Origin of the sequence: Bacillus swezeyi (assembly GCF_030908325.1) — a bacterium.
Taxonomy (GTDB): domain Bacteria; phylum Bacillota; class Bacilli; order Bacillales; family Bacillaceae; genus Bacillus; species Bacillus swezeyi.
Window position 1 is genome coordinate 4,084,388 of record NZ_CP133085.1, and the last position, 230,686, is coordinate 4,315,073.

At 44.7% G+C, this 230,686-nt stretch carries 227 protein-coding genes, 1 pseudogene and 1 riboswitch (2 of these 229 cut by a window edge); of the genes and pseudogenes, 72 read left to right on the forward strand and 156 right to left on the reverse strand.

Going from position 1 to position 230,686, the window contains the following annotated elements; genetic code table 11:
- The 24 genes from spoIID to prfA all read right to left on the reverse strand — a co-directional run.
- Positions 1-684 carry the 5' portion of a stage II sporulation protein D gene (spoIID, locus tag RBH91_RS20435; RefSeq protein ID WP_307892749.1) on the reverse strand. It extends 333 nt beyond the left edge of the window, so the window shows 684 of its 1,017 coding nt (coding positions 1-684); its start codon is at positions 682-684; the stop codon falls past the left edge of the window.
- A 196-nt stretch (positions 685-880) separates the two neighbouring features.
- Positions 881-2,191: a UDP-N-acetylglucosamine 1-carboxyvinyltransferase gene (gene murA, locus RBH91_RS20440; protein ID WP_307892750.1), complete on the reverse strand. Its 1,311-nt coding sequence runs from the start codon at positions 2,189-2,191 to the stop codon at positions 881-883.
- Positions 2,192-2,223: 32 nt separating this feature from the next.
- The gene (locus tag RBH91_RS20445) at positions 2,224-2,964 is read right to left on the reverse strand and encodes a YwmB family TATA-box binding protein (protein WP_307892751.1); all 741 of its coding nucleotides are present in this window, start codon (positions 2,962-2,964) and stop codon (positions 2,224-2,226) included.
- Between the two features lie 130 nt (positions 2,965-3,094).
- Positions 3,095-3,328 carry a DUF1146 family protein gene (locus RBH91_RS20450; RefSeq protein WP_307892752.1) on the reverse strand — a complete coding sequence of 78 codons (234 nt, stop codon included), beginning with the start codon at positions 3,326-3,328 and terminating at the stop codon, positions 3,095-3,097.
- Positions 3,329-3,707: 379 nt separating this feature from the next.
- Positions 3,708-4,103 (reverse strand): F0F1 ATP synthase subunit epsilon, encoded by a 396-nt coding sequence (locus RBH91_RS20455; RefSeq protein ID WP_076759287.1) that lies wholly within the window; start codon positions 4,101-4,103, stop codon positions 3,708-3,710.
- Between the two features lie 23 nt (positions 4,104-4,126).
- Complete coding sequence (gene atpD, locus RBH91_RS20460; RefSeq protein WP_076759290.1) at positions 4,127-5,548, reverse strand: F0F1 ATP synthase subunit beta; 1,422 nt, start codon at positions 5,546-5,548, stop codon at positions 4,127-4,129.
- 25 nt (positions 5,549-5,573) lie between these two features.
- Positions 5,574-6,428 carry an ATP synthase F1 subunit gamma gene (gene atpG, locus RBH91_RS20465; protein WP_076759293.1) on the reverse strand — a complete coding sequence of 285 codons (855 nt, stop codon included), beginning with the start codon at positions 6,426-6,428 and terminating at the stop codon, positions 5,574-5,576.
- An 89-nt stretch (positions 6,429-6,517) separates the two neighbouring features.
- The gene (atpA, locus tag RBH91_RS20470) at positions 6,518-8,026 is read right to left on the reverse strand and encodes a F0F1 ATP synthase subunit alpha (RefSeq protein WP_076759297.1); all 1,509 of its coding nucleotides are present in this window, start codon (positions 8,024-8,026) and stop codon (positions 6,518-6,520) included.
- Positions 8,027-8,033: 7 nt separating this feature from the next.
- On the reverse strand, positions 8,034-8,588 hold the full coding sequence (locus RBH91_RS20475) for a F0F1 ATP synthase subunit delta (protein ID WP_076759299.1): 555 nt from the start codon (positions 8,586-8,588) through the stop codon (positions 8,034-8,036).
- A complete protein-coding gene (gene atpF, locus RBH91_RS20480; protein ID WP_307892753.1) occupies positions 8,585-9,103 on the reverse strand; it encodes a F0F1 ATP synthase subunit B in 519 nt (172 codons plus the stop codon). Before atpF ends, RBH91_RS20475 begins: the two co-directional genes overlap by 4 nt.
- 152 nt (positions 9,104-9,255) lie before the next feature.
- Positions 9,256-9,468, reverse strand: a complete 213-nt coding sequence (atpE, locus tag RBH91_RS20485) for a F0F1 ATP synthase subunit C (RefSeq protein WP_020453260.1) — start codon at positions 9,466-9,468, stop codon at positions 9,256-9,258.
- A 48-nt stretch (positions 9,469-9,516) separates the two neighbouring features.
- Positions 9,517-10,248 carry a F0F1 ATP synthase subunit A gene (atpB, locus tag RBH91_RS20490; protein ID WP_076759305.1) on the reverse strand — a complete coding sequence of 244 codons (732 nt, stop codon included), beginning with the start codon at positions 10,246-10,248 and terminating at the stop codon, positions 9,517-9,519.
- Positions 10,249-10,255: 7 nt separating this feature from the next.
- On the reverse strand, positions 10,256-10,639 hold the full coding sequence (locus tag RBH91_RS20495) for an ATP synthase subunit I (protein ID WP_076759308.1): 384 nt from the start codon (positions 10,637-10,639) through the stop codon (positions 10,256-10,258).
- Between the two features lie 401 nt (positions 10,640-11,040).
- On the reverse strand, positions 11,041-11,670 hold the full coding sequence (gene upp, locus RBH91_RS20500) for a uracil phosphoribosyltransferase (protein ID WP_076759310.1): 630 nt from the start codon (positions 11,668-11,670) through the stop codon (positions 11,041-11,043).
- A gap of 130 nt (positions 11,671-11,800) precedes the next feature.
- Entirely contained in the window at positions 11,801-13,048 is a 1,248-nt protein-coding gene (glyA, locus tag RBH91_RS20505) for a serine hydroxymethyltransferase (protein ID WP_307892756.1), read from the reverse strand.
- A gap of 234 nt (positions 13,049-13,282) precedes the next feature.
- Positions 13,283-13,825, reverse strand: a complete 543-nt coding sequence (locus RBH91_RS20510) for a TIGR01440 family protein (protein WP_307892757.1) — start codon at positions 13,823-13,825, stop codon at positions 13,283-13,285.
- Positions 13,826-13,840: 15 nt separating this feature from the next.
- Positions 13,841-14,290, reverse strand: coding sequence for a ribose 5-phosphate isomerase B (rpiB, locus tag RBH91_RS20515; RefSeq protein ID WP_148956899.1), 450 nt, complete (start codon positions 14,288-14,290; stop codon positions 13,841-13,843).
- Between the two features lie 156 nt (positions 14,291-14,446).
- The gene (locus tag RBH91_RS20520; protein ID WP_076759317.1) at positions 14,447-14,899 is read right to left on the reverse strand and encodes a low molecular weight protein arginine phosphatase; all 453 of its coding nucleotides are present in this window, start codon (positions 14,897-14,899) and stop codon (positions 14,447-14,449) included.
- Positions 14,900-15,047: 148 nt separating this feature from the next.
- Positions 15,048-15,608, reverse strand: coding sequence for a manganese efflux pump MntP (locus tag RBH91_RS20525; RefSeq protein ID WP_148956901.1), 561 nt, complete (start codon positions 15,606-15,608; stop codon positions 15,048-15,050).
- Between the two features lie 75 nt (positions 15,609-15,683).
- Positions 15,684-16,727 (reverse strand): L-threonylcarbamoyladenylate synthase, encoded by a 1,044-nt coding sequence (locus RBH91_RS20530; RefSeq protein WP_307892758.1) that lies wholly within the window; start codon positions 16,725-16,727, stop codon positions 15,684-15,686.
- A 158-nt stretch (positions 16,728-16,885) separates the two neighbouring features.
- Positions 16,886-17,329 (reverse strand): GNAT family N-acetyltransferase, encoded by a 444-nt coding sequence (locus tag RBH91_RS20535; RefSeq protein ID WP_076759327.1) that lies wholly within the window; start codon positions 17,327-17,329, stop codon positions 16,886-16,888.
- Between the two features lie 386 nt (positions 17,330-17,715).
- On the reverse strand, positions 17,716-18,363 hold the full coding sequence (spoIIR, locus tag RBH91_RS20540; protein WP_076760237.1) for a stage II sporulation protein R: 648 nt from the start codon (positions 18,361-18,363) through the stop codon (positions 17,716-17,718).
- Between the two features lie 155 nt (positions 18,364-18,518).
- Entirely contained in the window at positions 18,519-19,385 is an 867-nt protein-coding gene (prmC, locus tag RBH91_RS20545; RefSeq protein ID WP_307892759.1) for a peptide chain release factor N(5)-glutamine methyltransferase, read from the reverse strand.
- Positions 19,386-19,387: 2 nt separating this feature from the next.
- Positions 19,388-20,458 (reverse strand): peptide chain release factor 1, encoded by a 1,071-nt coding sequence (gene prfA / locus RBH91_RS20550; protein WP_307892760.1) that lies wholly within the window; start codon positions 20,456-20,458, stop codon positions 19,388-19,390.
- A gap of 124 nt (positions 20,459-20,582) precedes the next feature.
- Here prfA and gloA2 point away from each other — a divergent pair, with 124 nt between their 5' ends.
- On the forward strand, positions 20,583-20,966 hold the full coding sequence (gene gloA2 / locus RBH91_RS20555; RefSeq protein ID WP_307892761.1) for an SMU1112c/YaeR family gloxylase I-like metalloprotein: 384 nt from the start codon (positions 20,583-20,585) through the stop codon (positions 20,964-20,966).
- Positions 20,967-21,119: 153 nt separating this feature from the next.
- Entirely contained in the window at positions 21,120-21,671 is a 552-nt protein-coding gene (racA, locus tag RBH91_RS20560; protein WP_307892762.1) for a chromosome-anchoring protein RacA, read from the forward strand.
- A 50-nt stretch (positions 21,672-21,721) separates the two neighbouring features.
- Here the strand turns inward: racA and RBH91_RS20565 are convergent, their stop codons facing one another.
- The 10 genes from RBH91_RS20565 to RBH91_RS20610 all read right to left on the reverse strand — a co-directional run bounded on the left by RBH91_RS20565 (position 21,722) and on the right by RBH91_RS20610 (position 32,504).
- Positions 21,722-22,681, reverse strand: a complete 960-nt coding sequence (locus RBH91_RS20565; RefSeq protein ID WP_076760240.1) for an AEC family transporter — start codon at positions 22,679-22,681, stop codon at positions 21,722-21,724.
- A 168-nt stretch (positions 22,682-22,849) separates the two neighbouring features.
- Positions 22,850-24,553, reverse strand: coding sequence for an oxaloacetate-decarboxylating malate dehydrogenase (gene malS / locus RBH91_RS20570; RefSeq protein ID WP_307892763.1), 1,704 nt, complete (start codon positions 24,551-24,553; stop codon positions 22,850-22,852).
- Positions 24,554-24,876: 323 nt separating this feature from the next.
- Positions 24,877-25,461, reverse strand: coding sequence for a thymidine kinase (locus tag RBH91_RS20575; protein WP_076759347.1), 585 nt, complete (start codon positions 25,459-25,461; stop codon positions 24,877-24,879).
- 79 nt (positions 25,462-25,540) lie between these two features.
- Positions 25,541-25,741 (reverse strand): 50S ribosomal protein L31, encoded by a 201-nt coding sequence (rpmE, locus tag RBH91_RS20580; RefSeq protein WP_003151132.1) that lies wholly within the window; start codon positions 25,739-25,741, stop codon positions 25,541-25,543.
- A gap of 126 nt (positions 25,742-25,867) precedes the next feature.
- Positions 25,868-27,151, reverse strand: a complete 1,284-nt coding sequence (gene rho / locus RBH91_RS20585) for a transcription termination factor Rho (protein ID WP_076759350.1) — start codon at positions 27,149-27,151, stop codon at positions 25,868-25,870.
- A 474-nt stretch (positions 27,152-27,625) separates the two neighbouring features.
- Entirely contained in the window at positions 27,626-28,591 is a 966-nt protein-coding gene (gene glpX / locus RBH91_RS20590; protein WP_076759353.1) for a class II fructose-bisphosphatase, read from the reverse strand.
- 66 nt (positions 28,592-28,657) lie between these two features.
- Positions 28,658-29,947: a UDP-N-acetylglucosamine 1-carboxyvinyltransferase gene (locus RBH91_RS20595; protein WP_307892764.1), complete on the reverse strand. Its 1,290-nt coding sequence runs from the start codon at positions 29,945-29,947 to the stop codon at positions 28,658-28,660.
- A gap of 252 nt (positions 29,948-30,199) precedes the next feature.
- Complete coding sequence (gene fsa / locus RBH91_RS20600; RefSeq protein ID WP_076759360.1) at positions 30,200-30,835, reverse strand: fructose-6-phosphate aldolase; 636 nt, start codon at positions 30,833-30,835, stop codon at positions 30,200-30,202.
- Positions 30,836-31,060: 225 nt separating this feature from the next.
- The gene (locus RBH91_RS20605) at positions 31,061-31,918 is read right to left on the reverse strand and encodes a class II fructose-bisphosphate aldolase (protein WP_076759362.1); all 858 of its coding nucleotides are present in this window, start codon (positions 31,916-31,918) and stop codon (positions 31,061-31,063) included.
- 208 nt (positions 31,919-32,126) lie between these two features.
- On the reverse strand, positions 32,127-32,504 hold the full coding sequence (locus RBH91_RS20610; RefSeq protein WP_094777285.1) for a response regulator: 378 nt from the start codon (positions 32,502-32,504) through the stop codon (positions 32,127-32,129).
- 175 nt (positions 32,505-32,679) lie between these two features.
- On the opposite strand from RBH91_RS20610, the gene RBH91_RS20615 reads away from it, so the two are divergent.
- Positions 32,680-33,210 carry a DUF2529 domain-containing protein gene (locus RBH91_RS20615; RefSeq protein ID WP_307892765.1) on the forward strand — a complete coding sequence of 177 codons (531 nt, stop codon included), beginning with the start codon at positions 32,680-32,682 and terminating at the stop codon, positions 33,208-33,210.
- Positions 33,211-33,347: 137 nt separating this feature from the next.
- Here RBH91_RS20615 and RBH91_RS20620 read toward each other — a convergent pair whose 3' ends face one another.
- From RBH91_RS20620 to RBH91_RS20650, 7 genes are all read right to left on the reverse strand, one after another.
- Complete coding sequence (locus RBH91_RS20620; RefSeq protein WP_307892766.1) at positions 33,348-34,955, reverse strand: CTP synthase; 1,608 nt, start codon at positions 34,953-34,955, stop codon at positions 33,348-33,350.
- Positions 34,956-35,210: 255 nt separating this feature from the next.
- Complete coding sequence (rpoE, locus tag RBH91_RS20625) at positions 35,211-35,738, reverse strand: DNA-directed RNA polymerase subunit delta (RefSeq protein WP_307892767.1); 528 nt, start codon at positions 35,736-35,738, stop codon at positions 35,211-35,213.
- Between the two features lie 298 nt (positions 35,739-36,036).
- On the reverse strand, positions 36,037-37,179 hold the full coding sequence (locus RBH91_RS20630) for an acyl-CoA dehydrogenase (RefSeq protein WP_307892768.1): 1,143 nt from the start codon (positions 37,177-37,179) through the stop codon (positions 36,037-36,039).
- A gap of 24 nt (positions 37,180-37,203) precedes the next feature.
- Positions 37,204-38,334 (reverse strand): acyl-CoA dehydrogenase family protein, encoded by a 1,131-nt coding sequence (locus tag RBH91_RS20635; protein WP_307892769.1) that lies wholly within the window; start codon positions 38,332-38,334, stop codon positions 37,204-37,206.
- Positions 38,335-38,351: 17 nt separating this feature from the next.
- Positions 38,352-39,209 (reverse strand): 3-hydroxybutyryl-CoA dehydrogenase, encoded by an 858-nt coding sequence (locus tag RBH91_RS20640; RefSeq protein WP_083696837.1) that lies wholly within the window; start codon positions 39,207-39,209, stop codon positions 38,352-38,354.
- Positions 39,210-39,223: 14 nt separating this feature from the next.
- Positions 39,224-40,402, reverse strand: coding sequence for an acetyl-CoA C-acetyltransferase (locus RBH91_RS20645; protein ID WP_307892770.1), 1,179 nt, complete (start codon positions 40,400-40,402; stop codon positions 39,224-39,226).
- 94 nt (positions 40,403-40,496) lie between these two features.
- Positions 40,497-42,611 (reverse strand): (Fe-S)-binding protein, encoded by a 2,115-nt coding sequence (locus RBH91_RS20650; RefSeq protein WP_307892771.1) that lies wholly within the window; start codon positions 42,609-42,611, stop codon positions 40,497-40,499.
- 151 nt (positions 42,612-42,762) lie between these two features.
- Here RBH91_RS20650 and RBH91_RS20655 point away from each other — a divergent pair, with 151 nt between their 5' ends.
- The 4 genes from RBH91_RS20655 to RBH91_RS20670 all read left to right on the forward strand — a co-directional run bounded on the left by RBH91_RS20655 (position 42,763) and on the right by RBH91_RS20670 (position 44,117).
- A complete protein-coding gene (locus tag RBH91_RS20655) occupies positions 42,763-43,062 on the forward strand; it encodes a hypothetical protein (protein ID WP_307892772.1) in 300 nt (99 codons plus the stop codon).
- A 238-nt stretch (positions 43,063-43,300) separates the two neighbouring features.
- Positions 43,301-43,435, forward strand: coding sequence for a hypothetical protein (locus RBH91_RS20660; protein ID WP_307892773.1), 135 nt, complete (start codon positions 43,301-43,303; stop codon positions 43,433-43,435).
- Between the two features lie 84 nt (positions 43,436-43,519).
- On the forward strand, positions 43,520-43,633 hold the full coding sequence (locus RBH91_RS20665) for a hypothetical protein (RefSeq protein WP_307892774.1): 114 nt from the start codon (positions 43,520-43,522) through the stop codon (positions 43,631-43,633).
- A gap of 217 nt (positions 43,634-43,850) precedes the next feature.
- Positions 43,851-44,117, forward strand: coding sequence for a general stress protein (locus RBH91_RS20670; protein WP_076759389.1), 267 nt, complete (start codon positions 43,851-43,853; stop codon positions 44,115-44,117).
- A 157-nt stretch (positions 44,118-44,274) separates the two neighbouring features.
- Here RBH91_RS20670 and argS read toward each other — a convergent pair whose 3' ends face one another.
- The 4 genes from argS to speE form a co-directional block, all read right to left on the reverse strand.
- Positions 44,275-45,945: an arginine--tRNA ligase gene (gene argS / locus RBH91_RS20675; RefSeq protein WP_307892775.1), complete on the reverse strand. Its 1,671-nt coding sequence runs from the start codon at positions 45,943-45,945 to the stop codon at positions 44,275-44,277.
- Complete coding sequence (locus RBH91_RS20680) at positions 45,942-46,370, reverse strand: YwiB family protein (RefSeq protein ID WP_307892776.1); 429 nt, start codon at positions 46,368-46,370, stop codon at positions 45,942-45,944. Before RBH91_RS20680 ends, argS begins: the two co-directional genes overlap by 4 nt.
- A 158-nt stretch (positions 46,371-46,528) precedes the next feature.
- Positions 46,529-47,401, reverse strand: coding sequence for an agmatinase (gene speB, locus RBH91_RS20685; protein WP_307892777.1), 873 nt, complete (start codon positions 47,399-47,401; stop codon positions 46,529-46,531).
- Positions 47,402-47,452: 51 nt separating this feature from the next.
- Entirely contained in the window at positions 47,453-48,283 is an 831-nt protein-coding gene (gene speE / locus RBH91_RS20690) for a spermidine synthase (protein WP_076759406.1), read from the reverse strand.
- A 276-nt stretch (positions 48,284-48,559) separates the two neighbouring features.
- Between speE and RBH91_RS20695 the strand changes: the two genes are divergently transcribed.
- Positions 48,560-49,285: a hypothetical protein gene (locus RBH91_RS20695; RefSeq protein ID WP_307892778.1), complete on the forward strand. Its 726-nt coding sequence runs from the start codon at positions 48,560-48,562 to the stop codon at positions 49,283-49,285.
- 103 nt (positions 49,286-49,388) lie between these two features.
- Positions 49,389-51,461: a transglycosylase domain-containing protein gene (locus RBH91_RS20700; protein ID WP_307892779.1), complete on the forward strand. Its 2,073-nt coding sequence runs from the start codon at positions 49,389-49,391 to the stop codon at positions 51,459-51,461.
- A gap of 44 nt (positions 51,462-51,505) precedes the next feature.
- Here the strand turns inward: RBH91_RS20700 and RBH91_RS20705 are convergent, their stop codons facing one another.
- Positions 51,506-52,021, reverse strand: coding sequence for a YwhD family protein (locus RBH91_RS20705; RefSeq protein WP_307892780.1), 516 nt, complete (start codon positions 52,019-52,021; stop codon positions 51,506-51,508).
- Between the two features lie 13 nt (positions 52,022-52,034).
- Positions 52,035-52,718: a site-2 protease family protein gene (locus tag RBH91_RS20710; protein ID WP_307894804.1), complete on the reverse strand. Its 684-nt coding sequence runs from the start codon at positions 52,716-52,718 to the stop codon at positions 52,035-52,037.
- A gap of 83 nt (positions 52,719-52,801) precedes the next feature.
- Between RBH91_RS20710 and RBH91_RS20715 the strand changes: the two genes are divergently transcribed.
- Entirely contained in the window at positions 52,802-52,987 is a 186-nt protein-coding gene (locus RBH91_RS20715; RefSeq protein WP_076759414.1) for a 2-hydroxymuconate tautomerase, read from the forward strand.
- A gap of 196 nt (positions 52,988-53,183) precedes the next feature.
- Here RBH91_RS20715 and RBH91_RS20720 read toward each other — a convergent pair whose 3' ends face one another.
- From RBH91_RS20720 to RBH91_RS20730, 3 genes are all read right to left on the reverse strand, one after another.
- Positions 53,184-53,684, reverse strand: coding sequence for a YwgA family protein (locus RBH91_RS20720; RefSeq protein ID WP_148956930.1), 501 nt, complete (start codon positions 53,682-53,684; stop codon positions 53,184-53,186).
- A 30-nt stretch (positions 53,685-53,714) separates the two neighbouring features.
- Positions 53,715-55,013 carry an HD domain-containing protein gene (locus tag RBH91_RS20725; protein WP_148956931.1) on the reverse strand — a complete coding sequence of 433 codons (1,299 nt, stop codon included), beginning with the start codon at positions 55,011-55,013 and terminating at the stop codon, positions 53,715-53,717.
- 262 nt (positions 55,014-55,275) lie between these two features.
- Positions 55,276-55,500 carry a YuzB family protein gene (locus tag RBH91_RS20730; RefSeq protein ID WP_076759420.1) on the reverse strand — a complete coding sequence of 75 codons (225 nt, stop codon included), beginning with the start codon at positions 55,498-55,500 and terminating at the stop codon, positions 55,276-55,278.
- 215 nt (positions 55,501-55,715) lie between these two features.
- On the opposite strand from RBH91_RS20730, the gene RBH91_RS20735 reads away from it, so the two are divergent.
- The gene (locus RBH91_RS20735) at positions 55,716-56,516 is read left to right on the forward strand and encodes an RsfA family transcriptional regulator (RefSeq protein ID WP_307892781.1); all 801 of its coding nucleotides are present in this window, start codon (positions 55,716-55,718) and stop codon (positions 56,514-56,516) included.
- Positions 56,517-56,623: 107 nt separating this feature from the next.
- Positions 56,624-56,956 carry a YjdJ family protein gene (locus tag RBH91_RS20740; protein ID WP_307892782.1) on the forward strand — a complete coding sequence of 111 codons (333 nt, stop codon included), beginning with the start codon at positions 56,624-56,626 and terminating at the stop codon, positions 56,954-56,956.
- 277 nt (positions 56,957-57,233) lie between these two features.
- Here the strand turns inward: RBH91_RS20740 and RBH91_RS20745 are convergent, their stop codons facing one another.
- The 7 genes from RBH91_RS20745 to RBH91_RS20775 form a co-directional block, all read right to left on the reverse strand.
- Positions 57,234-58,079 carry an octanoyl-[GcvH]:protein N-octanoyltransferase gene (locus RBH91_RS20745; RefSeq protein ID WP_307892783.1) on the reverse strand — a complete coding sequence of 282 codons (846 nt, stop codon included), beginning with the start codon at positions 58,077-58,079 and terminating at the stop codon, positions 57,234-57,236.
- A 139-nt stretch (positions 58,080-58,218) separates the two neighbouring features.
- On the reverse strand, positions 58,219-59,424 hold the full coding sequence (gene pobA / locus RBH91_RS20750; RefSeq protein WP_307892784.1) for a 4-hydroxybenzoate 3-monooxygenase: 1,206 nt from the start codon (positions 59,422-59,424) through the stop codon (positions 58,219-58,221).
- A 20-nt stretch (positions 59,425-59,444) separates the two neighbouring features.
- Positions 59,445-60,815 (reverse strand): MFS transporter, encoded by a 1,371-nt coding sequence (locus RBH91_RS20755; protein WP_307892785.1) that lies wholly within the window; start codon positions 60,813-60,815, stop codon positions 59,445-59,447.
- Between the two features lie 41 nt (positions 60,816-60,856).
- A complete protein-coding gene (locus tag RBH91_RS20760) occupies positions 60,857-61,708 on the reverse strand; it encodes a DODA-type extradiol aromatic ring-opening family dioxygenase (RefSeq protein ID WP_076759434.1) in 852 nt (283 codons plus the stop codon).
- Positions 61,709-61,733: 25 nt separating this feature from the next.
- The gene (locus tag RBH91_RS20765; protein WP_148956938.1) at positions 61,734-61,925 is read right to left on the reverse strand and encodes a 4-oxalocrotonate tautomerase; all 192 of its coding nucleotides are present in this window, start codon (positions 61,923-61,925) and stop codon (positions 61,734-61,736) included.
- Between the two features lie 13 nt (positions 61,926-61,938).
- Complete coding sequence (locus RBH91_RS20770) at positions 61,939-62,724, reverse strand: 2-keto-4-pentenoate hydratase (protein WP_307892786.1); 786 nt, start codon at positions 62,722-62,724, stop codon at positions 61,939-61,941.
- 14 nt (positions 62,725-62,738) lie between these two features.
- Positions 62,739-64,208: an aldehyde dehydrogenase gene (locus RBH91_RS20775; RefSeq protein ID WP_307894805.1), complete on the reverse strand. Its 1,470-nt coding sequence runs from the start codon at positions 64,206-64,208 to the stop codon at positions 62,739-62,741.
- 209 nt (positions 64,209-64,417) lie between these two features.
- Here RBH91_RS20775 and RBH91_RS20780 point away from each other — a divergent pair, with 209 nt between their 5' ends.
- Together RBH91_RS20780 and RBH91_RS20785 are read left to right on the forward strand one after the other, a co-directional pair.
- Positions 64,418-65,197 carry an IclR family transcriptional regulator gene (locus RBH91_RS20780; RefSeq protein WP_307894807.1) on the forward strand — a complete coding sequence of 260 codons (780 nt, stop codon included), beginning with the start codon at positions 64,418-64,420 and terminating at the stop codon, positions 65,195-65,197.
- 21 nt (positions 65,198-65,218) lie between these two features.
- Positions 65,219-66,169 (forward strand): amidohydrolase family protein, encoded by a 951-nt coding sequence (locus RBH91_RS20785; protein ID WP_307892787.1) that lies wholly within the window; start codon positions 65,219-65,221, stop codon positions 66,167-66,169.
- A gap of 39 nt (positions 66,170-66,208) precedes the next feature.
- Here the strand turns inward: RBH91_RS20785 and pta are convergent, their stop codons facing one another.
- Both pta and RBH91_RS20795 read right to left on the reverse strand, forming a co-directional pair.
- On the reverse strand, positions 66,209-67,180 hold the full coding sequence (pta, locus tag RBH91_RS20790; protein WP_307892788.1) for a phosphate acetyltransferase: 972 nt from the start codon (positions 67,178-67,180) through the stop codon (positions 66,209-66,211).
- 138 nt (positions 67,181-67,318) lie between these two features.
- Positions 67,319-67,465: a hypothetical protein gene (locus RBH91_RS20795; RefSeq protein ID WP_307894809.1), complete on the reverse strand. Its 147-nt coding sequence runs from the start codon at positions 67,463-67,465 to the stop codon at positions 67,319-67,321.
- A 220-nt stretch (positions 67,466-67,685) separates the two neighbouring features.
- Between RBH91_RS20795 and RBH91_RS20800 the strand changes: the two genes are divergently transcribed.
- A complete protein-coding gene (locus RBH91_RS20800; protein WP_307892789.1) occupies positions 67,686-68,033 on the forward strand; it encodes an isochorismatase family protein in 348 nt (115 codons plus the stop codon).
- 68 nt (positions 68,034-68,101) lie between these two features.
- The gene (gene hemQ / locus RBH91_RS20805) at positions 68,102-68,866 is read left to right on the forward strand and encodes a hydrogen peroxide-dependent heme synthase (RefSeq protein ID WP_307892790.1); all 765 of its coding nucleotides are present in this window, start codon (positions 68,102-68,104) and stop codon (positions 68,864-68,866) included.
- 249 nt (positions 68,867-69,115) lie between these two features.
- On the opposite strand, the gene bslA is transcribed toward hemQ, so the two are convergent.
- A complete protein-coding gene (bslA, locus tag RBH91_RS20810; RefSeq protein WP_307894811.1) occupies positions 69,116-69,655 on the reverse strand; it encodes a biofilm surface layer hydrophobin BslA in 540 nt (179 codons plus the stop codon).
- A 461-nt stretch (positions 69,656-70,116) separates the two neighbouring features.
- On the opposite strand from bslA, the gene RBH91_RS20815 reads away from it, so the two are divergent.
- Positions 70,117-71,463, forward strand: coding sequence for a TrkH family potassium uptake protein (locus RBH91_RS20815; RefSeq protein ID WP_307892791.1), 1,347 nt, complete (start codon positions 70,117-70,119; stop codon positions 71,461-71,463).
- A gap of 223 nt (positions 71,464-71,686) precedes the next feature.
- Positions 71,687-72,214 (forward strand): spore coat protein GerQ, encoded by a 528-nt coding sequence (gene gerQ, locus RBH91_RS20820; protein WP_076759452.1) that lies wholly within the window; start codon positions 71,687-71,689, stop codon positions 72,212-72,214.
- 52 nt (positions 72,215-72,266) lie between these two features.
- On the opposite strand, the gene RBH91_RS20825 is transcribed toward gerQ, so the two are convergent.
- The 8 genes from RBH91_RS20825 to RBH91_RS20860 all read right to left on the reverse strand — a co-directional run bounded on the left by RBH91_RS20825 (position 72,267) and on the right by RBH91_RS20860 (position 79,612).
- The gene (locus tag RBH91_RS20825) at positions 72,267-73,412 is read right to left on the reverse strand and encodes an ABC transporter permease (RefSeq protein WP_307892792.1); all 1,146 of its coding nucleotides are present in this window, start codon (positions 73,410-73,412) and stop codon (positions 72,267-72,269) included.
- Complete coding sequence (locus RBH91_RS20830) at positions 73,412-74,536, reverse strand: ABC transporter permease (RefSeq protein ID WP_307892793.1); 1,125 nt, start codon at positions 74,534-74,536, stop codon at positions 73,412-73,414. Before RBH91_RS20830 ends, RBH91_RS20825 begins: the two co-directional genes overlap by 1 nt.
- A gap of 16 nt (positions 74,537-74,552) precedes the next feature.
- Positions 74,553-75,488, reverse strand: coding sequence for an ABC transporter ATP-binding protein (locus tag RBH91_RS20835; RefSeq protein WP_307892794.1), 936 nt, complete (start codon positions 75,486-75,488; stop codon positions 74,553-74,555).
- Between the two features lie 110 nt (positions 75,489-75,598).
- Positions 75,599-76,705, reverse strand: a complete 1,107-nt coding sequence (locus tag RBH91_RS20840) for a sensor histidine kinase (RefSeq protein ID WP_307892795.1) — start codon at positions 76,703-76,705, stop codon at positions 75,599-75,601.
- A 13-nt stretch (positions 76,706-76,718) separates the two neighbouring features.
- Positions 76,719-77,360, reverse strand: a complete 642-nt coding sequence (locus RBH91_RS20845; RefSeq protein WP_307892796.1) for a response regulator transcription factor — start codon at positions 77,358-77,360, stop codon at positions 76,719-76,721.
- 169 nt (positions 77,361-77,529) lie between these two features.
- Positions 77,530-77,901, reverse strand: coding sequence for a DUF423 domain-containing protein (locus RBH91_RS20850; protein ID WP_076759470.1), 372 nt, complete (start codon positions 77,899-77,901; stop codon positions 77,530-77,532).
- Positions 77,902-77,966: 65 nt separating this feature from the next.
- A complete protein-coding gene (locus tag RBH91_RS20855) occupies positions 77,967-79,268 on the reverse strand; it encodes a purine/pyrimidine permease (RefSeq protein WP_307892797.1) in 1,302 nt (433 codons plus the stop codon).
- A gap of 38 nt (positions 79,269-79,306) precedes the next feature.
- Positions 79,307-79,612 carry a YwdI family protein gene (locus RBH91_RS20860; protein WP_148956955.1) on the reverse strand — a complete coding sequence of 102 codons (306 nt, stop codon included), beginning with the start codon at positions 79,610-79,612 and terminating at the stop codon, positions 79,307-79,309.
- A 282-nt stretch (positions 79,613-79,894) separates the two neighbouring features.
- Here RBH91_RS20860 and RBH91_RS20865 point away from each other — a divergent pair, with 282 nt between their 5' ends.
- Complete coding sequence (locus RBH91_RS20865) at positions 79,895-81,277, forward strand: aldehyde dehydrogenase (protein WP_307892798.1); 1,383 nt, start codon at positions 79,895-79,897, stop codon at positions 81,275-81,277.
- A gap of 67 nt (positions 81,278-81,344) precedes the next feature.
- On the opposite strand, the gene RBH91_RS20870 is transcribed toward RBH91_RS20865, so the two are convergent.
- Positions 81,345-82,022, reverse strand: a complete 678-nt coding sequence (locus RBH91_RS20870) for a uracil-DNA glycosylase (protein WP_307892799.1) — start codon at positions 82,020-82,022, stop codon at positions 81,345-81,347.
- Positions 82,023-82,036: 14 nt separating this feature from the next.
- Entirely contained in the window at positions 82,037-82,855 is an 819-nt protein-coding gene (locus RBH91_RS20875; RefSeq protein ID WP_076759478.1) for a glycosyltransferase family 2 protein, read from the reverse strand.
- A gap of 239 nt (positions 82,856-83,094) precedes the next feature.
- On the opposite strand from RBH91_RS20875, the gene RBH91_RS20880 reads away from it, so the two are divergent.
- A complete protein-coding gene (locus RBH91_RS20880) occupies positions 83,095-83,775 on the forward strand; it encodes a DUF421 domain-containing protein (protein ID WP_076759480.1) in 681 nt (226 codons plus the stop codon).
- Between the two features lie 171 nt (positions 83,776-83,946).
- On the forward strand, positions 83,947-84,759 hold the full coding sequence (locus RBH91_RS20885) for a bifunctional hydroxymethylpyrimidine kinase/phosphomethylpyrimidine kinase (protein WP_307892800.1): 813 nt from the start codon (positions 83,947-83,949) through the stop codon (positions 84,757-84,759).
- A 41-nt stretch (positions 84,760-84,800) separates the two neighbouring features.
- On the opposite strand, the gene RBH91_RS20890 is transcribed toward RBH91_RS20885, so the two are convergent.
- The 5 genes from RBH91_RS20890 to RBH91_RS20910 form a co-directional block, all read right to left on the reverse strand.
- On the reverse strand, positions 84,801-85,073 hold the full coding sequence (locus RBH91_RS20890) for a hypothetical protein (RefSeq protein ID WP_307892801.1): 273 nt from the start codon (positions 85,071-85,073) through the stop codon (positions 84,801-84,803).
- 89 nt (positions 85,074-85,162) lie between these two features.
- Entirely contained in the window at positions 85,163-86,599 is a 1,437-nt protein-coding gene (locus tag RBH91_RS20895) for a sucrose-6-phosphate hydrolase (RefSeq protein WP_307892802.1), read from the reverse strand.
- 15 nt (positions 86,600-86,614) lie between these two features.
- Entirely contained in the window at positions 86,615-87,997 is a 1,383-nt protein-coding gene (locus tag RBH91_RS20900; RefSeq protein WP_307892803.1) for a sucrose-specific PTS transporter subunit IIBC, read from the reverse strand.
- A gap of 246 nt (positions 87,998-88,243) precedes the next feature.
- Positions 88,244-89,074, reverse strand: coding sequence for a PRD domain-containing protein (locus RBH91_RS20905; RefSeq protein WP_307892804.1), 831 nt, complete (start codon positions 89,072-89,074; stop codon positions 88,244-88,246).
- Positions 89,075-89,116: 42 nt separating this feature from the next.
- Complete coding sequence (locus tag RBH91_RS20910) at positions 89,117-89,404, reverse strand: hypothetical protein (RefSeq protein WP_307892805.1); 288 nt, start codon at positions 89,402-89,404, stop codon at positions 89,117-89,119.
- 498 nt (positions 89,405-89,902) lie between these two features.
- Between RBH91_RS20910 and RBH91_RS20915 the strand changes: the two genes are divergently transcribed.
- Entirely contained in the window at positions 89,903-92,308 is a 2,406-nt protein-coding gene (locus RBH91_RS20915) for a S8 family peptidase (RefSeq protein ID WP_404802522.1), read from the forward strand.
- A gap of 132 nt (positions 92,309-92,440) precedes the next feature.
- Complete coding sequence (locus tag RBH91_RS20920; protein ID WP_307892807.1) at positions 92,441-92,689, forward strand: hypothetical protein; 249 nt, start codon at positions 92,441-92,443, stop codon at positions 92,687-92,689.
- Here RBH91_RS20920 and RBH91_RS20925 read toward each other — a convergent pair.
- Together RBH91_RS20925 and nfsA are read right to left on the reverse strand one after the other, a co-directional pair.
- A complete protein-coding gene (locus RBH91_RS20925; RefSeq protein WP_307892808.1) occupies positions 92,686-93,693 on the reverse strand; it encodes an LLM class flavin-dependent oxidoreductase in 1,008 nt (335 codons plus the stop codon). The genes RBH91_RS20920 and RBH91_RS20925 overlap by 4 nt on opposite strands.
- 269 nt (positions 93,694-93,962) lie before the next feature.
- Positions 93,963-94,712, reverse strand: coding sequence for an oxygen-insensitive NADPH nitroreductase (nfsA, locus tag RBH91_RS20930; protein ID WP_307892809.1), 750 nt, complete (start codon positions 94,710-94,712; stop codon positions 93,963-93,965).
- 145 nt (positions 94,713-94,857) lie between these two features.
- On the opposite strand from nfsA, the gene RBH91_RS20935 reads away from it, so the two are divergent.
- Entirely contained in the window at positions 94,858-96,033 is a 1,176-nt protein-coding gene (locus RBH91_RS20935; RefSeq protein ID WP_307892810.1) for a M20 family metallopeptidase, read from the forward strand.
- Positions 96,034-96,064: 31 nt separating this feature from the next.
- Here RBH91_RS20935 and RBH91_RS20940 read toward each other — a convergent pair whose 3' ends face one another.
- Positions 96,065-97,234 (reverse strand): FtsW/RodA/SpoVE family cell cycle protein, encoded by a 1,170-nt coding sequence (locus RBH91_RS20940; RefSeq protein ID WP_307892811.1) that lies wholly within the window; start codon positions 97,232-97,234, stop codon positions 96,065-96,067.
- Between the two features lie 130 nt (positions 97,235-97,364).
- Positions 97,365-98,549, reverse strand: coding sequence for an FtsW/RodA/SpoVE family cell cycle protein (locus RBH91_RS20945; protein WP_307892812.1), 1,185 nt, complete (start codon positions 98,547-98,549; stop codon positions 97,365-97,367).
- Between the two features lie 296 nt (positions 98,550-98,845).
- On the opposite strand from RBH91_RS20945, the gene RBH91_RS20950 reads away from it, so the two are divergent.
- On the forward strand, positions 98,846-100,201 hold the full coding sequence (locus RBH91_RS20950) for a YjiH family protein (RefSeq protein WP_307892813.1): 1,356 nt from the start codon (positions 98,846-98,848) through the stop codon (positions 100,199-100,201).
- A gap of 42 nt (positions 100,202-100,243) precedes the next feature.
- Here RBH91_RS20950 and RBH91_RS20955 read toward each other — a convergent pair whose 3' ends face one another.
- Complete coding sequence (locus tag RBH91_RS20955) at positions 100,244-101,407, reverse strand: GNAT family N-acetyltransferase (protein ID WP_307892814.1); 1,164 nt, start codon at positions 101,405-101,407, stop codon at positions 100,244-100,246.
- Between the two features lie 251 nt (positions 101,408-101,658).
- Here RBH91_RS20955 and ywcE point away from each other — a divergent pair, with 251 nt between their 5' ends.
- Positions 101,659-101,919: a spore morphogenesis/germination protein YwcE gene (gene ywcE, locus RBH91_RS20960; RefSeq protein ID WP_076759513.1), complete on the forward strand. Its 261-nt coding sequence runs from the start codon at positions 101,659-101,661 to the stop codon at positions 101,917-101,919.
- 78 nt (positions 101,920-101,997) lie between these two features.
- On the opposite strand, the gene RBH91_RS20965 is transcribed toward ywcE, so the two are convergent.
- The 8 genes from RBH91_RS20965 to RBH91_RS21000 form a co-directional block, all read right to left on the reverse strand.
- Positions 101,998-103,188, reverse strand: coding sequence for a clostripain-related cysteine peptidase (locus RBH91_RS20965; RefSeq protein WP_076759515.1), 1,191 nt, complete (start codon positions 103,186-103,188; stop codon positions 101,998-102,000).
- 17 nt (positions 103,189-103,205) lie between these two features.
- Positions 103,206-103,661, reverse strand: a complete 456-nt coding sequence (locus tag RBH91_RS20970; protein WP_076759517.1) for a GNAT family N-acetyltransferase — start codon at positions 103,659-103,661, stop codon at positions 103,206-103,208.
- A 15-nt stretch (positions 103,662-103,676) separates the two neighbouring features.
- On the reverse strand, positions 103,677-105,473 hold the full coding sequence (locus RBH91_RS20975) for an ABC transporter ATP-binding protein (protein WP_307894813.1): 1,797 nt from the start codon (positions 105,471-105,473) through the stop codon (positions 103,677-103,679).
- 2 nt (positions 105,474-105,475) lie between these two features.
- On the reverse strand, positions 105,476-107,398 hold the full coding sequence (locus RBH91_RS20980; protein WP_307892815.1) for an ABC transporter ATP-binding protein: 1,923 nt from the start codon (positions 107,396-107,398) through the stop codon (positions 105,476-105,478).
- Between the two features lie 34 nt (positions 107,399-107,432).
- Positions 107,433-109,439, reverse strand: coding sequence for an asparagine synthetase B family protein (locus RBH91_RS20985; RefSeq protein ID WP_307892816.1), 2,007 nt, complete (start codon positions 109,437-109,439; stop codon positions 107,433-107,435).
- Positions 109,436-109,900 carry a lasso peptide biosynthesis B2 protein gene (locus tag RBH91_RS20990; RefSeq protein ID WP_076759525.1) on the reverse strand — a complete coding sequence of 155 codons (465 nt, stop codon included), beginning with the start codon at positions 109,898-109,900 and terminating at the stop codon, positions 109,436-109,438. The genes RBH91_RS20985 and RBH91_RS20990 overlap by 4 nt, the downstream gene beginning before the upstream one ends.
- The gene (locus RBH91_RS20995; RefSeq protein ID WP_076759527.1) at positions 109,900-110,172 is read right to left on the reverse strand and encodes a PqqD family peptide modification chaperone; all 273 of its coding nucleotides are present in this window, start codon (positions 110,170-110,172) and stop codon (positions 109,900-109,902) included. Before RBH91_RS20995 ends, RBH91_RS20990 begins: the two co-directional genes overlap by 1 nt.
- Before the next feature lie 388 nt (positions 110,173-110,560).
- A complete protein-coding gene (locus tag RBH91_RS21000; protein WP_307892817.1) occupies positions 110,561-111,193 on the reverse strand; it encodes a response regulator in 633 nt (210 codons plus the stop codon).
- A gap of 169 nt (positions 111,194-111,362) precedes the next feature.
- On the opposite strand from RBH91_RS21000, the gene RBH91_RS22800 reads away from it, so the two are divergent.
- The gene (locus RBH91_RS22800) at positions 111,363-111,479 is read left to right on the forward strand and encodes a lariocidin family lasso peptide (RefSeq protein ID WP_449727720.1); all 117 of its coding nucleotides are present in this window, start codon (positions 111,363-111,365) and stop codon (positions 111,477-111,479) included.
- Between the two features lie 154 nt (positions 111,480-111,633).
- Here RBH91_RS22800 and qoxD read toward each other — a convergent pair whose 3' ends face one another.
- From qoxD to galE, 5 genes are all read right to left on the reverse strand, one after another.
- Positions 111,634-111,999 carry a cytochrome aa3 quinol oxidase subunit IV gene (gene qoxD / locus RBH91_RS21005; protein ID WP_307892818.1) on the reverse strand — a complete coding sequence of 122 codons (366 nt, stop codon included), beginning with the start codon at positions 111,997-111,999 and terminating at the stop codon, positions 111,634-111,636.
- Positions 111,999-112,613: a cytochrome aa3 quinol oxidase subunit III gene (qoxC, locus tag RBH91_RS21010; RefSeq protein ID WP_076759533.1), complete on the reverse strand. Its 615-nt coding sequence runs from the start codon at positions 112,611-112,613 to the stop codon at positions 111,999-112,001. Before qoxC ends, qoxD begins: the two co-directional genes overlap by 1 nt.
- A 14-nt stretch (positions 112,614-112,627) precedes the next feature.
- Positions 112,628-114,577: a cytochrome aa3 quinol oxidase subunit I gene (gene qoxB / locus RBH91_RS21015; protein ID WP_076759535.1), complete on the reverse strand. Its 1,950-nt coding sequence runs from the start codon at positions 114,575-114,577 to the stop codon at positions 112,628-112,630.
- Between the two features lie 17 nt (positions 114,578-114,594).
- The gene (qoxA, locus tag RBH91_RS21020; RefSeq protein ID WP_307892819.1) at positions 114,595-115,572 is read right to left on the reverse strand and encodes a cytochrome aa3 quinol oxidase subunit II; all 978 of its coding nucleotides are present in this window, start codon (positions 115,570-115,572) and stop codon (positions 114,595-114,597) included.
- A gap of 683 nt (positions 115,573-116,255) precedes the next feature.
- Positions 116,256-117,245 (reverse strand): UDP-glucose 4-epimerase GalE, encoded by a 990-nt coding sequence (gene galE, locus RBH91_RS21025; RefSeq protein WP_307892820.1) that lies wholly within the window; start codon positions 117,243-117,245, stop codon positions 116,256-116,258.
- A gap of 853 nt (positions 117,246-118,098) precedes the next feature.
- On the opposite strand from galE, the gene RBH91_RS21030 reads away from it, so the two are divergent.
- The 4 genes from RBH91_RS21030 (at position 118,099) to RBH91_RS21045 (ending at position 121,444) form a co-directional block, all read left to right on the forward strand.
- On the forward strand, positions 118,099-118,248 hold the full coding sequence (locus tag RBH91_RS21030; RefSeq protein WP_076759541.1) for an anti-repressor SinI family protein: 150 nt from the start codon (positions 118,099-118,101) through the stop codon (positions 118,246-118,248).
- Positions 118,249-118,855: 607 nt separating this feature from the next.
- Complete coding sequence (locus RBH91_RS21035) at positions 118,856-119,419, forward strand: flavodoxin family protein (RefSeq protein ID WP_307892821.1); 564 nt, start codon at positions 118,856-118,858, stop codon at positions 119,417-119,419.
- A 174-nt stretch (positions 119,420-119,593) separates the two neighbouring features.
- Positions 119,594-119,902 carry a DUF485 domain-containing protein gene (locus RBH91_RS21040; protein ID WP_307892822.1) on the forward strand — a complete coding sequence of 103 codons (309 nt, stop codon included), beginning with the start codon at positions 119,594-119,596 and terminating at the stop codon, positions 119,900-119,902.
- A gap of 3 nt (positions 119,903-119,905) precedes the next feature.
- Entirely contained in the window at positions 119,906-121,444 is a 1,539-nt protein-coding gene (locus tag RBH91_RS21045; RefSeq protein WP_307892823.1) for a solute symporter family protein, read from the forward strand.
- Positions 121,445-121,500: 56 nt separating this feature from the next.
- Here the strand turns inward: RBH91_RS21045 and xylB are convergent, their stop codons facing one another.
- On the reverse strand, positions 121,501-123,000 hold the full coding sequence (gene xylB, locus RBH91_RS21050) for a xylulokinase (RefSeq protein WP_307892824.1): 1,500 nt from the start codon (positions 122,998-123,000) through the stop codon (positions 121,501-121,503).
- The gene (gene xylA / locus RBH91_RS21055; protein WP_307892825.1) at positions 122,988-124,346 is read right to left on the reverse strand and encodes a xylose isomerase; all 1,359 of its coding nucleotides are present in this window, start codon (positions 124,344-124,346) and stop codon (positions 122,988-122,990) included. The genes xylB and xylA overlap by 13 nt, the downstream gene beginning before the upstream one ends.
- A gap of 212 nt (positions 124,347-124,558) precedes the next feature.
- Here xylA and RBH91_RS21060 point away from each other — a divergent pair, with 212 nt between their 5' ends.
- Positions 124,559-125,722, forward strand: a complete 1,164-nt coding sequence (locus tag RBH91_RS21060; protein ID WP_307892826.1) for an ROK family protein — start codon at positions 124,559-124,561, stop codon at positions 125,720-125,722.
- Positions 125,723-125,758: 36 nt separating this feature from the next.
- On the opposite strand, the gene thiE is transcribed toward RBH91_RS21060, so the two are convergent.
- The 5 genes from thiE to RBH91_RS21085 all read right to left on the reverse strand — a co-directional run bounded on the left by thiE (position 125,759) and on the right by RBH91_RS21085 (position 128,992).
- A complete protein-coding gene (gene thiE / locus RBH91_RS21065; RefSeq protein WP_307892827.1) occupies positions 125,759-126,433 on the reverse strand; it encodes a thiamine phosphate synthase in 675 nt (224 codons plus the stop codon).
- A gap of 1 nt (position 126,434) precedes the next feature.
- Entirely contained in the window at positions 126,435-127,244 is an 810-nt protein-coding gene (gene thiM / locus RBH91_RS21070; RefSeq protein ID WP_307892828.1) for a hydroxyethylthiazole kinase, read from the reverse strand.
- The gene (gene cidR / locus RBH91_RS21075; protein WP_307892829.1) at positions 127,241-128,158 is read right to left on the reverse strand and encodes a cidABC operon transcriptional activator CidR; all 918 of its coding nucleotides are present in this window, start codon (positions 128,156-128,158) and stop codon (positions 127,241-127,243) included. The genes thiM and cidR overlap by 4 nt, the downstream gene beginning before the upstream one ends.
- 139 nt (positions 128,159-128,297) lie before the next feature.
- Positions 128,298-128,567 (reverse strand): YwqI/YxiC family protein, encoded by a 270-nt coding sequence (locus RBH91_RS21080; RefSeq protein ID WP_076759559.1) that lies wholly within the window; start codon positions 128,565-128,567, stop codon positions 128,298-128,300.
- Positions 128,564-128,992 (reverse strand): DUF5082 family protein, encoded by a 429-nt coding sequence (locus RBH91_RS21085; RefSeq protein WP_076759562.1) that lies wholly within the window; start codon positions 128,990-128,992, stop codon positions 128,564-128,566. The genes RBH91_RS21080 and RBH91_RS21085 overlap by 4 nt, the downstream gene beginning before the upstream one ends.
- Positions 128,993-129,475: 483 nt before the next feature.
- Here RBH91_RS21085 and RBH91_RS21090 point away from each other — a divergent pair, with 483 nt between their 5' ends.
- Together RBH91_RS21090 and RBH91_RS21095 are read left to right on the forward strand one after the other, a co-directional pair.
- Positions 129,476-129,862 carry a CidA/LrgA family holin-like protein gene (locus RBH91_RS21090; protein ID WP_076759564.1) on the forward strand — a complete coding sequence of 129 codons (387 nt, stop codon included), beginning with the start codon at positions 129,476-129,478 and terminating at the stop codon, positions 129,860-129,862.
- Complete coding sequence (locus RBH91_RS21095; protein WP_307892830.1) at positions 129,844-130,527, forward strand: CidB/LrgB family autolysis modulator; 684 nt, start codon at positions 129,844-129,846, stop codon at positions 130,525-130,527. Before RBH91_RS21090 ends, RBH91_RS21095 begins: the two co-directional genes overlap by 19 nt.
- A 210-nt stretch (positions 130,528-130,737) precedes the next feature.
- Here the strand turns inward: RBH91_RS21095 and RBH91_RS21100 are convergent, their stop codons facing one another.
- Positions 130,738-131,928 carry a class I SAM-dependent rRNA methyltransferase gene (locus RBH91_RS21100; RefSeq protein ID WP_307892831.1) on the reverse strand — a complete coding sequence of 397 codons (1,191 nt, stop codon included), beginning with the start codon at positions 131,926-131,928 and terminating at the stop codon, positions 130,738-130,740.
- Between the two features lie 153 nt (positions 131,929-132,081).
- Between RBH91_RS21100 and RBH91_RS21105 the strand changes: the two genes are divergently transcribed.
- Positions 132,082-132,462 carry a VOC family protein gene (locus tag RBH91_RS21105; protein WP_307892832.1) on the forward strand — a complete coding sequence of 127 codons (381 nt, stop codon included), beginning with the start codon at positions 132,082-132,084 and terminating at the stop codon, positions 132,460-132,462.
- Between the two features lie 34 nt (positions 132,463-132,496).
- Here RBH91_RS21105 and RBH91_RS21110 read toward each other — a convergent pair whose 3' ends face one another.
- The 3 genes from RBH91_RS21110 to RBH91_RS21120 form a co-directional block, all read right to left on the reverse strand.
- Entirely contained in the window at positions 132,497-133,465 is a 969-nt protein-coding gene (locus RBH91_RS21110; RefSeq protein ID WP_307892833.1) for a phosphoglycerate dehydrogenase, read from the reverse strand.
- Positions 133,466-133,609: 144 nt separating this feature from the next.
- Positions 133,610-134,473 carry a glycosyltransferase family 8 protein gene (locus RBH91_RS21115; RefSeq protein ID WP_307892834.1) on the reverse strand — a complete coding sequence of 288 codons (864 nt, stop codon included), beginning with the start codon at positions 134,471-134,473 and terminating at the stop codon, positions 133,610-133,612.
- Between the two features lie 88 nt (positions 134,474-134,561).
- Positions 134,562-135,299: a YwaF family protein gene (locus tag RBH91_RS21120; RefSeq protein WP_307892835.1), complete on the reverse strand. Its 738-nt coding sequence runs from the start codon at positions 135,297-135,299 to the stop codon at positions 134,562-134,564.
- A gap of 316 nt (positions 135,300-135,615) precedes the next feature.
- On the opposite strand from RBH91_RS21120, the gene RBH91_RS21125 reads away from it, so the two are divergent.
- The gene (locus tag RBH91_RS21125) at positions 135,616-136,956 is read left to right on the forward strand and encodes a M28 family metallopeptidase (protein ID WP_307892836.1); all 1,341 of its coding nucleotides are present in this window, start codon (positions 135,616-135,618) and stop codon (positions 136,954-136,956) included.
- Between the two features lie 489 nt (positions 136,957-137,445).
- On the forward strand, positions 137,446-137,820 hold the full coding sequence (locus RBH91_RS21130; protein ID WP_307892837.1) for a permease: 375 nt from the start codon (positions 137,446-137,448) through the stop codon (positions 137,818-137,820).
- Positions 137,821-138,143: 323 nt separating this feature from the next.
- Here the strand turns inward: RBH91_RS21130 and RBH91_RS21135 are convergent, their stop codons facing one another.
- From RBH91_RS21135 to RBH91_RS21145, 3 genes are all read right to left on the reverse strand, one after another.
- On the reverse strand, positions 138,144-139,502 hold the full coding sequence (locus RBH91_RS21135; RefSeq protein ID WP_307892838.1) for an MFS transporter: 1,359 nt from the start codon (positions 139,500-139,502) through the stop codon (positions 138,144-138,146).
- Positions 139,499-139,744 (reverse strand): hypothetical protein, encoded by a 246-nt coding sequence (locus RBH91_RS21140; protein ID WP_307892839.1) that lies wholly within the window; start codon positions 139,742-139,744, stop codon positions 139,499-139,501. Before RBH91_RS21140 ends, RBH91_RS21135 begins: the two co-directional genes overlap by 4 nt.
- A 386-nt stretch (positions 139,745-140,130) precedes the next feature.
- Positions 140,131-140,766 carry a GTP pyrophosphokinase YwaC gene (locus tag RBH91_RS21145; protein ID WP_307894815.1) on the reverse strand — a complete coding sequence of 212 codons (636 nt, stop codon included), beginning with the start codon at positions 140,764-140,766 and terminating at the stop codon, positions 140,131-140,133.
- A gap of 228 nt (positions 140,767-140,994) precedes the next feature.
- Here RBH91_RS21145 and RBH91_RS21150 point away from each other — a divergent pair, with 228 nt between their 5' ends.
- From RBH91_RS21150 to RBH91_RS21185, 8 genes are all read left to right on the forward strand, one after another.
- On the forward strand, positions 140,995-141,078 hold the full coding sequence (locus tag RBH91_RS21150) for a YjcZ family sporulation protein (protein WP_307894817.1): 84 nt from the start codon (positions 140,995-140,997) through the stop codon (positions 141,076-141,078).
- A gap of 278 nt (positions 141,079-141,356) precedes the next feature.
- Positions 141,357-141,506, forward strand: coding sequence for a teichoic acid D-Ala incorporation-associated protein DltX (locus tag RBH91_RS21155; protein WP_026589214.1), 150 nt, complete (start codon positions 141,357-141,359; stop codon positions 141,504-141,506).
- Between the two features lie 14 nt (positions 141,507-141,520).
- Positions 141,521-143,029, forward strand: coding sequence for a D-alanine--poly(phosphoribitol) ligase subunit DltA (gene dltA, locus RBH91_RS21160; protein WP_307892840.1), 1,509 nt, complete (start codon positions 141,521-141,523; stop codon positions 143,027-143,029).
- Positions 143,026-144,183 carry a D-alanyl-lipoteichoic acid biosynthesis protein DltB gene (dltB, locus tag RBH91_RS21165; RefSeq protein WP_307892841.1) on the forward strand — a complete coding sequence of 386 codons (1,158 nt, stop codon included), beginning with the start codon at positions 143,026-143,028 and terminating at the stop codon, positions 144,181-144,183. Before dltA ends, dltB begins: the two co-directional genes overlap by 4 nt.
- 15 nt (positions 144,184-144,198) lie before the next feature.
- Positions 144,199-144,435, forward strand: a complete 237-nt coding sequence (gene dltC / locus RBH91_RS21170) for a D-alanine--poly(phosphoribitol) ligase subunit 2 (protein ID WP_076759594.1) — start codon at positions 144,199-144,201, stop codon at positions 144,433-144,435.
- A complete protein-coding gene (gene dltD / locus RBH91_RS21175) occupies positions 144,435-145,604 on the forward strand; it encodes a D-alanyl-lipoteichoic acid biosynthesis protein DltD (protein ID WP_307892842.1) in 1,170 nt (389 codons plus the stop codon). Before dltC ends, dltD begins: the two co-directional genes overlap by 1 nt.
- Before the next feature lie 181 nt (positions 145,605-145,785).
- Positions 145,786-146,877 (forward strand): branched-chain amino acid aminotransferase, encoded by a 1,092-nt coding sequence (locus tag RBH91_RS21180; protein ID WP_307892843.1) that lies wholly within the window; start codon positions 145,786-145,788, stop codon positions 146,875-146,877.
- A gap of 204 nt (positions 146,878-147,081) precedes the next feature.
- Positions 147,082-148,350: an MFS transporter gene (locus tag RBH91_RS21185; RefSeq protein ID WP_307892844.1), complete on the forward strand. Its 1,269-nt coding sequence runs from the start codon at positions 147,082-147,084 to the stop codon at positions 148,348-148,350.
- A gap of 143 nt (positions 148,351-148,493) precedes the next feature.
- Here RBH91_RS21185 and licH read toward each other — a convergent pair whose 3' ends face one another.
- The 7 genes from licH to wecB form a co-directional block, all read right to left on the reverse strand.
- Positions 148,494-149,822, reverse strand: a complete 1,329-nt coding sequence (gene licH, locus RBH91_RS21190) for a 6-phospho-beta-glucosidase LicH (protein WP_307892845.1) — start codon at positions 149,820-149,822, stop codon at positions 148,494-148,496.
- Positions 149,822-150,151, reverse strand: a complete 330-nt coding sequence (locus RBH91_RS21195) for a PTS lactose/cellobiose transporter subunit IIA (protein ID WP_076759602.1) — start codon at positions 150,149-150,151, stop codon at positions 149,822-149,824. Before RBH91_RS21195 ends, licH begins: the two co-directional genes overlap by 1 nt.
- Positions 150,152-150,166: 15 nt before the next feature.
- Entirely contained in the window at positions 150,167-151,519 is a 1,353-nt protein-coding gene (celB, locus tag RBH91_RS21200) for a PTS cellobiose transporter subunit IIC (RefSeq protein ID WP_307892846.1), read from the reverse strand.
- Positions 151,520-151,533: 14 nt separating this feature from the next.
- Entirely contained in the window at positions 151,534-151,839 is a 306-nt protein-coding gene (gene licB / locus RBH91_RS21205) for a PTS lichenan transporter subunit IIB (protein WP_076759607.1), read from the reverse strand.
- Between the two features lie 127 nt (positions 151,840-151,966).
- Complete coding sequence (locus RBH91_RS21210; protein WP_307892847.1) at positions 151,967-153,913, reverse strand: BglG family transcription antiterminator; 1,947 nt, start codon at positions 153,911-153,913, stop codon at positions 151,967-151,969.
- Positions 153,914-154,257: 344 nt separating this feature from the next.
- Entirely contained in the window at positions 154,258-154,848 is a 591-nt protein-coding gene (locus tag RBH91_RS21220; RefSeq protein WP_307892849.1) for a DNA-3-methyladenine glycosylase, read from the reverse strand.
- Between the two features lie 129 nt (positions 154,849-154,977).
- Positions 154,978-156,069, reverse strand: coding sequence for a non-hydrolyzing UDP-N-acetylglucosamine 2-epimerase (wecB, locus tag RBH91_RS21225; protein WP_076759614.1), 1,092 nt, complete (start codon positions 156,067-156,069; stop codon positions 154,978-154,980).
- 291 nt (positions 156,070-156,360) lie between these two features.
- Between wecB and RBH91_RS21230 the strand changes: the two genes are divergently transcribed.
- From RBH91_RS21230 to prpB, 6 genes are all read left to right on the forward strand, one after another.
- Positions 156,361-157,350, forward strand: coding sequence for a polysaccharide biosynthesis protein (locus RBH91_RS21230; protein WP_307892850.1), 990 nt, complete (start codon positions 156,361-156,363; stop codon positions 157,348-157,350).
- Entirely contained in the window at positions 157,347-158,195 is an 849-nt protein-coding gene (locus RBH91_RS21235) for a dTDP-4-dehydrorhamnose reductase family protein (RefSeq protein WP_076759619.1), read from the forward strand. Before RBH91_RS21230 ends, RBH91_RS21235 begins: the two co-directional genes overlap by 4 nt.
- 157 nt (positions 158,196-158,352) lie before the next feature.
- The gene (locus RBH91_RS21240; RefSeq protein ID WP_076759622.1) at positions 158,353-159,024 is read left to right on the forward strand and encodes a GntR family transcriptional regulator; all 672 of its coding nucleotides are present in this window, start codon (positions 158,353-158,355) and stop codon (positions 159,022-159,024) included.
- A gap of 76 nt (positions 159,025-159,100) precedes the next feature.
- Positions 159,101-160,216, forward strand: coding sequence for a citrate synthase (mmgD, locus tag RBH91_RS21245; protein WP_307892851.1), 1,116 nt, complete (start codon positions 159,101-159,103; stop codon positions 160,214-160,216).
- A gap of 28 nt (positions 160,217-160,244) precedes the next feature.
- A complete protein-coding gene (locus RBH91_RS21250) occupies positions 160,245-161,684 on the forward strand; it encodes a bifunctional 2-methylcitrate dehydratase/aconitate hydratase (RefSeq protein WP_307892852.1) in 1,440 nt (479 codons plus the stop codon).
- 12 nt (positions 161,685-161,696) lie between these two features.
- Positions 161,697-162,614, forward strand: coding sequence for a methylisocitrate lyase (gene prpB / locus RBH91_RS21255; protein WP_307892853.1), 918 nt, complete (start codon positions 161,697-161,699; stop codon positions 162,612-162,614).
- 415 nt (positions 162,615-163,029) lie between these two features.
- Here prpB and RBH91_RS21260 read toward each other — a convergent pair whose 3' ends face one another.
- The 4 genes from RBH91_RS21260 to RBH91_RS21275 all read right to left on the reverse strand — a co-directional run bounded on the left by RBH91_RS21260 (position 163,030) and on the right by RBH91_RS21275 (position 167,177).
- Positions 163,030-164,223, reverse strand: a complete 1,194-nt coding sequence (locus RBH91_RS21260) for a chromate transporter (protein WP_307892854.1) — start codon at positions 164,221-164,223, stop codon at positions 163,030-163,032.
- An 18-nt stretch (positions 164,224-164,241) separates the two neighbouring features.
- Positions 164,242-164,550: a PadR family transcriptional regulator gene (locus RBH91_RS21265; protein WP_076759632.1), complete on the reverse strand. Its 309-nt coding sequence runs from the start codon at positions 164,548-164,550 to the stop codon at positions 164,242-164,244.
- Positions 164,551-164,688: 138 nt separating this feature from the next.
- Complete coding sequence (locus RBH91_RS21270) at positions 164,689-166,404, reverse strand: ABC transporter ATP-binding protein (protein ID WP_307892855.1); 1,716 nt, start codon at positions 166,402-166,404, stop codon at positions 164,689-164,691.
- 113 nt (positions 166,405-166,517) lie between these two features.
- Positions 166,518-167,177: a rhamnogalacturonan acetylesterase gene (locus tag RBH91_RS21275; protein WP_307892856.1), complete on the reverse strand. Its 660-nt coding sequence runs from the start codon at positions 167,175-167,177 to the stop codon at positions 166,518-166,520.
- Positions 167,178-167,500: 323 nt separating this feature from the next.
- Between RBH91_RS21275 and bslB (RBH91_RS21280) the strand changes: the two genes are divergently transcribed.
- Positions 167,501-168,073 (forward strand): biofilm surface layer hydrophobin BslB, encoded by a 573-nt coding sequence (gene bslB, locus RBH91_RS21280; RefSeq protein WP_307892857.1) that lies wholly within the window; start codon positions 167,501-167,503, stop codon positions 168,071-168,073.
- Positions 168,074-168,327: 254 nt separating this feature from the next.
- Positions 168,328-168,801 carry a biofilm surface layer hydrophobin BslB gene (gene bslB, locus RBH91_RS21285; protein WP_307892858.1) on the forward strand — a complete coding sequence of 158 codons (474 nt, stop codon included), beginning with the start codon at positions 168,328-168,330 and terminating at the stop codon, positions 168,799-168,801.
- 52 nt (positions 168,802-168,853) lie between these two features.
- Here the strand turns inward: bslB (RBH91_RS21285) and RBH91_RS21290 are convergent, their stop codons facing one another.
- The 7 genes from RBH91_RS21290 to sigY form a co-directional block, all read right to left on the reverse strand.
- Entirely contained in the window at positions 168,854-170,071 is a 1,218-nt protein-coding gene (locus RBH91_RS21290) for a multidrug effflux MFS transporter (protein ID WP_307892859.1), read from the reverse strand.
- Between the two features lie 122 nt (positions 170,072-170,193).
- Positions 170,194-170,970 (reverse strand): ABC transporter permease, encoded by a 777-nt coding sequence (locus tag RBH91_RS21295; protein ID WP_307892860.1) that lies wholly within the window; start codon positions 170,968-170,970, stop codon positions 170,194-170,196.
- On the reverse strand, positions 170,967-171,854 hold the full coding sequence (locus RBH91_RS21300; RefSeq protein WP_307894818.1) for an ABC transporter ATP-binding protein: 888 nt from the start codon (positions 171,852-171,854) through the stop codon (positions 170,967-170,969). The genes RBH91_RS21295 and RBH91_RS21300 overlap by 4 nt, the downstream gene beginning before the upstream one ends.
- The gene (locus tag RBH91_RS21305) at positions 171,854-172,066 is read right to left on the reverse strand and encodes a PLD nuclease N-terminal domain-containing protein (protein WP_307892861.1); all 213 of its coding nucleotides are present in this window, start codon (positions 172,064-172,066) and stop codon (positions 171,854-171,856) included. The genes RBH91_RS21300 and RBH91_RS21305 overlap by 1 nt, the downstream gene beginning before the upstream one ends.
- Positions 172,066-172,281, reverse strand: a complete 216-nt coding sequence (locus tag RBH91_RS21310) for a transcriptional regulator (protein ID WP_307892862.1) — start codon at positions 172,279-172,281, stop codon at positions 172,066-172,068. The genes RBH91_RS21305 and RBH91_RS21310 overlap by 1 nt, the downstream gene beginning before the upstream one ends.
- Positions 172,282-172,608 (reverse strand): YxlC family protein, encoded by a 327-nt coding sequence (locus RBH91_RS21315; protein WP_307892863.1) that lies wholly within the window; start codon positions 172,606-172,608, stop codon positions 172,282-172,284.
- A complete protein-coding gene (sigY, locus tag RBH91_RS21320; RefSeq protein WP_307892864.1) occupies positions 172,605-173,138 on the reverse strand; it encodes an RNA polymerase sigma factor SigY in 534 nt (177 codons plus the stop codon). The genes RBH91_RS21315 and sigY overlap by 4 nt, the downstream gene beginning before the upstream one ends.
- Positions 173,139-173,291: 153 nt before the next feature.
- Between sigY and RBH91_RS21325 the strand changes: the two are divergent.
- Positions 173,292-174,481, forward strand: a pseudogene (locus RBH91_RS21325) (MFS transporter).
- On the opposite strand, the gene RBH91_RS21330 reads toward RBH91_RS21325, so the two are convergent.
- Positions 174,478-174,909 (reverse strand): hypothetical protein, encoded by a 432-nt coding sequence (locus RBH91_RS21330; RefSeq protein WP_076759662.1) that lies wholly within the window; start codon positions 174,907-174,909, stop codon positions 174,478-174,480. The pseudogene RBH91_RS21325 and the gene RBH91_RS21330 sit on opposite strands and share 4 nt — an antisense overlap.
- Before the next feature lie 517 nt (positions 174,910-175,426).
- The gene (locus RBH91_RS21335) at positions 175,427-176,992 is read right to left on the reverse strand and encodes a catalase (protein WP_307894820.1); all 1,566 of its coding nucleotides are present in this window, start codon (positions 176,990-176,992) and stop codon (positions 175,427-175,429) included.
- A gap of 233 nt (positions 176,993-177,225) precedes the next feature.
- On the opposite strand from RBH91_RS21335, the gene katA reads away from it, so the two are divergent.
- The 4 genes from katA (at position 177,226) to RBH91_RS21355 (ending at position 181,736) form a co-directional block, all read left to right on the forward strand.
- Complete coding sequence (gene katA / locus RBH91_RS21340; RefSeq protein ID WP_307892865.1) at positions 177,226-178,683, forward strand: catalase KatA; 1,458 nt, start codon at positions 177,226-177,228, stop codon at positions 178,681-178,683.
- Positions 178,684-178,801: 118 nt separating this feature from the next.
- The gene (locus tag RBH91_RS21345; RefSeq protein WP_076759671.1) at positions 178,802-179,218 is read left to right on the forward strand and encodes a Fur family transcriptional regulator; all 417 of its coding nucleotides are present in this window, start codon (positions 178,802-178,804) and stop codon (positions 179,216-179,218) included.
- A gap of 7 nt (positions 179,219-179,225) precedes the next feature.
- Positions 179,226-180,170 (forward strand): ferrochelatase, encoded by a 945-nt coding sequence (hemH, locus tag RBH91_RS21350; RefSeq protein ID WP_307892866.1) that lies wholly within the window; start codon positions 179,226-179,228, stop codon positions 180,168-180,170.
- Positions 180,171-180,719: 549 nt separating this feature from the next.
- Positions 180,720-181,736: a pectate lyase family protein gene (locus RBH91_RS21355; protein WP_307892867.1), complete on the forward strand. Its 1,017-nt coding sequence runs from the start codon at positions 180,720-180,722 to the stop codon at positions 181,734-181,736.
- A 45-nt stretch (positions 181,737-181,781) separates the two neighbouring features.
- Here RBH91_RS21355 and RBH91_RS21360 read toward each other — a convergent pair whose 3' ends face one another.
- From RBH91_RS21360 to RBH91_RS21385, 6 genes are all read right to left on the reverse strand, one after another.
- Positions 181,782-182,624 carry an NAD(P)H-hydrate dehydratase gene (locus RBH91_RS21360; protein ID WP_307892868.1) on the reverse strand — a complete coding sequence of 281 codons (843 nt, stop codon included), beginning with the start codon at positions 182,622-182,624 and terminating at the stop codon, positions 181,782-181,784.
- Positions 182,625-182,774: 150 nt separating this feature from the next.
- On the reverse strand, positions 182,775-184,523 hold the full coding sequence (cydC, locus tag RBH91_RS21365) for a thiol reductant ABC exporter subunit CydC (RefSeq protein ID WP_307892869.1): 1,749 nt from the start codon (positions 184,521-184,523) through the stop codon (positions 182,775-182,777).
- Entirely contained in the window at positions 184,520-186,244 is a 1,725-nt protein-coding gene (gene cydD, locus RBH91_RS21370; protein ID WP_307892870.1) for a thiol reductant ABC exporter subunit CydD, read from the reverse strand. The genes cydC and cydD overlap by 4 nt, the downstream gene beginning before the upstream one ends.
- On the reverse strand, positions 186,244-187,260 hold the full coding sequence (cydB, locus tag RBH91_RS21375) for a cytochrome d ubiquinol oxidase subunit II (protein ID WP_307892871.1): 1,017 nt from the start codon (positions 187,258-187,260) through the stop codon (positions 186,244-186,246). Before cydB ends, cydD begins: the two co-directional genes overlap by 1 nt.
- The gene (locus tag RBH91_RS21380) at positions 187,247-188,653 is read right to left on the reverse strand and encodes a cytochrome ubiquinol oxidase subunit I (protein ID WP_307892872.1); all 1,407 of its coding nucleotides are present in this window, start codon (positions 188,651-188,653) and stop codon (positions 187,247-187,249) included. The genes cydB and RBH91_RS21380 overlap by 14 nt, the downstream gene beginning before the upstream one ends.
- 394 nt (positions 188,654-189,047) lie before the next feature.
- Positions 189,048-189,917, reverse strand: a complete 870-nt coding sequence (locus RBH91_RS21385) for a fructosamine kinase family protein (RefSeq protein WP_307892873.1) — start codon at positions 189,915-189,917, stop codon at positions 189,048-189,050.
- A 195-nt stretch (positions 189,918-190,112) separates the two neighbouring features.
- Here RBH91_RS21385 and RBH91_RS21390 point away from each other — a divergent pair, with 195 nt between their 5' ends.
- Together RBH91_RS21390 and RBH91_RS21395 are read left to right on the forward strand one after the other, a co-directional pair.
- On the forward strand, positions 190,113-190,901 hold the full coding sequence (locus RBH91_RS21390) for a formate/nitrite transporter family protein (RefSeq protein WP_307892874.1): 789 nt from the start codon (positions 190,113-190,115) through the stop codon (positions 190,899-190,901).
- Positions 190,902-190,992: 91 nt separating this feature from the next.
- Positions 190,993-191,382 carry a DUF1259 domain-containing protein gene (locus RBH91_RS21395; protein WP_076759702.1) on the forward strand — a complete coding sequence of 130 codons (390 nt, stop codon included), beginning with the start codon at positions 190,993-190,995 and terminating at the stop codon, positions 191,380-191,382.
- Between the two features lie 17 nt (positions 191,383-191,399).
- Here RBH91_RS21395 and RBH91_RS21400 read toward each other — a convergent pair whose 3' ends face one another.
- The 4 genes from RBH91_RS21400 to RBH91_RS21415 all read right to left on the reverse strand — a co-directional run bounded on the left by RBH91_RS21400 (position 191,400) and on the right by RBH91_RS21415 (position 196,933).
- Entirely contained in the window at positions 191,400-192,731 is a 1,332-nt protein-coding gene (locus tag RBH91_RS21400) for an NAD-dependent malic enzyme (RefSeq protein ID WP_076759706.1), read from the reverse strand.
- Between the two features lie 34 nt (positions 192,732-192,765).
- Positions 192,766-194,163: a Na+/H+ antiporter NhaC gene (gene nhaC / locus RBH91_RS21405; RefSeq protein WP_307892875.1), complete on the reverse strand. Its 1,398-nt coding sequence runs from the start codon at positions 194,161-194,163 to the stop codon at positions 192,766-192,768.
- A 331-nt stretch (positions 194,164-194,494) separates the two neighbouring features.
- Positions 194,495-195,922, reverse strand: coding sequence for an aspartate ammonia-lyase (gene aspA / locus RBH91_RS21410; protein ID WP_076759712.1), 1,428 nt, complete (start codon positions 195,920-195,922; stop codon positions 194,495-194,497).
- 21 nt (positions 195,923-195,943) lie between these two features.
- The gene (locus RBH91_RS21415; protein WP_307892876.1) at positions 195,944-196,933 is read right to left on the reverse strand and encodes an asparaginase; all 990 of its coding nucleotides are present in this window, start codon (positions 196,931-196,933) and stop codon (positions 195,944-195,946) included.
- A gap of 213 nt (positions 196,934-197,146) precedes the next feature.
- On the opposite strand from RBH91_RS21415, the gene RBH91_RS21420 reads away from it, so the two are divergent.
- Complete coding sequence (locus RBH91_RS21420) at positions 197,147-197,494, forward strand: helix-turn-helix domain-containing protein (RefSeq protein WP_076759718.1); 348 nt, start codon at positions 197,147-197,149, stop codon at positions 197,492-197,494.
- A 77-nt stretch (positions 197,495-197,571) separates the two neighbouring features.
- Here RBH91_RS21420 and RBH91_RS21425 read toward each other — a convergent pair whose 3' ends face one another.
- Entirely contained in the window at positions 197,572-198,618 is a 1,047-nt protein-coding gene (locus RBH91_RS21425) for a lactonase family protein (protein WP_307892877.1), read from the reverse strand.
- Positions 198,619-198,789: 171 nt separating this feature from the next.
- Between RBH91_RS21425 and RBH91_RS21430 the strand changes: the two genes are divergently transcribed.
- The 3 genes from RBH91_RS21430 to RBH91_RS21440 all read left to right on the forward strand — a co-directional run bounded on the left by RBH91_RS21430 (position 198,790) and on the right by RBH91_RS21440 (position 199,776).
- Positions 198,790-198,972 carry a hypothetical protein gene (locus RBH91_RS21430; protein ID WP_307892878.1) on the forward strand — a complete coding sequence of 61 codons (183 nt, stop codon included), beginning with the start codon at positions 198,790-198,792 and terminating at the stop codon, positions 198,970-198,972.
- A 32-nt stretch (positions 198,973-199,004) separates the two neighbouring features.
- Complete coding sequence (locus tag RBH91_RS21435; RefSeq protein ID WP_307892879.1) at positions 199,005-199,199, forward strand: hypothetical protein; 195 nt, start codon at positions 199,005-199,007, stop codon at positions 199,197-199,199.
- Between the two features lie 328 nt (positions 199,200-199,527).
- Positions 199,528-199,776 (forward strand): hypothetical protein, encoded by a 249-nt coding sequence (locus RBH91_RS21440; protein ID WP_076759731.1) that lies wholly within the window; start codon positions 199,528-199,530, stop codon positions 199,774-199,776.
- 33 nt (positions 199,777-199,809) lie between these two features.
- On the opposite strand, the gene RBH91_RS21445 is transcribed toward RBH91_RS21440, so the two are convergent.
- Positions 199,810-200,661, reverse strand: a complete 852-nt coding sequence (locus RBH91_RS21445; RefSeq protein WP_307892880.1) for a polysaccharide deacetylase family protein — start codon at positions 200,659-200,661, stop codon at positions 199,810-199,812.
- A gap of 61 nt (positions 200,662-200,722) precedes the next feature.
- Entirely contained in the window at positions 200,723-202,147 is a 1,425-nt protein-coding gene (gene pdxR, locus RBH91_RS21450; RefSeq protein ID WP_307892881.1) for a MocR-like pyridoxine biosynthesis transcription factor PdxR, read from the reverse strand.
- Between the two features lie 94 nt (positions 202,148-202,241).
- Between pdxR and RBH91_RS21455 the strand changes: the two genes are divergently transcribed.
- Positions 202,242-202,790 (forward strand): pyridoxamine 5'-phosphate oxidase family protein, encoded by a 549-nt coding sequence (locus tag RBH91_RS21455; RefSeq protein ID WP_307892882.1) that lies wholly within the window; start codon positions 202,242-202,244, stop codon positions 202,788-202,790.
- Positions 202,791-202,833: 43 nt separating this feature from the next.
- Here the strand turns inward: RBH91_RS21455 and RBH91_RS21460 are convergent, their stop codons facing one another.
- Positions 202,834-205,083, reverse strand: a complete 2,250-nt coding sequence (locus tag RBH91_RS21460) for a glycosyltransferase (RefSeq protein WP_307892883.1) — start codon at positions 205,081-205,083, stop codon at positions 202,834-202,836.
- 657 nt (positions 205,084-205,740) lie between these two features.
- Between RBH91_RS21460 and RBH91_RS21465 the strand changes: the two genes are divergently transcribed.
- Positions 205,741-207,093, forward strand: coding sequence for a citrate/malate transporter CimH (locus tag RBH91_RS21465; protein ID WP_307892884.1), 1,353 nt, complete (start codon positions 205,741-205,743; stop codon positions 207,091-207,093).
- A 73-nt stretch (positions 207,094-207,166) separates the two neighbouring features.
- Here RBH91_RS21465 and RBH91_RS21470 read toward each other — a convergent pair whose 3' ends face one another.
- The 13 genes from RBH91_RS21470 to RBH91_RS21530 all read right to left on the reverse strand — a co-directional run bounded on the left by RBH91_RS21470 (position 207,167) and on the right by RBH91_RS21530 (position 219,542).
- Complete coding sequence (locus RBH91_RS21470; RefSeq protein WP_307894821.1) at positions 207,167-207,988, reverse strand: glycerophosphodiester phosphodiesterase; 822 nt, start codon at positions 207,986-207,988, stop codon at positions 207,167-207,169.
- 178 nt (positions 207,989-208,166) lie between these two features.
- Complete coding sequence (locus tag RBH91_RS21475) at positions 208,167-208,436, reverse strand: excalibur calcium-binding domain-containing protein (RefSeq protein ID WP_076759743.1); 270 nt, start codon at positions 208,434-208,436, stop codon at positions 208,167-208,169.
- 171 nt (positions 208,437-208,607) lie between these two features.
- Positions 208,608-209,243 carry a hypothetical protein gene (locus tag RBH91_RS21480; protein WP_307894822.1) on the reverse strand — a complete coding sequence of 212 codons (636 nt, stop codon included), beginning with the start codon at positions 209,241-209,243 and terminating at the stop codon, positions 208,608-208,610.
- Positions 209,244-209,370: 127 nt separating this feature from the next.
- Positions 209,371-210,156: a hypothetical protein gene (locus tag RBH91_RS21485; RefSeq protein WP_307892885.1), complete on the reverse strand. Its 786-nt coding sequence runs from the start codon at positions 210,154-210,156 to the stop codon at positions 209,371-209,373.
- A gap of 21 nt (positions 210,157-210,177) precedes the next feature.
- A complete protein-coding gene (locus tag RBH91_RS21490) occupies positions 210,178-212,034 on the reverse strand; it encodes a ribonuclease YeeF family protein (RefSeq protein ID WP_307892886.1) in 1,857 nt (618 codons plus the stop codon).
- A 52-nt stretch (positions 212,035-212,086) separates the two neighbouring features.
- Positions 212,087-212,515 carry a YwqH-like family protein gene (locus RBH91_RS21495; RefSeq protein WP_076759753.1) on the reverse strand — a complete coding sequence of 143 codons (429 nt, stop codon included), beginning with the start codon at positions 212,513-212,515 and terminating at the stop codon, positions 212,087-212,089.
- A 187-nt stretch (positions 212,516-212,702) separates the two neighbouring features.
- A complete protein-coding gene (locus RBH91_RS21500; RefSeq protein WP_307892887.1) occupies positions 212,703-214,619 on the reverse strand; it encodes a lipoteichoic acid synthase in 1,917 nt (638 codons plus the stop codon).
- Between the two features lie 317 nt (positions 214,620-214,936).
- A complete protein-coding gene (locus RBH91_RS21505; protein ID WP_404802523.1) occupies positions 214,937-215,497 on the reverse strand; it encodes a YfjD family protein in 561 nt (186 codons plus the stop codon).
- A 10-nt stretch (positions 215,498-215,507) separates the two neighbouring features.
- Entirely contained in the window at positions 215,508-216,044 is a 537-nt protein-coding gene (locus tag RBH91_RS21510; RefSeq protein ID WP_076760258.1) for a YfjD family protein, read from the reverse strand.
- Between the two features lie 34 nt (positions 216,045-216,078).
- Positions 216,079-216,861, reverse strand: a complete 783-nt coding sequence (locus tag RBH91_RS21515; protein ID WP_307892888.1) for a hypothetical protein — start codon at positions 216,859-216,861, stop codon at positions 216,079-216,081.
- A gap of 11 nt (positions 216,862-216,872) precedes the next feature.
- Entirely contained in the window at positions 216,873-218,096 is a 1,224-nt protein-coding gene (locus RBH91_RS21520) for a hypothetical protein (RefSeq protein ID WP_307892889.1), read from the reverse strand.
- Positions 218,097-218,117: 21 nt separating this feature from the next.
- Complete coding sequence (locus RBH91_RS21525; protein WP_307892890.1) at positions 218,118-218,420, reverse strand: WXG100 family type VII secretion target; 303 nt, start codon at positions 218,418-218,420, stop codon at positions 218,118-218,120.
- A gap of 285 nt (positions 218,421-218,705) precedes the next feature.
- Positions 218,706-219,542: a YitT family protein gene (locus tag RBH91_RS21530; protein ID WP_076759768.1), complete on the reverse strand. Its 837-nt coding sequence runs from the start codon at positions 219,540-219,542 to the stop codon at positions 218,706-218,708.
- A gap of 87 nt (positions 219,543-219,629) precedes the next feature.
- Positions 219,630-219,736, reverse strand: a riboswitch (guanidine-I (ykkC/yxkD leader).
- A 174-nt stretch (positions 219,737-219,910) separates the two neighbouring features.
- Between RBH91_RS21530 and argR the strand changes: the two genes are divergently transcribed.
- The 6 genes from argR (at position 219,911) to RBH91_RS21560 (ending at position 226,131) form a co-directional block, all read left to right on the forward strand.
- Positions 219,911-220,351: an arginine repressor gene (argR, locus tag RBH91_RS21535; RefSeq protein ID WP_307892891.1), complete on the forward strand. Its 441-nt coding sequence runs from the start codon at positions 219,911-219,913 to the stop codon at positions 220,349-220,351.
- Positions 220,352-220,635: 284 nt separating this feature from the next.
- The gene (gene arcA, locus RBH91_RS21540) at positions 220,636-221,871 is read left to right on the forward strand and encodes an arginine deiminase (RefSeq protein ID WP_307892892.1); all 1,236 of its coding nucleotides are present in this window, start codon (positions 220,636-220,638) and stop codon (positions 221,869-221,871) included.
- 29 nt (positions 221,872-221,900) lie between these two features.
- Complete coding sequence (argF, locus tag RBH91_RS21545; protein WP_307892893.1) at positions 221,901-222,908, forward strand: ornithine carbamoyltransferase; 1,008 nt, start codon at positions 221,901-221,903, stop codon at positions 222,906-222,908.
- Between the two features lie 53 nt (positions 222,909-222,961).
- The gene (gene arcD / locus RBH91_RS21550) at positions 222,962-224,368 is read left to right on the forward strand and encodes an arginine-ornithine antiporter (protein ID WP_307892894.1); all 1,407 of its coding nucleotides are present in this window, start codon (positions 222,962-222,964) and stop codon (positions 224,366-224,368) included.
- 18 nt (positions 224,369-224,386) lie between these two features.
- A complete protein-coding gene (gene arcC, locus RBH91_RS21555; RefSeq protein WP_076759780.1) occupies positions 224,387-225,340 on the forward strand; it encodes a carbamate kinase in 954 nt (317 codons plus the stop codon).
- A 113-nt stretch (positions 225,341-225,453) separates the two neighbouring features.
- Positions 225,454-226,131, forward strand: coding sequence for a Crp/Fnr family transcriptional regulator (locus RBH91_RS21560; protein ID WP_076759782.1), 678 nt, complete (start codon positions 225,454-225,456; stop codon positions 226,129-226,131).
- 69 nt (positions 226,132-226,200) lie between these two features.
- On the opposite strand, the gene RBH91_RS21565 is transcribed toward RBH91_RS21560, so the two are convergent.
- Entirely contained in the window at positions 226,201-228,354 is a 2,154-nt protein-coding gene (locus RBH91_RS21565) for a peptidase domain-containing ABC transporter (RefSeq protein ID WP_307892895.1), read from the reverse strand.
- Positions 228,355-228,404: 50 nt separating this feature from the next.
- A protein-coding gene (locus RBH91_RS21570) for a type 2 lanthipeptide synthetase LanM family protein (protein WP_404802457.1) crosses the window boundary here: on the reverse strand, positions 228,405-230,686 show its 3' portion. 919 nt of this gene lie beyond the right edge of the window; only the last 2,282 of its 3,201 coding nucleotides appear in the window; its start codon lies off the right edge, out of view; it ends in the stop codon at positions 228,405-228,407.

Below are 230,686 nucleotides of genomic sequence, written 5' to 3' on the forward strand. Positions count from 1 at the left end.
GACGCCGAGTTTTTGTTCAAATTCTGACGCCGTAAACGTTTTATGGTTTAAAAATTTTGGTGATTTTCTATCCCAGGAGCTCTTCACGCTTTTAAGATACGGAATATCACTTGTCCAATAGGCTTCGGCATTTTCTGTATAGCCATTGCTGGTGGAAAAAAAGGAAGCGTCAATCGGTTTCTGATCGTAGGTTAAAATCTTGCCTTGTGTACTCGCAACAGCTTCTGTCACCTTTTTTATTTTCCAATCATAATCCTTTTTCCAGATTTGTTGAAGCTCTGATTTGCTTTTGTACACCTGGAACATTTGAGTATCATCGACAAGCGAACCTTTTGGCGGCTGCACAGCCTGATCTGATACCATCTGCCTCACGATATATGTGCGCGCTGCAAGCGATTGTGCTTTTAGGGCTTCCATATCAAAATCAGCAGGCATTTCTGAAGCGACAACCCCGATGACATACTCCTCAAGGGGAATGTCTTCTACTTGGCGGTCAGCCGTTCTGTAGACCGGAATCGAAACGGGAGACTCTTTTAAAGTTGCTGTCTTTTTTTCCTCCTTTTGTACAGTGTTCTGGTTTGTTTTTGGCATCCCGGATTCTCCTTGAAAAGGTAGAACAAGCAGTGTTGGTACGAGTAAAATCAGCATGCATATTCCTGCTAGTACAATAAATAGCTGTTTCAAATTAGCTGCCCCCATTTCTGTTTTGTCTCTTTCATTTTATGGGAGGGGACAAGCTATTATGACTGTACTTTTTAGCGGAACATATGTATTTGCAATACGATTTTTGTGCATAATGATAGATAGAGGAGACATACTGATATAGAATACTTGAAATTAAAAATCAGTATGCCATATGACATACTGATTTCGTGTTCGTTTATGCATTTAAATCTGTTACCACTTCTTTATTTTCAAGGTGGACCGCTTCTTCATCATTTACACGCTCAATATCAGCACCAATGCCTGCAAGTTTTTGATGGAAGTTGACATATCCACGATCTAAGTGTTTCAATTCTGTCACGCGTGTATGGCCGTCTGCGACAAGTCCTGCCAGAATAAGAGCTGCACCAGCCCGCAGGTCGGTTGCGGCAACCTCGGCGCCTTGAAGCTGTACAGGACCGTTAATGATGACAGAGCGTCCTTCAATTTTAATATCTCCGTTCATACGGCGGAATTCTTCCGCATGCATGAAGCGGTTTTCGAATACGGTTTCTGTGATCATGCTGGTTCCATTTGCGCGCATTAAAAGTGCCATCATCTGTGACTGCATATCAGTCGGAAAACCTGGATGAGGCATCGTTTTTAAATCGATCGATTTCAGTTCAGCAGGTCCGATAATCCGAAGACCGTCGGCTTCTTCCAAAATCTGAACGCCCATTTCTTCCATTTTCGCAATTAAAGATGTTAAATGCTCAGGAACAGCTCCTTGCACCAAAACGTTCCCTTGAGTAATCGCTGCGGCAACCATGAAAGTTCCTGCCTCAATCCGGTCAGGAATAATGGTATGCTTGGCGCCATGAAGCGTTTTAACACCTTCAATTTTAATGGTGCCTGTACCGGCACCCCGAATTTTACCGCCCATTGCATTGATATAGTTAGCCAAATCGACGATTTCAGGCTCTTTTGCAACGTTTTCCAGCGTTGTCGTGCCATTTGCCAAAGCGGCAGCCATAATCAAGTTTTCGGTCGCTCCGACACTAGGGAAATCAAGGTAAATTTTTGCTCCTTGAAGGCGGCCTTCCACTTTCGCTTCAATAAAGCCGTTTCCGACCTTAATTGTCGCCCCCATAGCTTCAAAGCCTTTCAAATGTTGATCAATCGGTCTTGATCCAATCGCACATCCACCAGGCAACGCCACTCTCGAATGACCTGTGCGAGCAAGAAGCGGGCCCATCACCAATACAGATGCGCGCATTTTTCTGACATATTCAAACGGAGCCTCAGTTGACAAAGTGCGAGATGCATCAACCGTTACTGTATTATTCTCAAAATGTACATTTGCGCCTAAATGACGTAACACTTCGTTAATCGTATATACATCGGAGAGCGTAGGCACATCACATATTTCACTTTTTTCTTCACTGGCTAATAAAGATGCAGCGATAACTGGTAAAACGGCATTTTTTGCTCCTTCAACTTTGACTGTGCCGTTTAACTTTTGACCGCCGCGGACGATGATTTTTTCCAAGGTATTCCCCTCCGCGTCCCAATTTCTCTATATTAATATTCAGTCGTGACGATTGGTGTGCCAACCGTGACGGTAAGTTTTTCGCCCATTCCCGCATTTCTAAGCGAGACTTGCAAATTCATTTGATGTTTATCTGTCTTGATGGATTCTTTCCACTCGTTAGTATAGGCAGAAACAGATACGAAATTTGGTTCGATTAAATCTTCAACTGTCTTTGCGTTAAATTCACTGACCAGCTCTTTAGCTTTTTTTTGCAAAACAACATCCATCATACCATTTAATTGGCCCTTTAGACAAGTAAAAATTGCGGTCTTTTCTCGCATGATGTCGAATGCATTCCGTTCAAACTGCTTATATGTATCATTCCAGTTTTCCCGTGGTCCCGCACCTTTTTGCTCATATAATAAATACGAAACAAGTCTCTGGTTTTTGTGGGTAGTGACCAAATGTATTTTTGATCTGACTTGATTTTTTTTGTCAGTATATATGCCTGTCGCTTCTAATGTGCTGTCTTCTTGTGTTAGAGTCCATTCATATTGTCGATGCTGCTTCTTGAAATGTTTCACTTTTGCAAAAAAATCTTCCTTAGTCAGAGATAGCTGTTTCTTTGTGTGAAGCGTCCATTGCTCAAGCTTCACGTCATGGCGGTTTAACCCTTCCGCCAGCTGTCCAAGCGGCGTATTTCCCGCGGCATCAAGCGATTGAAAGACATGTACGATCATAAATAAAACCACAATAAAAATAAGGGCGTGAACCGTATGTTTTTTCTTCATTTCGCATCATCCTCTCCTACTCACCATTTTTGACGGATCGCAGGAAAAGCATACGTGGAAAAACAAGGTCAGCCCGCATTTTTGCAGTTTTATCCCACATTAGTCCATTCCCAAATATTGTATTGTTCAATCATGAAAATAAATTTTGGAGCTGTCTTGAATAATAAAGATAATCCAAGAAAAAATTACTGACGATGGAGCCGATGGCTATCGTAATCAAGATCATCAATAGCCTCGCCTGAATGATTTTTCCTTTCCTGATAAGCGGATCGATGTTGACCGCCAGAAGAGCCCACCAAGTCAGTGCAATAAAAAAAAGATGAACGAAGATACTGACAGCAGCCTGTTGTCCAATCTCTCCCATTATTGATGACACCTCCTTATGTTGAAGCCGGCTTTATATATCGTCCGGCATCCTAGTCTCTTCTGCTGTAGGATAAGGAATCATGCTGATCATTTCAAGTCATTTTATCAGTTTTGATGTTTGATGTTAATACAATGATGCATAGAACATTTTTCCATAGGTGGAGTGATCCCCTGTTACCTGAGGAGTGTGTTTAGGAGTGTTTTCTTTTTGTGAGCACCAAGTAAATGCATCTCACTTCCTCATACAGTTGGAAGAGAAAATAGCTTACAGTTTTGATTATAGATAGATTCAGATAAAAAAGGTGAACAATTTGTGAACTTTTTTCAACAATTATCTTGATAATAAAAGATCCTTCCCATGGGAAGGATCCACATCGTTATTTCGCAATATCTAATCGATTAATCGCACGTTTTAAAGCAAGCTCTGCCCGAACGATGTCAATATCTGGCGATTGTTTTTGCAAACGTTCCTCAGCACGCCGCTTTGCAGCCTGGGCACGTTCTTTATCAATATCTTCAGATGTTTCTGCCGTCTGGGCCAGAATGGTGACATGATCAGGGCGTACTTCCACTATTCCCCCGCTGACGGCAACCAGCTCAGTTTGACCGTCTTTTTTTAGACGGACTGCAGCAATTTTTAGCGGAGCAACCGTCGGGATATGGCCGGGTAAAATACCAAGCTCACCGCTCTCTGCTCGTACGCTTACCATTTCTATATCCGCATCGTATACTGGGCCGTCGGGAGTAACGATATTGACTTTTAAGGTCTTCATGCTTTTACCCTCCTAGGACCAGATTAGACTTCTACACCCAGTTCTTTCGCTTTCTCGACAACTTCTTCAATTCGGCCGACAAGACGGAAAGCATCCTCTGGAAGGTTGTCATACTTACCTTCAAGGATTTCTTTAAAGCCTTTTACAGTTTCTTTGACAGGGACATAAGAACCTTTTTGTCCTGTAAACTGTTCAGCTACGTGGAAGTTTTGCGAAAGGAAGAATTGTACGCGTCGCGCACGGCTTACGACAAGCTTATCCTCGTCAGAAAGCTCATCCATTCCGAGAATCGCAATGATGTCCTGAAGTTCTTTATAGCGCTGCAGGATTTGCTGAACTTGACGTGCCACTTGATAATGCTCTTCTCCGACGATTTCAGGTGCAAGCGCCCTGGAAGTTGAAGCCAGCGGGTCAACCGCAGGATAGATTCCCATTTCAGACAGCTTACGTTCAAGGTTTGTCGTCGCATCCAAGTGAGCGAACGTTGTAGCCGGTGCCGGGTCAGTATAGTCATCCGCAGGGACGTAAATCGCCTGAATGGATGTAACAGAACCGACGTTGGTAGATGTGATCCGTTCCTGAAGCTGACCCATTTCAGTCGCAAGCGTCGGCTGATATCCAACCGCTGAAGGCATGCGGCCAAGAAGAGCGGATACTTCAGATCCGGCTTGAGTAAACCGGTAGATATTATCGATAAAGAACAATACGTCCTGGCCTTCTTTATCACGGAAATGTTCGGCCATTGTCAATCCGGTCAGGGCAACGCGCATCCGCGCACCAGGCGGTTCGTTCATCTGACCGAAAACCATCGCTGTTTTTTCGATAACGCCGGAGTCTTTCATTTCATAGTAAAGGTCATTTCCTTCACGTGTACGCTCTCCGACACCTGCGAATACGGAGATACCCCCGTGCTCTTGAGCGATGTTGTTGATAAGCTCCTGAATCAATACGGTTTTACCAACTCCCGCACCTCCAAAAAGACCGATCTTTCCGCCTTTAATGTATGGTGCAAGCAAGTCGACAACTTTAATCCCCGTCTCTAAAATCTCAACCTCTGTTGAGAGCTGATCGAACGTAGGAGCTTCTCTGTGAATCGGATCTTTGGAAGTATCAGCTGAGAGCGGTTCATCCAAATCAATGTTTTCTCCGAGTACATTGAATACGCGTCCGAGTGTCACATTTCCAACCGGAACGGAGATTGGTTCTCCCATGTCGACTGCTTCCATCCCGCGTGTAACACCGTCAGTAGAAGCCATCGCAATCGTACGTACTGAATCATCACCCAGATGAAGCGCAACTTCAAGGGTGAGTTCGATATCTACTTCATTCTCGTTCTGCGCTTTATGTGAAATTTTAATCGCATTATAAATCTCAGGTAAGTGACCGTCTTCAAAACGAACGTCAACGACTGGTCCCATTACTTGGCTAACGCGTCCTTTTTTCATCTCTATCCCTCCTGACAAACTTTTTCTATTCTAAGGCAGCTGCACCGCCGACAATTTCCGTGATTTCCTGTGTAATCGACGCCTGACGGGCGCGGTTGTATGACAGTTCAAGATCAGCGATAAGCTCTTTCGCATTGTCCGTGGCATTCTTCATCGCTGTCATTCTCGCAGCGTGTTCGCTCGCTTTACTGTCTAGAATCGCGCCAAAAATCAAGCTCTCAGCGTACTGAGGCAGGAGCGCTTCCAAAATTTCTTCTTCGTCCGGTTCAAATTCGTATGAAGTCCTTTTTTTGTTTGGTGCAATATCTGTTAGAGGCAATAGTTTTTTCTCCGTTACCTCTTGGGAAATGGCGCTGACATAGTGGTTATAGAACAAATACAGTTCATCAAAGGTTTCATCGATAAACATTTGTACCGTACTGTTTGCCAAATCCTTGATCTCAGGGAATGAAACTTCGTCCCTGATCCCTGTTATTTCAGAGATGACGGGAATCCCGCGTTTTTTAAAGAAATCCCGGCCCATTTTTCCGACGGCGATAACCGCATACTCATCTTTTGATTGATGACGCTCCTGGATCTTTTGATAAGCTTTGCGGAGAACGTTTGCGTTAAAAGCTCCGGCTAAGCCACGGTCAGATGTGATCACAAGATAGCCGGTCCGTTTGACAGGTCGGCTGGACATCATCGGATGTGTTCCAGAGTATCCAAGCGCAATATCCGCAACGACTTCCTGCATTTTTTCCATATAAGGAACGAATGATTTAGCGTTGTTCTCAGCCCGGTTCAGCTTTGAAGCAGAAACCATTTGCTGGGCTTTGGTGATTTGACTCGTTTTTTTATTTGAAGTAATCCTGGATTTAATATCCCGTAATGATGCCAAAAGGTTTCACCACCTTTTTGTTTTCAAATTCACTTCGAATTTACGTGAAAAAGAGAGAAAAAGAAAATCTTTTTCTCACTTCTTATTTTTTAGTTGCTTGGTGCAAATGTGCGTTTAAAGCCCTCGAGCGCACCTGTCATTTCCTCGTCCGCAGGAAGGTTTCCTGTTTTCGCAATTGAATCGAGCATTTCTTTATGGTTTTGATCGAGATACATAAAGAATTCTTCTTCAAAGCGTCTGATGTCCTCAACAGGCACATCATCAAGGAATCCTTTTGTCAGGGCATAAAGAATCGCGACCTGCTTTTCAACGCGAAGCGGCTGATTCAGATCCTGCTTAAGTACTTCAACTGTGCGGGCACCGCGGTTCAGCTTGGCCTGTGTCGCTTTATCCAAGTCAGATCCAAACTGTGCGAATGATTCAAGCTCACGATAAGAAGCCAAATCAAGACGAAGGGTACCGGAAACTTTCTTCATCGCTTTGATTTGCGCAGATCCCCCGACACGCGATACCGATAAACCAGGGTTGACGGCCGGACGTACACCTGAGAAGAATAAATCAGATTGCAGGAAGATTTGTCCGTCTGTGATTGAAATGACGTTTGTCGGAATATAAGCGGAAATATCGCCGGCTTGTGTTTCAACAAACGGCAATGCCGTTAAAGATCCTCCGCCTTTTGCGTCGCTCAGTTTTGCAGCGCGCTCAAGCAAGCGGGAGTGCAGGTAGAATACATCCCCAGGGAATGCTTCACGGCCTGGAGGACGGCGAAGAAGCAAGGACAGTTCACGGTATGCAGTTGCCTGTTTTGAAAGGTCATCATACACAACCAAAACGTGCTTGCCGTTGTACATAAATTCTTCTCCCATCGTTACCCCTGCATATGGCGCAAGATACAATAAAGGAGCAGGCTGTGAAGCGGAAGCTGTCACAACGATGGTATAGTCAAGAGCGCCTTTTTTGCGAAGTGTTTCAACAACACCGCGGACTGTTGATTCTTTTTGTCCGATCGCAACATAGATACAAATCATATCCTGATCTCTTTGGTTGAGGATCGTATCAATCGCAATCGATGTTTTTCCCGTTTGACGGTCCCCGATAATCAGCTCACGCTGACCGCGGCCGATCGGAATTAACGCATCGATTGGCTTGATTCCGGTTTGAAGCGGTTCATGGACGGATTTACGGTCCATAACACCCGGCGCCGGACTTTCAATCGGACGCGTTTTGCTTGTTAAGACTGGACCGAGTCCATCTACTGGCTGACCGAGCGGATTGACAACGCGGCCAAGCAGCTCTTCACCGACAGGAACTTCCATAATCCGCCCGGTCCGTTTGACTTCATCGCCTTCACGGATCTCTTTGTAAGGTCCTAAAATAACGATACCTACGTTTGATTCTTCAAGGTTCTGAGCCAAGCCCATCACACCGTTTGAAAATTCGACAAGCTCACCTGCCATACAGTTATCAAGGCCGTGTACGCGTGCGATGCCGTCACCAACCTGAATAACCGTACCTACGTCGTGAACTTCTATTTCAGACTCATAATTTACAATTTGCTGTTTAATAAGAGTGCTAATTTCTTCAGCTTTGATGCTCACTTAGGTTTCACCCCTTCTTTCGATTTTCACCTGCTAGTTGACGTTCGATGCGGGCAAGCTTTCCGCTGATACTGCCGTCATAAATGCGGTTTCCAATGCGGATTTTCACTCCGCCTATGAGATCCGGATTCACTTCATTCCTGACGCGCAAGGAAGCGGCTCCGGCTTTTTTTGCAAACACTTTAGAAAAAGAGGAAATCTCCTCTTCACTGAGCGGTTTTACAGAATACACAATCGCATCTTCCGTCTGGCGGAACCGGTTTGCCATTTTGACATATTCGTCCGCCAGATCCGGGACGATCGGCGTGCGGCTGCGGTCGACAAGGAGATAAAGTGTATGTAAGACTGCGGTCGAAACAGATCCGAACGAGTCTTTCAAAATCTGCTTTTTCTTTTCTGTCGGTACTTTAGGATGGCTCAGCACGGCATTGAGCTCTTTATGATCAATAAACATCTTCTTAACGACGGTCAGCTCTTCCTCTATTTCATTGACAAGCTTGGATTCAAGCGCAATGTCAAACAGAGCGGCTGCATAGCGTTTGGAGACAGCTGATTGACTCATCGGCTTTCTCCTACTTCTTTAAGATAATCCTGGATCAATTTTTCCTGGGCTTGTTCGTCCAGTTCTTTTTCAATGACTTTTGAAGCAATCATCACAGACAATGAAGCAACCTGCTCACGCAGGGCACTGACTGCCTGGTCTCTTTCTTTGACGATTTCGCTTCTCGCTGATTCTTTCATGCGGTCAGCTTCCTGACGCGCAGCCTTCATGATCTCATCTTTTTGCTGTTCTCCCAGTTTTTTCGCATTTTCAATCAGCGAATGGGATTCTTCACGAGCTTCTTTCAAAAGCGCCTGCTGCTCTTCAATGAGCTTTTTGGCTTCTTCATTCTTTTTCTCAGCAGAGGTGATTTCTTCTGTGATGTAGTCTTCACGCTCTTTCATTATATTTAATAGCGGCCCTAAAGCGTATTTCTTCAAGAGCGCTAATAAAATCAACATGGCAATAAGCTGGAACAACATCGTTCCGGCGTTAAACCCTACTCCTGCTCCCATAACCTGTGGTAAAAAAGACATCGAATACGGCAACTCCCTTCTTGCAGATTATCTCTTCCAGACCGTCAGAAAAAGAGGGTTCTTCTTCAGGCGATCGTGACAGTTCAAGCAACCATAAAGCAATGGCGAAGGCCTCCTGCAGTGATCTTCGCCATTTACTAGTTATATAAGTTTTAGCCGAAGAATGCTAAGAACGCGATAACAACAGCGATAATCGGAAGGGCCTCAACCAATGCTACCCCGATGAACATAAGCGTTCTTAATTCTTTACCAGCTTCAGGCTGGCGTGCGATTCCTTCCACCGTACGGGATACGATCAATCCGTTACCAATACCTGCACCAAGTGCACCTAATCCAATTGCGATTGCAGCTGCTATTAAATTCATGAAAAAGTTCCTCCTTTAATTGTTATCCTTATCGGATATGTCTTTTTTTTAATGTTCATGACTAACCTTGTGGGACATGTAAACCATCGTTAACATCGTAAAAATGAATGCCTGGATTGTACCTATGAACAAGCTGAACGCCTGCCATGCAAGCATCGGCACAACCGCACCAATGGTTCCAACCAGCCCCAGGAAAATGCTTTGAGAATAGAAGTTGGTTGCCAGTCCGGCAAGAAGGCCGAGCAGTATTTCGCCGGCGAAAATATTACCGTAAAGACGCAATCCCAATGTTAATGTATTCGCAAATTCTTCAATGATTTTCAGCGGCACTAAATATGGAATCGGTCTGAAAAATTCTTTGGTATACTCCCCAACCCCTTTTCTTTTTACTCCGTAATAATGAGTAAGCCCCATAACCATTACGGCGAGGGTTAAAGTAACCGCCGGATCGGCTGTCGGGGATTTCCACCATAATTCATGGCCTACTGTAATGGAAAACGGAAGGCCGAGCATGTTGGCAACAAATATGTACATCAGCAGTGTTACGCCAAGGGCGAGAAAGTCTCTGCCGACTTTAAGATCCATTGTGCTGCCGATAATATTGCGAACAAAGTCGACAATCCACTCCATAAAGTTCTGAGCTTTCGTCGGCCGGATCGCGAGTGTTCTTGTGGTCAGCACCGCTATCAGAAAGACGATGATGCTTGTCACAGTAATCATTAAGATACTTGATACATCAAAGTTAAGGCCTAAAAAGTTAACAACTCTTGATTCGTGCAAAGGGTCTTCACCTCTCTTCCATTGATGAACGTTTTAGCTGGATAAAGGAATCTATCATAATGACAGGATAAATTGTCATCAACCCCACAATGACGCCTGCCAAATGAATATATTCAGGATATTTAAAGGCAATGGCCGCCGCGATGATGGCATTGCACAGCCTGGAGGCAGTCCCGAGAGAACGGATCATTTTGCCTTTTGCCACTGCTTTATCAAAAGCCTGCATTCTTTTCGTCAGCAGCCAAAGATTGAAATAACTGAAAACAGTGCCGGTAATCAAGCCTAAAAAAATCGCCTGGTATGGCAAAACTCCATAGCCTAACACGCAGACTGCTAAAATATATATCATATATTTTTGTTGCCTACGGAATGAAAGACTCGCATCGGTCATCAAATACGCTCCTGATGTAAAATTTTTAAAAATCTATCTTACGATTACGGTAAACTAGGCGGTTGACCATTTTACAGAACAATGCGTTCTGTTCAAGACTTCACACAACCCGATAATGCACGAGCCGATATTTTGTCTGTCGCCTGCCAATATGGGGTTTTCAAAGGATTTTTCACAGAGGACTGGTCATTATGATAACCGCTATGAAAACCTTATCATAATAGCCTATTTTAGCATACAATAGCCCCCCTAAGGTGTCAATCTGTTTAAAGTTAAAAAAATATTCATAATCAGACAGCTTCTCACAAAATGTTCACAAATATGCCTTATTCAAGACACGCATGTATAATTATGGTATAAATCACAAAAAAAGAAAACCCTTTTTCAGGATTTTCTTTTGATTATTTCGTTCCGAACATCCGGTCTCCGGCGTCGCCCAAACCGGGAACGATATATCCTTTTTCATTTAGTTTTTCATCCAAAGCTGCAATGTAAATGTCAACGTCAGGATGATGCTTCTGAAATTCGTCCACACCTTCCGGGGCAGCAATCAGGCACATAAAACGGATATTTTTCGCGCCGCGTTTCTTCAAGCTGTTCAGCGCTTCTACTGCTGAACCGCCGGTTGCAAGCATCGGATCGACAACGATGAATTCACGTTCTTCGACATCGGATGGAAGCTTGACATAGTATTCAACAGGCTTCAATGTTTCAGGATCACGATAAAGTCCGACATGGCCGACTTTTGCTGCAGGAATCAGCTTCAAAATTCCGTCCACCATTCCCAGCCCAGCTCTGAGAATCGGAACAACCCCAAGTTTTTTCCCGGCGATCACGCTTGATTTAGCCATTTGAACAGGCGTTTCCACATCGACTTCCTGGAGCGGAAGATCGCGCGTAATTTCAAAAGCCATCAGTGTTGCAACCTCATCAACAAGCTCTCTGAATTCTTTTGTTCCGGTCTTTACGTCCCGGATATATGTAAGCTTATGCTGTATAAGAGGGTGATCAAACACGTATACCTTTCCCATATCCGTTTTCAGCTCCTTTTTTTCACACTTCTATTGATTCTACATAAAAAAACGGCAGGTTTCAACAAAAATCAAGATGCAAATTTATGACAAAAGCCGCCCCTATCACAAGGAGCGGCCGGAATTCTTCTTAATAATCTAATCCAGTATATAAAGGAAATCTGTCTGTCAATGCTTCTACACGCTGTTTTGCTTCTTCAAGCTTTGCTTTGTCTTCGTGGTTTTTAAGAGCGAGCGCGATAATGGCTCCCACTTCTTCAATTGCTTCCAGGTCAAAGCCGCGGCTTGTGACCGCCGCTGTACCGACACGGATTCCGCTTGTTACAAACGGTTTTTCAGGATCATACGGAATCGCATTTTTGTTGACGGTAATCCCGACTTCATCAAGCACATTTTCGGCCACTTTTCCTGTAAGGCCGAGAGAACGCAAGTCGATCAGCACAAGATGGTTGTCTGTGCCGCCTGATACGAGCTGAACGCCCTCTTTTTTCAATGTTTCAGCCAAGCGCTTCGCATTGTCGATGACATTTTGCGCGTATGTTTTGAATTCGTCTTTTAAGGCTTCGCCAAAAGAAACAGCCTTCGCCGCGATGACGTGCATCAACGGTCCGCCTTGAATTCCAGGGAAGATCGATTTATCGATTTTCTTTGCGAACTCTTCACGGCAAAGAATCATACCGCCGCGCGGTCCGCGCAGTGTTTTATGGGTAGTTGTCGTCACAAAGTCAGAATAAGGAACAGGATTCGGGTGAAGACCTGCAGCCACGAGTCCGGCGATATGCGCCATGTCAACCATCACATAGGCTCCGACTTCGTCTGCGATTTCACGGAACTTTTTAAAATCGATGGTGCGAGGATATGCGCTCGCTCCGGCAACGATAAGCTTCGGCTTATGTTTAAGCGCTTTTTCGCGGACATCATCGTAGTCAATATATTGCGTTTCTTTGTCAACGCCGTATTCTACGAAGTTGTATTGGACACCGCTGAAGTTAACAGGGCTTCCGTGCGTTAAATGTCCGCCGTGGGCAAGATTCATTCCCAGCACAGTATCTCCGTGTTCCAAAATGGTAAAGTATACGGCCATGTTCGCTTGTGCACCGGAATGAGGCTGGACGTTCACATGTTCAGCGCCGAAAATTTGCTTCGCGCGGTCCCGTGCGATGTCCTCTGCGACGTCTACATACTCACATCCGCCATAGTAACGCTTCCCGGGATATCCTTCTGCATATTTATTTGTTAAGACGGAGCCTTGAGCTTCCATGACCGCTTCACTTACAAAGTTTTCCGAAGCAATCAGCTCAATCTTCGACTGTTGACGTTTCCGCTCATCTTGAATGGCGCTAAATACTTGTTCATCTTGCGCAGGTAAATGTTTCATCAGCGAGATCCTCTCCTATCTGTTTCCATTTCGTTTATTATACCATCTCATTGTACACGGTTTTTCATGCAAATGTAAGGGATTATTTTTGAAAATCGTTTTTTATTTTGATAAAAACCGAATATTAAAAGATTATACGATTCATATAGTTCGATATATCATTTTTTAAGAATATTATTTTAAAAAAGAAAAAAGCCGGATAACCGACTCTCTTTCCACATTCGGCGTTTTCAGCTACTCCGCTTCATATACGGCGCGCACCCCGCCAATCAGTTTAGGCCTTGTCCGCGCAAGTGTCACATGAGCTTCACCAAGCTGCTTCTCTGATACGCGGACGGGAACGGCCACAGGTTTTAAATGCATGCCTATGAACGTATCCCCTATGTCGATGCCTGCATCAGCCTCTATCCGCTCGACAAGCACCGGAGCTTTCATATGTTTATACGCGTATGAAGCCATCGATCCTCCAGCCTTCGGCATCGGAACGGCAAAAACGATCGGAAGGCGCCAAGCCGCGGCCGTTTCTTCTTCAACAACCAGTGATCTGTTTAAATGTTCGCAGCATTGAAAAGCAAGCGCAGCACCCGTTTTTTGCTGAAGCTCCTCAAGGCCTTTGTAGATCGTTTCTGCGATTTCTTCGCTTCCGGATGTACCGATATGCCTTCCGGCCACCTCGCTTGTGCTGCATCCGATGACAGCAATCTGACCGGCACGCAAATTCGCTTCTTTATCAAATTCCTCTAAAATAGAACGCCATGTCTGTTCAAGATTTTCCATGTTTCATGACACCCTTTATACATTCTTGTCTTCATAATCAGCGATCTTTCCGATGCGGACGGCATGCCGCCCTGCAGAAAATTCCGTGGTAAGCCAAACCTTTGCAATCTCCCGGGCCAGCCCCGGACCGATTACCCTTTCACCCATCGCCAAAACATTTGTGTCATTATGCTCTCTCGTCATTTTGGCGCTGAATACATCGTGGACAAGAGCGCAGCGGATGCCTTTTACTTTATTGGCGGAAATGCTCATGCCGATTCCTGTGCCGCAAATTAAAATGCCTCTGTCCGCTTCCCCGTTTGCTACTTTTTGAGCGACCGGAAATGCATAATCCGGGTAGTCCACAGACCCTGAACCGCATTCACACCCTAAATCTTCATATTCAATGTTCAATTCGTCCATTAAAGATGTAATTTCTTTTCTGATATTGATTCCGCCGTGATCTGAAGCTATGAGTACTTTCATGGGATGACTCCTCCTTGTTTTATGTGCCGCCAAGAGTCTGCGGAGACTGTTGAACAGTACGCAGCTTGTGTCTGAGAACGTCTCTGACTTCATTTTTGATTAAGTCTATTTTACCCGCTGCAGTTTGATTTGCAAACGCTGCCTGACCTGCTTCTTTTATTTTGATTTCCGAGACAGCCTTTTTGCCAGCTCCTCTAATAAATGCCCAAGCTCATCCCTTGTTTTTTGATAGTCGCTGAGCGAGCCGCCAAACGGATCAGAGATATCCCCGTTTTCGCCTTTGACATACTCTTTCAGCGTATAGATTTTGTCTTTGCTCTCCGAATATTCCTGTTCAGCCAAATGTTTGTGCTGCTCTGTCATCGTCAGAACAAGGTCAGCCCATTCGACCTTTTCTTTAGAAAGCTTCGCCGATGAATGATTGAGGGCAATATTTTTCTCAAAAAGGGCCTCGACTGCATATAAAGAAGCTTTTCCGTTTTCAGGAGCAAACAATCCGGCGGATTTGACGGAGACGTCCAGTTTTTTGCGGGATGCCGCCGATTTAAAAAGCACTTCAGCCATGGGACTGCGGCATGTATTTCCTGTACAGACAAATAAGATGTTCAATCTCGTTCACTCCTTTCTTTTATTATAATGGATTTGGACAAAAAATAATAAAATCCGTTTCAGAAATATAAAAAGAGGGGTTCCCCCCTCTTCTCCCGAGTCTGCATTATACTATGGCAAAACGAAAGATGACTTTCGCATATTCGGCTTAAATGGGCAGCAAAAGCTTCAGCCCGAAGCTGAGCAAAATCGCACCGCCCAGCGCTTCACTATATGCGCCGATCCATGACTGGACTTTTTTTCCGAGCAAAAGTCCCGCCCATGTTAAGACCATGCTGAAAAGTCCGAATAAACAGATCGTTAAAATCGGCTTCGTTCCGTAGAGACCGAGGCTGAGGCCGACCGAAAAACTGTCTAGACTGACGCCGACAGCAAAAATGAATAAGCCGAAACCGTTTGGAGAAATCATCTGCTCTCCGCTTTTATTCAAAGATGCGGCAATCATCTGAATGCCGAGCACCAGCAATAGTGCTCCGCCAATATAACCCGCAAGCGCTCCAAGCGCATCAGATAGAAACTGTCCTGCAATCATACCGCCAAGCGGCATGATGACATGGAATAGCCCAATGATGACGCCGATTTGAAAAATTTGACTTCTTCTCAGCTTGGCCATTCCCATTCCAAGTCCCACTGAAAAAGCATCCATGCCAAGTGCAAAGGCCATGATACTCAGTGTCAGAATTTCACCTATTAACACGTCTACATTCATGAGATTCCCCCTTGGACACGCCAGCTTTTCTAGCCTATGCACGTCCAAAGAGGGATAGAACAAACGAAGGGCGCCCTACGCCTCGATCACACGGTGCCCGGCCGCTTTTAACAATCGGTTCATCACCGCACGGCCTACGCCTTCCTCAGGGAAAGACTCAGCGAAAATAAAATCGGGTTTCTCTTCATCAAAACTGCGGAGACTGTCATATAGTCCGGCAGCAACGGTTTCCAAGCGGTCTCTCCTGCCGCAAATTCGCACGACATCCGCACGGTAGGCGCCGGCCCGCTCCTCAGTGGTGAGAATCCCTACTCTCATTCCATCTTTCTGATATTGCTCAATCAGCTGCTGTATGTTTTTATGGCTCCCCTTTATGATGGCGAGCGGCGCTTCCGGGGCATAATGAGTATATTTCATCCCCGGTGACAAAGGGGCCTTTTTTTCGTCCGTGATTCCCTGATCAATTAAAACTGGACCAGCCGCTTCTTCGAGCTGCTCTTTCGTCACACCGCCGGGTCTTAAAATGACCGGGACATCTCCTGTGCAGGAGACAACTGTGGATTCCACCCCAACGCCGGTGGGGCCGCCGTCGACTACTCCTGCAATCCGGCCGTTCAAATCGTGGATGACATGCTCCGCCTTGGTCGGACTTGGTTTGCCTGATAAATTCGCACTCGGAGCAGCCACAGGAACACCGGCTCTTTTGATGAGTTCAAGCGCTACCGGATGATCAGGCATTCTGACTGCCACGGTGTCAAGACCTGCTGTCACTCTTGTGGATAACACGCCCTTCTTGCAAGGTAAAACAATTGTCAGCGGCCCCGGCCAAAAATGTTTCATAAGCGTTTCAGCCTGAGCTGAATCCGCCTCTGCAATTTCTTTGAGCTGCTCAATTTCAGCAATGTGGACAATAAGGGGATTGTCGCTCGGACGCCCTTTGGCTTCATATATTTTGGCAACGGCGTCATTATTTTTCGCGTTTGCCCCAAGCCCATAAACGGTCTCTGTCGGAAATGCGACCGTTTCATTCTGCTGCAGCAGCCGGGCCGCTTGTGTAATTTGTGGATAGTTTGTGGACAAATCTTCTTTTACATCCACAGTCCATAACTTTGTATTCATCAACATCAATTCTCCCTTAACAAAACACTAAAAACGTTAATTTTTCATGTAAATCCTGTTGAAAGTATAAAAGATGAAGGAAAAGAAAACAAGCGTTGTCCACATTTTGTGGATAACGCTTTTGAAACCGTGGATATCTCTGTGTATAAGTCAAATGGTCAACCCGGCGTTTTCACCATTAAAACGGCTCCGCTTACATTAAGTGAATCTGAGACGTGTTCAGATCCACAAAGTTCTTCAGGGAGGCTTCCTGCTCGCTTGAACCCCATTACTTCAAGGAAATCCATTGATGTGCCGTTGTTGGCAACCAGATATAATGTATGAATCCCCCGCTTCTCGCACAATACCTGCATACCTTGAAACAGGGAGACGATATGGCCTTGACTCAGCTTGTCAGACACGACAAGAGAACGCAAGAGCCCTTTTTCATTTTCTAATTCCTCCATTCCGAGGCAGGCGACGATTTTGTTTGGGGGATCTTCCATCATAATAAACTGACTCCTATTTTCCTCAATTCCTTTATGGCTCGTCCCAGCTTCTTTTAAGAAAGCTTCAATCACATTTATGTCTTTCTCTTCTGCTAACCTCAATTGATAGAACATCTTTTCACCCCGTTTTTAGCTTCTCTATTCAACCTATGAGGGCGACAGTAAAATATACCTTTTGATTTGCAAGAAACCCGGCTACCCTTATGTCAATTTTGATTAGCAGGAACCATTGGAAAATACAAATAAAGATTTCCGCTGCTGATTAGACATTTTCTTAAAATTCCTTCATTCGCTTCTGCCGTGTCATTGAATGGCGCACAGCAAATGCAAAGAATAGACTCTGCCAAATTCAATCCCGACGCCGTTTTGGAAAATTATATCATATTGCATACGCATGAATAACCACCCGTCATACAAATCAATATCCTTGAAAAACTGAGATGGTTCAAATAAAACGAAGACCGTCCCCCTGCCGATTAAGCTGCAAGGAGCGGCCTTTTTCACGAGAAAAGCCCTGTAAACCATTCGACAAGAAAGAATTTCACTTCTTTATCTTCTTCCTTTTCTTCACCGGATAATGCCAAAGCATCCGTTTCAGTCGTTTTTTCTTCTTCTGCTTGATCTTCATCAGGTGATTTAACGGCTTCTCCATTCGAAAAATCAAGAAAGCACAGCGGCGGAAACAGGACGCACCACCAATTGGCTCCCTCACCTTCTCCTAACGTAATTAACACAGCCTCATACTCTCCGGCCGGATAGACCATATTACCGTACAATTTTGTCGGGAATGAAACTTTGTCAAAGTTGACATCTACTGACTGACTTGCATTCTCGCGTTTCATAGCATCCTTTGCGATTTTTTTAATTTCAGGCAGTTTTGAACGGATGACCTGTCTCGCTTCCTTCATCGAAGTCAAATCTTCTACCCATTTCGTGATCTCTTGGTTGACCTCATCTCTGATTTTGCGTTTAAGGTTTTGGTCGCTCTCGCTGTCGCTGTTTGCCAAAATCCGCAAGCGAATCGCTTCATCCGGAATGACGGCCGGCTCCCCGCCGGATGATTGTGCCGTCTCCTCTGTCGCAAGGTTGGCAATCGCTCCTATTAATAAAAGAAATATATAAACACAAGCCATAAATGATTTCTTCATTTTTCCCACCGTTCCTCTCCGTTCTTCAACCTTTTCTAGCCACATTATGGTCAAAAACGAAACGGTTTAAACGGCGGCCGGCAAAAAATCTATTAAGCTTTTAAACTAAGTTGACTGGATAACAAAAAGAACAGCCTGGCTCCGGCTGTTCTTTTTCAGCTGCAATGTTCGATTACAGCCCATACAATGCGGTCTTTTCCATTGAGATCCTTCTTCACCTGAACTTCCGCTTTCGGAAAGAACTGTTGAAACATGTCCCGAACGGCGTTTCCCTGTGTCCAGCCAATTTCAAAAACAATCAATGCTTTATCCGCAATGACCTCGGGCAATTCCTTCATCAAGCGATAATAAAACCGCAAGCCGTCGGCTCCGTCCGTCAAGGCTCCGACAGGTTCGTGCAGGCGGACGACATCTGACAGCGTCCGCATCTCTTCCTCTGATATATAAGGAGGATTCGACACGATGACATCCGCTTTTTTGCTTTGCATCATCAGCGGCTGCAGCAAATCGCCGCAGATGAAATCCACTTTTGCTCCGAGCCTTTTTGCATTATTCTCCGCTGTTCTCAGCGCTTCTTCAGAAATGTCTGTGGCCGTTACGGAGAAGCGCTTGCTCTCCAGTGCAAGGGTAACGGAGATAGCTCCGCTCCCCGTACCGACGTCGACGGTTTCAAGGCATTCCTTTTCAGGAAAAACCTGATGGGCCTCAGAAAGGACGGCTTCAACGACTTCTTCCGTTTCAGGACGGGGAATCAGAACATGTTCATTGACTAAAAATTCCCGGCCGTAAAACCATTCCTTTCCGGTGATATATTGAACGGGTACACCTGATTGGTGCATCTCAACAGACTTTTTAAATTGCAGAAAATCGTTTTCCGGCATCGCATCATGAAAGCTGGCCAACAGTTTGCTGCGTTCCATTTTAAGCTGGTCAGCCAGCAAAATTTCTGCGGCATTTCGGTCTCTTCCCGCGTCAGTTAAATAAGAAGAAGCCCAATGAAGGGCTTCGAAAATCGTTTTCATCTTTAGCTCTCCGCATGCTGAAGCTTGCTTGACTGATCTTCTACGATCAGTGCGTCAATGATTTCATCAAGCTTGCCCTCAAGTATTTGGTCGAGCTTTTGGATCGTTAAACCGATCCGGTGATCTGTCACGCGGTTTTGCGGAAAGTTATACGTGCGGATGCGCTCAGAGCGGTCTCCTGTACCGACGGCTGATTTTCGGTTTTGATCATATTCAGCTTGTGCTTCCTGCTGAAATTTATCATAAATTCTTGCGCGCAGCACCTTCATTGCCTTTTCTTTGTTTTTAATCTGTGATTTCTCATCCTGGCATGAAACGACAACACCGGTCGGAAGGTGTGTCAGCCGCACGGCGGACATCGTCGTATTTACGCTTTGCCCTCCTGGACCGCTTGAAGCGAACGTATCGACGCGAATATCTTTCTCATGTATTTCAACTTCGACTTCTTCTGCTTCAGGCAGACAGGCAACCGTAGCCGTCGACGTATGGATGCGCCCGCCGGATTCCGTCTCAGGTACGCGCTGCACGCGGTGCGCACCGTTCTCGTATTTCATCCTTGAGTATGCACCGTTTCCATTAATCATAAAAATAATCTCTTTATAGCCGCCGGTGCCTGTCGTATTGGCTTCCATCACTTCTGTTTTCCAGCCCTGCAGTTCGGCATACCGGCTGTACATCCGGTAAAGGTTTCCGGCAAATAATGCCGCTTCCTCGCCGCCTGCCGCCCCGCGGATCTCCATAATAACGTTTTTATCATCGTTCGGATCTTTCGGGATAAGCAATACCTTCAGTTGGTCTGTCAGCGTTTCGGTTTCTTCCTGCAGCTCTGAAATCTCCTCTTTGACCATTTCGCGCATTTCACTATCGAGCTTTTCTTCAAGCATCGCCTTTGCATCATTCAGCTGCTCTGCTGCGCTCCGATAACGTCTATATACTTCAACTGTTTCCTGTATATCAGATTGCTCTTTTGAATATTCCCTAAGCTTCTTCGGGTCATTGACAACTTCCGGGTCGCTTAAGAGCTCATTTAATTTTTCATAACGATCTTCTATCGATTTTAAACGGTCTAACACGGTCTTCACCTCTGTTTGCTGTGCGTAACATTATAATTATAGTATAGGGACTGCTCCCAGTCAAAACAACTTGGCAGATTGCGCTTTTTAGTATACTTTTAAGAAAAAAGGAGTCTGCCGCTATATGCTTGAATCGATCCATCACACTGCGATCATCTGCTCAGATTATGAAGCATCCAAATCATTTTATGTCGACAAGCTCGGCCTTGAGATCCTCAGCGAAACCTACAGAAAGGACCGGGATTCATACAAACTGGACCTCTCTTTAAACGGCCGGTACGTCATTGAGCTGTTTTCGTTCCCGAATCCGCCCGAACGCCTTACCAGGCCGGAGGCAGCTGGTCTCCGCCATTTGGCGTTCACCGTAAACGACCTTGATCATGCCGTCAGCAAGCTTCGCGAAAAAGGCGTATCGACAGAGCCGGTCCGCATCGACCCGGGAACTGGTAAGCGGTTTACTTTTTTCTCCGATCCCGACGGGCTGCCTTTAGAGCTTTATGAAGCATAACGCTAAATTATACGTGTTGAGCGGGCAGTCTGGGGAAATATCGCTTTCTTTGCCGAATCCCTTCTTCTTTTGTCTAACAGGAAGGAAGCTTTCGATCCAGGTCGAATACCCCTTTTAGATGTTTTAGTTACAGGTTAAAAGGAGGTATCCAAAATGAATACAACTGATGCGGCAAACAAACTCGGCGTTTCCACAAAAACGGTGCAGCGCTGGGTCAAACAGCTGCAACTGCCCGCTTCCCGGAATGAGCTTGGACACTACTTCTTCACAGACGAAGACATCGCCGTTTTAAAGGAAGTCAAGGAGCAGCTGAAAAACGGAACCCCAATGCAGAATGTCACAGTTGCACGGCCGAAAAAATCCTTCTTCATCAAGAAAAATGAAACTGTCCAAGCGAAAGCCCCGGAGCATTTGAACGCGTTAATCGAAGAAAAACTGGAGCAGTTCTTGCAGCATGAACAGCTTGAACGCGAGCTGCTTCAAAAAAAAATCGCCGAGCTGGAAAGGAAGCTGGAGCAAAAAGCGGATGAAGTCGTCTCCTATCAGCTGCTTCAGCAAAGACGCGAGCTTGAAGAAGAGCGGCAGCAAATTAAAAATCTTGAGCGAAAAATCAGCGAATTGGAAAACAGCAAAGACAAGAAAGAACCAGCTGTCAAAAGAGAAGAAAAACCGAAAAGCAAATTTAAATCCATTTTCTCTTTTTAAACACAAAAAGCTTGCAAGTGCTGTCGAAACGGCAACTTGCAAGCTTTTTCTTATGCGGTGATGGCTATTAAAATCGGCAGTGAAATAATGGATAGAACCGCACTGATAACAAATGCCGATGCCGTTTCCGCTTCCTGTCTTTCAAAGTTTGTAGCGATCATCGCCGCTACGGCGGAACCAGGGAATGCTACGAGCAGAACCGCTTTTGTCAAGTCGGCGGAAGACAGACCGACAGCCATCGCAATCACAAACATTAATGCTGGCTGGGCAGCAACCTTCAACAAGGCGATACTCAAAGCCGGCACGCTGAATTTGATTTTGCGGATACCGACTGTCACCCCGACTGCGAAAAGGGCGATCCCGGAAGTCGTATCTCCGATCATGTTAAGCATTTTCTGCGGCAGTTCAGGAATTTGCAGACCGAATAAAACGAGAATAATACTTGCGAGCGGCGCAAATGCAAGCGGCTCTGACAAACCGTGCAAAATGGATTTCCCTGTCACTTTCCAAATGCTTTCGCTTTGTTCGCTTTGGTCTTTAGATGATGACCGGCCTACAGTACCTACAATGATCGCCAATGGGTCGAGCATTGCATTGACGACGATTCCTGTGATCGCGATCGGAATCGCTACCTCCTGCATGCCGAAAAGGCTTCCCAATACCGGAATTCCCATAAAGGCAAATGTCGGCTGTGCAGAGTTCAATGAAAACATTGAAGCATCCGTTAGATCATACTTAAATAAAAATCTTAAAAAAATCAAAATAATAACGTAAAATCCTACAATCCCAATAACCAATGATACCATTAATGGAATCTGACTATAAAATTTATCCTTTGGCGTTGACAAGATGCTTGACACAAAGTGAGCCGGCAGCGCATATTTCGTAACGAGTGTGCTTACCCCTTTTGCTGATTTAGCATCATAACTTCCAAAATGACCTGCAAACCATCCCAGCGCAATAACGAAAAATATTGGCGCAAGGAGGATTAAAATATTTAAAAAGCTCAAAGCTGTTTCCTCCTCTGTGTTGTCCCATTTTTTCAGGACATGATGTCGGCGGCTTTGTATGGAACGTTCGGTTGAGCCGCCGGTCCCCAGTTTATCGCTGCGGCCTGCGGGCTCTTTCATCTCCGCCATCGGCCGCCATTTTTTTTATCGTTTCCTCAGCCTGAAATATTAGTCGCGCTTTGCAACAATCGTTTTATATTCAGGACGCCACATTGCATCCCGTACTGCTTTTTCGACATCATCCGGCTGAACGCGCGCCACTCTGTCTTTAATGGCTGCTTTTACAACATCAATCGCCACTTGAACAGATACGTCTTGAAGATCATCAATTTTCGGAAGCAGTCCTGCACCAGGCTGTTCATGGTCAACCATATTGGCAACCGCATTTGCGGATGCAGCAAACATTCCGTTTGTGATCTCTTTTGCTTGTGAAACGATTGTGCCAAGTCCTAATCCAGGGAAAACAAAAGCGTTGTTTGATTGTCCGATTTCATGCGATACGCCATTGTAAACAACAGGTTCAAACGGGCTTCCAGTCGCGACCAATGCTTTTCCATCCGTCCATTTGAACAGGTCTTCAGGAACAGCTTCAGCAAGCGGAGTAGGATTGGACATCGGTAAAATAACCGGGCGATCGGTATGAGCCGCCATTTCCTTAATAATTTCTTCTGTGAAGGCGCCGGCAACACCTGACGTTCCGATCAAAATGGATGGCTTCACTTGACGAACGACTTCTTCGAAAGAAATTTCTCCTTTTTCATTGCGTTTCCAATCTTTCACTTCTTCTGTACTGCGCAAGTATGGTTTTTGGAAATCGAGAATATTGTCCATGCCTTCCATCAATAAACCTCTGTAATCGACTGTCCAGAACGCTTTGTTTGCTTCTTCTTCCGACAGCCCTTCAAGAACCATGGTGTCGCGAATTTGATCAGCGATGCCGATTCCCGCTGAACCAGGTCCGAAAATGACGACGCGGTGATCTTTTAATGATGTTCCAGTCTTTTTAACAGCCGCTAAAATCGCAGCCAGCGTAATCGCTCCAGTTCCTTGGATATCATCATTAAACGTCGGGATTTTATGGTTATATTTACCCATAATGTTACGGGCGTTTTTGTTTCCGAAATCTTCCCAATGAAGAAGTGCTGTAGGGAAATATTTTAATGCTGTTTCGACATAAGCGTCGATGAATTGATCATAACGCTCACCTTCAACTCGCGGATGACGGTTTCCGATGTACAGCGGATCGTTAAGAAGCTTTTCATTATTTGTTCCGACATCCAAGACAACCGGAATGACGCGCTTAGGATCGATTCCTGCCGCTGCCGTATAAACAGCCAGCTTACCAATCGCAATGTTGATGCCTCCGACACCCCAATCGCCGATGCCAAGAATGCTTTCAGAATCGGTTGCAACAATCAGATCAATGTCATCTTCTGATGCCTGGAGATTTTGAAACGCCGTTTCGATTCCTTCTATATCATCAATAGACAAGTAGAGTCCGTGCGGTCTGCGGTATTCATGACTGTACTCCTGAATCGCTTCACCGACAGTCGGTGTGTAAACGACAGGAAGCATTTCACGAAGGTGATTTTGCAATAATTTATAGAAAAGCACTTCATTTCTGTTTTGAAGGTCGTTTAAATATACGTTTTGGCGAAGGCGGTCAGGCTGAGCTGAAAATTGATCGTAAGCCCGTTCCGCCTGCTGGTCAAGACTGAGAACAGTCGGCGGCAGCAGCCCTTCAAGGCCGAGGTTCTTTCTTTCTTCAAGAGAAAATGCCACCCCTTTATTTAAAGCAGGAATTGATAAAACATCTTTTCCTCTTAAAGAAGTTTCCAAATTTCCTTCCTTCGTTTTTTTCATGTTATTCACACTAATTACCTTCTTTCTTAAAATGTTAATAAGGTGAAATAATTACGATAAATGATTAAGACATTGCCTTCTTGCATTGATTTGTCAAATATGTACGCGCGTTTTTGACAAAAATCTGAACAATACCGAAAACCTCTTTACATTTTTTCTGACTACAGTAAGTCATTTTATGCCTGCTATTGTCAAAATTCAAGCGATGAAAATTAGATAATTTTTTCGTATTCTTAATTAAGTTTTTTAATTACATTAATTTCTAAAAAAAGAACCCAATAAAAAAAACACTTGTTTTTACCAAGTGTTTTAAGACGCTTTTAACTTGCGATCTATTCAGGTTTTCCGGGTACCTCATGGTGATGACGGCAGCGTGCTTCATATGCTTCAGAAGCCCCCACCAAAATGACCGGATCATCATATGAAGCCGGTTTTCCGTTGATCAGTCTTTGTGTCCGGCTTGCCGGGGAACCGCAGACAGAACATACCGCTTGCAGTTTAGTCACCGTTTCCGCCAAAGCCATCAAGTCCGGAACGACGCCGAATGGTTCTCCGCGAAAATCTTGATCAAGCCCTGCGGCAATCACTCGATAGCCTTGATCAGCCAGAGCGGTTAAAGTACCGATGATCGTTTTGTCAAAAAACTGCACTTCATCGACAGCGATCACATCTGTTTTGACACTTATGTATTTGTATATTTCTTGCGGAGATGTAATGGCATGGCACACAATGGAGGCCCCATTATGCGACACAACCGAATCATTGCTGTAACGATTGTCAATGGCAGGCTTAAACACTTTGACTTCCTGCTTGGCAAATGTTGCTCTTTTGACTCGGCGGATCAGCTCTTCTGATTTGCCCGAAAACATGCTTCCGCATATGAGTTCAAGCCAGCCGCTTTGCTTCATGATGTACATCCTCTTTAACCCCTCTCGAGCAGTTTATGGCATGTAAAAAACAGGCAAGAAGATTCCTGCCTGTTTATCATATCTATTATTACTTAAGACCGTATTTTTTGTTAAAGCGATCAACACGACCATCAGCAGAAGCGAATTTTTGGCGGCCAGTGTAGAACGGATGGCATTCAGAACAAATCTCAACGCGTACCTCTTCTTTTACTGAACCTGTTTCAAATTCGTTTCCACAAGCGCATTTGACTGTTGCTTTTTTGAAATTAGGATGAATTCCTGCTTTCATGTCTGTCATCTCCTTCCGCCCTGAATCCAATTCGGAAACAGAGTTAATATTCCGGGACAAAACCTCCGGAACGCACATGATAGAATTATAACAGCGATTCGGACGATTTGCAAACTAAAGTTGTAATCACCGTCTGGCAGCCGACATATTGGCCTGCTTCCATTCCTGAATCAAAATATCGAAGAATTCCTGGTTTGTTTTGGTCTTCTTCATTTTTCTCATAAATTTCTCCACAAAATCCGGTGTATCAGACATGGTTTTGCGGATGGACCACAGACGGTCAAGGTGTTCTTTCGGAACAAGGAGCTCTTCTTTACGCGTACCCGAACGGCGAATATCAATGGCAGGAAAAATTCTTCTTTCCGCAAGAGAGCGGTCAAGATGCAGCTCCATGTTACCGGTTCCTTTAAATTCTTCATAGATCACATCGTCCATACGCGAGCCTGTATCAACCAATGCGGTTGCCAATATCGTCAAACTGCCGCCCTCTTCAATGTTCCGCGCCGCTCCAAAGAACCGCTTCGGACGGTGGAATGCTCCGGGATCAATTCCCCCGGACAATGTTCTGCCGCTTGGCGGAATGACTAAGTTGTAAGCACGCGCCAGCCTTGTAATGCTGTCCATTAAAATGATGACGTCTTTTTTATGCTCCACGAGTCTCATCGCCCGTTCCAGCACAAGCTCGGCCACTTTTATATGGTTTTCAGGCACCTCATCAAAAGTCGAGCTGACAACGTCTCCCGCAACAGAGCGTTCGATATCTGTCACTTCCTCAGGTCTTTCATCTATCAGAAGCACGATCAGCTCCGCTTCCGGGTGATTAGCTGTAATGCTGTTGGCGATTTCTTTGAGAAGCATTGTTTTACCTGCTTTTGGAGGAGCGACAATCAAACCGCGCTGTCCAAAGCCAACCGGCGCCATCATGTCCATGATACGCGTTGACAAGTAATTCGGCTTCGTCTCAAGCACCATCTGGCGATCTGGATAAAGAGGCGTTAAAGCCGGGAAGTGCACCCGTTCTTTTGCAGATTCAGGATCATCTCCGTTAACCGCTTCAACATGAAGCAGACCGTAGTATCGCTCATTTTCTTTTGGAGGCCGGACTTTCCCGGATACTTTATCACCGTTTCTCAAATCAAAGCGGCGGATTTGGGAAGCAGAAATATAGATATCCTCTGAACTCGGGGAATAGTTAATCGGTCTGAGGAAACCAAACCCTTCTGACTGGATAATTTCCAAAACGCCTTCCATAAACAGAAGGTCTTCCTGTTCGGCATTTGCTTTCAAAATGGCGAAAATCAGTTCCTTTTTTGTCAGTTTGCTGTAATACGAGACTTTATAGTGCCTTGCAAGCTCATACAGCTCTTTTAATTTCATATTTTCCAAAGATGAAATGGATACATCTTTCACAAAGAACACCACTCTTTTCTAATCAAATATAATATTTTACTTTGTCTCATAAGCTAAACGGAGACGCTTGATTTATACTGCCGATTCAGCTTCTATCGGCAACGCTTCCACCCATATATATCGACGTATTGAAAAGGATTATAAGTATGAGTCGAGAAAGAAGCGAGGACATAACAAGAGAAGAATATCGCATATCTAATCGATGCGGCAGGAATTTAGGCTCTCCTTAAGAACCAGATGCGCAGAAAATTTCGCAGCACTCTTTATTTTTACCTCATTTGACGTTCATATTCAACTTCATTTGTAATTTGACATGAAATTGATAGAGATGACTCTGTTTTGAAAAGTGCCAGAAGCTTGTCAAGGAGATGCAAGCTGTATGCAATTGTATCAGAACAATGAAATCTGTTCAATCCATAAGACGGTCAAATACAAGGGAAAAGCGGGTCACACAGTCCCCGCTTTTTCTTTCCTTTAAGGCCGAATCACTAAGTTTGGTTTTTTCTTGAGGCTGTGTCTTCCGTCAACGAAGCGGACAGTGCCGGATTTTGCCCTCATCACAATACTGTGCGTTGTTCCGACAGAACCTTTAAATTGTACGCCGCGCAGCAGCTCTCCGTCCGTCACACCGGTTGCAGCAAAAATCGCGTCGTCTCCTTTGACGAGATCCTCCATTCGCAGCACTTTCGCCGTATCAAGACCCATTTTTTCACAACGTTTCAGTTCTTCCTCGGTTTGCGGAAGCAGCTTGCCATGGATTTCTCCTCCAAGCGCCTTCAGCGCCACAGCGGATAAAACACCTTCCGGAGCGCCTCCTGATCCGAATAAAATATCAACTCCAGTATGATCAAAAGCTGTATTGATCGCTCCGGCCACATCACCATCATTGATCAGCTTGATTCTTGCGCCTGCTTCCCGAAGTTCATGGATGATGCGCTCATGTCTGGAACGGTTCAAAACGGTTGCCACAACATCTTCTACATCTTTATTTTTGGCTTTGGCCACGGCTTTCAAATTATCAATCACCGGCGCCTCAATATCGATGCATCCGACGGCTTCTGGACCGACGGCGATTTTATCCATATACATGTCAGGTGCATTCAGCAGATTTCCATGGTCCGCAACAGCGATAACGGCAAGGGCATTCCAGCCGCCGCTTGCGACAATGTTCGTGCCTTCGAGAGGATCGACTGCTACGTCTACCCGCGGTCCGTAGCCGTTCCCCAATTTTTCTCCGATATAGAGCATAGGGGCCTCATCCATTTCGCCTTCACCGATGACAACTGTCCCTTTCATCGGAATGGTATCAAATACATCCCTCATTGCGCTTGTCGCAGCGTCGTCGGCTTCGTCTTTTTTTCCCCTTCCCATCCAGCGTGCCGACTTAAGCGCAGCCGCCTCTGTCACACGTACAAGTTCCATCGATAAGCTTCTTTCCATTGCTATCTAATCTCCTCTCGCCAATTTAAAATCGGTTTATGTTTGATCATTGCAAGCAATTGTCCACTAGGAATTTTGCAGCTGTTCAATTTCTTGGTCTGTCAATTTTTCACGCCAGACGGTGGCGCCAAGGTTCGTCAGCTTCTCTTCAAGCAGGCTGTATCCCCTGTCAAGATGTTCAAGACCGGTAATTTCGGTAATCCCATCTGCCATGAGCCCAGCTACGACGAGACAAGCTCCCGCTCTCAGATCACTAGCTTTGACTTTGGCGCCTTGCAGAGGGACAGGACCGGTGATGATCGCCGATCTTCCCTCGACTTTCATCGATGCACCCATGCGCCTGAGCTCGTCAATATGTTTGAAGCGGGCAGAGTAAATGGTGTCAGTGACAACGCTCGTCCCGCTTGCCTTTGTTAAAAGCGAACTCATCGGCTGCTGCAGATCGGTGGGAAAGCCCGGATATACAAGCGTTTTGAGATCGACCGGTTTCAGCTCTTTTTTTCCGCCGATCATTAAAATCTGATCGCTGCTTTCTTCAATCCGGATCCCCATCTCGCGCAGCTTGGCTAACAGCGATTCCAAGTGTGTCGGTATCACATTGTCAATCAGCACTTCTTGTCCCATGGAGGCCGCTGCAATCAGGAAAGTCCCGGCTTCTATCCGGTCTGGAATAATCGAGTGTCTGCAGCCGTGAAGGGATTCAACGCCCTCGATGCGGATAACATCAGTGCCGGCTCCTTTTATTTTCGCCCCCATATTTGTTAAAAGGGTGGCGACATCGATAATTTCCGGTTCCTTCGCAGCATTCTCAATCACGGTTCTGCCTTTGGCGAGCACGGCAGCAAGCATGATGTTGATCGTTGCTCCAACACTGACGACATCAAGATAAATGCGCGCACCTTTTAATTCCTCTGCACGCAAATAGATCGCGCCTTGTTCATTTGTCACCTCGGCACCAAGCGCCTCAAAACCTTTGATATGCTGGTCAATCGGTCTCGGACCTAGGTGGCAGCCGCCTGGAAGGCCGATAACCGCCTTTTTAAAGCGGCCGAGCATCGCCCCCATTAAATAATAAGAAGCCCGAAGCTGTTTCACTTTTCCATTCGGCAGAGGCATACTGATCATCGGCGCAGGATCAACGACCATTTCTCCTTTTTCAAAATGAACATGTCCACCGATCTCCCTCAGCAGATCGCGAAGTGTCAAAATGTCTGATATATGGGGAAGGCCTTCAAGCGTAACCGTCGATTCAGCCAAAATCGTCGCGGGTATAAGGGCGACAGCACTGTTTTTGGCTCCGCTTATATGTACTGTTCCATTCAAAGGATCGCCGCCAGCTATATTTAACTTTTCCATGATCGTCTCCTTCCTTAAAGAAGATAGCTAATGGAGCGTATAATAAGAACTCAAAATAAATGGTTCATTTCAAAATCTATCCAATTAAAAGAGAAAGAATACAACACATTTCAAAATTTATCAGGAAGAAAATAGCGAAGCTGTCTGCGGCAAGGGTTCTCTTCTGCAAAACATTCATTTCTCTTTATAAGACAAAATGGTGACAAACAGAGGGGGTCCCTCCACTTGCCACTCACTTCGAAGCCTGGGGTTTTATTTATTCCAATCGGCTAAAAACTGTTCAATTCCTTTATCGGTCAACGGGTGCTTTGTCAGCTGGTGAATGACCTTCAGCGGCATAGTGCCGATATGAGCCCCTCTTAGTGCAGCTTCTGTTACATGCTGCGGATGACGGATCGATGCGGCAATGATTTGCGTATCCAAACCGTGTACATCAAAAATTTGTTTGATTTCGCTGATCAAGTCAAGTCCGTTATGACCGATGTCATCCAAGCGCCCCAGGAATGGAGAAACATAAGTAGCTCCGGCTCTTGCCGCCAGAAGCGCCTGATTCGCACTGAAGATCAGCGTTACGTTCGTCTTAATGCCGAGATCGGTAAGTGCTTTAACAGCTTTCAAACCGTCAGACGTCATTGGAATTTTCACCGTAATATGAGGTGCGATTTTGGCAAGCTCTTTTCCTTCTTCAATCATTTCCTCCGCCTTTAGAGAAATAACCTCAGCGCTAACAGATCCTGAAACCACCTCGGTAATTTCACGCAGACGATCATGAAACGAAATATTTTCCTTTGCTACTAAACTAGGATTTGTCGTAACCCCCGCAAGCACGCCGAGAGAATGGGCCTCTTTAATTTCGTCTAAATTTGCAGTATCAATAAAAAACAGCATATTGATAAAACCTCCTGTCATGAAAATGTCTGAACTATGAAACTTGTTTGCGCTTTCCGGATGATATGGATAAAACCGCCTGTCGCTATCAGGCGGCTTTTTGACTGAACGGGAAGCAAAAGAGCCTCATGCTTAAACGGCATGTGTTAACAGCACTTCCCTAAAACACCAGAAAAACATCCTATTTCCCTTGAAGGGAAACAGGTGTGCTTTTCCAAAGCGTCATTATGCTTTGTTTGAAGAACCAAATTCACGCATTTTGCCGATAACAGTTTCTTTAATCGCTTCGCGAGCAGGTCCCAGGTATTTACGAGGATCGTACTCGTCAGGCTTCGCTGCCAATGTTTCACGAACAGCTTTAGCTGAAGAAATTTGGTTTTCAGTGTTTACGTTGATTTTAGCTGTACCAAGTGAGACCGCTTTTTGGATGTCAGCAGTCGGAATTCCAGTACCGCCGTGAAGAACGAGCGGAAGGCCTGTTGATTTTCCGATCTCTTCCATCTCTTTGAAGCCAAGATTTGGTTCGCCTTTGTAAGGGCCGTGAACTGAACCTAGTGCAGGTGCAAGGCAGTCGATTCCAGTACGCTCAACAAGCTCTTGGCACTCTTTAGGATCAGCGTAGATTACGCCTTCAGCGATAACGTCATCTTCTTGTCCGCCGACTGTTCCAAGCTCAGCTTCTACAGATACTCCATGGAAATGAGCAAGCTCAACAACTTTAGAAGTTGTTTCTACGTTTTCTTCAAATGGATGGTGAGAAGCATCGATCATGACAGAGGTGAAACCTGCATGAATCGCTTTTGCACAAGATTCAAAGCTTGAACCGTGATCCAAGTGAATGGCGACAGGAACTGTCACTTTGTATTCTTCCATAAGTGCTTTTACCATAGCAACGACTGTTTTAAAGCCGCCCATGTAACGTCCCGCACCTTCTGAAACGCCAAGGATCACTGGAGATTTTTCTTCTTCAGCAGCCTGTAAAATCGCTTGAGTAAACTCAAGGTTGTTTAAGTTAAATTGTCCGACAGCATATCCGTTTTCTTTTGCTTTATTCAACATTTCCGTCATTGATACTAAAGGCATGTCGAAAGTCCTCCTTATGTAGCCTGATTTGCTCTTTGCGAAAAAAGCTCTCCACACCTACCTAGCATGACCAGAAAAACCTGCCATATGTAAAATGTTTGTTTTTTTAAACTTTAGATAGCTTTTCTCTACTTATATAGAATAACAATTAATCGACAAATCGGCAACATCATCGCTTGTGACAACATCAAAAACTTTTTCGTTCCCGTCAGCCGTTTGATTTAATCGGAAGGTATGTTTTGACCGCCTCGCGGATTTCATCGATGTCAAAAGGCTTGGCAAAGTGAGTCAGAGCCCCGAGTTCCTTTGACTCCTGGATCATATCGAGCTCACCGTATGCGGTCATGATAATGACGCGGATCTCCTCGTCTATGACTTTCATTCTTTTTAAGATTTCAATTCCATCCATTCCAGGTATCTTCATATCCAGCAAAACAAGGTCGGGACGCTGTTTTTTGACAATGTCCAGCGCTTGAATTCCGTTAGCGGCCTGGAAGGTTTTGTACCCTTCTTTATTGAAAACTTCATTCAGCAAAACCCGGATTCCGTACTGGTCATCTACGATTAAAATCTTCTCATTCATTATTCTACACCTCTATATTTTATAATTTTCGCCAAAATTAAGCAGTAGTTTATCTATTCTGTTTTGATTTTCTCTTTTCCTTTAATTAAAACATTTAAGTTTGCGACATATTTAGAGGATTTTTCCCAATATTCTCTTTTGTTATATAATGATAGTCAGTAAAAAAGGAGGAGTCAGTTTGCTTAAAATTTTTACCACTCAATTGTCTGGAATCTTCAACCGGATTCAGGAGGGTGAAGCCCTGCCGATTGAAGACGGCGCCCGATTACTGGCCCAGGCGGTCATCAGTGATCATTCGGTTTATGTATATGGAAAAAATGAATTGGAGGGCATTTTGAAAGAAGCGCTTTACAGCTCTGAGCCGTTCCCCTCTGCCAAACCGCTGCCGCAGAATGAAGAAGACTGGCCGGCTTTTCAAACGGCAGATAAAGTGCTGATGTTTTGCTCGCATCCCTCAGATGACAGCGATCTGGAAATAGCGAAAAGGCTGAATGAAAAAGGCATCGGACTGGTTGCCGTATTCCCTTCCGGCAAAGAAGACGCACCCGTTGCAACATTCGCCGATGTTCACATTGATTCTAAACTTAAAATGCCGCTTCTTCCCGGTGAGGACGGAACAAGATTCGGTTTTCCGTCGCTGATGGTCAGCCTCTATATTTATCATGCCCTGTCATTTACATTAAAGGAAATTCTTCAGGAATACCATTGAAAAAAGGTTGCCTGAAGGTAATAAACCGGGGATGAGGCGGGCCTTATGAATATAGTACCAGTTCTGCCTGTTATTATCACCAGAAAGAGCCAAAAAAACCTGCCGGAGATGAACCGCCGGCAGGTTTTTTCTGTTTTTTACAGCTTCTCTGAAGCCTTTAATGAAGCATGAACAAAGTCTCTGAACAATGCTTGCGGTCTTGTCGGTCTTGAAGTAAATTCAGGGTGGAACTGCGACGCGACAAACCATGGATGGTCTTTCAGCTCAATAATCTCTACGAGGCGGCCGTCAGGGCTTGTCCCTGAGAAGACAAATCCGGCTTCCTCCATCTGCTGTCTGAACTCATTGTTAAATTCGTAGCGATGGCGGTGGCGTTCATAAACCACTTCATTCTGGTACGCTTCATAAGCTTTTGAACCTTCCTGCAGCTTACATGGATACAGTCCGAGGCGAAGTGTTCCGCCGAGATCTTCAATATCCTTTTGTTCAGGAAGAAGGTCAATGATCGGATACGGTGTGGAAGGATCGATTTCGGCAGAATGCGCTCCTTCAAGTTCGAGAACGTTTCTTGCATACTCGATCGATGCCACCTGCATGCCGAGGCAAATGCCGAAGAACGGCATTTTATGCTCGCGCGCATATTTGACAGCGGCGATTTTCCCTTCGACTCCGCGATCCCCAAATCCGCCCGGAACAAGAATGCCGTCTACATCCTGCACCAAGCCGGCAATGTTTTCTTCCGTTACTTCTTCAGCGTTGATCCATTTAATCTGAATATCTGAGTCAAATGCATATCCAGCATGGCGAAGCGATTCAACCACCGAAATATAGGCGTCCGGAAGTTCGACGTATTTGCCGACCAAGCCGATTGTCGCTGTTTTAGAAAGGGTTTGCACTTTATTGACGAGCTCTTTCCATTCTTCCATGTCTGCTTCTTTGCATTCCAGCTTCAAATGATTGCAGACAAGGTTGTCGAGTCCCTGTTTTTGCAGATCAAGAGGAATGGAATATAGTGTATCCGCATCTCCTGCTTCAATCACGGCTTTAGGGTCGATATCGCAAAACAGCGCAATTTTGTCTTTCATATCCTGAGAAATCGGCATTTCCGTTCTCACAACGATGACGTTCGGCTGGATGCCGAGGCTGCGGAGCTCTTTCACACTGTGCTGTGTCGGCTTTGTTTTCATTTCTCCTGCAGCTTTCAGGTACGGAACAAGCGTACAGTGAATGTACATCACATTCTCGCGCCCGATATCGCTCTTCATTTGGCGGATCGCCTCAAGGAACGGCAATGACTCGATATCGCCGACCGTTCCGCCGATTTCCGTGATCACCACATCGGCGTTCGTTTCTTTTCCTGCACGGAAAACACGGTCTTTGATCTCATTTGTGATATGAGGAATCACCTGAACGGTGCCGCCCAAATAGTCTCCTCTGCGTTCCTTTTTCAGCACTGTGGAATAGATTTTTCCGGTTGTCACATTGCTGTATTTATTTAAATTAATATCGATGAAACGCTCATAGTGCCCTAAATCGAGATCCGTTTCTGCACCGTCGTCGGTTACGAATACTTCACCGTGCTGATACGGACTCATTGTGCCGGGATCCACATTGATATACGGATCGAATTTTTGGATGGTGACGCTCAGACCTCTGTTTTTCAGCAGGCGGCCGAGTGAAGATGCCGTAATTCCTTTTCCAAGCGAGGATACAACTCCTCCGGTTACAAAGATATATTTTGTCATTACTGTACCCCTCTCTTCAATTAACGCTTATTCCTTAAAATGCTCTGTTTATGAAAAATCATTTAGATCTTTTCTAAATGACTTAAATGATTAGGAGGCGGAAAAACAAGAAAGCTCCCTTTCAATTTCTTGAAAGGGAGCTGATAGTCCGTATCACTTGAATCTCTTCTTTTTGAAGAGCCCAAAATACATACTACCTAGTTCACCTGTGAAAGTCAAGATCGATTTAAAAATGAATACTGCTTAAGACAAAAATTAATCTTCGTCTTCCTCAGCTTTAAAATTTTCTTCTTCTTCTTCTTCGTCATCCAAGATCTCGTCTTCAAGATCTTCTAGCTCATCATCGTCCGCTTCATCGATATCATCGAATTCATCGGCGTCAAGGGCAATATCTTCTTCAACATCATCAAGGAGAATATCATCCTCATCAACTTCTTCGAATTCATCAAGATCAAGGTCTTCTTCAACAACTTTTTTAGCTTTTTTCTTTTTCGCTTTTACGGTCGGCTGTGTTTCTTCATCAAGCTGATCATACGGATACCAGCTGCGAAGACCCCACGTTTGGTCTGACAGCGCCAAAAAGCGGCCGTCAATATTCAAATCTGTGTAGAACTGGGCTAACCGGTCTTCCAGCTCTTTTTTCCCCACTCCAAGCAGTGAAGCCACTTGATCTGTAAGCTCCTGGAAGGTAATTGATTTCTTTTTGTCTAAGAAAATTTCGTATGCGATTTCAACTAAAGCCATTTCCTTTAGCTGTTCCTCTGAGTATTGTTTCAAACTCATCGCCGGACACTCCCTTTCTATCTTCATGTATGTATCTACTATCTTTGTCATAGAAAATAAGCATGTAATTTCTGTCTTTACGACAAACCATACCTCTCATTATAAACAAAAGAAATCACTTTATGCCACCATTATTCCCGTTCATTCAATAATTTTTACCACATGGGCGGGAAAAAAACAAGCGGTCAAGCTGAAGCTTTGAAGAGGCATGAAAAGAAGCCTGTTTTGGGAGCCCGGAGATTTGATTAGGAGGCAGATGCCGGCAGCATGTCCGCCGGCATATCGCAAAGCTGCGCAGTCATGATTGCATCACCATTCTGGAAATCACGATTCTCTGAATTTCTTGTGTTCCTTCGTAAATCTGGGTGATTTTCGCATCCCGCATATAACGTTCGACCGGGTAGTCCTTTGTGTAGCCGTAACCGCCAAAGATCTGCACGGCCTCTGTCGTCACCTTCATCGCCGCATCTCCGGCATAAAGCTTTGACATGGCGGATGCTTTCCCGTAAGGCAGGCCTTCTGATTCCAGCCAGGCCGCCTGATAGGTTAAAAGCCTTGATGCTTCAATCGCCGTCGCCATATCCGCCAGCTTAAAACTGATGCCCTGCTGTTCGGCGATCGGCCTGCCGAATTGTTTTCGTTCCTTCGCATACGCTGTTGCGGCCTCAAACGCGCCTTGGGCTATGCCGACGGCTTGGGCCGCGATTCCGTTTCTGCCTCCATCAAGCGTCATCATCGCAATTTTAAAGCCTTCCCCTTCTTCACCGAGCCGGTTTTTCAAGGGCACGCGGCAGTCCTCAAATATAATTTCCGTTGTCGGGGATGAACGAATCCCCAGTTTTTTTTCTTTTTTACCGACGGAAAAGCCCGCAAAATCCTTTTCAACGATAAATGCAGTTGTTCCTTTATGTTTTTTATCCGGTTCAAGCGCGGCAAACACAATATAGTAATCGGCGATTCCTCCGTTGGTAATGAAAATCTTCGTTCCATTTAAAATGTATTCATTACCGTTTTTGACGGCGGTCGTTTTCATTCCGCCGGCATCAGATCCTGACCCCGGCTCCGTCAACCCGTACGCACCGATTTTTTCGCCCCGCGCCATCGGCTTTAAGTATTCTTGCTTTTGCTCTTCTGTCCCAAAAGTATAAACCGGCCAGCAGGCAAGCGACGTATGTGCCGACAAAGTGACACCTGTAGAGGCGCAGACTTTGGAAAGCTCCTCTACCGCAACCACGTATGCCAAATAATCGCTGCCGATCCCCCCGTATTCCTCAGGCCACGGAATGCCCGTCAGCCCTAACTCCGCCATCTTTGTAAACAGATCTCTGTCAAACCTTTCTTCCTCATCCCGCTCCTTCGCTGTCGGCTCCACCTCATGTTTTGCAAAGTCACGCACCATTTTCTGAATCATTTGATGTTCTTCAGACAGTGTAAAGATCATATTTCTCTCCCCCCTCTGGCAACCTTATAAATGCTTGCTGATGACAATCCGCTGAATCTCGCTTGTGCCTTCATAGATTTCGGATACTTTCGCATCTCTGAAATACCGTTCAACGCCGAAATCTTTCGTATAGCCGAAGTCGCCGAGCAGCTGAACCGCCTCATCTGCGACATACATCGCCGTTTCTGATGCAAACAGTTTGGCCATTGATGCCGCCTGCCTGGTTTTCAATCCTTGTTCTTTCAATGAAGCGGCCCGATAAACGAGAAGTTTGGCCGCCTCTGTTCTGGTTGCCATGTCAGCCAGCTTAAAGGCCATTCCCTGCCGGTTTTTATTCAGTTCTCCGTCCGGATATCGCTTTTTTAAAAAGGCAACAGCCTCAGAAAGCGCTCCTTCTGCTATTCCAAGCGCCTGCGCGGCGATGCCGATCCTGCCTGTATCCAGATTTGCCAAGGCCATTTTAAATCCTTTGCCTTCCTCTCCCAAAAGCTGCCGCGAAGGAATGACAGCGTTATCAAAATTCAAGGTGAGGGTTTGCGACCCATGCAGCCCCATTTTTTCCTCATTTTTTCCGAGACGAAAGCCTGGTGTGTCTTTTTCAACGATAAATGCCGAAATGCCTCTCGTTTTCGCCCCGGGATCTGTTAAGGCAAATACGAGGTAAATATCTGCCGCTCCGCCGTTTGTGACAAAAACCTTGGTTCCGTTTAAAACGTAGGCATCCCCGCGTTTTTCCGCCCTTGTTTTTAAGTTCCCGGCATCGGAGCCGGCACCTGGCTCCGTTAAACAAAAAGCCCCCAGATATTGACCCGATGCGAGCTTTTTAACGTATTGCTGTTTTTGCTGTTCAGTTCCGTATAAAAGAATGGGAATCGTGACAATTGATGTGTGTACCGATAAAACCGCACCCACAACGGCGCTTTCTTTTGACAGTTCATGTATCGTCATAATGTACGAAATAAAGTCCAGACCCGCCCCATTGTATTTCTCCGGAATCGGAAGCCCCATCCAGCCGCGTTCTGCCATTTCCCTTAAAATAGCTGTCGGAAAACGGCCTTTTTCCATTTCCGGTACAAAGGGAGCAACCTCCTGTTTGGCAAATTGCCTGACCAGCTTTTGCATGCGGCATTGTTCTTCTGTCAAATGAAGGTTCAATTTGAGGTCCCTCCTTCTCAGGTTGCTTCGTACGTATAAAACCCTTTGCCCGTTTTCTTTCCAAGCCGTCCCGCGCTGACATATTGTTTAAGGAGCGGACACGGTCTGTATTTATCATCTCCAAAGCCTTTATGCAGCGTCTCCATAATATACAGGCACGTATCAAGGCCTATCAGATCGGCAAGGGCGAGCGGACCCATCGGATGATTCATTCCGAGCTTCATAATCCCGTCAATGCTTTCTTTTTCAGCGATTCCTTCGTAAAGCGCAAAAACCGCTTCATTAATCATCGGCATTAAAATTCGGTTGGAGATAAACCCCGGAAAATCATGTACTTCTATAGGAACTTTATTCAGCTTCTCCGCCGCCGCGACGACGGTTTCATAAGTCTGATCGCTCGTCTCCAAGCCTCTGATCACTTCGACCAGCTCCATGACAGGCACCGGATTCATAAAATGCATGCCAATGACGTTCTGCGGTTTATTCGTAACAGACGCGAGCTCTGTTATCGACAAGGATGATGTATTGGACGCCAATATAGCTGAATGTCCGGTTATGTCGTCCAAACGCTTGAAAATCTCTTTTTTGATGTCCATTTGCTCCACGGCCGCTTCTATGATGAGAAAGGCTTCCCCTGCATCTTCAAGTGATGCCGAGGGAGACAATCGCTGATAAATTTGCTTAACATCTTGATGCGGCATTTTCCCCTTTTCAGCCTGTTTGACAAGCTGGTCGGAAACTCGTTTCATTCCTTTTTGAATTTGCTCCGCTGATACATCATGCATGTAAACATTGTAGCCGGCCTGCGCGCAGACCTGGGCGATTCCCGATCCCATCTGCCCTGTGCCGATGACCATGACCGTGTCGTTTCTCATGGTAATACCCCCTTTTAAACTTCAATCATAACGGCATCTCCCTGGCCGCCTCCGCTGCAAATGGCTGCGATACCTGTTCCGCCGCCGCGCCGTTTTAATTCATACATGAGTGTTAGAATGATTCTTGCTCCGCTGGCGCCGATCGGATGTCCGAGCGCAATGGCACCTCCATTGACATTGACTTTTTCCATATCAAGACGCGCAATCTTCCCGCTTGCCAAAGCAACCGCGGCAAAGGCTTCATTGATTTCAAACAGGCTGATGTCAGAAAGCTGCGCCCCCGTTTTTTTCAACAGCTCCTGAATGACCAGCCCTGGCGTTTTCGGGAAGTCTTTTGCTTCAACGGCAATCGATGTATGAGCCGTTATGACGGCGACGGGCTTCAAATTCAGGGCTTTTGCTTTTTCTTCGCTCATGAGGATGAATGAACATGCCCCATCATTCACACCCGGCGCATTTCCCGCTGTTATAGTGCCGTTTTTGTCAAAGGCGGGTGAAAGTGTTGAGAGCCGTTCGATTGATGTATCACTGCGAGGTGCTTCATCTTGTTCAACAGTCAGTTCGCTGCCCCGCTTTTGCGGAATCTTGACCGGAACAATCTCTTCTCCAAGCGCTCCTGAAGCGGATGCCCGAACAGCCCGCATATGGCTAGACAGCGCCCACCAATCCTGTTCTTCTCTCGAAATGTCTAACTCTTTTGCCGCGGCATTTCCGTACGAACCCATATGGACGCCCGTAAATGAGCATGTCAGACCGTCGGCGATCATCAAGTCCTGAACCGCGCCATCTCCCATCCGAAACCCCCATCTCGCTTTTGGCAGCACATAAGGAGCGTTTGACATCGATTCCATTCCGCCTGCGGCTATCATTTCCGCGTCACCTGCACGGATGATTTGATCAGCCATTGTTACACTTCTTAAACCGGATGCACATACTTTATTGATCGTCTCCGTCTTGACATCCCACGGAAGCCCCGCATACCGCGCCGCCTGTCTTGACGGAAGCTGTCCCTGGCCTCCTTGCAGAACAGAGCCCATGATGACTTCATCGATATCCTCTGGTCTGACTCCAGACCGTTTTAACGCTTCTTTGATGGCGATGCCTCCAAGTTCGGCCGCCGTTTTTGACTGAAGCGCACCTCCCAGCTTTCCGAAAGGCGTTCGCGCCCCGTCGATAATGACTGTTCTGACCATGACATCCTCTCCCCGCTTCTGTTTTGAATATTTACGATAAAAGAAGGCGGAGATACAGCTCACACCTTCTTTTATTCAAAACCTGAAAAACTGCCTAGGAAGCATTTTCTTTCTCTTCTGAACCAAATACAGCGCGTTCAAGCAGCTCTGCAACATCATATGTGCCGACCTGATCTTCCAGTTCTTTTGCTTTCGTTCCGTCTCCAAGCATTGTAAGGCAATACGGGCATCCCGAACTGATGACTGAAGGGGAAGTGCTGAGCGCCTGTTCTGTTCTTGCAACATTGATTCTCGCACCTGTTTCCTCCTCCATCCACATTAGACCGCCGCCGGCTCCGCAGCACATCCCATTTTCACGGCTGCGCTCCATTTCTACTAAGCGGATGCCAGATATCGAACGAAGAATATCACGCGGCGGATCATAGACCTCGTTGTAGCGGCCCAAATAGCATGAATCATGAAAGGTCACGGTTTCATCAACCGGAAACTCCGGTTTGAGCTTTCCTTCCTTAATGAGCCCGGCGAGAATTTCTGTATGATGATAAACATCCGCTTTCAGACCAAAATCAGAATATTCATTTTTAAAAATATTGTATGCATGAGGATCGATCGTTACAATTTTTTGAATATTGTTTTTCTCAAATTCTTCAATATTTTTAGCGGCGAGCTCCTGAAATAAAAATTCATTGCCGAGCCGTCTTGGCGTATCACCGGAATTTTTTTCTTTATTGCCTAAAATCGCAAAGGAAACACCTGCTTGATTGAGAAGGCGCGCGAAAGCCATCGCGATCTTTTGGCTTCTTCGATCGTATGACCCCATCGACCCGACCCAAAACAAGTATTCAAATGTCTCGCCCTTTTTCTTTAGCTCCTTGACCGTCGGCACATCGACGTCTTCCCTGATATCGCGCCAGTTTTCACGCTCTTTTCTGTTTAATCCCCAAGGGTTTCCTTGCCTTTCAATACTTGTCATGGCGCGCTGGGCATCGGTATCCATTTTCCCTTCCGTAAGCACGAGATAGCGGCGGAGATCGATGATCTTATCAACATGTTCATTCATAACCGGACACTGATCTTCACAATTCCGGCAGGTTGTGCATGCCCAAATTTCTTCTTCTGTGATAATGTCGCCGATCAAGCTTGGATTGTAAAGTTCTGATGCAGCTGCTTCCCGCGATCCTTCACCACCGGCAGCCATGGCAAGCTGGTTGCCCTTTGTATGCTGGAAAAACGCCGCAGGAACCCAAGGGGTGTTCGAAGTCACGGCGGCACCCTTCTCAGTCAAATGGTCTCTGAGCCTTAAAATCAGATCCATTGGCGAGAGCATCTTCCCAGTGCCTGTCGCCGGGCACATATTAGTGCAGCGGCCGCATTCCACACATGCGTAAAGGTCGATCAGCTGAGACTGCCTGAATTCCTCAATTCGCCCGACTCCAAATGTCTCTTTTGATTCATCTTCAAAATCAATCTTTTCGAGTTTGCCCGGATTTGTCAGACGGCTGAGAAACACGTTTGCCGGTCCGGCAATCAAGTGAGCATGTTTGGACTGCGGAACATAAACTAAAAATGTCAGCAAAATCAAAAGGTGGGCCCACCATGCGGCATAAAACACGACTGCGGCAGGGGTTTCTCCCATAAAGCCGAAAACAAATGCGATCACAGAGGCCATCGGTTCGCGCCATGATAATTCATGATGCTGCCATACAATATTCATGCCGTTTCCTAAAAGAACGGTGAGCATCAGCCCGCCGATCAATAGAAGGACAAGTCCTGATTTAAAGCCTCGTTTCAGTCTGACCAGTTTTTCTATATAACGTCTGTGAAAAGCCCAGACCACCGCTATCAGAATCAGCAGGGTTACGATTTCCTGAAAGAACGTAAACACCGGATACACCGGCCCGAGAGGCAGTCCCCCGTCCGGCACCAGGCCTTTGATAATAAAATCGAGCGCCCCAAACTGAACTAGAATAAAACCATAGAAAAACATCACATGAATGATTCCGCTCTTTTTATCTTTGAGCAGTTTCTTTTGGCCGAACACGTTCTCCCATATCCTTTGCAGGCGTTCTTTTATCCGCTTATCAAAATCCTCTTTTTGCCCGAGCCTAATGTAACTGATTCTCGTTCTGATCAGATAGACGAACAGGTAAACGGCGTAAGCGGTTACACCTAAAAATGCAATGAAATTCAACCACAGCAAGTCATTCAACAGCTGCTCCCCCTTTCATTTCCCAACCTGATATCCCTCGTACTACCTTTATCTTAAATAATGAATGAGTATTCAGTCAATGTTTTTTCACAAATGCCGGCAATTATGGGGACACTATTTTTTTACATGCTAAAAGGGAGTGTCTTCATTGATGACGCTTACGATCATGCTGTTTATGCTCACTCTGCTGCTGGCGCTCGATTTTCATTTCGACCGCAAAGCTTTTCAGCAAATTTCCCTTGGAAAACGAAGCGCCATTGAACTGATTCACAATGGAGAGGACTTGTGCGAGCAGCTGATGAATGATATTCGGCAAACCGGATCATTGGTCCATGTCATGTTTTATATTATGAAACATGATGCAATCAGCCTTGAATTTCTATATCTGCTAAAGGACAAGGCTGAAGCGGGCATTCCCGTTTATTTGCTGATCGACCGGATCCGCGCCTGAAAGTGAAGCGGAAAACATTGCGCGGCCTTGAAGAAAGCGGGGTGCAAGTCCATTTTACAAATTGGGCGGCTTTTAATATCGCAAAAGAATACAGAGTTCGGACCGTGGAAAGACTACCATTTACGGGTGAAGGTGTCACCGATTTGCAGCACATTTTTTTAACGGACTCAAAGAGAGGAGCACTTTTGGCAAAACTGAAAAGCGACGTGTTCCCTCCATTGCCTAAAGGGGCCGTCGCATGCATGCGATCAGAGGATATACGCTTGAGAAAACATACATTTCGTTTATTGAAGAGGCGAAGGAAAGAATCATGATTTGCACGCCATACTATATTCCGAGCCCTGCTTTGCAGAAGTCCGTTCTCTCAGCCTGAATATGGGGCGTGATCGTTTCGATTCTTGTGCCCCGCTTGTCAAAGAAGCTGCCAATACGTACTTTCGTGCACTTTTAGAAATGGATGTTTTATTTACCGGTTTTACACCATGCGAAAGCATTGATCGTTGATGACCGGCATGTGATGATCTGGACATCAAACTTTGCTAAGCGAAGCTTGTTCTCAATGATGAAGTAAATGTGATCATTCATGATAAGGATTGGTCGAAACAATTCTTTGAGGAAAGGATTGAACATGCTCAGCTTCTGACAAAGGAGCGGTATGCAAAGCGGCCGGTGGTGCAGCGGCCTGTAGAATACTTTTTATGAAATCACCGCCGAAAACATGTTTACCCTGTCTGTCTTGCGGGTAACAATTCACCAAAGTGAAAACTACATACGGAGGGGGATGCACGATGAATCAAGCAGAATCCATCAAACTGCGCACTCAGTCAATAACCTTGAAAAACCTGATCGAGCTTTACCGCCTTTGCCGATCAGCCAGACATCATCTTTATATATGTTCCAAAAAAACGGTGTGTAAAATTAAAGATCTAATCGAGCTGGAAATGTTCAGAATGGCCAATCGGGAGAAGGAATGCCTGATTGTCATTGAGGGGAGAGAAGCGCAGGCTCTGATACAAAAGGCGAAGTGCATTCTTTCTGAAACTCAAATGCAATAAGGAAGGGCGGCGAAAACCCTTCCTTTTGTGTGCTGGAATATGAATCAGCGAACGGCCTATTAAAGTCCATATCCAGGCTCCGCCTCCTTTATCACACTGCAGCTACTTTACCATAGAAGAAAGCAAAATCCCCCATCCAATGGATGAGGGATCATTTTTACATTTTTTCAGGTGCTGAAACACCAATCAGTTTCAGCGCATTATTTAAAGTGATTTGCGTTGCTTTCATCAAGGATAAGCGCGCGCGGCTTTTTTCTTCATCAGCCGGGTCAAGCACTTTCTCAGCATTATAAAAGCTATGGAGAACGGATGCCAGCTCAAAAATATAGTTTGTAATGCGGTGCGGAATCCGCTTCTCAGCAGCATCGGCGACTGCTTCAGGGAAGGCGCCGATCGCTTTTAACAAATCGTATTCTTTTTCAGAGCTGATTTTTGCCAGAGCTAAATCCCCATCAAGAGAAAGCCCTTTTTCTTCGCCTTGGCGCAGCATGCTGCAAATTCTCGCATGTGCATATTGCGCATAGTAAACAGGGTTTTCATTTGATGTCGAGACGGCAAGGTCAAGGTCAAAGTCCATGTGTGTGTCGGCGCTGCGCATCGCAAAGAAATAGCGAACTGCGTCAAGGCCGACCTCATCAATGAGATCACGCATTGTGACGGCTTTTCCTGTTCTCTTGCTCATCTTCATTTTTTCGCCGTTTTTATAAAGATGGACAAGCTGGATGATCTCGACCTCAAGCGTTTCCTTATTATAACCGAGCGCTTCAATGGCCGCCTTCATACGCGGGATATAGCCGTGGTGATCGGCCCCCCATACATTGATTAATTTTTGAAAGCCGCGGTCAAGCTTGTCTTTGTGATAGGCGATATCAGGCAGAAGATAGGTGTAAGATCCGTCCTTTTTAATCAGCACGCGGTCTTTGTCATCGCCAAATGCAGTTGAGCGGAACCATGTCGCACCGCCTTCCTCATAGATGTGCCCTTTTTCACGGAGGGCTTCGAGCGCCTGATCAATTTTGCCGTTTTGGTAAAGTGATGTCTCTGAATACCAAACATCAAACGGCACACGGAAGTTTTCAAGATCTTCGCGGAGCTTGCCTAATTCATATTTCAAACCGTATTCACGGAAAAATGAGAGGCGTTCGCTTTCATCTTCATGGAGAAAACGGTCGCCGAACTCTTCAGCAAGTTTTTTGCCGATTTCTTTAATATCCTCGCCGCGGTATCCGTCTTCAGGCATCGGCTTCTCTTTGCCCAGCGCCTCAAAATAACGGGCCTCGACAGATAAAGCAAGATTGTTGATTTGATTGCCTGCATCATTAATGTAGTATTCGCGGCTAACATCATAACCCGCTTTTTCAAGAACATTGCACAGCGAGTCGCCGACTGCAGCGCCGCGGGCATGTCCAAGATGCAGGTTGCCTGTCGGGTTTGCCGAAACGAATTCCACCTGTACGCGTTCTCCGCCGCCGATGCTTGTTTCACCATAAGCCTCTCCCGCTTCAAGCACAGCGGGAATCAGTTTCGTTAAATATTGATTGTCCATGTAAAAATTGATAAACCCCGGCCCTGCAATATCCAGCTTATCAATCGATGCTTTTCCTTTATCAAAAGATGAGACGATATCCTCGGCAATATTCCGAGGCGCTTTTTTCGCAATTCTCGCCAGCTGCATCGCCATATTGGTAGAGTAGTCCCCATGGGATTTATCTTTCGGCACTTCTAATACGACTTCGGGAATATCCTTTTCCTCGGCGAGCCCGGCTTTGATGACGGCCTCTTTGATTTCCTGCTTCAGCACATCTTTCATTTGTTCGACTATGTTCATGATTCATGTCCTCCTCTATACGAAATCGACATTTTATGTAAATGCTTTTGGTCATCGTTTACAATCATATCGTACTCTATGCTGATCTTTCCCTCTGCCGCCTGATGATTGACTGAAATGTCCTTTGTATCAACCCCCAGCTCGAGCTTTCCGAAAGGCAATTTATAATGAGTGGTGGTGCGGCTTTCCGGCCTAAAGCGCTGTTTCATTTCAATAGCGCCGGAACGCATGACCAGAACTTCGTTTTCACTTGCTTTGACGATCGTCTTGACCTTCCCTGCTTCATGCTCTTCATGGTAGGTAAGATATATTTTATCTTTTTTCATATAATAAAATCCTGTTGTCCGGAATTCAATCGTTTCAGCTTCCGATCCTTCCTGGATAACAGATCTCACATGAATCTTTACGGGTGTCTCCTGATCCATTCCGACACTTCCTTTTTTGATCCGATTTGACTTGATTAGTATAATCATTCAACAAAAAAAGTTCAACCGCGGTTCCTTATATACTATCTTAACAGAACGTTATAGAAGGTAAACAATTTTTCTAAGAAAAAAGCCGTCCTTAAAAAGGACAGCTTGTCTTATTTTACCCAGCCGAGCAGCATTTCGCGAATCAGCTTGCTTGCCGTATTTGCGGTTTGCTCTGAATGGTCATAGATTGGTGCCACTTCTACCAAGTCGGCACCGGCGACTTTGACGTCGGAACGGGCAATTTCATGAATCGAAGCGAGCAGCTCTTTGGAAGTGATGCCTCCTGCGTCAACCGTTCCCGTCCCAGGCGCATGGGCCGGATCTAAAACATCGATGTCGATCGTGACATAAACAGGGCGGCCGGCGAGCTTTGGCAGAATGGTTTTCAGCGGCTCAAGCACTTCGAACTTGGAGATGTGCATGCCATTTTCTTTCGCCCATTCAAACTCTTCTTTCATCCCGGAACGGATTCCGAATGAAAAAACATTTTCCGGACCGATCAATTCCGCCGCCTTTCGGATCGGTGTTGAATGTGAGAGCGGTTCTCCTTCATATTCGACGCGAAGGTCTGTGTGCGCATCCATATGGATGATGGCAAGGTCGGGATATTTTTTGTACATCGCTTTCATGACCGGCCATGAAACGAGGTGCTCTCCTCCCATTCCGAGCGGAAACTTTCCTTTTTCTAAGATGCTGTCGACATATTCTTCAATCATGTCAAGGCTGCGCTGCGGATTCCCGAAAGGCAGCGGGATGTCGCCGGCGTCAAAGAAATGAACCTCATCAAGCTCTCTGTCCGAATAAGGGCTGTATTCTTCAAGGCCGATGGACACCTCGCGGATTCTTGCCGGCCCGAAGCGGGAGCCTGGACGATAGCTGACCGTCCAGTCCATCGGCATCCCGTAAAGGATGGCGTCCGCCCCTTCCCAATCAGGACGGCTTGCAATAAATACTTTGCCGGAATATGCTTCATCAAATCTCATCTCATGAACCTCCTGAAAAAAGCGCAGAATCGTCTTCTGCGCAAACTGTTTTTATTTGATTAAGTCGCTGACGAATTTCGGAAGAACGAATGCCGCTTTATGGATCTCTTTTGTATAGTATTTCGTATCGATATCAAAGAAGCGGCTGTCCTCCACTGCAAGAGGATCGTATTTTTTCGAACCGATTGTAAACGTCCACAAACCGCTAGGATATGTCGGAATGTTGGCCAAATACAGCTTTGTAATCGGGAAGATCTCCTTTACATCACGCTGAACATTTGTAATCAGTTCAGGCGTAAACCAAGGGTTGTCCGTCTGGGCGACGAAGATGCCGTCTTCTTTCAGCGCTTTTGAAATTCCTGCATAAAAGCCTTTTGAAAATAAGTTGACAGCAGGCCCTACCGGTTCCGTAGAGTCAACCATGATGACATCATACTCATTTTCCGATTTGGCGATGTGCATGAAGCCGTCATCGACTTTCACTTCAACGCGCGGATCATCAAGTTTGCCGGCAATGGAAGGCAAAAACTTTTTGGAGTATTCAATAACCTTGCCGTCGATATCGACAAGCGTCGCTTTTTTAACCCCCGGATGCTTTAAAATTTCTCTGATAACGCCTCCGTCTCCGCCGCCGACAACAAGCACCTGCTCCGGATTCGGATGCGTAAACAGCGGAACATGGGCCACCATTTCGTGATAAACAAACTCATCTTTTTCAGATGTCATAACCATGCCGTCCAAAAACAGCATGTTTCCGAATTCCTCCGTCTCCGCCATTTCGAGTTTTTGAAAGTCTGTTTGCTCTGTATGTAAAGTCTTGTTGATTTTCATCGTAATGCCAAAATTTTTCGTTTGCTTCTCTGTATACCAAAGTCCGCTCAAAGCGTCATCTTCCTTTCATGTTAAGCTGTATTTCCATCTATTTTTCTCGTCCAAAGCGACGATTATTCTGCCTGCAGCATCGGTTTTACCTAAGGAGAAAGTATAGAGGAATTAAGGATAATTGTAAAGACAGATCGTCCCATTTCAATCCGTTGTCTTGTGATAAAAATATTCCCATTGGTTCTTTTTTCATTTATAATGGCTAAGCTTATCAACAGTATGTGACAAAGGGGAGAGAGCCCCTTTATTCATAAGCTCCTTGGGGGTATTGCTTTTATGATCAAACATGTTTTGACACGGTATATATTCGATCGGCGAAAAAGGTTTTTCTCCGCTTTTTTGCTGATTGGCGCAAGCCTTTGGTTTTTTGAGCCTGTTTATATCTGGCATTCCGCTTCTCCATCATTGCTCGACTGGCTGCTGGAAGTGAGCGGCTCACTCTTTTTGCTCCATGTGATCGCTGTTTTGGCTGCAGTATTATTATTTTTCGGCGCCACACAATGGCTGAGTTCATCCGGCATCTTATCGGCGAAGCGCAGCAGACTGTTTTTGGCATACGTCTCCCTCGGGACGTTCACCGCCGCTTTTGTGATCATCAGTCTATTGTTTTGGAGCGTCATGATTGGCTGGTTTAAATTTAACGGGTACGGCTCAGCAAATATTCACCCCTTTTTTGAATTAGCAAGCTCACCTGTTTTATTGGTTGCATCTCGTTTGTTCATTGATTGGTGGTCGCTTTGCTTTCTGATTTTTCTGGGGCTCTCGGGGGCATTGGCCTCCAAAAAAAGACTGCTCTCATTATGGCTGCCGCTGTTATGGACCAGCGGCTTATTAGCCCTTTTCAAACTAAATGTCTCCTTTAATGGGCTGCTGCCTGCGGAAGGAATGCTGCTGTCCATCCATGCAAACGGAGCCTCGCTATTGATGATCACGTCGGCAAACGAAGGAGCCGTTCTGATCTTATGGTGTATTTTATATCGGGTCATTGAGAACGGAAGATAAAGACGCATGTTAACATGCGTTTTTTCTTTTAGGCTTGTTTAAATCCTCCTCTTTTTCCTCATAATGATAAGAACATTTTATTTTTCTGGGAGGAGATTTTAGCATGGACATGATGACGGACAAGCGGGTCCGTTTGACCATCAAGACGATACGGGCTTTTTTGTTCATGGGAGCATTGCTGCTGATCTTCCTTTCAATCATCATCATGACGGTGGTGCTGGCCGCCAAATGGCAAGGCGCCCCTTCCATCCAAGTGCCAAGATCCACCGTACTTTATGACGGAAACGGAAAACAAATGGGTGAAACCCATTATGGACAAAAACGGTATTGGGTATCGCTGGAGGACATAAATCCAGCCGTCATTGATGCGACGCTTGCCGTTGAAGACCGGAACTTCTTCCGGCATCACGGTTTTGACTATGTGCGGATGGCCGGAGCCGTCATTGCCGATCTGAAAGCAATGTCCAAGGTTCAAGGAGCCAGCACCATTACCCAGCAATATGCGAGAAACCTCTATCTCGGGCATGATAAAACATGGAAAAGAAAGTGGAATGAAGCTTTTTATACGATACGCCTCGAACAAAACTATTCAAAGAAAGACATTCTGGAAGGCTATTTAAATACGATTTATTACGGGCACGGGGCTTACGGAATAGAAGCCGCTTCCCGTTTGTATTTTGGAAAACGGGCCAAGGATTTAGGTACGGCGGAGGCTGCGCTGCTTGCCGGCATTCCAAAAGGGCCGTCGGTTTATTCTCCATTTGCTAATGAAAAAAAAGCGAAAATGCGGCAGGAAATGATCCTGACGATCATGGCAAAAGAAAAAAAGCTGACGAAAAAGGAGGCGGCAGCGCTCAAAAAAATGCCGCTCTCTTATCAAAAGCAGGCTGAGCAAGAGACGAAGAAAACCGCTCCATACTTCTATGACGAAGCCGTAAAGGAAATTGCCCGGGTACTTCACCTGACACCAGAACAAGTGGAAAGCGGCGGCTATAAGGTTTACACAACGCTAAACCCCCGCCTGCAGAAAATCGCCGAGCAGACGATCGAGAATACAGTCGACTCAGAGTCCGATATCCAAGCGGGATTTGCCGCGGTCAATCCATATGACGGCAGCGTTCTTGCGCTTGTAGGAGGTCGCGATTATCAAAAAAGCCCATTTAACCGCGTCACACAGGCAAGACGACAGCCCGGGTCAACGATGAAGCCTTTTTTGTATTATTCGGCCATCCAAAACGGATTTACGCCCTCAACACGGATGAAGAGCGCTGAAACGACATTTGAGCTCGGACAGGGAAGCGCCTATTCTCCAAGCAATTATCACGGCTATTATGCGGACGGTCCCATCACCCTTTTGCAGGCTTTGGCCCTGTCGGATAATATTTACGCGGTGAAGACACACCTCTTTCTCGGCATGGACAAACTGGTCGGCGCCGCCAAGCGGTTCGGCATCACAAGCCCCCTGCAAAAAGTGCCTTCACTGGCTCTCGGAACATCTCCTGTGAAGCCGATTGAAATGGTAAACGGGTACGCGATGTTTGCAAACGGCGGAAAAAAAGTCGAACCTTCTTTCATTACGAAAATCACTGATCCAAACGGAAAGGTGCTTTACGAAAAACCGAAACGGCACAAACAGGTCCTTGATCCTAAAGCCGCTTTTATTACGGCGGACATGATGACCGGAATGTTTGACAAATCCCTTAACGGCTACACATCAGTCACCGGCCGAACGATCGCTGATAAACTGACACGCCAATATGCCGGAAAATCGGGAACGACCAGTACAGACAGCTGGATGATCGGCTTTTATCCCGGCCTCGCCGCCGGTGTATGGACCGGTTATGATAAAGAGCGGACAATCGATGCCGTAGCCGAAAAAAACTATGCGAAACAAATCTGGGCAGATTTTATGGAAAGGGCGCTTGAAGACGAACCTGCGGCAGCGTTAATCCCGCCAGAAGGCGTGAAAAGCCTGTATATCGATCCTGCAACAGGCTATGCGGCCGCACCAAGCTGTCCCTCCAAACACCTCGCTTATTTTATCGAGGGAACAGAACCTGACCAGGTCTGCTATGGAAAGGAGACCTATCAAGATAAGAAAGAAGAACGGAAAAAACCAGCGAAACCCGAAAAGCGAAAGAAATGGTGGGAAAAGTGGTTTAGGAATGACGAATAAGACTCCTAAAATAAATAAAAACCCCCGGAAATCCGGGGGTTTTTCTATTCCTGCAGCAATCCTTTTTTCAGCTCATCAGACGAACGATCCCAAAGCCCCTGATCGTGGTTTTTCAGGAAATCGGCAAGGACGCGCTTTGAATCGTCATCCATGTGAACGACGATAATCTTCCGTTTCATGGACTTATCCATGAAATTGACATGTTCGGGAAGCGACTTGTAGCCGCGGCGGATGCTTCTGTCGACCGTCATTTCACAAGCGGTCACACCAGCGTAATAAGGCCCTACTTCCCTGCGGTCGATGGTTACCCAGACGAGCCAGTAAGGCTTGCCGTTCGGCACATCCTCTTTATTCGGAAGAAATTTAATTCCTTTTTCTACAGTGCTGCGGGCATGCATGGCACCGATATCAACGAATGCTTCTTTCTCTAGAACGTCGACAAAGACGGGGGATATGTTATCAAGGCTTAAAGCGCCTGCACCAAATCCTCCGTGTCCATCCGTCGGATCGCTTTTAATGATATTGAATCCGATTGTTTTTTTCTTTTTTCCTTGTTCCATCAAAAAATACCTCCTACATCAGCGGCCGAAAAACGCTGTTGAAAATCGAAATAATCAATTCCCGCCCGTCATTCAAAAATGGCCAGAATACATATTGCCCGAGCGGTGTAATGACGATAATCAGAAAAACGAGGGAGCCGTAAGCTTCATATTTCGTCAGCTTCGCCCGCAAGTCAGGCGCGACAACATCCTGTATGACCCGAAATCCGTCAAGCGGCGGGAACGGCAGCAAATTAAAAAGAAATAAAAGCAGATTTAAATTGATCCAAATTGTAAGGAACTGAGCCAATCCGAGATAAAAACCGGAAGGCAGCACTGAAGACAGCTTTGCAGATAACAGTATCAAAATAAAACCGAGCAAAGCAAGAATCAGATTGCTGATTGGGCCGGCTATCGATACGAGAACCCCGGCAAGCCTTGGCTTTTTAAAATAAAAGCGGTTGACGGGCACCGGCTTCGCCCAGCCGAATCCCATTAAGAAAATCAAAATCGTCCCAAACGGATCAAGGTGTTTAAGTGGATTTAAAGTGAGCCTTCCCTGCCGTTTGGCCGTTTCATCGCCAAATTTGTATGCCACATACGCATGGGCAACTTCATGCACAGTAAATGCGGCAGCAAGCGTCAATACAACATATGGAATCATTTCCAGCGGATAAATAAGAAACCGATCTAAAATTGGATTTTCCCTCTTTCTCATATACAAAGATTTACTATCTTCAGTATACTATAAGAGCAACTGATCCTAAAGTGAACGAGTATTTTTTAAAAGGAGGAAAAAACATGCCATACGTAACTGTACAAATGCTGGAAGGCCGTACTGACGAGCAAAAAAGAGACCTCGTGAAAAAAGTGACCGATGCCGTCTCTGAAACAACGGGCGCACCGAAGGAAAAAATCGCGGTCATTATCGAGGAAATGAAAAAGGAAAACTACGGGGTCGCCGGCAAACGCATGAGCGACATTTAATCAGCAAGGCGTCTGCCGCTTGATGCGGGACGCCTTTTCAGATTGTTTATACCAAGCTTTGTTTCCTTCGATCTTCTTAATCCCAGACATCGACTGAATATGTGCACTCATCGTCTATCATGCAGCGGATTCCGCTTCCCTTCCCAGCCTTTTACAAAAAAGCAAAACAAAAAAACCTGTCCATTCGACAGGTCTTTTAACAAAGGTCTCTGAGCTTTTTGATGTAAGCGACAGCCTCATCAAATTCTTCGTCTGTATATCGCTGTTTGCTTTTGATTGTAAACACTTTGTCCCTGATCTCTTTCTGATCCAATCCTTCAAAATAAAGAATCGTAGAAACCAATTCCAAAAACCGCGAAGACTGGCGGTTGACATCATCTATATAGGCTTTAATATCCTGCATGTCCAGCTCACATTGGTTGAGGAATTGGCTTCCCGCCTCTGTGGGAGAATACCGGTATTGGTAATACCCGCCTTTTTTCTCTTTAACTTCATGGAGAAACCCGAGATTGCAAAGTTCTTCAACCTGAAGCGTCAGCTCCTCCGAGTACGGCCCGTAAAAATGGAAGTCGTATTTCTCATAAAAGGGAAGATCCAATTTTTTAGCGATATAAATGATTTTTTGCAGCTTTTTTCGCCCGATAATTTCTCCCGAATCTGAGAAGACCTTCATCAGCTTTGCATGTTCTTTTAACAAATCCCCGACATCTCCTTCATCCTTTTCTTTCTATGTCAGTCCGAGCAGTTCTTTCATTCTTTTTGCGTGCAGCCCGTCAGGCAATTCTTCAATAAGGTCAAGCGGGAAATAAAGTTTATGGTCTGTTCTCCGCTTGCCGGAAATTGCGTCAACAATGTCAGACTGCCGCGACAGTTCCTTAATCTGGCCGCTATTGGTCAGCAATTGGATCGGGAGGCGCTCTTCTTCCTCTCCCGGTCTGTAGAAGTCATAAGGAAGGTCTGAGGAGGAATCCACCACAAGATAATAATCGGGATTTATGCCTGATTTTTTAAACAGTGCGGTCAGTTCAAAGTAAGTCGCCATCTCCTCATTTGGATTAAATTCAGCATACTGGAACAGCCTGCGATTGATAAAACGGCGGCATAAATCGGACAGAATCTCATCCTCTTCATTTTCCCAAGCCTGAAAGTAATATAGAATAATCGATTCATCAAGACTCAAATAGTCCTCAAGTGTGACACTGCCTTCAAAAATCGAGTAAAAGTGGACAGGAGCGTGCGAGAAAATGTAGCCGTCCTGATGAAGCTGTTTTGCGCGGTGGAGGATCTTCGTCAAAATCACTTCCGCACTTCTTGTCACCGGATGAAAATAGACTTGCCAGTACATTTGGTAGCGGCTCATAATATAATCTTCGACAGCATGCATTCCGGTTTGCTTAATGACGATTTGGTCTTCACGCGGACGCATGACGCGGAGAATCCGCTCCATGTCAAAATGGCCGTAGCTGACGCCGGTGTAGTATGCGTCGCGCTGGAGATAGTCCATTCGGTCAGCATCGATCTGACTTGAAATCAGGCTGACGACCTGTTTATTTTGGTAGGTTTTCGCGATGACTTCGGCAACGTCTTTTGCAAATGTCGGACTCACCTTTCCGAGCACCTTGTTAACCTCTGTATCGCCTAAAATGATCGCTCTCGTAAAGTCTTCATGATCAAGGCGAAAAACTTTTTCAAACGAGTGGGAAAACGGTCCATGCCCCAAGTCGTGCAATAACGCGGCACACAAACATAGGTCTCGTTCGCTGTCGTCCCATTCCTCCCTGCCTTTAAAAACGTCGTCAACCATTCTTCTGACAATTTCGTAGACGCCGAGAGAGTGGTTGAAACGGCTGTGCTCGGCTCCGTGAAATGTCAAATAAGTCGTGCCCAGCTGCTTGACTCTGCGCAGCCTTTGAAATTCACGGGTGCCGATCAAATCCCATATCAGCTTGTCCCGCACATGGACGTAGCGGTGAACAGGATCTTTAAACACTTTTTCTTCTGATAATTTTCCGTTTGGATACGCCATTTTTGTCCCTCTTTTTTTAAACGTGAGGCAAACTGATTGCTGCCAATCCGTCTCTATTTCGTCAACATGTGTTTCGGAAAAACTAAATTCAGCGTTCTCTATAGATTGCAGTATTACCCGATCAGCTTGTTTTTTTTAAGGTCTGTTTCTATTATATCGGGTCTGTTTTTTTGAAAACATCCTTGAATTTACCGGCGAATTTGTTCCAAACTGCAAAAATGCCGGCAAACAAGCAAAAACGCCTGACCCATAGGGGAGGCGGTTATTTTTTGACTTTCTTTTTCACTTTTTCGATCAGCTCATCTTCATCAGGAGCTGACAGCGGACGATTATTGACAAACGCAAACGATTTTTTCCGTCCCGGACCGCAGTAAGACTGACAGCCGATTTCCACTTTCGCATCCGGATCGATTTCTTTTAGACGGGGCAAAAGCGTTTTTAAATTAGTGGCCTGACAATCGTCACACACTCGAAATTCATTAGCCATTTCATACGCTTCCTTTCGTTTTGTTCATCTGTCTTTATGGAAGGCATTAAAATTGTGCCGAGCATTAAAAATGACACCGTTCTTCATTTTACAAGGATTCTTTCATTCCTGCAAGGCGGCTGCTAAAAAAATCACTTCCTATTCTTTTAGCAAACTTGTATAAATATTTCCAAATTGGACAATCTAATACCAATACTAACATTGGGAGTTGAGAAGTGATGAAACAAAGACAAGACGCCTGGTCTGAGGAAAACGATTTATTGCTGGCCGAAACCGTTCTAAGGCATGTCAGAGAAGGCAGCACACAGCTGAATGCCTTTGAAGAAGTCGGAGACAAACTGAATCGGACATCGGCCGCCTGCGGTTTTAGATGGAACGCGGTCGTACGCCACCAATATGAAAAAGCCCTGCAGCTGGCAAAAAAACAGAGGAAGCAAAGAATGCGCGCCCTCGGAAACGGTCAACCTGCAAAGAAACGACTTTTGTATAAACCGCCTGTCGAAACAGCGGAAACAGACGCTGAACCGCCGGCCGAAACAGCCGTCGAGCAAAAAAGCGGACATGAGGAAACAAGCCAGCCGCAAACGCCGATCGCAAACGAGCATCTGCCTTATGTAGATGAAAGCTTTAAAGAAGAGTTAGCTAGCTTATCACACCTTCTATCGCCAAAACAGGAGAATGCCGGACAAACTGCCGCTGCGCCTGCAAAACTGACGATGGATGATGTCATTCGCTTTTTGCAAGAATATACCGGGAACCAGGAGCATACTGCCGCATTGAAAATGGAAAACGACCGCTTAAAAAGGGAAAATGAAGACTTGACGAAAAAAGTGGAAAAACTCGAAGCTGAAGTCAAAAAGCTTGAAAAAGACCAAACAACCATCCAGGAAGACTACGAAACGCTCGTCAAAATCATGAACCGTGCAAGAAAGCTAGTTTTATTTGAAGAAGACGAGCACGCCGCTCCGGCATTTAAAATGGACCGGAATGGAAATTTGGAAAAAATGGCTGAATAGCTCTCCCCCCCTCTAAAATAGGGGGGGATTTCCTTTTAAAAACCTTGATTTTATATGACAAAAATTTCATAATAGTGATAGCAATTCATAAGGCGGTAATCATGATTATGAAATTTGTGGTATATGCTGTCCAGTTCGGCACAGCGGCTCTTTTGTTTTTATTTTCCGCATTGGTCAGCTGGTATCAGGGCAGCGAGCTTTTAAACGTTCCATGGGAATGGAACTATTCAGCCAAATTTACGAAACTGATGTATGGAGCGGATTCCATTCAAAACGCGGGGGATATTTCACAGCTTGATTTTTTCGTTTACGCAGCTAAACACACGCCTGCTTCCGTCGTTTTAATGGCTGTAAGCTTCATTTATATCATGATACTGGCTTGCTGTCTTCTCCTAAAAACCTATTTAAAACGCCGAAAAAGCGCGTTGCACAAAGCATAAAAAGGCTCTGGATTTTCTCCGGAGCTTCAGATTGTTGACAAAATCCTAAAACGGTTTAAAGTTTTAGGATTTTGTCATCCTTTTCAGCGTGACCCGAAACCCTTGCAGTCTAGGAAGGACGAGCATCGGGTTTTCACAGGACGTGATGACGGCGGCGTTCAGGCAGGACGCCTCACCGTTCCTTCCTTGAACGTGAGTACCGACTCAGCAGGCCTGACAACGAATGCGAGGGTTTGTCGACACGCTGAGGCTCCGGATTTTCTCCGGAGCTTTTTTTCTATCCAAACACCTTTTCATTCCGTTCGATCATACGGAGCAGATTTTTCTCATACTCGGTCTCTTCATCAGCTGAGAGCGGTGCCTGAAACATGTCTCCGCACAGTTCTTTCAGCTCTGTCAAAAGGGCGAGCATCAGATCCTGGACCGAGATTTCTTTGTTGAGAAGCTCTGAAAGCGACGCCATCGAATCGGGGCGGATATCCGGGTAAACGGCTTTCGTTTTGCCCCGCATCTCTTTTAATGAGATGTCATAAAAACATTTAATGAGCTCTGCACGTTCGCTGCCGCTACGGTCGGCGCATAAATAAATCTGGACCGCCACTCCGCCTCTCAGCCGCCTTTGTGAAATTCCGGCAAATTTTTTGCCGCCTATGCTCAAATCGTAGCTGCCCGGACAGTAGGACCCGGTGATTTCATAAGCTTTCACCTCTTTGCCATACGGTGACAGTATTCTTTTGATCAGCTCAAACATCGCTTCATAGCCGCGGTCAATGTCGATGCCGTTTTTTTTGTCCTGAAAAATCAGCGATACATTTAATACTCCGCTGTCCAACACGACTGCAAGTCCGCCTGAATTGCGGACGATGACCTTATAACCCGATTCCTCAAGAAATGAAATGCCTTCCTGCAAATAAGGAAGCCTCGTATCCTGAATACCGAGCACGATCGTGTCATGGTGGACCCAGGAACGGGCGGTCGCAGGAGACACTCCTTTTCCGACAGAGGCGCACAGCGTGTCATCTATCGCGAACGATTGTTTTGCGTCAAAATATGGGCCGAGACTGGATTGGTCAATGATTCTCCATTTCGGCTGGATCAGTAGATCTATCAGTTGCTTTGCCATTTATGTTGCAAACCCTTTCATTATGCATTTCAGCTATACCTATTATACCATCTAGCCGAAGGCTGTGTGGAGATTTTCTGCCTCCTGCCGTTTTCAGCCAAAAAACCTCTTAAACCGAAGAGCTTAAGAGGTTCTTTTCTTATATGATGCTTAAAGACGGTTCTTCAAGCTCTAGCGGAAGACCGACATAATTTTCTGCTAGACTTTGAGCAGCTGCTTTCGATGTCGTGACATGATCCAATTCCGCCAATTGAATTTGATAGTCAAAGGGGGTGGAGTCGTGATGACGATGCAGCATAGAAGTCATATACCAAGAAAAACGCTCTGCTTTCCAGACGCGGCGGAGGCATGCTGCGGTATACCGGCCGAGCCGTTCAGTTTCACCTGCTGCATAATAGTCATGAAGCGCTTTTGCGAGCAGCTGTACATCCGCCATGGCAAGGTTTAGACCTTTTGCCCCGGTCGGCGGCACAATATGCGCGGCATCCCCTGCCAAGAACAGCCTTCCGTATTGCATCGGATCACATATAAAACTTCTCATCGACACGATGTTTTTTTGAATAATCGGACCTTCTATCAACTTCCACCCGTCATCGGCCGACAGCCTTAGCCGAAGCTTTTCCCATATTCGCTCATCCGGCCAGTCATTCATAGAGTCTGACGGGTTGACTTGCAGATAAAGGCGCTGAATGTCCGGCGTTCTGGTGCTGAGAAGGGCAAAGCCGTCTTCATGATGCGCATAGACAAGCTCAGGCGCAGATGGCGGCGCTTGCGCCAAAATGCCAAGCCAGCCATATGGGTACGTTTTTTGGTATTCTTTGCGAATCTTCTGTGGAATGCTTTGCCTGCTTGGGCCGTGGAAGCCGTCGCAGCCCGCAATGTAATCGCAGATCAGCTCTTCTTTTTCTCCATTTTCATTTTGATAGTGGATTTTGGGCTCAGATGAATCAAGATCAGACAAGCGCACATCAGAAACATTAAAAAACATTTCCCCTCCCGCTTTTACCCGGGCGGCAATTAAATCCTTCAGCACTTCATGCTGGGGATAGACCGTAATATATTTTCCTCCCGTCAGCCGATGCATATCAATTCGGTGCCGTTTGCCGCTAAAGCGGATTTCAATCCCTTTATGAAACATGCCCATTTTCATCATTCTCTCCCCGGCGCCTGTTTCATTCAGCAAATCAACGGTCATCTGTTCAAGAACGCCGGCCCGGATTGTCTTCTCAATCTCTTCCCGGGAGCGGCATTCGATGACGACCGCTTCGATCCCCTTGCGGTGAAGCAGATGGGCCAGCATAAGCCCCGCCGGCCCCGCTCCGATGATTCCCACATGTGTCCGCAATATCTCTTCCTCCCATTGGTTTATATTTTTAATTCGCTTCTCATTTGGCTCCGGCGCTTTTCGGCAGGAATGAAGTCAAATTTCGCATGATTCTCTTGGACCAGCAAGATGCCGAGTGCAGCAAAAAGGCTTGGGACGGCAAAGATCATAAACGACTGCTTCGGATCAATGCCGGAAGCAAGGATCAATGCGAAAAGGGAAGGCGCGATGATGGCTCCGATTCTGCCGATTCCAAGCGCCCAGCCGATTCCGGTGGCTCTGATTTCTTTCGGATAATACTCGGAAATATAAGGATTGGCAATATTCTGCGTACCTACAGTACAAGCTCCGCCGAGTGCAATCAGCAGGTACAAAACATAAGGATTCACCGTTAAACCAAAGGCTGCAAAACAAAAAGCCCCAAGCATATACATGACAGCCAGCACTTTTTTATGGCCGGCCTTATCCGCCAACCTGCCGCCGATTAAAGCGCCGGCGGCTTGGCCGATGCACAGCGCGAGATTGAACGACAAACTTGACGATACTCCGTAGCCCGACGCCTGCATCATTTTTGGCAGCCATGTATTTAAACCGTAGACCATCATGAGGCAGCTGAATACAGACAGCCAGAAAGCGAATGTGCTGGCGGCGCGTTTTTGTTGGAACAGCTTTTTAACAGGAAAGCCTTTCGTTTGGTCTGCATGGCCGGATAACTGAAAATTGTCGCTTTCTCTATATTGTCCGTCAGGATGTACTTTGTTGAGAATCTCGGCCAGCTTTTTTGTCTGTTTTTTCAGCATGTAAAAAGAAAGGGATTCAGGAAATTGCCTGAAAAAGAAAGGCAGTACAAACAAAGGAACGGCGCCGATCAAATACAGCACCCTCCAGCCCGCGTGGGGCACTGCCAGCATGCCGATGAGGGAAGCCAGCACTCCGCCTGCGGAATAACCGCAATACATGGCGGCGACAATAACCGCTCTGTTTTTTTTCGGTGAATATTCGGTCATCAGTGAAATGGCATTCGGCATCAATCCGCCCATTCCAAGCGCTGCAATAAAACGCATGACTGTAAATAGCAGCGGAGAATCAATCATTCCCGAACCTGCAGTAAATAGGCTGAATAGAAAAATGCAGATGCCAAGCACCTTTTTGCGGCCAAATTGATCGGCGACCGGCGAAAAGATCAGTGCCCCCAGCATCATGCCGATCAAAGTATAGCTGCCGATCGCCCCGGCTTGAATTGCTGTTAAATTCCATTCCTCCATCAGCCACGGCAGGCTGACGCCGTACATGGCAATGTCATATCCATCAAAGGCGATGGCGAAAAAACACCAGAAGAAAACAGTCATATGGACTTTGTTCAATTTGCTGGCTGCCATGACTTCTCCAGGATGGATTGAATGATTTCTCATTTTTTTCCTCCATCTCATGATAAATTGATATGAAGAACAGATTAACGCACAGTATCTTTTTCAGTGAGCCTGACAGATCGGGCAGCTGAACACATCGGTTCAAAAGCCATGACGACATTGGAACTGCCTGATGATTGGCCATACCCGTAAAATGTACTTTTGCAGCCATCCTCAAGCACGCCCAAAAGCATCGCAATATGACGGCCGCCGGCTTCGAGTCCGGCATTTTTGGCATATTGAGGAAGCATCAATTTTGCAGATACCAGATCATTGTCCGTTAGATAGGTTAAAAATTGTGCATCAAGGGCCTGCTCCGCCAAAGTCGGCATGCATTCCGGCCCCCTCACCAAGTGATGGCTGAGAGCGCCGCTGCTGATAAATACGGTTTTCTTCCCGCTTTCTTTCAGCACTCTTCCGGCAAGCTGTCCCCACAAAAACGTTTCTTCCAAATTCGCGGCCAATGTTACCGATAAATCGATAACCGGAATATCGCCTTTTGGAACGAGATAGCGGAGCGGAACGACGGTCCCGTAATCCCAGCAATAAACGGGATCGTTTACAGGGATGACGGGAAGCCCTCCTTTTACGCCTGCTTCCGCCAATTGCACCGCCAGTTCATTGTCTCCCGGATAAGAATACGGAACATCGGATATTAAATTCGGACATTCAAGCGCTGTCAAAACCCCTCGATGATCAGGTGCCGCATCCACAAGATGATCGAAGCTCGACGTCCAGTGGCAGGAGATCATGACAACAGCGTCAGGCTGTATTTTTTCGATCATTCCGGAAAGGCGCTTCATTCCTTTTACAAGCTCCTTTTGAAATTCAGGCGTTTTCTCTTCAAAGCACATTCTCGGTGTATGCGGAACAAGTGCTGCCATTTCAATCGACATGTTTATTCCTCCCATAACCCTTTTTTTACGGTTTCGCTTTTGAAGCCGGGATTCCGCCTATTCCCCAGTGGCTTTTCGGAATCTCTGTGACGAGAACGCGAACGTTTTCTTTAGGAGCATCCAAAGTGGCGCTCACCGTTTCTGTCACATGTTGAATGACCTCCTCGACCTTTTCCGGCGGCCGGCCTTCTAATAGTTGAATGTGAACGATCGGCAAAATATCTCCTCCATTATGAACAGACTGCAAATGAAACGTCTCCGAGCCCTTCAACTTGTGCTGAAACGCTGTCACCAGGCTTAAGCATGACAGCTCCCGTTACACCGCCTGTCAAAATAATGCTCCCCGCTTTTAGCTTCTGTTTTTTCCTTGCGAGCATATTGGCGAGCATCGCTGCTGAATTGGCGGGATGACCCACGACGGCGGCGCCTGTCCCCTGCTCTTTGATTTCGCCGTTGATCATTAAAGAAACTTCGGCTGACTCAAGTTTCAGATTTTCCGGCTTTTTGATCCTTTCACCGAACACGACCCTTGAAGAAGACGCATTATCCGCGATGACGTCAGGCAGTGTAAAAGAAAAATTCTTATAGCGGCTGTCGATGATTTCTAAGGCGGGTATGAAATAATCGGTCGCGGCGAGAACCTGCTCACCCGTAATGCCAGGACCTTCAATATCCTCCCCCAGCAAAAAAGCAATCTCTGCTTCGACTTTTGGGTGGATCAGCTTATCCATATTGATATGTCCGCCGTTGGGCACGATCATATCTTCAAAGATATAACCATAGATCGGTTCTTCCACATTCATTTGCTGCATTTTCGCCCGGCTCGTTAAGCCCATTTTCGGACCGATGATCCCGCTGCCGTGCTTCAATTTCAGTGAAATCAGCTCTTCCTGTACTCGATAGGCATCTTCGACCGTCATATCCGGATAGTCGCTTGTCATTCTTTCGATCTCCCGGTTTTCCGCTTCAGCAAAATATAACAGCCGTGCCGTTTCTTTTAATGCAGTGGCATTCATTCCGCTCTTCCCCCTTACAGCTTGATGCAAATATTTGATAATTCACTGAAAAACTCAAAACTGTGAATGCCTCCTTCACGCCCGAGTCCGCTTTGTTTCATCCCTCCAAACGGCGTCCGTAAGTCACGGAGAAACCAAGCATTAACCCAAACCATCCCTGATTCGATTTGTCCGGCAACACGGTGTGCCCGGCGGAGGTCGTTTGTCCATACGGTTGCACTTAGACCGTAATGTGTATCATTTGCCTGTGCGATGACTTCTTCTTCTTCATCAAATGGAATCACCGTCACGACCGGCCCGAAGATTTCTTCTCTGACGACTCTGGAGTGCCGGGAGAGCCCTGTAATAATCGTCGGTTCAAGATAACAGCCGGATTCTCGGCCTTCAGGACGCTTTCCCCCGGTTAAAATGTCACCGCCTTCTTTTTTCGCCAATGCTATGTAGTCCATCACACGCTCAGTATGTTCGGCCGAAATCAAGGCTCCGATATTCGTATTCGGATCAAAAGGATCTCCAACCTTGAGCCCCTTCGTCTTCTCAATAAACTTGTCCAAAAACTCATCATATGCTTCCCGTTCGACATAGATGCGGGACCCGCACATACATACTTCTCCTTGATTGATAAAGCTTGATTTCAAGGTGGTGCTTACTGTTTCATCCATGTCGGCATCCGCAAAAATGATATTGGGATTTTTCCCGCCTAATTCAAACGAAAGTTTTTTCAATGTTTTTGAAGCAGCTTCCATAATGATTTTTCCGGTTGTCGTTTCACCGGTGAAGGAAATCGCGTCGACATCGGGATGTTCTGAAAGCGCAGCACCAGCGGAATCAGGTCCAAATCCGTGAACAATATTCACGACTCCGTCAGGCACGCCTGCATCTTGGCAGATCTCCCCCAAAAGTGTTGCCGTCATCGGCGTCAGCTCGGCCGGTTTGATGACGGCGGTATTTCCTGCCGCCAAGCAAGGCGCTAATTTCCAGGTCAATAAAAGGAGCGGCAAGTTCCACGGATTAATGAGCCCGACGACACCGACCGGACGGCGGATCGCATAATTGATTGCCGTATCATCAGTTTGATAGGCTTCCGTTCCGACTCCTCTCAGAAAATCTGCAAAGAAATGAAAGTTAAAAGCAGAGCGGGGAATATCCAAAGTGCTTGAGAGTGAGAGCGGCTTTCCCGTATCCAATGTCTCAAGCCTTGCCAGCTCATCTTTTCGCTCAAGAATAAGGTCGCCGATCTTTCTGATGATTTGAATCCTTTCATCAGCCGCCATGTTTTTCCAGCGTCCATTTAATGCGCGCCTTGCCGCCGCGACAGCCAGATCAATTTCTTTTTTGCCCCCCTCAGACACTTTTCCGATGACTTCCCGTGTAGCCGGATTGATGTTGTCAAACGTTCTCCCGTCTTCTGAAGAGAAATATCTGCCGTTAATAAAATGCTGACAGTCAAACACGAGCTTTGCCGATGAAGTTTGAACACTCATATTCAATAAACAGCCTCCTTTTCAAAACCTTTCCATTAAATTAAATGATTTTATATAACATGAAAACCGCATTGTTCCTCTATGCGGAACAAACGAGAAATTTTTTCCGAAAATTTGATATTTTTCGTTTTTTTATTCATTTCCTTTTTAGACCATGTTATATTATGGAATAAAAGGCACCGAAAACAATGAAAAGAGTTGAGGAAACAATGACTGTGGAGACAAAGCAGCATCACCTGCTCGGTTCAGTAAAAAATGCACTTCGGCTGCTTCAATCGTTTACCTTGGATACACCGGAGAAGAAAGCAACCGAACTCGCCTTATCGCTCGGCCTCGGAAAAAGCACGGTCTCACGCCTCTTGACCACATTGGAAAGCGAAGGATTTGTCATGAAGGATCCGGAATCGAAAAGATACAAGTTAGGGTTATCCGTCTTGCAGTTAAACACCATTGTCAACTCCACTCTTGAAATCAACCGGGAATCCCAGCCGATTCTCGAAAGGCTGACTGAAGAAACCAGGGAAACATCCCACATTGCAGTACGCGGTGATTTCAGCGTCGTTTATATCAATCGGAAGGAAAGCCCCTGTCCTGTTGAAATCCTTTCATACATCGGACGGCAGAATCCTATGCATTGTACAAGCTCGGGGAAAGTGCTGCTCGCTTTCGACAACGACGGTTTATTGGACCGTTATCTTACACAAGGCTTGGAAAGCTGTACAAATCAAACGATTACAGACGAGAAAAAACTGAAGGATACGCTTAAAGCCGTGAAAGAAAACGGATTCGACATCAGCAATGGAGAATTCATCGATGGCGTCACATCCATCTCCGCGCCTATCAGAAATTACCTGGGACAAGTGATATATGCCGTCAGTGTCGTAGGCCCCACAAAACGCATGAAGACCTCACAGACAACAATCGTACATAAAGTAAAACAAGCGGCCTGTGAAATTTCAGAAAAACTCGGTTATTGGAAGAGGCCATAAAGAGAATGGAGGGAATATGCTTTGTTTGATTTTCACACACACTTCATCCCAAACGATGTCCTGCTGTGGCTTAAGGACAATGAAAAGTCAGTGCACGCGGTCCGGGAAAAAAGATCACCCGATCTGGCCGAATTTTTGACCGTTAATCACAAATGGGGGTTTGAATTAAAAGACTCGTTTTTTAAAGAAGAATTATATTTGAAAGAGCAAAGAAAAGCCGGAGTCTCCCATTCACTGGCGTCACCCGTCCCCCAGCTTTTCCTTTACGACCTTGCCGAAGAAATGACCGATGAATTGTCTTTTGTTTATAACAAAGCGCTCTCCATTTGGACAGAAAAACACAGCAATCGTCTATCAGGGCTCGGGACCATTCCGCTCAACAGTCCTTCGAAAGCTTGCGAGCGTTTAAGTGAAGCCATGGACTTAGGATTAAAAGGGGCGATCATCGGCCCCGGCGCATCTGATAAGCTGCTCTCAAATGAAGTATTCACGCCATTTTGGGAGGAAGCCGACAGGCGAAAAGCGATTATATTTATCCACCCGCTCCTATCCGAAGATCCGCGGCTGCGCCGCAAAATGATGCCCAATTTGATCGGTGTCCCGTGGGAAACGACCGTCTGTGCAGCTGATTTATTACTAAGCGGCGTGACAGACCGGTTTCCGAATGTAAAAATTCTTTTGGCCCATGGAGGAGGCTATCTTCCATATCAGATCGGCAGACTGAACAAAGGGTATGAAAAATGGGCCGATGTTTCCGCTTCTATCTCGGCTGCACCGGACGAATATCTGCGAAGGTTTTGGTATGACAGTGTGTTATGGCATGAAGAGAGTACGGCCTATTTGAAAAACCTTGTCGGAGAAGAAAGGATCGTACCGGGTTCTGATTATCCTTTTGATCTTTGCGAGTGGCCGCCCGCAGACGTCGGGCATAAAGGGGCTGAAGCTTTGCTAAGTATGAAAATTGAAGCATGAAAAAGGTGAACCTTAAGATAAGGTTCACCTTCTATAGTATTACAGCGCTTGGGCTGCCGTAATAAGGGCAAGATTATATACATCCTCAGCATTGCATCCTCTGGACAGATCGTTTACAGGCATGTTGAGCCCTTGCAGGATCGGTCCGACCGCTTCAAAATTGCCGAGGCGCTGTGCGATTTTGTAGCCGATGTTCCCCGCTTCAAGGCTTGGGAAAACAAACACGTTTGCATCACCTTTAATCACGGAATCCGGCGCTTTTTTCTCAGCAACAGACGGAACAAATGCTGCATCAAACTGGAATTCGCCGTCAAGTGTAAGCTCAGGCGCTTTTTCATTGGCGATTGCAACTGCACCGGCTACTTTTTCGGTTTCATCTGATTTTGCTGAGCCTTTTGTTGAAAAGCTGAGCATCGCCACGCGAGGCTCGATATCGAACATTTTGGCCGTGTTGGCGCTTTCGATCGCGATTTCTGCCAGATCCAGGCTGTCAGGTGCAATGTTGATCGCGCAGTCGGCAAATACGTACTGCTCATCGCCGCGGGCCATAATGAAGACGCCGGATGTTTTCTTAACGCCTTCTTTTGTTTTAATAATTTGCAGCGCCGGGCGAACCGTATCTGCTGTTGAATGAGCCGCACCGCTGACAAGGCCGTCGGCAAGCCCTTTATAAACAAGCATCGTTCCAAAATAGTTTTCATCTAAAAGAATTTGGCGGGCCTGTTCTTCTGTCGCTTTTCCTTTACGGCGTTCAACGAAAGCCTGAACAAGGTCTTCCATTCCTTCATATGTACGAGGATCATATATATCAACACCATCGAGTGTTAAGTTCAATCCTTTTGCTTTTGCCGTAATTTCCTCCTCGTTTCCTACGAGAATCGGCTTTAACACCTTATTTCCGGCCAGATTGTTTACCGCTGTCAGAATGCGTTCATCCAAGCCTTCCGGAAATACGATCTTAACTCCTTTACCTGTTACTTTTTCCTGCACTGTTGAAAATAAGTCTGCCACTACTATATACCCTCCTTGAAGTGTTGCAAAAAACTTCTCTACTTAGCATACTCTATTGAGATATAAATTCAATCCTTCAGCCTTAATTATAACGCTTACATGTTAAAAACGCTTTTTTTAAATTAATTTAAGCGGCAATTATTTCACTTGGTCAATCGAAATATGGCGCCGATAGTTGGCGGAATGCAGGATTTCATTTAGTCGTTCATTCAGCTCCTTGCCTGAGGCTGTGTTCATGTTTAGTATGTAACAGCCTTCCCCGCTTATACGGTGAGCTTCAATGATCGTTTCATGTTCGGCAGAAAACGCGAGTGATCATTCGTTTTCATAAAAACTGTGATAATCCAAACAATTTTGCTCCACTTTCCTGATTCGGCTTCCAACCGCCTGACCCGTTTAATGAATGATTTCCCTATTTCTTTCCACTTTATCTTCGAATGTCTTTTCAACAAAGAAAGGATTGCCAAATCTGTTTGATCAGCCTCCATTTTGCGGTATCTTTCAGGTGGTTCAGCCAATCAAAGAGGAGCAGCTGATCAAAAAGCATGTTCCAAACAGTTTTATAGAAACCGGCCTCATGGAATATCTTCAGCATGAACAGATCACACACCTTGTCATCTGCGGTATGATGACTCACATGTGCATTGATGCAAAAACGCGTGCTGTGAAAGGCTTTGGTTATGAGTGCACGGTTATTGCGGACGCTTGTGCAACGGTAGACTTGCACTTTCACGGCCATTCTGTACCTGCTGAGCATGTGCATCACGCGTTTTTGAGCGCGTTGGACTCGACATATGCGTCTGTCCTTTCCTGTGAAGAATATCTTGCTATGATTGATTGTTCAGGACTTTGAAACAGATGAAAAAGGATAAACTATGATATGATGAAATCAATTACATAAGAATTGGGAGTGAATGCAAAATGAGCGAACAGCAAAAAACGAACGAAGCCGCACAAACGCTTGACGGCTGGTATGCCCTTCATGATTTCCGGACGATGGACTGGTCTGCCTGGAAGATGCTTTCCAGCGACGAACGACAGATCATCATCAGCGAATTTACCGGACTCCTTGAAAAATGGGGAGCCGCAGAAAAAGACGGGAACGGAAGCCACACATTGTACAGCATCGTTGGCCAAAAAGCGGATTTCATGCTGATGATTTTGCGTCCGACAATGGAGGAATTAAACCAAATCGAACTTGAATTTAATAAATCAAAACTGGCAGAATACACGATCCCCGCTTATTCTTACGTATCTGTCGTCGAGCTCAGCAACTATATGGGAAGCGGAGACGGAGACCCTTATGAAAATCCGCAAGTGCGTGCGCGCCTTTATCCAGAGCTTCCTAACGCCAAATATATCTGCTTCTATCCGATGGATAAAAGAAGAGCGGGCAATGACAACTGGTACATGCTGTCGATGGAAGAGCGAAGGAATTTGATGCGCAGCCACGGCATGATCGGCCGCGGATATGCGGGCAAAGTCAAACAGATCATTACGGGCTCCATCGGGTTTGACGACTATGAATGGGGCGTAACGCTGTTTTCCGATGATGTCCTTCAATTCAAAAAGCTTGTCTATGAAATGCGCTTCGATGAAGTCAGTGCACGATACGGTGAATTCGGCTCTTTCTTTGTCGGCAACCGCCTTTCAACTGAACAGCTGCCAGCGTTTTTATATGTCTAAATGTAAAAAGCTCCAAAGACATCGTCTTTGGAGCTTTCAGATTGTTGACAACATCCTAAAACGGTTTAAAGTTTTAGGATGTTGTCATCTTTTCAGCGTGATTGAAAACCCTTGCAGTCTAGGAAGGCCGAGCATCGGAGCGGAGCGAATGTTGGAATTCGTGAGCACCGACGCGCAGGCCTGACAACGAATGCGAGGGTTTGTCGACACGCTGAAGCTCCAAAGACATCGTCTTTGGAGCTTTTTTGTTTATTGACAATGACACGGCTGTGTAGGCGGAGTCGCTCTTTTTTGCACCTCAATGGAGGATTCAGCATAGAAAGTCGACCCAAGACCCAGCACTCTGTTTTCCGCTCTGAATGTATACTTTCCGGCAGCGGGAAGTGTTTTATTGGCCAGTACAAGCTTGAACTCCGCGATGCCCAATAAATCAATCGTAAGCGGCAGTCTGACCGTTTTTCCGTTGTTTAAGATTTGCCCGGTTCTCAGCGCCCTTCCATTAACCGTGTCTTTCGTTGTTGCAGAAAAGCCTGAAGGCAGTGTAAATTCAACCGTTCCCAGCGCTAAAATCGAATTTGGACGATAAGTTAGCTCAATATCAGAAAATGACCACTCCTGCTTGCTCTCGCCAGTTATGATCGAATATAAAGAGGCGCTCGCAGCCGGGCGGTTGACCGATTCAGTTTTTAAAGCTTGGGCATTGGCTTGAAACGATGGCAGAAAAATCGATGCCACGATCACAAGACTGAACGTCAAGATCGATAGTTTAGAACGAAACATACATTTCAACACAGTAATTCCCCCTGATCATCATATTTTAGAATTGAAACAGCACCTGAAGCGGACAAGAAAGACGAAAAGAACAGCCCGCTCCTTCCACAAACACTGCACTTTGGTTGTTTCTATTAAAAACTATCATTTTTTAAATAGATAGTAAATGTTTTCCATGGCATATTTTTAAAATAAATCCAAAATAATAAAATTTAACTATGCGCTGTTCCTCTTGATTTCTTCCGATTTTCTCCACAAAAGGGCTAATGCCCTACTTACACGTTTTTCAATGAAATTCGCCGAATCAAAGCGTTCGTTTTTTATATTGACAACCAGGCAAAGGAGCAGTACATTATTGACATTATTTAAAACATCAGGATCTGACGGCTTTTTAGCGAAATGGATTGGATTCCCGCGTTCTTCAGCCGTCTATTGCTGTTCATGATTTTGAATGGATATGCGGAGAAAGGATAAAAAAAATGCCTAAATTGGTTTCTACAAATCTTGCAAAAGGTAAAATGATCAATATCAGTCCGCCGCAGACACTGGCGCTCAGTTTTTTAATTATCATTGCAGTTGGCGCGTTTTTATTGAAGCTGCCAATCGCCTCAACAACCTATGTCTCCTGGATTGATGCTCTGTTTACGGCTACTTCGGCAACCACTGTAACAGGCTTGGTCGTCGTAGACACCGGGACAGATTATACGGTTTTCGGGCAAACCGTCATCATGTGCCTGATTCAAATTGGCGGATTGGGCTTAATGACGTTTGCCGTTCTCGTCGTCATGATGATCGGCAAAAAAATTGGCCTCCAGCAGAGAATTCTCGTTCAGGAAGCTTTTAACCAGACTTCTTTGGGAGGGCTTGTCCGTTTAGTTAAGCATTTGTTTATTTTTACGATCATTATTGAGTTTGTCGCTTTTCTTATTCTTTCGATTAGATGGGTTCCTGAATACGGCTTGCAAAAAGGATTGTTTCATAGTTTGTTTAACACGATTTCAGCCTTCAATAACGCGGGCTTCTCCCTGTGGTCGGACAGCCTGTCGCAATATGTAGGTGATCCGATCGTCAACCTTGTCATTACAGGTCTTTTTATTACCGGAGGAATCGGGTTTACCGTACTTTTAGATTTATGGACAAAACGAAACTTTAGAAAACTGTCGCTCCATTCAAAATTAATGATCGTCGGAACATTGATTATCAACACAGTATCCGCACTGACGATTTTTATTTTAGAGTACTCCAATCCGGGCACTTTGGGGGGACTGCCCTTGGCAGATAAAATATGGGGCGCCTATTTTCAGGGTGTCACGCCAAGAACAGCCGGCTTCAACACTCTGGATATCGCACATCTGACGACCCCGTCCCTCCTGCTGATCATCGTTCTGATGTTTATCGGTGCGGGAAGCGCGTCAACGGGAAGCGGAATCAAGCTGACAACGTTTATTGTGATGATTTTAGCAACGATCACCTTTCTAAGGGGGAAAAGCGAGACGGTCGTGTTTAAACGGGCCATCAAAATGAAAACCATATTGAGAGCACTGGCCATTATCGTCATCAGTTTTTTATTCGTGCTTTTCACATTATTCGTTTTGACAATAACAGAGAATGCGCCATTTCTGGAAATCGTCTTTGAGGTGGTTTCCGCCTTTGGTACAGTCGGACTGTCGATGGGGCTGACGCCTGAGTTAACAACTGTGGGCAAAGCTGTCATCATGATGATGATGTTCATCGGCCGGGTCGGTCCGCTGACCATGGCATTTACTTTAGCCAAGCCAAAGAAAGCGCCGATCCGCCATCCCGAGGATGAAGTCATTACAGGTTAAAATGGATGAAAGACCGCTCTGATATAGAGCGGTCTTTTTGTTTTTTTCTCCCTCAGATGATGAGTCGTCATATTCCATTCCCCCGCCTCATACTGTTAAAGGGATGAGAATTGTTGATCTATCATCCTAACATCAGACCCCCAACCGTGTTTATAGCAGACTGTCTTAAACATGTACCCGTTGGAAGGTATGATTTTGACTCAATGAAATGAGGAGGAACGAAATGAAACCTAAAAAAAATCAATTTCAGCCGCTCCAAGAGCTTGAAATGCCGGATTTCCGGCAGCAAATGGGCGCCAATCCTTATCCGCAGATGGGAGGGCACATGTATCAGCAGCAAGCACAGCCGTACACACAAATGGGCGGTCAGCAAACCTATCAGCAGCCCGCCGTACAGCTGAGTCAGCCGCAGCCGGCAGGAGTCCAGGTTCCGACAATGCCTACAGGCCAGCCGACTGCTCCAAGTGTTCCCGGCATGCTGCCGCTTGAGCAATCGTATATTGAAAATATTTTGCGCCTCAACCGAGGGAAAGTTGCAACGGTATATATGACATTTGAAAACAACCCGGAATGGAATGCAAAAGTCTTTCGGGGAGAAATTGAAGCCGCCGGCCGCGACCATATCATTTTAAGCGACAGGAAAACGGGGACCCGCTATTTGCTTCTGATGGTCTATCTTGACTACATTACGTTTGATGAACCGATTACTTACGATTACCCATATTCAATGGCCTCATATACACCAAGATAAAAGGTTCGGTTTATGATAAAACCGAACCCTTTTTTTGTTTTTTCAGCGAACATTAAGCAAAGTTTCTCACATCATTATTGCGTTGAAATTTGTAAATGACGATTAAGAAAAAGCAAGCCGCAAAGGCAAACAATACCATGATATTCAAATATAAGCTTGGAAGATGCTGGCCTTCCTGCAATTTAGCAAATGTTTCCATAACCCATTTTTGCGGAAAGAAATCGGCGATTCGCTGTACAAATGACGGCATGATCTCAATCGGCCAAAAACAGCCGGAAAGCATAATCGTCGGCATGAAGATTAAATTCCGCAAAGCTCCGGCGGACTTGGAACTGCTCGCAAAGACGACCGTGATTAACGCCAGTCCGACGGCGCTTAACGCAAATATCAGCAAAATTGCCGCCATTTCCCAAAATGGAATACCCGTTTCAATATAAAAAACATATTTCATCATCACTAGTGTAAAAAAGATTTGGAATGTGATCACAAGCATACTCACCGCTATATTTGACAAGACGTACTGCTTTGCCGTAATCGGTGTAGTCAACAGCCTGAAATAAGTTCTGTTCTCTTTTTCTTTCACTAGCAGTTCAGTCAAACTTCCTGCTGAAAAGAGCATGGCCATCAGGAGAAAACCAACCGTTCGATCCGTCATGCTCTTGTTTTTCTCCGAATCTTCAAGCTTGTGGGATGTCAACGATACTTTGGAGTTCTGGTAGTTTGTATACATGTTCTTAAACTGCTGTTGATCTCCTTGAGCAGTTTTGCCGATTGCAGCGATATTGTCAATATAATGATATAAAAACGACTTCACAAACCCTGTGATTTCAGCGCCTTTGATAGATGCAATCCCGATATGATCAGGCTTTCCGTCAATCACGCTTTGAGTAAATCCTTTATCAAATGTAATGACACAATCAAGCTCTCCCGAGGCAATTTGACTTTTCGCTTTAGAAGCATTGACCTTGCTCACATTAACATGATCCAGCCCCTTCAAAAAAGCAGCCGTGTCTGCGGTGAGCTGACTGCCGTCATAATCGACTATTCCGACCGTCACATTTGTCTTTTCACCGACGTCGTTCATCAAGAGCGATATAAAAATGCCAATTAGCGGAAGAAACAGAAACAAGATGATATTGATCTTTTTTTTAAAAGTTACATTCAATGTATTTTTCACTAACCAAAGCATTTCCTTCATTACAGCCCTTCCCTTCTTCGTAATGAGACAACGACGATCAGCAGGAACAATACAGATAAACCCATGTTCAGAGAGATCGCGGGCCATCCCGCCGCTAAATCATTTGTATATATGATTTTTATAATGGCTTCGTTCGTCCATGTGAGAGGAGAAAGATCTTTGATGAAAGCAAAAACAGCTGCCGCATCATTAATAGGAAAATAAGCGCCCCCAACAAAAGCAACGAGCGGAATCAACACATTAATAACTGCAACTGCCGCTTCTCCCGTTTTCGTCAAATAGCTGACCCCGAGTCCAAGGCTGACGGCAAACAGCACGACGCTGAACAGCACGGCCAGCACAAGGCCGAAGTGCTCTCCCCAGTTTGCTTTAAACAAAAATTTGCTGACGGCAACGACAATCAAAATACAAATCAGATTTACCGCAAGCCCGCCAATCAGCTTTCCAGCAAAAATCTCAGCCTTATGAACAGGGGCTGCGATCAGCCGGTCAGCCGTTTTTCCGAGTCGTTCCCCGCGGATTAAGTAACTGGCGTGTAAAGCCCCGTAAAGCGCGATCAGCGTGGTCATCGTAACCGCGTAATAGTCCATAGAGCCGGGGTGTTTGTCTGAGTTGAGTGAAGTCTCTTTGATATAATCGTCACGGGAACTGTTTGCAAACGCCTCGCCTGCTTGTTTAGGGCTCACTTTGATGATCTCCGCCACGGCGTTGTACCGATTCGCAAACGCAGTCAGCATTCCTTGAATCATGCTGTTTTTAACACTGTTTTTCTCCATTTGGTAGAGCATGATTCCGCTGCTGCCGGCGATTTCAAGGTAAGCATCGTAATGACCTTGTTCGACTTCTTGTTTTCCGTCCATACCGCTTAACACTTTTTCGAAATGAACACCGGACGTTTTCGCTCCCTTTGTGAATGCTTTAAAACCTTGTGAAAATTCCCCATCCGACTGATCTTTATATAAAACATGGATATCACCGACAGAAACTTCATCATCGAAGACGTTCGTCAGTGCGGTTCCCAAAATCATAATCAGCACGATTGGAAACGCCAGCATCAATAGGAGCGTTCTTCTGTCCCGAAATGCCGATACGATTTCTTTTTTAGCAATGATGATTATATTCAAGCCATGAATCTCCTTTCTAATCGCGCAAATTCCTTCCAGTCAGTGTTAGGAATACGGTTTCCAAGTTTGGCGCTTTTTCTTCCAATGAGCGGATTTCAACGCTTTCGGCCATCAGCTGCTCTATGATCTGGTTTAAATTGTTGACGCCTGCAGCCGAGTTGATTTTTATCAGATTTTCTTCAAGTGAAACCGCCTCGACTCCACTGATGGTTTTTAACTCGCCAAGATCGATATTCTCCGCGGATTTGACAGCAATCCAAATATCTTTCGTATTGGTGATGATCGCTTTCAGCTGTTCCTTCGTCCCTTCCGCGATAATTTTTCCGTGATCGATGATAGCGATCCGTGAACAGATTTCTTCAACCTCTTCCATATAGTGGCTCGTATAAATCATTGTGCAGCCCATAGCATTTAATTTTTTGACCGATTCCAATATATAATTTCTTGAGTGGGGGTCGATGCCCACCGTCGGTTCGTCCATGATGATCAGCTTTGGCCTGTGGGCGATGGCACAGGCGATGTTCAGCCTTCTTTTCATCCCGCCTGAAAAGTTTTTCGGAAAGCTTTTCTGTTTATCGCTCAATCCGACAAACCGCAATGCTTCCTTAACGCGTTCATGCAGTTGGGAGCCCCGCAGTCCGTAGAGCCCCGCAAAAAATTTTACATTTTCATACGCCGTTAAATCTTCGTAAATAGCCAAATCCTGAGGAACAATACCAATATTCATTTTCGTGTATTTTCGATTTTCAGCGATGTTTTTGCCAAGAATATCAATCTCGCCTTCATTGCTTCGCAGCAAACTTGAGATCATATTAATAGTGGTGCTTTTGCCGGCGCCGTTTGCGCCGAGAAATCCGAATATTTCTCCCTCCGCTATTGATAATGATATATTGTCAACAGCAACAAAATCGCCAAATTTTTTCGTCAGATTTTTGATTTCTAATACATTCATATTTTCACCTCATTTTGCTTTACGAAACCATTATAAAAAAAAGATGAATCCCGCGGCAGTGCAGCAATTCACCTTTTGAACATGAGAATATTCATATTTTAAAAATGATATCATTCATGTTTCGGCAATAGTGTGTTGACGGAAAATCCGTTTGAACCGTCGACGATGACCTGACCGTTAACAGATGCAGCCCGTTCTTCCATTCCGATGATCCCCATGCCTTTCTTGATCTTCTCCTGTCCCTTCCCATTGTCTTTTACTTCGGTTTTAATAAGCGTATTCAGGACATGGATCTCGATCGATACATGTGTCGCCTCGGCATACTTCATCGTATTCGTCAGCGCCTCCGTAATATTTTCAAAAATGATTTTCCACTGAATATGAGAAATCGCATCCAAATCGCCATAATGAACGAAAGAAATAGGGATTTGATGCCGGGCCGCACATTCATCTAGCAATAGCTTCAGTCTGTGGATGCCCATCTGTTCCGGAGGCGGCTTGATATTTTTTAAAGTCAATCTGATCTTTTCGATTCCGTCTTTTGAAATATTAATCGCGTTTTGCAGCAGTTCAGAAGCTTTCTCTTTGTCTGTATGAAGCAGCCGCTTCGCCGCTTCCAGCTGGATGAGTGCACCTGTCATTGAATGACCGATTTTATCATGTATTTCCTGAGACAGCCGGCTGCGTTCCTCCAATTTAAAAGTATATTCAGACTGTCTGATATACTCTTCGTTTTCATGTAAAGTCTTTGATAAGGTTTGCATATCTTTTCTCGTTTGATCGATATGATTTTCAAGCTTTTCGATTCTGGCTGCATCGTGTTCCGCCATTAAAAACAGCAAAAAATGAAAAGCGGCCGTTAATCCGTAGACAGCTGCAATGTGCCCGCCAATGAAAAAAACGGGAATGACTGATACAACAAGCATGGCCCACTTTGAACGCGGCATATTTTCTGCACATTCATAGAGATTAAGAGGCAGCAATAAAATAAATAAAGAATGGACTTCAAGGAATGAAACAGCCGAAATCATAATGGACAGGATGATTAAAACCTTTTTCGCCATTCCTTTTTTAAAAATTGCAATGGCAAGATTGACACAGAAATAAACCAGAAGGCAAAACACAAGCCACGATAAATTGACGGCTTCTGATTGTATATAGCTGTATATGATAAATCCCATTAAAATAAGCTTGCCTGACATAATTCGCAATTCCATTGTTTTCCCTCAGTTAAAAGTTTGTTTTTCCCGTTAAGTAGTAGATGGCAATTTGCGTCCGATGATCCAGCCCCGTTTTTCCCAAAATCGATGAAATATAGTTTGCAATCGTTCCTTCTGATATAAAGAGCTCTTTTGAAATCTCTTTATTTGAAAGCCCTTTGGCGATAAACCCCATAATGTCGAGTTCTCTTTCAGTAAATAGGCTTCGGTCAACCTTGAGTTCCGGCTCTTTATTTTCTTTTAAATTTGATTTAATTTTGTCAAGCACAGCATCCTGCATGACAATATGGCCGTGATATACGCTTTTAATCGCATCCCTGATTCGTTCCGGTTCGGTATTTTTCAACAAATAGCCTTTCGCACCGTTCTGTATAGCCGCCAAAATATATTCATCATCATCAAACGTCGTTAAGATTAACGGCGCTGCCCCCGTTTGTCCGGAAATCAGCTTCGCAGCTTCAACCCCATTCATATTCGGCATGCGGACATCCAGCAATGCGATGTCCACATGATGGGCGCTACAGTAATCAACAGCTTGGCGGCCATCCTCGACCGTTTCCAATACTTCAAATTCATCGTACGTACTCAATATAATTTTCATGCCTTCTCTTATGAATGAATTGTCATCCGCTATGATCACATTGATTTTCATTGCTTTTTAAGCGGAGATCGGGTGCTCCGCACGTGCACATCCCTTCCCTAATATCAAAATGCTGAGCCGGGTCTCCGCACTTGTTAATACCATTAAATTTATCATGAAACGGTATCCGTTAAAATAAAAAATCCAATCCTTCTAACCGGATTGGATTTAAAACATATATTTATAAGTATTTGACCGCGGATACGGCAACCATGATCCATGCCGCGATGAACGCTACGCCTCCCAGCGGAGTGATGGCGCCGAGGACGCTGATTTGCGTGAGGCTGAGGACATATAAGCTGCCGGAAAACAAGATAATACCTGCGAACATCAGCCAGCCCGCAGCTGTTACACTTCCCGCGCCAGTAAGTTTGCCCGCAATGAGGGCGACGGCAATTAATCCGAGCGCATGGTACATATGATACTGTACGCCGGTCTGCCAGATTTGAAGATACTTTTCCGGAATCTTCCCTTCAAGCCCATGGGCCCCGAATGCCCCTAAAGCAACTGCAAGCATTGCATTTATAGAACCTAAAATTAAAAATAATTTCATGATCAATCGCCCGCCTTTCTCTACTCATCATATCGTACACGCTCAAGATTTCAACTTTCACAGCATCATGACACGATTTTGTCAAATTTCTTTTTTCTAAGCTGCATTTGTTCGGCCGCAATCGCAATGATCGTCCCTAATACAAGTCCATTGCTCAAAATGGAAACAAAAACGGGATGCATGCCTTCCAGGGCGCTTTCAGGAACAAACATGACACCGACCCCGGCAAGCAGCGCAATTCCTATGACAAAGCGGACACGGCCGGCCTCACTCTTGCCATAAGAGTCAAATTCGGAAAATGCCATCCCAACCATCGTCGAGAACACAACGAAATTAACGGCAAAGCCGACCGGGGACGGGAGGCTTGCAAACGCGTTCATGACAAACGGAAAAAAGCTGATCAAAATGACGATGAGACTCCCCAATAAAAACGGTTTTTTCGAGGAAATTCTCGTCGTCTGAATAAAACCGGCCGCTCCAGAAATCGGCACCGTTCCTACGGCTCCAAGAAGGCCGCTTAGCAAATGGCTGACAGAGGCGATGAACCCCGCCGGTCGAGCCCGCTTTCTTTCTTCCAGCTTCTCAAACTGCTTAACGGCTCCTTCGACCACCCGAATGCTGGCCAGCATATTGACAATTAATAAAACTGTAATAAACAAAGAAGTGACAACTAATCCGCTGTCAAACAGCGGAACCCCGAAAGGAAAGATATCAGGCAAATGAAATAGCTCATCGGTGTGTACCGGCAGCTTTGCAGCTCCAAAAACGGCGAATAAGATCCAGCCGCCAAACAGTGCGATTAAAATCGAATATTGCTTAAGAAACGGAACGTTCGACCTGCTCATCAGAAACGTTGCCAGCATAATAACACACGCAAGCAAAAAGACGGGAACATCCATCTCGTTTTTCCGGTAGCCGATCCCCATGATTCCTTTTACAATCGGTTCGCTTAATTGAATAACCAAAAGCAGTAAGTAAATCCCCGTCACCACTGGTGTAAACATCACTGCCAGCTTGTCAATAATCTTAAATAGGCTAAAGATAAAAAAGAATACCGCGCTCAGCAGCATTGCCCCTTGAAGCGCCTGCAGGGTCTCAGCATAAGCTGCGAATACAGTTCCTGTAAGCCCCGCATAAATCGTATATACTCCCCACCAAAGCCCGGCCGGACTCTCATTAATCGGCAAACGATGCCCCATCAAGCATTGGATAAAGGCGGTTGTGCCCAACACGAAAAACGTGCTTTGAATCAGTCCTGCCGTTTCCGCCTGATTCAGCTCAAACGACTGCCCGATCGCAATGGGCACCACGATAGCAGACGCAATAATAAATGCCGTCCATTGTAAAGCCCCAAAAAGCAGTTTCAAGTTCATCAACCTCTCTTTTTCAAAAAAGCAAACGGCTCCTAGAAATCAAAAATTGAGTCTCCGTTGCCGTCTTCATCATGTTTTTGTTTCTCTTTTTTTTGATATTGTTCCGCCCCGGCGGATCCCATCATTTTTTCCAGCATCAACTGGTCGCTCGAAGGCTTTTTTGTCGTTTGAACATATGGGGAAGACTGAACGGCCGGACTCTGCGGCTCAACGATGACATCGCAAAGGGAGCGAATGACCGCAACGTGCATTTTTAAATCGTTCTCCTGATGGCATTCCTTCGCCCTTTTTAATTCATCCTCCATCTTCTGTAGCAAGCTTGATATATGTATGTTCATCAATTCGATCCTCCAAACCGTATTCGATTTCCATTTCATTTTAACAAATTCCATTCTCTCATGCTGAATACACTTTTCTATTTTAGTCCCTGAAAAGTTTCTTTTCCATACAGACCATGCTTGTCTGCCGTTTACAAAACAAAGAAACCGCCCACTAAACGGCATGAAAATCCTTTTTTCTTGCAGGTTGAGAAGTTGACAGCGGAACAAGCCTTCACACATAATGAAAAAAACTTGGCTTAAAAAGCAGCCTCTATTTCTAAAAATGAAAGGAAACAGAGCATGGCAGAGTGTACAAATCGAATCGAAGCGATCATCGCTAAACAAAAACAATATTTTTCAAGCGGGGAAACGCTCGATATAAAAAAACGTCTTCAACAGCTCGACATCCTTAGACATTCATTGAAAAAATATGAGCATGACATTCTCGAGGCTCTGCACAAAGACCTCAATAAATCAGAGCATGAAGCTTATATGACGGAAATCGGCATTGTATTGGAAGAGATCCGCTTCATCAGCAAACGGTTAAAAAAGTGGGCAAAGCCGAAAAAAGCGAAAACCGCTCTTTCTCACATCGGTTCAAAAAGCATGATCATTCCCGAGCCCTATGGAACAGTCTTGATCATCGCACCGTGGAACTATCCGTTTCAGCTTGCCGTTTCGCCGCTGATCGGCGCTCTTGCGGCGGGAAATACAGCCGTTGTCAAGCCATCTGAGCTGGCTCCCTCAGTCTCAGGCGTCTTATCCAAAATCATCAAGGAAGCGTTTCCGCTTGAATGTACAACTGTTATTGAAGGAGGGATTGAAGCCAACCAAGAGCTTTTGCGGCAGCCTTTTGACTATATTTTTTTTACAGGAAGCGTTCCCGTCGGCAAAGTTATCATGGAAGCCGCTGCCAAGCAGCTGATTCCCGTCACGCTCGAACTCGGCGGAAAAAGCCCCTGCATTGTTCACAAGGATGCCGATTTAAAACTGGCGGCTGCAAGGATCGTCTTCGGCAAGTTGACAAATGCCGGACAGACGTGCATTGCACCTGACTATCTGCTCGTTCACAAAGATATAAAACGCGAGCTGCTTCAAGCCTTAAAGCAAGCGATTCAGCGGTTCTTCGGCAATGCGCCGGAAAACAATCCGGCATACGGAAAAATCGTGAATGAACGGCATTTTGAGCGTTTAATCCGCTTGCTCCACAATGAAAATGTAGTGACCGGGGGAACATATCACAAGGACACACTCAAAATTGCACCGGCCATTATTGATGAAGCGGATTGGGAGTCCCCTGTCATGCAGGAGGAAATTTTCGGACCAATCTTACCTGTTATCGGGTATGAAACAATCGAAGATGTCATTGATCTGGTTCAGAGCCGGCCAAAACCGCTTGCTCTCTATTTGTTTACGAATGACAAATCGGTAAAGCGGCAGGTCATCAGCCGAATTTCTTTTGGCGGCGGGTGTATAAATGATACGCTGATGCATGCGGCTACTCCGTATTTGCCATTCGGAGGCGTGGGTGAAAGCGGAATCGGAAATTACCACGGCCATAACAGTTTTAAAACATTTTCCCACGAAAAAAGCATTGTAAAACAGACGAACCGGTTTGATGTTTCATTCCGTTACCCCTCATCTAAGAACGGACTGAGGATTATCAAAAAACTGCTAAAATAAATTTCCAGCGCTCCTTTACATTCCTAAACAAGCTGAGAACCGCTAAGCTTTAGCGGTTCTCCAGATTTCACATGTTAGGAATCGTCCAGTCGATCGGCTCTTCATGGATTTTTTCCAAGTATTGATTTGCCTTTGAGAACGGCCTGCTTCCGAAAAATCCGTTTCTAGCCGAAAAAGGACTTGGGTGAGGCGACTGGATAATGAAATGCTTTGAAGTATCGATTCTCTCTTTTTTCATTTGAGCGTGCCGTCCCCAAAGAATAAAGACAACCGGTTTTTCTCTCTTGTTTAAAACATCAATGACACTGTCCGTCAGCTGCTCCCAGCCTTTTCCTTTATGGGAATTCGCCTGTCCCCGCCTGACAGTCAGAACGGTGTTTAACAGCAGGACGCCTTGTTTGGCCCAGCTGACCAGCGAACCATGATTGGGTATATCAGCTCCAATATCATTTTGCAATTCTATGAAAATATTTTTTAGAGAAGGCGGCTGATTCACTCCAGGTTTTACGGAAAAACTCAAGCCATGCGCCTGTCCCGGCCCGTGGTACGGGTCCTGTCCAAGGATGACGACTTTGACCTTTTCATAGGAAGTGTAATGCAAAGCATTGTAAATATCGTTTGGCTCGGGATATACGGTGTTCTCCGCATACTCTCTTTTCAGCATTTCTCTAAGCTCTTGATAATAGGGCTTTTCAAACTCATTTTCCAGCTGTCCCCACCAGCTGTCATTCAAAATCTGTTTCAACGGTTAAGCCTCCTTTAATGAAATTGGCGTTCGTGAACAAGTCTTGAGACGACAGGCTTGCCGTCCCATACAATGTTACTTTCCGCTTCCCTCTTCCTCATTGCAGGTTCTTCAAGAAGCACAAAAAAATTTTTCGTCGGCAGCTTTCCAAGCTGATGCTTTTCACTCAAGACATCCAAATAATACTGTCTCTTGCCGCCAAGGTCGCTGGATTGATTGTCCCCTTGCTGTGAAAAAGCATATATCACGCTTGCGGCAGGAACCCTTTTCACTGTAAACTGTTCAGCTGCACGCAGGAAAAAGTCCCAGTCCCAATAATTGTGCACATCCGGATCAAAATAGCCGATTTCACTATGAAGCAAACGTTTATACATGCTTCCAGAAGGAACATATGTAGAAAATTTTCTCATTTCCTTCAAATCAAAAGAGTAGGCAAAAAGGTGCCTGTTTTTCGGAATCCTTGTATCTTCTTTTTCATCAAAAGAGACAATTTCAGCATCTGAATATACAAAATCAGCCGTTTCCAGCGCCTTTGCCATTCTTTCCATATGACACGGAGTGAAAAAATCATCATCATCACACAGCATAATAACATCTCCTGATGCTTCTTTCACCCCTATATTTCTCGCTTTCACATGTTTCACATTTTCATCGAGATGGAGCACCTTGATCGGCAGGTCGGAATAAAGCCGCTGAACAATGTCGACTTTCTCGCCCGCATCATTTACGATGATGACTTCAAATGGTTTCATGGACTGTTTTGCAATGGATTCAAGCAATTCACACAAAGCGGGAATCCGATTGTGAGTTACGATTACGATCGATATCTTCATGTTTGCAATATGCGCTCCTTCTTACATCATTTCTTTTCCCATTATAAATCACAAAACGAACAATTTGATATGAACCAAAGTAGGACATTTTAAAATTTCCTCATTTTTTACTTAAATGGATATTTAGTATGAAATATGATGCTATCCAAGCGAGCTAAAAAGGATTAGGTATGAAATGAATAAACAATTGGAAATATAAAAGTTAATCATTAGCAGAGCAGATTGGGGTATTTCAATATATGAAAATCATCGATCTTACGATTGAACTGATAACAGGATTTATATTTCTTTTTATCATCATCAAATTTGTCGGCAAGAAAATCATCGATCAGATTACACCCTTCACTTTTATCGCATCTGTTGTGTTGGGGGAATTGCTGGGAAATGCATTATACGACAGTCAAACCGGCGTTTTTTATGTCATTTACTCAATGGCGTTATGGGGTCTCTTACTCTTTGCGACCGAATTTCTTACACAAAAGTTTCTATCTTTTCGCAGATTATTCGAGGGAAAGCCGTCTGCTCTTATTAAAAATGGGAAAGTCGATCGTGAAGAACTGAAAAAAAACCGAATGAATATCAACCAATTGCAAAGCTTGCTTAGGCAAAGTGAAACGTTTTCGATTCGGGAAGTCGCTTTTTGTTATTTAGAGGCTAATGGTTCAATCAGCATCTTAAAAAAGTCAAAATATCAAAAAACAACTCAGGAAGACTTCAATATGCCTTTACAACCCGTTCATGTACCAGTCACTCTAATACGAGACGGCAAAGTCCTATGGGAGGAATTAAATGATCTAGACTTTACTGAAGCTTGGTTAAAATCGCAAATCAAATCTCAAGGTGTTTCACCTGACTATCAAAATATTTTTTTAGCTGAATGGTTGGAAGGCGACGGACTTTTAGTACAAACTTTCAAATAAGGATACAGCTGATCATCCGCAGTACAATTCAGCCAAATAATCAAGTCTATTGCAAACCTTGGAATAAATGAAACCTGGTATCCATGATTTGTGATCATATGAAAAGCTGTCTATAATAAAAACTAAACCAATCTATGGATGGAATCTCTTATGGTGGAGGATTGACTGAACATGACAATGCACAAAGCGCTGACAATTGCCGGCTCTGACTCAAGCGGAGGTGCCGGGATTCAGGCAGATTTAAAAACATTCCAGGAAAAGAACGTATACGGAATGACGGCCCTCACGGTTGTCGTCGCCATGGACCCTGAAAACAATTGGAACCATCAGGTATTCCCAGTTGATACAGAAGTTATTCGCGCCCAGCTGTCTACCATCGTGGACGGAATCGGAGTTAATGCGATGAAAACGGGAATGCTTCCAACCGTTGACATTATTGAGCTTGCGGCAAAAACGATCAAAGAGCACAACATGAAAAATGTCGTCATCGACCCTGTCATGGTATGCAAAGGAGCAAACGAAGTGCTGTATCCGGAACATGCGAAGGCTTTGCGGGAACTTCTGGCCCCTCTTGCTACCGTTATTACGCCAAACCTTTTTGAGGCTGGCCAGCTCAGCGGCCTCGGCGAAATTAAAACCGTTGAACAAATGAAGGAAGCGGCTAAAGCCATTCATGGCCTTGGCGCCAAACATGTCCTCATTACAGGCGGCGGCAAACTCGAACATAAACATGCAGTCGACGTTTTATTTGACGGCCAAGATGCCGAAGTCTTAGAAGGGGAAAGAATTGATACTCCTTATACCCATGGAGCGGGCTGCACTTACTCTGCGGCCATCACGGCTGAACTCGCCAAAGGCTCCAGTGTGAAGAAGGCCATTTATTCAGCGAAAGAATTTATAACGGAGGCGATCCGCGAATCGTTCCGTTTAAATGAATACATCGGACCGACGAAACACTCCGCTTGGCGGATTAGCGGCAAGTGAGCAAAAAGAACCCCTTTCACTTTTTAAGTAAAAGGGGTCTTTCAGCTTTCCCGTTTTGTTTTTAGATTTCTGGCCGAGGATCTTAAAAAAGACTCAATTGATTCAACAAAAAGAGCGTATTCTTTCATTTGTTCATAAGTGTTTGAAAGCTTTTTTTGCACTTGTTCATCATTCGGAATTGTTTTATCTTCAATGTCGTTGATCAGCTTCTTCACCTGAAGGAGCAAATCACGATACTCTTCCCTCGTATCCTCAATATGATCTGCTATTTTTTTTAGCTCCATTACTGTCAACTTCTGATGATCTTGATCCAAAAAAACAACCCCTTTACAACTGCAAAGTATCTAAAAAAAGCATATCATAAAGGGATTGTACAGGAAATAGGAAGAGGCTGGTTTCCCCTTTAAGACATCGTCCAGGAAGTTACATTTATTATGATCTCTTTTCTGGCGCTGATCCAAACATGATTATTTCCCGGGTAAGGAAAATATCGCGCAGAAAATACTTCTTCCCCGCCATTGACGAAAATTTCAATCGAAGACGAATCTAAGAAGATGTTTAAATCCCGAAGCTCATTCAAACGGCAATGCCTTACTTCCGTACTTTCATCAACACAGCTGTTTCTTTCCAGTGTGAGAGTACCGTCCGCTTTGTTGTATATCAGGCGGGCCGCCCCTCTAAAGGAAACCTCAAACCCTTCTTCAATCAATTGCGGGGTGATGAACAACTCTGTTTTTTCAGGATGGTCGATGTCCAGCTTTTCGGCAGCTTGATGAAGTGAGACTTTAGTATTTTTTTCATCTCGGCGCAGCGTTCTGAGCTCTTGAATCGGTTTTTGAATCAGCTTGTCATTGTTTAAAGTTAATTCCCTGGGCAATGTCATGCAATGAACCCATTGGTTCGGAATTGTCGGGTGATGCTGTTCATTCTGATCAGGGACGCCCATCCAGGCAACTAAAATCCGCCGGCCTGATTCGTCCTTTGTTGTCTGAGGCGCATAAAAATCAAAACCCCGGTCAAGCTCTTCAAATTCTCCATGCTTAAACTCTGGTTTCCGCTCATCTAATTCTCCTACAAAATATCCCGACTGATGAGCGTTTTGATAATGGAAGCCTTCCGCTTTTAAACCTTGCGGGCAGACAATCAAGACATCTTTGCCGCCAAGCGATATCATATCCGGACATTCCCACATATATCCAAATTCATCGAGCTGTTCTGTATTTGAACCGGTAATGTCTCCAAGGAATGACCATTCCTTCAGGTTCGTTGAAGTAAATAGAACCGCCCGGCCTTCAAGGCGTTCTGTCTGTGCGCCGAGCACCATATACCAGCGCCCGTTCTTTTTCCAAACCTTCGGATCGCGGAAATGAGCCGTGTACCCTTCGGGAAGCCTTGCGACAACCCCCTGCTTTTCAAAAGAGATGCCATCCTTGGAAACGGCGAGGCATTGGTAGGTTTCACGGCCGCCCTCTTCATCCCTGACATTTCCTGTGTAGAAAACGTGCAGCAGATCGTTTTCAGCAACCGCACTCCCTGAGTAGCATCCGTTTTTGTCATACCAGTCGCTCGGTGTGAGGGCGATCTCTTCGTGACGCCAGTTGACAAGGTCTTCAGAGGAATAATGACCCCAAAACTTTGCCCCATGTCCTGTTTTAAAAGGCATCCACTGATAAAACAGATGGTAAACCCCTTTCCACTGAATGAATCCGTTTGGATCATTCAGCAGTCCGACAGGAGGCATGATATGATAATACAGCCGGTAGGGGTCAAGGTTGACAATATCCTGATATTCCTTAACCCGATTCATCGCTTTCTCGCGAAGTTCTTGATCTTGATTCATGATATTAACCCTCCATTAGCTCTTTTTCTCGTCTTCTTTAATACCTAAGAAAAAGGCTGTGATAAAGGCAACAAAAACGGCAATGGCCATTCCGATTAAATAATTGATGAGGTTGCCCATTCCGAGCGGAGCGACAATCGCAATCATCGGAATTCCTGTCAAACCGTAGGCATTTGCAGCAACATTCATAAAGACAACATATGCTGCACCTAGTGCTCCCCCCGCCATTGCGGCGATAAACGGCTTGCGGTAACGGAGATTGACACCGAAAATAACAGGTTCAGTAATGCCCAGGAATGCTGAGAAAGCAGCAGGTAAAGCAATTTCTTTTGTTTTCGCACGTTTTGCCATAAAGAATACGGCAAGCCCAGCTCCGCCTTGCGCGACATTGGCCATAGACCAGATCGGAAGCAAGTAGTTTCGTCCGATATCAGCGATAAGGCCGGCCTCAATCGCATGGAAACTATGATGAACACCAGTTAAAACGATAAGCGAGTAAGTCCCTCCAAATACAAGTCCAGCGACAGGTCCAGCAAAATCATACACAGAAGTTAAGACGTTTGTGATCCCTGTACCAAGCAGTCTTCCTAAAGGACCAATCGCAATAAACGCAATGAATCCTGTTGAAATAATGGTTACAAATGGTGTTACTAAAAGATCGATCGCATTTGGAACGATCTTTCTTACTCCTTTTTCGATTTTACTCATCACATACACGGCAAGCAAAATGGGAACAACGGTTCCTTGATAGCCAAGCATCTCAATATTGAGACCGTAAAAATTCATCACATCTGGTGACGCAGTTGCCAACCCCCAAGGATTGAACAAGCTCGGGTGAATTAAAATCCCTCCGAGAACAGCACCTAAATAAGGATTGCTGCCAAATTCTTTCGCAGCACTGACACCGATCAAGATCGGAAGGATAATAAATGCCGCACTTGAGAACATATCGAGCATGATATATAGTGCTGCGTCAGGGTCGACCCAATTAAACGCCTTCATCATTCCCAACAGACCCATCAATAAACCGCTTGCAACAATTGCCGGAATAATCGGTACAAAAATATTTGACAGCGTTTTCGCAAACCGTGCTAAAGGATTCATTTTACCCTTTGCAGCTTCACTGTGCTGAACTGTTTCTTTTTGATCAAGATTCAGTTCTTTGGCAAACTGTTCATACACTTTATTGACAAGCCCTGTCCCAAAAATAATCTGGTATTGACCTGAGCTGGAAAAAGCTCCTTTGACGCCTTCAAGCCCTTCAACCTTTTCTTGGTCGATCTTCGCTTCGTCCTTTATCACTAAACGCAGCCTCGTCGCACAATGTGCAGCGCTGATGATGTTATCTTCTCCGCCAAGTAGCTGAATGAGACGTTCGGCAATTTCTTTGTGATTCATGATGACTCCTCCTTTTTGTTTAAAAAAAAGCAGAAAAGACCTAAAATTCACCAATGAATTCGGGACTAAAGATCCCCATTCATATAAGCAAATTTTAGGTCTTGCCTGCTTTACCAGTCACAATCCCCGGTATTTATTTTTAATACGCTTTCATTTTATTATGTGATAACGCTTTCGTCAACTGTTTTTTTCATTTTCTGTGAAAATTGATCTAAAAAAAGCCTGATCGCGCGTTATCAGGCGGTATTACCTATAGGAATCATTTAAACGCTGGACATGCAGCGTAATATATCCGACTTCTGATTCCGGAAGATGAAGGTCATATTCAGTTTTTACGTAATCCGCCAGCCCTGCCGCACATCGGTATGATTCAGGATACTTTTGCTGGATGAAATAAAGCATGTCATCGTCCATTACGTGAAACGCTTCATTTGATTCCAGCCGATTGATTGCATACCTCAGATGTGTGACAAGACGCTGATATGAGATGCTGTTTTCATCAATCTTCTGATTGAAGCAGCATTCGATTTTTTCTATCAGTTCTTTGATGATGTTCGTGTATTTCAGCGTTTTCTGCATGTTTTCCGCATCCATTTTTGCGGTATGAATATGCAGTGCGATATAACCCGCTTCATCATCAGGCAAATCGATATCCAATTTTTCTTTGATTAAATCGATTGCCCAGAGTCCGATCTCATATTCTTTTTTATAAAGCGCTTTAATTTCATTTAATAATTTATTTTGAACAACAAATCCTTTGCGGATTCGTTCAATTGCAAATGATAAATGATCCACAAGGGCGATGTGGATATGATCGCTCAGCGGTGCGGACAGCTGCCCTTCCGCATAGCTGATAATCTCTTCGGCAACTTCAATATGTTCTTCCGGAAGTGTTTCGAGGATTTGTTTAAACTTTTCATTTTCTTCATGAATGGTAAAAATCTTCTCTACCTTATTTCTCAAGATGGTGTCATTTTTACCTTTTTGAAAAGCGATTCCAGGCCCCATGACAATTTTCTCCTGATCCTCCTCCTTTATGATTGCTGCATTGTTGTTTAATACTTTATAGATTTTCAAGGCTTTCACCCACTTCCCATTATGAGTGGGATTTTACCTTGTTTATGCGCACATGTAAAGTGCGGGTCCGGCTCTCACCCTTTTCACCGCTTTTTTACAGCCCTCCTGAATTCTATCTTTCCGCAAACCGCCAATCCTCTCTCTCTGATATTTTGAAGACCGTTCTTCTTTCTCCACAACCGCTTCAGAAAAGCCGCCAGAAAAAGCTCCAGCTTGTTGATATGTAATGCCAGCTGAAGTTAAAGCCTTCACCTGACTCTCTCTGACAGGCATCACCCAATTCAGCAGCACGGCTGCCCATAATTTCATAAATGAGATAAAGCCTTTCACACAAATCCCTCCAATTTCAAATTTTTAAAACCTAGCAAGTCTATTAAACTTTCTGGCTCTATCTTATCGCAGTAAAATGAAAATGTTTGTCACAATGTGTGTGCAAAATGATTCTAGTTTTTAGAAGTTTTGTTGAAAACTGATGGAATCACCTTTAAATCATGCGAAAAACAGACTCGAAGACTTATTCACAGATTATCCTAAGGATAAACACATATTACCCACAATAAATATCCACATATCCACATAATCATTCAATATTTAGTGCAGGAACATATATTCCCCACTACATCTATACACAATTTTATTAACTTATTCACAGTAATTTGTGCATAAGTTTGAATAAACCGACCCAATACATTGAATCTTTGAAAATTATTTCTATATATAGAAGGATTTCTTTTTAAATGAGAGAATATTTTAAAAGTTCGAAACTCTAAAGATTAAGAAGGACAGCACTTATCTCAAAAGGGGGAAAACATTTTGAAGAATCGTCTTATGCGCTTTTCCATTTTTGCTTTTATTCTATTATTCACTTTATCCACATTCCTTACAGGAGTACAGGCAAAATCATCTCCTAAACAGGAATCTCCAGAACTGGAGAAAGCGGAGATTTACGGAGATATTGATGTAACATCAGATAAACAGACAACCGTCATCGTTGAGTTAAAAGAAGAATCATTAGCGGAAGCAAAGGCGGAAGGCAAAAAGCAAACGAAGGCTTCCTTAAAAGCGGAGCGCAGCAAAGTGAAAAACAAAGCGGAGAAAACGATTAAAAAGGCAAAAATTAAGCGGGAATATGACCGCGTTTTTTCAGGATTTTCAATGAAACTGCCGGCCAGCGAGATTCCAAAGCTCCTCGCTGTCAAGGAAGTTAAAGCTGTTTATCCGAACGCGACATACAAACCTGACAGTATAAAGGGAAAAGACGTTACGCTTGCCGCTGACTCCTTTTATCCACAGATGGATAAGAGTGCTCCGTATATTGGAGCGGATCAGGCTTGGAAATCGGGATACACCGGCAAAGGCATCAAGGTCGCCGTCATTGACACAGGTGTTGATTACACACACCCTGACTTGAAGAAAAACTTCGGACCGTACAAAGGATATGACTTTGTCGATAATGACTATGATCCGCAAGAGACGCCGACAGGGGACCCGCGGGGAGAATCAACTGATCATGGTACACATGTTGCAGGCACAATTGCCGCAAACGGCCAGATTAAAGGGGTAGCGCCTGAAGCGACTCTTCTCGCCTATCGTGTACTCGGACCAGGCGGGTCAGGAACAACCGAAAATGTCATCGCAGGGATTGAAAAAGCCGTCGCGGACGGAGCAAAAGTCATGAACCTTTCCCTTGGTAATTCACTAAACAGCCCTGACTATGCAACGAGCATTGCACTTGACTGGGCGATGTCTGAAGGCGTAGCCGCCGTTACATCGAACGGCAACAGCGGGCCTGAAAACTGGACGGTCGGATCGCCGGGAACCTCAAGAGAAGCGATTTCCGTCGGCGCCTCACAGCTTCCGTATAATGAGTATGCAGTAAAGTTTGCTTCGTATTCTACGGCAAAAGTGATGGGGTATGATGAAGAAAAAGACGTTCAGGCATTGAACAATCAAGAAGTTGAACTTGTTGAAGCAGGAATAGGACAAGCTGACGATTTTGAGGGCAAAGATGTGAGAGGCAAAATCGCAGTGATCCAAAGAGGCGGCATCCCATTTGTGGATAAAGCCGAACACGCTAAAAATGCCGGTGCCATCGGAGCCGTTATTTACAATAATGTATCCGGGGAGATTGAGGCGAACGTGGCGGGCATGGCCGTACCGACCGTCAAGCTGTCGAAAGAAGAAGGGGAAGAGCTTGTTCAGCAGATGAAAGCAGGTAAACGCACCGCTGTCTTTTCTTTTCATTTGGAAAAGGAGCTGGGTGAAACGATCGCATCTTTCTCCTCACGGGGACCTGTCATGGACACTTGGATGATCAAGCCCGACGTTTCAGCACCAGGTGTCAATATCGTCAGTACAATCCCTACACATGATCCGAAAAACCCTCACGGCTACGGCTCAAAGCAGGGAACAAGCATGGCTTCGCCACATGTTGCAGGCACTGCGGCCATTTTAAAACAGGCTAAGCCTGAGTGGACGCCTGAACAAATGAAAGCCGTACTGATGAATACAGCGGAAAAATTAACGGATGAAAATGGAAAGCCGTTCCCTCACAGTGCGCAAGGGGCCGGCAGCATCCGGATCATGGATGCATTGAAAACTTCATCCATTGTAAGTCCGGGAAGCCATTCATTCGGAACATTCATGAAGGACAAAGGGAAACAAACAAAGAAACAATCATTTACAATTGAAAACCTTTCATCCTACAGAAAAGCCTATCAGCTCGAGTACTCTTTCAAAGGCCAAGGCATTTCGGTAAAAGGAACCGAGCAAGTCGTGATACCTGCCAAGAAAACTGGAAAAGCAACTGCGAAGGTGACGGTCAACTCCGCCAAAACAAAAGCGGGAACATATGAAGGTACCGTATATGTCCGCGAGGGAGGCAGAAAAGTTGCCGAAATTCCTACCCTTTTGATCGTCAAAGAGCCCGACTACCCGCGTGTCACATCTGTAACCGTTGAACCGGGAACAAAGCAGGGAACATTTACGGTCGAAGCCTATCTTCCTGGCGGGGCTGAGGAGCTCGCATTTCTCGTCTACAACGAAAACCTGGAGCTTCTCGGACAGGCCGGCGTTTATAAAAATCAGGGAAAAGGCTATCAATCCTATCAGTGGAGTGGACAGATCAATGGTTCAGCCGCTCTCAAACCGGGCAAATATTATATGCTCGCTTATGCCTCTTCTAAAGGAAAATCAAGCTATGTCCTGACAGAAGATCCGTTTATCGTCGAATAATGACAAGCCTTGTTGAGAATCACTCAACAAGGCTTTTTTATGTTAAAATACGGATAATTGAAACCCCTCGCGTTCACAGGAGAAGCCCTTCTCTTCAAAACGTGAAAAAAGCAATCGGAGGACTTCGTATATATGCTGTCATTTCTCGTATTATTCGGCTTATCCTTCATGACGGTCTCCTTTATATTTTTCACGATTTTGTATTTCACCATCAACCTGCAAAAACAACAGCCGAACCCATTTCAAAAAGCTGCCGAGCAAACAGTGGACACCATACTTCTTGTGCCGCTCAGCTGGCTGTTTACCGCCTTATACATTTGCGTCCTGTTCATCTTTCTCCCCATCCGTTATCTGCTTGATGTATTTCAGCAGAAACGCTAAATTTCGTTTTGAAACGCCTCAGCTAAAAGACAGTATGAATTCAGCTTATCTTGGAAATCGTATGTGATGGTTACCGCCATGATTTCATCCGTTCCATAAGCGCCCGCCAATTCAAGCAGCTGTTCTTTCACTTGCTGCTGCGTTCCGATCACCATACGTTTTCGGTTATCTGCGATTCTCCTTTTTTCATAAGGAGAATAATCGTATGACAGCGCCGTTCCTAAAGATGGGAAGCCTTTCGTCTCCATTCCCTGCTCGTTCGCCAGCAAAGAAAAATCAAGGCTTTTGGCGAGACGCTCGGCTTCTTCTTCAGTCTCGGCGCAAATCACGAATACTGCGACCGTCACTTTCGGTTTTTCCCCCAAAACCGAAGGCTGGTATCTTTCTATATATTGTCTTGCCGCATCTTCCCCTCCTTCACCATTGATAAACTGGGCAAATGTATAAGAAGCGCCGAATTGAGCGGCCAGTCTGGCGCTTTCCCCTGATGAGCCGAGCAGCCAAATATCCGGAGCAGAACCGACATTCGGGGATGCTGTTAAATTCGGAAAACGGTGATGTTCGTCAGCTTGATCATATAGATATGTGATCAGATCGCGAATTTGCCCCGGATACTGGTCAGTCATACGTCTGCCTCCATTTTGAAGAGCCATTGAAGCGATCGGCATCCCCCCCGGCGCCCGGCCGACTCCCGCATCAATCCTCCCGGGTGCAAGACCTTCTAATACACGAAAATTTTCAGCCACCTTATAGGCGCTGTAATGAGGAAGCATGACGCCTCCCGATCCCACGCGGATCTTTTCTGTCTTCGCCGCAATATAGCTGATCAGAACCTCAGGGCTTGAGCCTGCCAAATTCCTTGAGAAGTGATGCTCAGACACCCAAAATCTTTTATAGCCAAGCTTTTCGGCCGTTTGCGCAAGCTCTACCGTTTGTTGAAGAGCCGCTTCAGGTGTGCTCCCTTCAGAAACAGGGGACTGATCCAATATACTTAACGCCAACATGTTCTTCCCTCCAATTCTTCGTTTACTTTTCCGGTGTAAAAAGAAATAATAGTATCATGCTAAAAATTAAAGGAGCGCCAAGACTGATGAATGAGCAAAAGCCGAAACAAAAAACGCACCCTCCAGTCGTACAAGAAAACTTTGCAAAAGGCTGTTTATTCGGAATCCTTTTCAGTCTTCCATTCTGGGGCATGTTTTATCTTTTCCTCAAATATATTTTCACATCATAAATATGAAGAAACCCCTTCCGTTTCGAAGGGGGTTTTACTTTATCTTTTGTTGAAACCTTTTTCTTTCACAAATTCATGCATATACGTTCGCTTCGGCTGCTTCAGGCTTTGGGTGATCTGCTCAGTCCATTTGTCGGCCCGTTTGCCGTTCGTTCTGTTATGATAATAATTTGAAATGGTTTCATCATATGCGTTCAAATGCTTATGGATATCCGCTTCGTCCACTTGATAAGTATTTTCATGATAGATATGCTCCAGCGGAAGCCTTGGCTTTTTAGCGGACGGATTGGCCGGATGGCCGACGACAAGACCGAATAGCGGCAGCACATATTCAGGTGTTTCAAGGATTTCTGAGACCTCGTTCAAAGCGTTGCGGATACCTCCGATATAGCAGATGCCCAGCCCCATCGATTCAGCCGCAATCGACATGTTTTGTGCGGCAAGCGCGGCATCGATGACACTGACCATAAATGTTTCGGTTCCTTCAAGAGACTCCTTGATGTCTTCCCCTTTTTCCATGGCCATTTTGTGATGCCGGTAAAGGTCTGCGAAAAACACAAACAAGTGACCGTTTTTTTCGACATATGGCTGATGGCCTGCCAATACTGCAAGCTCTCGCTTTTTGCTCTGATCGTCAACCCCGATAATGGAATAGGCCTGAATATAGCTTGAAGTCGATGCACTTTGGGCGCTTTCCACGAGTAAACGGATCTCTTCCTTTGTTAAGAGCCGTTCTGTAAAAGACCTGATCGAACGGTGATTTAAAATGGTTTCAATCGTTTTATTCATCACTTTACCTCCTCATGCTTTTATCATATCCAATATTTATTGATCTCTAAAGCAAAACGGTTTTTCAGCTTGAAAAAGAGTTCATTTTCATATGGTAAAATGATAGAATCATTTTAATATTTTTGAAATCGAAAGGGAGATTGCGGTGAATTCCTTAATTGAAGAATTAGATGAACGATATCCGGAAATGGTTGAACTCAGGAGGCATTTTCACCAATATCCCGAGCTTTCCCATCAAGAAGTCAACACACCGCTGGCCATCGCCAAATACTTGGAAAACCTCGGAGTTGAAGTAAGAACGAATGTCGGCGGGAAAGGGGTGGTCGGTTTGATTAAAGGCGGCCTTCCCGGGAAGACAGTCGCCCTAAGAGCTGACTTTGACGCACTTCCAATACAGGATCAAAAAGACGTTCCCTATCGGTCAACTGTCCCCGGCGTCATGCATGCATGCGGTCATGACGCACATACTTCGGCTCTCTTGCTCGCAGCAAAAGTGCTGGCAAGACACAAAAAAGAGCTGAAAGGCAATGTCGTATTGATTCATCAGTTTGGCGAAGAGGTCACACCGGGCGGGGCAAAGCCGATGATTGAGGATGGCTGCCTAGACGGGGCGGACGCCATCTTCGGCACCCACATATGGGCGCCAATGCCAGTAGGGCAAGCAGGTGTAAAGTCAGGTGCAATGATGGCGGCAGCGGACAAATTCACAATCACGGTCTCAGGCCGGGGCGGCCATGGAGGCGCGCCTCATTTAACGACAGACGCTTTAGTAACGGCTGCTTCCGTCGTGAACCATCTTCAACAAATCGTAAGCCGCCGAATAGATCCGACAGATGCAGCGGTCATTTCGATCGGAACATTTCATTCCGGCCAGGCTTTTAACATCATCGCTGAAGAAGCCGTGATTGAAGGAACGGTCCGTACGTTTTCCAAACAGGTTCAGGAAACGATCATCACCGAGATGGAGCGCGTCATTAAAGGTGTATGTGACAGCAATGGGGCAGCTTTTAAACTGGACTACGAAAAAGGCTATCCCCCTGTTTTCAATCATGAAAAAGAGACAGACATCGTCAGAAAATGCGCGAAAAACGTCCTTGGCGAACAATCTGTCATTGAACTTGAGCCAAATATGATCGGTGAAGATTTTTCTTATTATCTCGAAAAAGTCCCCGGAGCGTTCTTTTTTACCGGAGCGGGAAATCAGGAGGCGGGCGCCGTCTACCCGCATCACCATCCTAAATTTGACATCGATGAAAAAGGCATGCTGAACGCGGCGAAGATCCTTGTGTCGGCAGCCCTCGAATTTTTAAATCAACATTAAAGACAGTCTGACTCGGCTGTCTTTTCAGCGTTTATTTAAACATATAACCTTGGTATTTGGTTAACTGGCAGCTCGCGTTATAGACGATCGCAAAACCGATAAGGGCGGACAGAACCGAGCTCCCCCCATAGCTGATAAACAGCAGAGGAACACCTGTAACAGGCATCAGTCCGATGTTCATCCCAATGTTTTGGAATGTATGGATCACGATCAGCGCGGTATAGCCGACGCAAAAGAGCGACGCGAACCTGTTATACGGATGTATTTTGTCGATCAGGACGACAAGCCTGTAGATGAAAAAGAAAAACATGAGGACCACAAATGTACAGCCGATAAAGCCAAAGCTTTCGCCGATGACGGCAAAGATGAAGTCGGTTTGGCCTTCTGGAACATAGACTTTCAAATTGGTAACACCTGTGCCGAAGATTTCTCCTGATCCGATCGCCGTCACGGCTTTATCTGTTTGATACTTATCATTAGCCGTCTGCTGGCTCGAATCGACCCATGTCAGAACCCTGTTGATTTGATATGGCTTAATATGAAGGACATCTTTAGAAAAGTCCTGAAAGTTGATGACCAAAAATAAAACGAGCAGTACCAGCGCGACACCTGAGCCTGCAATAATGGAAATCAACTTCCAATTCACACCCGACAAAAAAACCATGACGGCGACAAAGAACATGCAGATTCCCGCCGTCCCCGCATCCTGCATCAAAATCAAGCCGACTGGAACCGCAGATATCCCGGCGATTTTCAGCAAGAGATGAACATCCTCCTCCATGGAACGGGAACCCTTTGGACTTGCTTTGGCAATCACGGAAGCCAGCATCATGATCAAACCGATTTTCATGAATTCCGACGGCTGCAAAGTGATCGTCCCAAATTGAAACCAGCTCTTCGCCCCGTTTTTAATCGGTGCAATGGACTCCGGACTGAATTTCAAAACGATCAATGATAAGATACCGAATATATATACATAGATGCTGAGCTTTTCAAGCTGCTCCAAATCAAAATAAAGAAAGCCGACAATCACTGAAATGCCGAGCATATAAAAAATCAATTGTTTCACTGGATAGCCATTCAAAGCGAATGACGGCTCCGCCGCATAAACAGCGACAATGCTGATCATAAAAAACGCGCTTAATATAAAAATCAAATCACCCTGATAAAAGGGACTTGTTATATTTTTCTTCTGACCCATTATACCCCGCCTTATTTCTTCATCAAAAACACTATCTTTCATTATACATGAACAATGTCGGAGAATGCACGAAAAGGGTTGATTACTTCCCCGGCACTCAATAAAATAACGGCCCTGAATGTTCGGGCCGTTATTTAAACATATACCTTTGATATTTTGTTAATTGGCAGCTCGCATTATAGACGATTGCAAAACCGATTAATGTGGCGACAATTGAGCTTCCTCCATAGCTGACCAAAAGGAGGGGAACTCCTGTTACAGGCATAATTCCGATGTTCATCCCGATATTTTGAAAGGTATGAATGACAACTAAAGCCGTAAATCCCGCACAGAAAAATGAGGCGAATTTGCTAAACGGATGGATGCGATCTATTAAAACGACAAGTCTGTAAATGAAGAAGAAAAACATGATAACGACAAATGCACAGCCCGCGAACCCGAAGCTTTCACCGATGACGGCAAAAATAAAGTCGGTTTGGGCTTCAGGAACATAGACTTGAAGATCGCTTACACCATTGCCAAACACTTTTCCGGAACCGATGGCCAATTGCGCCCTTTCAACCTGCATTTTATCATCAGCCGTCTGTTCGCTCGGATTGACCCAGGTCATGACACGGTTAATCTGATATTTCTCAATTCCGACCGCACCCGCAACATCCGGGAATCTAATGATGACGTATAAAATCAAAATGGCCGCGGTGAGGCCTGAACCGACTATCAGCGTAATGAGCTTCCAGTTTACACCTGAAAGGAAAATCATCACAAGAATCACAAACATGACAATACCCGCCGTACCGGTATCCTGTTCTAAAATGAGCCCTGCGGGCACAATAATGATTCCGAAGATTTTCAATAGAAATATCCAGTCTTCTTTAAATGTTCGTTTACCTGTCGGACTGTGTTTTGACATAAAGGATGCCAAGTACATGATCAGACCGATCTTCATAAACTCAGAAGGCTGCAATGTAAAGCCGGGAAGCATAAACCAGCTTTTCGCCCCGTTGATCACCGGAGCAAATCGGTAGGACCCTATATATGCCGGACTGAGTTTTAAAACAATCAGCATGATGATGCCGAGCAGGTAAAAATAAAAGCTGAGCTTTTCAAGCTGTTCCAAATCAAAATAAAGAAACAGAATGATGATCAATGCCCCGAGCAAATAGTAAAGGGCCTGTTTCATCGCAAAAGGCTCATTGTATTGGTTAAACTGCTGAGCGGCGTAAACCGCCACAATGCTGATGGCAAAAAAGACAATAAATACAAAGATCAAATCGCCTTGATAAAAGGGATTTGTTATATTTTTTTTCTGACTCATTCGAAATCCCGCCTTTATTTCTGACACGATGAAATGGTATAAGAAGACAGTATCGACTTCCTCACAAATGATATGACGTATAAACAACCAAAATGTTTCGAATTAATCACGCACAAAAAAATTCCTTCTCTATTTTAAAGGATTTTTCCAACTATTGTCGAATTGGATAAAGTCATTGATTTTTGATTGATTTGTATTAAAATGAGTAATGTTGCATAAAATTAAATTTTTGCCGGCATATATGCAAAGACCGGCGAAAGTGGTGCATCATCACCAAAGCATAAGGAGTTTTTCATTTGGATAAAGCACTTCAAAAGCGTAAACGGCTTGAGCTCATAAAATTTTTGATCCCTTCGCTTATCGGAATTATCCTATTTATGATTCCCGTTAAAATTGAAGGAAATTTAACGATACCGATCGCGGTTTTTTCCAATGCGCTGCAGGAGCTGCTTCATCAGCAGCTGCCATTCATCATGATGATGATCGTTGCCGCAACATTTATCTTAACCTTTATCACCAAAACATTTCATCCATCTTTCATAAAAAAAAGCGAATTTTTCTATAATCTGATGAATGTATCTTTATTCTGGTATCTCGTTCGCCTGCTCGGAATGATTTTCGCAGTGATGACGTATTTTAAGATTGGACCGGAGGCGGTATTTGCCGACAGTACGGGCGGAACGTTATTGTTTGATCTCTTGCCCGTTCTCTTTTCCGTTTTTTTGTTTGCCGGTCTTTTTCTTCCTTTTCTTTTGAATTTCGGTCTGCTCGAATTATGCGGGGCCTTGATGAAAAAGCTGATGAGGCCCATCTTTAAGCTTCCTGGGCGGTCTTCGATTGATTGTATGGCTTCATGGCTTGGAGACGGAACGATCGGCGTTCTTCTGACGAGCAAACAATATGAAGAAGGGTTTTACACGAAGCGCGAAGCCGCGATCATCGGCACGACTTTTTCAGTCGTCTCTATTACTTTTTGCCTCGTCATTATCTCGCAGGTAGGCCTCGGTCATATGTTTGTTCCGTTTTATTTAACCATCTTGCTGGCCGGAGCCGCCGCGGCCGTGATCAGTCCGCGGATTCCGCCTTTATCAAGAAAGGCTGATACGTATATTACAGATAATGGCGATCACGATCAAGAACAGATTCCGGAGGGGTTCACTCCGTTCAAATGGGGCCTCACTCAGGCTGTCGCGAAAGCAAAACAGAATACGGGCGTTAAAGGGTTTCTGCAGGACGGGGCCAAAAACGTACTCGATATGTGGATGGGCGTCGCTCCTGTCGTCATGGCGCTCGGCACTGCTGCACTGATTGTCGCTGAGTACACGCCTGTTTTCACATGGCTCGGCATGCCGTTCATTCCGCTGCTTGAACTGCTGCAGGTCCCAGAAGCCGCTGAGGCCTCACAGACGCTCGTCGTCGGGTTTGCCGACATGTTCCTTCCGTCTGTGCTTGGAAGCGGTATTGAAAGCGAGATGACCAGGTTCATCATCGCCTGCGTATCCGTTACTCAATTAATCTATATGTCGGAAGTCGGCGGCCTTTTGCTCGGTTCTAAAATTCCGGTGACATTCCTTGATCTGGTCTTGATTTTTATCGTTCGGACATTAATTACACTGCCTGTCATCGTAGTGTGTGCTCACTTTATTTTTTAAGCATAACAAAAGCCCTTGGTGTCAAATCCAAGGGCTTTTTATTCAGAAAAAATCATTGATCCAAGGGGTCTGCGGCCTTATCGTGCTGTCCAGCCTGCTCACTTCCTCTTCACTTCCCGCCAGTCTGCCGGCTTCATAAAAAAACCGGGCAGTTCGGGTGCCAAGCAGAAATGCCGTGAGCGACTGAATATCGACCATGAGAGGGTTTGCGGCACTTTCTTCATCTGCGGCCTCAACACCATGTCTGCCCACCTTGAGCGTTAGATTATTCCACTCAGCGATGTCGTCGCTGACTCGAAAAACAAATGGCTCTTCGATATGCCGCCTCAGCGGGTATTGCTCAAGAAAAGAATAGACATCTGTTATTCTCGCCATCATGTAAGGCTGAATATTCTGCTTGATTTTTGGGTCATCAAGGAGAAAATCGATGCCGTCTTGGGGATCGACTGTCATTTCAAGCTCTTCAATCATCGAGTCATGCTGGCAAACAAAGTTCCAAAGCCCTGCTCGTGCTTCATGCCGAATACAGATCAGTTCCTCAATCGTCATTTTCTTGTCTTTTATTGTGTACAAAATGTACCCGAGCGGAACGCCATTCTTTGCATAGTAAACGGCCGGTATCACCGAGTCTTCTAAAATATTTGTCATCCAATAGTCGGCCCCTCGCTTTAATAAACCATTATGCCGGCTTCGGTACTGATCATAGAGCATTCCTGCCTCATCCGGCCCTTTAGCTTTCTCAAGCCTGCGTACAAAGCCTTCCGTTTGTTCAAGAGGTGTGAGCTGCTCACGCTTTATGGAGATCACTTTTTGATAAAATGTTAATTCCCAGCCAAACTTGCGGTAAAAAGAAATTTTAAAAGGATATAAAAAACTGACGGGCTGCTGATTCTCTCTCATTATGTTTAAGGAAGCCTTTAAAAGCTGCCTGACGGTGCCTTTTCTTCTTTCTTCGGGCCAAGTCGCAACACCGGCGATCCCTCCCATCTTCATGCTGCGATTTTCAATTTGGACTTCAAACGGAATGATGTTCAGCTTTGAAAGGAGCTTTTCACCTTCTGTTATGCCAATCACTTCATGCTTTTGATAATGCAGTTTTGCTTTTTCCAGCTCTTCTTCAGAAAGCTTTCTCTGAAAAGCATATTCTGAAAGGCTGATCGCTCTGAGAATGTCTGCTTCTGCTGTGATCCTGACCAATTTTCGCATCATCCATCTCCTCAGGAAAATATTTAATGATCACATATTCTCTTTTTTACCCATTTTTTCCTACTGAATCATCACGAAAATTGAGCAGATAGTTGGAGCGGAAAATGTTTTCCAGGATGTATCATTTTTCGAATAACGTGGTATAATAAATGTAACAGAATGTTCACAAAATATTCTTCAATTAGACACAATTTCTGTTTGACTCCGCTACTTTTGACAGCGCTATCATTATCGAAAGGGGCTGAAAACGTATGGATATGTTTTTTGCTTACTTGCTGATTGCAAGCGCCACTCCATTATTTTTATGGCTGGACAATAAGAAAGTTGCACTTTCGTCTATACCGCCAATCATTTTAATGTGGGTATTCTTCTTTTTCTACATGACAAGCAGTCTTTCTCCAACAGGACACTCCCTCATGATCGCAGTCTTCATTCTTAACGTCGTCATTGCCCATATCGCAGCTTTCTTGATTTACGGACTTCCATTGATCCGAAAACACATGAGCCGGTAATGAAAAAAACCAAATGGCATCCTCTAAAAAAGGCCGGTTTTAAAGTCGGCCTTTTTTAGCGTTTTGCTTTCTTTCAGTCTATAGATCAAATGATGTCTCTGAATAATGATGGATGAACGTTTTATAGCGCTTACTGAAATCAAGGCGCTGGTAAATTTGCGACTTTTCCACAAACCTGCCCTGATCTCTGGCTGGAAAATATACAGATATTCCGCTCCCTCTCGGATGTTCGGGAGATTTCATGTTAAATTCGACGGCTCTGCCGACGGTTTTGGCAATCTCTTTTGCTTCTTTTCGGGCGTCGATCTGCAGGCCGATTAACCCTGCCAAATCCGCCAAATCAACCATATCCGACTCATCGGCATAATCTTCGGCGGCTAGACGTGCATAGTGGAGTAAGAGTTTTGAATCAGGATTCTTCAAAGCGCGATTCATTTTTACGCTCAGTTTGTCCAATGCATACATTACGTCTTTTACTTTGTTCAAATGAATCAAAGATTGCTGCAAGTCTTCTGTTTCACCGTTTTCTTTTGACTGCTTGACATACCCTTGCGCTATTTCCCTGGCCAGCTCTTTCGGGCTGATTGCAGGCTGATCATGCACAGCCTGCAATGCCCTTGTGTAGTCCCAGCCATTCTGGTTTGTATAATCGACAGAAGCCAGCATGTATTTCCCAAAATCCTTTAAAGCATAAGCTGTTTCAATCCCAGCCATCTTGCAGTTGTCAAAACCTATTAAATCAAACTTTTTATTTGTTTTTGCAAATGCCTGCTTCATCCCCGACTGGAGCTCGCTTATTTTCATTTTCTTATTGCCGAAGTTTTCGTCACCACCATAGCCGTCAACAGATCCCAACCCATGGCCCCAAAAGATGAGAACATATTTTTTGGCTGGGTATTTTTTGACTCCCCATGTGATGAAGTCCGATAAAGAGCTGGGGCTGTCCATATTTTGATTCCCGATTTCATCAAGGAGCTTCAGATTTTGATGGTCGACTTTCCACCTTTGATTCGTCGTATGTTTAATGGAAGGATTCGCCCACTTTTTTGCTCCCCCTGTCTGAAGAACAACATTAATGTTTGAAGATGAACCGGCATCCATCATTTCTTTAATATCATCGCTCGCCATTTGAAAATCGCTTTCCATATCAGACCCGATCATGTATACAAGAATGGTATAGTCGTCCTTTTTTTTGAATCCGGCTGCGGACGCCGGCTGGAAAAAAGCAAATGATAGAACAGAAATTACAATCCATTTCATCCATTTCATCATTATAATCTCCTTATTTAGTATTCGGTAAAATAAATAAGAGAGTAGTAGCCATCCTCATCAGGCTGATCGCTTTCAAAAGAATATCCAATGGATTGAAAGCATCTTAAACAAGCATGGTTATCCTCTTCAATTCCGGCAAACCACTTTTTAATCCGGCTCATTTCAGGCAATTGCACAGTCCTTTTTATGATCGCTTTACCATATCCTTTCGAACGCAAGAAAGGATCAACCAAAAGAGCAATATTCCCGGTGAAATCTTCCTCCACCTCGACCATCACCGCTCCAACAGGTTTTCCGCCTTGCAGAGCAGCCCATACCTGGTAGTTCTCATTTTCTTCGACGAAATCGTACCAATCGTGCAGCGGCATCATGCCTTCAAGGCGCTTTTGCACTTCTCCATCTTCAAACCAGGTTTGCAGCCATTCAATATCCTCTTTTTGAAATAAACGGAACTCATCGATTTTATTCACGGCTATTCTCCTTTATTAAACATACTTTTCAGCTTGCAAACGGTATAAGTTTGCGTATTGGGCTTGGTTTTTTATTAATTCATCGTGTGTTCCGGTCTCTGCGACTTTCCCTTTTTCCAAAAACACGATGTGGTCGGCAAAACGGGCTGTGCTCAACCGGTGAGAGACGATAATGACTGTTTTGCCTTGTGTAAGCCTGTTCAGTTTGTTGAATATTTCTTCTTCAATAAACACGTCCAGCGCAGATGACGGCTCGTCAAATATTAGAATATCTGCTGATTCGTCACGCATAAAAGCGCGTGATATGGCGACGCGCTGCCATTCGCCCCCGGATAGGTTTCTTCCGCCGAAGAGTCTGCCCAGCTCTGTTTCATAGCCGTTTTCAAGTTTATGAAGAAACAGGTCAACACCACCAAACATTGAAGCGCTTTCTATTTTTGATAAATCGCCGCAAGACGAGATGTCCCCCATTCCAATATTATGTTTAAGAGTCATTTCATACTTCAAAAAATCTTGAAAGACGGCTGTTGCATGAGAGCGGAAATGTTCAATGTCGTATGTTTTCAGCGGCATGCCGTTATAAAAAATGGCGCCCTGATTTGGATCAAAATAGCGCAAGAGCAATTTGATGAGCGTGCTTTTTCCCGACCCGTTCTCCCCTACGAGTACAGTCGTTTTATTCAATGGAATGTCAAGTTTTTCAATATCAAGAACCGTTTTGTCCCCGTCATAGGAAAACAATACATGATCAAATGCAAACCCCTCACTCTTCTGATCTGGAAGCATCGTTTCCCCGTTTTCCATGGAATTTTTGCTATGTAAAAAGGAATGTATGTTTCCTAAATGTCTTGTTTCTCTTGCTCCAATTGCAAAGGCCGCGAACATTTCATTGATTCCTTCGTTAAATTGAACGGCAGCCCCGATGAAGAGCAATAAATCTCCAACCGACACAGCGCCTTGAAGAGCTTGGCGCACGATGTAAATCAGAACGGCTCCGGTAGCCAAGGATTGTAAAACAGACCAAAAAAGCTGGTACAAAGCCAATTTTTTTTGATCGTTGGAAAGCGTATGAAGCAGCTTCATGGAAGTGTTTCTATAAGAAGTTTTAAAAAAAGGAACAAGGTTGTACATCTTGACTTCCCCGGCTGTTTCGGGAATGAGGGGAACACCCGCATAGTATTCTGCACGCCTTCTTAGATCCTGAACTTCTTTGCGCCCTTCAAAAGTGGCATTGTTTAATTTAGCCTCCCAATACAATTTAGGCACGGCCAAAATAAGAAACAGAATCGGCACCCATGGAGCAAACATTCCAATCATCAGGCTGCCGGCGGCAATCATTACAATCCCGCCCAACGTTTGGGAAACAATCGTCACCCACATTGTAACAAAATATTCATTATAGCGAATGATTTGAGTATTGGTATGAAAAGACGCATCTTCAAAGGCGGCGATATCGGGAATGGAAACCGCTTTTTTCATGAGCAGTTCGTCAAGGTATGCCTCCAGTTTTGCAGTAAGCAGCCTCTTTTGCATTTCCGCCACCGGCTGAAGAGCATCAACTATGAGCGTAAAACCAATGTAGGCTATAGCTGCCCAAACCAGTGTATTCCAAGAAGACAGTTCGAATGGCGATCGCGAAATCTCGTCGATCACTTCTGCGCTTAGCCATACAAGCAGCGGTCCAAGCAAAGCGTTCAGCAGCGTAATGAAAAACAGGATTGACGTCTTTAAAGGATCACAGCGCCAAAATAATGCTAAACCATAAAATATCAGGGAAGAAGTTTGAGGCAGTTTTTTTAAAAACAAATACATTTTCAGCAATGAACCTCATCCTTCCCTTGAAAAGATTGAGCCTGCAAACGAAACATTTTGTTGTACTCTCCATCTTGCTTCATAAGTTCTTCATGGCTTCCTTCTTCTATGATTTTTCCGTTTTTCAACACCAATATACGGTCTGCCATTTTCACCGTGCTGAACCGGTGGGAGATCATGATCACTGTTTTTCCCTCTGTGAAGCTGTGAAATTGCCGGAAAATTTCATACTCCGCCCGAATATCCAAAGATGCGGCTGGTTCATCCAATATGACGAGTCCGGCATCTTTCACAAACGATCTGGCTAAAGCGATCCGCTGCCATTGGCCTCCCGAAAAGTCCGTTCCGCCCCATTCAGGACCGATCATGGTATCCATTCCTTCGGGCAGATCGTTGATGACGTATTCGAGCTGGGCGGCCTGTGCTGCGCGGTGAAGCTTTTCTTCATCATTCAAAGCTTCTACATCACCTAGCCCTATATTATTTCGGAGCGACAATTCATACTTGCCGAATTCTTGAAACACAACCGACATTCTGCTTCTCAGCCCATGCAGGTCCATATCCCGAATGTTGATCCCATTAACCTTGATCTCGCCCTCATGATATTCATAAAAACGGCAAAGCAGTTTCATAAGCGTCGTTTTTCCCGAACCATTCGCTCCTACAATCGCAACTTTCTCACCCGGTGATATCGAAAAACTGACGCGATTCAGAACATATTCCGTACACCGGCCGTCAGATTCAGAGTGATGGTGCTCTCTCAAGTCTTCATCTTCCAAGTCATCGTATAAGTCAAAATCTTCGTCTTCCAATTCAGTGTCATACACTTGATGGCCGGCGGACATCTCTTGGAAAGGATATCGGAAGCTCACATCTTTGAATTCGACAGCCATTGCTCCCTTTGACGCAATGCGCTTGCCTTTTGAAGGAAGCGAGATATCTATTTTCGCGTTCATAAATAGAAAAAAGTCTCTCCCCATTCTCCAAATATCCATTGTATCCGCACCTTCTTTGGCTATATCCCTGAGGGCTGTTGATAATTGAAAGACCGCTCCTAAATACAAAGAAATATCACCTACTGAAAAGTGATTTGAACCCGATTGGGATAAAATCCAAAAATAGCCCAACCCTGTCCCGGCTCCTGATAAGAAACCTGTTAAAACAGACCAGCGTGAACTCCTGATTTGGATTTTTTTTAGCACAGAATATAAATTTTTAAAATTGGATTGATATAAATTTATAAAAAAATCTCCCAGCCCAAACAAGCGCACTTCTTTTGCAGATCGCCTGCTGAGCAGAATATGGCGGGTATACGCGGTCTTTCTTCTTACTGGAGCATATTCTTTGTTGTATTCCCACTCCATTTCATTATAATGATTATGCACAAATGCAAACGGCGCTGTTGACAACATGAGAATGACAGCCAGGACAGGAGACAAATAGGCTATCACCAAAACGACACCTGCCAAAGAAACAACTGCTGTCAGCAAGTTTGAGCTTATATTGATAAATTGAGTGGGAAGCCAAGTAGAACGATCCCGCAATGTCTCAAGGCGGTCCCTGTATTTCGGATCCTCAAAAAAACGCATGCCTGGAATACGTTCAAAAGCATCGATTAATAAACAGTTAACAGTCATCATAGATTTCTCCGCAAGCAGCGCCTTTACCCATTTTTCCAGAGACTTTACAGCACCGATCATCACCAAGCTGCATGCATAAACAACAGCCCATATTTCAGTATGGGTGAAGGCATCCTGTTCCACAATGCCGTCGATCATTTGTTTTGAAGCGTACAATTGCAGCAAAGGAGTTATGGCTTCGATCAAAATGAAGAAAATAATACTGATCAACAGCCACGGACCGGATTTCCACACCATTTTGCCGAGCAGCCTTCCAGTTTGAAGCGGCTCTTTGATATGCTTCATCTTCATTTTTTCACCTTTTGCGAGATTATTGATGTCATTGATATGAATACAATCTTGTTTTTTCCGTCATATTGACGGTTTCTATGTCAGCCAGGACCCGCGGTTTTTTCGGCCGGCTGCGTTCAAGAAGGTGCCGCTTCCCTTTACTTGCTTCCCTCAGCCAAATTTCTAAATCAATCACAGATCTCATGTATTGATAGCCCATTCCTAAATCATTATTCGGATCTTCGGAGCGGATAGCCATAGAAAGCAAGTGTTTCCACCACACATCCCGTTTAATAATTCCAAGTTCATCCACCAGCACGCGTTCCCCTGGCTCAAACAATTGAAGGATATGTCTTCTATCGTTCAAAAAGCTTTTTCTTGCCATATGGGCGTATGTCGTTTTAGTTGATCTGTTGTATACATATGAAGGCAAAATATCAGTAAACGATTTGCGAAGAAGCATTTTCGAACCTGCATAATTCTCCACACACCCTTTTAACACATCAAAATGCTGTTCAGGCGGTACAGAGAAGGAAAATTCAATCAGCCGCCGATCCAAAAAAGGGTGGTACGCCGGCAAACTCACACCGACAGAATCCATATATCTCGCCCTCGGCCATAAAAAATCAAAATGAAACCTTTTTCCCCAGGATGATAATTTTCGGCTTTTTCGATAGCGCAAATGATCTTCCCTATTAATCTCCCTTTCTCTCAGTTTATGTTCTTCAGTAAAATATTCTGGCAGCTCATACTCTGTATCTGACCAAAGCAAATCATAGTAGAGCTTTTCGCCAAGATAAGGGACAAAAGGTGCGATCCCATATCGAAACCCAAGCTTTATCATCTCTTTAGGGCGGCCGCCGGACCATTCCCGAAGCAGCCCGTTTGCCTCAGAAAAGCGTTTCTGGCGAATCAGGGAATCAATAACGGCCACTTCGCCGCTGAATATAAAATCTCCGCCCTCGCCTGTCAGAACAGATGATGCCCCAAACTCCTCGGCAATCACTGTAAATGTTTCATTGACAAGTGAATTGGCTCTCGGATCAGGACCGTCTACAAACCAAAGCGGATCGCGGCCAATTTCAGCGTTTGGAATCTTTGCTGTGCCATCTCCAAGAATGATCAAGCCAGGGATGTTCAAATCCTTCATCATATTTTTCACAAGTTCCCTGTCATGGCTTAATATCATATCGGGATCTGCAAATGAAATATTGACGGCCAAAAGCTGTTCCCTGCTTCCTCCCGAAATCGCGGCGGCAGTGACAGTAGCCGAATCTAATCCACCGCTTAATTCGATAATATGTTTTTGATCTTTCAAACGATCTGCAGTAACTTCCCGAAACAGTTCCCGAAAATGGGGAACAGCATCTTCAGTGAGATCCTTCTGTTTTAAAAGCTGCGGCATTCCCCAATAACTGTGCACCTTTACTGAACGTTGATCAAGAAAAGCGTAGGAAGCTGCCGGAACCTTGTATATCCCTTTAAAAAACGTGCGGTCTTCAAATCCATTCTCCCCCACAGCAAAACCCGAAGTTGGAAATGTTTTGCACACCTCTTCATCTATAACAAAAGGAATGTCAGGCACAAGCATAAGGATGCGCAGATCATTGGCTGCAAACCATTCCCCTTCAGGACCGATCCAATAATAAATCGGGCGAGTCGCGTATATATCAGTCGCCAAAACCAGACTCTCCAAGCTTTCATCCCACCAACACAGCGTGAATTCACCATGTGAGCGAGAAAGCAATTCAGCCTTGTCATCCTGTCTCAATGCAGTGCACAAAGCTTCATAGTGTTTAAAAAACATAGTGGTGCCATCTGATTTTGCATGAAGCTTTCCGCTTACCCATCCATCCAGGATGACCGGGTATGGAAGATTTGCTTGGTCAGAATGTTTAAGAATCGTTTCATCATATTGAATACATGCTTCAGCCATATTCATGTTTCCGCCGCATATCCAACGGACGTCTTCTGTCCTTCCCCATTGCTTTACAGAAGCAAACCACTTCTTCCATATATCAGTGTTTTCTCCTTGCATTCCGAACCAAAGCTTCATATTAGAGATAACACCCACCTTTCCGCATAATCTGTCATGTTATATGTCTGTAAAACTCTCAAGTCCTTATTTTTATTATTGGGATCGATGGAATCGCCGTTTTCCAGCTGCACCCATGCATGAGAAAACAGCTTGTCATCAATTTTTTTAACTCCAATTAATAAGTCGGCATTGCATCCATTACTAAATAAGATGGATTGAATGGTAAGTGCGATTGAAACGCATGAAGTGACAAGATGATCCGCTTCATCTAATGAATACAACTGTTTACCATGCTCCTGCAGGTCATGCGTATTTAAACGCGCGGCATTTCTCTGCTTTGCGCTTGCATACAGCGGGAACATATGAACTGCAATTTTTTCATAAGCCTCTTCAAATTCATGATTTAGCAACATCATGCGCACGAAAGCATGAACGGCTGTAAAATATTCGTGTTTTTTTTCTAAAGCCTTTTTGTCCATCAGCTTTTATCCTCTATTTTTATGAGCTGATTTTGTGTCAATTCTTGAATCGCCTCAATTAAAATGATTGATAGTTCTTCTTCCGTCTGATCGAATTCCGTTTTCCATTTTATAAGAATGTCTTTTGTGTCCTTCCGTTCATTTTGAATTTCTAACCAGAGCTCCTTTAATGCGCCCTCCAATCCGAAGTACTGCCCATTGTCCAGGTTCAGAACGATACATTCATTCTCCAAAACAGTAGTCGCCGTCTCTTGAATTCGTGTAATTTTCAAAGTACCCTCCTCCTAGTGTGTATGTTTCAGAGATATAAAATGAGAAGAGAGCCAATAAGCTCTCTTTACACACTGTCTTCTTCCTTTTTTCCTCCAAAAGGCTGTTTTTTAGGAGAAATAGACATGCCACTTCAGTATGTTAAAAATCCTGCGCACAAATTCTAGTCCCCCTAATTTTCCAATCGATTACAGAAACAGATTATCACAGGATCATACTTCATAAACCACAAAAAAGTACTGAAAACCGACAGAATCATTCAACTTTCTTAATGGGCGATTATTGCGGGATTTATTCGGAGGAGGAGCAAAATAAGAAAAGAGAGCCGGCGGCTCTCTTATTTATCAAGGAAACGATTGTATTATGAATAAAAGTCCTAGCATCCCCATCTCAAACCTTCTGTTTGATTAAATTAAGCATTTTCCCCTTTTTAACAGCGGAGTAGCGTGATGTTACTTTGAGTTTTTTGTATATCTTGCTTAAGTGATATTCAACGTTTCTCGTCGACATTTGCAAGTTTGCTGCAATTTCTTTATTTGTTTTTCCAGCTGCTACTTGCTGCAAAATATCCAGTTCGGTGTTTGTTAAATGCTCGTCCACGCTTAATTCGGAATCCAATCGCAGCTTTTTCAGAAGAGTATCGGGAAATAGAACAGCCCCTTTTAAACATAGAATGATACTTGAGACAATCATGCTGTCTGTATATGATTTATCAATAAACCCTTTCACTCCGGCTTCTATCAGCTTATTAAAATAAGCTTGAATCTCATCTCCTGCAAACATAATGATGATTTTAGCTTGAGGAACGATTTCCAAAGTTTTCAGTGATAATTCCAATCCATTCATTTGCGGCATATTTAAATCATAAAGAAAAATATCTATGCTTTGCCTCGAATTTTTTAAAAGGTCGAGAGCTTCATTACCTTTATGGCAAACGATCACATCCATATTGTATTTCTTCAGTATTTCCTTCATTCCTGAAGTCATCACCCTGTAGTCGTCTACTAGCAACACTCGAACCATCAGCAACACTCTCCTTAAGTCAATCTCCACGAATAAAAGCCGCAATAACAGCTCATGAACAGAATTGAAGAATCATGTCGGCTTTTTAGTATCTTTTTGTGGTTTTTACCACTTAATTCTATGATAGCATAAATATGTAATCAACTGGAAGTAATAAGGAGGTGATACTATGCGTAAACTTGAAATGACTAAAGTGAAAAACTATGGTGCATTTTTAGCAGTCACTCTTTCTAAAAAGAGCAAACCGGGTGACGGAAAATTCGGCCGAGGTGTAAAACGAGGATAAGAAAAGACTAGAAAGAGAGCTGTTCTTGGCTCTCTTTCCTTTTTGCATGAAACGATAGACAAAAAGAGTGCGGATTTTTAAGAAACCGCACTCTTTTAAAAACAGCCAATCCGCTTGTATTGAAACAAGACGGCTTAAGCTTTATTCAATTCAATTAATGTCCACTATGCTCAGAGTGTTGTTCACCCGGAGAGCCGCCTTCTGGGTTGTCTCCGTGATGGGTGTGAGCTGCGAAGATCCAAATAGAACCGGCTACAATCGCAATTCCAATAAATGCTGCAAACAGCGTGTTTCCGACTTGGATTGTGCCGCTGTCACTTTCAGTCATATGCATAAACATCAAGAGCTGCAATCCAGCCTGGATGATGGCAAAACCGAAAATAATCCACAGCTTCGCAGACATGCTTAAATCAGTGTAAATCACCCATAGGGCCAATAAGGTGAGCACAATGGACAACAAGAAACCGACAAGATGCTTCCAAGGAAAGTGGCTGTGTTCAGCCGATTGTTTTGTCGTCATTATACATTCACCAACCCTATCAAATAGACTCCGGTAAAGATGAAGATCCATACCACGTCTAAAAAGTGCCAATATAAGCTTGAAATAAACAATTTAGAAGAAGTTTGCGGTGTCAACCCGCGTTTTTTCGTCTGCAATAAAATACCGATGATCCAGAAGATACCGATCGACACGTGCAGTCCGTGTGTCCCGAGCAGGACGAAGAACGCAGACCAGAAAGCACTTGTTGATAATGTGGCACCTTCATGTACATAATGTGTGAACTCCATAATCTCGTAGCCAACAAAGCCTGCACCAAGCAGGAGTGTAATGATCATCCAGATCATCACACCTTTTAAGCTTCCCCGACGCATTTCATGTACGGCGATGCCGCATGTGAAACTGCTCGTTAGCAGCAGGAACGTCATGATTATAACGAGCTTGGCGTCAAACAGCTCTGCCGGCAATACGCCTCCGGCTGTTCTGTTATGAAGAACAGCGTAGGTCGAAAACAGCGTAGAGAATAACGCAATCTCTGCTCCAAGAAAGATCCAAAAGCCAAGGATGTTCAATCTTCCTGTTTCAGAGCGATATTCCATAGGAGCGTTTGAATTGCTATGTTCTGCATGTTCCATCAGTCACGCCTCCTTTACTTGGCATTCTTTCGTTCAGTCTCTTTTATTTCCTCAACACTTACATAGTAGCCGTCGTCATATTCAAATGAACGAAGAATCATACAGAGGAATACACCGATCAGACCGACGATTCCCATCCAATACCATTCAAAGACAAGTCCGAAACCTGCAAAGCCGAAGAACAGGGACATCATAAACGGACGTCCTGAATTGCTTGGCATATGAATCTTTTTAAATTGGCTTTCAGGATGAATATCGACTTTGTCTTCTTTCATTTGCCAGAAAGCGTCAAGCGATTTTACTTCAGGAAGAACCGCAAAGTTGTAATGCGGCGGAATCGCAGAAGACGTAGCCCATTCAAGCGTACGGCCTGCTCCCCAAGCATCACCGGTTTCCTCGCGTTTCGCATGACGGAAACTGTAGAAAATGTTGTAGCAAAGAACGATGAATCCAGCAGCCATCAGCAATGCGCCAAATGTCGCAACCATGTTCAATGCAGTCCAGCCGTCATCTGCTCCGTATGTGTAAATACGGCGCGGCATTCCCTGCAGCCCCAAGAAGTACATTGGGAAGAAACAGATGTTAAAGCCTGTCATAAACAGCCAGAAGAACCATTTTCCGATCCGTTCGTTCAATTTATGGCCGAACATTTTCGGATACCAGAAAATCAGTCCGGCAAAGCACGCAAACACAGTACCCGCAATCAGCACATAGTGAAAGTGTGATACGAGGAAGTATGTGTTGTGATATTGATAGTCCGCAGCAGCCATCGCCAGCATGACGCCCGTAACCCCGCCGATAACGAAGTTAGGAATAAATGCAAGCGACCACAGCATCGGAGTTGTAATTTTGATTCTGCCTCGATGCAGCGTCAACAGCCAGTTAAATATTTTAACCCCGGTCGGCACCGATATCGCCATCGTCGTAATCGAGAAAAACGAGTTGACCGCAGCGCTGTTGCCCATTGTGAAAAAGTGGTGCAGCCAAACAAGAAAGCTGAGAAGCGAAATGGCCACAATGGAATAGACCATTGCTTTGTAGCCGAACAGCTGTTTTCTTGCAAAAGTCGAAATAATTTCTGAAAAAATACCGAAAGCCGGTAAAATAACGATGTAAACTTCAGGATGCCCCCAAATCCAGAACAGGTTCGCCCAAAGCATCGGCATACCGCCGTTTGCCAAAGTGAAAAAGGCTGTTCCGAACAAGCGGTCAAATGTCATCAGCGCCAAGGCCACTGTCAGTACAGGGAAGGCGAAAATGATAATCAGACAAGTGATCAGCGTTGTCCATGTGAACATCGGCATCCGCCAAAGCGTCATGCCTTTTGTGCGCATTTTCAAGATGGTGACCATGAAGTTGATCCCGGTAAGCAGCGTACCGATACCTGCGATCTGAAGACCGAGCAAGTAATAGTTCTGCCCCGGTCCGGGACTCAGCTCATTGCCTGCCAAAGGCATGTAGGCTGTCCACCCTGCACTCGGTGATCCCCCGATCACGAAAGAAATATTAAACAGCATCGCTCCGACCATGAAGGTCCAGAAGCTCAAGTTGTTCAAATACGGAAATGCAACATCGCGCGCACCGATTTGAAGAGGTATGACAACGTTCATTAAACCAATAAGAAACGGCATCGCCATGAAAATGATCATGATCGTACCGTGTGTTGTAAATACTTCATTATAGTGATTTGAATCTAAAAAACTGTTATCAGGAAGCGTGAGCTGGGCACGCATCATTAATCCATCGACACCGCCGCGGAAAAACATAATCACTGCGGCAATAAGGTACATGATTCCTAAACGCTTGTGGTCGACGGTGGTAATCCATTCTTTCCAAAGCCATTTCCACTTTTTAAAATATGTCAACACAAATACGATTGCAATGGATGTAAGTAAAATGGAAATCTGTGCTCCGAGAATTAATGGATCACCCGTAATTATGAATTCGTCCCATTTCAAATTCATGCAAGCTTCCTCCTTTCCTAGTGGGAATCGTGGTCTTTAGATTGATCAGATTGTTTTTGATTGTCGTTTGCCTTCACATTTCCAAACGGATCTGATTTTGAATGCGGTGATACTGGTTTATAACCTAATCTTTCGCGGGCTTTAATGGCATATTCCGCATCATTTCCGTGATTGACGTATTTCAGATGCGTAGATGAGAACGTCATTTCATCCGCATGCTGAGGAAGCATCAGTTCATCGTACTGGCTCTTCGTCAGCTTAGGAGCTTCTTTCTGTGTTTTCTTCACCCAATCATTAAAGTCGCTTTGAGATACCGCTTTAACATCAAATGTTTGTTCCGCAAAGCCTTCGCCTGTGAAGTTTGCATTGCGGCCTTTATATGTTCCTTCATGATCCGCCTGGAGATATTGCTCCATTTCCATTCCGGACATCGCATATTTCTGTCCGCCAAGCTGCGGAATCCATAGGGATGCCATTGAATCAGCAGATGCAATTTTAAACAAGATCGGTCTGTCTGTCGGGATGTTCAGGTAGTTGACCGTTTCGATATCCTGCTCAGGATAGCTGAATACCCATTTCCAATCGACAGATGTAGCGTAAACAACCAAAGGTTCCTTATCCTTTGATGCTTTTGGAGCCTCTTCTAGAGAATAAATTGTTTGCACTGTTGGTACAGACAGCGCAATAACAATTAAAATTGGAACCACTGTCCAGACAATTTCTAAAAACGTATTGCCTTCTACTTCCGGTTTGTAAGGAGACTTTCTGTCTTTACGTTCACGGTATTTAACGATCATCACAGTAAAAAGGACAAAAACGACCGCTACGATAAACAGCATAAATCCAATCGATAATAAAATAAGATCTCTTTGCTGTGAAGCAACCGGCCCTTTAGGATCTAATACCGCAATTTGACTGCAGCCGCCCAATAAAAATACGGATGAAAGCAGTCCAAGCAGAATCAGTGGTTTGAATGCTCTGAACAAGAGGATCACCATCCTTCCTTAATGATGTATAAAATTTGGTCAGAATATCTAAGATAAAAGGATTCTGAAAAACTTTTTCTTCTACCTTGCTATGCTATCAAAATCTTCACCAATTAGCCTTATTTTTTTCGAAAGTTCACCCTTTTTTCACCCAAATGTCATAAAATCGTCAAATTTTATTCATATTAATATGAATAACGAAGGGAATTCACTGGTAATTTCTTAGTTCTTTTTACACACAAAGTAAGAACTGACAATACCCTCCCAATCAAAAAATCTGTCAAATTTAGGTTTACCACAATAAAAAACATTGGTCAATCATTAATTTAACATTGTTAAATTTTTCTTCGGTTAATTACTGTCTGTCTTCCCTTATGACAATTCCCGTATGCCAAGCGGCGTTAAACTTCAAAAAACGAAAAATCCCCATAAAAAAAAGCTTTCAAAATCAGAAAGCTCTCAGATTGTTGACAAAATCCTAAAACGGTTTAAGGTTTTAGGATTTTGTCAACCTTTCAGCGTGATTGAAAACCTTTGCATTCTAGGAAGGCCGAGCATCGGAGCAGAGCGAATGTTGGAATTCGTGAGCTCCGACGCGCAGGCCTGACAACGAATGCGAGGGTTTGTCGACACGTTGAGAGCTTTCAAAATCAGAAAGCTCTTTTTGCAGTCGTTCGTTCCACTTTATTTTTTTATGACTGATAACCGTCAGGGTGTTCTTTAAACCAATTCCATGCGCTTTCAATGATCGTTTCCAAGTCATTGTATTTCGGTTTCCAGCCGAGCTCATGCATCGCTTTTTCAGATGAGGCGATAAGCTGTGCCGGGTCTCCAGCACGCCGTTCGGCCATCTCAGCAGGAATAGGGCGGCCAGTTACTTGACGGGCTGTCTCAACGACTTCTTTCACTGAAAAGCCTGTCCCGTTTCCAAGATTGTAAACAGCGCTTTCTCCTCCATCTCTGAGTCTTTCTACAGCAAGGATGTGCGCATCGACCAAATCCATCACATGGATATAATCTCTGATACACGTACCATCAGGAGTCGGATAATCATCTCCAAAAATCATGATTTTGTCACGTTTGCCGAGTGCAGTCTGCAGAATGATCGGAATCAGATGTGTTTCAGGCTGATGATCTTCGCCAATCAGACCCTTTACATGTGCTCCGGCTACATTAAAATAGCGCAGCACGACATGGCGGATGCCATACGCTTTTTCCGACCATTTCAACATTTTTTCAATTGCAAGTTTTGTTTCTCCATACGGATTTGTCGGGTTTGCCACATCTGTTTCCATAATAGGAACACGGTCAGGCTCCCCGTATGTAGCCGCTGTTGACGAGAAAACGATTTGCTTCACATCAAATTCCCTCATCACCTTTAATAGGCAGACAGCGCCATAAACATTGTTATCATAATATTTAAGAGGATCTGTTACACTTTCCCCGACCAATGAATCGGCAGCGAAATGCATGACCGCTTCGATCGTGTTTTCCTGAAACACTTTCCTTAGGAATGTTTCATCCCGTAAATCTCCTTTATAAAAAGATGCCCCGGACAGAGCCGCCTCCTCATGTCCTGTTTGCAGATTATCAATAATAACGACTTCTTCATCACGGCTTAACAGCTCTGCCACAGTATGGCTGCCGATATAACCCGCGCCCCCGCACACTAAAATAGCCAATTCATTTCTCTCCCTTCACCGATGCCAGATATATGGCATCATGCTCCACATTCCATTTTTCTGCCCATATGATTCTTTCTGCAACAGATCAACCATTTCAATATACAGCGGATTCCATTGCAGCAAATTTTAGGATTCATTCATCAGGCGATTTTATTTTACCATCTTCCAGCTTTTTCAGCTTGTATTGTCAAAATATTTTCATAAAACCAACAAAGAGAACGCAAACTCTTTTCACAATCCCAATTTGTTCCTCTCTTAGAATAGTTCGGATTTTCCATTATATCAAAGGTTTTTTGCCAGCGAAACGAGCCGAAAATCGTCCAAATTCTATACTTTTCTCACTGCTTTTGAAAACAAAGTTCTTTTTTTCCACTTAATAAACATTTTAATAGTATGATCGGATTATCCGTCTTTAACCCACTCTTTAAATAAGTATAAAGAACCCCGTCGCCCATCTCCTTGTTTTTCTCCCCTAATCCCTTGAAGATACTGCTTTTTCCGTCTCTAAATTTGTTCTTTTCAACTCTATTTTCTCTATTGTTTTTTGAAAATTCAAAGGATACTCGGCTGTAATTGAGAAATTCTTAATAGGGAAAAGTAATCATTTTTATTTGAATACTATCCAGTCAGTAATTGATTGTTTATTATTATAAGTAAGAATCTAAGATTTTTTGGTTTTTTTAGTCAGTTATTTAGGGAATAGGTAGGTTGAATCAACCTGCTTATGTGAACTTTTTATGAAATTTGTCATTGTTTTCATACGTGTTGTTTTATAACTTTAATACATCTCAAGGCAAAAACAGTTTTTCTTCCTTGAGATGAACAACGTCTTATCATATTGGAGGAATCTATGAATACTCAAACGAAACACAAGCTGGACAAAGATTGGGTGATTTTGATGAAGGAGGCGAAAAAAATGGGGCTGCATGTTGAAGATATAAAGGATTTTCTTCGCGCTCAGTCCAAACGCAAAGATGCTGACAGACAGCTAAGACAGTAGGGCTTACAAGGCATCGACCATTCATTCATAAAACAGGCGGTTCTGTTGAATCTTGAAGTTTCAAGACGATCCAGCCGGCTGTTTTCAAAGAGTGTTTAAAAAATTGATAATGACGTATGTTTTCAGGTGCAGGATACGGCCTGTGTATAGATTCTATCTGCTCCCTGAACGGTTTTCGCATGATGTTTGAGAGAGCAGCTTATCCTTTGCCATTTTACATAAACAATCCTTTAGGGCATTGACGGGATGCCTTTATATAGCGCTTGCAAGGTACTCACTGTCAATGCTGATTCCGGCTGTTTTGATAAATGTATAGCCTGGGGACCGCTTCCCATTCCCGCCGGCAGAGTCGGTTTAATCTGGACGATCCGCAATACTTTTCATTCTCCCATCCTCATAGGTATCATCCTTCTTTCTTATATACATTTTTCCGGTTCATATTCTTCGTTTTTGCAACCGTATTGCCGAGCAAATTCACTATCTTTTCATTTTCAGCATTTAATAATCGAATTTTCCGATGTTAAAAATCTAAATTATCAATTTTACTGATCGATAATCCTCATTATAAACTGATATTGAATCATTACAAACAGGAGGCAGGATCATGATGGGGATTGCAGTTATATGCGGAAGCTCACGAAAAAACGGTAATACAGAAGCGCTTGCGGATCAATTAATAGACGGACTTGGTGCAGATAAAATCTGTTTGCGCGATTTCCATGTCCGGCCGGTATCTGACTTCCGGCACAGCGAAACACGTCCGTATTATCCCGATGATGACTACAGGGATCTGTTAAGCCGGGTCGCGGAAAAAGACATCATCATTTTTGCCACTCCAATCTATTGGTACGGCATGTCAGGACTGATGAAAAATTTTATTGACCGTTGGTCCCAAACCTTAATTGAAAAAGGGAGAGATGATTTTAAACAGCAAATGTCGCGGAAAACAGGATATGTCATCGCAGTGGGTGATGACGAGCCGCATATTAAAGGGCTGCCGCTCATTCAGCAGTTTCAATATATATTTGATTTTATGAACATGACATTCGGCGGTTATATGATCGGCAAAGGAAATCAGCCCGGCAGTATTTTGAACGACTCCTCTGCACTTTTTTCCGTAAATGAACTGAGGCAAAAACTAGCGGCATATGAAAAGAGGCGAAAAGTATGACAAAAGAAAAAGCGGACAGCCGGTACGCGCTATGGAGAAAATATTTTTTGGAGATTGTCAGGTCTTTCATCTTATATAAATAAGCGGCATATGAAATTTGAAGAATAAAACCGGAGCTTGTTACATACCTTTGTTGTATCTTTTCAGACAAATATAAGGAGGGACGAAAAACAAATGAATAAAAATGAAATAGATTACAGCAAGGCTGCAGCATCTCCGGCGTTCCAGCAGCTGTTGAAACGAAAGCGCGCTTTTATTGTGCCGATGACGGTGTTCTTTCTGCTCTTTTACTTCCTTCTGCCGATTATGACATCCTATTTCACATTCTTGAATCAGCCGGCGGCCGGTGCTATTTCATGGGCATGGCTCTTCGCGGTTGCTCAATTTGTCATGACGTGGACGCTCTGTATTCTCTATACTAAAAAAGCCGATCAATTCGACCGGATGGCAAACGACTTCAAAAAGGAAAATTGGAGGGGTTGAATCATGAGTGCCACAGCCTTTATTCTGTTTCTTGCCATTGTAGCCCTCACGCTCGTCATTACGTACTTCGCAGCAAGGCGGACAAAAACGGCCAATGAGTTTTATACAGCAGGAGGAGGGCTTACCGGCCTTCAAAACGGACTGGCTATTGCGGGAGATTACATGTCAGCGGCTTCTTTTTTAGGAATTGCGGGGATGATCGCTTTGAACGGCTTTGACGGTTTTTTTTACAGCATCGGTTTTCTCGTGGCATATTTAGTCGTTCTTTATATTGTGGCCGAGCCGCTCAGAAATCTTGGAAAATTTACGATGGCTGATATGATCGCCTCTCGTTTTAAGCAAAAGAAGATTCGCGGAGTCGCGGCATTAAACACCATTACCATTTCAACGTTCTATATGATCGCTCAGCTCGTCGGCGCCGGGGCGCTGATTAAACTTCTGCTTGGCATCGACTATACGCTGGCCGTTTGTATCGTCGGCGTTTTAATGACCATCTACGTCGTATTCGGAGGGATGATCGCTACGAGCTGGGTGCAGATCATTAAAGCCGTTCTCTTAATGGCAGGAACGCTTATCATATCAATACTGGTTTTTTCCAAATTCGGATTCAGCCTCACAAACATGTTCGAGCAAATGAAAACGGCCACTCCTCTTGGTGCAGACTTCTTAAACCCGGGCAACAAATACAAGGTTCCTCTTGAAACGCTTTCACTTAATTTGGCACTTGTCCTCGGGACGGCAGGGCTTCCCCACATCCTCATCCGGTTTTATACGGTGAAAGATGCCAAAACCGCAAGGAAATCGGTTGTTTCTGCTACATGGATTATCGGTATATTTTATATTATGACGGTGTTTCTCGGTTTTGGCGCTGCCGCATTTGTCGGTTTTGAAAACATTTTAGCTGCGGATCAGGCGGGGAATATGGCTGCGCCGCTGCTGGCTCAGGCACTTGGAGGAGATTTCTTGTTCGCCTTTGTCTCAGCGATCGCCTTCGCTACGATTTTGGCAGTTGTTACTGGACTTGTGCTGTCTGCGGCTTCCGCCTTTGCTCACGATATTTACAGTCAGATTATCAGAAAAGGAGCGGCGACAGAAAAAGAGCAGATGATCGCTGCAAGATGGGCTTCCATTGGTGTATCCGTGCTTTCGATCCTGCTCGCTGTCTTCGCCCAGTCGCTGAATGTCGCGTTTCTTGTGTCTCTGGCATTCGCGGTGGCGGCAAGCGCCAATCTTCCGCTTATTATTTTCACTGTATTCTGGAAGAGATTTAATGCAGCCGGGGCTCTGACAGGAAGTCTGATCGGGCTTCTGAGCGCTTTGATTCTTGTCTCCATCAGTCCGAGTGTTTGGGATCCGGCCGGAAATGCCATCTTTATCGGAGAACCGCTGATTCCAATTTCAAATCCGGGCATCATCTCGATTCCGCTCGGCTTTTTAGGAGCGTATCTCGGAACCGTCTTATCTTCAAAAACCCCGGATAAGGATGCATTTGCAGAGATTCAAGTGAAAGCGCACACAGGCATCCATATGGATCAATCTTAAAACATCGAGCCTGAAAACTAAAAACTTATGGGCCGCGCCTGCCCATAAGTTTTTGTCTATTTACGAAAGCACGCAAGCCGCTCATTCAATGGTTTCGTCTGCCGGTAGACATCTTTGTATATTTGAAACAAGTCTTGATATTGCCTGCTGATTTCCGGACGGGGGAAGAATGACTCCTTAGTATGAACAAATTGTCCGGCACAATCTTCAAGGGTCGGAAACCAGCGGCAGCCGACCGCAGCAAGCATTGCTGCACCGAAAGCCGGGCCTTGTTCACTTGTCAGCCTGACAATCTCGGCATTAAACGTGTCAGCTTGGATTTGCAGCCATTTTTCACTTTTTGCACCTCCGCCGATTGAAATGACACGGTCGATTTTTTTTCCGCCGGCGCGAAATTGTTCAATGCTCTCATGAAGAGAAAATGTGATGCCCTCAATAACTGCTCTAATAAAGTCTGCCCTCGTATGGGAGCTGTCCATCCCGATGAAGCTGGCGCGGATATCGGCGTCAGCGTGAGGGGTTCTTTCTCCGGAAAGATACGGGGTAAACAGCAGCCCCCTTGCTCCTGGTTTAGAACGGTCCATTTCGCTGATTAATGAATCAAATGAATACTGATCAGCGAATACATCCTTAAACCAGCTGAAGCTGCGTCCGGCTGAAAGCGTCACACCCATTGAATAATACGACCCAAAAGCAGCGTGGTTAAAAAAGTGGATATTCCCTCTAAACTCTTGTTCAGGGTCTGTTTCATAGGTGAGAACGACACCTGACGTACCGATGCTGCACAGGGCGGTGCCTTCCCTTAAAATCCCGGCGCCAACCGCTCCGCATGCATTGTCCGCCCCTCCGGCGAACACCTTGACATCGGTCGACAGCCCGGTTTCCGCCGCAAATTCTGCTGTGAGACCGCCGACACAGGCGCCTGATTCGACTAATTCGGGGCAAATTGACTCCGGTATTCCCAGCCGTCTGCATATTTCTCCGCTCCAGTTTTTGTGCTTTACATCAAGCAGAAGCGTGCCCGCCGCATCCGAGTACTCGCTGTGAAGACATCCCGTCATGGTGTATCTGACATAATCTTTAGGAAGCAAAAAGACTGCCGTCTTTTCAAACAGCTCTTTTTCATGCTCCTTCACCCACAGGAGCTTCGGAAGGGTGAATCCTTCCAGCGCCGGATTTTTTACAAGCTCAAGAAGGCGCGCCTCCCCGATTACTCCGTTAATCTGCCGGCATTGATCAGCTGTCCGGGTATCATTCCATAAGACGGCATTTCGCAATACTTCTCCTTCGCGGTTTAAAAGGACCAGCCCATGCATCTGTCCTGAAAAACTGATGCCTTTGATCTGAGCTGCCTCAACACGGGCATTCTCGATCAATTCCTTTATGGCTACTTTCGTTTTCTCCGCCCATTCTCTTGGGTCCTGTTCAGAATAACCCGAATGCGGCTGTATGATCGAAAACGGCTTAGAGGCTTCCCCGCACATTTCTCCGTGCTGGTTGACAAGTATGACTTTGACCGCGCTTGTGCCAAGGTCAGCCCCGATCACATATTCCACTGCTGTTTCTCCTTTCTAGCCGGTGACTCGCGCAAAACATTTAATAAATAGCGGTTGACTGTCGCTTTAAGATTTTCCTGACGGCCGGATCGGTTTTCAATATGGTCATTTTCAAGCGCGTAAGCGGCAAGTTTTTTCAGATCGGTCCGCCCTTCTGCAATTTCGAGACCAATGCCTTTCGTATAGCTTTTGTAGCGCTCATCTATCATCCGTTCGAGCGCTTTGTCCTCCAAAAGCCGATAGGCGACCTTTAAGCCGACCGCATACGTATCCATTCCGGCGATATGCCCGAGAAATAAATCTTCGTCCGCAAATGAGGCCCGCCTCGCTTTGGCGTCAAAATTGATGCCGCCTGTTTTAAAGCCGCCCGCTTTCAGAATTTCATACATAGCCAAAACCGCGGAATACAGATCTGTCGGGAACTCATCTGTATCCCAGCCCAGCAGCAAATCCCCCTGATTCGCATCAATAGAACCGAGCACATCGTGAAGGGCAGCCACCCGGAGCTCATGCTCAAACGTATGCCCTGCCAAAGTCGCGTGATTCGCTTCCAGATTCAGTTTGAAATGATCTTTTAGTCCATATGTTTCTAGAAAAGCAATCGATGTCGCCGCATCAAAATCATATTGATGCTTTGTCGGCTCTTTCGGCTTGGGCTCGATTAAAAATTGGCCGTCAAAACCGATTTCTTCGGCATAATCAACCGCCATCCTGTAGAAGGCCGCCAAATGATCAAGCTCAAGCTTCATATTTGTATTCAACAATGTTTCATAGCCTTCTCTGCCGCCCCAGAACACATAATTTTCCGCTCCGAGCTCTTTGGCGATTTCCAATCCTTTTTTCACCTTTGCTGCTGCATGGGCATAAACATCAGCATTGCAGGAGGTTGCCGCACCATGGACATATCTCGGATGTGTAAACATATTGGCTGTATTCCATAATAATTTCACACCGCTTGTCTCCATCATTTCTTTTAAAAATGACGCCATTTTATCTAAATAAAGAAACGTTTCCCGCAATGTATCGCCTTCCTGCACGATATCAACATCATGAAAACAAAAATAAGGAACGCCGAGCTTTTCAAAAAATTCAAAAGCCGCTTCTGCACGGGCTTTCGCTTTATCCAAAGGCTGTGTCAGCCGATTCCACGAACGGCTCATCGTTCCGTCGCCGAAAGGATCTTTCCCGTCGGCATCAAACGTATGCCAATACGCAACAGCAAAACGGAGGTGTTCCTTCATCGCCTTGCCGCCGATATATTCTTCCGGGTTGTAATATTTATACGCGTAAGGATTTTCCGAATCTGCGCCTTCATACTTGACCTTTCCCACTTCGTTAAAAAACATTTTCGATCTCCTCCTCATGTTTTCTTGAAAAAATACTCACAGAGATACATCAGCGGCAAGTTTGTTTAACCATTAAACTAACTTTCCTATATTTATTTTACAAGATCAATTAAACGCTTTCAATTGGAAATGCTAGAAAAATTTTGTTTTTACATTTTGTTATAATATAATAAAATGACAGATTCATAACACGCAAAAGAGAGTGATTGCCATTGAATACCGCGGACCAAGCCCTTGTAAAGAAAATGAATAAAGCGCTTATCCTTGAGCAGATTATTGCAAACGCCCCCATCTCAAGGGCAAAGCTTTCAGAAATAACGGGATTAAATAAATCGACCGTTTCTTCCCAGGTGTCTTCCCTGCTTCAAAAGGAAATGATTTTCGAAACCGGCCGCGGTGAATCGAGCGGCGGCAGACGGCCTGTCATGCTGAAATTCAATCGCAAAGCGGGCTATGCGGTCGGCGTTGATATTGGGACGAATTATATGATCGTCGTTTTAACCGACCTTGAAGGCAACATTATTGAACATGATGAACGCGATCTTGATGAAGAAGATATTCCGGCCACAGAACAGGCATTAATCGAACTCGTTGGACTTGCCATCGAGAAAATGCCGCCCTCCCCCTATGGCTTGGCAGGGATTGGCGTGTGTGTGCCGGGCTTGGTTGACAACGCCCAGCAAGTGGTGTTCACGCCAAATAAGCCGATTCATCTGATTGATTTGAAAAACCTGCTTGAAGAAAAATTCAATGTTCCGATTTTTATTGAAAACGAAGCAAACGCCGGAGCTCTCGGCGAAAAGGAGTATGGTGATGCCAGACATTTGGAGCATGCGGTTTTTGTAAGCATCAATGCCGGCATCGGTTTGGGGATATTGATGAACGGCAAGCTTTTCAGAGGTGTCGAGGGGTTTTCAGGCGAAGCGGGGCACATGTCGATTGATTTTAATGGCCCGGCATGCCGCTGCGGAAATAAAGGATGCTGGGAGCTTTACGCATCAGAAAAAGCCATTTTTTCTTCATTCCTTTCAAATACAGAGGTGCCATTGCATCAAATCGTAAAAGAACTAGCCGACCGCGATGACCCAAACATGCTTAAAACGTTTGAAACATTTGGATTCTATATCGGCGTGGGGCTGCTCAACATCATTAAAACGCTGAATCCCGGCACGATTATTTTGCGCAATACGATTGTGGAATCTTATCCGATGATCGTCGACTCCATTAAGAAAACCATCTCCTCAAGAAGCGCAAAAGAAGCGCTGACCGATTATCAGTTGAAAATTTCCTCACTTGGCCGCATTGCCTCCTCGCTCGGCGTTTCACGCATTGTGATCGAGCGCTTTCTCGAACAGTTTATGAATGAGATGGTTTGACGAAGAGCTGCCTCCTATAAAAAACGCAACCCCCAACTAGGAAGTTGCGTTTTTTTTGATATCCTGCACCTTCATATAGAACGCGCCGGCCGCCTGTTTTGGATCAGAGGCCTTGCTGATGGCGCTGATGATGCTGATGCCGTCAGCTCCTGCTTCTATAACGGGAGCGCAGTTTTTGATCGTAATCCCGCCGATGCCGACTGCGGGGATATCGATGCCTTGTCTGCGCATCTCTTTGATCAATGCGACGCCTTGAACGGCTTTTGCATCGCGCTTCGTTTCTGTAGGATAAATCGGTCCCGCGCCGATATAATCGGCACCATCCTTTTCTGCTTTTATGACTTCTTCAAGGGTATGGGCGGACACGCCGAGAATTTTGTCACCGATTTTGGCGCGGACGTCAGCGGCCTTTTCATCATCCTGGCCGATGTGCACACCGTCGGCATTAAGCTCAAGGGCAAGCTCGACGTCATCATTGATGATAAATGGAACGCGGGCCTCCCGGCAAAGAGCCTGCACCTTTTGAGCGAATGCCTTTTGATCTCCGACTTGCAGCGCCCCTTCCCCTTTTTCACGTAATTGAAAAAGGGATACTCCGCCTTTTAAAGCGGAATCAATCACTGTTAAAGGGTCTCCGTCGGTATTATTCGAACCCATAATAAAATATACGGATAACAGATCTTTCATTGTCTGCTTCGCAACCCGCGTCATACTACTCCACCTCTCTGACAATGCCGCGCTGTTTAATGTCATCAGCATTCACAGCAGCAAGCTGATTTAAAAATTCCACCTGAAAGCTTCCAGGTCCTTGATTTGCGGTTTTTTCCGCAGCCAGTTCCGCCGCCAAGCCATAAAAAGCGGCAGCTGATACAGCAGCTTTGCAATAATCTTTTTGAACGGCACAATACGCACCTATGACAGAAGTAAACAGACACCCGGTCCCTGTCACTTTCGTTAACAGCTCATGGCCATTCCCTATGGTATAAGCGCTTGTCCCATCAGTCACAACATCTTCAGCTCCTGTAATGACAACGACAGTATTCCAGGCTTTTGCCGCTTTTTTTGCCAGCTCCATCCGGTCGCCGCTTCCTTCTCCGGCGTCCACCCCTTTAATGGCCCAGTCTTCACCGAGCGTGTTGGCGATTTCGGCGGCATTGCCTCTGACGACAGAAACCTTTACCTTGCGCATGATCCGCTGGGCCGATGCCGTTCGAAAAGACGTCGCCCCCGCCCCGACAGGATCGAGAATGACGGGAACCCCATGCTCGTTTGCAGATTGCCCTGCAATTATCATCGATTCTACAGACTCAAGGCTGAGCGTGCCAATATTAAGCACTAGAGCTCCGGCGATTTTTGCCATTTCGGCCGCCTCTTCCCTCGCATAAGCCATCACCGGAGATGCGCCGAGAGACAGCAAACCGTTTGCTGTAAAGTTTGTCACGACATTGTTGGTCATGTTGTGAACGAGCGGTTTTTGTTTTCTGACCTCTTCAATTCCTGTTGCGGCATCTTGTTGATTCATTTTGCCTCATCCCTTTCTGGTTTTGAATTCGCACTCCATATATACGATTTTGTATGATCAATCCAAGCCCTGGCCGCAAATGAAAGATAGCGGTCTTTTCTCCAGATAACAGCGATATGCCATGGGATGGAGGGTCTGACTAAGGGGATGATTTTCACCCTTTCCGGATCAAGATCCCGACAGATTCTTTCCGGCAGAAGACCGATGCCGAGATTTGCCGAGACCATTTCACTGATAAAATCCCATTGTGACGTCTCATAAATCACATTCGGCTGAAATCCCGCTTTCAAACATGACGTAATGATCCGTTCATGGAGAACAAAGTCTTCCCGAAAAAAAATAAACGGTTCTTCGCTCAATTGCTTCAGCTCAATTTCTTCCGCATCACTGAAGCGGTGTGAAGGATGAACGACAAGCATTAAATTTTCTTTTACGATCGTAAAGGAATGAAATATTTCTTCTTTTGCCGGCAGGACAACAACTCCGATATCAAGCGATCCGTCTTCTACACCCTCCTGCACTTTCACAGATCCGTGCTCAACAAGCTGAAAGGTGACATTAGGATATTTGTCTCTGAAATCCCCTATCACTTTCGGGAAAAAACCGGAGCCGATCATAGGCGGCAAACCGATTCGAACATGTCCTTTTTTCACGTCCATTAAATCATTCAGCTCTGAAGTCAGATTTTGAAACGACTTGGTAATCTCCTGGGCCTGCACATACATGCTTTGTCCGGCATCAGTCAGCTCGATCTGCCGCCCGCGCCGGTAAAACAGCTCAATCCCCAGCTCTTCTTCAAGATTTTTAATCATCTTCGAAATCGTCGGCTGTGATATGTATAATGACTGGGCCGCTTTTGTAAAGCTTTTCAGACGGGCAACCTCCAAAAAATAGGTTAGGTGACGTATGTCCATTTGTTTGACATCCTTTCAGAGCTTTTCATATATCATATTTGCTGTTTACCCTCATATTTTAAACCAAATTTAAAATTTTCTGCACCCCAACCTTTTTTCAGGGCCCGAAAAAAAGCTGCCGGCAAATTGCCGGCAGCACTTATTTTCTGGCGATTGCTTCATCTTGTTCCTTCAATGTATCCACATTCGACCGGGTGTCTTCAATATTTTTATGAACGGCTTCTTTGTACTGTTTGACCATGTCGCGAATGGTGTCTTCGCGTTCAAGCCATTTTTTTGTAAAGTCAAGGTTGTTTTGGCCAAGAGACCCGGCTGAAGGTCCTTTTAAGGAAACAGAGTCAAGCGCGCTTTTTACCTGGTCCAGCTGCTTCATGACCGCTGCATGGTTCAGTTTAATCGTTTTACTCATTTCAACCACCCTTTTAAACCATTAATTGTGCTGTGCAGAGCATCGACGGCTTCTTCTCCTTTTTCCAGCAGAAAGTCCGCCCGGTCCGCCGACCAGCTTGCAGCTTCAACCGCTCCTTTTTCAGCGTCTAAAGCAAATATCTTTAAATCGATTTTATGAATATACCTCTCATAATCATCGTTAAAAATTCTGTACATGACGGTGTGCGCTTCATCACGTGCTTCATTAAAATCGGCTGCCCGGCTTCCGGTCCAAGATTTTTCAAGACTCGGACGTAAAATCTGTCGGATTTCTTCAATGCCGAGATTTTGTTCCCTTTCAACATCCCGTTTTGCCCGTTCCAGCCTTGAAATTTGTTCTTCCAGCTCCGCCGCTTTATGCGAGAGTACGCCGTGTATTTTTTGCAGCGTGCTTGAGTAGTCCATTCATTGTCACCTCTGAAATTGCAGTATGATTTACATTGGTTTTTTCCTGTCAAATCACGCTTCAGTTGCCATTCATAGATTCACATCTTTTACTAGACTTGCGCACATTTCCAATATTTATAGTTTAAGTCGAAAAGCATGGATGTTGAATAGGCTTTAAATACTGTTTTTAGGGCATTATACACAGCTGCTAACCTTTACGACTGAGGTTTTTAAGAATATACGCCCGGTCTTTTCGAATTAACCACAGGGCCTTCTCTCCTCGACCAAGTCCAAAGACACGGGAACGAGGCGGTTTGATTGTCACAAAAATCAGCCAATCTATTCCGAATGACAGTTTCTAATTTTAGTAAATAAACTGTTTCTTTTGCCCTGGTTTTTGCTTTTTTCATATAGACAAAATGAATAATAACTATTCTGTTTATGTATTTTACCTATACCTAAATCTCATGTACACTCTTGTTTAGAAAGGGGGATAATGACATGAAAACATTCATTAAAGGAATCGGTCAGGTCGCTCTTTTATTTATATTTGCGCGTTTGATGAATCTGCTTGTTGAGGTTCTTCATATAAAAATACCCGGAAGCATTATCGGTATTATCGTGATCTTTGCGCTTCTCCATTTCAAGGTCATTAAGCTCGAATGGATTGAAATCGGCGCATTATGGCTTCTTGCGGAGCTTCTTCTGTTTTTTGTCCCTTCAGCGGTAGGAATTATGAATTATGGAGAGTTACTTAAGGAATTCGGAACAAGCATTATACTCGTTGTGCTGCTCAGCACTTTTGTCGTCATGGTCTCAACGGGGATGCTGACTCAAATGATTGCTAACAGAAAGGAAAGGAAAAAAACATGTTCATCGGATGCATAAGCCTGATTGCCACAGTGTTCATTTATATGGGGGCAAAGGCGCTGTATACCCGTCATCCCAAGGTGTATGCTTCACCTCTATTGATCACTCCGCTGATATTGGTCGGCCTCCTGCTTTTGATCAATGTACCTTTTGATGCATACAATGCAGGCGGACGGCTGCTGACAGACATGCTCCAGCCTGCTACTGTGGCTTTTGCGATTCCGCTCTATAAATATTTTCCGATCTTAAAAAAATACGCTGTTGAAATCATGATCAATGTAACAGTCGGCTGTTGCATTGCGATTCTGTCAACAGCGTTGATCGCAAAGCTGTTCAAGCTGAATGCAGACCTTATCGAGAGCCTCGTTCCAAGATCGATCACAACCCCGATTGCGATGAGCGTGTCTGAAATGATCGGCGGAGTGCCCCCGGTCACGGCCGTGTTTGTCATTTTGACCGCTTTGTTCGGATCAGTGATCGGACCGATGGTGATCCGCTATTTTCGGATCGACAATGAAATTGCAAGAGGCGTTTTGCTCGGAACAAGCGCCCACGGCGCCGGCACGTCAAAAGCGTTTGAGCTAAGCTCAGTGTCCGGGACCATCTCCAGCGTATCAATGATTTTAGCGGCGATTATTACACTTTGCGCCGCACCGTTTTTGATTTCTCTTGTGACGGTGTAATAAATAAACCCCGAATGGATCATTCGGGGTTTTATGTTGAAATCCATAACTTCCCGCTAGTCAGTTTTTTGCGTAACCTCAATATACATGAATCATCTGGTAGAAATTTTTTGTCTCGTAAAATGCACAAAAAAGCCTGGGAATGCGAACGCACCCTCAGGCTTATCCTGTTTCTGGAACAAAATGCTCTGATGTCAGTTTTCAACCATTTTAGCGGCGCTGAATCCGCAAAAATACAACCTTTAAATAATTGCCCTCCGGATAGCTTTTTATCGTTTGAAAGTCTTCAGGCAGAGAGTGTTCTTCCAGAATCGTGTAGCTTGTTCCCGTTTCTTTGCACGCCGATTCAATGAATCCTTTGAACTTTTTCATCCCAAAAGCGCTGCTGTTTGTTGAAGCGACAATAACCCCTTGATCTTTTGTAATTTGGATCGTTTCTTTCAACAGATTTTTATAATCCTTTGCCGCGCTGAACGTATGTTTTTTCGTTCTTGCGAATGATGGCGGGTCAAGGATCACCAGATCAAAGCTAAACTGTTTTTTGGCGGCATATTGGAAATATTTAAAGACATCCATCACTTTTATGTCATGGGCTTCATAATCAAGGCCGTTGACGCTGAACTGTTCGATCGTCTTGCTTAAACTGCGGTTTGCAACATCAACGCTTGTTGTTTTTCGGGCGCCTCCAAGTGCTGCAGCAATGGAAAATGCCCCGGTATATGAAAATGTGTTCAGCACGGTTTTCCCTTCGGCATACCGGTCTCTAATCGTCTTGCGCACGTGACGCTGGTCAAGAAAAACGCCCGTCATGGCTCCGTCATTGAGGTAAACAGCAAAATGCATGCCGTTCTCTTTTACAATAATCGGAAACTCTCCCCTTGTTCCTTTGACAAAGTCGTCATCCTCGACATACTGCCCCGCCGTGTTAAATCGTTTTTTCTCATAGACGGCTTTATAGTCAGCCAGCTCATCAAGGGCGGAGATGATCAAATCCTTAAATGTATAAATCCCTTTGCTGTACCACTGAATCAGAAAATACCCATCATAATAATCGATCGTAAAGCCGCCGATTCCGTCTCCTTCCCCGTTAAACAAGCGAAAAGCTGTAGTTTCCGCATCTTGGAACAGTGTCTCCCTTTCCTGAAAGGCTTTTGCCAGCCTGCTCAGAAAGAAGTTTACATCGATTGATTCTTCCCGTTTTTTCGTCAGAACCCAGCCGATTCCTTTGTTCTGCTCCCCGTAATAGCCTTTTCCCAAAAAACCTCCGTTTTCATCATAAAGCTCGATCAGCGCTCCTTCTGTGATATGGCTGTCTGTTGAAAGAACAGATTCTTTCGAAATCAAAGGATAGCCTTTTTTAATCTTTTCCGCATAGCTGTGTTTTATCTTTAACGTCTTCATTGTTTTCAGTCCTTATGTCGAAGTCTTTCTCTATCCTACCATAATGCTCTATTCATTTTCCTATACATGATAGCCAAATTTCTCTGCCGGAATAATTGACAGATGATTCCGATTTTTCTAAGATAATGGAGGAAAAGAAGGAGGAATCCCGAGATGGCACGAATCGATCACGTAGGATTGATGGTAAAGGACATTGAGGCATCTATCACATTTTATCAGGATATTGTCGGTATGACTTTAAAAGACAAAATGACACACACAAACGGCATCATGAAGCTTGCTTTTTTAGGTTTTGAAAACAGTGAAGAAACAGAGCTCGAACTGATCCAAGGGTATAAAGACAATCTTCCGGCAGAAGGAAAAGTACACCATTTTGCCATTTCGACAGATGATATTGACGCTGAATTGACCCGAATGAGAGAAAACGAGGTCAAGCTGATAGAAGACGGGATAACCACACTGCCGAACGGCTACCGCTACTTTTTTATATTCGGTCCTGAAGGTGAAGCGATCGAATTTTTCCAAAGAACCTGATAGAGATGGCTGAACCCTCTCCCTGCCCCCGGCACTATGAGGTTGGGATGCCGCCAGGAGCCACACAAAAGGCGAGCGGCTCGTTTTCGATAAAACGTTTGATATTTTGATATGTTATCTCTTCAATACGCCTGATGCTTTCATAGGTGGCACCGCCGATATGCGCGGTGCATACGGCATCGGCAAGGCCGATGATTCGCGAAGATGGGGGCTCGCTTTCAAACACATCTAACGCAGCACCCCGGATCATTTTTTCTTCAAGCGCTTGAATGAGCGCGTTTTCGTCAACCACTTCTCCGCGGGCGATATTAATCAGAAAAGCCGTCTTCTTCATTTTCGCTATTCTTTCTTCATTTATCAGATGATAGGTGTCAGGTCTTAATGATGTGCTGATGCAGACAAAATCTGATTTGGCCAATACATCATCCAGTTTTGAAAACCTTACATTCAGCCGTTTTGCCGCCTTGTAGTCTTTGTATGTGCCGTAAGCCAGCATGTTCATGTTAAAGCCCGAAGCTCTTCTGGCAATCTTCTTGCCGATTTCGCCAAAGCCGATGAGACCTAGTGTTTTGCCATCGAGTTCATATCCCATGGATACATGCCATAAACCTCTTTTGACAGCGGCGTTTGATTGTGGAATCGACCGGGCGCCTGACAGCAGGAGGCCGAAAGCCAAGCCTGCAACAGACGAAGCATTTTGACCGGGGGCATTTGTTATGTAAATCCCTTTTTCCCTTGCGTATTCCGTGTCTATATTATCGACTCCCGCTCCAAATTTCATGATGTACCGCAAATTGGGAGCAGCATCGATGAGCTCTCGATCTGCTTTTTCAATCCCGAGAACATAAATATGGACATCCTTGATATAGGTTAACAAGTCCTGTCTGACCGTTTTATTTGAATCCAGGAAGGTGAATTCAGCCCCGAGCCTTTCAATTTTTTCTTTTAACTGCGGCGCAGCGCGGTAAAAAAACTCACTAAGCGTCAAAAGTACTTTAACCATAAGTCCCGGCCTCCATTCATTTGGATTTTTCACGACTAGAAAAATGCTTGCTTCCAAACTTGAGGAAACAAGCGATTATGGGGATACGTCAGGATTATCGTGATTATATCCATTCACTCTATACTTATAAAGAATATCGGCATGTTAGCTGACATGGTTTTTAGACCATTTGGCAGGCTGTCCGAATGCTGTGTACTGCAAATACTTAAAATAATGACGGGCATATGGGTGTGATGTTTGTGAATTCCAAGGCTTGTTTCCTCCGCAGAAATGAACAATTGCGGGATTTGCCCTTGTTTCCATATAGCGCTTTTTGTCCAAAAGGGAAGCTGGTGTTTTTTCTTTTAAAATAATATGGGTTTGAGCGTTCCATCTTGGATGAAGTTCATGCCACTGATGATAAAGAATCGCGTTAAGCGCGTCCTGGTCATGAAAGACAAACATCTCTTCACCGTTGTTATGAATAAAGTCGATCACTTTTTTGGAAATGTTGTTTTTTCTCCATGCTTCCATATCGATGATCATAATGCCTGAGTTAAAATATTTTGCCTCATCACTGATCTTCATTTTTTTCAGTCTTTCATGCTGCCCGGCATCTTCAACCGCTGCTGCATAGTAGGGGGCAATATCTTTGTTCCACAGTTTGGAAATGTCCTCTAATACTAAGGCATCACAATCGACATAGATCATTCTTTTGACAGATTGATCTTGAATAAGGTCAGGAATGGAAATCCTGTAATAGGCCGCTTTTGTAATATGGCTGCTTTCAATCGCACGGTCATACTGGCTTTTTTCCACATTTAGAAATGTGATGGGAACCCCGAAACGAAGGGTCGTTTTTTCTAGACGCTTCTTATTGTCCTGTTCAATTCCTCCGTCAATGACATACAGCTTTATATTCCGTGCTTTATCCATGTTCATTAATAACGATGTAAACATGACGCTCAAATGCTGTGCGTAGTTATTGTCTGTACAGGAAATAATGTGCATGGTACGGTCGGTTTTCATATGATTTCCATCTCCTTTTCTTTTTTTGTTCTATTCCCTTTCTTCAAAAAATAAACACCATCAATATGTTCAAACAAAAAAAGGATCATCATTGATCCTTTTTCTCTTTCATTTTCCGTCTGATCCAAAAGGGCGTATAGAGGAGATAGAAGAAGACAATCGTCACAGCTTCGGCTGACAAAATGTACCACGGCCAAGGCCCGAGCACATCTAAAAGCGACGCTCCTCCCCCGGGCTTTTTCATCATGTACATATAGTTCGATTTCAACAGGCGGTTCACGACAAATATCATTGCTCCATAAACATTTACAAGGAGAAACGTGATCCAAAGAGAGCGCACCGTCGGTTTATATTTTTCAGCCGCGACCATGAAAAGACAGGCGAGAACAACGAGCCCGTGGGAAATAAAAAACTCAAAAAAACGGAAATGGGGGAATCCGAATCTTCCCAGGTCAGGCGTCAGCATCGCTTGCAGCGCGCTTCCAAGGCCGGCGAAATAAAGAAATTTAAACAGATTGAGGTTTTTTGTCAACAACAAGATGATGACAAGGTAAACCGAAAGATCGCTGAGATGAAGAGGCAAACAATACCGGGGCGTCCATGAACGGACAAAAATGAACCATGAGTGGTAGCTGATTTCTGAAATGATGAGAATCGCCACAAAGGCATAGCGAATCAGCCGGTTCCATTCGGGCTTTTGCAGCGTCTTCCGAAATACGAACAGACAAACGCCGAGCGCCGCAACCACCAATAATGTCACAATATGTGAAGTTGAAAAAAGCTCAAAAGACCCGAGCTGATAATCTTTTTGAAAATATGTCTTCATCATGAGCACCTGTCATAAAAATATTTTAACGTTATTTTGCGACAAAACTTCTCGATTATTCACTGATATCATGAAAAAAGGCTGCCGAATGGGAAGATAACCGTTTTCATTTGCATCACATTCGGCTTTTTAAACGCTCCACACGTCCGACAGACTTTACAGGCCAATGGAAAGAGTGGTCACCCCAACATTCTGATCACATAAAAATCAGCCTCAAATTACCAGTCTATCGCCTCATTTATCATGTGATGGCAGGATTTGCTTTCTTTGATGAGAATTTCTTTTCCAAAGGAAAGACCATCAAGGAGGTTTTTTTATGAAGAGAAAAATGATGATACTGGGGTTGGCGTTATCCATTATTGCAGGCGGTGTTTTCATTCCATCCGCCGATGGCATGGCAAATACAGTTCAGGCGGCGCCGGAAACTGCTATTGCTAAAGATGCAGGAAAGATCGGCAAGAAGTTTAATGAAAACCGCGCTTATCAAACAATTTATCATTTAAGCGAAACGATCGGCCCTCGTGTCACAGGTACAGCAGAAGAAAAAAAGAGCGCACAATTTATCGCGAAACAGATGAAAAAATCAAAATTGAAAGTAAGCACACAAACCTTCAGCATCCCGAACAGATTGGAAGGAATCCTGACCGTTCATGGAGATGAAATATCATCACGGCCTGCCGCCGGTTCCGCCCCTACTGCCGAAGAAGGTTTGACCGCCCCGCTCTATGATGCCGGACTCGGTCTGCCCGGGGACTTCACTAAAGAAGCAAAAGGGAAAATCGCGGTGATTTTAAGGGGGGAGCTTACATTTTATGAAAAAGCAAAAAACGCCGCTGAGGCAGGTGCAGCGGGGGTTATTATTTATAATCATATAGACGGCCTCGTTCCTCTGACGCCAAACCTAGGCGGCAATAAAACCGACATTCCGGTTGTCGGAATCAAAAAGGATGATGGAGAAAAGCTGCTCTCTGAACAAGAAGCTACACTTAAGGTAAAGGCTTTTAAAAATCAAACCTCCCAAAACGTGATCGGCGTCCGAAAACCAAAAGGAATCAAAAATCCGGACATCGTATATGTGACATCGCATTATGACAGTGTGCCTGATGCGCCGGGAGCCAATGACAATGCATCAGGAACTTCAGTCGTGCTGGAGCTTGCACGAATCATGAAAAACATTCCCGCTGATAAAGAAATTCGCTTTATTACATTTGGAGCCGAAGAAATCGGGCTTGTCGGCTCGCGATATTATATCAGCCACTTGTCAGAGCAGGAGATCAAACGCAGTGCAGCCAATTTCAACTTGGATATGGTCGCAACAAGCTGGGAAAATGCCTCACAGCTTTATATCAACACACCCGACGGTTCGGCAAACCTTGTCTGGCAGTTGAGCCAAACAGCGGCGGCAAAGCTTGGTAAAGATGTTTTATACTTAAGCCAAGGCGGCTCGTCCGACCATGTACCATTCAATGAAGCGGGCATCGATTCAGCTAACTTTATTTGGGGAGAACCGGGTACAGGCGCTTTAGAGCCTTGGTATCACACTCCTTTCGATACGATTGAACACATCAGTAAGGACAGACTGAAAACAGCCGGACAAATCGCCGGAACGGCAATTTATGACCATATCAATAAAGAAAAGACTTCTGGACTTCAGTAGTCTTTGACATTTGAATGAAGCAGATCGATTTGATCTGCTTCATTTTTTTATTCCGCTTTATTTGATAAACCGGAAACTTACCGCCATGCTCCCGGTCGCTTCCAACGTTATCACCTTCCCCGTCCTGAAATACCCTGGGTCATTTCGTTCCCAAACAACAATCCGAGGATCATCGATGAAAGGATCAAACTTAAATCGCGGCACATATACCCTGAAGCTGTGCCGACCAAATTTTTCGTACTTGTCCTGATTATGCCGCTTACAAGGTAACATTGCCCAGACTACAGCTGCGTGGAAAGCACGATGCTTTTCAACATGATCGGTGTTTGGATGACTGGGCCTATGGTCCTCATTTTGTAAATCTCCCTTTATGTAAAGTTTATTTTACGTTACGGTGGAATTACGAGGTTATGGATAATCGACTTGTTGAATTCAGACAGAAATACAACTATTCTCGAGAAGCTTTGGCGAAGATTTAGGAGGTCAATCATGAATTCACGATTAGGTAATTTCACAATCAGTTTTTTGATGTTGATTTTAAGTCTATATATGTTTTTTAGTACAGTGGTTAATGGAAGATCTGGTCTTGAAATGGCTTTTCTGCCTTTTTCTTTATTTATCATGTTTTTCACATTAGGTTATTTATATCCTCAATTTAAGAAAAATGATGAGCGCCATAAATTAATACAACAAAAAGCCATGTTTTATCATTATTTTATTTTGATGGGATATCTCTTTATTTTTTTTATCTTACTAGCAAATAACATGATAAACTTGAGTGCGCAGACAGTTATTGCAATCCTTGGTGCTCTTATTATTGCAACAATCAACATTTTATTTATTATATTCTCAAAAATTTACTAGGAGATGTTTTATTGTGTTCCCTTACCTTATCCAATTATTCACTATCTTTATAGTCATTATGATCATTAGAGTTGTGACCAATAAGCGCAGACGTTAATTTGTAATGATTCTCTATAAATAAGTGTATGGTTGATCAACCATACGTTTTGAATGTTTTAAAGAGATTCAACACTTAAAACAAGTACCCATGTAACTGGCCTAGAACAACTTCTCCCGATATGACCATCGTTTTCCCGATCTCTAATCAATCATACCCATTTTTTGTTCGGATCTGCAGGAATCGGCATAACTAAAAATGGAGCCCCATCTCGCGCTCCATTTTTTCAATCCTTTATCAGCTTGATGAACCGGACACTCATGACCAGGCTTCCAATGGCGACGATGATCATGATTACCCCTAAATCCTGAAAATGTCCGGCCGTTATTTCTTTCCCAAACAGCAATCCGAGGATAATCGATGAAAGGATCGAACCTAAATAGCGGCACGTTTGAAAAAGACCTGAGGTCGTCCCGACGATATTTGCCGGACTTGTCCTGATCATGGCGGCCTGCAGAGCTACATTGCCGAGCCCATAGCTGATCCCTAATAGAGAAAGGATGGCACCTTTCCATATCATCGGCGCTTGAACAAAAAACAGGGTAAGCAACACTGCGCCTGCAGCCATTAAACATGAACCAACCAACACCGGCTGTGTTTCTCCTGAACGATCAATCCATATCCCTGCAAGCGGCGAAACGATCACGCTCATCCCCGACATAAACAGCATGAGCAAACCGCTTGTTTGAACGGAGAGATGCATTTCATCCTGAAAATAACTCGGCAGCCCGAAGAATAAACAATAATTAAAAATGTTTAACATTATAAACTGGATATAGACGGATGACAAAGACCGCCGTGATATAAACAGCCGTATATCAATAAAAGGACTGTTCGTACGCAGCTCCCACCATACAAACATCAAAAGAAAAATCAAGCCGATTGCACCCTCGGCATAATGGGGAGAGGAGTTTAAAGAAAGCAAGAAAGACAATAACAGAGCAATGCCGCCCGCAAATAAAATGATTCCCGTCAAATCAAGCTGCCTGATGATGGCCTTGGCATTTACACCGGCTTTTTTCTCATCCTTCGGTAAAATAAACATCCCCAATAAAAAGCTGAACAGTATAAATGGAAAGTTGATAATAAAAATCGCCGGCCACCCGCCTAGTACGATTAAAAACCCTCCTACTGTCGGACCAAAAGCTGTCATGGCAGAAGAAAAAATCGAAAGAACCGCAAGAGCGGATGCCTGGCGTTCGTGAATATGGCTTCTGATCAACCCTACGCCTGAAGGATAGATGGCGCCGCTCCCAATTGATTGGAATAAGCGCATAGCCAGCAAGATAGAAAAAGCCGGAGCAAGAGGCGCACCGATTGCCGAGACAGCTACGAGAATCAACCCGAACAAAAACATTTTTTTCCGACCGATTAAATCTCCCAGCTTTCCCGTTACAGGCTGAGCAACCGCACTTGCCAAATAAAATGATGAAATTAACCACGATACAGTTGTAAACGAAAGCTGAAAATCATGTTGAATGCTGTGCAGCGCCAATGAAATCATGGAAGAGTTCAGCGGATTCAGCATGGTGCCGGAGGCGACAGTCGTCAAAAACAAAGCACGATTCTTCTTCAATATGGTCATTTGTTCTTCCGCCGTTTCCAGCTGCCTCTCGTTCCGTCATGAGAATGCGCCTTTTCCATTTCGGCTCTCCTTTCAGCTAGAATCCAAAGATCCAAATCCATTTTGTATTTGTCTAAGACCGCCTTCTGCTGAACAACAACTTGCAATGCAGATCCTCCCCCGGCCCGAGCGTCCCGCCTCACTCCGGCCTCTCCTACTCGCAAATTGTATAGCAAAACCGATTGGCTGAAATCCGTATCCATATCAAGACCTCCTCAAAGCTGTTATTATCTTTTTCTTGATTCGATTTTTCGATTCACAATTATGTTCCTGGAAGGCACGGAAAATCGAAGGCGGACTCATCAAGTGATGACATTCTATTGCTGACAGCCACATATGGCGTGAGTAAGAAAAACTGGCGATGCTTTTACAGAACAAAAAGCTGAAGGAAGTCTGAGCGTCTGGCGAAGAAAAAAATGAAAAACTTAATCAAAGGAGCGTTCGAAAAGTAGCAAACTAGACAAAAGCTTTAAAGTTCGGGGGAAAGTTTAGAATTCATATCCGAGGGAGCTGCTGATTTCAGAGGGGATCACTTTGCTCATCAGGCAAAAAAAATAAGCCGGGCGATCCTGCCTTGCCCCGGCTTTCTTTATTGATCCACTTTTGATCTGATGTGAAACATTTTTTCATCCAAATAATTGGCGATATCCGCTGCTTCTTTCAATTCATCAGTCAGCTGGTTCGGCACCTCATTATTTAATTTATAGTAGATCTTATGCTCAAGGCTCGCCCAAAAATCCATGGCAATCGTTCTGATTTGTATTTCCACCTTTGCATGTTCAACACGGTTGGTCAAATACACAGGCACTTCTACAATCAAGTGAAGGCTCCGATATCCGTTCGGCTTCGGATTTTTAATGTAGTCTTTCACTTTCAAAATCTTAATGTCTTCATGCTGCTTTAACACCTCGACCATATTGTAAATGTCGGACATGAATGAACAAACGATTCTGAGTCCGGCGATGTCATCAATATGTTCCTTTGCGGCACTGGTTGTAATATCACAGCCTTTTCTCACCAGCTTGTTGATCAGGCTTTCAAAGCTTTTCACCCTTGATTTCGTATGTTCAATCGGGTTATGACCGTGAATTAAATTGTATTCCTGGCTGATAATCGAAAATTTTGTATCCATTTGATCCAAAGCAAATTTATATACCAAAAGCTCATTTTTCCAATCTTCCATCAGGCTCCTCAAGTCTTCAATTTGATCCGCAGGGAGCCCCATCATTTTATCTATTCCAATATCCATCGCTATTTTTCTCCTTATATCATCATTTCGCTTTTTCTAAAAAAGTAGACGGGCTCATCTCAGCTAAAGTTTCGAATATTTAAGATCGAGAATGTTGAAGTAGTAGTTGACTTCATCATTTTCCATAAATTTAAATTTATTACCCTTTCAAAAGTCATGAATATTTCATATTTTATATTACCATCTAAGGGGAGGTGATGTTTTATGTCTTTCTCTAATCACTTTGCTTTAATCGTAGTGCTATTTATTTTGCTTATCATTGTCGGTTCTGCATTTCTGAAATACTAAGCTGTTTCCTCCCCATGTCAGACCTCCTCCGCCCAAACGGCAGGCTTGCAGGAACAGGTTGCATCTTTTCTTGCGGCCTGTTTTTTTACGCCTCTCAAAAAGAATTTATTTCCACAAAAGATTGATATTCAACAGAAAATGTTTATAATAGGCTGATGGGCTTCAGCGGCCGTTTTTCAACGGCACAGCTCAAAAACTTTGCCGCAAATGAAACTTTTATACATCCTATTCGTCTTATACTTTTGTTAAGGCAATTCAATACGGAAAGGAACAGATCAATGTTAAATAAGCTTAAAGTGTTGTATGAAAAAACAACAACGAAGTGGCTGCTCAACACTTCCTATTACTTTCTCATTCTGCTGCTGTTGTTTTTGATTTATGGATTCCATACAGCAAATACAGGTTCATATATTTATAATGACTTTTAATGGAGAAAAAAACAATGAAACTGATAGAAACCATTCAAACATACGCACAAACACAACCCGATACACTTGCTTTTGTGAATGAAGAGGAAAAGCTGACCTACGGAGAACTGTGGTCGCAATCTGAGCGCCTCGCCTCACGGCTCCAAAAAGAAGCACTGACAGACGCTTCTCCCATCATCGTCTACGGCCATATGAAGCCGGTCATGGCGGTTTCTTTCCTTGCCTGTGTGAAAGCCGGCCACCCGTATATCCCGGTGGATGTTTCAATTCCGGCAGACCGGATTCTAAAAATCATCAACAGCTCAAAAGCCGAGCTTTTGCTTAATAACTCAGGCGCTGCCATCGATACAGGAGATACAGGCATCTCTGTGATCGAACCGAGCGGGCTTGACACAGAAGATGAACTGGAGACGAATCCGGGCCATTGGGTGAAAAACGGGGAGACCTTCTATATCATCTACACATCAGGAAGCACTGGAAATCCAAAAGGCGTGCAAATTTCCGCCGATAATCTCCAGAGCTTTACAGACTGGATGACAAATGATTTTCCGGTTGAAAACGGCCGGGTGTTTTTAAATCAGGCGCCGTTTTCCTTTGATTTGTCTGTGATGGACCTCTATCCTTGCCTGCAGGCGGGAGGCACTCTTTGGACCGTCACAAAAGATATGATTAACCGTCCGAAGCTTTTATTTGAAGCGCTGAAGCGTTCAAATGTCAATGTATGGACATCAACGCCTTCGTTTGCACAGATGTGTTTAATGGACCCGTCCTTTTCAGAGGATCTGCTGCCGGGCCTCTCCGTGTTTATGTTCTGCGGAGAAACGCTTCCCGCTTCAGTTGCCAGACAGCTGCAAGAGAGATTTCCAAAAGCCCGGATTTTCAACACATATGGCCCGACCGAAGCAACAGTCGCCGTGACTTCCATTGAAGTGACAGACGAGGTTTTAGACAGATACTCTTCCCTTCCCGTCGGTTCGCCGAAGCCGGACACTGAGATCGTCATCATCAATGAAGACGGAGAAGCCGTGCAAGACGGGGAAAAAGGAGAAATCATCATTACCGGAGCAAGCGTCAGCAAAGGGTATTTAGGCGAAAAAGCGCTGACTGAAAAAGCGTTTTTCTCCTATAACGGGGCACCGGCTTATCGGACCGGCGATGCAGGCTACAAAGAAAACGGCCAGCTGTTCTTCTTCGGGAGACTCGACTTTCAAATCAAACTGCATGGCTACCGCATCGAGCTTGAGGAAATTGAATATCAAATCAATCAGTCCCGGTATGTAAAATCAGCGGTTGTCATTCCATTTTATCGCGAAGAGAAAATCGAGTATCTGATCGCAATGATCGTGCCTGCCGAACACGATTTTGAAAAGGAATACCAGCTGACAAGCGCGATTAAGAAAGATCTTGGCAGCAAGCTGCCGGCTTATATGGTTCCGAGAAAATTCATGTATCAAAATGAGATTCCGATGACAGCAAACGGTAAAATCGACCGGAAACGGTTAAAAGAAGAGGTAACCGTATGACGCCGTATGGTTCATTTCTTTTCTTCATCATATTAGGAATTTTGCTGGCGCCGACGATCATTCTCGGATTAAACGGAAAAAGCTTTCGCTTTTACAATATGGCAGTGTCCGTTGTTGTGTTGGCGCTTATTTTCTCAAACAGCCTGCACGGGCTGATTACATTGTGCCTGTTTACGCTTTGGCAGACGGTGCTGATCAAAGGCTATATTTCCTACCGTCTAAAAGCGAACAGCGGCATCATATTTTGTTTAGCTGCAGCAGCTTCGATCCTGCCTTTGGCGCTGTCCAAGCTGCTGCCGTTCTTTGCCGTTGACAACTGGGCAAGCTTTCTTGGAATCTCATATTTAACGTTTAAAGGGGTTCAGCTCATCATTGAAACACGGGACGGGCTGATTAAAAAGCAGGTTCCCCTCGGCAGGCTGCTTTACTTTATTCTCTTTTTTCCGACCATCTCATCCGGTCCGATTGACAGGTACCGCCGTTTTGAAAAGGATGAGCAGACGGTCTGGACGAAAGAGCAGTATGAAGAGCTGCTGTACAAGGGGATCAACAAAATTTTTCTCGGCTTTTTATACAAATTTATCATCGGCTACTGCATTAATACGTATATCATTTTGAAGCTGCCGTATATGACATCCGGCGCCATTTCGCATGGAGTTGCGTACATGTATGCTTACAGCCTTTACCTGTTCTTCGATTTTGCCGGCTACACGGCATTTGCGGTCGGAATCAGCTATATCATGGGGATCAAATCTCCGGAAAACTTTAATATGCCGTTCATCAGCCGCAATATTAAAGATTTCTGGAACCGTTGGCATATGTCCCTTTCATTTTGGTTCAGAGACTACGTGTTCATGCGCTTTGTCTTTTGGATGACAAAGAAAAAATGGATCAAAAACCGGATGTTGGTTTCTAATATCGGGTATGTACTGCTGTTTCTTCTGATGGGCGTCTGGCACGGTCTTGCGCCTCAGTACATCATTTACGGACTATATCATGCACTGCTCATGGTTGGCTTCAATTTCTTTGAAAAATGGAATAAGAAGTACAAATGGTGGCCGAACAATAAGTGGACGACAGCCGTCTCAATTGTTGTGACCTTCCACTTCGTATGCTTTGGATTTTTTATTTTCTCAGGAAAACTATTTCACTAAAAGGAGTTTTTAATAATGGATTTCAATCAAGAAGTACTTTCAGTTTTAGCAGAGGTATGTCAGGACGATATCGTCAAGGAGAATCCGGATATCGATATTTTTGAAGAAGGAATCCTTGATTCATTTGGCACTGTAGAACTGCTGCTTGCGTTTGAGAATCACTTTAACATCACTGTGCCGATTACGGAATTTGACCGGGATGCATGGAACACGCCAAATCAAATTATAAAGCAGCTGAATGAGTTGAGATAATGAAAAAGCGTTTTTTATTCGGGCCAATCATCTTGGCATTTTTACTTTTTTTCACCATGATCTTGATTCCAAATTCATGGCTGGCTCCGCTCGTTCCTAAAGACCGGGTCGCGACCTCAGCTACAGAATTAAACCCGATGATGTTCCAGGGGACGTATCTTCAGGGCAAAATGCTTGAAGACCCTAAATACCTTCCGATCTATGGATCATCAGAGCTTTCCCGGCTGGATAAATTTCATCCGTCCAATTATTTTAAAGTCAACAAACAAGGATTTACCCCTTATCTAGTCGGAAAAGGCGGCTCACAGTCCTTGATTCATACGATCAATTTCGCGGCACATGCGAATCAGTTAAAAGGAAAGAAAATGGTATTCATCATTTCGCCGCAATGGTTTCAGAAAAAAGGGTCTGACGAATCCCATTTCGCGCCAAACTTTTCGGCTTTACAGGCATACGATCTCTTGTTCAATCAAGATATCGACTCCGGGCTCAAGAAGAAAATCATCAAACGCATGCTGAAGTATGATGCGGTGAAAAATGATGCCCTGCTTGCATCACTTTTTAGAGCGGAGCTCAATCAGGACCGTCTGACACTGTCCCTTCTGACGCCGGCCGCCAAAGGCTATAAAAGCATTCTGGAAAAAAAGGATATCTACTATTCCATGGTGGAAGGAAAAGGTCCAAAGCGGACCATTTCAGAAAGCGTGAAGAACAAATCATGGGATGAACTGAAACACATGGCTGAAAAGCTTGGTGAAAAGGAATCCCGGAATAATAAGTTTAAAATGACAAATGGCGTCTTTAAAAAAATGAAACCGAAGCTGGCCAAGCTTAAAGGCCACAATAAAAAGATGAACTATGCAAAATCCGTGGAATTCGGCGATTTTCAAATGATGCTGGATGTCCTGAAGGAATCCGGGGCAGACCCTCTGTTCATCTCTGTTCCGGTGCACGGCAAATTTTACGACTACACCGGCTTTCCTAAAAAAGGTCGGACCGATTACTATGCTAAGATTAAAAAGCAAATCGAAGCAGAAGGTTTTCAGGTTGCCGATTTAACAGACCATGAATATGATCCTTATTTTCTGAAGGATTCGCTCCACCTCGGCTGGAAAGGCTGGGTTTACGTAGATAAAGAAATCAAAACGTATTATCATAAGAAATCATAAAGGATTCCCTTAAGCGGGAGTCCTTTTTTGCTCCTGCAAACTTGGGCGAAAATGTTTTTAAAGTTTCCAAAAATTCTATTTTACAAATTTCTCTGAAATCTATTGCGATTATCAATAGAAGGTTTAAAATAGAAGATAAATATTTTTTGGAAAAAGAATAGAAACGGCAGGGAGAATGAATATGACAAAACAAACCATCAGCGTACAGCTCAGTACAGCAAAAAAACAAAAGCCCAAGGCTGATCAGCTCGAATTCGGCCGCACATTCACCGACCACATGTTCATCATGGATTATTCGGCTGAAAGCGGCTGGCATGATCCGAGGATCATACCTTATCAGCCGATTGAAATGGATCCGGCCGCCATGGTATACCACTACGGCCAATCTGTTTTTGAAGGCTTAAAAGCCTATCTATCAAATAAGGGAAAAGTTCTGTTATTCAGACCGGAAAAAAACGTTGAGCGGCTGAATAAGTCAAATGACCGCCTCTGCATTCCGCGGGTTGATCCCGATACCGTGCTGGAAGGGCTGAAACAGCTGCTTCAGATCGACAAAGAATGGATTCCGACAGCAGAGGGAACCTCCCTTTATATTCGTCCATTTATTATTTCAACGGAGCCGTATCTCGGCGTCGCCCCGTCCAAGACCTATAAGTTGCTGATTATCTTATCGCCGGTCGGCTCTTACTATAAAGAAGGAATCCACCCTGTAAAAATTGCCGTTGAAAGCGAATTTGTCCGGGCTGTTGCTGGCGGTACGGGAAATGCAAAGACCGCCGGAAATTACGCCGCGAGTCTGAAGGCTCAGGAAGTGGCTGAAAGCAAAGGCTTTTCCCAAGTGTTATGGCTGGACGGAATCGAGAAGAAGTACATTGAAGAAGTCGGAAGCATGAACATCTTTTTCAAAATCAACGGCGAAATTGTCACTCCTGCGTTAAACGGAAGCATTTTGGAAGGCATTACGAGAAATTCTGTCATCTATCTTTTAAAACAATGGGGCCTCTCGGTTACTGAAAAGAGAATTTCCGTTGACGAACTGATTCAGGCTCACAAAGACGGCCAGCTTGAAGAAGCTTTTGGCACCGGAACGGCTGCCGTCATTTCTCCGGTCGGCGAGCTGATCTGGAAAGAGGAAAACTTTGTGATCAACAATGGAAAAACCGGAGAGATTGCCAAAAAGCTCTATGACACGATTACAGGCATTCAAAAAGGCGCTCTGCCCGACTCATTCGGATGGACAGTTGAAGTCGATTCAGTCAGCCAGACCTGCTAAAAGCGGTTCAGCCCTCTTTTCATAAAAGGGGGCTGAATCTCATACGCCGATATCCGGCTTCCCTCTATTAAAATCTCCCCTCTGCTGTTAGACAAAACAGATTCCATTTTATATCTTTTATGTTAAAATTATCTATGCCGAAACAATAGAAAGGAACGATCCAACACCCCCATGCAACACGTAAAATAGAAAGGACTTTGAATGATGGAAAAAACCACTGAACCACTAAGCGTCTGGGAGAAAAACTTCACATTTCTTTTCTTCTCCAGGCTCATTAAAATTTCGGCCGACTGTTTCGCTTTCAACTCCATTTTATGGTTTTTGATTTTTGATGGAAAAGGCGCCATCGGCACTTCATTACTGCTTGCCGTCACTTTTCTTCCCGAAGCCTTTTTGGCGCCGGTGACAGGGCCGCTGGTGAAAAGAAATGCTCTGAAATTCTGGATGTACTTTTCAGATTTGACGAGAGCAGCTGTTGTTCTTACTGTTCCAATATGTTATTTTAACGGCTTTTCACCGATGTGGTTTGTTTTGGGGCTCATGATTATCCATTCAGCAACGGGAGCCACATACAATCCCGCTTCCATCACGCTGATTCCGCAAATCGTGAATGAAAGTCTGATTCAAAAGGCGAATGCGATCCTCCAGTCTTCCTCAGAAATCGTAAGGCTTGGCGCTGTTACACTGTGCGGAGTGCTTCTGACTTTTATCGGTCCTGCGACCACATTGATCATTTCATTCATTCTCTATATCATATCGGGTATCTTTGTTCTTTACATCAAATATCAAACCGTTCAGAAGCAATCGGAGTCTCATCCTCCAAAACAAAGAGGTACATATTTTGCAAGATTAAAAAGAGGATTTACAATTGTGAGAAACCACAAGATCTTATTTCCGCTGGCCATTTATTGTATATTTATGAATTTGGCAGCATCGCCATGGGAAGCGCTGTCTGCGGTTTATGTTGCAGAGGATTTAAACGGGACGCCGTTCATCCATTCTTTGCTAAAGGCTACGACGGCCGGAGGGGCGTTTTTATTGGGTCTTATTCTTGCAAAAATAAAAATCAACAGATATGGACTGCTTTTTATTACGGCCGGTGTTCTTGAAGGTGCAGCCTATTTTATCACCGGATTGAATACCTTTTTACCGCTCGTCTTTCTCGCTGCCTTTGCCTTTGGAGCGGCGATCAGCTCGATCAATGTTCCAGAATTCACGATTATTCAAACATCTGTTGAAGGTGATGATCAGCCTCAAGTGTTTGCTGTCATTCATACGATCACAAACCTTTCACTTCCTTTAGGCGCGATCGTCTGCGGATATGCCGCACAGGTTCTCAGCGCAGGCAAAGTCATTGCGATCGGGGGGTTCATCGAGATTCTTGCAGGCATCGGCATTCTTCTGTTTACTCAGCTCGCCAAAGCTCAGCGATCAGATCTGCAAAAGGAAAAAGAGACAACCGCCAATATGTAAGGTATGGCACCGTTCATCTCCTTAAATAAGAGCTGCTGTCAAGGCTGCTACAGAATGGCGGTGCGTTGGCCGCGGGCTTGCACGCTTTCCTCGTCAAGCGTGCAAAGGTTCCGGCGGGAATAACCGGAACCTCAATCATCAATCTATGCTTCTACCGATTTAAAAAACTGCGGAAGATACTCTTGATGCGCTTCAAGCATTTCATCCAATATTTGTTTTGCGACTTTGTCAGACGGTACAAGCGGATTGATCGTCATCGCCACCAGCGCCGTATTGTAATCACCTGTCACTGCCGCTTCGGCCGCGACACGCTCAAATGATTTAATCTGCTGGACAAGGCCTCTGACGGTGACAGGCAGGTCTCCGACCGCGATCGGCTTCGGCCCGTTCTTCGTCATGACACAGTTGACTTCCACTGCTGAATCATCAGGAATGCTTGCTATCGCACCGTTGTTCATCGTATTGACGGGCTGAATATCGTGCTTGTCATTATATATTGAGCTGATTAAATTGCAGGCCGCATCACTGTAGTACGCGCCTCCCCGTTTTTCAAGCTGAGGCGGTTTAATAGCCAATTCTCGATCTTTATATAGTTCAAACAATTCTTTTTCCACTTGCTGAACGACTTCTGCACGCGTTCCCTCTGTTTTAGAAGCCTCTAATTCATGCTCAAGCATTTCCTGCGTTTTATAATAGTAGCGGTGGTATCCGCATGGTATCAGGTCAAGCCCTCGGATAAAGTCAGGCTCCCACGACTCTCCGGAAATATTTTTCATGGTCATTGCATTTGCCGGATCAGCCATCGCTTCGATCACCTTGTCTTTAACGCTGATCCCGTCCAGGAAGACATCGAGGCCGAACACCATATGATTCAAGCCGGCAAATTGGATTTCGATGCGGCTTTCGTCAACATCAAGCGCTTTCGCGACCCCCATTTTCATGCCGATCGGAACATTGCAGAGGCCCACGACCTTTTTCAGGTTTGAGTAGCGGAGGAGCGCCTCTGTCACCATGCCCGCCGGGTTGGTAAAGTTGACAAGCCACGCGTCAGGACACAGCTCTTCTATATCTTTCGCAATATCAAGGATGACCGGGATTGTGCGAAGCCCTTTAAAAAGGCCGCCGGGTCCATTTGTTTCCTGGCCGATGACACCGTATTTTAAAGGTATTCTTTCATCCTTTGCTCTCGCTTCCAACAAACCGACGCGGAATTGAGTCGTGACAAAGTCAGCGTCTTTTAAAGCTTCTCTGCGATCCAGCGTCAGATGGACATCAATCGGGACGCCCGCTTTTTCCACCATGCGTTTTGCCAGCGTGCCGACGATATTGAGCTTTTCTTCCCCTTCCGGTATATCTACGAGCCAAAGTTCGCTTACAGGGAGCTCATCATGCCTTTTAATCAATCCTTCAACGAGCTCCGGCGTATAGCTTGATCCCCCGCCAATTGTTACGATTTTCAAACCTTTCTTCATCAATTGACACCTCCGTGAACATTTATTCTTTCATACAGCTCCACAATTTCCGCAGCCAAATCTTTCATTGTCATCGCATTCATCAAGTGATCTTGAGCATGGACCATTAATAATGAAGGCTCAGTTTTTGCTCCCTTCGCTTCATTTTGAATAAGTGCTGTCTGACAGTGATGAGCTTTGATCAATTCCTCGTCAGCTGCACGAATCTTTTCTTTCGCTTGGGAAAAATCACCCTTTTTCGCTTCAGCAATGGCTTCCATACAAAAGCTTCTGCCGTTTCCTCCGTGAAGGATGATTTGAAAAATCGTTTGTTCTAATTCCTTAGACATCTCCTCACCCCTTTTCTATACACTGACCTGCTGCTCCTCATTTGCGGCCGCCCCGGCTTCCAGCTCGCTTTCTTCCTTGAGCTTTTGCTTATCCCACATTCTAAAGAATGGATAATATACGATGAACGAGATGAACAAGTTGATCAGCTGCATGACCGCTCCTGAGATTTTTCCGCCTGTTGCCAAATATCCCGAGAAGCCCGGCGGCATTGTCCACGGAACAGCGATGCCGGCCGGTTTTGCGACAAGGCCAGTGCTCATTCCGATATAGGTAGCCGTGATCATTAAGAGCGGTGATACGATGAATGGAATTAAAAGCATCGGGTTCATGACGATCGGCATACCGAAGATAATTGGTTCATTAATATTAAAAATAGCCGGACCGATTGCCAGTTTCCCTAACTGCTTCATTTGCTTGCTTCGCGCTCTGAAGAACATCGTGATGACTAATGCCAAGGTAGCGCCGCTTCCGCCGATATTGATCCAAATTTCGAAAAACTGGGTTGTGAAAATGTTTGGCAGAACTTCACCGGCTTGTAAAGCAAGGCGGTTTTCATCCATTGCCCCATACCAGATTGGGGACATGACGCCGCCGACAATGTTTGCTCCGTGCAGCCCGCATGACCACAGCAGCATTTTGACGGTCTCTGCCACAAGGCTTCCGCCGAGGCTGCCACCAAGTATGGAGAGCGGCGTGCCCAAAAGGACATTTACAACATTATGCAGACTTTCAAACGGCGTCATTTCAATGATGAGACGGGCAACCCAGATCAATCCAATCACCGCGAAACCCGGAATCAGGGCGATAAATGATTTGCTGACAGCCGGCGGCACGCCATCAGGCATTTTGACGACAATGTCTTTTTGAACAATCCAGCGGTAAATTTCCGTCGATAGCATAGCAATCAGCATTCCGACAAACAGGCCTTTGCTTCCCATTAAAGAAATCGGAATGCCGCCTGTTACTAAAATCTCCTCAGCGGAACCTTGAGGTGTAAAGGGAATCTGATAAGGCGTGGCGAGCAGGAAAGCCGCTACGGCAATCGCTCCTGATGACAAAGGATCAATATCATATTTTTCGGCAAGGCGGTATGCGATCCCGAAAGTTGCGATAAGCGCCATAATATCAAAGCTGACGCCTACAGGGTAGCTTAATTTCTCTGCCCACTGATCTCCGAAGATCCCCGCCATGAACTCCGAGTATCCAGGGATCGGCAAGTTGGCTAAAATAAGAAACAGCGAGCCGATGATGATAAGCGGCATAGTGAGAATAATTCCATCTCTGAGAGCCTGCAGATGGCGCTGGGCGGCGATCCTGCCGGCAATCGGCATGACCTTCCCCTCTAAAAACGCATTAAACTTATTCACATGTTCCGCCTCCTTTAAGAGCCGGTAAGCTGTTCAGCGGATTTTAGCACTTCCGCTCCATTACATGTTCCGTAATGGACCGTGTTGATGACATCGACAGGCACTCCTTTTGATTCTCCTAATGTCTTTAACTGCGGAAGCATGTACCGGACCTGCGGGCCGAGCAGCAATACATCCGCTTTATCAATATGATTCTGGACTTCTCCTCCCGAAACAGCCCAAATTTTATAATCTTTCCCTTGCTCCTCTGCGCTTTTTTCCATTTTCGTAACAAGTAAACTAGTTGACATACCTGCTGCACAAGCTAATAAGATGTTCATTTTTTATATGTCCCCCTTTTACGTATAAGTTCTATTCCGTGTTACAATTCCATCATATTATGAAACCGCTTTCATATTAACTTAATGATTTTCCTCTTCTCTGAGGAAAAAAGACAAGGGAACATTTTTATCCAAAAAATGAATGATTCGGGCTGTTTTTTCTAAAAACGGACATGAACGCCTCATACGTTTTACATTTTAAAAGCTCCCTGACCATCGACTGATCATCTAAAACATTGCCCAATAATTTATACATTCCCTGCAGGTTTGAGGTATTATCCTTTTCAACGCAGAGCAGGCAAATGAATTGAACCCTTTTATCCTCCCACTCTATCGGTTTTTGCAGCGTGCATATAGCCCAAAATGTTGCATCTGTGTGCGGTGACATGGGATGGGGAATGGCAACAAGATTGCCAAAACAAGTCGGTGCGACGGACTCCCTTTCAAAAACGGAGTCTTCAAGCCCAGCCTCTGCAAGGCCAAGCTGTGATACCTTTCCGCATAAAAAACGGAGAACTTCATCTCTGGATTGAAAGCTTTTTTGCAAAAAAACGAGCTGTTTCCTCGTATATTTTGCAGCGAGTTCTTCTTCTGCTGCAAGGATATGTTTTATTTTCGCTAAATCCGTTCCTCCCAATATTGCATTTACTTTAATTACCGGAATCGGAAGCTCCTCAGACAAAGGGATTGTACTAATGACAAAATCGAGGGCGTGAAGTGAAATTTGGTTGAGCTTGTAGTAGTCAACCGTTCCAAGGATTTCAAGTTTCGAGCCGAATTTTGCCCTCAGTCTGTCCTGAAGCAGCATGGCGCTGCCCGCTCCTGAAGCACAGACAATCATGCAGCGTTTTGAAGGGATGCTCATTTTTCTTCTTTCCATCGCCGCGCCGATATGCAAAGCGAGATAGCCGACTTCATTTTCCTGAATGTCAAACCCCGTCTCTTTTTTGATCACTTCACCGGCTTGGATTCCGGCTTCAAATGCCAGCGGATAGTTGGCTTTTATCGCATCAAGCATCGGATTTCTGATGTTCATGCCATATTTGCAGCGATTCAAAGCAGGTTTTAAGTGAAGGCTGAGGCCGATTTTTAATTCTTTATCATTTTTGATGCCGAGCGTGAATTTCCGTTCAATTGTATCCATAATCAATTGTGTCAGCCGCTCGGTCTCCTCATCAATGAAGCTTTCCATTTTATCGCCGTTGATCGCGGCCATGGCCGTCCTCTTGGCTCCGAGCAAATGAATGGCAATATAAGCCGTCTCTTTTTCTGGAAATGCCACTTTCAATTTTTCTTCAAGCGTACGGACGATCGCCCGTGCTACTTCATATTCTTTATGGTTCATAATCTCTTTTACATCTTCGGAATAAAGCGAGACATGCTTTCCCTTGCGAATTCGCCTGCTGGCAATGGAGATGTGGATCAAGAGATTGTTTAAGCCGATGTCAGAAAGAGAGATCTGATCTTCGCTTATTCTTTCTAAAATCGTCTGACGGATCAAGCCCAGTTCTTCTTTCGGAAGAATGGAAATGCGGGTGTTCATAATGTCGACATCCGTTTCCCGCTTTGGGAAAATATGCTCAGCCATACAATAGCGCAGCTTCATTTCATCTCCCTTCAGCTTAAAGCCGTAATTCGGTTTGATCTCTAATTCAATTCCATAAGGTTTCAGCCTTTTCCGTACGTCTCTCATATCGTTTTGAACCGTCGACTTGCTGATGAACATTTCGTCTGCCAAATCTTCCAGTTTGAGATACTCATCTGTCAGCAGCAGTCTTTTTAATAAATAGAGAATGCGCTCATTCGGAAAAACCGGATTTGAAAACTCTTCTTGAAATGTATTTTGCAAAAGCTGGCGAAAGAGGCGGTCGTTCTGTATGGAGAGCTGATAGCCGGTTCCTCTGATCGATTGAACGGCTGCTCCGTTTTTTAAGAGGAGGTGGTCTAATTCTTTTACATCTGATCTGATCGTTCTGGAGGTAACATTTAATCCATTAGCCAAATAAGTGCTTGTCAATGGTGTTTCTGCTGTCATCAATTCGCCGAGAATAAGCTTTAGCCGAGCATTGAGCATAGATGGCCCTCCCTCTTTAGGTCACTTGAATCGAGAACACACAGGCAGCGTCTTTTTTCTCCTGTTTTCAATATATTCAATGATTATGTGAAGATCCTCTCATAGATTAAGTAAATTCTATTATGATTGCGTTTTCAAGTCAATTTGTCCATTCACATATAAAAACAGCCGGTCAGCCGGCTGTCGGTTGTTTTTTCTCTCTTCGGTTTTTGATGATTTTTCTTGCGATCGGATAGATGACAGGCGCCCATTTGACGACATTTTTAAACATCTTCTTCATGGCTTGACTCCCTCCCGTTTTTTATCACCTTTACCCTGATGATCAGAAGTCAAACATGTCTATCCTATCGTGAAACATAGCGATTTCCTTTAATCCAAAACCGCCATGGATACTCCCGGGCTTCCCCCGAATTCTCAATTCCGATGCGCGGACCGCATGAAATGTCTTTTGGGGAATACCCTTTTGCAATGTAAAGCGGGGGCTCTGTCAGCGGCCTTCCGTAATCATCCATCGTGATGGAAAGCGCCTTCGTCAGTTTCCCCGGACCGTTTGTCCAATCACGCGGTTTTTTTCCGCTCCGCCTTTTCTCCATCAGCAAAAGTCCTTCATGCGGTTCAACCGCCCTGATGAGAACGGCTTCAGGTTCGTCAGCTCCAGCGCTCACAACATTGATCAAGGTGTGGGTATGCATTGTGTACGTATACACAACGCCAGCTTCTTTGTACATGACGTCTGTCCGTTTTGTCCGGCGGTTTCCATAGCTGTGGGCAGCCCTGTCTTCAGGGCCTTTATAAGCCTCAGTTTCGACAATATACCCTGAAGCCAGCCCTTCCTTCGTTTCTTTGACCAGAAGACAGCCTAAAAGAGATTGTGCAAGTTCAATTGTCGGTTTGCGGTAAAAATCAAGCGGGAGGGGCTCGTGAGTGATATTCATTTTTAACAGCCTCCTTTTGGCTTAAGTGAGCAGCCGGATATTGATTGTGATAAATTTTAACATTTCTTATTAAGTCTATACCAGAACTAGGAGGCTTCCACTCACGATTTGAATGCTATACTCAATAGGTCAAACATGTCTCAAACCGCCCAAAATAAAATGAACAATTTTGTCCGAGACGTTCGGGTCTGCATATCCTTCCGGCAGCTCCCAATCGGTTTTGGCCTGCATCATCAGCTCTGCTGCCTTCACGATGCGCTCTGCTTCAAGTCCTGATACCACATTGCTTCCGCACATCACCGTTTCCGGCCTTTCAGTGCTGTTTCTTATCGTAACTGAAGGAACTCTTAGTATACAGCTTTCTTCCTGAACCGTTCCGCTGTCCGTTATGACACATTTTGCATGCTGCTGCAGCCGGATAAAATCAAAAAAACCAAATGGTTCACAAAATTTCAGCAACGTCTCGTCGTTTTGAATGCCGAACTTCTGCAAACGATCTCTTGTTCTTGGATGAACACTGCATATAATTGGCATTTGATACGTATTGGCCAGCGATTTCAGCGCTGCCACAATATGCTGCAGCCTTTCCTTTACATCTACGTTTTCAGCCCGGTGCGCCGTTACCAATATAAACGATTGACTCTTGACATTTAACGTATCGAGTACATTCCTTTTTGAAATGTCTTCACTGAAATGATTCATCACTTCATAAATCGGATTTCCTGAAACCCATATTCTTTGCGGATGCATGCCTTCCCTTTCTAAGTTTTCTTTGGCGATGTTTGTATAAGGCAAATTAAATGATGCAATTGAATCGATCACCCTCCGATTGATCTCCTCCGGAACCGAGTTGTCAAAACAGCGATTGCCGGCCTCCATATGATACACGGGAATTCCGTATCTTTCGCCGATAAAAGCGCACAGCGCACTATTCGTATCGCCGAGCACCAGCAATTTATCGGGCTTGAGCTTCAATATCAGTTTCTCGACCTCTGTAAATATTTCGCCAATCTGTGCGCCGATTGAATAACGGGACAGTTTAATATGATAGTCTGGCATCCTCACATTTAATTGCTCAAAAAAAATTTCACTTAGTTTTTCATCATAGTTTTGACCAGTATGAACCAATATATGCTGATCTGCAAATTGATCAAGCTTGCGGATGATCAAACTTAAGCGGATGATCTCCGGCCTGGTTCCGATAATCGTCATGATCTTCATCATCTTACTCCTTTTTAGCCTCAGGATAGATTGAACACACAGACACAGCCGTCGGTTAAAATCTCCGCTAGGGCCCTATTTGCCTGAAAATCTATATATATATATTCAATTGATGAAAAAGGTGTGCCATTTAATAGGCAGACTATGCGCTATAAGTCTGCATGCAATATCCAAGTATGCCTTATTCCTTTCAAATCAGGCGGTTCTATCACACAAATTTTTCAAAAAATCATATACATTTATATGCTAGTTTAAACAGTCTATCAAACGATCTGTTTTAGGAGGAGAAGTATGTTTAAAAACACCCGAATACTGCTTACCGGAGGCACTGGTTCATGGGGGATGGAACTGACTAAAAAATTACTGTTATATAAACCGAAAGAGATCAGGATTTTTTCAAGAAATGAATTCACGCAAATCAGCATGCAGCGGGAGTTCAATCACCACCCTTCATTAAAATTTATGATCGGCGATGTAAGAGACTATCTTTCCTTGGGGACAGCCTGCAAAGATGTTGATTATATCTTCCATCTCGCAGCATTAAAACATGTTCCAATCTGCGAGGATCAGCCTGAAGAAGCATTGAAAACAAATGTCATCGGCACGCAAAATGTCATTCGTGCAGCCATCGCCAACAAAGTAAAAAAAGTCATTGATGTATCAACTGATAAAGCGGCTGATCCCGTCAACTTTTACGGAATGACCAAATCACTCGGTGAAAGATTAATGATCCGCGCCAATGATTATAGCGCCGACACAGATTTTGTATGCATCAGAGGCGGAAATGTTTTAGGAACAAACGGAAGCGTCGTGCCGCTCTTCAAAGACCTCATTATAAAGGGGCAGGCCCTTACCCTGACCTCAAAAGAGATGACAAGATTTTTCCTTACAGTCGGCGAAGCGATTGATTTGCTGCTCAAGGCTTCCAAAGAAGCCATAGGGGGAGAAATCTTTGTCATGAAAATGAAGGCTTGCAATATACTGGACCTTGCGGAAGTTTTGATAGAGGAGCTGGCTTCAAGTCCCGTCGGAATAAAAGAAATAGGTATTCGTCCTGGTGAGAAGCTTCATGAAATACTCGTTTCTAATCATGAGGCTCCGTTTACTTACCTTTATGATTCCCAATATTATGTGATCTTGCCTTCCCATCCATCAGAAAAGCTGATTCATCACTATCAGAAATTCACAAAAGCAGACTTTCAGCAGTTCCAATCAAATGATCTGCTTATGTCCAAAGCTGAAATCGCAGAAATGTTGAAGGAAGGAGGTTTTCTTCAGTGAAGCTGTTGATTTTAGGCGGAAATGGAATGGCCGGCCATGTACTGAAAGAATATTTTTCTGCCAAAAAACAATATGAAGTATTTTGGACACAGCGGCAATCATTGCCGAATGATTTAAATTGTTTCTTTCTCGATGCTACAAACACGGATGAATTAAAAAAACTGCTGGAAAAGGTAAAACCTGATGCCGTGATTAATGCAACAGGCATATTAAATGATGCCGCACGTCAGCGTATGCTCGAAGCGATTCATGTCAACAGCATCCTGCCGCATCTCTTGTCTGAGATGAGCAGCACCTATCACTATGATCTGATTCATATCAGCACCGATTGCGTTTTTTCAGGTTCAAAAGGAAAATATTCCGAAACAGATGTGAAAGACGGAAGTTCAGTATATGCGCAAACAAAGAGTTTAGGTGAGGTGACAGACGGTAAAAACTTAACGATCAGGACATCCATTATCGGACCCGAGCTGAAAGACGGCATCGGTTTGTTCCATTGGTTTATGAAGCAAACGGAAATCATATACGGCTATAAAAACGTGTTCTGGAACGGACTGACGACCCTCGAACTGGCAAAAGCGATTGAGCAGCTCCTGACCTCAAAATTAAGCGGGTTGGTCCACTTGACCGGAAATCGGTCCATCTCCAAATATGAACTGCTCCACTTATTAAATAAAACCTTTTCCAGGGGAATTACGATTATTCCCGATCATCGCACCCAATCTGATAAAAGCCTGGTCATGACAAGGGAGGATGTACCTTATCAGCCTGCCGGCTATGAACAGATGATCGAAGAACTAAAACAGTGGATCAATGATCGGCCTCATTTATATCAATACGATTGAACAAGGAAAAACAAACATCAACAATCTCTTATCTAAGAGACGATGTTTGTTTTTTTGATGCTGTCACCCCGGAAATCGGCATGGATGACATTGACATATCTGTATCATTGTATACAATTATATTTATATTCTGAAAAAGGAGGCGAGAACACCTTTCATGCACTCTTCAAATCCAGTCAAAAGACAGTCTGCAAGTGATTATGCTTACAATGAACTAAGAAGCAAAATCATTGAACTCGAATACCCGCCCTCTGAGCAGCTTGCCGAGGACAGTCTTGCAAAGGATTTAGAAATCAGCCGAACTCCGCTGCGCCAGGCACTTTACCGGCTGGAGCTTGAAGGATTGGTCAATAAACAGCCTAATGGCCGGCTTCGCGTCTGTCCGATTTCGCCTGATGAAGCGAAAGAAGTTTTTAAAGTTCGCGAAGCACTTGAAGGGCTCCTCACCGCCGAAGCCGCACAGCTTATGACAACAGAGCGCCTTCACCAGCTTGAAGACAGAATCGAATTAATGAAGATGGCTGCCGCAAAGGATCGCAAGGCAGATACGGTCAAATACGGGTCTGAATTTCATTCGATTTTGCACGCCATCAGTACAAATGCAACTGCAAAACGTTTTCTTGAACAGCTTGAAAGCAGGATTGAACGATATCGGAGAATCAGCGGATACAAAAATCCTCATTACAAACCGTCCGTATCCTTACATGAACATTTGGACATTTTCGATGCCGTGAAAGAAAGAAACAGCAGTTTGGCAGAAGCAGCCATGCGTTCTCATATCAGACGCAGTTTACGTTCCATTGAAGAAACGCTCGAACGTTTATACTAACCCTCCGAAAAGCCGACGCCAATTTCACATCACGTATTTGCACACACATGCCAAATAACGAATATGGGGTGGAAAAATGGGCAAACAAGGTGTATTTAAACCCGGATTGGAAGGCGTCATCGCAGGAGAAACAAAAATTTCCTACCTGGATACCGAAGCGGAAGAAATCGTCATCAAAGGCTATGATCTGATCGAGCTTGCGGAACAAAAAACATATCTAAACCTCGTCTACCTTCTCCTGCATGATAAGTTGCCTGATCAGATGGAACTAAAAGAAATTGAAAGCGCTTTAAAGAATGTCTATGAACTTCCTAAAGGAATCTACACCATTCTGTCATCACTTCCGCAGGATACTCACCCAATGGATGCACTCAGAACAGGAATTTCAGCTTTATCCGGATATGATCCGGAACTGGATGACCGGTCTAGAACAGCAAATACGGCCAAAGCATTGCGTTTAATCGCACAGGTTCCGAATATTACTGCAAACAGCTACCGCATCTTGCATCAGCAGAAAACCATAATGCCTGATCAACAATTGTCCTACAGCCAGAATTTTCTATACATGCTGACGGGAAAAGAGCCGAGCGAACAAGAAACGGCTGTCTTTGATCAAACATTAATGCTCTACAGCGAGCACGAAATGCCGAACTCCACTTTTGCCGCCAGAGTCATCGCCTCGACAAACTCAGATATATACGGAGCGTTCACAGGCGCCGCAGCTTCTCTAAAAGGAAATTTACACGGCGGCGCTAATGAAGCAGTCATGTACATGCTGCTGGAAGGTGAAACAAAATTGGGCTTCATTAAACTGATCAAGCAAAAGTTAAACAAAAAAGAAAAGATTATGGGCTTTGGACACCGCGTATACATGAGAAAAATGGACCCGCGCGCCGCTCTATTGAAAAAAGCGCTCTTTTCGCTGGCTCACAAATTCGGAAGGCAGGATTTATTTGAAATGTGCGATGAAGGCGAAAAACTGATGCGTGAAGAAAAGGGACTTTATCCAAACCTTGATTATTACGCGGCTCCCGTCTATTATCTGCTCGGCATTCCGATCGATCTCTATACGCCGATATTCTTTGCGGCCCGCTCTATCGGCTTAAGTGCGCACGTCATTGAACAGCATGCGGACAATCGGCTGTTCCGTCCGCGGGTTCACTATACTGGACCGCGTCATCTTCATCCATAATTTAGATTGATCAAGAAAGGGTGATTTCATGAAAACGAAGATAACAGAAGCACAAATCTGTGATCAATTGCTTGAAGAAATTGCAGACTATACGGTCAATGCCGCCATTTCAAGCGAAGAAGCCATTGAGACGGCGCGCTATGTCTTAATGGATACACTCGGCTGCGGAATATTGGCGCTCAAGTTTCCCGAGTGCACAAAACATCTCGGCCCGATTGTGCCGGGAACAGTCGTCCCAAACGGAACCCGCGTTCCGGGCACACAGTTTGAACTTGATCCAGTGCAGGGTGCGTTCAATATCGGCTGTATGATACGCTGGCTCGATTATAATGACACATGGCTGGCGGCCGAATGGGGCCACCCGTCAGATAACTTGGGAGCCATTTTAGCCTGCACCGACTATATCAGCAGACAGCGGCTGGCAGCAGGCAAAGAACCGCTCACCATAAACGACGTGCTCACGGCGATTGTAAAAGCCCATGAGATTCAAGGCATCCTCGCTCTCAACAACAGTCTGAACAGAAACGGCCTTGACCACGTGCTATTTGTAAAAGTCGCCTCAGCGGCTGTCGCATGCTCGCTTTTAGGGGGCACAAAACAAGATGTCATCAATGCCGTTTCACAAGCTTGGGTTGATAATTCCAGCCTGCGGACCTATCGGCACGCGCCGAATACCGGATCGCGGAAGTCATGGGCCGCCGGTGATGCGACCAGCCGCGGCGTAAGGCTTGCTCTCATGACCCTAAAAGGCGAAATGGGCTACAAAACGGCATTGTCCGCTCCAATGTGGGGATTTCAAGATGTATTATTCGGCGGAAAAGAACTGACGCTTGCCAGGCCGCTCGGCTCTTATGTGATCGAAAATGTCCTCTTTAAAATTTCGTACCCGGCGGAATTTCATGCCCAAACGGCGGCTGAAGCGGCGATCCAGCTTCATAGCCAAGTGAAAGACAGACTTGATGAAATTGACCAAATCGTCATAACGACTCACGAATCAGCCATACGAATTATCGACAAAACTGGAAGCTTACACAATCCGGCTGACCGTGACCACTGCCTCCAATATATAACGGCCATCGGTCTCATTTACGGAGACATCACGGCTGACCATTATGAAGATGAAACAGCGCAAAATCCGGAGATCGACCGGCTCCGCGCGAAAATGACAACGGTAGAAAACAAACAATACTCTGCCGATTACCTCGACCCGGAAAAACGGTCTATCGCAAATGCCGTTCAAGTTTTTTATAAAGACGGCACACATTCGGAAAAAGTCGCGATCGAGTATCCGCTCGGCCATCGGCGCCGCCGAAATGAAGGCATTCCGCTGCTCAAGGAAAAATTGATAGCCAATTTGAAAACCCGCTTCCCGGCTGGCCAGGCGGAACAAATCAACGCTTTGCTCAATGATCCGCACAAATTAAAAGACACATCTGTCCCAGATTTTATGGAATTGTTTGTGATCTAGGAGGTTTTTAGCATGTGGATAGTTTCAAAACAAGCGAGCCAGGAGGAACTGGCTGAAGCGTTCAGAAGGCTTATGAAAGCGCCGGATATTTTAAAAATCCCCGGGGTTCACGACGGAATGGCGGCGATAACCGCTAAGAATACCGGCTTTAAAGCCCTCTATCTTTCAGGAGCAGCTTATACGGCAAGCCGGGGAATGCCGGACCTCGGGATGATCCACTCACAAGAGATGGCGGAAAAAGCCCGCGAACTAGTCAGAGCCGCAAACCTCCCGCTTTTGGTTGATATTGACACTGGCTATGGCGGAGTGTTGAATGCAGCTCGTACAGCCGCAGAAATGATGGAGAGCAGAGTCGCAGCCGTCCAAATCGAAGATCAGCAGCTGCCAAAAAAATGCGGACACTTAAACGGAAAAACACTGATTTCCGCAGAAGACATGATAGCAAAAATCAAAGCGATTAAAGAAACCGCTCCTTCACTCGTGATCGTGGCCCGTACGGATGCAAAGGCTGTTGAAGGAACTGAAGCCGCGGTCAGACGGGCCAATCTGTACGCTGATGCAGGGGCTGACGCGATTTTTCCGGAAGCATTGACAAGTGCGGCCGAATTTCAAGAAATAGCTTCAGCCATAAAGGCTCCTCTGCTGGCCAATATGACGGAATTCGGAAAAACGCCTTATTATACAGCAGAAGAATTTCAGCTGCTCGGATGCGGCATGGTGATTTATCCGGTCACTTCCATGAGGGCTGCTGCAAAAGCGTATGAACGGGTCTTTGCGGAAATTTATGAAAAAGGCACGCAAAAAGACGTACTGCAGGATATGCAGACACGTGAGGAGCTATATGATGCTATCCATTACTATGACTATGAAAAAATGGATGAAAACATTGCCAAAACCATACTGCCCGAGATCGGAAAAGAAAAACGCTGAAATGGTCGGCTGATATGCCGACAGACCGCGGAGGTGTATGTCAGGCAAGTTAAAAAAGGCTGTCGATCTCTATCGGCAGCCTTTCAGATTGTTGACAAAATCCTAAAACGGTTTAAAGTTTTAGGATTTTGTCATCCTTTCAGCGTGATTGAAAACCTTTGCAGTCTAGGAAGGCCGAGCATCGGGCTTTCACAGGACGTGATGACGACGGTGTTCGGACAGGACGTCCGCGCACTTAACCGTCGTTCCTTACTTTTAGATGTGATGACGGCGGCGTTCAGGCAGGACGCCTGAGCGATTAGCCGCCGTTCCTTCCTTGATTCGTGAGCACCGACGCGCAGGCCTGAGAACGAATGCGAGGGTTTGTCGACACGCTGAAAGGCTGTCGATCTCTATCGGCAGCCTTTTTGTAACCCTAAACCAGTGTCATCAAAGCGCCTCCTGCAGCACCGGCAGCAACGACTATCCAAGGCGGGAGCTTCCAGTAGGCAAGCAGGCTGAATAAAACGGCTGCAAACGCAAAATCAAGCGGCGCCAGGATGGAACTGGTCCAGATCGGATGATAAAACGCCGAAATCAGTATTCCTACAACAGCTGCGTTCACTCCCATTAAAGCCCCTTTTACTTTCGGATTTCGGCGCAGTGTATCCCAAAAAGGCAGCGTTCCCAAGATGAGAAGGAATGCCGGCAGAAAGATCGCAGCTGTTGCAAGCAGTCCGCCTTGCCAGCCATTGATGACCGCACCGAGATATGAAGCAAATGTAAACAATGGGCCCGGAACAGCCTGGGCCGCACCATAACCGGCTAAAAACGCTTCTTCACTTAACCAACCAGCCGGAACAAATTCACGATCCAATAAAGGCAATACAACATGGCCGCCGCCGAAGACGAGCGAACCCGATCTGTAGAAACTGTCAAACATCGCAATCCAGCTGATGGATGTCATTTCCCTTAAAACCGGCAGAAGAATAAGCAGTCCGAAAAATAAGCTCAGACAAACCGCTGCGAACCGCCGGGATACGGGAAACTTCATCACAGAATCGTTCGTTTCTTTCTGCTCTTTATAGAAGAGATAGCCGGCGAATGCAGCAAGCAGGATGACGCCGACCTGGGTAAATGCTGTCTGCCAAAGCAGTGTAGTGACAAGCGCAAACAAAGCAATCGCCTTTCGTTTTAAATCAGGCGTCAGCTTTTGCGCCATGCCGAGGATCGCCTGTGCGACTACGGCAACGGCAACGATTTTTAACCCATGGATCCAGCCGGCGCTTCCGATATCAGTCCCCTGAAGGATCAAGGCAAATAAAACCAATGCGATCACAGACGGCAGCGTAAATCCGATAAACGCCAATATTCCGCCGAGAACGCCGGCACGCATGACACCGATTCCGATCCCAACCTGGCTGCTGGCCGGACCGGGCAAAAACTGGCATAAAGCGACCAGATCGGCATAGTTTTTTTCGTCCAGCCAATTTCTTTTACGGATATACTCTGCGTGGAAATATCCTAAGTGAGCAATCGGTCCTCCAAAAGACGTCAATCCAAGTCTTGTTGAAACAAAGAGGATTTCAATCAGCGTCTTCAAGCTTCTGTCCGCTTTATGCTTTGTCATTTTCCCACTCCTTTTTGGCTATTCTTTAATTTCCTTAAACAGTTCATATGCTTTCAATCTTGCGTCCTTTAGTACGCTGATTCCTTTTTCCGTAGCAGAATAATACTTTCTGATTTTCCCGTCCACATTTCGTTCTTCTTTTTTGAGCAGTCCGTCAGACTCCATGGAATGAAGTATCGGATACAATGTGCCCGCACTGATGTTATATCCGTGTTCCTTTAATTCCTCGAGCATCCACAATCCGAAAATCGGATGTTCACTGGCATGGTGCAGAATATGAATCTGAATGAAGCCGAGGAATAGTTTTCGCAATACTTTATCTTCCAATACAGAACCCCCCTTTATCGAAAATCAATATCGGATTTCGATATTGAATATATAACGGAAGTTTAACACCTCACATCCCCCTTTTTCAAGGTCTTTTGAACGAAAAAGCAAGCCTAAACATAGGCTTGCCCGTTTTTTTCATGACTGATATTGAACCCGGTGAAGGCTGGCGAATACCCCGCCCTTTTCCACCAATTCATCGTGTGATCCTTCTTCTGCGATTCCGTCTTCCGTTACGACTACAATCCTGTCGGCGTTGCGGATGGTGGCAAGCCTGTGGGCGATGACGAGCGTTGTCCTGTCTTTTGCGAGCTCGGTCAAAGCGTTTTGAATGATTTGTTCCGTCTCTGTATCAAGAGCAGACGTAGCTTCATCCAAAATGAGGATCGGCGGGTTTTTCAGAAACATCCGGGCGATCGCGATCCGCTGTTTTTGACCGCCCGACAGCTTCAGTCCTCTCTCACCGACCTGGGTTTCATAGCCGTCCGGAAGCGACTCAATAAGCTGTTCCAAATGCGCCATCTTAGCTGCCTGTTTAATTTCTTCATCTGTTGCATCCAATTGTCCGTAGGCAATGTTTTCACGAAGAGTACCTGTAAATAGAAACACATCCTGCTGAACTATGCCGATTTGCGAACGTAGAGACCGCTTTGTCATGTCACGGATATCGATTCCATCAATCGTAATCGATCCGCCGTCTACATCATAGAAGCGCGGAATCAGCGAGCTGATCGTCGTTTTGCCCGCTCCTGACGGTCCTACAAATGCAACCGTCTCACCTGATCTGATCGATAAATCAATTCCTGAAAGGACAGGTTTATGCTCTTCATAGCCAAATGTCACATTGCGGAAGACAATGTGTCCTTCTAAAGCGGGAACATCAACAGCATCCTCGCGGTCAACAATCTGCGGCTTTGTATCGATTAATTCCGTAAACCGCTTGAACCCGGCCATTCCTTTCGGATAAAGCTCCAAAATCGCGCTGATTTTATCGATCGGCTTAAACAAAACATTGACATAAAGAACAAATCCTACAAATTCGCCATATGACATGTTCCCGGAAAAACTGAGCCACGCTCCGAACACAAGGACTGAAAGAATCATCAGCCGAGTCATTAAAAATGTCCCTGCTGTCGTCAGCGCCATTGTTTTATACCCTTTGAGTTTCGCGTTGCGGAATTTTTGATTATTTTTCAAAAAACGGGAAATCTCAAAGTGTTCGTTGGTGAACGATTGAACGACACGAACGCCTGATACGCTGTCCTCAACCCTGGCGTTGACATCTGCAATCTCACTATACATCTCTCTCCAGGCACGGTTCATTCTGATGTTTGAATAAGTGATCAAAATAATCAGCAGCGGAACAAACAAAATGGCGACCAGTGCAAGTTTTACGTTAATCGTCAACATGATCCAGAATGCTCCAAAAAAGGTCATAACCGCAATAAATAAATCTTCCGGTCCGTGATGGGCCAGCTCTCCGATGTCAAACAGATCGTTTGTGATGCGGCTGATAATATGCCCTGTTTTCGTATTATCAAAGTAGCGGAACGATTGGCGCTGCACATGTTGAAAGAGCTCCTGGCGCATGTCTGTTTCTATGTTAATCCCCAGCTGATGCCCAAGGTAATTGACGATGTACTGGAGACCGGTGCTGAGCAGATAGATCAACAGCAGCCCGAGGCTGACCCAGACGATTTCAAACCAGTCTCCCCCCGGAATCAGTGTATCGATGAACCACTGAACAACTAAAGGAAACGCGAGTTCTAGAACTGCGACGATGATCGCACTGCTGAAATCAATCAAGAACAGCCGTTTATGCGGCTTATAGTATGAAAAAAAGCGGCGTATCATGTTATGATGTGCACTCCTTTTTAAAATCTTTATGAAATAGATCGTATCACAGTTTAAAGGTCGAAGTGCAAAATTTTGAAAAATAATTGAAAATTATTCTCAAGTACACTGCCTCATAAAAGAAGCCCGGCTTCTCGCGCCCCCCGCGCCACAAGCTTCGCGATTTCCCCTGCCCCATATTCGCAAAAGTGTGTATTATCCTCGGCGCCGTCTGGATAGTTGGGATGCTCTCCCGGTTCAAGCCACAAAAACAGCTTTTTGGACGCTTCAGGCCCCAAGGATTGCAGCAATCGTCCGCTTTTTAAAGTGAGATCAATCAGCGGGACCTGAAGTTCCGCCGCCAGCTGCCTCATGGCATCAGGGTAGTCGCCATGTGTATGTTTGAGGCGGCCTTGAGTGTCAAACGATCTTCTCTGTACCGGTGTGATCAGGGCTGGAATCGCTTTTTTCAGCCGCGCTGAATCTACATAACGATGCAAATATTGCTGGAATGTTCCATAAGGCTCTGTACGGCGCTCATCCGGTTTTTGGTCGTTATGTCCAAACTGGATAAACAAATAGTCGCCGCGTTGAATTTGTTTCAAGATCCGCTCGAGCCTTCCTTCTTCAATAAAACTCTTTGAACTTCTCCCTGATGCCGCTTCATTGCGGACTACCATGTCCGTCTTCAAACATTTTCCAATCCGTTGACCCCATCCTGCACGCGGCGCCGCTGATGCACCATAATCGGAAACGGTTGAATCGCCGGCCAAAAATAACTGAATGTCTTTCATTGCCCATCCCCCTTTTCTTTTTTACTATATTAGAATGTATATCAACAAACGGCAACAAAATATACACAATTATCCAGTTTGTTCTTTATACGATTCTTTTTTATAAAAAAACGCTCTCAATTAACTGAAAACTATTAATTAACCCTGAATATTTTAAATTTTTTTTAGAAATTTAACTAAAAATATTTACTTGCATGGTAAAAGATGATAGATTAATTACACAAGAAAAGGAATTTAGTAGATCGCGATCGTATTTCTACCTTTTCTTGAATATTTTAGGACGTCCTCTAACTTTAAAATTGCCATTTAGGAGGAACATTTTGATGTTTAAACGGAAATTCATTCGCAAACTCAGTGTTGGTTTATTAACTTCAGCAGCATTGTTTTCATTTATCCTTCCTACCTCTGGAGCAAGCGCTCAGGAAGTGAATACAAAACACTTTAGAGGTCCGATCTTTTGTCCGCCGCCTCATTGGCCGAAAAAGCCGCAGCCTAAGCCGCCGCAAGAGCCGCAGCCGGATGATCCGACCAAGCAGCCGGTGCTTGAGGCCAAAACGATTAACAGCAATAAAGAGTGGACGACTTCTGATATCGAAATCACTTATAAACCGAATACATTTGTCGGCTCCAGCTATGTTGAATTTCATTTCCCTTACCGTTTTCATGCAAGCACAAGGGATACACTAAATGGTAAAGCACTTGAATATACGCAAATTTTAAATGACGGACAAACTGTCAGAGTTCCCGTCTATGCTTTGAGCTCCTCTGAATTCAAACTAGTGATGATTAGGAAAACGCTTCCGAACGCAGGAACGCACAGAATTACTGCCGAACTTCATCAAAATGGAAAAAACATTAATCATGCCGAGACAACTTTGGAGATTGTCCCTCGTTAAATAACATTCAGCCTGCCGGCAAAGGGAAGAGTCCCTTGCCGGCGGCTGTAAAAACAATGATTTCCCCGACAATTCAATCTCATTTATTGCATTATTTAAAAATTTCTTGAATGTTTCATCGAAAATATTTACTTCTATGGTAAGTAGTGATAGATTAAATGGGCAGGAAAAGGAATTTAGTAGATGACAATCTTATTTTTTCCTTTTTCGATCTTATTCTCTATTAAAACTTGTCATTTGGAAGGAGTATGTTTATGTTTAAACGGAAATTCGTTGGCAAATTAGGTGTCGGCCTATTATCTTCAGCAGCTCTGTTTTCATTTATTCTTCCGGCACAAGAAGCTAGCGCAACCTTTTTTAGAAGCGCCCCGACGCTTCATGTCGAAACAGTTGACAGCAATAAAGAATGGACAACCTCTGACATTGAAGTCACTTACAAACCAAACTCTTTTGTTGGCTCCAGCTATGTTGAATTTAACTTCCCATACCGCTTTCATGCGAATACACGAGATTCGCTAAACGGCAGAACATTGAATTATACACAAATTCTGAATGACGGACAAACTGTCAGAGTTCCTGTCTATGCATTCAGTTCTTCTCAGTTTAAGCTTGTGATGGTTAGGAAAACGCTTCCGAATGCAGGGACGCACAAAATTACCGCGGAATTGCAAAAATTCGGCAGAAACTATAATCACGCGGAAACTACTGTAGAGATCGTTCCCCGTTAGTCATTATTTAAAAAATTTGAGCTTGCCGGCAGCTTTGTCCGGCAAGCTTTTTTTATTTTCTGATCAGCACCTTAAAACAGGTTAACGCACTGATACTGCAAAATACAATCACAACGGCCATCGGTAAAGCGGTATGACTTCCTGCGATGCCTACGAGCGGCGCCGCGGCAGCGCCTAGAATAAACGTCAGCAGTCCCAAAAGCGCAGAGGCGCTCCCAGCTGATTTTCCCTGGCTCTGCATAGCTAAGGAACCGCTGGACGTCGTCACGATCCCAATGCAGGCCACCACGATAAACAGCGGAACTAAAACAAAAATCAACGACGCTTTTAAGAGGACGGATATCAATAAAACCACGCTGGCGGTCAAAGAAATCAACAACCCGCATTTCAATAAGGCTGTCTCACCGAACCGTCCAGCCAGCCGTCCTGTGATCTGGGCAGCGATGATAATCCCTAAGCCGTTTGCCGCAAAACAAAAACTGAAAGCTTGAGCCGATAATCCGTAAATGTCTTGCAAAACAAATGGAGAGGCTGATATATAGCCGAACATTCCCGCTACAATCAACCCCTGAGCTAAAGCGTACCCCATAAAAGTCCGCTGGCCGAATAGCTTTCCAAATGATACGAACGTTTCTTTGAAACCGCCCTTCGTACGATTTTCCGGAGAAAGCGACTCTTTAATTCCAAATATGACAGACAGAATAATGATGATGCCAAAAAGCCCAATAATTAAAAAAACGCCGTTCCAAGTCGTAACCTTCATAAGCTGTCCGCCTGCTACCGGAGATAAGATAGGCGCAATCCCATTTACCAGCATCAGCAGCGAGAAAAATTTCGTCAACTCTGTGCCTGAATATAAATCGCGGGCAATCGCACGGGATATCACGATGCCCCCCGCTCCCGCCGCGCCTTGAATAAACCGCATGGCGATCAATACCCACACAGATGAAGCCAATGCACATAAAAAAGATGCCGCGGCAAAAACAGCCAATGAAACAATCAGCGGCATCCTTCTGCCCGATACATCGCTAAAAGGACCGACGACAATTTGTCCGATTGCCAGACCCAATAAACAGGATGTTAAACTCAGCTGGACGACGGACGCATTCGTATGTAAATCCGCCGCCATCTGCGGAAGCCCCGGCAGATACAAATCGATCACAACCGGCCCGATTCCGGATAAAATGCCCAATATGACAGCGATCCACACTTTGTTCGGCTGCGCTTTCGCCTGAACCGCAATATCTGGCTGATTGTTTATGATATTCATTGGATCACTCCTCCATATTTAACATTTTCGCAGATTTTCTTTAAACGCCTGATCACCTTCAGTGTATTGTATACCCTATTTCATGGTTCTGACAATTAAAAAAACCGGGATGGCCCCGGCTGTCAGTAAGATTCATATCTTTTAAAAACAAAAGCGGTGCACATGAACAGAAGAAATACAATTCCCGCTGATGAAAACATCATCCAGGCGAAAGTACCATCCCATGAACCGTGCATGATAATATGGCTGGCTTGGCTTTTCGCTTTATCCGGCGTCCATTCTGTAAAGCGGGGAAACAGCGAGCCAGCCAATGAAACGGCGGCTATCAGAGTAATACTCCCTCCGGCAACCCCGCCGATATGGCGAAACAAAGCACTGAAAAAGAGCGTAACGGTCATAACAAACACAATCCATACACTGTACACCGATAAACTTAATAAAAACCGGTCAATTCCCACTTTGCCAAATAGAAGATTTGTATAATAGAAAGCCAGCCCGTAGCTGACCGTAAAAGACGCTAAAACGAGCAAGACCTGTGCAAGCCATTTACTACCGATATAATGAATCGGATTGACAGGCCGCGCCATTATCAATGAAAGAGAGCCATGGTTCCGTTCATTAACAATGCTTCCCATCACACTGAATACGAAAATGGCAGTGCCGACCGTTCCAAACTGGGAAAGTGTGCTTACCAACACCTCTTCACCGCCGGGCTTTGGAATATCGATGACCGCTCCATCAGGCAGGTTTCCGGCCATATCGATGATTTGGGGCATATAATAAAGGCTGATCGGCTGAATCAGACCGAGAAGTATCAAGACGACAGGCAGCCAAAGCAGTTTTCCATCCTTCCAGCTCTCCTTCCATTCCTTCTGAAATAAAATATAAAATGAATTCATAGCCCCATCACCTTCATATAAATATCTTCCAAAGACTGTGTTTTTTGTTCAAAATGAAGAATCGAAACGTTTCTTTTCAAGCATTCAGCCAATAATTCACGGCGGTAAGATCTGCCGGATAAATGAAACTCGGCTTGGTTGGGATGGTTAAACGTGAGCCTGCTGACATAAGAAAGATTTCCCAGCCATCCTTCAAGGCTTTCTTCGGCCGATAAAATAAAAGACGGCTTTTGATGCTGCTCTTTTAATCGAGCAAGCGGGCCGCTCCACCGGACAGCGCCTTCCTTCAGCATGACAATCTGATCACATACCTGTTCGGCGTCATATAGGACATGGGTCGAGAACAGAATCGTCATCTTCTTTTTTAACTCCTTCATCATATCGAGTACTTCACGTCTTCCAGACGGGTCCAGCGCAGAAACAGGCTCATCCAAAATCAGCAGCTCCGGCTCATGAATCATAGCCTGAGCCAGCCCGAGCCTTTGCTTCATTCCTCCTGAAAAACCGCCGATTTTCCGGTCTCCATACCTGCCGAGCCCGACATAGCGCAAAATAATCCGGCTCTTTTCCAAAGATTCGCGGCGTGTCAAATTGGAAAGCCTGCCGGCAAACAGCAAATATTCTTCCGCCGTCATCCATGAAAAGAAAGCAGGATGCTGGGGCAGATATCCGATTTGGCTCCGGTCTATCGTTTCCCGGCCTAAAAACTGTATCCTTCCTGACGTTGGGGTCAATAAACCGGACAGCATTTGCAGTGTTGTTGTTTTCCCGGCCCCGTTAGGCCCGAGCAGTGCGGCACATTGATGATGGCTGAGATCGAAGCTCAGATTTTGAACGGCTTTTTGCTGCTGATAAATTTTTGTTAATCCTTTGACGGACAGCATCACATGTGCTCCCTCCCATATGTTTTTTTACCGATGACAAAGTACGAAATGGGGCCGATGAAACTGATGCCTGCAATAATCAGGACCCACAGCCACTTGGGGCCATTTGTTTCCTCCTGCCTGAGGCAATTCACCAATGCGGAAACGACAAGGATCAGATATAACACGATCAAAGGGGCAATCAGTGCCCAAGGTATTTCAGATACAGCCATTACGGCATCCTCCTTTTCTTATGAAAAGGTCTGACGACAAATAAATAATAGAATAATAAAGGCATCGGAGTTTGAATAAGGCCCCAAATCCCCCAAAACCAGGCATTGCTTCCCTTTTTCTTGGCATCGAGAAAAAGGAGAATGCTTTGAGTGAATAGAAACGGCGAAATCAACAGCAGAGCAAGCAATTTTTCTGGAGTCGTTTCAAGGTTCATCTAATCAGCCTCCCCCTCAACCGTCCGGCGCCGTTTTTTTTCAAATAAGGCAAGCACAGGAAGAATAACAACCGCCGCACCTTGAACCGTTAAAAATATAGCTGGAACTCGAATTGAAATAGCGATATAAACGGATAAAATCACGAATGCCAAAACAATAAAGCAAAGCAATTCCTTCTGAATCGCCCGTTTGCGCTCTTTTTTAAAGCGGGCTAAACGCTGATCCAGCTCTAATTGATGGGGAACAGCAGGCTCAAAGATGTCATCTATTTTTTTCAGCTCTTCCTTCAAATGAGAAATCGTCTCTTTTTCATCTCGTTCATTCACTGATCCCACTCCTTTCGAATTTTTTTTAATCCGTGATGAACACGGGATTTGACAGTTCCCTCTTTTATTTTCAGCATCCTTGCCACTTCAGGATATGTAAACCCGTAGTAATGCCTTAATAGGATCGGCATTCTAAACTCCGGCTCAAGCGCTGCGAACAACTCCAAATATTCGCTCCACTCATATCCTTGAAGTGAAGTTTCCCATTTCATTTTTCGAAAGGCTTCCTCTCCGGCTGCCTGCGTCTTGCGGTTTTCACGTTTTGTCTTACGCTGGTGGTCGATAAATAACCGGGAAGCAATCGAAATCAGCCAAGTCAAAAATTTGGCATTTCCCTGAAATTGCTGAAGGCTGATATACGCTTTCAGCATCGTCTCTTGAACCAAATCCTCTGTCAGATCAGGATGGAGCGTTAATTTCAGCACATATTGATATAAAAAGGGGTAATTTAGCTGAAATAGTTTTGTAAAGGCGGCATCTTCACCGTTTTTTGCTAGCTTGATAAGTTCTTTTTCATCTGTCTGATCCACTGAAATGTCACCCCCCCTTTCTTTTGTCTCTGTTTATAAGACGACAGCCGCCGGCAAACCGTTCAAATCTATTCTGATAAGATAAAAAATGATCTTGTTTCACATTCGGCATTTATGGTGTACTTGAAACTGAAGGGATGTGACTTAAAGGGGATGGAGTTACGGGAAAAACTTGTTCATGAAGAAAATCAAATTTTAAAAAAGATCATGTGATTTTTTGGGGTGCCGTCTTTTGTTTCTGGTTTGCTACAGACAGCATCGGCTTTTCCTACTCAGCGATAGGAATCGTACTGGGGAGCTACGGCGTCACGCAGATTTTACTGCGGTTTCCGTTCAGTATCCTGTCAGATGTCCTTTCTCCGCTTAGAAAACAGCTGTTGATCAGCGGTTTTGCTATGTCCCTGTTGAGGCTGCTTCATATTTCTGTTTTTCGATTCGTTCATCATGGTGGTCACGGCCAGACTGCTTGCCGGTATGACTGCTGCAATGTGGGTGATGGCAACCGTTTTATACTCGCAGCATTTTACAAAAGATCAGTCGTCAAAAGCGATGGGCATTCTGCAGTTTTTAACGGTTTTCCCCCCATTTCTCAGCATGGCTGTCAGCGGATACCTCGTCCATATGTTCGGCTGGATGTTTCCGTTTTGGATCGGGGTTGCCGTATCATGCATAGGACTTGTTCTGTCATTTTACATTAAAGATTATGGACCCCGCCAGACGGCCAAGGGGATGGCTCTATCAGACTACGTCAAACAGACTTGGCGTCTCCATGATTTAAAAGCGCTTACAACACTATCATTTATAGCCCGCCGTGTGTTATTTATGACCGTGTTCGGCTTCACACCGATTTACGCGGAGACGGTCGGAATCGATGAGAAACAGCTGATTTGGGTCATGTGCGCTTTTTTTGTTCCGCAAACACTGGCATCCGTGTGGTGCATCTTTTACAAAGTAAAGGCCGCCGATGTACTGATATGGATATCTTATGTGGTAACAGCCATTTTTCTTTGCTTGCTGCCGTTTGCCGAGACGTATGTCTGATCCACGCTGTGACAGGACTGACATTGGGATTTATTTTTCCGCTATTGGTCAGCAAAGTCGTTCAGCTTGGCACGCCTCAGCTCAAAATGTCTGTGATGGGTTTCTATCAATCTTTTTATGTGCTTGGTTTTTTTCTTGGCCCGATTGCGGCGGGAAAGGCGGCAGAACAATTCGGACTTCGCGAGGTGTTTTGGTTTGCAGGCGCTCTGTCATTGGCGGCGGCCGGGGTCATGTTTTTCAAAGCAGTTTGCGAATCGAGGAAAAAGCAGGCGGGGATGATGCCTGCTTTTCGCTTTTCTTAATAATAGATTTTAGCAGAACCGGCCGGGTACCAATTGCCGTTCTGCGCTTTTGCCCATCCGTAAACGATACCGCCTGTTTCGATCTTGTCTTTAATCAGCTCAAGCCTTTCACTCGATTTTGCCTCATGCCTGCTTCCCGTCTTCGCTGCTATTTTCACAGATAAAATATTGTCCTTCAATGTATCAGGCTCTTCATCAGTGCTTGTCCAGGCGACCCTTTCATAATAAGTCTGATTAAATGGACTTTCCAATCCTTTAATATAAAAGTAGACTGTTTTGCCGGTCACCTTCACATCTGTATATGCCGTGCTGAAGGGATGAATCGATTCTTGAGAAGCTGACTTTCCGTGTGCCAAAACAGAAGCTCCGCCGACTCCGAGAAGCAACATTCCCATCATTAAAACACCGACCGCTAATTTTTTTAACATCAAAACGCCTCCCTTTTGTTTCAATCACATGTTTAATTTTACCATTATATCCATTTGTTTCATTGTTGTATTTTTGTCTTTTTATTGAAATCAATCAAATCTTGAATGTTGTTACCTCATCTGTATCGTAAATACGAGGTGACCTTTCATGTTGAAAAACAGTTTTTCGTACAGCAAAATGAAAATTCATTCTACTCATTTTTTTCACTCGGTTTTATTAGGGGCGGGAAAGGTGGCGGAATCATTCGACTTCGCGAGTTGTTTTGCTTTGTTGGCGCTTTGTTATTGAAGGCGGTCGGGGGGAGGTTTTTTTAAGCAGTTTGTATTTAAGGATCGGTGCCTTGTCGGATAAAGTAAAATGAACAATAGATTCTGCAAGGCAATTTTACTTCTGATGAAACTGGTTTTATTCGATGTATATTAAAATCGTTAAGAAACCAAGTGATGATTAACAATCTTTTGTCTCTCCAGATCTCGCTGCCAGAGCTTATTTAATTCAAAAAAGAAAAAGATCCCTTTAATAAGGATCTTCACGATGCCCTTTTTCCTCCGCTTGCTTTGGTGCATCTTCAGCACCTTCCGCTCCGATCGGCTCCCTGCTGGATGTATTTTGGCTTGAAGCGTGCTTCAAGTCTTCCTCTACCTTGCTTCCATATTCCGCATCACATTGCTTCAGCATATCAATCATTTTCGTTTGAATTCTTTGATCACATGGGGCAAGTGTATTGACCAGGTTTGTGATCAGCTCTTCTTTTTCCCAATCATCTAAATGCCTGTAGGTATCTCCCGCCTGCTTAAAATTATTCTGCCTGTCGATGCTCTCTCGGACCAAATGTCCTTCTACATGCGGTGTGTACTCTTTACCGTCCTGGTTTGCTTCTTTTAGTCCGTTGATTGTCGAAGGCTCATAGTTTATATGCGGGCTTTGATCTTTCCCCAAGTCTACTTTGTATTGCATCTGCCCTCCCCGCTGATTGGTTGCCACTCTTTTTTTCGGAGCATTGATCGGCAGCTGCAGATAATTGGCCCCTACTCTGTAGCGCTGTGTATCCGAGTAGGAAAAGGTTCTCCCTTGAAGCATTTTGTCATCAGAAAAATCGAGCCCGTCCACAAGCACGCCTGTCCCGAACGCGGCCTGTTCCACTTCTGTAAAATAGTCTTCAGGGTTTTTATTCAACACCATTTTGCCGACAGGAAGCCATGGAAATTGATCCTCAGGCCAAAGTTTTGTGTCATCAAGCGGATCAAAATCAAGCTCAGGATGTTCGTCATCGCTCATGATTTGAACGAATAGCTCCCACTCCGGGTAGTCTCCGCGCTCAATCGCTTCATACAAATCTTGTGTTGCATGATTGAAATTTTTCGCCTGGATCTCTTCCGCTTCTTTTTGCGTCAAATTTTTAATGCCCTGTTTCGGCTCCCAGTGGTATTTCACAAGAACGGCTTCTCCTTCTTTATTCACCCACTTGTATGTATTCACGCCAGACCCCTGCATCTGCCGGTAATTGGCCGGGATGCCCCAAGGCGAAAATAAAAAGGTAATCATATGCATGGCTTCCGGGGTATTTGAGATAAAATCGAAGATCCTTTCACCATCCTGCAAATTTGTAACAGGATCAGGCTTAAACGCATGGATCAAATCAGGAAACTTTACGGCATCGCGGATAAAGAAGATCTTCAGATTATTTCCGACCAGATCCCAGTTTCCGTCCTCAGTGTAAAATTTGACCGCGAATCCGCGCGGGTCGCGGAGGGTTTCCGGTGAAGAAATCCCGTGTGTGACCGTCGAAAAACGGACAAACACAGGTGTTTTTTTGCCTTTTTCTTGAAACAGCTTTGCCCTCGTATACTTTGAAACCGGTTCATCACCGGCTGTCCCATAAGCCTCAAAATATCCGTGCGCACCGGCTCCCCGCGCATGAACGACCCGTTCCGGAACCCTTTCCCTGTCAAAATGGCTGATCTTTTCTAGAAAATCATAGTTCTCCAATGTTGAAGGGCCCCTATTGCCTACGGTTCTGATATTTTGATTGTTTGTAATCGGATGTCCCTGGCGATTTGTCAACGTGTCATCTGTTTCCATATCGGACTTTTGCTGATTTGTGTTGTGTTCCACTTGTTACACTCCTTTATTTGGAATAATCATTAATTTAACCCAATCTAAAAAAGTTATTCAGCATAATAACAGTGAGCTGATCAATGTTCAAAACAACGATAATGAATTTTTATTTATAATTATTATAAATAAATATTGTTTTTTTCTTGAGAAGTGTTATCATTATTTTGTAATTAAATTTTACGCGAGGTGATCCTTTAATGACGACAAATCAAAACAACCTGACAACCAGCTGGGGCGCTCCGGTTGGAGACAACCAAAATTCAATGACAGCAGGTTCACGGGGGCCGACTCTTATTCAGGACGTCCACCTTCTTGAAAAACTTGCCCATTTCAACAGAGAGCGCGTACCTGAACGGGTTGTTCATGCAAAAGGCGCCGGTGCACACGGTTATTTTGAAGTGACAAATGATGTTTCAACATATACTAAAGCTAATTTTTTATCAGAAGTAGGAAAACGCACACCTTTGTTTGTTCGTTTTTCAACTGTCGCAGGTGAAAATGGTTCAGCAGATTCTGTTCGCGACCCGCGCGGATTCGCTGTTAAATTTTACACAGAAGAAGGGAACTATGATCTTGTCGGAAACAACACACCGGTGTTTTTTATCCGCGATGCGATTAAATTCCCCGACTTCATTCATACACAAAAACGCCATCCGGTCACACATTTAAAAAATCCGGATGCTGTTTGGGATTTCTGGTCATTATCTCCTGAATCCCTGCATCAAGTGACCATCCTGATGTCCGACCGAGGGATTCCAGCCACTTACCGGCATATGCACGGCTTCGGAAGCCACACATTCAAATGGGTCAATGCCGAAGGCGAAGGCGTTTGGATTAAATATCACTTCAAAACAGAACAAGGCATTAAAAATCTGACTGAGGAAGTCGGTACAAAGATTGCAGGTGAAAATCCTGATTATCATACGCAGGATTTATTCGAAGCAATTGAAAAAGGGGACTTCCCGGCATGGAAGCTGTATGTTCAGATTATGCCGTTGGAAGATGCGGATACTTACCGTTTTGATCCATTTGATGTCACGAAAGTATGGTCGCAAAAAGATTATCCGCTGATTGAAGTCGGCCGTATGGTGCTCAACCGGAATCCGGAAAACTATTTTGCAGAAGTAGAGCAGGCAACGTTCTCTCCTGGAACATTAGTGCCGGGAATCGAACCTTCACCTGATAAAATGCTTCAGGGACGCCTGTTTGCATATGCGGATGCACATCGCTACCGCGTAGGAGCAAACCACAACAGCCTGCCTATCAACCGTCCGAAGGCTGAGGTTCATAACTATCAGCGCGACGGACAAATGCGCTTTGACAACAATGGCGGCGGTTCTGTCTATTATGAACCGAACAGCTTCGGAGGACCGGCTGAATCACCTGAAAATAAAACAACGGCTTATCCGGTATCAGGGGCGGCTGACAGCTCAGCTTACGACCAAAACGATCACTATACGCAGGCAGGCGATTTATACCGCCTCTTAAGCGAAGAAGAGCGCACACGCCTTGTCAGCAATATCGTAGGTTCGATGAAACAAGTAACAAAAGACGACATTAAGCTTCGCCAGATTCAGCATTTTTATCAAGCAGATCCTGAGTATGGCAAACGCGTTGCAGACGGACTGAATTTATCCGTTCCGCAAGAAGTTTAATTAGATATTTAACATTTGACGCTTATTCTCAGTTATATTCTCATTTTCTCATAACAGGCACCCGTCATTTTTAAAACGGGTGCCTGCCCTTAATCTAGAATGGCAGGGGATGTTACGTGTGGAAGAAGAGCAGCTCGTTCCATTATTAAAAAAAAGCGGCTTGCGGGTAACGGCTCAACGGGTGCTGATTTTAAAAACAATCATTTCTTTGAATGGCCACCCCTCGGCGGAAGATATTCATCGTGAACTGCCATACATGAGTCTGCCGACGATATACAGCAATCTGAAGTTATTTGTGAAGCTAGGCATTTTAAACGAACTGCCTTATGGAGACGGTAAAAGCAAGTATGAAATGTTTAAAACACAGCATTATCATGTCATCTGTAAATCATGCGGAAAGATGGTTGATTTAGAGTATCCTCACCTCAAAGAGGTTGAGCATGCAGCCGCTCAAATAACGCATTTTAAGGTTAACACGCATTATTTAGGGATTTACGGAGTCTGTACGACATGTCAAGATTTGCAGCAGAGGTGAAGAACAAATGGAACGAAAAAAAATAGGCTTGCTCGTCATGGCCTATGGAACCCCTTATCAAGAGGAAGATATCATTCCGTATTACACGCATATCCGTCATGGAAAAAGGCCGTCCGATGACATGATTGACGATTTAAAAAACCGCTACAAGCATATCGGCGGGATCTCTCCGCTTGCCAAAATTACGCTGGCTCAGGCCAAAAAACTGGAAGAAGCCTTAAACTCGCGGCAAAACAAAGTGGAATATGTCATGTATCTCGGTTTAAAACACATATCCCCTTTTATCGAAGATGCGGTTGAACAAATGAAGCGGGATCAAATGGAAGAAGCCGTTTCCATCGTCCTAGCCCCCCACTACTCTACCTTTAGCACCGAAGTCTACAATCGCCGCGCCCAAAAGGCCGCAGAAGAAATCGGCGGACCGCGGATCATATCAATTGATGAGTGGCACCAGGAAGACGGCTTTATTCGTTATTGGACAGAAGAAATCAGCCGGATTCTGAAGCAAATGTCTGAAGATGAATTGAAAGAAACGGTTGTCGTTTGTTCAGCCCACAGCTTGCCGGAAAAGATCAAGGAACACGGTGATCCCTATCCCGAGCAGCTTGAGGAAACAGCAAAACAGATCGCGGAACATCTGTCATTTGACCAGGTTGCTGTCGGCTGGCAAAGCGAAGGCAACACGACTGACCCTTGGCTCGGTCCTGATGTACAGGATCTAACACGAGAACTTTATCAGAAAGGCTTCCGGTCATTCGTTTATGCCCCAGTCGGATTCGTGTCTGACCACTTGGAAGTTCTTTATGATAATGACTATGAATGTAAAGTGATCACGGACGAGCTGGGCGCCCATTATTACCGTCCGCCAATGCCGAACACGGACCCGCGGTTTATTGATATGCTTGCCGGCGTTGTCCTGCAAAAAACCCCGGCAAAAACGAAGCTGGTTTAATACAGCCGCTGCAAAATGATGAAGGCCCATCTCGGATATACAAGAGCAGAAGGAGAAGCCGTCACAATGATAGCTTCTGCCTTCCCGCTTTTTCTACGCATATCCTGCTTAAAGTGCTGCCGCGAAAACCACCATCTCAGTCATCACTGACATTACCGAATGGCTGCCAACCATCCTCAAGGCCACCGATCCCCCTTCAATTTTAAAGATTGACTTATGAATCCCCTGAAAAACAAAAAAGCCAATAACCATTTTCCAGACATGAATTTGTTGAATGTTCACTTCGATAGATTCTTTTTTTGCAGATTGATAAGACAAAAGATCTTGATGGTCATGCGCTTCTCCTCATATTTATGCCATTTGTCATAATCATCAGCTTACACCCGCTTCCAACTTACCTCATGATTATTCAGATAATTCAGTTTTCTGTGCTATGATCTCCCTAATTCCAATAAAAGGGAGGTATGAGGATGTCCATTCTACACCGTCCACCTTAATTGTAAGCGCTTCCTTTACGGTCATAAAAAACGAAAAAATAGGAGGAAAACAATGAAGAAAATCATAAGTCTCATGTTTATCTTTGTATTAGGGGTTATCGGAGCGTTAACACCAGCGGTATCTGCAGAAGCCGCTGCTTCTGCCAAGGTCAGTCCGCTGGCCGACTTCGGCTTGAAAGGCTTCGCTTCTTTAAACGGAGGAACCACCGGCGGAGAAGGCGGACAGACGGTGACCGTGACAACAGGAGACCAGATCATCGCAGCATTAAAGAATAAAAATTCAAATACGCCTTTAAAAATTTATGTCAATGGTACAATTACAACCTCCAATACATCAGCATCAAAAATTGACATCAAAGATGTTTCAGATGTGTCGATTGTCGGCTCTGGAACAAAAGGCGAATTCAAGGGCATCGGCATTAAAGTGTGGCGCGCAGAAAACGTCATCATCCGCAACTTAAAAATTCATGAAGTCGCATCAGGCGATAAAGATGCGATCAGCATCGAAGGGCCTTCCAGTAATATTTGGGTCGATCATAATGAACTGTATCACAGCTTGAATGTAGATAAAGATCACTATGACGGATTATTCGATGTCAAAAAAGACGCGAAATACATTACATTCTCCTGGAACTATGCCCATGACGCATGGAAATCCATGCTGATGGGGTCATCAGACAGCGATAATAACAATCGGACCATTACGTTCCACCACAATTGGTTTGAAAATCTGAATTCCCGCGTTCCCGCATTCCGGTTCGGTGAAGGCCACCTTTACAACAACTATTACAGCAATATCATCGAAAGCGGTGTCAATTCGAGAATGGGGGCACGCCTCAAAATTGAAAACAACCTCTTTGAAAACGCCAAAGATCCGATCGTTGCCTGGTACAGCAGTTCGCCCGGCTATTGGGACGTGTCCAACAACAAATTTGTCAACTCAACAGGCAGCATGCCGACTTCTTCAACAACAACCTACAATCCGCCGTACAGCTACTCACTCGATAATGTAGACAATGTCAAATCGATCGTCATGCAAAATGCCGGGGTCGGCAAAATCAATCCTTAAGTGGTGTCAGACGGAAACGCTCGGGATTTTCCGAGCGTTTCTTTTTTATACCTCATACTCTTTCCACACCCTTGGCAGCCATTCAGAAAGCTCATGGGCAAGCAGTGTATGAGCAGATCTCGTCTTCGTCCATTCATCCGCACAAGCGCCATGCAGATGGACGGCATTTAGCACCGCTTCTTTCGGATTCTCATGGCAGCAAAGCATTCCCAAAATCATCCCTGTTAACGTATCACCGGTTCCTCCCTTTGCCAGCGCACTGCCGCCAGTTTGATTTTTCCAGCACTCTCCGTCAGGAAATGCGGTGATCGTCTCATTTCCTTTCAGAATAATCGTGACGCCCAGTTGTGCCGCATATGTTTTAGCCAGTGAAATACGGTCTTTCTGAACATCTTGGACAGACAGGCCTGTGATTCTTGAAAACTCACCTGGATGCGGCGTCAGAATAGTGGGGGCTTTGCGAAGGGGATACGATCTTTTTGACAGAGCTCCCGCATCAAGGACAACCGGGCAGTCTTCCTCCAATACCCGTTCAACGGCTTGTTCAGTCGTTTGTGAAGGCGGGAGCCCCGGGCCTATTGCAATCGCGCGGTAATGTTCATCAAATCTGCCTGCGGCTGTCTTTTCTAAGCCGTCCCGCCAATATGTCGCTTCAGGGAGAACGGGAACGATCAGCGGAATAGCACTGCCGCTTGTGCCGATTACAAGCTTTCCAATGCCGCTGCGCATGGCGCCCATTCCGGCAAGAAGTGCTGCTCCAGGCATATCATTGCTCCCGGCAAATAAAAGACCTGTGCCGTATGTTCCTTTATGACTGTCATTCTCTCTTTTCGGCAATGCGGATTTTACACGTTCTTTCGTCCAAATCGGCAGACTTTCTTCAGCCATCTTCACTTCACACCTTTTAAACAAACGTTTAATTAAGTTCTATTGAATCATACTTTATACATCCTGCAAAATGTATAAGATCCCCCAAACATTTGCAGGAATAAAATGCGGAAGAGACAGCTTCACCATCTGAAGCTGTCTCCAAAATCTTCATGGAAGCCTTGCAACAGGTGCATCGAGCCGATAAAGCCGCTGATAACGCGGATTTTCATGCAAAAGCTGTTTATGGCTTCCTTCCATTTGAATCATTCCGTTTTCAAGAAAGAGAATTCGGTCGGCCGCTTCGGCCCCGGCCAAATGGTGTGTAATCCAAAGCACGGTCTTCCCTTTAAGCACTTGGAACATTGTCGCTAACAGATCCTTTTCCGTTTTGGGATCAAGGCCGACGGTAGGTTCGTCCAGAATAACGATCGGTGCATCCTGAAGGAGAATCCGCGCCAATGCCATTCGCTGGCGTTCCCCTCCCGAAAAACGAATGCCTGTTTCCTGGACGGAGGTGTTATAACCGTCAGAAAGCGATTCAATATAATCGTGAAGCTTTACCTGCCGCGCCGCCCAGTACACTTCATCATCACTCGCATCAGGATTGCCGAGGCGAATATTGTTTAACACCGTCGTGTCAAACAGATGCGGCTGCTGATTAAAAACGGCCACAACCCTGGAAATATGATGATGAAGGGATTCAGCCGCGATGCCGTTAAAAGAGACACTGCCTTGTGATGGAGACAGCGCGCCTTCGATCAAAGTCAAAATCGTCGATTTCCCCGCACCGCTCGGACCAAGCAGCGCAATTTTTTCTCCCTGCCTTAGCGTAAAAGTCACGCCGTTTAATACAGGCTGGCCTTGTTCATAGGAAAACGAAACATCTTCAAAGCGAAGTGTTACATCCTCCAAAGCGACCGCCTCGGCGCTTTCCGCCTGAGCAGCCAGCCCGTTCTCCCCCCGTTCCGGCTCAAGCTCTTCCATGCGCCGCAAAGAATCCTGATACTCCGGAATGGCCTCCGCCGCATCAGAGAGCGGAAAAAAGGCTTCAGTCAGCGGAAAAACAACAAGGACAAAGGCGGCAATAAACGTAGGGGCCAAACCACCTTCAGCGCTTTGTCCGCCGGCCCAAATCAGCATCATCAAAACGAGTCCGGCCGTGAGGCATTGCACGGTAAAATCCCTCCAGCGCGTAAACCGCCGGCGTCTCTTTTCGACCTCCAGCCACTTCTGTTCCTCCTCTTCATACACACGAATAAAGTCGTGTTGACGGCCGCTGAAAACCCAATCACTCACACCCATCACAGCGTCCGTCAGCTGACGGTACAGTCGGCTGCGGCCTCTTTTGAGCACAATGTTTTTCGCCCTTGTCACAAGCAGAGACACAAGCGGGACGAGAAAAACAAGAACAGCCGCATAGATTGCGATAAGTCCGGCAAAGGGCCAGGAAAAGAAGCCGAGCGCAAAGGTAAATGCAGCGTACAATAGCAGAGCCGACAGTCCGGGAAATACCGTTTTTAAATACATATCCTGCAAGTGTTCAATATCGTCCGCCAAAATGCCGAGCATATCGCCTGTACGAAAGCGCGAACGCAACGTCAAAGCCTGCGGCTCCAGCATCCGGTACAGCCGAACACGCATATCTGATAAAATCTTTAATATCATGTGATGGCCTGTCAGCCGTTCCACATATCGCGATACAGACCGTAAAATCCCAAATGTGCGGACGGCGACAATCGGCACATAGATCATTAACACGTTTTCCGGCCGGGTCGCGGCTTTGGAAATCAAATAGCCTGACGTAAACATCAGAGCAGCCGCGGAGCAAACTGTCAGTCCGCCGAGCAAAACCACAATGATAAACAGCTTCATATTTTTCTTTACATACGGCAGCACCCACCGGTCTTCTTTCTTCATGATGCACCCCCAAAAGACTGCGCCTGCACAAGATCGTAATAAACTCCGCGCTTTTCGATCAGTTCTTGATGTGTTCCGGTTTCAGCCACTTTCCCATCCTGGAGCACGATGATTTCATCCATATCAAGCATCCAGTGCAGCCGATGGGTCGCCATAAAGACAAGCTTGTCTTCAAACAGTTTCAGCATCGTTTGCTTAATCTCATATTCCGTTTCAATATCCAAGTGTGCGGTCGGCTCGTCTAACAGCAGAATCGGACGGTTTCCGAGAAAGGCCCGGGCAATAGCTGTCCGCTGGGCCTGTCCCCCGCTCAACGCCCTTCCTCCTTCGCCAATCCGTTCCTCAAGCCCTGAAGGAAGTTGTTCAATCAACTGTGCAAGCCCCGCGGCCTTTGCCGCCCGTTCAATTTCTTCAGGTGAAGCGCCGGGGTGATAAAAACGGATGTTGGCGCTTAATGTATCCGGAAAAATAAACGGATGCTGCGGAATATAAAGAAGCTGCCGCTGCCAGTTTTCCGCCTGCAGGTGTGTTCTTTCTGTGCCGCCGACTTCAATCACTCCGCTTTTCGTTTCTAAAAAACCGCCCAGCACATCGATAAGCGTTGACTTCCCGGCGCCGCTTTCACCAATGATGCCGATTTTTCTCTTCCCTTTAAAAGAAAGAGAAACATCGGTCAAAGAATGGCGATCCTCTTCATCATGCTGGACAGATACTTCTTTGAGTTTTATTTGATCCCTGTCTGACCATTCAGCAAGCTGAAGCGGGGTCTCTTCCTTAAATGAAGGAGCGGCAAGGATTTCCTTGATCGCCTTGCCTGCTTCCTGTCCGTTCAATGTGGCGTGGTAGTCATTGCCGACTTCGCGGACCGGAAGAAAAAATTCAGGAGCCAGGATCAGGACTGCAAGAGCAGGGCCGAGCATGATGTGCCCTTCAACAAGACCGAGGCCGAGAAAAACGGCCACCGTTGCCACGGAAAGCATCGTAAAAAAATCGAGGGCAAACGATGATAGAAAGGCGATCCTAAGCGTGCTCATCGTCGCCTTCCGATATCGTTCACTCACATGAAAGATATTGTTTGCGTGTGAACCGCTTAACCCTAAAAATTTCAATGTTTCCAACCCGCGCAGCGAGTCTGTGAAATGGTTGGAGAGCGTTTCATACGTCTTCCACTGGCGGTCTGCTTTTCTCTTCGCGGCATATCCGAGCAAAATCATAAAGGCAATTAAGATCGGCATCGTGACCATCAGTATGACGGCAGATGATCTGTCTTTGAAAAAAACATAGCCGACGACCGCCGCCGGAATAACGGCCATGCTGATCATTTTCGGAAGAAACAGCTCCAAGTAGCGGCGGAACTGGGCAATCCCCTCCATCGCAAGTGTGACCACGTGTCCGGTGCCTTCTTTCCTTGCCAGCCGCGGACCGGATTGAAAAAGCTTCTCGAGGAAGCTTTTTCGCATGTCGGCACCCGTTTTGGCGGCGTAGTCATAAACCGCCCGCTGCTTGACAAGCGTGATGGCATGACGGAGAAGGAACGCCGCCAAAAAGAAGATGACCAATAAATGAACAGAGGCGATTCGTTCGCCGTTGAAAAGGCGGGTCACCGCTTCGGCAAGCCACTCAGCCTGCATGATGATCGCGGCGCCCTGGACACAGGTCAATACAGTCAGCACCGCGAGAACTCGTTTCATTCCTTTATATTGAAAAAGATCTTTTCCCATTAATAAATCATTGGCTCCTTACTGCTGACCCGTTTCCGAAATACATAGTAGCTCCAGACTTGATAGCCCAGTACAAATGGAAGCAATGACAGCGCTACAATCGTCATGACCTTTAAAGAATAGTCGCCTGAAGAAGCATTGTAAACCGTTAAATCATATGCGCTTTTGACCGAGCTGATCATAACCCGCGGGAACAGCGCCGTGAAAATCGTCGCCACTGTGAGCGCGATCCCCGCTCCCGTCATGGCAAACGTCCAGCCATCGCGCTTTTGTTTCATAAATATAATGGAAAGCACATAGCAGACGACAATCAGAGCGGCAAGCGGTATCGTCACATGTCCGCGTCCTGTAAACAGATCCGTTTCAAAAATAGACAGTGCAACAAAAGCGACGAGCGCTGCCAAAACAGCAAATACGATTTTTTTAGCGAGCTGTCTTGCACGATCGCGCAAATCGGCTTCTGTTCTGAGTGTAATAAAGATCAACCCGTGCAAGAGACAAAGAAGCGTGACGGTGACTCCTCCAGTGACGGAATAGACATTGACGTAATCTGTAAAACCGGCGTGTAGATTCATCTCAGCATCAATCGGCATCCCCCGTAGAATACTGGTGAATAAAACTCCGAACAAAAACGGAGGCAGCAGGCTGCCGAAAAATACGACCCAATCCCATGTTTTTGTCCATTTAGCGGTCTCCACTTTCCCTCTAAACTCAAAAGCGACACCCCGTCCGATCAAGGCAAGCAGCACAAAGACGAAGGGGATGTAGTACCCGCTGAACATGGTTGCATACCAATTCGGAAACGCGGCAAAAATTGCGCCTCCGCCCGTCAGCAGCCAGACCTCGTTCGCATCCCAGAAGGGGCCGATCGTATTGATCATCACCCTCCGCTCAAGCTCATTGCGGCCGAGAAACCGGGTCGCCATGCCGACGCCAAAATCAAAACCTTCCAGAAAGAAAAAACCTACGAACAACACAGCGACTAATATGAACCAAAGCTCATTAAGAGATACCATGGTAAACCTCCTGATCAAACGGGTCTGTCGATACGGAATCCTCATGATGGTGATCATGATGTGCAGCCCCTTTTTTAATCTCGCGGATAAACAAGTAGACAAGGATGATTGCCAGTATGAGATAAATCGCAGTAAACGCGATGACCGAGAACAGCAGCATTCCCGCCGAAACGTTCGGTGAAACAGACTGCGCGGTCGTCAAAATGCCAAAGACCGTCCATGGCTGGCGTCCGATCTCAGTCATGATCCAGCCTGCCGTGTTTGCGATGAACGGAAACGCGATCAGAGCAACCATCCCCCGCAAAAACCACTTGCTTGTCTCAAGCTTTTTGCGGAAGCTGAGGATAAGACCTGTCAAAGCGGCAGCGATCATTAACATGCCTGCACCAGCCATAATCCTGAAGCTCCAGAACGTCGTTTTCACCGGAGGAATGTAGTTTCCTTCGCCATACTTTTCTTCATATTGTTTCTGCAAAGTTTTCATTCCAGGCACATCTCCGCTGAACTGTTTATACGCAAGATAGCTGAGTGCATAAGGAATGCTGAGTTCAGATTTGTTCTCCTGCTTGTCCGTATCAATATTGGCAAGCATCGTCCACGCAGCCGGATCACCGCTGTCATCCCAAAGCGCTTCACTTGCGGCCATTTTCATCGGCTGGCTTTTCATCAGATGCTGCGCCTGTTCATGTCCGCTGAATGCAACTCCGATACCGGAAACCAGCGCCACAACCATCGCAATCTGAAAAGATTTTTTAAAAAACAGCATTTCCTGTTTTTTCAGCATTTTGTATGCACTCACACCGGCAATAAAAAACGAACCGGTAGCCAGCGCGCCGAAAATCACGTGCGGAAATTCCACCCATAGCTGCGGATTCTTAATGATTGCAAAGAAGTCAGTCATTTCCGCACGGCCGTTTTTGATGGCAAAACCAACAGGTTCCTGCATAAATGAGTTGGCTGCCAAAATCCAAAACGCCGACAGAATTGTGCCCAGTGAAACAAGCCAGATGGACAGCAAGTGAATCTTTTTCGGAAGGCGGTCCCAGCCGAAAATCCACAGGCCGATAAAGGTCGATTCCATAAAGAAAGCCAAGAGAGCCTCAACAGCGAGCGGAGCCCCGAATACATCGCCGACAAAGCGGGAGTATTCCGACCAGTTCATCCCGAACTGAAATTCCTGCAAGATGCCGGTGACAACACCGACTGCAAAGTTAATTAAAAATAAGTGCCCCCAAAATTTAGCCATCGTCCTGTACATATCTTTTTTCTTCACAACATAAAGGGTCTCCATCAAAGCAACCATAAAGACAAGCCCGATGGACATCGGAACAAAAATAAAGTGAAAAATCGTCGTTGAAGCAAATTGAAATCTGGCTAAGATTAATTCGTTCATCCCCTGCTTCCTCCATTTCCATTGTTGATCACAGATCATGATAAATAAACTTGTTCAATACTTCACAAAATCATGAGGGACGACACTCGGAACTTCCCTCAGGTGTGATTGTTCAAAAAATAATCCAATAGACTTATAAATCAATCTTTGTACTTCTTATATAAGTAATTTACACCGTTTGTTTATAGAAAAAAAGATCTAATTACCTAAAATTTGGATCATTTTGTGGCCAAATATTGAAGAAAGTTTAAACTTTTTTTGACAACAAATAGGTTTTATTTACCATACCGACTTGCAAACCCATGTTTATCAACTAAAAAACACCCTATGAAGGGTGTCCTGAAGCTGTCACAAAATCGGTATCTTTTACCTGCACTTAGACGACATTCTGTTTTTAACCGATATACCGCTGTACAATTCTCTCAGCATGAACCAAATAGCTTTTTCCAAACGAATTCAAGTGCAAATAGATATAAAAAAGCTGATAGAGCGGCCATACTTCCCGGGTAAGGGGCTGACCCGACGCCTCTTCATAAGCGCGGTAAAACCGATCAGAAAAACCGCCGAATAAAGCGGTCATCGCCAGATCCATGCGATAATCCCCATATAAAACAGCCGGATCAATGAGGTATGGAGAGCCATCCTCCCCCGTCATCCAATTGCCTCCCCATAGATCACCGTGCAGAACAGATGCACGAGGGTCGTCCGGAAGCCAGCAGCCGGAGGCTTCAGCGAGCCGGATGTGGCGCTTTGCCTGCTGGTCGTTTAATAATCCTTTTTCCCGGGCGGCCATGATCTGCGGAAGCAGCCTTTGATCCCGATAGTAAGCCTGCCAGCTGTCATACACGCCGTTTTCCTGCTTACATGTGCCGATGTAATTGTCATATGCCAATCCGTAATAAGGCTTTTCCGTTCGATGCATGGCAGCGAGACGTCTTCCTAATTCTTCTTCCGATCCTGAAGACCGAATACTTTTGATATATGAAAGAACGAGGAAGCGCTCCGGAGCGCTCTTTTCATTATAGGCAATCACTTCCGGCACTTTCACAGCCCCTGTTTTCCTCAATTCTTGAAGTCCCATGGCTTCTTTTTCAAAAAAGTCGGAAGGCACACCCTTGTTTACTTTGACGAACAAATACGTTTCATCTGTTTCCACAAGAAAAGTGTGATTGATGTCGCCTCCGCCTACTTCTCTTACATGCCTGATCGAGAGACTGCGTCCGGCTGATTGCACCGCTTTTTCAATAACTGTTTTGATGTCCATTCTGTCACCCCCATTCACTTTATACAAAAATGCTGAAGAAATGAAAAGCGCTCGATGGGTTAGGCTTCCACAAAGCTTACATGATGGCCGTTCACATAAAAGTCATTAAATATGTGAAATACTTCACAATATCCTGATATACTTAAGTCGTATTAAAAAGACTTCTTAAGTAAACACTTGATGGTGGTGGTAAACATGGAAACTAAATCGCTTATTCTAGTTGAAGAGCTTGCTTTAAAAAAATACGGAATTTTCGTACAAAGCCGACTCCGTTACCTTTTGCGCTCTATACTGGCAAGTATGTTCATCGGATTCGGCGTGATCGTCGCATTTAAAACGGGGAACCTCTTTTATCTTGAGCAATCTCCTTTCACATATCCGATTGCAGCGATCACATTTGGGGGCGCCATTATATTGATTGTCTATGGCGGGGGAGATTTATTCACGGGAAACACGTTTTATTATACATTTGCAGCACTTCGCAAAAAAATGCGCTGGGCCGATGTCATCAAGATGTGGGGATTCAGCTATGCGGGAAACTTAATGGGCGCTGTCTTTTTTGCAGGCCTCATCTTTGCAACCGGCTTATTCAAGGATTCATCTTCCACCGGCTTTTTACTGAGTGTTGCGGAGCATAAAATTCATACGCCTACAATTGAATTGTTTTTTAAAGCGATTCTTTGTAACTGGCTTGTCTGTCTGGCGTTTTTTGTTCCGATGGCGCAAAAGGGAGACGGCGCGAAAATGTTCTCTATGATGCTGTTTGTTTTTACTTTCTTTATTTCCGGATATGAACACAGCATTGCGAACATGGCCACCTTTGCTGTCGCCTTAGTGACCGACCATCCTGATACCATTTCTTTGGCCGGCGCAATCCACAATATCATTCCGGTAACATTGGGAAATCTGGTCGGCGGCGCATTTATGATGGGCTTTATGTATAACTACGCGAACAAACCGGGCGGCGAAGAAATCATAAAATAACCGCATTGATGAACCTTCCATTTTTAAATCATCATGAAAAAATGATGCCATTCATAAAATCATGTGACAGTCAAAATGGAGGTTTTGCGGTATGCATCATTTTCAAACGATTTGCCGGCAGTTTGGACAAATTTTAAATGGGGAGCCCCACGTTGAAAACGGCGTTTGTTCCGTCAGCATTAAACGGCATTTAAATGTCAGGATTCAGGGAAGGCAGAGCCGTGGTGTCGGGATGGAAGAAATCATGTTTGAAGCGCTTGATCAAAACGGCATCGCCTTGAACATGGCGGAAATCGCCATATTGCAGGAAGAAATCCCGCTTTTCACAAAAAGGCTGGTTGATCAAGGCCTTATCATCAGCGCTTTGCATAACCATTGGATTTTCACTGAACCGAATCTTTTATACATTCATTTTCAATCTGTGGAGTCTCCGCTGACTTTTGCAAGAAAAACAGCTGCCGCCTTATCTGTGTTGCGATAAAGCAGCAGCTGTTTTCTTTATTCATTCATTTTTCCCATCTCAGACAGCGCAACTCTTTCCACTGCCTCAGCGACGATCTCATGAACGTCAGGATTCAGCGGATCAGGCACCAAGTCTCCTTGATTTGTACAAGAGGCTATCGCTTCGGCAGCGGCAACCAGCATCGGATGGCTGATTGAGTCCGCTCCAGCATTTAGCACACCTCTGAATATGCCCGGGAATCCAAGTACATTGTTGACGGACCGTCCGTCAGCGGCGTATGCGGCACCTGCCTTAAGCGCATCTTCAGGCTCAATCTCCGGTTTTGGATTGGAAAGAGCCAAAATCACCTGGCCTTCACGAACCCATTTTTTATTGATCAGTCCCGGAACACCGGTCGTTGCGATGATGATGTCACAGCTTTCCATCAACTCTTCAATGCTTTCAGCCGCATGGCCGCCGTAATTTTCTAAACGGGCCATCGCTTCCATTGATTTATCTGTTCCAACAACCCGTTTGACCCCGTAAGCCATAAACATCCGGCAGATGGCAACACCTGCAGCACCCAGTCCGATTTGACCGACATGCGCCTGCTTTAAGTCGACGCCGGCGCTCTCAGCGGCTGAGATCGCCGCTGCCAGCGTGACTACCGCAGTGCCATGCTGGTCATCATGCATCACCGGAATATTCAAGTCTTTTTTCAAGCGCTCCTCAATTTCAAAGCAATGCGGAGAACCGATATCTTCGAGAAGAATGCCGTTAAATCCGAGCGCAATGTTTTTGACCGTCTGCACAATGTCGTCAGGATCTTTCGTATCAAGCAGAATCGGCATCCCGCTGATGCCGGCCAGCTGGTCAAAAAGCGCCGCTTTTCCTTCCATAACAGGCATTCCGGCAACCGGCCCGATATCCCCCAGCCCAAGGATGGCCGTTCCATCTGTCACGATGGCCACCGTATTGCCGATACCGGTATAAATCTTTGCTTTTTGCGGTTCCTCTTTAATGATCTCACATACGTTTGCGACACCTGGAGTATAGACCCGTCTCAAGTCTGCCAATGAACGAATCGGCATTTTGCTCTTCATGTGGATTTTTCCGCCTTCATGCGCGGCAAGGACATCATCTGAAACGGTGTGAAGATGGATGCCTTCTTTTAAATTGCGGATCACATCAAGAATCTCAGTCAGCTGTTCTTCATGTTCAACTTGAACGGTGATGTTACGCATTGTATAATTCGGCCCGACCTTGATCGTTTCAACTTCCCCGATATCACCGCCGGCAAGGCCGATCGCAGTTGTCACTTTTCCAAGGTTTCCGGGTGCTGAAGGGATCTCCAGCATCAAATTTCGAATAATATTATTGCCATTCATAATAGAGTACCTCCAAAGATTTGTTAAAGATCAGCTACTGCACCGGCGAATCCTTTTTGTTCGTATACCAGATAAATTTCCCTGTATATCCATAAATAATAGCAATTCCAATGGAAACAAAGCTCAGCCACATGAACGGCAGATAAGAGAAGGTCGAGACGCCGAGAATACTAGCCATGTATATTCCGTTATCTGACCACGGAACCATTCCCGATGTCATCGTACCCCCGACCTCCGCGTTTCTTGACAGTACTCTCCGGTCAATATTCAGCTTGTCATAGCTTTTTTCCATGATTTTCGGCGTTAAAATCAGCGAGACATACATCGCGCTGCCAAACACATTGGCCAAGAAGGCGACGATGATGGTTGAGAACGTTACATTTCCGGCCGATGTCAGCTTTTTCTGGAACTTCGAAACAATCACTTTCAGAACACCTAAATGCTCAAGCAGCCCGCCAAAACCGAGTCCAAGAATAATGACAACGACAGAGCCAAGCATTCCCTCTATTCCGCCGCGGTTTAAAAGCTTGTCCAAAAACTCGATCCCCGAGTCGATTGAAAAACCGTCGTAAGCTGTTCCAATCGCATCGGCAAAATTCATTCCTTGGAATACCGCCGCCCAAATCGCGCCTAAGAGAGCACCGATTGCAATCGTCGGTACCGACGGCTTTCTCATCGCCAGCAGAACGATGACAATGACAGCCGGAATCAGCATCCAAATGTGAATATCAAACGTGTTCTGCAAAGACGATTTCAAAAATTCAACTTTAGCCAAGTCTACATTTTTACTTCCATAAATAAAGCCCGTAATTGTAAACAGTATCGCCGTGATCACATATGCGGGAACGGATAAATACAGCATCGCTCTGACATGGGTGATGACTTCGACCTTTGATAAAGAAGAAGCGAGCACTGTACTGTCGGAAAGCGGTGATAATTTATCCCCGAAATAGGCTCCTGACAAAACGGCTCCGGCGACTAGCGGGAGAGGAAGTCCAAGCCCTTCCCCGATGGCCATCATGGCAATTCCGGCTGTCCCGACGGTTCCCCAGGACGTTCCTGTTGCGACAGAGGTAATCGAACAAATAATGAGCGTGGCGAGCAGGAATATGCTCGGGTGAATAAACTCAAGCCCGTAAAAAATCAAAGTCGGCACAACCCCGCCGGCTATCCATGTGCCGATCAGAGCACCGACAGCAATCAGGATGAGTATCGCTTCAAGTCCATTTGATATCCCTGTTGTAATCGATTTTTGCAAATCCTCATATTTGTGCCCGAGACGCAGTCCGAGCAAGATCACCAAAAACCATGAAATGAACAATGCCAGCTGTATGGGTAACTCAAACATAACTGTAAATGAACAAACTATTGCTAAGAATGCACCTAGTACACAAATGATTTCGAGCATTGACGGCAACCGTATATTTTTCATCTCCTAATTCCCCCTTATTAAATGAAACGCTTACAAAAGAAACTACATAAAAATAGCAATTTACTTCAAGTTTTTCTTAAAAATTTAAATAACAAAACACAGTATATCATGAAAAAGGCAACTTTCACAGGCTGTGATGACGGCGGTATTTGGATAGGACGTCCGTGTAATCAGCCGCCGTTCCTTTCATCCGCAGCGTATGCAAGAAAGCTGGCACATTCATACTTCACCGCTGTTCTCCTTTTTCCTCTTAAAGCTTTTAAAGGAAAGCGAAAACACTCTGTATTCTATCCCGGTAAAATGATTCAGAGTGTTTCCGCCTGTCTCCCAATTAATCCCGATTTAAAAGCTCAGCCCCGGCAATACCCGGTTTTGTCATTTCAAACGGATTTAAAATCAGATCTAGCTCTTCTTCTGTCAATACATCATTTTGCAGACATAAATCGCGGACCGACTGACCTGTCAGAATGGCTTCTCTCGCAATTCTGGCGGCTGCTTCATACCCGAGGTGCGGGTTTACGGCCGTAATAACGCCTGCGCTTTTTTCTACATATGCTTCTAAACGTTTTTCATTTGCTTCAATGCCTGCCAAACAATGATCCGTAAAGGAACGGAATCCGTTATTCATGATGCTGATCGATTGAAGAAGGTTGAACACGAGTACAGGTTCCATGACATTCAGTTCGAGCTGGCCTGCTTCAGAAGCCAAGCAGATCGTATGATCGTTTCCGATCACCTGGAATGCGATCTGGTTGATCAGCTCGGCCATGACAGGATTGACTTTCCCAGGCATGATCGATGACCCCGGCTGTCTCGCCGGCAGAGAAATCTCAGCCAGTCCCGCACGCGGACCAGATGCCATTAACCTAAGGTCATTCGCGATTTTGGACATGTTCATCATGCAGACTTTCAATGCCGCGGATACTTCTGTGTAAGCGTCTGTATTTTGAGTTGCATCAACTAGATGGTCAGCGCCGACGAGCGGAAGGCCGCTGATGTCCGCCAAGTATGTGACGACATGTTCAATATAGCGCGGGTCTGCATTCAATCCCGTTCCCACCGCGGTGGCGCCCATATTGACTTCATACAGATGCTGACGCGACTGTTTAATCCGCTTGATGTCGCGCTCGATGACGCGGCTGTACGCTTCAAACTCCTGGCCCAGACGAATCGGAACAGCATCCTGGAGATGAGTGCGCCCCATTTTAATGACATGGTCAAAGTCGCTTGCTTTTTTCTTAAAGGTTTCAAGCATGTAATCCATCGTATGCAGCAGCTTTTCCAGCAGCTTGAGCGTCGAAATGTGGATGGCCGTTGGGAATACATCGTTTGTTGATTGCGACATGTTGACGTGTGTATTCGGACTTAAATGAATATATTCCCCTTTGCTGTGGCCAAGCAGTTCAAGCGCACGGTTTCCGATGACTTCGTTCGCATTCATGTTCATTGAAGTCCCGGCACCGCCCTGAATCGGATCAACGATAAATTGATCATGAAGCTTGCCTTCGATAATCTCATCGGCCGCTTGGACGATCGCTTCGCCGAGGCCTTTATAGAGGCGTTTCGTTTCCATATTGGCGAGTGCGGCTGCTTTTTTTACCACAGCCAATGCTTTGATCATTTCCTCGTGAACCTTATACCCTGTGATAGGAAAATTCTCTGCTGCCCGTAATGTTTGAATACCGTAGTAGACATCGGCCGGGATATTTTTTTCTCCGAGAAAATCCTTTTCCGTCCGATATGTCATCTGAGCTTTCATTTGATAACCCTGCTTTCTTTTTTAAATGATGATGTCGTCTGCAATCGGTGTTTCCATGATTTTTTTAACCTCGCCGGGCTCTCCGGTTTTCCCTAAGGCCCACATGAGCTTAGGTACGATGGCTTCGGTGTTCATATTTCTGGAGCGGATAATGGCATCCTGGTTAACCTTTCGGCCGACCTCATAAATGCTCATGTCTTCTCCTTCTTCAAGGCATTGCGTCGTAATGGCAACGATGATCCCGTAATCGATCAGCTCGTTTACTTTTTCCAAAAGGTTTCTTTCCTCAAAAGGAATGCCGCCGCTTCCGTAACTCTCTATGACAATGCCTTTATATGAATCTTTCAGACAATCCAAAAACTCAGGCTTTAATCCAGGATGCAATTTTAAAAGACAAACATCTGTGTTCAAGGAAGTATCGATCTTCAATGTGTTCGGCTTCACTTCAGAAACCCGTTTGTTATACTCGATTTCCTTGTCGTGGATAAAAGCGATATAAGGATAATTGATGCTTTCAAAAGCATCGTAGCTTTTCGTTCTTAATTTGATCGCTCTCGTTCCCAAAATGACACGTCCGTCAAAGACGACGTACACTCCGCCAATCCCGTCACAGGCAAAGCGGACCGCATCTTTAATATTCTTTTTTGCATCCGTTTTCTTAAATGTGATCGGAACCTGAGAACCCGTAATCACGACAGGCTTATCCACACTCTGAAGCATGTATGAAAGCGCTGCCGATGTGTAGGCCATCGTGTCTGTACCGTGTGTGATCACAAACCCGTCATAGCGGCTGTAGTTCTCAAAAACCGCATCCGCCATTTTCACCCAGTGTTCAGGCTGCATATTTGTACTGTCTATATCCATTAAAGATTGGCAATCTATCGTATAATTGGAGTGGTCATCAGTTAAATAGCTGAGAAGCTCTTCCGCTTTAACCCCCGGAGCCAGTCCGTTTTCTCCTTCTACTGAAGCAATGGTCCCGCCGGTGGTTAACAGCAGTAATTTTTTCATGTGCTACACCTCTTTAAGAAGTAGTTTTATATCGTCTAATGCATGATCATTGTATAAAAGAAGGCTGACATATAAGCATTGTATACGCTTTATGCGTACCTTTAATGCAATTATAGTCTTCAAATGTGAAATAATCAAGAAACATTATTCATTTCGCGTACACTTTTACTCATTATGTGCTATAATCACTGTGAATCAAAAGGAGCGTAATATATGAATTTAGATCGATTAACTACACTGAGAAAAGATAAAAAATGGTCACTGCAATATACAGCCGACCGCCTCGGTATTGCGAAAAGCACTTATGCGGGGTATGAATCAGGCTATCGCCGCCCTTCTTTAGAGGCTCTGATCGAAATCGCTGATTTATTCAACACCTCAACCGATTATTTGCTTGGCAGAGTTGACGATCTCCATAATGGGAAGCGAAAAAACAAATCCATTGAACTGACGGAATGGGACAAGCTCAAGCTGACGGTCGATGGGGCGCTTCTTTCTGAAGAAGAAATCAAGCAGATGGTGGCGTTTATCAAGGTCAAAAAAGAACTTGACGCGGGGTAAAATGACAGCGATTAACTAGTTTTATATAAAGCTAAAAAACTTGATTGGCCTATCTGCCAATCAAGTTTTTTTCGTTTTTACATGTTTGAAAATTTCACACAAACCGCTTCAGGAGCAGGAACCTCAGACTGTAAAAGCGACAGCCTGCCCGTTTTTTGATCCCTTTCAAATAATGTCAGTGTCCCTGTCTCCTGATTGGAAGCAATCAAAAATTGTTCAGTAGGATCAAGAACAAAGTCGCGCGGCCATTGCCCTGCAGTTGCAACGTGTTCAACCAAGGAAAGCTCGCCCGAATATTCGTTGACACTGAAGACAGCGATGCTGTCATGTCCGCGGTTTGAAGCGTATACAAACCTGCCGTCTTTCGCGACGTGGATCGCGCCTCCCTGGCTTGCACCGTCAAAATCTTCGGGCAATGCGGAGATGACTTGCAGCTCACGGAATTCACCCAAAGCAGGATGATATTCAAGCACGACGACTTCATTGCTCAGCTCAGTCATCACATATGCGTACTTTTCTTTCGGATGAAACACGATATGTCTCGGTCCGGATCCTGGTGCAACGGCATGGCTTTTCACTTCTTCTAGCTTGCCTTCCTGCAATCGATAAGTGATCACCTTGTCGATTCCCAGATCAACGGCCACCACATAGTTTTCATCAGGTGTAAAACCGGCATAATGAGTATGCGCTTTTTCCTGTCTCTCATGCGGACCTGTCCCCTCATGCTTCGCTTCTGAATCCGGCTCCAGTAAGCCGCGGCTTTCGTTTAAAGGATAAGACGCAATCGTTCCGCTGTGATAATTGGCGGAAAGAACATAGCGATTATCATCATCGACACTGACGTGACACGGTGATGGTCCGTCTCCAGTTTGTTTATTGACGAGAGTCAGTTCTCCTGTCAGCCCGTCAACCTGATATGCGGCAACACCGCCTTTATCGCCGTCCTTTGCAACGGCGTAAAGCATTTTATTGTCTTTGGCGATGTTCAAATATGTCGGACTTCCCAATTTTGCAGCGAGCTTTGGCGTGCTCAACGATTTTTTTTCCGTATCCAGCTCGAATGTATAAATCCCTTCGCTGTCTGCTTTTGTATATGTTCCGATATAACCTCTGTACTTTGTCATATGATCCTCTCCTTTCCGATACGGTTATCCCTATTTTAACTCACAAGAGCTGAATAAGCATGGAATGGTTTGCAAAAAATCATAACTCTCACATGAAAAACACCCTTTTAAAATACTCTTAAATAGATGCGGTCACCGGTAAGCCTGAGTTCGTTTAAAGGGGTGTTCAATATGACGAATATCATGATTGTTGAAGACTCGAAGACATTCAGGAGCTGTTGCGCAGCCGTTTGGAAAAATACGGTTACCAAACTGCGGTACAGCATCAGGGAGAAAGACTTGATGCTGTTTCTTGGTGTTGAAAACGATGAATTGACAAAAATTCGAAACCTTTCAATTCTTTTTTTCGTATAAAAACGATATTATATTTTTGAGGAGGTCTTCATATGATCATTTTCATTATCGGACTCATCGTACTGCTGCTCATCCTTCATTCCGCCTCGGCACCGTCTGGCAGAAGGGGTTCAGATGGCGGATCTTCATCTTTCTTCTTTGGCGGTTCTGACTCATACGACTCAGGAAGCGGCGATTCATGGGGAGGAGACGGAGGCGGAGATGGAGGCGGGGGCGGCGGAGATTGATCGTTTCCGCAACGCGGCATAAACAGCAGTTTCACCTCTCTCTATTGGCAACGGCTGCATCCTCATGCGGCTGGCAGCCGGATCATCCATTTCTCCTACCTTTCAACCTTTCATATTCATATCAGCGGCGGCCCTAAAAAAATAATCTCCCTTTAAAGTTTTGTTTAACCTGACGGCGGATTGGGAAAGATGTAAAGACAACATGAACCCACTTTAAAATTGATTCAAAAGTCACAAAAAATTGATTTTAAGACATAACATGTAAAACTTTACGCCCTCTTGTTCGATATTAAAAGAAGAAGTTCATGACGAGGAGGTTTTTTCCCATATGATCATTTTACTGGTTTTATTTGCACTGCTGATCCTGTATTCATTCTTTTTTGATAAAAGAAACAACAGATCCTATCAAAAACCGGCTAAAAGTAAAACATCGGTCCGGCAGGCATCCTCACCGCCTGTTTTCTTGAAAGTGATAGAGTCTGCGCCCGGCCAGGAAGGACGCCGGCAGCCTTCTGAAGGAATGCGTCCGAATCTTCGGCTTGTAATGGACGCGACAAAACAGCATCCAGAAAAATAAAAAAGGCGGCACCTCCGAGAAAGCCGCCTTTTTTTATTGCCTGTTATGTTCCACTGTTCTTCCAAAGGCTTCAGGCGACATACCCGGCGAGATGCGGACCCGATGCAGCGCATACATCCCCTGATCTCTTGAAGCCGCCCCAGGCTCTGTTGTCACAGCCATTTTATAGCCCGCTTTTTCAGCCAGTCCCAGCGTGTCTTCATTATAGCGCCCGACCGGATAACTCAGCAGCGCTGTTTCTTGATTGAACATGCCGTCAAACAATGTTTTGGAACGCGTCATTTCATTCAGCTGCTGTTCAGGTGTCAATCCGTTCAGCTCGACATGATTGATCGTATGGCTTTCAATCGAAATCCCGTTTCGGCTCATTTCTTCCATTTGTTTTTCGGTTAAATGATTCTTTCTGCCAACCGATTTGCCAATCATAAAAATCGTCGCCTTCATCCCGTTTTCTTTCAAAATCGGGTAGGCTTTCGCAAAATTGTCTGTATAGCCGTCATCAAATGTAATCAACACACATTTTTCACGCGGCATTTGATCTTGCGTTAAAACGATATAAGCTTCTTCAGGCGTCAGTGTATAATAGCCGTTTTCTTTGAGCCATTTCATATGTCCGCGGAATTCTTCCTCCGGTACGCGCAGACTGTTCCCAGATGAGATGCTGTGATACATGAGAATCGGAATGCGGGCCGGGCCTTTCACTTTTATCCAAGCGGATGTATCAAGATTCTCTTTGTTTTGCTGAGGTTCCTTTTTTGACTGCTTTGGCGCTTTTTGCACCGCTTTTGGTACTGTCTTTTCTTCTCCTCTTGCTTCATGGCTTGCGCATCCGTACAGAGCACTTGTCAGAATAAACAGCAGAAGAATCAGCTTCGTTTTTTTCACCATTTTTCCCGCTTTCTATTAACTGGATCCATCTTAATATCGGTCTGGCACCGCCATTTTTTTACCATTCCCGCAGGAATGATGAAAACCATGCTTTATGCAGTCGGCTGATCCCTTCTTCAATTTCTGTTTCAGAAAGTCCTCCAAATCCCGCCATTATAACGGAAGAGGTGCTGTCATGAGGATGAATCCAAAAATCTGATACGGGATAAACCTTTACACCAAGCTTTTCTGCTTTTTGTATGATATCGTCCGCCTGCCGTTTGATCCTCAATAAAATATGGAGCCCCGCTTTTTCCCCGATGATTTCTGCTTCATCCCCGAAATGCTTTTCAATAGCTGATATCAATGTTTTATGCTTTTCCTGGTACACTTTTTTCATTTTTCGAATGTGTCTTTCAAAAAAGCCTTCTTTCATAAACAAATACATCGCTCTTTGAATGATAGGAGAGGAAGCCTGGCTGTAGCGGCCGAGCTTTTCCTGAAACTGGTCTGTCAGCCCCGCAGGCAGGACGATATAACTCAATCTGGCCGCCGGGAGAAAGGATTTTGAAAAGGTCCCTAAATAAATGACATTTTCCTTTGTATCGAGCGCTTTTAAAGACGGAATAGGCTGTCCCTGATAGCGGAATTCACTGTCATAGTCATCTTCGATAATGTAGGCGCCATGATGATAAGCCCACTCCAGCAATTTCAACCTCTTTTGAATCGGAAGCACCATCCCACACGGAAACTGATGGGATGGCGTAATGTAGACGAGTTTCGCCCGGCTTTCCTCCAATTGTGACAAATCAATCCCATCCGGCTCCAAACCGATTGGCTGAATGGCGCATCCATGGTTCAGAAAAACGGAGCGTACACCGTCATAACCCGGATTTTCCGCCGCAACTAAACCGCCCTTAATAGAGAACAGCTGACAAAGCAGGCTGACCGCATACTGCGTACCTGAACAGATGACAATTTGCTCCGGCGAACAGCGCACACCCCTTGCCTGAAATAAATATTTCGCCAATTCTGTTCGCAGGCCAATATCACCTTTATGATCACCGTACAAAAATAAATCTGGTTCTCCACTGTTCAATGCATCTTGCAGACACCGCTTCCATGTTTTGTGTGGAAAATGGCTTAAATCGATATTACCATACTTAAAATCATATTTTGCCGCGGACTCTCTCCTGGTTTCTTGGGGTTCACGAGATGTATGATCCTGAAATTGACTGATCGGCATCAGTGTTTTTTCCAGGGGGAGCACTTTTAAGCCGATTCTTGCCCTGCTCTCCGTATAGCCTTCGGCAGTCAGCTGCTGATAGGCGCTCTCAACGGTATTTTTGCTTAGATTTAAATGCTCGCATAAATAGCGGATCGACGGAAGAAACGTCCCGGGGGGCAAACCGCCGGTTTCAATTTCTTTTTTTATATATTGGTAGAGCTGAATATATAAAGGTGTTCTTAGTTTTTTATTGAGTAAAGGAGTTAGTTCTATCATGATCTGACCTCATCAAGTTTTCTATTATTGTCTCTTTTTAAAGGGACAATAACAACCTAAAATCATGATAACAATGAAAAGGAGCGTGAATGCAATGAACCATACAATTCGCCATAAACAACTAGCCTGCACAGATACAAAAAAGATTGACCAATTTTTAGAAGAGGCACAAACCGGATACCTCGGTTTGGCCGCTCACGGAGACCCCTATGTCATTCCTTTGAATTTCGTTTGGAAAAACGGCTTCATTTATTTTCACGGGGCATCTGAGGGACGAAAAGTGGATATGCTTCATGAAAATCCAAACGTATGCTTTACGGTCAGTGAACAATACGGAACAATGGTTCACCCGATTCCCGCAAAAACAGATACCGCATATATGAGCGTCATTCTTTTTGGAAAAGCGGCTGTCATCTCAGACTTAGATGAAGCCACATCCGCCATGCAGGCTCTCCTTGATAAATACGTACCGGGCTACTACAGTTCTCCGCTTCACAAAGCCCATGTAGAAAAGTACAGATCGTCTTTGGGAAGCAAAACCTTTATTTTTAAAATCCGGCCATTCGACATAACCGCTAAAGAAAACGAGCTGAATCAAAGCATGAAATTTGAACAGGGGCGGACTGTACATGAAGATCGATGATAAAAAAGACCCGCAGCTTATGCTGCCGGGTCTCCCTGAACTATCAGGCAGATGCCCCGCCCGAATGTTCATCGAGAAATTTCAGTCCCGCCGTATATCGCTTTCTTTTCTTTTTTGTCCAGCAAACGAGCGCCGGCCTTTGATCCGGATGTTTCTCATCGATTGAAATCAAGACGTTTCCGTTGATATCAAGCGGTACATCGGTTTCTATTTGACAGCCTGACAGACTGATATCCTTGATTACAATCTGATGCGGATTCTGATCTGAAGCTGCCGGAAACAGCAGCGTCCCCATTCCTTGAAAAACCTCGCGGACATATTTTCTTTTAAATGCATCCGGGCTTTTTTCTGTTTTCATCAAAAAGCGCACAGCTGTTGATAGTGTATCAGCGCGCTTTTCCCGATCAGCTTTTTTCGCATTTTCCTCATTAAACATGTAGCCGATCAGCTTGATATACAGTTCGCGCTCCATCTCCTCAAACCGCAGTCCGATTTCAATATCTTCCCCGTCTTTCGTCGTCCAGATCACTTGAACAGGCACTTTTCCGACCTTGTCAAGCACGAGGCTGTCAACTTGATAATACACCTCGGCATCATTCGTATAAGGCAGTCTGATGCGCGCCCCGGTATCGCTTACGTCTTTCAGTTCACACTGATGTTTTTGATCCGAGCTGCTTGTCGAAAAGGATGCCGTATTGTTGATGCTGAAACGCTCAGAGCTTCGGAACCTCGGCCTGTCAAAAGCAACGAGCAGCGCTAGTATAAGCCCCGCCATATTATAAAGAACCCAGAATAAATTATATGACGTCACATTGATATCAAACGTATGAAGAATCAGATAATCATAGAGCGTTTTGCCGAGAGCCGCAATCGTCATGCCAAGCAGAATGGCGCAAGGATAGGCTGTCATATATTTGAATTTCCGCCGGTCGGTATTGACTCCTTTAGGGGTTACTTTAAAGTCAAACCGTTTTTTGAATATAAATTCAGATAAAGCCGACATCGCCATATGCGGAGCCATGGACGTATCATATATATGGCTCCAGCTCATGCTGCGCTGCCTGTCGGAGACGGCTTTGAATGAAAGATAGGAGCCCAAAAACGCAGGCAGCCAAAAAGAAGTAATCGACCATAGATCAGTCTTTAAGCTATGTATGCCGAATAACAAAAACAACAGCGGCGCTAAAATGTATACCATTTTAAAAACACCGAAAAACCAAAAGAGAATGCCGTCAAAGTAAAGGAGACGCTGCATTGGGGTCAGGCCCTTTAAGAAAAGCGGGTTCCACTTCTTGCCGCACTGAATGTTTCCCCTGCACCAGCGGTCACGCTGTTTCAGTAAATCCGTCCATGTTTCAGGCGCCAGGCCGACAGCCAGCACCTCGCTGACAAAAACAGATTGATATTTCGTTTGCAGCAGCATCCCCGTCGCCATATCTTCCGTAATCACGCCGGTCGCAAAACCGCCGATTTCCTCTAAAGCCGTTCTTCTGAAAACAGTATTGCTGCCGACATACATCACTGCATTAAAACGGTCTTTCCCGGCTTGAAGCCTCCTCATAAAAAAGTCCTGCTCATTCGGGATATTCGCGCCTGAGAACAGGTTGTACTGATAAGGATCTTCGTTATAAAAGGCCTGCGGCGTTTGAACAAAAGCCACCTTTTTCTTCTTAAAATAGCCGACGGTCTTTCGCAAAAACGAAGGCAGCGGCACCATATCGGCATCCATCGTCACAATCAGTTCGCCGCTCGAACAGCTCATGGCATGATTCAAGTTGCCAGCCTTCGCATGCTCGTTGTTTTCTCTCATCAAATAATGAACACCGAACGCTTCAGCCAGCTTTTTTATGTCTGAACGCTTCCCGTCATCACAAAGATAAATATTGACAAGCTCTTTGGGATAATCCAGGTTAAGGCATCCGGCCACCGATTTTTTCAGGACATGGCGTTCCTCGTTGTAGGTGGCAATTAAAATATCAACGCTCGGCCATTGGTCTTGATCATCCAGCAGCTCGGGATTCCGCTTTTTTTCCTTCCAAACGAGCGTATAAAAGATCAGCAGCTGAAAAAATCCGATGCACTCGGTTGCAACCAGGATCACACCCATTGCTGTATCGGCTGGTCCCGAGCTCGGCAAAGTAAAGCCAAACCGCCAGACAATATAAACGCCGTTTGTGATCAGACACATGATGATCAAAGGCTTTTTAAAACGCGGACTTTTTCTGCAGCCTAAAAAACCGATAAGGATCAGCGCAATCATCGCTGCAGGATAGTAGTGTAGTATATATTCCATGTTCTTCTCCTATTCATTTAAGTAAGATAAAAAAACCCCGTTCATCAGGGTCTTTCATTAAAAATCTCCGTTTCTTTTTTGCACTCGAATATATTACCACTTTTCAACCTGAATTACCTTAAAAAATATATAAAATATATTTCTTTGTGATGATAATACAAATATTTATAAGACTATTGACTCTATAAATAAACAACTTAAAGTATCATAATCTTTTTTATTTGATATATATTCTATATTCAATCAAAAACGGAAGCTTTCATTGGATATTTAGCCGAGCTTGTACCATTTGTCGCAAATGCTTTCACGAGCTGTGCCTGAAAGCCGGCTGTTTAAAACAGCTGTCATCAAGAAAAAAGGTCTCGATGCCTAAATCTATGATTTATTTTTGACGGATTAACAGCCGTTTTGTGTCGTTTTTTTTTGAAAAAACAGGTAATTCGGGAAGCATGGTCTATGCCGGCTATCATTTGTGCACAGAAAAACGATATGAAACGTGCCGTTTTATGAAATCAACCTGTAAGCAGGCTGTGGCAAAACCCGTGTGAAGATCAGTAGGCCTTCTTTCACGGTTGTCTGAATTTTGATTTTTTTAGTATACTTAATTTAGTTAAATAACTCAGCAAAGGGATTGCACTTAAGAATGGGGGAAAGTATATGGAAGCAAAGTCAAAAGTTCAACATATTCCTTTTCAAACATCGAATGAAAAGGACGAAAACTTTATTGCCAAAGCAATGAATATAAAAGTCGGCATTATTCCGCTGCCCGTATATTTGCTGCTGCTGGCTTTGATCGCAACATTTGTGTATATGCATGATCTAAAAAGCGATATTTTGACCGCAATCGCTGTCACGGGGTTTTTCGGCTTCACATTCGCGCAAATCGGAAAATCCATTCCGTTCATCCGTTCTGTTGGCGGCGCCGCGATTCTCGCTACATTTATACCTTCGGCCATCGTCTATTATCACTTGATTCCTGAAGATATTGTAAAATCAACGACTGAATTTACAGAAAACTCAAACTTTCTTTATCTATTTATTGCCTCCATTGTGGTCGGCAGCATTTTAGGGATGAAAAGAGAAACGCTGATCAAAGCATTTCTTAAAATTTTTATCCCGCTGATTGCCGGGTCCATTGCTGCGGGAGCTGTCGGCTTAATCGTCGGCACAATGCTCGGCGTTGGATTTCAGCATACACTGTTGTATATTGTCATTCCGATCATGGCCGGAGGAGTCGGAGAAGGAGCCATCCCGCTGTCCATCGGCTATTCGGAGATTATGCATATGTCTCAAGGAGAAGCTTTCGCATTAGTGATTCCTTCTATTATGTTTGGAAGCTTAAGCGCCGTCATTTTGTCAGGGGTTTTAAATGTGATCGGAAAGAAAAAGCCGGCATGGACGGGCAATGGAAAAGTCGACCGTTCCGAAAGTGATGATTCGTTTTTGCTCGAGAACAACGATCAAGAAAAAGAAAGCGTTTTTAATCTCTCCAATTTTGCGTCTGGCGGGATACTGGCTGTTTCACTATATTTAGTCGGCATGCTCTCCCATGACTTATTTGGATTTCCTGCACCTGTCATGATGCTCTTGCTTGCCGTTGCCATTAAACTGTTTCGTTTGGCGCCCGCTAATTTAGAAAGCGGAGCCTTCAGTGTATCACGCTTCTTTTCGACTGCTGTGACTTATCCGCTGCTTTTCGCCATCGGTGTTTCAATGACACCGTGGGACAAACTGATCGCTGCATTTAATCTTGCCAACATTATTACGATCGTTTCTGTCGTGGTCACCATGATGACAGTCGGCTTTTTCACCGGAAAATGGCTGAATATGTACCCGATCGAAACCGCCATCATCAACGCTTGCCATTCCGGTCAGGGAGGTACGGGGGACATCGCCATTCTCAGCGCGGCTGAACGTCTTGAGCTTATGCCGTTTGCCCAAGTATCCACTAGGATCGGCGGAGCGATCACCGTCACACTTACATTGTTGTTGCTGGCCCAATTCTATTGATGAATCAAGAGCCTGCAGTGTTCCGCAGGCTCTCAGCTGTTCATACTGCCTCCTGATAAGAAGCGCGTTTTTTTTAACGTGTTTTTTTCGGCACGTAATCCGGGTAGTCTGTCACAATCCCGTCCACCCCAGCCTGCAAAAGCGGCGCAACTTCAGCGCGTGAACGGACGGTCCACGGCGTAATTTTCATTCCAAGCGCATGAATCCGGGAAACGAGTGTAGCATCGGCCGCCACATTTTTTAAGTTGGCGTTCACATAGTCGGCATATCCGGAGAATTCCTTCAGTTTGACATTTGTTAAGTCTGAGCTGAGCCAAGTTAAAACGCCTGTCGGCATGGATGGAAGCAGTTCATGAATCTTTCGTACCGACTCAAAGTTAAATGATTGAATGATCACTTTATCATGCTTGGGCTTATCCATCCGACGTTCTTTCAGTGCGGCCGCCACTTTTTCTTCAATTCCCGGGTAGCGTGCAGGCTCCTTTAATTCAATCAGCATGCCGATCTTTCCTTTATATCGATCAAGCACTTCTTCAAATGTCGGAATGCGCTCACCGGTAAACTCAGATCCGAAATAGCTGCCAGCATCAAGCTTGCGAAGCTCATCAAGCGTCAGATCCTGAACTGGAACCGGAAGCTGTGAATCAATGTCTGTCGTGCGGTTCACAGTTGTATCATGGATGACGACAAGCTCCCCGTCCTTTGACATCTGAACATCTAATTCAATATAATCCGATTTCATTTTCAGCGCCCGTTCAAAAGCAGCCATTGTGTTTTCAGGCGCATATCCCGAGGCGCCTCTGTGCGCGATCACATCCACTATGTGAGGCTTCGCAGCAATCGTATTAGACGCAAACATCACTGAACCGAAAGAAATCCCGATCAATAAAGACATCACCCATTTTTTTAAACCCGTCGGCACATTATCCACTCCCCTTTTGCTCTTTACTTGCCATTCGCTACAAAAGTATAGCTTTATACTGTAAAGATTATGTTTCAGCAGTCTTTCATTTTCATAAAGCATCCATCAATCAAAAAAAGATCCCTCATTTGAGGAATCTGTAACATATACCTTAACGTTCACAAGCAATCTTATCTTTGTCACGGTCAAGCTTTTTATTGGCGTCATACAACGATTTTGATACATAAGGCTTGTACTTCGTTTTTCCGCCTTTGTTTTTCACTGATTTAGCGCGGGAAACGCCGCCTTTATAGACTTTATTTAACGCCTTGCAATTTTTATACGTTTTCACCTTTGTTTTTGCTTCTGCCGCATCTCCGGTGCTATAGGAAAAACCGATGATGAGACCTATTGAAAGCAAAGCAGCAAACCATTTTTTCATCTTTATGCCCCCCGGGTTTATTTATGTATCTGTTTTTATCATAAGCGATTTCACGGCGACCATCAAGAAAAATATGACATTTTATTGAATAAAAAGTATCAAATCACTTAAAATGACACCGGTCTTTTTGTCCTGGTTTTTTCAGCAAACAAAAAACCGGCCGATGCCGGTTCAGCTTTTATATTGAAGTCCGCAGGCTTTCTTTAACACTGCACCAATTTCATAAGACAATTCTTTCGGATGAATGCACAACTTATCTTCAAGGGGGTGCTTCCAATCGCCGTCCTTTATCAGTTTAACGGCATAATGCCCAGCTGGGTCGTTCTCCGGAAACCACTCTACATCCAACACTAGGTTCTCTTCATGATGTTTGAGCTGGAGCAGATCCTGTTTAAAATGAGACAGCCATGCCTTGCTGTCAGGGGCTAATTCGTCAGGATTTATATCCGTTAATGAGTGATGGAGTACAGTCCAGCCGGTTGGGATGCGCAGCCTCAGCAAATTGCCGGGGGCACTATTTCTCTCTTTCCAAATCACCTCTTCCAACCGTTCGACTAACTCGTCATACGGAATATTTGAAATGTCCTGTTTTTGATCGGCATTGAAGATCCGGATGGTATAGCAAAGCTCTCCGGCACCATCAACTTGTACGATGTCTGCGGTTTTTGTATGTTCCAATATCAGCAATTTTTGGCGGCGTTCTCGAATCGGTTTTTGATATAAATGATTTTCTTTAACCTTCCAGCCATCTTGAATTCTTAAAGGATGCAATTTGAAAAAATAATGAAAGATCGTCAACCGTCTCACTTCCCATATCATGAATAGCCTAAAACGCCATCCCCGCCTCTGGATTTGCCCTCTCAAATACAAGCCTATTCGCAGGATTTCGATTTAGAACGAAGATATAAAAAAACTTGAAGATCAAATCTTCAAGTTAATCTGTCATCTGGTAGATCCTGATTTGGCTGAGAAGGTCAGAGTTGTGGCTGCTTAAAACAGCAATTTTATCATGAGCGAGAAATCTCCCTCTTAAAAATTTCATCTGCTTCCCAGGCTCCAATGTGATCTGCTCCCCTTGATTGGACAATTCAATGATGTCTTCTTGTACAAACATTGCCGTTTCACCCGAATAATGGACATCATGAGGTTTATAATTGGATTTCAGAAATATGCTGTCCCCGTTGGATGGATACACAGTATATCTGTTGTTTCTGGTATTCGCGATGATTTCCAGCCGATCCATGTCATAGCGGATCACCGGCAAATCCTTTGTTTCTGACCAAAAAGAGTAGAACGGCTCATATTTGGCCTTTACATAAGCACTGTCGATCTTCATAAAAGCATTATCAGTCATGCTGTATCGGTAAAAATCTTCATCATAGGTGACAAAAACAATCTCATCGCTTCCCCAAACATAATATTTGGACAGAACGGGAAGTTCCGCTTTTACATCGCATGCCTGATGATTCATTTTTTTTAGGTTGAAATAAAACAATCGTTGTTCATCATGGAAAAAAAGGGCTAATTCTTCCGTCAAGGTGTTTTTAAAAGAAGCATCAATAACGATGTCCTCTAAACCAATCTCTTTTATCACATTTAAATGGGCGTCCAGCACCGTGATTCCTTCATAGTCGTCATTGATGACAATGTTGTCGGAAAACACTTCCATAAAATAAATATCTTTTTCAATATCGGTTTGATTAAGTTCACGTAATTTCATGGTTATTTCCTTTCAGCACAGTTATTTTATGAATTTAGAAATCGATTTATTTGGGTCAGCTTTGCTTTCGTCCAAGACACCGCTGATCGGATCCGCTTCCCCTAAATGTTTCCTCCCTGTACGGTCAAAAACTTCTATATGGGAAGCTTCCCCTACATGAAGCGTATCACGGTAATAATACAGACCGTCTTTTTCGTAGACTTGAGCGCCCTTCACCCGGATTTTCGTTCTTTTAAAGTCATCACCGCTGAGAAAAGTCTCATGGTCCTGCGGCACTCTTTTTTCTTTTACATAAGCACGGTTGCTCTTATTGAGCTTCTCGTATAATTCTCTTCTTTTTTCCTTGCTGTAGTGATTGCCATTATGAGCGACATAATCTTTTTGCGACATGCCTTCCGGTTTCGGGTTCCACTTCGGTTTAGAGCGCCTGCCGCCATCCTTCACCGAAAACGCCATCAGATCATGAAGCGGTTTTTTCTCCACGCCGATTCTGCCTAGCGCTGGTCCGGCATGTGTAGCCAGCTGTTCAACGCGGATTCCGACCGGCACTTCAATCTTGCCTAGGCTCTTTTTGACTTTGTCGACTGCCTGTTTAGCCCGGTTCAGCTTGTCATTGACCCATTTGCTGCTGTGGGTATTGTGCGGAAGGTTTTTCACAGGAAGTTTGTCGGCGTAGCGTGCGGCAGCCCCGGCGCCTGTAATGGCAAACGCATTGAATAGGCTTTGTTTGCGTTGTTCATCCGATAATTGGTTTCCGAACATATCCCTTCCCGTCATCGCTTCTCCAAAACCGTTCGCTGCGGTTAAACCGTAAATCCCGTATTCCGCTTTTTTCAAGTAGTCAAGCGATTTCGCAGATTTGTAAGCGTCAAGGGCATGTTCAGCGGTGTTGAGGCCTTTGGCTGTTTTATAAATGGCTTTGCCGCCTTTAAAGGCACGCCCAGCCCAGCCGACAACCGGGATGAATCCAGCTGCGGCCATTGCGCCTGCGGAGACCCGCTCTGCGGCGGTAAGCTTTTCACCTGTAACAGGGTCTATTCCTTCTGACGCTCTCTTATAATCATAATAGCCCGTCACTTCCCCGGTAAAGGTGCAAGCCGTACCCCACGCTTTTTCATACCATGGCCTGTTTTCCAGCTCCTCCTGCTCTTTCGCGATCCGCCTTGCATCTTCCTGCTCTTTTTTAATCGTAAGATATTCCGACGTCCCTTTTTCCACTTCATCTTTAAGCTCGTAGATGTCGCTGTTGTGATAAGCTTTGGCATCAAAGTAAATGGGAGACGCTTCATTGCCGTGCTGTGTTGCTTGAGCAAGCGCTCCATACAAGCCCAGAACAAAACGTTCTTCCGTTTCTGATAAAGCGTACTCCGATTTTAAGTCTTCATCAAACTGATTCACTTTTTCAACCGTTTCTTCCCGTTCTTTTTTCGCTTTGTTCAGATGCGTTTCAAAGGTCTCGGTTGAAAACGTTTCTAACATTATGATGTCATCGATATCGTCAAAGATTTTTTGCAGCTCTTTTTTTTGTTCCGAAACGATGGACTTTGATGTGGTGTAAGCATTTGACAAATCATTTTCTAAAAAGTCACCTTTGACGACCGTATCTCCGGAAAGGTCGAGGTCTTCGGAAGCGCCGGAAATGCCGTCTAAAAATGCGATCTGTTTATCAATCAGGCCGAGCCATGCATCTGCAACATCAGCCTGAGCCTGATAAAAATCTTTAATGGCTTCAGCGCCTTCTCCCTGAAAGTGATCTCCCAGATTCATAACACCGTGAAATTGCTTCTTTAAAGCACTGATTTGCTCTCTTAAATCTTGATATTGTTGTGAACGTTCTTTCATCGCAGAGACCAAGGTTTTTGCTTCGTAGATTTTCATCGGTCTTAAGCCCTTTCTTTTTTATTGTCGATTGAATCACGATCCTGGAGGCCTAGAACAAGCGCCTTGTTAAATCACTGATGGTGCTGCCCAATTCTTCTAGGGCTTCCTCTCCTTTAGTAAGAAGCTGATCTGCCGTATGCGCCAGCCCCCTTGCAGCGGATAAAGCACCCTGCTCTATTTCCAGCAAAACAATCTTGGACTGAATCCTCGTTTTATAGCTTTCATAATCATCGGTTATGATGTTTTGCATCTCATTGTATGCTTCATCTCTTGACTCATCAAACGTTTCCGATCGGCTCCCTTGCCATGAGGAACCGAGACTGGGATTGCGAATCTTTTTGATTTCTTCCAAAGACGTATTTTGTTCCGTTTCAATTTTATTTTTTGCCCGTTTCAGCCTTGATATCTTTTCTTCAAGATCGGCTGATTGATTTGAAATCGCGGCATGTATTCGATCTAACATATCTGAATAGCTCACTGAACCGTCACCTCTGAATTTAAAATGAGGGTTATATTTTTGAATATTCACAAAAAGACATATGTAGGACTTTTTCCATAATTTAAATTATAAGGCTGAAAGTAACAGAGATGAATAGGAAAATATACTCTTTTTGAACAGAAAAAAACCGCCCGACGTCTAATTGCGTCATAGGCGGTTTTCGGTGTTATTCGCTTTTTTCTTTTCCATAATGATATTGTGACGGATCAACAGGTGTAAAGTCTGAAAGCTTATGGAATCTCAATAAATCTTTATAAAGAACCTGGTCAGACAGATCAAGCTGTTCAGACACCTGGGATTGCAGGTTTTCAGTTTCTTGATTTGGTTTGATTTCTTTTCCGGTTTTTGTATCATACACCGTCGTGTCGATCATTGTGTATTTTGGTGTGACATAGTTGCCGTTTCTGAAGGCAACGGTTTCGTCATGATCTTTAGAAAAGAGATCTGTTCCAAAGTTGATATTGTTTTTGCTTTCGATTCCTTGCAGGTGAAGAAGTGTCGGCATGACATCCATTTCTCCGCCATACGTATGATTGACTCCGCCTTCTTTGCCAGGCACACGAATCAAGAGCGGAACGCGCTGGTTCATCGCATTTTGATATGGTGTAATCTCTTTTCCTAATACTTCTTTCATCGCTCGGTTGTGATTTTCAGAAATTCCGTTGTGATCCCCATATATGATGATGACGGAGTCATCATATAGACCGGCTTCTTTGAGCTCTTTAAAGAATTCTTCAAGCGCCTCATCAAGATAGCGGGCTGTCTGGAAGTATCCGTCCACCGTTTTATCACCTGTCGTTCCCTTCTCAAGGGTAGCGTCCTCATCATCCAGAATAAATGGATAATGGTTCGTCAGTGTGATTAAATGGGCGTAAAACGGCTGTTTGAGCGATTTCAGCTTCGGAATCGATTCTTTAAAGAACGGCTTATCCTTCAAGCCAAGGTTGACAAGGTTCTCTTCTGACATGTCATATGTGCTGGCATCGAAGAATTTGTCATAGCCAATCTGCTTGTACACCTGGTCACGATTCCAGAATGACTTGTAGTCCCCGTGCATAACGGCGCTCGTATAACCCTCTTTTTGATTTAAAATCGCCGGCAGGGATTGATACGTATTTTGTCCTTTTGTCACAAAGGCACTGCCTTCAGGGAGCCCGTAAAGGCTGTTGTCCATCATCAATTCGGCGTCAGCCGTTTTGCCTTGACCCGTCTGATGGAAAAAGTTATCGAAATACATCATGTCGTCCTGGCCGTGAGCCAACTTATTCAGAAACGGCGTGACCTCTTTGCCGTTCAGTTTATAATCAATCAAAAACGTCTGGAAGCTTTCCAGGTGAATCTTGATGATGTTCTTTCCTTCTGCAGCACCGAAGTATTCAGCATTCGGCTTCGCATAATGAGAGCTTGTATAATTGACAACGCTCGTCAAATCATCGCTGCTTGCATATGCTTTTTGGCTCGCGTTTTGAGCGGCCTGCACACCATCATAGACCATGTAATTATAAGGCCCCAGGTATTTGACGATATAATTTCGGTCAAATGTTCTTGTCAAAAGCTCGGGGCGGTCTTTTTCGGCAACGGACAGATTGATGAAAAATAAGAGCACACCGCTCACAACGACGATTGCAGCCCATCTTTTCTTCAAACTGGAAGCCTTGATTTCAGGTATCTTCACACATAATGCAATCAATATGACAAGGTCAAGGAAATAGATCGCATCATGGAAAGCCATGATATCAAAAACGCCATCTGACATATTGCCGAGGTTTCCGGCTTGTTTAAGATTTGCAAAAGTCAAAAAGTCATCAAAGAAACGGTAAAATAGTACATTCGCATATAAAGCGAACGTCATGACAGCATCAATGATGATGATCCATACCGCTGAACGCCGGCCTTTCGCAAACAAGGCCAAGCCGAGTGCAGCAATTGTAAAGCTGAATGGATTAATAAATAACAGAATCTGCTGCGTGGTTCCTTTCACGCCCAAATTAAATTCTAAAAAGTAAGAAGCATAGGTTTTAGCCCATACAAAAATGACAGCTAACAAAAAAAAGCTTAGCTTATGAGAGAATATTTTTTTCATGATAACCTCTACCTTTTTAACATTTTCTGACCGCTATCTGTTTCAGTCAATGAAACGCAGGAGACGAAATTAATTTATTATTCTACTAAAAATCTCAATGCATATTCAAGCATCACGGCTGCTAAAATCCCTCATCAGCTTATGCCTGTACAGCTCCCGGCCTCATCCGAAAACAGCCCGATGCGGAAAAAATTCCACATTCTATATAGGCAGCCTTTAAGTAAGACGAATCAATTCCCCCAAAGGTTTCAAAAACCTTTTCGAATTTACAGGCGCCATCTGGAGAATTGATTTGATGGCGCCGTTTTCTGAAACGATTAAATATCTTTATGAAATGTATTCAAATAAGCTTTTCTTTGTGCTTCTGTAAACTGCCCGATCCAGTCTGCACGCGCTTCCTCTGTCATGTATTGCAAGAGGTGCAGTTCCACCGCTTTATAAAACTCAGGTTCAGGGAGAATGTTGTAAGTCGGAATCCGCACCAATCCGTTCGCGCGCGTCTGAATCAGCACATCCATAAAGAAAATGCCTTTCGGGCTGTAGCGGTGCCGGCCCATTTTGATGCTTTTGATGTCTTTAATATTGACGGATTTTTTTCCTGAGAACAGCCGGCCGTCTTCTCCTTCTATGATGCTGAAGATGACGCTGCCTTTTTTCGTGAAAGCGGGAAAAGCGATTAAAAATAAGACAAAGAAAAAGAAGCTGAATAATAGCCCTGCGGGTATAGCCAACAGATAAAATTTTGTTTGAAAAGTGATCCCCATATAGAACATCCACAAACTCGCTGCTCCCAGCCCAAATGAGCCTAGGAATAGCCAGACCCTGAAGAACATTTTGCTTTTTACTTCTATCGGCAATTTGTTATTTCTGATCGTCATTCCCTCCAAACTATATATCCTTATGAAACTCGCCTAAATAAGCTTTTCTTTGCGCTTCTGTAAACTGCCCGATCCAGTCTGCACGCGCTTCCTCCGTCATGTACGGCAGGATATGCAGTTCCACCGCTTTGTAAAACTCCGGCTCAGGGAGAATGTTGTAAGTCGGAATCCGCACCAATCCGTTCGCGTGCGTCTGAATCACCACATCCACAAAGAAAATGCCTTTCGGGCTGTAGCGGTGCCGACCCATTTTGATGCTTTTGATGGCTTTAATATAGACGGATTTTTTTCCTGAGAACAGCCGGCCGTCTTCTCCTTCTACGATGCTGAAAATGACGCTTCCTTTCTTCGTGAAGGCGGGAAAAATCATTAAAAAAGTGATCAAACCATAGACCATCCCAAGCAGTCCGGCGCCTAAGTATAATAATGAATAATTCGATTCGAATTTTACCGCTTCAAAAAAGAGCCATATTCCGACCAAACCGATACCTGCAGTTCCTGCAAATGCCCATATCCTGAAGAATATTCGGCTTTTCACTTCAATGATCCGTTTTTTCACCTGTTCCGAAAATAGACCTCCTTTATCTCAGCAAACGACTATCTCTCAATATGATGTTACGAATCTTTTCTTTTTCGGCTGCCATAACCGAGAATTCGTTTCTTGCACTTCCTGTGACAAACCATGTATGCTCCGCTCCAGGAATGACAAACATTAGATCTCTTACATCAGGAGTATTATCAAGACCATATTCTACAAGCATAACGCTATCCATTTTTCCTTGGCTGAAAACCAGATCTTGAATAAAAGCTTTAGCGTGAGGATAATCAGCATATTTGACCAGGAATTCATCGGCCAATAACCGCTCTTCACTGGCCCCCTTTAATAATTGTTCAAATTGGTCATTCTGTAAAGTAAGAACAGTGCCTTTTGCTTCCTGCGCCTCTTTGATATTTAAAAACTGAACGGTCTGCTCAAGAATATCCTCTTTCGAAGACAGCGAACTGATGTGATGAACCTGCTGCTCATGAATCAGCTGATGAGCGAATAAACCTTGAGAGGCAACATGGTATGAAACGCTTTCTTCTGCTTCATCGGAAAATTTAGATGCTTTAATCGTATAATCAGCATCATTTAAGGCTTGAATAAACGGTTTGTACGGTTCTTTTAATTTATATTGATGCGCTTTATATTCCAACACATCTTTTGCTAAAAGAGAGCGGCATGAGATTTCAAACATAAATTCAAGCTGCTCCTCCGTCATGTCGGGAAAATACGCCTGTTTCAAAGACATTCCCTGTTCAAATAAGCCTTCACTGTAAAAACAAAAAATTAATTCTTCAATACTTAATTTCAATGTATCCATACGTATCCCCCTTAACCGAACGACAGCTTACCCGAAAAGAAATTTTTGGCGCCATTCACAAGGGAGCCGGCAGTTTCCTTAGCCTTTTGAAACCCTTTCCCTACTGTTTCTGCGCCTTTTCGAATGCCTTCATTCACAGTGTCGATGCCTTGATTAAAGGCTTGAACGCCTTTACCAGCCAGTTCAAACCCTTTCTTTGCCTTGTCGAGTCCAGCTTGAATTGGATTTTTCAGCAATAAAGCTGTCTTCTCAGCAATGCCCGCTGTGAGTTTTGCAGCCTGCTCTCCCACGATTCCTCCGATAAACGATCCGGCTGCTCCTCCAACAACAGTACCGACAGGGCCGAGAGTACTGCCAAGTGCGCCTCCGATTACCGCACCGGCAACAGATCCGCCTGTAATCCAAACCGTGTTATTGACGGCGTTTCCGACTGCCTTTGCATTTTCCCTTTTTAATACTTCGCGGTTATTGCCGTATTTGCTGTAGTTCTCTGAGATTTTCAATCCCATTCCCACAGTCTCAGTGGCCCCTGTGATTAAAGCGGCTGTAATCGCATTTCCCTTTGCAAACTTGCCTCCGGCTTTTAATACGTCTTTAAACGCTGCTTTATTTCCCGCTTCATCGACCATTCCGGCTGCGAAACTCTTGATTTTATTCGTGAAATCGACAGTATCCTGCGGATAAAATTTTGTGAATTTCTTATGCACTAAATCTGCATAAGGAAGATTTGGATTCTTAAACAGATATTTTGGACTTAACAAAATTCTCGCCGCTCTGCTGTATTTAGACTCATCGATGATTCTGGAAAGATCCATAAGCAGCTTCGTATGTTTTACTGAATACAGGCCTGAGCCGTCTTTCACAAATTTTGTGATTCCAAGTCCGTAATACTTGAATTGGGTCATCGATACGCCGGCCATCGCGGTGAGCGTACCGTAATTATCATATAAGTTGTACAGCTTTCTTAAAATATCGTCCTGCTCCGCAAATTTATCGGCTGTTTTGCGTATGTAGCGTTCATTGGCATCAAGCTTGCCGACAAGGTCATTGCCGCTTGACCAGGCATCCCCGACGCCCGAAAAGCAATGACTGTAGCGCGGGTCACAGCCCAGGATCATCGTTGTTAATTCAAGATGGAGGTCTTTATACAACTTCTCCATATCTGTCAGCTCTTTGACAAAATCATTTGCCAAACCTTCAAGCTTGTCTGGATCAACTAAGATTTCCTTTCCCATTCCGCTGCTCCTCTCTGCTGATTATTTCAATTTCTCTCTCTTTTTTCTTTCAAGCTCTTCCATTCTCATGATTTCTGCCTTCGTCTGCTCGATTTTTGCGGCGGCTGTCGTTAATTCGCTGCTGATTTCGATTAAATCCGCTTCCAATTGTTGATAAGCAGCTGATGTCTGGTCAAAATCACTGTCAAACTGCTCCCGGGTCTTCCCTTTCCATGAAGCGGAATTCGCAGACATCCGGGTCTTTAGATGCAGCTCTGATTTTTTCACTTCATCAGCGGCTGATTTATATTGTTCCGCCAGTGCGATTACCCTGCTTGAATCCAACTATTTTCACTCCTTAAAAACAGGTCTTTTCGTTTAATTATAATCAAAATAACCGTTTGCCAAATCGTACTAAAGTATTATTTAGCTCCCTTTCATCTTAAATTTTGCTTAAAAATGCAATGTATGGAATAACCCTTCGGCAGGGAAGGCTAAAAGGCCATTTCAAAGCAGTGATTCACGGACATGAAAACAACTAGAAATAGACCAAAAGACCTTTATATTAGGTAAATGTCATCACGGAATGCAAAAAAAAAAGGCTGCCGGTATCCCCCGGCAGCCCTTTCCTTATTTCGAGATATCTACAAACCCTTCACCAAATACATCCCTGACATCATGGATAATGACAAATGCTTTTTTATCTGTACTTTTAATAATTTTTTTCAGCATGGACAGCTCTTGTTTATTGATCACGATATACAAGATCTCTTTGGAATTGCCTGTATAATGGCCCCGCCCTGATAGTATCGTGACGCCGCGGTCCATCAGCGTGTTGACTTGCGCTGCGATTTCATGTTTATGCTCGGAAATAATCGTGATCGCTTTTTTCGTGTTGAGGCCTTCAATAATGAAGTCCATGACCTTTGTGGCGATGTAGAGCATGACGATCGTAAACATCAATTTTTCAGCTCCGATGATAAAGTAGGAACTGAATACGACAACCAAATCAATCATCAATAAAGCGTAGCTGATATTCCAGTCAAAATATTTATTGGCGATTCTCGCCAGAATTGCAGACCCTGCGGTGGTTCCGCCGACACGGATAATCATGCCGATACCGACTCCGGCAAACATCCCGGCAAAAATCGTGCTGATGATCACTTCATCAGCCGGAATCACCCAATCCTCCGTGACATGCAGAAAGAATGAATTGGCGACAACCGCAATGATTGTGTAAACCGTCGTTTTTTTATCTAAAAACCGATATCCGATCATGAGGAGAATCCCGTTCAACACAAAGTTGGTGATGCCTGGAGACCATTGAAAAACGTAATATAAAATCAGCGTGATCCCCGTGACGCCGCCTTCTCCCAAATCGTTCGGAATGGCAAACAGATTCACGGCCAGCGCAAAGAAAAATGCGCCTATCATAATCATAACCATATCAATTGCTTTCTTTTTCATAACTGCAGCTCCTTCCTATATCTAAAAGTAATTTCCTATTTAAAAAGCAAAAAAGCCCCGGAGAAGGCTCTTTTGATCAAGAGCCAAAACTCCAGGGCTTTTATCCCTCCGTGTCATAACGATGTTCTCGTTATGTGTTTTCTCTCGGACCAGACCAAATGCAGAGCACCTGCGGAACCCTAGAAAACCACTTTTTCTCTCATTTTATCAATTTGTCATCTTCAAGCATTATAAGTGAATTTCTGGTGTCTATCAAGCCCTTTTTTCCAGCCTAAAATATTTGGTTTTTTGTAAAATAGCTTCCATGTTAAAACAAAAAAACATCTTATAATAGTAGATATACGTCCTTGCCGAAGGGAGGCGCCCTGATGAATAAACAGAAACGGCAATGGCTCATTAAACAAACCATTCTCGAACATCCGGTAGAAACCCAGGAGCAATTGGCAGCTCTGCTGCAAAGCCGCGGCATAACAGCTTCCCAATCTACCATTTCCCGGGATATTAAAGAGATGTATCTTGTCAAACAGCTTAATGAAGCCGGAAAACTCGTCTATGCCACGAATACTTCTTTATCAATCAACCCTTCCAAAGTTCTGAAAGACAAAATTTCAGAAGTTGTCTTGCAGGTGAACCAGGCGGAAAACTTAATCATTATTAAGACGATGCCCGGAAATGCCCATGCCATCGGAGTCCTTCTTGATAAACTGGGACGACCGGAGATGCTGGGCTGTATATGCGGGAATGATACTTGTCTTGTGATTTCTCAATCATCAGAGACTGCCCAATCATTTTGTGAACATTTATGCTGATAGCTGATCCCCATTTGGATCAGCTCTTTTTATTTTGGAAGATATGATCCTACAAAAATTTTTTTTAAAAAATCCTCTAAAAAATATACACGTTTTATACGATGTTTACTTTGCCCTGACAAGGACTCCATGTCATTTTGTCATATTTATTCACTTTTGTTTTTGCTTCATCAAAAAACTTGTGAAATAGATCACATTTTTGTTGTTATCGCTTTCACATCGCAGCCCGCCTCGCTGTTTTAAGCTGTAAATGTAATCAAAACAGATTAGGAGGCGGGATGATCATGACAGCACCGATTCACATTTACTCAGAAATCGGCCATTTGAAAACAGTCATGCTGAAGAGGCCCGGGCGGGAATTGGAAAATCTCACACCCGATTACCTGGAGAGGCTTCTCTTTGACGATATTCCTTTTTTACCGGCCGTTCAAAACGAACATGACCAATTTGCAGATACCCTAAAAAAGCAAGGAGTGGAAGTGCTTTATTTAGAGAAGCTGGCTGCTGAAGCTTTAGGTGACACTTCAGTCCGCGAACAGTTTATCAGCGAGCTTTTATCTGAAAGCAAAGCAGATCTAAACGGAGCTTATCACAGACTAAAGGAATACTTGCTCTCCTTTGAAGCCGAGTCAATGGTCGAACATGTGATGAGCGGAGTACGAAAAAACGAAATCGAGCTGGGGCTGCGCTCTCACCTGCACGAGCTGATGGAAGACCACTATCCATTTTATCTCGACCCGATGCCGAACCTTTATTTTACAAGAGACCCGGCAGCCGCGATCGGCAGCGGGCTGACCATCAATAAAATGAAAGAGCCGGCACGCCGGAGAGAGTCCCTGTTTATGCGCTACATCATAGAACACCACCCGCGGTTTAAAGAACATGACATTCCGGTCTGGCTTGACCGCGACTTCAAATTCAATATCGAGGGCGGAGATGAGCTTGTGCTAAATGATGAAACGGTTGCGATCGGTGTTTCAGAACGCTCCACCGCACAAGCGATCGAACGCCTTGTCCGCAATTTGTTTAAACGCCAGGACCGGATTCGCCGGGTGCTTGCTGTCGAAATACCGAAGACCAGGGCCTTTATGCATTTAGATACCGTCTTTACGATGGTTGACCGCGACCAATTCACGATCCATCCCGCCATCCAGGGTCCGGAAGGCGATATGCGAATCTTCATTCTTGAGCGGGGAAAAACGGAAGAAGACGTTCAAATTACAGAAGAGCACAATCTGCTGGAAGTGCTGAAGAAAACGCTCGGCCTCTCAGATGTGAACCTGATTTTCTGCGGAGGCGGAGATGAAATCGCTTCAGCCCGCGAGCAATGGAATGACGGATCAAACACGCTCGCCATCGCCCCCGGTGTTGTGGTCACTTATGATCGAAACTACATTTCCAATGCCTGCTTGAGAGAGCAGGGCATTAAAGTCATTGAAATCCCGAGCGGAGAGCTTTCAAGAGGCCGAGGCGGTCCGCGCTGTATGAGCATGCCGCTGTACCGCGACGATATAAAATAGCGAATCCAGAAGAAAAAGGAGAGAGAAAAATGGCAAAAACAATTGACTTAAAAGGAAGAAGCTACTTAGCTGAAAAAGACTTTTCTGAAGAAGAAATCCTTTATTTGCTCGACCTTGCCCAACAGTTAAAAGATCAAAAGGCACAAGGGGTCAGACATCGCCATTTGGAAGGCAAAAACATCGCTTTATTATTTGAAAAACCGTCAACAAGAACACGATGCGCTTTCACGACTGCTTGCATCGACCTCGGTGCACATCCTGAATACCTCGGCAAAGACGATATTCAGCTCGGTAAAAAAGAATCGATTGAGGATACGGCTAAAGTGCTTGGCAGGATGTTTGACGGCATCGAATTCCGCGGTTTTGAACATGAAAAAGTCGTATCTCTGGCCGAGCATTCAGGCGTACCGGTATGGAACGGTTTAACGGATTTATGGCATCCGACACAAATGCTGGCCGACTTTATGACCGTAAAAGAACACACCGGGCGCGTGAAGGGCGTGAAGCTCACTTATATCGGCGATGGACGGAACAATGTCGCCAACAGTCTGCTCATCGGCGGAGCCAAAGTCGGAATGGATGTGAGAATATGCTCGCCTGAAGACCTTTTCCCTGATCAGGACATCGTCAAAATGGCGGAAACTTTTGCTGAAGAATCCGGAGGAAGCATCACTGTAACAAGCGATATAGACAAAGCCGCGTCCGGAGCCGATGTGCTGTATACAGATGTCTGGGTCTCTATGGGGGAAGAAGATAAGTTCGCTGAAAGAATCAAATTGCTGAAGCCCTATCAAGTGAACATGGAGCTTGTGAAGAAAACAGGCAATGAAAATGTCATCTTTCTGCACTGTCTGCCCGCCTTTCATGATCTTCATACAAAATACGGACAAAACGTGTATGAACAGCATGGCCTCAAAGAAATGGAAGTGACGGATGAAGTGTTCCGCAGCAAACATTCTAAAGTATTCGATGAAGCAGAAAACCGGATGCACACAATTAAAGCTGTCATGGCGGCGACACTCGGCGATCTTGACTGACAGGAAAAGGGTGAAATCCCCTTTTCCATCCTATACCGAATGAGGTGACAAAAATGGCGGAAGAAAAAAAACTGGGGCTGTTTGCGCTCATTGCGCTTGTCATCGGGTCAATGATCGGCGGCGGAGCCTTCAACCTGGCAAGCGACATTGCTTCAGGAGCCGGAGCAGGCGCGATTTTAATCGGCTGGGTCATCACCGGAGTCGGCATGATCGCCTTGGCCTTCTCTTTCCAAAATCTGACGACGAAAAGACCTGATTTAGACGGCGGTATTTTTACTTATGCCAGGGAAGGGTTCGGCCATTTCATGGGATTCAACAGCGGCTGGGGTTACTGGTTCGCAGCCCTGCTCGGAAATGTGGCATATGGGACGCTGCTGTTCAGTGCAGTCGGGTATTTTATCCCCGCGTTTGGAAACGGCCAAAATATCGCATCGATTATCGGTGCAAGCGTGATTTTATGGAGCGTACACTTTTTGATTCTGCGCGGTATTCAGTCTGCTGCCATGATTAATTTAATTACAACCATTTCAAAACTGGTGCCGATTTTTGCTTTCATCGTCGCCGTCATCTTTGTTTTTCATCTTGATTTATTTACGGCCGACTTTTGGGGAAAAGGACTGTCGCTAGGCTCGATCGGAGCCCAAGTGAAGAGCACGATGCTTGTCACCGTTTGGGTGTTCACAGGTATTGAAGGGGCTGTTCTTTTTTCAAGCCGGGCCAAGAAATCAAGCGATGTCGGCAAAGCGACCGTTATTGGACTGATCAGTGTGCTGGTGATTTATGTGATGATCACCATGCTGTCGCTCGGCGTCATGAATCAACAAGACTTAGCCGGCCTTCCCAATCCTTCAATGGCTTCCATTATGGAGCATATCGTCGGCAAATGGGGTGCTGTACTGATTAACTTAGGTCTGATTATTTCAGTAATAGGCGCCTGGCTGGCCTGGACGCTATTTGCCGGAGAGCTGCCGCTGATTGCCGCACGGGAAGGCGTTTTTCCGAAGTGGTTCGGCAAAGAAAATAAAAACGGTGCTCCATCAAATGCGCTGACATTGACAAACGCTATCATCCAGCTGTTTCTGCTGACTTTTCTCATTTCGGATACAGCATACCAATTCGCTTTTTCCTTAGCATCTTCGGCAATCTTAATCCCGTATTTATTTTCCGGGTTTTATCAGCTCAAATACAGCTGGCTTCACAAGGAGCCGAATCGGATCAAAAACATCACGATAGGGGTGATCGCAAGCATTTACGGCATCTGGCTCGTCTATGCGGCAGGCCTTGACTATCTGCTGTTGACGATGATTTTATACGCCCCCGGCATCTTGGTATTCCGATCAGTTCGCAAAGAAAAAGAAGGACCCGCTTTCAATAAGGCTGAGCTTGTCATTGCCGTCATCATCTTAATATTGGCTATTATTGCCATCGTGAAATTAATGACGGGAAGCATTTCAATTTAACAAACAGAGGTGTCTTAAATGAAAAAAAGAAAAATTGTCGTCGCGCTTGGCGGTAATGCTATTCAAACAGGAGATGACGCCAGCGCAGAAGCGCAGAAACGGGCATTGGAAGAAACAGCCGTGTATCTGGCAGACATGATTGACAGCGGAGCTGAATTGATCATCACACACGGAAACGGTCCGCAAGTCGGCAATCTGATGATTCAGCAAAAGCAGGCGGATTCTCCGAAAACACCTGCCATGCCGCTGGAAACGTGTGTATCGATGACACAAGGAATGATCGGCTGCTGGCTGCAAAACGCCCTTGATCAAGCGCTGCAAGCCAAAGGAAAGAACGGGCATGCGGCGACCGTGATTACTCGCGTCGCCGTGCGCAGCGATGATGAGGCCTTTCGCAATCCGACAAAACCGATCGGACCGTTTTACAGCGAAGAAGAAGCAAAAGAACTGATGAACAGCCGGAACGGCGACCTTGTTTTTAAAGAAGACGCCGGAAGAGGCTGGCGCCGCGTTGTGCCGTCACCGGCTCCTGTATCCATTCTTGAGTACGATGTCATCAATGATTTAGTGGAACAAGGCCATGTTGTCATCGCGGCCGGAGGAGGCGGCGTCCCCGTCATCGAAAAAAACCACGCGATTTGCGGTATCGACGCCGTCATCGACAAAGATTTTGCCGCCTGTAAACTAGCAGAGCTCGTTCATGCAGACGAATTGGTCATCTTAACAGGCGTCGATCATGTTGCCGTTGATTATTTAAAACCGACAGAACGGACGCTTAAACATGTGACAACTGAAGAGCTGAAGGGCTATATCAAAGAAAAACAGTTTGCAGAGGGAAGCATGCTGCCAAAGGTGAAAGCAGCCATTCAGTTTGCCGAAGCCAAAAAAGGAAACAAAACAGTGATTACCTCCCTGAAGCTGGCCAAGGAAGCTCTCAAAGGCAATGCCGGCACCATTGTCGAACAAGCTTAAGCTCCAAAGGAAGAGCCTTTCAAGGGTTCTTCCTTTTGCCAATCGTCAAAAACAGGTAAAATTTAAAGTATATAACCTTAGTTCATAAGAAAATGATAAGGGTGGTCGTTAATATGCAGAACAAAGACATCGTACATCAACTGAAAAGGTTTTCCCTATTCGCTTCCCTGAGTAAAAAAGAGCTGGAAAACATCAAGCAGTTTATCTATTGGCGGACTTACCACAAAGGCCAGATTTTATTTATGGAAGAAGACCCCCGGGAACGAATGTATCTCCTTCTCGACGGCTTTATTAAACTCGAAAAATCCAATGAAACAGGATCCATGTTTTATACCGACTACGTACGTCCTCATACACTCTTTCCATTTGGCGGCCTGTTTCGCGATGAACACTATCATTATGCCGCTGAAGCCTTGACAGATATTGAACTCTACTATATTCCCATGAACATTTTCGAAGATCTTGTAAGGGAAAATAAAAAACTTCTCTTTGATGTTCTCAATCAATTATCCGATATCCTTGCCCTTCACGAAGAAAGGCTCAAACGAATCACACTCTCCCATGCGCATGACCGGGTGACGCAAGCCATCTATTATTTGACCGAAAGCCTCGGCCAGAAAGAAAGGAATTCAACCGTGATCAGCTGTCCGATTACCGCCGCAGAAATCGCCAAAATCTCCGGCACCTCCCGCGAAACCGTAAGCGCTGTCCTGAAAAAACTCCGCTGTGAAGGGATTATCAGCCAGATGAACAAACAGATTATGATCAATCGGCCCGAGTATTTTGCGTAACATTGAACAAAAAGAAACCATACTTCTCTGCATATGACATCATCCCGTTTTTTTCGGGATGAATTCATGTCATAAAGAATAGGCGATCATTTTCCGTTTCTTTTCTTCCTCCTTCTTCCACAATTCATAATAGCGGCCTTTATTTTCTATTAATTCATGATGCGACCCTTGCTCAATGATTTCCCCGCTGTCTAAAACGACGATTTGATCGGCGTTTTTAATACCGGAAAGGCGATGGGAAATGATAATCCGAGTCGTCTTTGATTGATCAAAGTAGCTGTCAATTTTACTTTCTGTCAAGGTATCGAGGTGACTTGTTATTTCATCCAATATGACCACGGAGGGATTGTTGACAATAGCCCTGGCAATTGCTAGACGCTGCTTTTGCCCTCCTGATAAAAAGCTCCCATTCTCCCCTATGATCGTGTTATATCCCATGGGCATCTGCTCGATATCCTCATGCAGATCGACATGCTTAGCCGCGTTTATGATTGCGTCGAAGGACAGGTCTTTAAATCCTGAAATATTATTGGCAATCGTATCATTAAAGAGATAGCTTTCTTGTAATACAGCCCCCATTTTCCCCCGCAGTTCATAAAGGTTGATACCCGTTAAATCTTGATCTCCATAATAAACTTTTCCGGCATCTGGTCTGTACAATCCTAAAATAAGCCTTGACAGCGTTGTTTTGCCGCTGCCTGACGTTCCAACCAAGGCGGCTTTTGTGCTGGCTTTAACCGTTAAAGAAAGATTTTTTATGACCGGAGTGTTTCCATAAGAAAAGGAAACATTCTCAAGTCGAATATCTTGTTCTGCGATATTAAAATCCAAGGGTTTATGTGTGCTTCTTTCCGGCTCCGTTTTAAAAACGTCTCTTATTCTTTCAAGTATATCTCCAATAAATTGAAACTGCTGCATATGTCTGATAAGAGAAGCCACAGGCAGGAAAAAACAAGCTCCTAAAGCGCTAAACCCGATTAAGCCGCCAATGGTTAAACTGCCGTTTATTGTCTCCTTTAAACCAAAACCGATTAAAATGAGGGGGGCACAGAATTGCAGGCTGCTGCTGATGCTCTCTAACACAGCATCTGTAATAGCATGCCGTTTGAAGGACTCCGTTTGTTTCTTGTCATAATGAAGTGATCTCTTCACTATATATGGGTCCAGTCCATTTGATTTGATAAAAGGCATAGCTCGGAGCGCCTCAGCCATAAAGCTTTGAGAAGCAGTTTGAGCTGACAGGTTTTTTCTTTTCAAATCGTTTAGCTTTGGCATAACAAAAGCCATTAATAGCAATTGAAGCAATGCCAGTCCTATGGAAAACAAAGCGAGCCTCATCGATTGAGTGGACATTGCGGTAAAAATAGTCAACAGCATCAGTGCATCAAGTATTGCACCTGAACCATTACGAACAATGATTTCTCTGATGACAGCAATATTATTGATCCTTGATGCAATATCTCCAGCAGTTCGATGTTCATAAAAACTCAACGGCAGTTTCAATACATGATTGATAAAGTCGTTTGTCATCTGTTGGCTGAATGACGCTTGCAACTTGATAATCCAATAGCTTCTGAGAAAAAACAGGCATATGATGAAAAGAAGAAACAACATTCCAACTTCAATTTTCAAAAAATAGCTCAAGCTGTTTTCTAGAACAGCGGCATCAATCATTTCTTTCATTAAAAAAGGAATGAAGAAGATAAAAGCTTGTGTTAGAAGAGAAAAGATCAAAATGGATAATACAATCTTCCAGCTTTGTACTGCGTATTTCATATAATATTTTAAATCTGAATAAGAAGATCTTTGTTGAAAAGCATCCGTCTTTTCAAATGTTAAGATGACTTGACTGTAATGCTTCGCAAAATCTTCTTTATTTATCTTTTTCCTTCCTGTCATTGGATCAATAATCTCTAAATGGTCTTTCTTCAAGCTCTCCAACACAACGAAATGTCGTTCATCCCAAAAAAGAATGCAGGGAACAATAGAAGAAATGTGGGCATACAGATCTTTCGCACAAACTTGAAAGGCTCTGCATGTCAAGCCGTAACGGGACGATACCCCGGTTAATGTTTTGATTGAGACGCCGCGGCTTTGCGCGTTGCATGCTTCACTGATTTCATTTAAGGACACCTTGCAGCCGTAAAAATGAAGAATCATCGATAAACAGGCGGGCCCGCATTCATTCTGTCCCATTTGTCTGATAAGAGGAACCTTTTTCATGATTGTCACTCCTAAAAAATTAGACCTTACTGAGTAAGGCCTAACCACATTTATAGGTTTAAATCTTGAGGTGATTGCAGCGTTAAAATTGAAGGCACTTGATCCGGCGAATAGATTTTCAGCAGCCCTATACCAATCCCAGAGTATCCCATCATTAAAGAAGGTGATTCATTATTTTTTTCAAATCCTGTCAAATATCCTCTTATTTTGATATCCTTTAAAATTTGATGACTCAGCGATGCTTCCCAATCATACAGTTCTTTATTTTTCAATGTTCTTGCGATGATCTGAAGGATTTCCAAATTCCCCAAGTCACCATGGCAAAGACAATGGTTCTGACCAAATCCGTTTTTAAGAATCGCTTTAGCAGCCGTCAGCGCTTCTTCTTTTATGATATCCTCGCGATGATAGGAAAAGATTAACGCACGGCTGAGCCCTATACCGGCTGCCCCGTTGCACCATGCTGTAAAATTGACATTCCGGTAATCCCCATTTTCAAGCTTGATGTCAGCCCAATTATTGAATTCCGGAATAAACAGAGTCCGTTCAAATTCCAGGCCTTGATCAGCCGCTTCTTTATATCTGCTTTCTTTCGTTAGCTCATATATTTCATAAAGAGCCCAAGAAATGCCTGCTGCCCCATGTGCAAATCCTGAGGCCGGAACCGGGTTCGCAGGCACCTTCCAGCCTGCTCCCTTGCTCATTTCCGACATATTGCGGATAAGCTGGTCTCCGCATTTTATGATCAATGACATGATTTTTTCATCTTTAAAACGTCTATATAGATTTTTTAAGACGATGGCTGTACCAGCAGCTCCTGTCAAAATGTCATTATTTTGATCATTGGAGATGAATAGCTGTAATCTTTCTAAAGCCGGTTCAAGCTCTTTTTCAATTAAGTCCTGTTCCTTCCATAAAACAGATAAATGGTCCAATACGTAAAGATAGGAAGAGATACCGCCAAAAGCGCTTATATCTTTGGATGTTGGCAGACTCCTTTGCACAGGGACTAAGGCTTGTCTGGATATTTCCGTGAAGCGGGGGTCTTTTGTCATATGACCCAAATAGCCAAAGAATAATGATATCCCGGCTACACCCTCATATAGCGTACTGTTTGCCGGAGAGATTTTAAATTGATCTTCCCGCATATTGTCTACAAATGATCCAATCCATGAAAGGTTTTTTTGTCCTTCCTGTTCGCCCGGAATCGCCCTGTCCGCTAAATATCTGCCGATTTTGACTGCCTCCTGCAGGAAATCTTCCGTTTTAAAGGAAGGAGGGATATCGGTTCTTTTTAATGTGTCTCGTTTTCCTGGCGAATCCTTCAAAACGAGAAAAGCCGTCCGAATAAAACCGACCTGCTCTTGAAAATCAATCTGATTTAAGCGGCCAATTTTAAGCTTGGCTTCTTCAAGCGCGCTCCTCCTGAAGAAATTCGGAATCAATTCTCCTTTTGAATCCCATAGGTGGGTGTCCTCAGGTTTGCTGACAAAGTATGGGATGTCGCCGACAAACAGATCTCTTTTCTCATGCAAGACAATGTTTTTCAAATGCGGATTGAGTTTTGTATCAAGCCACAGCTTATCCAAAATCATGTCTCTATCCAAGCCGTCCCTCATAAAATCCGGGTGAAGACTTATTCTGAGAAGATTGGAATATCTCGCTGTTCCTCTTAAAATTTGCCTGACAGAGATCCCCTTAAATAAATCCATTTGAGCTTGTATTTCTTTTTTATGTTTCATAAAGAAACGGTAAAGTTCTTCAAATCCCAAGACAATACTTTCTTCAAAATGAGCTGCATTTTCCGTTTTGCCGTTTAGCATCGGCCGGTGAAAACTAACGGGTATTGGATAATTTTGTTCCTTTATGTGAACTGTGTCTTTATTGCGGTCGACGATGACGGTTGTTTTGTGAGGAGATACTTGTCCTTCTTGCGCACCCAAGGCACTGAGGTCAATGCCTTCAATCCCTTGTTTGCTTCCAATTTTCCTTGGCAGAAGGCCGACACGGAGCACTGAACGCTCGATCCGGTCATGGGCTTTGCTGAAGGCGCTGTCATCCGAATATCTTGAATTGTTATGAAGCAATGACTCAAGGTCTATTAAAACGGGATATTCACCGTGAGCAATCAAATTCTGGTGATGGAAATCCACAGCATTCATGGCGTATAAAACGGCTAAAAAAGCCCCAATTCGCCAATAAAAATGCTCCACCTGCTGTTTGTTTTGACACTCCGTATAAGTAATGAATTCCGTCCATCCGTAGTGTTGTCTGTTAAGTGTCTGAACTGTTTTGAGATCGTGGGTTAATCCTTTTGAATTCAAGAAATGAA

Coding starts and splice junctions, on each gene's coding strand:
- RBH91_RS20445 (WP_307892751.1), bottom strand. CDS start 2,964: ATGAAGAAAAAACATACGGTTCACGCCCTTATTTTTATTGTGGTTTTA.
- RBH91_RS20450 (WP_307892752.1), bottom strand. CDS start 3,328: ATGGGAGAGATTGGACAACAGGCTGCTGTCAGTATCTTCGTTCATCTT.
- RBH91_RS20455 (WP_076759287.1), bottom strand. CDS start 4,103: ATGAAGACCTTAAAAGTCAATATCGTTACTCCCGACGGCCCAGTATAC.
- atpD (WP_076759290.1), bottom strand. CDS start 5,548: ATGAAAAAAGGACGCGTTAGCCAAGTAATGGGACCAGTCGTTGACGTT.
- RBH91_RS20475 (WP_076759299.1), bottom strand. CDS start 8,588: ATGAGTCAATCAGCTGTCTCCAAACGCTATGCAGCCGCTCTGTTTGAC.
- atpF (WP_307892753.1), bottom strand. CDS start 9,103: ATGTCTTTTTTACCACAGGTTATGGGAGCAGGAGTAGGGTTTAACGCC.
- atpE (WP_020453260.1), bottom strand. CDS start 9,468: ATGAATTTAATAGCAGCTGCAATCGCAATTGGATTAGGTGCACTTGGT.
- RBH91_RS20495 (WP_076759308.1), bottom strand. CDS start 10,639: ATGACCGATGCGAGTCTTTCATTCCGTAGGCAACAAAAATATATGATA.
- upp (WP_076759310.1), bottom strand. CDS start 11,670: ATGGGAAAGGTATACGTGTTTGATCACCCTCTTATACAGCATAAGCTT.
- glyA (WP_307892756.1), bottom strand. CDS start 13,048: ATGAAACATTTACCTGCGCAAGATGAACAAGTATTTAGCGCCATTCAA.
- RBH91_RS20510 (WP_307892757.1), bottom strand. CDS start 13,825: ATGGAAAATCTTGAACAGACATGGCGTTCTATTTTAGAGGAATTTGAT.
- rpiB (WP_148956899.1), bottom strand. CDS start 14,290: ATGAAAGTACTCATAGCTTCAGATCACGGCGGAATCAATATCAGAAAA.
- RBH91_RS20525 (WP_148956901.1), bottom strand. CDS start 15,608: ATGAATGTAGACGTGTTAATAGGTGAAATTCTGACACTGAGTATCATG.
- RBH91_RS20530 (WP_307892758.1), bottom strand. CDS start 16,727: ATGAATACAAAGTTATGGACTGTGGATGTAAAAGAAGATTTGTCCACA.
- RBH91_RS20535 (WP_076759327.1), bottom strand. CDS start 17,329: ATGTTCTATCAATTGAGGTTAGCAGAAGAGAAAGACATAAATGTGATT.
- spoIIR (WP_076760237.1), bottom strand. CDS start 18,363: ATGAAGAAATCATTTATGGCTTGTGTTTATATATTTCTTTTATTAATA.
- prmC (WP_307892759.1), bottom strand. CDS start 19,385: ATGAAAACGATTTTCGAAGCCCTTCATTGGGCTTCTTCTTATTTAACT.
- gloA2 (WP_307892761.1), top strand. CDS start 20,583: ATGCTTGAATCGATCCATCACACTGCGATCATCTGCTCAGATTATGAA.
- racA (WP_307892762.1), top strand. CDS start 21,120: ATGAATACAACTGATGCGGCAAACAAACTCGGCGTTTCCACAAAAACG.
- RBH91_RS20575 (WP_076759347.1), bottom strand. CDS start 25,461: ATGTACATCATGAAGCAAAGCGGCTGGCTTGAACTCATATGCGGAAGC.
- rpmE (WP_003151132.1), bottom strand. CDS start 25,741: ATGAAAGCAGGAATTCATCCTAATTTCAAAAAAGCAACAGTCAAATGC.
- glpX (WP_076759353.1), bottom strand. CDS start 28,591: ATGGAAAGAAGCTTATCGATGGAACTTGTACGTGTGACAGAGGCGGCT.
- RBH91_RS20595 (WP_307892764.1), bottom strand. CDS start 29,947: ATGGAAAAGTTAAATATAGCTGGCGGCGATCCTTTGAATGGAACAGTA.
- fsa (WP_076759360.1), bottom strand. CDS start 30,835: ATGCTGTTTTTTATTGATACTGCAAATTTAGACGAAATTAAAGAGGCC.
- RBH91_RS20605 (WP_076759362.1), bottom strand. CDS start 31,918: ATGCCTTTAGTATCAATGACGGAAATGTTGAATAAAGCAAAAGAAAAC.
- RBH91_RS20620 (WP_307892766.1), bottom strand. CDS start 34,955: ATGACAAAATATATCTTTGTAACCGGAGGAGTTGTATCCTCGCTTGGA.
- rpoE (WP_307892767.1), bottom strand. CDS start 35,738: ATGAGTTTGAAACAATACTCAGAGGAACAGCTAAAGGAAATGGCTTTA.
- RBH91_RS20630 (WP_307892768.1), bottom strand. CDS start 37,179: ATGATCTTTACACTGTCTGAAGAACATCAAATGATTCAGAAAATGGTG.
- RBH91_RS20640 (WP_083696837.1), bottom strand. CDS start 39,209: ATGAGAAACGACACGGTCATGGTCATCGGCACAGGGCAGATGGGATCG.
- RBH91_RS20645 (WP_307892770.1), bottom strand. CDS start 40,402: ATGGTCAGAACAGTCATTATCGACGGGGCGCGAACGCCTTTCGGAAAG.
- RBH91_RS20655 (WP_307892772.1), top strand. CDS start 42,763: ATGACGCTTACGATCATGCTGTTTATGCTCACTCTGCTGCTGGCGCTC.
- RBH91_RS20660 (WP_307892773.1), top strand. CDS start 43,301: ATGCATGCGATCAGAGGATATACGCTTGAGAAAACATACATTTCGTTT.
- RBH91_RS20665 (WP_307892774.1), top strand. CDS start 43,520: ATGTTTTATTTACCGGTTTTACACCATGCGAAAGCATTGATCGTTGAT.
- RBH91_RS20670 (WP_076759389.1), top strand. CDS start 43,851: ATGAATCAAGCAGAATCCATCAAACTGCGCACTCAGTCAATAACCTTG.
- argS (WP_307892775.1), bottom strand. CDS start 45,945: ATGAACATAGTCGAACAAATGAAAGATGTGCTGAAGCAGGAAATCAAA.
- RBH91_RS20680 (WP_307892776.1), bottom strand. CDS start 46,370: ATGGATCAGGAGACACCCGTAAAGATTCATGTGAGATCTGTTATCCAG.
- speB (WP_307892777.1), bottom strand. CDS start 47,401: ATGAGATTTGATGAAGCATATTCCGGCAAAGTATTTATTGCAAGCCGT.
- RBH91_RS20695 (WP_307892778.1), top strand. CDS start 48,560: ATGATCAAACATGTTTTGACACGGTATATATTCGATCGGCGAAAAAGG.
- RBH91_RS20700 (WP_307892779.1), top strand. CDS start 49,389: ATGGACATGATGACGGACAAGCGGGTCCGTTTGACCATCAAGACGATA.
- RBH91_RS20705 (WP_307892780.1), bottom strand. CDS start 52,021: ATGGAACAAGGAAAAAAGAAAAAAACAATCGGATTCAATATCATTAAA.
- RBH91_RS20710 (WP_307894804.1), bottom strand. CDS start 52,718: ATGAGAAAGAGGGAAAATCCAATTTTAGATCGGTTTCTTATTTATCCG.
- RBH91_RS20715 (WP_076759414.1), top strand. CDS start 52,802: ATGCCATACGTAACTGTACAAATGCTGGAAGGCCGTACTGACGAGCAA.
- RBH91_RS20725 (WP_148956931.1), bottom strand. CDS start 55,013: ATGGCGTATCCAAACGGAAAATTATCAGAAGAAAAAGTGTTTAAAGAT.
- RBH91_RS20730 (WP_076759420.1), bottom strand. CDS start 55,500: ATGGCTAATGAATTTCGAGTGTGTGACGATTGTCAGGCCACTAATTTA.
- RBH91_RS20740 (WP_307892782.1), top strand. CDS start 56,624: ATGAAATTTGTGGTATATGCTGTCCAGTTCGGCACAGCGGCTCTTTTG.
- RBH91_RS20745 (WP_307892783.1), bottom strand. CDS start 58,079: ATGGCAAAGCAACTGATAGATCTACTGATCCAGCCGAAATGGAGAATC.
- RBH91_RS20755 (WP_307892785.1), bottom strand. CDS start 60,815: ATGAGAAATCATTCAATCCATCCTGGAGAAGTCATGGCAGCCAGCAAA.
- RBH91_RS20760 (WP_076759434.1), bottom strand. CDS start 61,708: ATGTCGATTGAAATGGCAGCACTTGTTCCGCATACACCGAGAATGTGC.
- RBH91_RS20770 (WP_307892786.1), bottom strand. CDS start 62,724: ATGAATGCCACTGCATTAAAAGAAACGGCACGGCTGTTATATTTTGCT.
- RBH91_RS20775 (WP_307894805.1), bottom strand. CDS start 64,208: ATGAGTGTTCAAACTTCATCGGCAAAGCTCGTGTTTGACTGTCAGCAT.
- RBH91_RS20780 (WP_307894807.1), top strand. CDS start 64,418: ATGACTGTGGAGACAAAGCAGCATCACCTGCTCGGTTCAGTAAAAAAT.
- hemQ (WP_307892790.1), top strand. CDS start 68,102: ATGAGCGAACAGCAAAAAACGAACGAAGCCGCACAAACGCTTGACGGC.
- RBH91_RS20815 (WP_307892791.1), top strand. CDS start 70,117: ATGCCTAAATTGGTTTCTACAAATCTTGCAAAAGGTAAAATGATCAAT.
- gerQ (WP_076759452.1), top strand. CDS start 71,687: ATGAAACCTAAAAAAAATCAATTTCAGCCGCTCCAAGAGCTTGAAATG.
- RBH91_RS20825 (WP_307892792.1), bottom strand. CDS start 73,412: ATGAAGGAAATGCTTTGGTTAGTGAAAAATACATTGAATGTAACTTTT.
- RBH91_RS20835 (WP_307892794.1), bottom strand. CDS start 75,488: ATGAATGTATTAGAAATCAAAAATCTGACGAAAAAATTTGGCGATTTT.
- RBH91_RS20840 (WP_307892795.1), bottom strand. CDS start 76,705: ATGGAATTGCGAATTATGTCAGGCAAGCTTATTTTAATGGGATTTATC.
- RBH91_RS20845 (WP_307892796.1), bottom strand. CDS start 77,360: ATGAAAATCAATGTGATCATAGCGGATGACAATTCATTCATAAGAGAA.
- RBH91_RS20850 (WP_076759470.1), bottom strand. CDS start 77,901: ATGAAATTATTTTTAATTTTAGGTTCTATAAATGCAATGCTTGCAGTT.
- RBH91_RS20860 (WP_148956955.1), bottom strand. CDS start 79,612: ATGAACATACATATATCAAGCTTGCTACAGAAGATGGAGGATGAATTA.
- RBH91_RS20865 (WP_307892798.1), top strand. CDS start 79,895: ATGGCAGAGTGTACAAATCGAATCGAAGCGATCATCGCTAAACAAAAA.
- RBH91_RS20875 (WP_076759478.1), bottom strand. CDS start 82,855: ATGAAGATATCGATCGTAATCGTAACTCACAATCGGATTCCCGCTTTG.
- RBH91_RS20880 (WP_076759480.1), top strand. CDS start 83,095: ATGAAAATCATCGATCTTACGATTGAACTGATAACAGGATTTATATTT.
- RBH91_RS20885 (WP_307892800.1), top strand. CDS start 83,947: ATGACAATGCACAAAGCGCTGACAATTGCCGGCTCTGACTCAAGCGGA.
- RBH91_RS20895 (WP_307892802.1), bottom strand. CDS start 86,599: ATGAATCAAGATCAAGAACTTCGCGAGAAAGCGATGAATCGGGTTAAG.
- RBH91_RS20900 (WP_307892803.1), bottom strand. CDS start 87,997: ATGAATCACAAAGAAATTGCCGAACGTCTCATTCAGCTACTTGGCGGA.
- RBH91_RS20915 (WP_404802522.1), top strand. CDS start 89,903: ATGCGCTTTTCCATTTTTGCTTTTATTCTATTATTCACTTTATCCACA.
- RBH91_RS20920 (WP_307892807.1), top strand. CDS start 92,441: ATGCTGTCATTTCTCGTATTATTCGGCTTATCCTTCATGACGGTCTCC.
- RBH91_RS20925 (WP_307892808.1), bottom strand. CDS start 93,693: ATGTTGGCGTTAAGTATATTGGATCAGTCCCCTGTTTCTGAAGGGAGC.
- nfsA (WP_307892809.1), bottom strand. CDS start 94,712: ATGAATAAAACGATTGAAACCATTTTAAATCACCGTTCGATCAGGTCT.
- RBH91_RS20940 (WP_307892811.1), bottom strand. CDS start 97,234: ATGGGTCAGAAGAAAAATATAACAAGTCCCTTTTATCAGGGTGATTTG.
- RBH91_RS20945 (WP_307892812.1), bottom strand. CDS start 98,549: ATGAGTCAGAAAAAAAATATAACAAATCCCTTTTATCAAGGCGATTTG.
- RBH91_RS20955 (WP_307892814.1), bottom strand. CDS start 101,407: ATGCGAAAATTGGTCAGGATCACAGCAGAAGCAGACATTCTCAGAGCG.
- ywcE (WP_076759513.1), top strand. CDS start 101,659: ATGGATATGTTTTTTGCTTACTTGCTGATTGCAAGCGCCACTCCATTA.
- RBH91_RS20965 (WP_076759515.1), bottom strand. CDS start 103,188: ATGAAATGGATGAAATGGATTGTAATTTCTGTTCTATCATTTGCTTTT.
- RBH91_RS20975 (WP_307894813.1), bottom strand. CDS start 105,473: ATGTATTTGTTTTTAAAAAAACTGCCTCAAACTTCTTCCCTGATATTT.
- RBH91_RS20980 (WP_307892815.1), bottom strand. CDS start 107,398: ATGAAGCATATCAAAGAGCCGCTTCAAACTGGAAGGCTGCTCGGCAAA.
- RBH91_RS20985 (WP_307892816.1), bottom strand. CDS start 109,439: ATGAAGCTTTGGTTCGGAATGCAAGGAGAAAACACTGATATATGGAAG.
- RBH91_RS20990 (WP_076759525.1), bottom strand. CDS start 109,900: ATGGACAAAAAGGCTTTAGAAAAAAAACACGAATATTTTACAGCCGTT.
- RBH91_RS21000 (WP_307892817.1), bottom strand. CDS start 111,193: ATGGTTCGAGTGTTGCTAGTAGACGACTACAGGGTGATGACTTCAGGA.
- RBH91_RS22800 (WP_449727720.1), top strand. CDS start 111,363: ATGCGTAAACTTGAAATGACTAAAGTGAAAAACTATGGTGCATTTTTA.
- qoxD (WP_307892818.1), bottom strand. CDS start 111,999: ATGACGACAAAACAATCGGCTGAACACAGCCACTTTCCTTGGAAGCAT.
- qoxC (WP_076759533.1), bottom strand. CDS start 112,613: ATGGAACATGCAGAACATAGCAATTCAAACGCTCCTATGGAATATCGC.
- qoxB (WP_076759535.1), bottom strand. CDS start 114,577: ATGAATTTGAAATGGGACGAATTCATAATTACGGGTGATCCATTAATT.
- RBH91_RS21030 (WP_076759541.1), top strand. CDS start 118,099: ATGAATACTCAAACGAAACACAAGCTGGACAAAGATTGGGTGATTTTG.
- RBH91_RS21035 (WP_307892821.1), top strand. CDS start 118,856: ATGGGGATTGCAGTTATATGCGGAAGCTCACGAAAAAACGGTAATACA.
- RBH91_RS21040 (WP_307892822.1), top strand. CDS start 119,594: ATGAATAAAAATGAAATAGATTACAGCAAGGCTGCAGCATCTCCGGCG.
- RBH91_RS21045 (WP_307892823.1), top strand. CDS start 119,906: ATGAGTGCCACAGCCTTTATTCTGTTTCTTGCCATTGTAGCCCTCACG.
- xylA (WP_307892825.1), bottom strand. CDS start 124,346: ATGTTTTTTAACGAAGTGGGAAAGGTCAAGTATGAAGGCGCAGATTCG.
- thiE (WP_307892827.1), bottom strand. CDS start 126,433: ATGACGCGGGTTGCGAAGCAGACAATGAAAGATCTGTTATCCGTATAT.
- thiM (WP_307892828.1), bottom strand. CDS start 127,244: ATGAATCAACAAGATGCCGCAACAGGAATTGAAGAGGTCAGAAAACAA.
- cidR (WP_307892829.1), bottom strand. CDS start 128,158: ATGGACATACGTCACCTAACCTATTTTTTGGAGGTTGCCCGTCTGAAA.
- RBH91_RS21080 (WP_076759559.1), bottom strand. CDS start 128,567: ATGAGTAAAACGATTAAACTGAACCATGCAGCGGTCATGAAGCAGCTG.
- RBH91_RS21085 (WP_076759562.1), bottom strand. CDS start 128,992: ATGGACTACTCAAGCACGCTGCAAAAAATACACGGCGTACTCTCGCAT.
- RBH91_RS21090 (WP_076759564.1), top strand. CDS start 129,476: ATGAAAACATTCATTAAAGGAATCGGTCAGGTCGCTCTTTTATTTATA.
- RBH91_RS21095 (WP_307892830.1), top strand. CDS start 129,844: ATGTTCATCGGATGCATAAGCCTGATTGCCACAGTGTTCATTTATATG.
- RBH91_RS21100 (WP_307892831.1), bottom strand. CDS start 131,928: ATGAAGACGTTAAAGATAAAACACAGCTATGCGGAAAAGATTAAAAAA.
- RBH91_RS21105 (WP_307892832.1), top strand. CDS start 132,082: ATGGCACGAATCGATCACGTAGGATTGATGGTAAAGGACATTGAGGCA.
- RBH91_RS21110 (WP_307892833.1), bottom strand. CDS start 133,465: ATGGTTAAAGTACTTTTGACGCTTAGTGAGTTTTTTTACCGCGCTGCG.
- RBH91_RS21115 (WP_307892834.1), bottom strand. CDS start 134,473: ATGAAAACCGACCGTACCATGCACATTATTTCCTGTACAGACAATAAC.
- RBH91_RS21120 (WP_307892835.1), bottom strand. CDS start 135,299: ATGAAGACATATTTTCAAAAAGATTATCAGCTCGGGTCTTTTGAGCTT.
- RBH91_RS21125 (WP_307892836.1), top strand. CDS start 135,616: ATGAAGAGAAAAATGATGATACTGGGGTTGGCGTTATCCATTATTGCA.
- RBH91_RS21130 (WP_307892837.1), top strand. CDS start 137,446: ATGAATTCACGATTAGGTAATTTCACAATCAGTTTTTTGATGTTGATT.
- RBH91_RS21135 (WP_307892838.1), bottom strand. CDS start 139,502: ATGACCATATTGAAGAAGAATCGTGCTTTGTTTTTGACGACTGTCGCC.
- RBH91_RS21140 (WP_307892839.1), bottom strand. CDS start 139,744: ATGGATACGGATTTCAGCCAATCGGTTTTGCTATACAATTTGCGAGTA.
- RBH91_RS21145 (WP_307894815.1), bottom strand. CDS start 140,766: ATGGGGCTCCCTGCGGATCAAATTGAAGACTTGAGGAGCCTGATGGAA.
- RBH91_RS21150 (WP_307894817.1), top strand. CDS start 140,995: ATGTCTTTCTCTAATCACTTTGCTTTAATCGTAGTGCTATTTATTTTG.
- RBH91_RS21155 (WP_026589214.1), top strand. CDS start 141,357: ATGTTAAATAAGCTTAAAGTGTTGTATGAAAAAACAACAACGAAGTGG.
- dltA (WP_307892840.1), top strand. CDS start 141,521: ATGAAACTGATAGAAACCATTCAAACATACGCACAAACACAACCCGAT.
- dltB (WP_307892841.1), top strand. CDS start 143,026: ATGACGCCGTATGGTTCATTTCTTTTCTTCATCATATTAGGAATTTTG.
- dltC (WP_076759594.1), top strand. CDS start 144,199: ATGGATTTCAATCAAGAAGTACTTTCAGTTTTAGCAGAGGTATGTCAG.
- dltD (WP_307892842.1), top strand. CDS start 144,435: ATGAAAAAGCGTTTTTTATTCGGGCCAATCATCTTGGCATTTTTACTT.
- RBH91_RS21180 (WP_307892843.1), top strand. CDS start 145,786: ATGACAAAACAAACCATCAGCGTACAGCTCAGTACAGCAAAAAAACAA.
- RBH91_RS21185 (WP_307892844.1), top strand. CDS start 147,082: ATGGAAAAAACCACTGAACCACTAAGCGTCTGGGAGAAAAACTTCACA.
- licH (WP_307892845.1), bottom strand. CDS start 149,822: ATGAAGAAAGGTTTGAAAATCGTAACAATTGGCGGGGGATCAAGCTAT.
- RBH91_RS21195 (WP_076759602.1), bottom strand. CDS start 150,151: ATGTCTAAGGAATTAGAACAAACGATTTTTCAAATCATCCTTCACGGA.
- licB (WP_076759607.1), bottom strand. CDS start 151,839: ATGAACATCTTATTAGCTTGTGCAGCAGGTATGTCAACTAGTTTACTT.
- RBH91_RS21210 (WP_307892847.1), bottom strand. CDS start 153,913: ATGCTCAATGCTCGGCTAAAGCTTATTCTCGGCGAATTGATGACAGCA.
- RBH91_RS21220 (WP_307892849.1), bottom strand. CDS start 154,848: ATGAATATCACTCACGAGCCCCTCCCGCTTGATTTTTACCGCAAACCG.
- wecB (WP_076759614.1), bottom strand. CDS start 156,069: ATGAAGATCATGACGATTATCGGAACCAGGCCGGAGATCATCCGCTTA.
- RBH91_RS21230 (WP_307892850.1), top strand. CDS start 156,361: ATGTTTAAAAACACCCGAATACTGCTTACCGGAGGCACTGGTTCATGG.
- RBH91_RS21240 (WP_076759622.1), top strand. CDS start 158,353: ATGCACTCTTCAAATCCAGTCAAAAGACAGTCTGCAAGTGATTATGCT.
- mmgD (WP_307892851.1), top strand. CDS start 159,101: ATGGGCAAACAAGGTGTATTTAAACCCGGATTGGAAGGCGTCATCGCA.
- RBH91_RS21250 (WP_307892852.1), top strand. CDS start 160,245: ATGAAAACGAAGATAACAGAAGCACAAATCTGTGATCAATTGCTTGAA.
- prpB (WP_307892853.1), top strand. CDS start 161,697: ATGTGGATAGTTTCAAAACAAGCGAGCCAGGAGGAACTGGCTGAAGCG.
- RBH91_RS21260 (WP_307892854.1), bottom strand. CDS start 164,223: ATGACAAAGCATAAAGCGGACAGAAGCTTGAAGACGCTGATTGAAATC.
- RBH91_RS21270 (WP_307892855.1), bottom strand. CDS start 166,404: ATGATACGCCGCTTTTTTTCATACTATAAGCCGCATAAACGGCTGTTC.
- RBH91_RS21275 (WP_307892856.1), bottom strand. CDS start 167,177: ATGAAAGACATTCAGTTATTTTTGGCCGGCGATTCAACCGTTTCCGAT.
- bslB (WP_307892857.1), top strand. CDS start 167,501: ATGTTTAAACGGAAATTCATTCGCAAACTCAGTGTTGGTTTATTAACT.
- bslB (WP_307892858.1), top strand. CDS start 168,328: ATGTTTAAACGGAAATTCGTTGGCAAATTAGGTGTCGGCCTATTATCT.
- RBH91_RS21290 (WP_307892859.1), bottom strand. CDS start 170,071: ATGAATATCATAAACAATCAGCCAGATATTGCGGTTCAGGCGAAAGCG.
- RBH91_RS21295 (WP_307892860.1), bottom strand. CDS start 170,970: ATGAATTCATTTTATATTTTATTTCAGAAGGAATGGAAGGAGAGCTGG.
- RBH91_RS21300 (WP_307894818.1), bottom strand. CDS start 171,854: ATGCTGTCCGTCAAAGGATTAACAAAAATTTATCAGCAGCAAAAAGCC.
- RBH91_RS21305 (WP_307892861.1), bottom strand. CDS start 172,066: ATGGCTGTATCTGAAATACCTTGGGCACTGATTGCCCCTTTGATCGTG.
- RBH91_RS21310 (WP_307892862.1), bottom strand. CDS start 172,281: ATGAACCTTGAAACGACTCCAGAAAAATTGCTTGCTCTGCTGTTGATT.
- RBH91_RS21330 (WP_076759662.1), bottom strand. CDS start 174,909: ATGTTAAAAAAATTAGCGGTCGGTGTTTTAATGATGGGAATGTTGCTT.
- RBH91_RS21335 (WP_307894820.1), bottom strand. CDS start 176,992: ATGGAAACAGATGACACGTTGACAAATCGCCAGGGACATCCGATTACA.
- katA (WP_307892865.1), top strand. CDS start 177,226: ATGACGACAAATCAAAACAACCTGACAACCAGCTGGGGCGCTCCGGTT.
- hemH (WP_307892866.1), top strand. CDS start 179,226: ATGGAACGAAAAAAAATAGGCTTGCTCGTCATGGCCTATGGAACCCCT.
- RBH91_RS21355 (WP_307892867.1), top strand. CDS start 180,720: ATGAAGAAAATCATAAGTCTCATGTTTATCTTTGTATTAGGGGTTATC.
- RBH91_RS21360 (WP_307892868.1), bottom strand. CDS start 182,624: ATGGCTGAAGAAAGTCTGCCGATTTGGACGAAAGAACGTGTAAAATCC.
- cydC (WP_307892869.1), bottom strand. CDS start 184,523: ATGAAGAAAGAAGACCGGTGGGTGCTGCCGTATGTAAAGAAAAATATG.
- cydD (WP_307892870.1), bottom strand. CDS start 186,244: ATGGGAAAAGATCTTTTTCAATATAAAGGAATGAAACGAGTTCTCGCG.
- cydB (WP_307892871.1), bottom strand. CDS start 187,260: ATGGTATCTCTTAATGAGCTTTGGTTCATATTAGTCGCTGTGTTGTTC.
- RBH91_RS21380 (WP_307892872.1), bottom strand. CDS start 188,653: ATGAACGAATTAATCTTAGCCAGATTTCAATTTGCTTCAACGACGATT.
- RBH91_RS21385 (WP_307892873.1), bottom strand. CDS start 189,917: ATGGACATCAAAACAGTTATTGAAAAAGCGGTGCAATCAGCCGGACGC.
- RBH91_RS21390 (WP_307892874.1), top strand. CDS start 190,113: ATGGAAACTAAATCGCTTATTCTAGTTGAAGAGCTTGCTTTAAAAAAA.
- RBH91_RS21395 (WP_076759702.1), top strand. CDS start 190,993: ATGCATCATTTTCAAACGATTTGCCGGCAGTTTGGACAAATTTTAAAT.
- RBH91_RS21400 (WP_076759706.1), bottom strand. CDS start 192,731: ATGAATGGCAATAATATTATTCGAAATTTGATGCTGGAGATCCCTTCA.
- nhaC (WP_307892875.1), bottom strand. CDS start 194,163: ATGAAAAATATACGGTTGCCGTCAATGCTCGAAATCATTTGTGTACTA.
- aspA (WP_076759712.1), bottom strand. CDS start 195,922: ATGAAAGCTCAGATGACATATCGGACGGAAAAGGATTTTCTCGGAGAA.
- RBH91_RS21415 (WP_307892876.1), bottom strand. CDS start 196,933: ATGAAAAAATTACTGCTGTTAACCACCGGCGGGACCATTGCTTCAGTA.
- RBH91_RS21420 (WP_076759718.1), top strand. CDS start 197,147: ATGAATTTAGATCGATTAACTACACTGAGAAAAGATAAAAAATGGTCA.
- RBH91_RS21425 (WP_307892877.1), bottom strand. CDS start 198,618: ATGACAAAGTACAGAGGTTATATCGGAACATATACAAAAGCAGACAGC.
- RBH91_RS21430 (WP_307892878.1), top strand. CDS start 198,790: ATGACGAATATCATGATTGTTGAAGACTCGAAGACATTCAGGAGCTGT.
- RBH91_RS21435 (WP_307892879.1), top strand. CDS start 199,005: ATGATCATTTTCATTATCGGACTCATCGTACTGCTGCTCATCCTTCAT.
- RBH91_RS21440 (WP_076759731.1), top strand. CDS start 199,528: ATGATCATTTTACTGGTTTTATTTGCACTGCTGATCCTGTATTCATTC.
- pdxR (WP_307892881.1), bottom strand. CDS start 202,147: ATGATAGAACTAACTCCTTTACTCAATAAAAAACTAAGAACACCTTTA.
- RBH91_RS21455 (WP_307892882.1), top strand. CDS start 202,242: ATGAACCATACAATTCGCCATAAACAACTAGCCTGCACAGATACAAAA.
- RBH91_RS21460 (WP_307892883.1), bottom strand. CDS start 205,083: ATGGAATATATACTACACTACTATCCTGCAGCGATGATTGCGCTGATC.
- RBH91_RS21465 (WP_307892884.1), top strand. CDS start 205,741: ATGGAAGCAAAGTCAAAAGTTCAACATATTCCTTTTCAAACATCGAAT.
- RBH91_RS21470 (WP_307894821.1), bottom strand. CDS start 207,988: ATGTCTTTATTGATCGGGATTTCTTTCGGTTCAGTGATGTTTGCGTCT.
- RBH91_RS21475 (WP_076759743.1), bottom strand. CDS start 208,436: ATGAAAAAATGGTTTGCTGCTTTGCTTTCAATAGGTCTCATCATCGGT.
- RBH91_RS21485 (WP_307892885.1), bottom strand. CDS start 210,156: ATGAAATTACGTGAACTTAATCAAACCGATATTGAAAAAGATATTTAT.
- RBH91_RS21490 (WP_307892886.1), bottom strand. CDS start 212,034: ATGAAAATCTACGAAGCAAAAACCTTGGTCTCTGCGATGAAAGAACGT.
- RBH91_RS21500 (WP_307892887.1), bottom strand. CDS start 214,619: ATGAAAAAAATATTCTCTCATAAGCTAAGCTTTTTTTTGTTAGCTGTC.
- RBH91_RS21505 (WP_404802523.1), bottom strand. CDS start 215,497: ATGACGATCAGAAATAACAAATTGCCGATAGAAGTAAAAAGCAAAATG.
- RBH91_RS21515 (WP_307892888.1), bottom strand. CDS start 216,861: ATGGATACATTGAAATTAAGTATTGAAGAATTAATTTTTTGTTTTTAC.
- RBH91_RS21520 (WP_307892889.1), bottom strand. CDS start 218,096: ATGGGAAAGGAAATCTTAGTTGATCCAGACAAGCTTGAAGGTTTGGCA.
- RBH91_RS21530 (WP_076759768.1), bottom strand. CDS start 219,542: ATGAAAAAGAAAGCAATTGATATGGTTATGATTATGATAGGCGCATTT.
- argR (WP_307892891.1), top strand. CDS start 219,911: ATGAATAAACAGAAACGGCAATGGCTCATTAAACAAACCATTCTCGAA.
- arcA (WP_307892892.1), top strand. CDS start 220,636: ATGACAGCACCGATTCACATTTACTCAGAAATCGGCCATTTGAAAACA.
- argF (WP_307892893.1), top strand. CDS start 221,901: ATGGCAAAAACAATTGACTTAAAAGGAAGAAGCTACTTAGCTGAAAAA.
- arcD (WP_307892894.1), top strand. CDS start 222,962: ATGGCGGAAGAAAAAAAACTGGGGCTGTTTGCGCTCATTGCGCTTGTC.
- arcC (WP_076759780.1), top strand. CDS start 224,387: ATGAAAAAAAGAAAAATTGTCGTCGCGCTTGGCGGTAATGCTATTCAA.
- RBH91_RS21560 (WP_076759782.1), top strand. CDS start 225,454: ATGCAGAACAAAGACATCGTACATCAACTGAAAAGGTTTTCCCTATTC.
- RBH91_RS21565 (WP_307892895.1), bottom strand. CDS start 228,354: ATGAAAAAGGTTCCTCTTATCAGACAAATGGGACAGAATGAATGCGGG.